The sequence below is a fragment of the Kitasatospora sp. CB02891 genome (genome assembly GCF_002803145.1).
Lineage (GTDB): Bacteria > Actinomycetota > Actinomycetes > Streptomycetales > Streptomycetaceae > Kitasatospora > Kitasatospora griseola.
Genome location: NZ_NNBO01000001.1, coordinates 226,226 through 456,282, shown reverse-complemented (window position 1 = coordinate 456,282; position 230,057 = coordinate 226,226). Strand labels below are relative to the sequence as shown.

Genomic DNA, 230,057 nt, shown 5'->3' with positions numbered 1-230,057 from the left:
GCGGCCCGCTCGTGCGCCTCGACGTCGGTGTCGCCGAGCGCGAACGTCACCGAGGGCAGGATCTTCAGCTCGTCCCGCTGCCGACCGTACCGGGCCAGCCGGCCCTTGACGTCCGCGTAGAACGCCTGCCCGGCGAACAGTGTGCCGTGCCGGGAGAAGATCGCGTCGGCGGACGCGGCGGCGAACTCGCGGCCCTGGTCGGAGTCCCCCGCCTGGAAGATCACCGGACGGCCGTGCGGTGCGCGCGGCACGTCGAACCGGCCGGAGATGTCGAACTCCGAGGAGCGGTAGGCGAATCGGCCCGCGTCCGGGTCGTTCAGGAACTTCCCGGACGCACGGTCGGCGAGGAGCTCGTCGCCGTGCCAGGAGTCGAACAGCTGCCAGGACGCCTCCAGGAACTGCCGGGCCCGCGCGTACCGGTCCTCCTCCCGCAGGAACCCGCCGCGGCGGAAGTTCTCGCCGGTGAACGCGTCCCAGGAGGTCACCACGTTCCATGCCGCGCGGCCCGCGGAGAGGTGGTCCAGTGAGGCGAACTGCCGTGCCACCTCGTACGGTTCGTTGAACGTCGAGTTGATGGTGCCGGCCAGGCCGAGCCGGTCGGTGACGGCGGCGAGCGCCGCGAGCACGGTGAACGTGTCCGGCCGGCCGACCACGTCCAGGTCGTAGATCCGCCCGTGCTGCTCGCGCAGCCGCAGGCCCTCGGCGAGGAACAGGAAGTCGAACTTGGCGCGTTCGGCGGTCCGCGCGAAGTGCGCGAAGGACGAGAACTCGATCTGGCTCCCGGCCGCCGGGTCGCTCCACACCGTGGTGTTGTTCACGCCCGGGAAGTGCGCGGCGAGGTGGATCTGCTTGACGGGCTTGCTGCTGCTGGTCATGACGGGGCGATCCTTCCGGGGCGTCAGACGGTGGCGGCGGTCGCGGTGGAGGTGGTGGTGGCGGCGGTGGCCGGGTCGGCGGTCGCGGCGACGGTGTCGGTGGCGGCATAGCGGTTGGCGGGGCGCGGCAGTCCGAGCAGGCCGCGCAGCGTGGACGCCTCGTAGGCGGTGCGGAACCGGCCGCGCCGCTGGAGCTCGGGCACCAGGCCGCGGGTGATCCGCTCCAGGTCGTACGGCAGCGCGCCCGGGCGCAGCCGGAAGCCGGTCAGGCCGGTGGCCGCCAACTCCTCGATCAGGTCGGCGAGTTCGCCCGGCGTCCCGGTGAAGATCCGGGCGTCGCTGCGGTACTCGGCGCCGGCCGAGTCGTTCAGCCGGGCCAGCCGGTCGGCGGCCGCGCCGGGCCGGTCGTCCAGGAACACCACCAGGTCGGCGAAGACGTGCACGGTCTCGTCGCCGCGCCCGGCGGCCTGCTGCGCGTCGCGGATCTCCGCCAGCGCGGCCCGGGCGTCGTGCGGCGTGTGCGGGGTGATGAACGCCAAGTCGGAGGACCGGGCGGCGAGTTGGTAGGGCTCGGTGCGGTGGGCGACGGAGGCGACGATCGGCTGGCCCTGCGGCGGGCGCGGGGTGATCGACGGGCCGCGGACGCTGAACCGCGACCCGGTGAAGTCGATGTAGTGCAGCTTGGCGCGGTCGACGAAGCGGCCGGTGCCGGCGTCGCGGATCTCCGCGTCGTCCTCCCAGCTGTCCCACAGCCTGCGCAGCACCTCGACGTAGTCCGCCACCTCGCCGAACTCCTCGGCGAGGGTGGCCAGTTTCTGCGGGCTGTCGGGTTCGTCCAGGCGCAGCAGGGCGGCCTCGCGGCGGCCGAAGTGGGCGGCCTCGTCGGGGCGTGCGGAGACCTTCACCCGCAGGCCGGCCCGCCCGGAGCTGACGAAGTCGAGGGTGGCCACCGCCTTGGACAGGTGGAACGGCTCGGTGAACGGGACGACGGCCGTCGGCACCAGGCCGATGCGCCGGGTCAGCGGGGCGATCCGGGCCGCGACCAGCACCGAGTCCAGCCGCCCGCGCACCCGGTCGGTGCGGGCGTCCGGCGCGAACGGGTCGTCGGACTGGAGGCTCAGGCCGTCCTCGAAGGTCAGCAGGTCGAGCAGCCCGTGCTCGGCCTCGGCGGCCAGGTCGGCCCAGTACCGGGCGGTGAACAACTCCGCCGGCCTGGCCTCCGGCTCCCGCCACGCGGCGGGGTGCCAGCCGGCGCCGTCCAGCGCGACGGCCAGGTGCAGGGGTGTGGACGTGTTTTCGGGCATGGCGAACCGCTCCTGTTCAGGAGGAAGGTGACGGCACGCCGGCCACGGGGCGGCAGCAACGCGAAGGAACGCCCGGGCGCGGCGCGGATCGGACGGTGACGACGGATCAGGCGGTGACGACGGATCGGACGGCGACCGCGGGCGCCGGACAGAGCGCGGTGGTCACCCGCAGCAGATCGATGTGCAGTCGGGCGGCCAGCACCCAGCCCGGGCGGGCGACGGCGCCCGGCCGGTCCACGTGTCCGAACCGCACCGCCGCCACCTCCTCCGCCTTCGCCGCTTTCGCTGCTGCTGCCTCCGTCGCACCGTAACCCCGCGCCGAGACCGCGCACAACGCTGTTCACCGAGCGGTAACGAACGGCCCCGAACAGCCCCGAACGAACCCGAACGAATCCGACGGAGGCGATCGGCGGGCGGGGCAAGGGACTTGCGTCCCGGCGAGGGCGGGGGAGCGGGGACCGATGGCCCCGGGCGGGAGGACGTACGGGTCCTGGGTCGGGCGGGCCGCGGGTTCGTAGCGTGAAGGCACGCCCGTTGCGTGGGGCCCGTCGGCGCCAGGGCGAGGTGTACGGAGTCCAGGAGGACCGCATGTTCTGTTACCAGTGCGAGCAGACCGACCGTACCGGGACGGTTCCCGGGTGCGCGGGCGCGATCGGCAACTGCGGCAAGGATGCCGCGACTTCCGATCTGCAGGACCTGCTGATCCACGCGGCGAAGGGCGTGGCCCAGTACGCCGCCGAGGCCCGGGCGCTCGGGGCGGCGGACGACGAGGCGGACCGGTTCCTGCTGTACTCGGTGTTCACCACGCTGACCAACGTCAACTTCAACCCGTCCCGGTTCGGCGCGATGATCCAGCAGGCCGTCGCCCACCGCGACCGGGCCCGCGCCGCCTACGAGCAGGCCGCCCGCGCCGCCGGCCGCGAACCGCGCGAACTGACCGGCCCCGCCGCCTGGCAGCCCGCCGCCGACCCGGACGCGCTGCTGAAGCAGGCCGCCGACGTCCGGGTGGACGCCGGCCTGGCCCTGGTCGGACCGGACGTGGTCGGCCTGCGCTCGCTGCACCTCTACGCACTGAAGGGCATCTGCGCGTACGCCCACCACGCGCACGTCCTGGGCAAGGAGAGCGCCGAGGTGTTCGCCGGCGTGGCGGACGCCCTCGCCTACCTCGCGAGCGAACCCGCCGACGCCGCCGAGCTGTTGGAGCGCGCCGTCGGCCTGGGCCGGCTCAACCTGACCGTGATGGAACTCCTGGACGCCGCCAACACCGGCGCGTACGGGCCCCAGCAGCCCACCGCGGTGCGCACCACGCCCGTCGAGGGCAAGGCGATCCTGGTCAGCGGCCACGACCTGCACGACCTGGAGCAGCTGCTGGAGCAGACCACCGGCCAGGGCATCAACGTGTACACCCACGGCGAGATGCTGCCCGCGCACGCCTACCCGCTGCTGAAGGCCTACCCGCACCTGGTCGGCAACTACGGCGGCGCCTGGCAGGACCAGCAGCGCGAGTTCGCCGCGTTCCCCGGCCCGATCCTGATGACCTCCAACTGCATCATCGAACCCCACGTCAGCTACCGCCGACGGATCTTCACCACCGGCCCCGTCGGCTGGCCCGGCGTCCGCCACCTCTCCGAGGGCGACTTCACCCCCGTCCTGCAGGCCGCCCGCGCGCTGCCCGGCTTCCCCGCCGAACCGGAGCCCGCGCCCGAGAAGCTGCTCACCGTCGGCTTCGGCGCCGACGCCGTCCTCGCCGTCGCCGACCGCGTCACCGCTGCCGTCCGCAGCGGCGCGATCCGGCACTTCTTCCTGGTCGGCGGCTGCGACGGGCCCACCCCCGGGCGCGACTACTACACCGAGTTCGCGGTCGGCGCGCCCGCCGACACCATGGTGCTCACCCTCGGCTGCGCCAAGTACCGCTTCAACGGGCACGACTTCGGCGAGATCGGCGGCATCCCGCGGCTGCTCGACCTCGGCCAGTGCAACGACACCCACTCCGCGATCCGGATCGCCGTCGCACTGGCGGAGGCCTTCGAGTGCGAGGTGAACGACCTGCCGCTGACCCTGGTGCTGTCCTGGACCGAGCAGAAGGCCGTCGCCGTGCTGCTCGCCCTGCTCGCCCTCGGCATCCGCAACATCCACCTCGGCCCGACGCTGCCCGGCTTCCTCACGCCCGACCTGGTCGACGCCCTGGTGCAGCGCTTCGACCTGCGGGTGATCGGCGACCCGGCCGCGGACCTCGCCGCCGCGCTCGAACCGGCCGGGAAGTGACCGGCCACCAGGTGGTCCTCACCACCACCGACGGCGCCCGCCTGGAGCTGTGCTGCCCGCCCGGCGGCACCGTGCTGGAGGCCGCCGCCGAGGCCGGGGCCGCGCTGCCCGCCTCCTGCAAGCAGGGCACCTGCGGCTCCTGCCACGCCACCGTCACCTCCGGCGCGTACGACCTCGGCCCGCACAGCGCACTGGCGCTGCCGCCCGACGAACTCCCGCACGGCGGCGTGCTGCTGTGCCGCACCGTCCCGTGCGGGCCGCTCACCGCCGAACTGCCCTACCCGCAGTCGCGGATCCTGTACGGCGGGGTGCCGGAACGGGCGGCGGAGGTCGAGTCGATCACCGCCGTCGCCCGGGACACCGTCCACCTCGTCGTCACCCTCACCGACAGCCCCGACTGCCAGTTCGACGCCGGGCAGTTCGTCGAACTCGAACTGCCCGGCACCGGGGTCCGCCGCGCCTACTCGCTCGCCAACACCGGCAACTGGGAAGGCCGGATGGAGTTCTACATCCGACTCCGCCCGGACGGCGCGTTCTCCGGCCCGCTCGCCGAACGGGCCCGCCCGGGCGACCCGCTGACGGTCCACGGCCCGCAGGGCGCCTTCGGTCTCCACGAGACCGGCCTGCGCCCCCGCTGGCTGCTCGCCGGCGGCACCGGCCTGGCCCCGCTGCTCGCCATGGCCCGCCAGATGGCCGAGTGGCAGGACCCGCAACCGGCCCGCCTCTTCCTGGGAGCCAACACCCCAGCGGACCTGTTCGGCGACCCGGAGCTCAAGGCGGTCGCCGCCGAACTCCCGTCCTTCCAGTACGAGTTCACCGTTCGCGAGGCCGATCCCGGCTGGACCGGCCCGGTCGGCACCCCTGCCGACCTGCTCGCCCGGGCGCTCTCCACCCACACCGGCCCGGCCCCCGACCTCTACGTCTGCGGCCCCCCGCCCATGGTCGACGCGGTCCGCCGCGCCGCCCCCGACTGCCAGGTTTTCCACGAACGCTTCCTGGCCACCTGAACACCCGACCGCCGCACCCCTCCTCCCCGCTTCACCGGGAGGAGGGGTGCGGCGGCGTTTCCCCTCGGCGGGTGTGCTCAGACGCTGACGACGGTGGTGCCGGCGGCTTCGAGCGCGGCGAGTTCGTCGGCGGGGGCGTCGGTGTCGGTGACGAGGATGTGCAGGCTCGCGGCGGGGGCGACGCGGGCGAAGGCGGTGCGGCCGAGCTTCCCGGCGGACGCGGCCACGACGGTGCGGCGGGCGGCGGCCATCGCGGCCTTCTTCACGGTGGCGTCGTCGAGGTCGTAGGCGGTCAGGCCGTCGGCGGCGCTCAGGGCGCAGCAGCTGAGGACGGCGGTGTCGAAGCGCAGGGCGTTGATCGAAGCGAGGGCGAGGGGGCCGGTGAGGGCGCCTTCGGTGGCGCGGGGGCGGCCGCCGGGGACGAGGAGGGTGGCCGGTCCGGGGGTGTCGCCGAGGACGTGGATGGCGGGCAGCGACAGCGGCATGACGGTGACGGGGCGCTCGCGCAGGAGGCGGGCGACCTCCAGGCAGGTGGTGCCGCTGTCGAGCAGCACGGTCTCGCCGTCGGCGACGAGCGCGGAGATGCCGGCGGCGATGCGGCGCTTGGCGTCGACGGCTTCGCGGGCGCGGAGCGCGAACGGGGGTTCCTCGCCGCGCAGCAGCAGGGTGCGGGCGCCGCCACGGAAGCGCTCCAGGGCGCCCTGGGTGGCGAGGGTGTCCAGATCGCGGCGGATGGTCATCTCGGAGGCGCCGGTGAGTTCGGCGAGTTCGAGGACGGTGGCGCTGCCCGCGTCCCGCACGGTCTGGGCGATCAGGGTGTGGCGCTCCGCGGTGTTCATACCGGAATTGAACCGCACTTCGGAGCAAACAATCGAGGCGTTCGATTCTCCGGGTTTCGCACATCTCGAATGTTCGTTATGGTCGACGGCATGGAACGCTCGCTCCGGGCCGCCCGCGTGGCGACCTACGTCTACTTCGTCCTGTGCGGCACTCTGATGGGCGCCTGGGTCGTGCACATCCCCGCCGTCGAAGCCCGGGTGGGCATCAGTCACGCCGCCCTCGGCGGCCTGCTCGTCCTGCTGGGCCTGGGCGCCTTCGGCGGCATGCGGGCCGCGGGCCGCCTGACCGACCGCCTCGGCGCCCGCACCGTCGTCCCGGCCTCCGGCGCCGTGTGCGCCGCCTCCCTGGTGCTGCCCGCCCTGGCGCCGAACCCCTGGACGCTCGCCGGGGCGCTACTGGTCTTCGGCTTCGCCAACGGCTGCCTGGACGTCGGTATGAACGCCCACGCCGTGCACGTGGAGAAGGCGTACCGGCGGCCCGTCATGTCGGGCTTCCACGCCACCTTCTCGGTCGGCGGCGTGATCGCCGCCGGTGCCGCCGCCGCGGCCACCGCCGTCGGGGCCGGGCCGGTGGCCACCCTCGCCCTCCTCGGCGCGCTCGGCCTCGCCACCGCCCTGCTCGCCGCCCGCGCCCTGTTGCCCGACGCCGCGGCCGCGGACGAAGCCGACGAGGGGACCGACACCCCGGCTGCGACCGCCGACAGCGGCCAGGTCCGCCGACAGATCCGGATCTTCGCCGTACTGGCGCTGATGGTCATGCTCAGCGAGGGCGCAGCCAACGACTGGAGCGCCCTGCACCTGAGGGACGTCCTCGGCGCGCCCGCGAGCACCGCCGCCCTCGCGTACGGCACCTTCGCCGCCGCGATGACCACCGGACGCCTGCTCGCCGACCGGATCGTCACCCGCCACGGCCCGACCGCCGTCCTGCGCCACGGCGCGGCCACCGCCGCCGTCGGCATCACGATCGCCGCGCTCACCCCGTGGGTGTGGGCCGCGTTCCTCGGCTGGGCGCTGTTCGGCCTCGGCCTGTCCGGCTGCGTGCCCCAACTCCTCAGCGCCGCCGGCCACGCCAACCCCGCCGCCGCGGGCGCCAACGTCTCCCGCGTCGCCGGACTCGGCTACCTCGGCATGCTCGCCGGACCCGCCGTCATCGGCTGGCTCACCCACCTCACCGCCCTGAACCACACGTTCCTGCTGCTCACCCTGATGTGCGCCGCTACCGCCGCCACCGCCGGGATCCTCCGCACCACCGCCACCCCGGGTTCCCCCGGCAGCGACCGCGCGGCCTCCCCGGCGCCTGCGGGCAGCAGCCGCTGACTGCCTGCGCGGGCCGGCCTCGCGCAGCCGCCATCGGCAACTGGCTCCCGGCCCACGCGGCCTGACCATCCGGCGCCGGGAATCCGGGTGCGCCGACGGTGTGTTGAGCGATCGTCGGAAACCGTTCGGAGTCGGGGGCCCCAGTTGAAGTTCGTGGCAATCGTGGGAAGCCTGCGCGCGGACTCGTACAACCGCGCGGTCGCGCTCAACGCCGCCGAACTGTGCGACCCCGGCACCGAATTGACCTTCTTCGACGACCTCCGTGCCCTCCCGTGGTTCGAACACGACGTCGAGCTCGTCGCCCCGCCTGCCGCCGTTCTCGCCTTCCGCGCCCGACTCGCCGACGCCGACGCCGTCCTGATCACCAGCCCCGAATACGCCGCCGGCATGTCGGGCGTCCTCAAGAACGCCCTCGAATGGATCGTCGGCGGCGGCCAGCTCGTCGACAAACCGGTCGCCGTCATCACCGCCTCCCCCGCCACCACCGGCGGCGAACGCGCCCGCGCCTGGACCACCGAGACACTCCGGATGATGGGCGCCGACGTCCTCCCCGAATCCCTGTCCGTCCCGTCCGTCGGCACCAAGATCAAGAACGGCCGAGTGACGGACGAACCCCTCCGCACCCAACTGCGCGAGGTACTGGCGGCGATGGGCCGCGCGGCGAAGCAGAAGGCCGAACCGGCGGCCGCCGAAGGCTGAACGGCCCTGCCTCCGCATCGTCAGTTTCCGGGCGCACGCCACCAGTTGGTACCGTGGCACTCCTCGTATGCGCGAGTGCCGGGGCCGGTTTGGTGAGGGGGAGCGGGCAGTGGCAGTCGATCAGGTCAAGTCGCAGCTGGTGTTCGTGCACGGGATCGGCCGGCCGCGCGACCCCGAGGCGGAACTCGCCGAGTGGAAGCGGGCGTTGGCGGACGGAGCCCGCGCGGCGGGCTACGCCGAAGAGATCTCCGCGCTGACCATGGACTGGTCCGCCGACGCCGCGTTCGCCCACTACGGCGACCTGTTCTACGCCGACGACGCCCAGGGTGCGGGTGGGCCGGAGGAGTGGGACGAGGAACAAGGGGCGATCACGCTCGGCCTGCTGGCCGAGTTCGTCGAGGAACTCCTCGAACTGCCCGAGCACAGCGGCAACCGCGCCCTGAGCCGGATCCGGGCCCAACTCGGCCCGGACGAGCAGGCGCAGGGCGTCGGGAACGTCGCCAGGACGGTGGCCGCGGGCGTCGCCGCGCTCGCCGCCGTCCCCGGGCTGAACGTGGGCCTGCGGGCGCTCAGCCGGCAGAAGCTGCTCAGCATCGTCTCCCAGCCGGGCCGCTACCTCCACCGGCGCCAACCCGACGCCGCAGGAAGGACCTTGGACCAGCGCGTCCGCGACCGGGTGCTGGCCTGCCTGGACCCGGCCCGGCCCGCGATCGTGGTGGCGCACTCGCTCGGCACGGTCGTCGCCCTGGAGGCGCTGGCCGAATACCCGGGCGCCGTACCGCTGTTCGTCACGCTCGGAGCTCCGATCACCACCCACGCCGTGGTGTGGCCGCTGCTGCGCCCCCGGCCGCCGGCCACCCCGGAGGCGGTCGAAGCCTGGGCGGACTTCCGCGACAGCGACGACCTGGTGGTCCCGAAACGGCGACTCGCCAAGGCGATGGCACCGAACAGCCGCGGCGTCCAGCCACTCTCCGACCGGATGGAGTCGGCCACCCTGTGGCCACACGACGCCACCACCTACCTGCGCCGCGCCGAGGTCGCCGAACCGGTGATGCGCACCCTGGTGGCCCTGGCCGCCCCCAGGTGAGCCCTCCTCAGTCGCCGCCCAGGCACCTGCTGCTGATCGCCACCCAGTCGGACGGCGCGGAGAACAAGCTGGACGGCCTGGAAGCGGCGGCGGGCGAACTGCACGCCGTGCTGACCGACCCGGCGATCGGCGGCTGCACCGACAGCCCCGGCCTGAACGCCGTCCACCTGCGCTCCGGCCGGGTGCTGCGCGCGGAGGTCGACAGCGCCGTGCGGTCCGCGGTCGCGGCCGCCGGAGAAGCCGGGGCCACCCTGGTGCTGGCCTTCCTCGGCCACGGCCAGGTCGCCGGCAAGCTCCGGTACATGGTGGCCGACAGCAAGGACGGCCAGAGCCTGGACTGCGTGGACGTGGCCCACCTGGTCGAACTGGCCGCCGACCACCCGGGCCTCGCCGGGCTGATGGTCCTGATCGACACCTGCCACGCGGCGGCCGGCCTCCCCGACACCGGCAGCCTGATCGGCGGCTTCGGGGTCGGCGCGAAGCAGGTCGCCGTGCTGGCCGCCTGCGCCGCCCACGAACGGGCTTTCGGCCTGGCGCTGAGCCGGCGCCTCGCCGCCCTGCTCGCCGAAGGGCTCCCGGGCGAAGGGGAGTTGCTGCGGGTCGGGACGCTCGCCCCGCACATCCGTGACGCCCTGGACCGCCAACTGGCCGCCGACTTCTCCTACAACGGGACCGACGGCGGACTCTGGCTCGCCCGCAACCGCCGGTCGGCCCGGCCGCCGGGCGGCAGGGCTGGCACGCTGGGCACCGAGATCCTCGCCGCCGCCCTGCGCACGTGGCCGCAGGCGCCGCCCGGCCCGCCGCCGCACACCCGCGACGGCCTTGCCGCGCTCGCCGACCGGGCCGCGGCGGCCGAGGTCTGGTCGGTGCACGACGCGGCCGACGACCTCCTCGCCGCCATGGACGCCGCCGACGTGCTGGTCGAACTCGCCGGAGCCTCCCTGACCACCGACCAACTGCGGGTGCTCGCCGCCGAGTTCAACCGCCAGTGGATCGGGGACCGGCCCGGCCGGGTCGAGCCGCCCGAGGGGCTCGGCGACCGCGCGCTGCTCCAGTACCTGCTGGAGGACGCCGTCGTGCTGACACCCGCCACGGCCTCTCGGCACGGCGCGCTCGCCTGGTACCTGGTCGCCGCCGCCCACGCCTGCGGCCGCGACCCCCGGGACGCGCTGATCAGCGACTGGGCGCGCGGCAACGAAGCCGAGATCGCCCTCAACGACGCCCTGGCCCGGTACACCGCGCACCGGGCGAAGGCGTCCGAACGCCGACTGGTGGTCAGCCTGGACGCCGCCCAGATCGACTGGCCCGACTCGCTCTCGGTGTGCGTGCGCGCCGGAGCGGCCTGCGTCGACCACCGGCACTTCGCCTGCCCGCCCGACCAGGCGGGCGTCGAGGGGACCTTGGCCGACGTCATCGACTGGGCCGAGAGCCTGCCGTCCGCAACCGGCCCGATCGGCTCGATCGACCTCGTGGTGAACGCCCCCGTCCTGCTCGACTGGCACCCCGAGGAGGCCCTCACCGGTCAGTACCACCTCGGCGTCGACCACACCGTGGCACTGCGGTGGGCCGGCCGGCTGGTCGAACCCGGCTACCTGCGCGGCATGAACCGCAAAGCCCGAACCCAACTCGAAGAGCTGCGGCGCGCCCCGTGCGGCCAAGGCCCGCACCTCTCCCGGATCGACCCTGCCGCGACCCCCCTCGACACCCTGCGCGCGGACCTGCGCCGGGGCCGCTACCGGCCCGCCGTCCTGCTCACCGACCGGGCCACCGGCCCGACCGCCGTCCGCGACCTGGTCGAAGCCCTCCTCCCGTACGCCCCGATCGTCCTGTGGCCGCGCGCCGACACCCCGCCCTCGACCGCCGACTGGGACTGCCTGAGGCACCTGTGGGACGGCTTGCCCGCCGGATTCGGCGCCGCCTACCGCCGGGTGCTCACCGGCCGCGCCGACCTCGCGCCGACCGACCCCGTCACCGACGCCCACCTGGTCCGCCTCGCCGAACTGCGCAGCGCCTGGCACGACGTCGAGTGGCTCGACTTCTGCGCCCGCTACGACCAGCACCAGCGCGCCGCCGCACCAGCCCTCGTACCCGCCGCTGCACTCAACGCCGTGCCGGCCGCTGCGCTCAACGCCGTGCCGGCTGCCGTACCCGCCGCTGTACCCGCCCCGAGGAGCACCTGATGTCCTGGAACAGCTACTACCGCGGCGACGGCGAGCCCCGCGACGTGACACTCGCACCCCCGCCGCCCTGGCGCCGCCTCGGCGCCCACCAGCCGTACCGTGCCTTCCTGCCGCCCGAGGGCCTCACCGACGCCGTCAACGCTTCCCTCTACCTGCACCGCCCGCTGCTCATCACCGGGAGCGCCGGCACCGGCAAGTCGACCGTCATCGAACAGGTCGCCGCCGAACTGCGGCTCGGCCCCGTCCTGAAATGGCACATCACCTCCCGCAGCACCCTGCCCGACGCGCTGTGCCGCTACGACGCACTCGGCCACATCCACGCCCTGCGGATCGGCGAAGCCACCGAACGCGACGCCGCCCCGATCGAGTCCTTCCTCAAACTCGGCCCACTGGGAACGGCGTTGCTGCCCAGCGAGCGCCCCCGGGCGCTGCTGATCGACGAGATCGACAAGAGCGACATCGACCTGCCCGCCGACCTGCTCGACGTCCTGGAGACCGGCACCTTCGAGATCCCCGAACTCGTCCGGCAGCCCGCCGGCCGACTGGCCGTCAGCACCTGGGTGTCCACCGACACCGCCGAGATCGAGGACGGCCGGGTGCAGTGCACCACCTTCCCGTTCATCGTCATGACCAGCAACGGCGAACGGGACTTCCCCGCACCGTTCCTGCGCCGATGCATCCGTTACGACATGCCCAGGCCCACCGCCGACACACTGCGCCGCGCCGTCCAGGGCCACCTCGGACTGGGCGGGACGCCGCTGCCGCCCGACGCCGACGAACTCATCACCCGGTTCGCCGGGCGCGTCGCCCGCGGCGACCAGCTGGCGATCGACCAACTCCTCAACGCCGTACGCCTGGTGACCGATGCCGACGCCCCGACCGGCGAGCGCCGCAGCAGGCTGCTCGACCTGATGCTCCGGGACCTGTCCGGTGCGTGACCACATCGCCGAGTTGGTGGCGAAGCTGACCGCGCGGCTGCCGCCCGACACCGACGGCGCAGCGGTGGCGGACGCGCTCTGGCTCGCGGCCGGTCTGGTGCCTGACGGTCCGCCGGTTCTGTTGTCCAACCCGTCCGTTCCGCCTTCGTTCTCGGTCTCCGCTCCTGCCGCCCCCGCAGCTTCCACGGCTGTCGAGGCGCCGCCCGAGGAGCCCGAGCACCGGCCCGCCACCCCGCTGTACGAACCGCCGACCAGCGACCCCGCCGCGCCCCGCGTCGAGGTCGCCGCCGCCCGCGCCCTCCCGCACGCCCTGGACGCCGGACGCGCCCTGCGCCCCTTCAAACGCCGCTACCCGCACGGCCCCCGGCGCACCGTCGACCTCGACGCGACCATCACCGCGTACACCCGCACGGGCGAACTCCTGCCCGTACTCGGCCCGACGCCCGAACGGTGGTTCGAGGTCGTCGTGCTCGTCGAACGCAGCCCCACCATGGAGATCTGGCAGGACACCCTCGACGAGTTCACCGCCCTGCTCACCGGACTCGGCGCGTTCCGCCGGGTCCGCCGGCTCCACCTCGACCTCGACCCCCACCCCACCGTCACCGACACCCGCGGCCGCCCCGTCCCGCCGGCCCGACTGCCGCAGCAACGCCGACTCCTCCTCGTCCTGACCGACTGCGCCGGACCGCGCTGGCGCACCCCCGGCATCTGGCGACTGCTGCACGCCTGGGGCGCCCACGGCCCCGTCGCCCTGCTCAACCCGCTGCCCGGACGACTGCGCCACCGCACCGCCCTCGACCTCCCCGCCGTCCGGGTCCGCCACCGCCGACCCGACGCCCGCAACACCGAACTCGCCCATGCCGTACCGCTGATGCTCACCGCCACCTTCGGCCCCGACGCAGACTGGGTGCCGCTGCCCACCCCGTCCCTCACCTCGCACGCGCTGCGCCGCTGGGCCGACGCCATGATGCGCGGCGCCCCCGCCGGCCACGACGCCGTCCTCGTTCCCGCCGCGGGCACCCTCACCTCGCCGTTCGCCACCGATGAGACCCCCGACGACGACCCCGCCCGCCGGGCCGCCGCATTCCTGCACACCGCCACCCCCGCGGCCCGCCGGCTCGCCGCCCTGTGCAGCCCGTTCAGCCGCCTCAGCCTCCCGCTGCTGCGCCTGGTCCGGCAGGAAGCCGTCCCCGAGGCCGACACCGACGACCTCGCCGACGTCCTCACCGCCGGCCTGCTCGACACCCGCACCCCCGCTGCCCTCACCTTCCACCCCGAAGCCCGCGCCGCCCTCGCCCCCCACCTCACCCGCCACGACGCCTGGACCGTCCACACCGCCCTCACCCACCACCTCGCCACCCACCACCCCCGCCCCGGCCACGCGTTCTCGGCCATCGCCCCCGAACACCTCGACGACCTCCCCGCCGACCTCCAGCCCTTCGCCACCGCCACCGCCGACCTGCTCACCCTCCTCGCCCCCGCCCGCCGAAGGGTGGCGCGGGAGCGACCGGCCGCACCGGTGCCGCCCCGATTCCCGGATCCGGCGCGCAGTGCGGCATTGTTGATCGGGATCCCGGGGCCGGCGGAGCGCGACTCGCCCGAGAACCTGCGGACGTCCCTGGAGGAACTCAAGTCCGTTCTGACGTCGCCGACGAGTTGGAACCTTCCGCCGGAGCGGTGCCGCGTCCTCCTCGACCCGAGCACTCCGGAGCAGGTGCAATTCCTGCTGGCCGCAGCAGCCTTGGAGGCGGAGGATGCGCTGCTGGTGTACGTGCAGGGAGCCCTCCCTGAGGTCGGTCCCGACGTCGGGCCGCCCGATGGGGTGCTGCGACAGATCAGCGACCTGCTGGGCAACCGCCCGGGGGCCACCACTGTGCTGATGATGGACGGCAACGACGCGGATGCTCTGGCACGGTCGATCGAGCAGTGGCTCCCCCGGCTGGCCGGCGCTGTCGTTGTTCTCGCCGGCGAGCGCCAGGGTGCGGACGACGACTTCAGCCTGGCCCGGCGCCTGGCGATGGATGCCGAGGAAGGGATCCCCGGCGGACCGGACGTCCTCGGACTGGACACGCTCGTGCGGCTGCCGCGCCGCCGCCCGTCCGGGTCGAGCGCAAGCTATCGCCTGTCGACCCACGGGCCGGCCGAGGTGCCGGCGATCCTGCGCAACCGGCAGGCCCTGCAGTACAGCCGGGCCGAGGTGCGGACGGACTACCTCGGACTCCGGGCGGAACTCGAAGCCCGCGGTGTCCGGATTCCGGACGGCACCGGACCGCTTCTCCTGGCGCTCATCTCGTTCTCGCACAGCTACGCAGAGCAGGTGACGAGCGGAGAGGCGTGGGAGACCAACGCCGAGGACGCCCTCGCCGAATTTCTGGCACCGGCCCTGGTCCTGACCTCCGAGTTCGATGGAGGGCTGCACCTGTACTGCCGGCCGCGAGAGGGCGGCCCAGGGCTGCCGGTCGCGCTGGTGAGGGTTCCACCATCCGGTTTGACGCTGCCCGCCTCGGTCGACCCACCGGTGAACGACCCGCTCTGGATCCAGCTGTTCGTCGGCCGCTTCGAGAACCCGACGGGACCCAGAGTCTTCCGGCACAAGGAACAGAACGTCCACGCCGTAGCCCTGTTCGTGCCGGCCCCGGGCTCGGACAGCAACCGGGAAGCCGGATGGGTGGCCGCGACGGCCGACGTCGTCGTGCTCCCCGACCGAGACGGGCGTCCGCTCTCGGACGCCGGTCACCGGCGGCTCGCGGAAATCCAAGCCCCCGTGCGGACGGTGACCGACCCCGAACGCACCTCCGCCTTCCGGGTCGAGGGGCTGGCGACCCTCGTCGAGAGCCTTCGGCGGGGCAGAAAGGGGCTGTCGGGACGGCAACTCTGCCTCGCCCTCGGCCATGCGCCGTTCGACAGCTCCGAGGTGGGCGAGCGCACTGCCGTCATGTCGAGGCTGTGGAACGGCACCGATCAAGGGGCACTCGGTGCGCCCGGCGAATCGCTCGCCGTCCTCCTCACGGACGAGGTCCATCAGGAGATGCAGTTCGGCAGTCACGGTGACGAGACGCTGGAGTACGTTCCGTTCCTGCCGGCCGGAGAGTCCGGCGACGGCCAGGCCTGGCTCGGCATGCTCGGGCACACCGGAGCCGAGCTGATCGCGACACTGCGCCCCACACCGGATCTCGCCATCCCGCGGCTCATCAGCTACTCGCACACCCGGCTCTGCCGCCAACTGCGCGACCTGGGCGTCCGGCCCGGCGGTGTGCTGCTCGTCCAGGCGTCGGACCGGGCCATGACCGCCGTGACCCCCGAGCAGTTGCTCGCCGCACTCCGCGAGGTGCTGGGGCCGGAGGGCACCGTGGTGATGTCGGCCGCCACCCCTGAGAACTCCCTCAGCTCCGCGTACACCCGGGGCGCGCTGGCCGGTCTGACACCCGCCGCGCAGGAGGTCTACCGGTCGTACATGCCGCCCTTCGACCCCTCGGCGACCCCGGTCTCGGCCTCGGCGGGGTCGCTCGCGGAGTGGCTCCGGCGCTCCCGGGGCAGCATCCGCAGCGCTCACCCCCAACACTCGTTCGTCGCGTCGGGCCGCTGGGCCCAGTACCTGATGGACGACCACCGGCTCGACTCACCCCACGGTGAGCGATCCCCGCTCCTGAAGCTCTGTCAAAGCCGCGCGCAGGCGCTGCTGTTGGGCGTGCCGGTGAACGAATGCCTGGCGTGGAACCTGGCATCCTCGCGAACCCGGCACCTGCCGACGGTGACGGAGTCCTGCGTCGTGAAGACCCGCGAGGGCACCGGCCGGGAATGGGTCACGTTCACCACCGTCGCAGCTCCTGAGCTCGACGCGCCGGAACTCAGGGAGCGGTTGGAGGCGCAACTCCCGCTCCGTCGAGGCATCCTGGCGGACCAGGCGGCCGTCCTGGCGCCGGTCGAGGACGGCGTCGCCCTGGTCGCCGAGTGGCTGGCGGCGGACATCCGGCGGTGACGCCGACCGTGACCGCAGCGGGCCAAGTTGCGCAGCGGGCGGCGAGGGCCGGGGTGGCCATCCGGTGGTCGATGCGCCAGTCGGTGTCGTTGTCCAAGGCCGAACGCCCCGACGGCCGAACCGTCGGGGCGCGCTGCGCAACTGCGGCCGGAGGCGGGTCAGTTGCCGCCGATGTCGTACGTCGCCGTGACCGGGGCGTGGTCCGACCAGCGTTCCGCGTGGGTCGCGGCGCGTTCGACGCGGGCGTCGACGCAGCTGGCGGCGAGGGTGGGGGTGGCCATCTGGTAGTCGATGCGCCAGCCGGTGTCGTTGTCGAAGGCGCGGCCGCGGTAGGACCACCAGGAGTAGGGGCCCTCCTGGTCGGGGTGGTGGGCGCGCAGGACGTCGACGTAGCCGTGGTCGTCGAGGACGCGGGAGAGCCAGGCGCGTTCCTCGGGGAGGAAGCCGGCCTTCTTCTGGTTGGCCTTCCAGTTGCGGAGGTCGGCCTCGCGGTGGGCGATGTTCCAGTCGCCGCAGACCACGACCTCGCGGCCCTCGGCGGCGGCGCGCTCGCGCAGGGCGCCGAGGTGGACCAGGAACTCCGCCATGAAGCGTTCCTTCTCGTCCTGGCGCTCGGTGCCGACCTCGCCGGAGGGGAGGTAGAGGGAGGCGACGGTCAGGCCCGGGAGGTCGAGTTCGGCGTAGCGGCCGGAGACGTCGAACTCGGCGGAGCCGAAGCCGATCCGGGTGGCGTCCGGCTCCCGGCGGGAGAGCACCGCGACTCCGGCGCGGCCCTTGGCCTCGGCCGGCGCCCAGACCGCGTGCCAGCCGTCGAGCCGGGCCAGCACCTCGCCGATCTGGTCGGCCTCGGCGCGGACCTCCTGCAGACAGACCACCTCGGACTTGGTGTCGTCGATCCACTCCAGGAAGCCCTTTGCGGCGGCGGCCCGGATCCCGTTGACGTTGACCGTGGAAACACTCTTCACCCGGCGAGCGTACCGGGTCGCGGTCGCGACCGGGGCGCGAAACCCGGCAGGAACCGCTCCCATTGGTCTTGACCATGTCCACGGGCACCCCCTACTGTCACTTACTGCAAAGACCTTTAATAAAGAAGGACGGATAAAGCCCGCCCTCCCCACCTGCCGAAACCGGGGAGCCGTGGCGGGCCGCCGCCCTTCAGGGTGGAGGACACGGTGGGGCAAGGAACGCTCACGGCGGTTGCGGAGCCGAAGTACTGGCACCTGCGCACGGTGCTGCTGCGCACCATGGACGCCGAGTTCTCCACCGGCCAGGTGATGCCCAACGAGCGTGAGCTCTCCGCGCGCTTCGGTGTGGCCCGCGCCACCCTGCGGCAGGCGCTCGACCAGCTGGAGCTGGAGGGCCGACTGGTCCGCCGCCGCGGCATCGGCACCCTGGTCGCCGCCCCGCGCGTCGGCATCCCGGTCGGCGACCGCGAGTCCGGCCGCGCCGGGTCCGCCCGCGGCCAGGAGTGGAAGGTCGTCGACTGCACCACCGTCGCCGCGTCCGCCGCGCTGGCCCGCACCCTGGGCATCGCCGAGGGCGAGCAGGTCCACACGGTGCGCCGCCTGCGGATCGTGCAGGGCGTGACGGTCGCCGCCGAGTCGCTGCACGTCCCGGCCGCCGGCCTGCCGCACCTCGCCGTGGTGGTCGACGAGAACGACCGCGCCCGCGGCGTGCTGCGCCAGCTGGAGCGGCTCGGCGTCGACGGCGAGTCCCGCTCGGTCGAGCTGGGCGTCGCCGAGTCCGCCGAGGCCGCGCTGCTGGAGCGCCCCCCGGGCACCCCGGTCCTGGTGGTCACCACCCAGTACGCGGCAGTGGGCCGCCTGGCGGCCGTCGGCGTCGCCACCTACCGCGCCGACACCTGCAAGCTCACCTTCGGCGAGTCCGGCGCAGCCGTCCAGGTCGCCGCCCCCGCCGCGGCCACCGCCGCTTCCTGACGGATCGTCGGGAAGTCCGAGCGGCACTGTCGGAGCCACCCCCTACGCTCCTGCCCACATCAGGCAGAACGTGAACAGGGGTGGCACGGCGATGAGTTCGACCGATTCGAGGGACCACGGCAGTGCGCTCGTCGAGCGGGTGATCGCCGCGGTGGCGGCCGATCCGGGCCGGTCGGTGCTCGGGTACAACCGGTTCGCCGGGCCGTGGGTGGCGGGTGAGCCCCGGCCGCGCGGCGTCGACGCGTTCCCCGGCGGGCATCCGCTGTCGCCGGGCCTGCGGGCCTGGTTGGCGTACGACGGTGGGATGTTGGAGCGGCACGGCTGGTTCGACGAGGCCGGGAACCTCTCACCGCGCACCCTCGGGGAGATCGCGGCGGACGAGTTCGGCGAGCCGTGGCACGCGTGCTTCGAGCCGTTCTCGGAGCGGTTCGGCGGCTGTTTCCTGCTGCCCGGCGGCTCCGATTCGCGCCGCGTGCTGTCGCTGGGGCCGAACGGCGAGCGCGACGAGTCGGGCGAGTACCCGGTGTTCGCGCTCGACGTCGACGACCTGCCCTGCGCCGTGCTGATGTACCCGGGCTTCGACGCGTACCTCGCCGACACGGCCGGGATCCTGCACCCGGCCGAGGGCGAGGGCTACGACGCGCTGAAGAACGACCGGCGCTACGCGCACCGGATGCGCACCCACGCCCGCGACCGGTTCGGCGGCGAGTACGAGCTGACCTGTCTGCCCTGACCGAGCCCTACCGGTTGGCCGTGGGCGGGTCCACCGCGAACAGCTGTTCCTCGACGTGGTCGAGGGCGATCCGCAGCGCGCCCATCGCGACGACCTCCGAGCCGAGCGCGGCGAGGGCGACCTCGGGCGCGCGCAGCGTGTAGCGGGCGAGCTGTTCGCGCAGCGGTTCGAGGACGCCGTCCAGGCCGGCCGCCCAGCCGCCGACCACGACGAGTTGGGGGTCGAGGGCGAGGACGAGCGCGGTGACGTCGTGGACGAGGCGGCCGAGGAAGCGGTCCATGGCGACCTGGGCGACCTGGTCGCCCTCCCGGGCGAGTCGCAGGACGCGGGCCACCGCGGCCTCGTCCAGCGGGTCGAGGGGCTGGCCGGTGGTGGAGAGCAGGCGTTCGGGGGTGACCTGGCGGCCGAGCAGGTGGAGCGCGCCGATCTCGCCGGCCGCGCCGCCGTAGCCGCGGTGGAGTCGGCCGCCGATCAGCGAGCCGGCGCCGGGGCTGAGGCCGGCCATCACGAACACCACGTCGCCCTTGCCGACGGCGCTGCCCTTCCAGTGCTCGGCGATGGCGGCGAGGTTGGCGTCGTTCTCGATCACCACGGGGCAGCGGAAGGAGCGGCGCAGCCGGGCGCCGAGGTCGAGGCCGGTCCAGCCGGGCATCGCGGTGCCGAGCTGGACGACGCCTTCGCGGTCGACGATGCCGGGGGTGCCGACGACGACCTCCCACAGGCTGTCGCGGGAGACGCCGGCCTTCCTGAGCACTTCGGCGACGGTGCCGCGGAGCTGGGTGAGCCGTTCCTCGGCCTCCATCGACTCGTCCACCGGCTTGGCGTGGCTGGTGAGCACCTCGCCGGCCAGGTCGGCGAGGATCACCCGCAGGTCGTGGACGCCGATCTCGATGCCGAGGACGTGCCCGGCCTCGGCGCGGAACCGGAACCAGCGGGCCGGGCGGCCGCGTTGACGGCCCGACTCCTGGACGTGGTCCACCTCGGCGACCAGCCCGGACTCCAGCAGCCCTTCGATGACGCCTTCGACGGTGGGTCTGGACAGACCGGTGTCGCCCACGAGTTGGGTGAGGGTGACAGCCTGTCCGTCGCGCAACGACCGCAAGGTGACCGCCGCGTTGATCCGCCGCAGCAGTGAGGAGTCCCCGCCGGTAAGACGATCCGCCAAGTCGCTGCCCTTCCGCTTCGCGCGCCTGCCCTTGCGCGCGGTGCCGTGGACGCGGGTCGCGGCGCACCGGCGTGTGGTACCGGGAGCGCCCCCGCGCAAGCCGTCGCCCGCGACCGGGCACTACCGTGTGCCGCGAACCGGGGCGTCTGCCCGGATCGTACTCGGGCGCCCTCCACGGAGCGAGCGTTTCCGCAGCTCATCACGGCTTCGGTATCGAAACGGTACGTGGCCTGTGATCACCCGGTGATCGCCCGGCGGCGAGGCGGTGGCACCGGAGCGGTGATCGTTGGCCCTAGGCTGTGCGCCATGGGGAACGACACCGTCCTGCGGGCGGGTACTGCGGATCGTCAGCTCGGTTCCGCCGATGCGGAGTTCGTGCGCGCCCACACCCGGCCGGGCCCGGTGCCGTTCGTGCCGGAAGTCCGGCTGCACATGGCGCAGGACGCGATCGCGCTGTGGGAGGTCACCGAGCGGGAGCGCGGGGAGATCGGACTGCCGCCGCCGTTCTGGGCGTTCCCGTGGGCGGGCGGCGTCGCGGTGGCCCGGCACGTGCTGGACCGGCCCGAACTGGTGGCCGGGCGCAGCGTGCTGGACCTGGCGGCGGGCTCCGGCCTGGTCGGCGTCGCGGCGGCGCTGAGCGGCGCGTCGCAGGTGCGGGCGGCGGAGATCGACGCGTACGCGGTGGCGGCGATCGCGGTGAACGCGGCGGCGAACGGCGTGTCGGTGACGGCGGAGCTGGCGGACGTGCTGGACGGCGACGGCGACGGCTGCCAGGTGGTGCTGGCCGGAGACGTGTTCTACGAGCGGGCGATGGCGGCGCGCTTCCTGCCGTTCCTGGAGCGCGCCGCCGCCCGGGGCGCGACCGTGGTGGTCGGCGACCCGGGCCGCGCCTATCTGCCGCGCGAGCGCTTCACCGCGCTGGCCGAGTACGCCGTCCCGGTCGCCGCCGACCTGGAGGACGCGGCCGTGAAGACCACCACGGTCTGGGCCCTGCGCGGCTGACGCACTGTCAACTCACCGCTCCAGTAAGGGTGGTGGCCGGAACGGGCGGCGGGTAGCAGTTCATGCCGGTCCAGGTCGGGCTGGGGCTGGGCACCAGGGCGGCCGGGCCCGGTGCGCGGTTGCTGGGCGGCGGCGCGCCGGTCATCGACGGGCAGACCGGGATGTACAGGTTGCCGACCAGCGAGATCTGCTGCACCTGGTAGGGGCCCTGGCCGTACCAGCCGTGGAAGTACACGCCGAGGACCTGGGTGGTCGGGCCGATCCTGACGGTGGCGTGCAGCTCGGTCCGGCCGCTCCCGTCGGCCCAGCGGTACACCTCGGTGGTGTCGCCGCCGGAGACCCCGACGAACGCGAACGAGCCGGCCACCGTCGCCGTCAACTCGTAGGTCCCGTACGGCTGGACGGACACCAGCTGGGTGCAGCCGGCGAAGTCGTGGCTGCCGGGCCGTCCCTCGATGCCCTGCTCGGTGCGGGTGACGTCGCCCGTGCAGGTCCAGCTGTCCTCCAACGGGCCGTGGAACGCCCCGTCCTGGACGGTGTCGCGGACCGAGGCCCGGGCGTCGGCGGTGCCGAGCAGCCCGAGTCCGACGGTGGAGGTCAGGGCCAGGACGCCGGCCAGGGCGGCGAAGCGGTGGCGGGGGCGGGCACGTGAGCGCATGGCGAACTCCGGAGTGGGGGAGGAGTGGGCGTGCGGTGCTTGGCGGGCCGTCAGCTGCCGGACGGGCCGGGGGTCCGGCTGGGCGTCGCCGTCGGCGTCAGGTAGCACGGACCGGTCGACGGGGTCGGGCTCTCGGCGACCGGGATCGGGGTGCAGGTGGTCCGCGGCTGCCCCGGACCCCACAGCTCGACGGCACTGATCCGGTACGGGCCCTGCTGGTACCAGCCGTGGAAGTACACCGTCACCGTGCGGGTGTCCGGGCCGGTGGTGACCGTCCCGTTCAGCACGCTCCAGTCGGTCCCGCTCGACCAGAGGGCGACGTCCGTGGTGCCGGAGCCGGTGACGCCCGCGAACACGTACGGCCCGGTGACGCGGGCGCTGAGCCGGTAGACGGAGTTCGGCTCGACGGTGACGGTCTGGGTGCAGCCCGCGTAACTGGTGTCGGTCGGGAAGCCCTCCAGCACGCCGAAGGCGTCGGACGGCGGAAGGACCCGGCCGCTCTCGCAGCTCCAGCCCAGCATCCGGTTGCCCTGGTTGAAGTGGCCGTTGTCGACCACGTCGACGGTCGGCAGCGCCGCGGACGCGGGAGTGCCGAGGCCGAGCGCGGCGCCGGCCAGTGCGAGAGCGCCGGCGGCGAGGCCGATCGGCAGGCCGTCGCGGCGGCGGTCGCGACGGGTGGTTCTGAGTGCACGCATGCCATCTCCGAGGTGGGGAGGTCGGGACGGGAAGCGGTGCGAGGGAGTGGCCCACACCTTGCTGGGGCGGGGGCGGTGCCGTCAAGGGCGGGGCCGCAAATGACTGGTGGGCGGGGCGTCGCCGCTGGTAGGAAGGGGGGCCATGGACGAGTACGAACTGCGGGCCGCGCGGCCCGCCGACATCGACGCGGTGCTGGCGTTCTGGGCCGAGGCCGCCGAGGGCACCAGCATCAGCGACGACCGGGCGGGCGTGGCGCGGCTGTTGGAGAGTGACCCACGGGCGCTGATCCTGGCCGAGCACGACGGCGCGATCCTGGGCACGGTGATCGCCGGCTGGGACGGCTGGCGCTGCCACCTGTACCGGCTCGCCGTCCACCCGTCGGCCCGCCGCCGGGGCATCGGCGGTGCGTTGCTGGCGGCTGCGCACACCCGCTTCGAGGAACTCGGCGGCCGCCGGTCCGACGCGATGGTGCTGGAGCACAACGAGCTCGGTCAGTCGGCCTGGCGGGCGGCCGGGTACGGGCGCGAGGAGCAGTGGCGCCGCTGGACCCGGCCGCTGGCCTGATCAGCCGTCAAGTCACTTTGCGTCAGGCGGCCTTGAGGGTTCCGCCGTCGACCACGTGGTCCGCGCCGTGGATGTTGGCGGCGCGGTCCGAGAGCAGGAAGACCACCAGGTCGGCGACCTCCTCGGGAGTGGAGAGCCGACCCGACGCGGCGCCGGCCTGCCCCGCCAGGCTCTTCAGCATCACCTCGTGCGGGACGCCCATCGCCTCGGCGACCAGGCCGCCGAACCTGGTGGGGTCGGTCCACATGTCGGTCACGGTGTTGCCGGGGGAGACGGTGTTGACGCGCACCCCGCGCGGCGCGAGGTCCTCGCTGAGGCGCTTGCCGAACTGGGTGAGCGCCGCCTTGGCCTCCGCGTAGCCGACCGGGGAGCCGGCCGGGATGCGGGCGTTGATCGAGGAGACGTTGACGATCGCGCCGCGTCGCGCCAGCAGGCTGGGCAGCGCCGCCCGCGTGACGCGCACCGCCGACATCACGTTCAGGTCGAACAGTGACTGCCACTGCTCGTCCGACACGTCCAGCACGCTGCCCAGGGTGATCGTCGAGGCGTCGCCCGCACCCACGTTGTTGACCAGCAGATCGATGCCGCCGAGCGTCTCCAGTGCCTGCTCGACCGCGTACTCCACACCCTGGCGGGTGCTCAGGTCCGCGATCGCCGCGGTGGCGAAAGCGGCCAGCTCGGGGGTGGCGGTGCGGGTCGCGCCCACCACCTTCACTCCCTCGGCGGCCAGTGCGCGGGCGACGGCGAGGCCGATGCCGCGTCCTGCGCCGGTGACCAGGGCGGTGCGGCCGTTGAGTCCGAGATCCATGGCTCCTCGTTTCCGGTACGGCCGGTGTGGACGGCCGATATTCTTGAATCAGAGGTCAAATATCAGGGCGTGAGTGACCGCACGGCTGCATGTGCCGTGCGGTGTCGGTGTCGTGCGATGTGGCTCCGGTGGCGTGCGGTCAGGCGCCGAAAACGGTGGTGACGGTGGTGTCGACGACCTTCAGCACCGCGTCGCGGTCGTAGGTTCTGGCCATCACCCGGAGTCCGGCCATCGCCGCCACCAGGAATCTGGCCTGCGCCCCCGCGTCCATCGACGCCGGAACGTCGCCCTCCAGCCGGCCCCGCTCGATGCGCGCGGCCAGCAGCTCGACGCCGCGATCGGTCAACCGGCGCACCGCGAGCGCGACGTCCGCATCCCGTCCGCCCAGCTCCAGCGCGGTGTTGACGGCGAGACAGCCACGCCGCACCGGGGCGTCGAAGTCCGTTTCCACCAGCGTCGTCATGTAGGTGCGGACGCACTCCTTCGTGCTGCCCGGCCCCGAGAGCAACTCCTCGATCAACTCGGCGCCGGTCCGGTCGTAGGCGTCCAGCGCCCGCCCGAACAGTTCCCGCTTCGAGCCGAACGCGTGGTACAGGCTGCCCTTCCCGATCCCCGCCGCCTCGGCCAGCTCGGCCGGCGAGGACCCGGCGTAGCCGTTCGTCCAGAACACCTGCATCGCCTGCGCGATCGCGGTCTCCTCGTCGAACTGCTTCGGTCGTCCCATGACCTGACGGTACGACATATTTGAACCTGGGGTCAACTACGCGTGGGCTGCGGGCTGCGGGCTGCGGGCTGCGGGCTGCGGGTCGCGGGTCGAGGCGCTCGGGCGTTCAGGCGCTCAGGTGCTCAGGTGCTCAGGTGCCGGAAGAGCTCCTTGTGCCCTTCCGGGGTGGGGTGCACACCGTCGACGAACAGGTGGGGCCGGTCGCGGAGCGGCTCCCACAGGTCGATGAAGTCGATGTGGTTGCCCTCGCACCAGGCGCGGAGGGCGGCGCGCAGTACAAGCGCTCGCGCCGTGGTGAAGCGGAGGCCCTCGTAGTCGTCGAGTCGTGTCTCGTCGAGCCAGGACGGTCCGACGACGACCATACGGGCGTTGTGCCGCAGGGCAGTTGCGGCCAGTGGGGCGAGATGGTCGGCGAGGTGCGACAGGTTGTCGCGGGCGGTGTCGGGCGCGGCGAGCTGTACGGCGGAGTCGTTGATCCCGGCGGCCACGACGAGCGTGTCGGGGTGGCGGGGAGCCAGCAGCGGCGGTGTCTGCGCGGCGACGTCCGCCAGGGTGCTGCCGGGGACGGCCAGATTGAAGACCCGGTGGTCCGTCTCGTTCGAGGCGATGTGGGCCGCGGCGAGGTGGGCGGCCCAGCCTCCCTGAGGGTCGCAACGTCCGTAGGCGATGCTGTCGCCGACGATCACGATGCGTGCCGCCGGGCGCAGCGGTCGCGCGTCCAGGTGGGCCCAGGCCGGCTCGCCCGAGGTGAGGAGGACGCGCCGCCGGGCACAGTCGTCCCCCTCGTGGGCGTCGGCCGCGGCCAACTCCCGGTCGGTCAGCCACAGGACGGCGCCCTCGACCGTGCCGCCGAACCCGCGCTGCAGGGTGGGGCGCAGGTCTCGACCGTCGGCGGCGGTCTCCAGGGGGCCGGCCGTGTGGCCGGCGAGCGACGCCGGGGCCGTCGGCACCGTGCGGCCGAACAGGGCGGCCCGAACCTGCGGGTCCAGCAGCGTGCCGTGGGCGAACAGCGGGTGGGGGCGGGACTCGGTCACTGCGGTGTCGTGGCCTTTCACTCGGGACGATCACGTCACCCTATCGGCCCGAGGAATCCCGCCACCGTGCCGCTGACGAGGCACTTCGTCCTGATCGTGGAGGCCGGCGCGGGGGGCGACGCCGGTGCGCGTCACTGGCCGAGCAGGTGGGCGAAGTCGTTGCCCAGGCCGCCGAGCATGGGCAGGGCGCCCAGGTCGGTGATGGCGCCGACGGGGACGCTGTAGCCCTGGTTGGGGGTCGTCGACGCCGCCGGGGCGGTCGTCGGGGCGTCGGCGGTGGCGGAGACGGCGGTGAGCGGAGCGGCGGCCAGGAGGACGGCGGCGAGGGCGGTGAGGGCGGTGCGCATGGGCGGAGTCCTTCGGGACGTGCGGAGCCGACGGTCGTCGGGACGTCCCGTCGTCCGTCCGGCCGTTTGGCAGTTCGGTCGTTCAACGGGTGGGCGGGGCAGGTGGTGACGGAGTGCCGCCCGTTCGGCGTCACGACGGGAGGGTGCGGGCCTCGGCGGTGAGGCGGGCGGCCAGGTCCTCGGCGAGGCGGGCCCGGTGGCCGCGGCGGCGGCGGGAGAGGGCGAGGCCGAGATGACGGCGCGGGGCGGGTTCGGCGAGCGGGAGGGCGACCAGCTCGGGGTGGTCGGCGAGGCCGATCTGCGGGATCAGCGCGATGCCGATCCCCGACCGGACCAGCGACTGGGCGAACTCGTAGTCCGTCGCGGTGCAGGAGATCCGCAGGTCCAGTCCGGCCAGTGCGGCGAACCGGGACAGCTGCCCGGCGGACTTGCGGCAGCCCAGGATCCAGCGCTGGTCGGCGAGTTCGGCCAGGTGCAGGGCCACCGGGGCCGACTGCGCGAGCGGGTGGCGGCGGGGGAGGACCACCCGCAGCGGATCCTCGACCAGGGACGTCCAGTCCAGGCCGGACCGGTCGCCGGCCCGGGCCGGGGGCGGGCCGTCCAGGTGGTAGGCGAGGGCGAGGTCGGCGCGGCCCTCGCGCACCGCGGGCAGGCTGTCCTCCGGCTCGGCCTCCAGGACGGTCAGCTCCACCTCCGGATGCTCGGCGACGAACCCGGCCAGCGCGCCCGGCAGCAGCCGACGGCCGCCGCTGGCGAAGGTCGCGACGGTGAACCCGGTGCGGACGGCGGTCAGCCGGGTGATCCGCTGCTCGGTGTCGGCGAGTTCGGCCGCGATCGAGTCCGCCGCCTCGACCAGCACCCGGCCGGTCTCCGTCAACGTGACACCCCGGGTGGACCGTTCGACCACGGTCGCGCCCAGGCTGCGCTCCAGCGCCGCGATCTGCTGGGAGACCGCGGAGGCCGTGCAGTGCAGCGCCGCGGCCGCCTGGTTGAAGCTTCCCCGGCGGGCCACCTCCCGCAGGACGGCCAGTCGTTGAACGTCGATCAACAGTTCTCCTGTGGACGGGATCCTCAGCTCGATACTACCGCTGGTGTCCAGTGCCCGGCAGGCTTCTCTCCCGTGAACGATCAACTCGCGGTCCACGGACCGGAAGGGGCCGGAAGAGACGTGAACGAGCAGACCACCCGCACCATCGGCATCCCGGTGGGCACGATCGGACTCGGCGCGATGCCGCTGTCCGTCGAGGGCCGCCCCGACGAGACGCAGGCGATCGCCACCCTGCACGCCGCACTCGACGCGGGCGTCCGGCTGATCGACACCGCCGACAGTTACCACTGGCACGCCGACGAAGTCGGCCACAACGAACGGCTGATCGCCCGCGCCCTGGCGACGTACGGCGGCGACACCGCCGACGTCCTGGTGGCGAGCAAGGGCGGCCGGGGACGACCCGGCGACGGCTCGTGGACCGTCAACGGCGACCCGCGCCACCTGCGTCGCTCGGCCGAGGCCTCGGCGGCCCGCCTCGGCGTGGACGCGATCGGCCTCTACCAGCTGCACAAGCCCGACCCCGAGGTGCCGTTCGCCGACTCGGTGGGAGCGCTGCGCGACCTGGCCGACGCGGGAACGATCCGCCTGGTCGGCCTGTCCAACGTGGACGGCGCACAGATCCGCACCGCCCGGGACATCCTCGGCGACCGCCTGGTCTCGGTGCAGAACCGCTTCTCACCCGCCCACCAGGACACCCGGGACACCCTCGACCTGTGCAGCGAGCTCGGCCTGGCCTTCCTCCCCTGGAGCCCCCTCGGCGGCATCTCGCTCAGCGCCGTCGACGACCCGGCGGCCCCCACCCCGCCGGCCGCCACCTCCTTCCACGCGCTTGCCGCAGCACGCGGCGTCAGCCCCCAACAGGTCTGCCTCGCCTGGCACTTGGCCCAGTCCCCGACCGTCCTCCCGATCCCCGGCGCCCGCCGCCCCGCCTCCATCCGCGACTCCGTCGCCGCGGCCCGCCTCACCCTCACCCCGGCCGAACTCGCCACCCTCCACCTCTGACCGGACGCCCCCGTCAGTGGCCCGTCGTCCCGAGCCACTTGAGCGTGGCGGCCAGCTCCGCGCCGAAGTCCTCGCAGCGTGCGATCAGCTCCCGGCCGGCGGGTGTCTCAAGCAGGCCGTCGGCGGTGGGGAGCGCGGGGAGCGTCTCGACGCAGGCGTGCTCGACGGCGAGGTTGCGGGAGGCGAAGTAGCCCAGGCCATGACTCCGGACGGGCTCGGGCAGGGCGGCGAGGTACTGGCCGTGGGCGTCCTGCGAGGGGTGGTCGTAGAACGAGGCCTCGACGCACTGGTCGACGTAGTGGGCCAGGTCGCGCGGGCCCTCGACGATGAACTCGACCTGATCCTCGCCCTGCTCCTCGGCGGGCTCCGCCAGGGCCTCGCCGAAGGCCAACAGCCGGACGAGAGTCTCCAGTTGAACGAGCTCGCGAACGTTCGGGTCGTCCACCTCGGAGTCGAACAGCGGGGCGCGGGACAGCTCGGCGGCGGCCCGACGGTACCGACCGTCCGACTGCTCGTCGGGCACCGACACCGCCAACCGGAACAGCTCGTCGACCACCGCGCGATCGAGGCCCCACTCGGCGTCCCACTCGAACGCCACCATCGGCGCCCGCAGCCGCCACAGAGCGAGCACGGCAGCCCGGCGCTGCCGGAGGGACGTCGGCGTCAGGTGGTTCCGGTTCATCGTTCCCCGTTCGTCGTTCACGCCCGGGGAGTGTACGGGCCGGTCGAGATGCCGGCCGGTGCGGTGCCATGCACGCCGAACGGGTGTCGAGCGGATCCGCGAGCCGGTGGCCGGCCGGCCCGAATCCGGTGGACCGGGGCAAGGACGGCTCGGAGAGCCACCTGGTCATCGACCGGGCAGGCATACGCCTTTCGGGTGCCAACGTCCATGGCAGGCAGGCCCTGATCCTGCTCGTGACGGCATGCCACCGGTCCGCCCCCGATGCGCCCCGTGGGCGCAAGCGCGGCAAACTCCGCGCCGACAAGGGCCGGGGGCGGAGGAGTCGCGGTATCGGCCGGGTACCGGGTGGAAGCGCGCGTTCGACGCTGCTGACGACCACTTCTCCGCCGGTGTCCTCGCCGGCTTTCTCGGTGCGGGGTGGCCGATTTCCGAAGCATCTCCTCGCTGGCGGAGCTGCCTTGGGCGTGTTCAGATCGCCACATCCAAGGCTTTTCGGGCATCTCGCTCGCGTATCTGCTCCTGCCCGGTGTGCAGAGTGAGCCCCGGGGCCGAACAAATCCAGGGAGGACAGCTTGAGACGGAAATGCACAGCCCTGCTTCGAGGTGCGGCCCTGCCCGTGCTGGTCGCCGCGATGCTGATGGGAACGGTGTCGACCCAGGCCACGGCCGGCGGTGGGGGCGGCCATGAAGGTGACGGCAACTGCTCGCACACCTGCCCGCACGGGCCTCAGGGGCCTCCCGGACCTCCCGGGCCTCCCGGACCTCCCGGACCTCCGGGGCCGCCTGGACCGACCCTGCCGACCCTGATCGTCCAGGAGACCTACACGCTGACGTCCGGACTCAACACGGGAATCGCGGTCTGCCCGCCGGGAACCGTCATCACGGGCGGCGGAATGAAGACGCCCCTCGGCGGCAACAACCTCACGGTCCAGGTGTACGAGTCGTATCCCTCCGCCGACAACACCTGGACGCTGTCGTTCAACAACTCGGCCAGCACCACGGGTTCCTACGTGGTCTACGCCATCTGCCTCCCCGTGACCCCGGCGAGCTGACCACCGGGCGGCTGCGGCCCCGGCCTTCCGGCTGTCGCAGCCACCCCGGCAGCCGGAGGCCGGTGGAGGCAGGGAAGCGGTCGGCCTCGTGCTCGTCGCGACAGTGGGGACAGGGGCAGCCGGCGAGCCCGGCTCGTCGAGGACCGACGGGCGGATTGGCCCACACCCGGCGAAGACCAGGCGGTACGGGATCTTCGCCTTGGTGAGGCGCGCGTCGATGCGGGACCGGTCGGTGGGCGGGACGAGGCGGTCCTCGGCGACGACCTGACGGCTCATCAGGATGGCTGGCCCGCCGCGTCGTGCACCAGGTTCGGCGGGGGAGTCCGGCGCGACGGCGGCGTGGCCCGCGCGGCCGGCCGTCGGCGGACGCCGCGTACCCGGGCCGTCGTCCCGAACGGGCTTCTGGTCGACCGCCACCGTGGCGCGCGGTGTGTGGCCGAGGGGCGGAGCCGCGAACACGCCGGGCCGCCGCGTCGTCAGCTTCCGGCCGGGCCGGGGTCGTGCTTCGGAAGTGTCGTGCCGGCGGCCTTCGTCCCTCACTTCGGGACGGCAGTGTCCTCGACTTCGTGCAGGCCGGCCTGCATGGCGCCGTCGCGGAGTGTCCGGAGTCCGACGGCTGTGACGGGGCCGTGCGTGCCGGGGGTGAGGCTGGTGCCGGGGGTGGCGGCGTGGCTTGCTCCCCAGGCGAGGCGGGAGCCGGTCATCTCGTAGGGGTCGGGGCCGGTGAGAGCGGTGGTGGCCAGGGGTCGGCCTGCTGCGTTGCGGGCGGTGGCGATGACGAGGGCCCGGCCGTCGGGGTCGGGTTCGCGGGTGGCTCCGGGGAGGCGTCGGGAGAGTTCGGTGACGGCGCCGCGGACCGCGGGGGTGTGCATCGCCACCAGGAACACCGCCTGACCGACCCGTCCTGCGCGGCCGACCCGGCCGGTGACCGCATGGTGCCCGCGGTCATCGGCCTGGGTCGAAGGCTGTGGTCGGCTGCACGGACGTCGGCCTTTCAAGGCTGCTACTCGGTCGCGCGGTAGGTGGAGACGGAGCCGCCGTTGCTGAACTCCAGCGTCTCGACGGGGGTGAACGGGCGCGGCCGGAACTCGCCGGCGAAGGCGGGGAGGCCGGTGCCGGCCACGACGGGGTAGCGCTTCCAGATCAGTTCGTCGATCTCCGGCAGCAGTTCGCCCGCGAGCCGGGCGCCGCCGCACAGCCAGATGTCGCCGTCGCCGGGCTGCTGCTTCAACTCCCGTACCAGGCCCAGCGGGTCGGTGCGCACCACGTTGACCGCAGGGTCGGTGGGCTCGGGCAGGGTGGAGGACACCACGTACTGCTTCAGGTGTGCGTACGGGCTGGTGATGCCGATGTCCAGCGCGGGGCGGTAGGTGTTCAGGCCCATCACCACGGTGTCGAAGCGCTTGTTGGGCGCCCCGTCGAGGCCGATGTGCGGCCGGACGTGGCTCGGCATGGTCTCGGGGAACTCGGCCCGGAGGTACTCCACCATGTCGTCGCACTGGGGGTAGAAGTCGAACTCGCCGGCCGGGCCGGCGATGAAGCCGTCGATGGAGACGGCGACGTAGTACACGAGCTTTCGCATCTAGTGCCTTTCGAAGGTTGACCACTTGGTCTGTAGTACTCTGCTTGGAGTGGTAGGACCGTAGCACTACGAGTGGAGTGGTTACAAGCACATGGCCAGAAGCAACCCCGAACGACGCGCGGCCCTGCTCGACGCCACGATCGAAGTCCTCGCCGAGGAAGGCGCCCGCGGACTCACCTTCCGTGCCGTCGACCAGCGCGCCGCCGTCCCCGCCGGCACCGCCTCCAACTACTTCGCCAACCGCGACGCCCTGCTCACCCAGTGCGCCGAACGCGTCTACGAGCGCCTCGGCGCCGATCCCGACGCCCTCGCCCAGGGGTTGACCGGGCCGCGCGACACCGCCCGGGTCGCCGAACTGATGCACCAACTCGTCGACCGGGTCGCCGACTTCCCGACCGGCTTCCTCGCCCTGCTGGAACTGCGGCTGGCCGCACTGCGCCGCCCTGAACTGCGCGAGACGGTCACCCGCCGGATCGGCGCGGACCTCCGCTTCAACATCGACTACCACCTCGCCGCCGGTCTGCCCGGCGACGCCACCGCCGTCCAACTGCTCTACCTGGCCCTGAACTGGCTCATCCTGGAGCGCCTCGCCCTGCCCGACCTGTTCACACCCGAACAGCGCACCGAACTGGTCGACGAGCTGGTGGCCCGCCTGATCGGCAACGGCGGGAGCGGCGGGAGCGGCAGGAATGGCGAGAGCGGCGCGAGCGGCCCGGGTGTTGGTCTGTGAGCGATTGCTGCGCTGAAGGGTGGGTTTCGAACACTTCTGAACAGGACAACGTGCAGGATTCTGTGCGCGGTTGTTGACAAGTGCTCGATCGGGGCCCGGATACTGCATCTCATTGCAGAACGGGCGATCGAAGGAGTCCTCGTGTTCTCATCCCCGCGCAGACCGGCCGCCGCCGCGCTGGCCGCCGTCCTGTTGGCTGCGACGGCCGGTGCGGCCGGAGCGGTCGGCGTGGCGTCGGCCGCTCCGGTCGCGCCCGATGCCGCGACGTACACCGTCGCGGTGGGCGCTCCGGTGACGTACAACCATCCGACGGACACCCCGGCGGTGCCGTACCTGGACAAGGACGGCACGTTCTGGTTCCAGCAGTCCGCCGCGCTGTACGGCGCGAGCGATCCGCGCTACTGGGACTTCTTCACCGGGACGGACTTCGACACCGCCACCCGGTCCGCGGCGGTGTCCAACGCCGTCAACCCGGCGAACGCGCAGGACAAGAACAACGACACCACCTGGCGCTGCAACAACAGCCCGACCGGGAAGACTGCCACCGCCGCGCCGAGCGGCTCCGGTTACGCGCAGAAGAACTACTGCGACCTGTCGGGAATCTGGATCGACCCCGACACCGGCGACTGGTACGGCCTGGTCCACAACGAGTTCACGCCCCAGCCCTTCGGCGACGGGCTGCACTTCGACGCCATCGACTACGCGGTCTCCACCGACCAGGGCCGCACCTGGACGATCCGCGACCACGTGATCACCTCGCCGTACAGCACCGCGCGCGGCGACACCGCGCAGTTCCCGAACCAGACCTACTCGTACGGCGACGGCGACCAGCGTCTGCTGGTGGACGCCGCGTCGGGGTACTTCTACGTGTTCTACGGCTCCCGGGTGGTCGACAAGAGCGGCGGCTGGAAGGCGTTCTACGAGCACGTCGCGCGCGCCCCGATCGCCGGCAAGATGGCGCCGAGCTCCTGGCAGAAGTGGTACAACGGCGCCTGGGGCGAGCCCGGTGTCGGCGGCCAGGAGTCCAACATGGTGCCCGTCGGGGCGTCGAGCAGCACCGGGTACACGCCCGTCTCCGGCGAGTACAACCCGGCGAACACCGGCACCTCCGCCCAGCAGATCGCGGCCGGACGGATGCCCGCCACCTCGCCGCTGTTCGTCATGGACGTCACCTGGAACGCCTACCTCGGCCTGTACATCGGCGAGCCGCAGGCCGTCGACCAGAGCGGCAACGCCCCGCAGCAGTTCTACGCCACCGACAACCTGGCCACCCAGAAGTGGTACCCGATCGGGGACACCGGCGGCTACCACACCGCGTCCTGGTACCGCTGGTTCCTGGACGGGGCCAACCGCACCAGCTCCGCGATCGTCGGCAAGTCGTTCCGCTCGTACTGCGCGTTCGGCTGCTCCGGCGGCGCGTCCGGCCAGTACGTCAACGTCACCATCGACTCCAGCGCGCCCGCCGCGCCGCCGGTCGACCTGACGAAGGCGTACCGGATCGCCGGCAGTGGCGGCCGGGTGCTCGCCCAGGTCTCCGGCGGCTCCACCACCACCTCGCTGGCCGCGCCCACCGGGTCCGCGCTGGAGTCGTGGACCTTCGCCGCCAACGGCGACGGCTCCTACCGGATCGTCAACTCCTCGACCGGGCAGCTGCTCGGCGTCGACTCCGGTGCGGTGGCCGGCCGGGCCTGGGGCGCGCAGCCGACCGCGACGGCCGCGCCCGCCGGCGGGCCGGGCACCGGTCAGCAGTGGTGGGTGCTGCGCGGCACCGACGCGGCCGGCAACGCCGACGGCACCGTCAAGCTGGTGAACCGTTACAGCGGTCTGGCGCTCGGCCTCTCCGCCGCCGCCGGCCGACTCGTCGAGACCGCCCCCGCCCGTTCCTGGACCGACACCTCCGGCAGCGCGGTCGGCGCGGGCCGCACCGCGGGCGAGCAGGCGCTCACCCTGACGGCGGTGGGCAGTGCGCCCGAGACCGTCACCGTCACCAACCCCGGCAACCAGGCCACCAAGGTCAGCACCGCCGTCTCGCTGCAGCTCGGCGGCAACGACTCGGCCGGCAAGGCGCTGACCTGGACCGCCACCGGCCTGCCCGCCGGACTGGCCATCAGCCCGACCGGCCTGATCACCGGCACCCCGACCACGGCCGGCTCCGCCACCGTCACGGTCACCGCCTCCTCCGGCACGGCGAGCGGATCGACCACCTTCGGCTGGGCGGTGAACCCGGCACTCACCGGCACCCATACCCTGACCGTCTCCGGCAAGGCCCTGGACAACCCCAACCACTCCACCACCGCAGGCACCCAGCTGATCACCTGGGCCCTCAACAGCGGGCAGAACCAGCGCTGGATCTTCACCCCGCAGGCCGACGGCAGCTACCGGATCAGCAACGCCGAATCGACCCTGTGCATCGACGTGAACGGCGGCTCCGGCAGCGCGGGCGCGGCGATCATCCAGTACACCTGCACCGGCGGCAGCAACCAGCGCTGGACCGTCAGCGCGGTGAGCGGCGGCTACACCATCGCCTCGCAGAGCAGCGGGCTGCTGCTCACCACCGCCTCCACCGCCAACGGCGCACTGGTCACCCAGCAGCCCGACACCGCGTCGACGCTGCAGCGCTGGACCATCGGCTGACGGGAGGACAGGAAGACGGCGCGACGGGAGTTCCGTCGCGCCGTCTCCGCCTGCTCGGCCCGGGTGGCGCCTGCTCAGCCCGGGTGGTGCGCCGCCGCGAAGGCCTCGGCGTCCCAGTGGCCGCCCAGCGACGGGGCGAGCGAGGACGCGGCCAACTCCCGGAAGGCGGCGGGGGACCGGTCGGCCGCCGCGCCGGCCGGCAGGGCGCCCAGCAGCGGGGCGCCGGCGGCGGACGGCAGGTCGGCGAGGTTGCAGCGGGCCGCGAGGTCCGGGTCGGCGGGCCAGCTGCCGACCACCACCCCGCGCAGCGCCAGACCGCGGTGGCGCAGCGCCTCCGCGGTCAGCGCCGTCGCGTTCAGGGTGCCCAGGCCGGCTGCCGCGACCAGGACGAACTCGACCTGGACGCCCGCGAGTTCGCAGGCAGCGGCGAGGTCGGCCAGCGTCCGGCCCTGCTCGTCGTAGCGGACCAGCAGCCCGCCCGCGCCCTCCACCAGCACCGTCCCGAAACGGTCCGCCAGGTCGGCCACGGCCTTCGCCACGTCCTCCGGCGCGAGGGTCGGCAGACCGGCGCGCCGGGCGGCCGTGTCGGGGGCCAACGGCTCGGGATAGCGGGCCAGTTCGACACCGTGCACCAGCGGCCCGGCCAGCCGGGCCACCTCGTCCACATCGCCCGGCTCGCCCGGTGCCAGCCCGGTCTGGCCGGGCTTGAGCACCGCGACCGGGTCAGTGCTCAGCGCGGCGAGGGCCGCGGTGGTGACGGTTTTGCCGACCTCGGTGCCGGTGCCGGTGACGAACAGAACGGGCGACATGGTGCTTCCTCGATGCAGGTGGAACGGTGGCGCGGCGGTTCAGCTGCTGTGCGCCGCGTGGGACGCGGACGCCGCGGCGGCGACGGCGCGGCCGATCGCGGCCACGTCGGCGTTCCCGGTGACGAACGGCGGCATGGTGTAGATCAGGTCGCGGAACGGCCGCAGCCACACGCCCTGTTCGGCGGCGGCCGCGGTCGCCGCCGCCATGTCGACCGGTGCGTCCAGCTGCACCACGCCGATCGCGCCCAGCACCCGGACGTCCCGAACGCCGGGCTGCCCGGCGCACGGGGCGAGGGCGTCGCGCAGCGCCGACTCGATGCGCTTGACCTCGGTGCGCCAGTCCTGACGCAGCAGCAGGTCGATCGAGGCGTTGGCGGCGGCGGTGGCCAGCGGGTTGCCCATGAACGTCGGGCCGTGCGCCAGCACCGGGACCTCGCCGCGCGAGATGCCCTCCGCGACCCTGCCGGTGCACAGGGTGGCGGCGAGCGTCAGGTAGCCGCCGGTAAGCGCCTTCCCGAGGCACATCACGTCCGGGGAGACGCCCGCGTGGTCGGCGGCGAACAGTTCGCCGGTGCGGCCGAAGCCGGTGGCGATCTCGTCGAAGACCAGCAGCACGTCGTGCGCGTCGCACAACTCGCGGAGCGCGGTCAGATAAGCGGGGGAGTGAAAGCGCATTCCGCCCGCGCCCTGCACCACCGGCTCGACGATCACCGCAGCCAGCTCGCCGGCGTGACGTTCGATCAGGTCGGCGAGATGTGCCAGGTACTCCGGGTCGGTCGGGGCGTCGTACCCGGCGGGCGGCTCGTCGGCGAACAGCTGACGGGGCAGCACTCCGCCCCACAGGTGGTGCATCCCGCCCTCGGGGTCGCACACCGACATGGGGTGGAAGGTGTCGCCGTGGTAGCCGCCGCGCCAGGTCAGCACCCGCCGCTTCTCCGGCCGCCCGAGCGACTGCCAGTACTGGAGGCACATCTTCAGCGCCACCTCGACCGCCACCGAACCGGAGTCGGCGAGGAACACGTGCTGAAGCGGCTCGGGCGTCAACTCCACCAGCTTGACGGCGAGTTCGACCGCCGGACGGTGCGTCAGCCCGCCGAACATGACGTGGCTCATCCGCTCCAGCTGGTCGCGGACGGCCGCGTCCAGCGCCGGGTGCCGGTAGCCGTGGATCGCCGCCCACCAGGACGACATGCCGTCGATCAGCTCTTCGTGCCCGCCCACCGGCTCGGCCAGCCGCAGGCGGACACCCGCGGCCGACTCCACCACGAACGGCCGGACCGTGCCCGGCATCGGACCGTACGGGTGCCAGACGTGCGCCCGGTCCAGGTCGAGCAACTGCGCTGCGTCCCTCACGCGTTCGGCGCCAGTTCGGTGCCCGCGCCACGACGACGCACCCGGACCAGGTCGGTCCGCGCGTCGTCCTCGGCGCTGTCCTCGGTCGGGGGACCGCCGCACGGGCCGCAGGCGCTCGCGTCCTCGTGGCCGCCGCACCCGGACTCGCCGCCGCAGGCCGAGTCGCTGCTGCCGCAGACCGACGCGCCGCCGCCGCAGCCGCCGGCCGAGGCGGTGACCCGATGGCGGGGCAGGGTGGTCTGCTCGGCGCCCTCCACCTCGAAACCGGCGTCCTTGATCATGTCGAGGTCGGCCTGGCCGGCCTGGCCCTCGCTGGTCAGGTAGTCGCCCAGGAAGATCGAGTTGGCGATGTGCAGGCCCAGCGGCTGCATCGAGCGCAGGTGCACCTCGCGGCCGCCCGCGATCCGCACCTCGATGTCCGGGCAGACGAACCGGACCATCGCGAGGATCCGCAGGCAGCGCTGCGGCGTCAGGTTCCACTCCTCCGCGAGCGGGGTCCCCTCGAACGGGATCAGGAAGTTCACCGGCACCGAGTCCGGGTCCAGCTCGCGCAGCGCGAAGACCACGTCGACCAGGTCCTCGTCGCTCTCGCCCATGCCCGCGATCAGGCCCGAACAGGCGGACAGGCCCGCCCCGTGGGCCTTCGTCACGGTGTCCACCCGGTCCGCGTAGGTGTGGGTGGTCGTGATGTCGCCGTAGGTGCTCTCGGAGGTGTTCAGGTTGTGGTTGTACGCGTCCGCGCCGGCCGCCTTCAGGCGCTCGGCCTGATTGTCCGACAGCAGGCCCAGGCAGGCGCACACCTCGACCTGCTCGTCCGCGCCCTTGATGGCGGCGATGGTGTCCGCGACCCGGTCGATGTCCCGGTCCGTCGGCCCGCGCCCGCTGGCGACCAGGCACACCCGCTTCGCGCCGCCGGCCACGCCCGCGGCGGCCGCCTCGGCGGCCTGATCCGGCTTCAGCCAGGTGTACTTGAGGATTTCCGCCTTCGACCCGAGCCGCTGCGAGCAGTATGAGCAGTCCTCCGGGCACAGCCCGCTCTTCAGGTTCACCAGGTAGTTGAGCTTCACCCGCCGCCCGAACCACTGCCGGCGCACCCGGCCCGCCGCCGCGACCACATCCAGCAGCTCGTCATCCGTCGTGGCCAGTACGGCCAGCGCCTCCTCGCGGGTGGGCAGTTCCCGGCGAAGGCCCTTGTCGGTCAGCGTGTCGAGGAGATCCATGGCCCGATCCTGCCCGGGCGGCCCCGCCGTCCGCCAGAGGGAACACGCCAGAAGATCGCCCGGAGCGTGTGCGAGTAGTCACAACACACCCTGACCTGCCGCTTTGCTTACCATCTGACGGTATTCAACGGCGCTCGGCGCCCGGCGAGACATGCATCACACAGGGTGACGTCCGATCGGCGGCACGGCGGCACGGCGGCACGTCGGCGCGTTCAGCGGTCCGGACCCGACCGGGCCGCCGGGCGGTCGTCGCGGGACATCGGCAGGTACTGGAGGTCGACCGGGCCCGGGTGGAAGGCGGAGCTGTTCGGGCCGCCCATGTCCTCGCCGGCCAGGTAGCGGTGGAGCCACTCCGTGAAGCTCATCCGGTACTCGTGCCAGCAGATGTCCTGGTCCACGACGCAGATGCGCAGGCCCGGGTCGTCGCTGGCGCTGTCGCCGTCGCCATCGTCGCTGTCGTCGTGGGGGAGCGGAGCGAGGAAGACGTACTCGCCGCGGTCGGTGCCCGCGATCGGGATCAGGCCGCCGGCGGTCCCGAACGTCACCTCCGACAGGCCGAGCGCAGTCCGCGGGTCCTCCTCCGGGTCCTCCCACTCCTCCTCGTCGAAGTCGACGTCGGCCCAGGCCTGGGCGGTCTCGCGGATCCACTTCCCGAGGTTCCACCGGTCGGTGGCCGGATGGTGCAGGTAGAGGTGGTGGTTGATCCGGATCGGGGCGTGCGCGTCCACGACGGCCTTGAAGTCCTCCGGCAGTGCCGTGCCGAGACCGGCCTCCAACTCGGCCCACGCCGCGGCGTCGGCGAAGCGGTGCTCGCCGGGGCCGAGCACGGTGAGCACCTCGGTCAGACGGTCGGGCACGGGTTCTCCTCCATCGGGAGTCGGGCGTCGGGCGTCGGGAGGGAGCGCAGCGGGGGGCGTCGGGAGGGAGTGCAGCCGTCAGGCGTGCGGCGCGGGCGGGGCCGGCGGGGCCGGCGGGACGGGCTGCGCGGTGGCGCGCAGGCGGGCCTCCTGGTGGGAGGTGACCTGCTGGATCAGCAGGATGGCGAGCGCTCCGGCGGCCAGGCCGGCCGCCATGTCGAAGAGCGAGTAACCGCTGGCGTTCCCGCTGAGCCGGCTGACCCACAGGGAGCCGAGCGTCTTGGCGAGCCAGGCGGCCCACCAGGCGTTGATCAGCCAGGCACTGGCGGTGGGCGCGGTGATGCGCCAGATGTCGAGCGCGATCCGGCGCGGGATCCACCACATCGCCAGGGGGATGAACCAGGCGCCGATCGTCCACCCCGCCGAGTACTTCTGCAGCCCCGGGCCGAAGCGGTCGACATTGATCCGGCAGCGCCGGAACCAGAGGATGAACAGGACGACCGGGGCGAAGAACAGCACCGGCACGAGCAGCAAGGACACGCGGAACAGCGTCGACCCGGTGCCGCCGGTCACGCCGAGCACCAGGTTCCAGGCGGTCTGAACGCCGATCGCCACCTGCGCGGCGACGGCCAGTCGCCGAAAGCCCGCGAGCGAGCCGTGCTCGGGCAGGACCCGCGGCTGCGGCTGGTCGTAGGCGGATTCGGAGTGCACGGCGAGCCCCCACCGGAACGTGCCTGCGGTGCTGGTCACGCGCAGAGATGGGCTGAAGAATAGGGGTCGCGTTCGAATTGTCAAAGCCGGTTTGGCCGTTCAGCGGCACCGCACGATCGCGTCGGCCCCGTCGAGGTCCCCCACCGCCGAGTCACCGCGAGTCAGTGACAAGTCACGGCTTGCGGGCCAGGGCGCAGGAGATCATCCGCTCCCACACCGTCAGTTCGCGCCGCTCCGCGCCGGTGTTGCTGCCCGTCGCGTAGCTCGGCCGCCACAGCGAGCAGTTGACGAGGCCCGGGGCGAGCAGTTCGAGGTCGCCGAACAGGGCGGTGATCTCCTCGTCGGTGCGCCAGCGGCCGCGGCCGAAGGTTTCCTGGAGTTTCCGTTCCGCGATCCGGGTCTGCTCGTTGTCGCCGGAGCGGAAGTGGGAGAGGTAGACCTGGCTGCCCGACGGCACCTGGTCCGCCCACCAGCGGACCAGATCCCCGGGCCGCTCCGCGTCGTCGAGATGGTGCAGGACGGCGCTGAAGACGAGGCCCACCGGCTCGTCGAAATCGATCAGGTTCGCCACGTCGGGATGGCGTCGGATGCTCTCCGGCTCACGGACGTCCGCCCCGATCACCGCGGTGCGTTCGTCGGCGGCCAACAGGGCGCGGCCGTGGGCCAGGACGGTCGGATCGTTGTCGACGTAGGCGACGCGCGCGTCGGGCCGGTGCCGCTGGGCGACCTGGTGCACGTTGTCGGCGGTGGGCAGACCGCTGCCCAGGTCGATGAACTGGCGGATGCCGTCGGAGGCCATCGTTCCCACGGCGCGAATCAGGGCCCGCCGGTTCTCGACCGGCACGGCCACCGAACCGGGCAGTCCCTTGAGGAAGAAATCGCCGATCTCGCGGTCGACGGCGTAATTGTCCGTGCCGCCGAGCAGATAGTCGTAGATGCGAGCGATGCTCGGCTTCGACGGATCGATTCCTGTGGTGTCGTCCGGCATTGAGACCAACCCCTGTCGCTCGGACTGTCGGCCTCCCCATCGTAGGAGCGCGCCGCCCGGTGGAGACGGTGAATCGCCGGGCGCCGTCAACTCGTCGGCGGGTCGCGGAGAACGGGCGGCGACGGCTCCACCGGGCCGGTGCGGGGGAGTCGTTGGAGAAAGGTGGCAGACGGATCGCGCGAGCCCGGGTACGGTCGGAGACATCGGGACGGGAGGGCAGGGCATGACGGCAATGGCGGAGTCCGGCACGCTGCGGGTGCCACGGAGCATCAACGGCATCGAGCATGCGCTCACGTATGACGAACGAGCGCGGTTCTACGCGGAGTTGGGGCCGGTCGAGGATCCGTTGGACCGGGAGGCGGTGATCACGTCGTGGTGGCTGCGTGCCATGTCCGCGGCGTACGGCGGCGACCGCTCCGGATACCGGGCGGCCGTCGGCCCCGTGCTCGTCGCCGGCCGGTCGGTCGGGGCCGTCGCGTGAAGGGGTGGCGGGTCTGGCTCCAGGACCAGCCCGCCCAGGCGATGGTCGAGATCTCGAAGGCGGACGACCTGCTGTTCGCCCTGGTCACCGCCGCACTGGTGACACTCGACGACCGCGCGGGCTCCCCCGTCGACGACTGGGGCGACCTGCGCAGCGCCGTCCTCGCCCCGTCCGTCACCGCCGAACTCTTCGTCAACCCCGACGAACGCACCATCGACGTCCTGCGCCTGGTGTGGGTCCCGGGCCTCGGTGCGTGAGCCGCCGGTCGTGAGACGGCCGTGACCGACGCGGACCGATGGGCCGGCGGGTCGCCCGGCGCCATCAGCAGGTCGGTGTCGCAATGGCGACAGCTGGTGGACGAGGTCGAAGCGGGGTACTCCTGGTCCGCACCCGAGCTCAGCAACGACCTGGGGTGCCGCCGCGAGCTGGCGCGAGCCTGGCCGGAGTTGCCGGCAGCGGTCCGGACGGCCAGAGAGCCGGAGCTCCGCGAGCTGGACGATCGGTTCCGCGCCGCCACGGCCCCCTGGCCCGAGCACGGCGGCGGCGTCCGGTGGCTGGACCGCGTCCCGCGGCTGATCGAGGTCGAGGCCGGCCGGCCGTGCGACGAACGGGGCTGGCCGCCGGGCGGGGAGATGATGCCGTTCGCCAAGCCGGATGCGGTGAGGGTGAGCTCCTGCTAGGAGCTGCCTGGCCGATCATGTGACGTTCGCCTGCCCTGGTCGTTGGTTCGGGCATGGGGCGGGGTGATCCGACAGACGCCGAGTGGGAGCGGCTGCGGCCGTTCCTGCCTGTCGGCAACGCGCGTTGTGGCCGGTGGCGGGACCACCGGCAGCGCCCGCCTGCGCAGCGGACCGCGAGGCGGACGGCCACTCGGCTTCGACGAGGAGCGGTACGAGAGGCGCGACACTGTCGAGAGGGCCATCACCAAGCTGAAGAACTCCCGCCCCCGTTGCGGCCCGGTACGACAAGCGCGGCTACGTCTTCCCCGGCGCCGCCACCGCAGCTGCCCCGATCATCTGGCTGCGGGCTTGAAACGCTCTCACAGGGCGAAGGGCCGGTACTCCAGAGCCTGATCGACGACCTCGGCAGCTGTCAGCTCCCGCCCGTTGGGCCAGAAGATCAAGTCGCTTACGTAGCCGGTCGGACAGCCGAGGGCCCTGCCCAGTGCCTCCAGCACGTCGTACGCCTCGGCATCGTCGGCACGGTCCGCGTCCATGATCTTCTGCACCAACACAACGGCCGTTGCGCGAGCCATCACCGTCACAGCCACCCCTTCCAAACGAGGGCCGGCCTGGACAGCCGCGTGATCGGCCGGACAGCTCCTGGCCGAGGTCGACCCGGTGCCCGGGGACGTCCGGGCACCAGGCGGGTCGGCGCCGGGCGCCAGGGTAGGCCTGCGCGGTTGGGGCGGTGGTGAGGGGCAGTGCCGCCGTCAGTACGGCCAGGGTCGCGGCTGCCAGGGTGCTGCGCCTCGCCGGTCCCGCTCGTGGTCGTCGTCATCGTGGTGGCCTCCAGGCGTCCTGCGGTCGGTGTGGGCACGACGCTGCCGAGCGCCCGTCAGCCGTCCGGCAGGGGAAGGCAGAGGCGTGCAAGAAGTCCTCGCGTCTGGCGGGTCGGCGGTGGCGGGTCAGGAGGGCGGTGCGGCCGTCCGGCGGTGTCTCAGTGTGCGGTCGGTGCAGGCAAGTTGGACATAACGTCATATCTGCCGACAAGTCGAATGTCTGGTCCTTGCGGTCGGTGGCAAGGGTACTTCCGATACGTTCGACCCGAGGGTGGGATTGTGGGATGACCTGCTTAGAATCGGCGCCATGACCATCCAGGGGGAAGCGCCAGCAGGCGCCGCCGAGGACCTGCCGGTGACCGGGCATCGGGCCGTCGGCGAGCGCAGACGCCTGGCTGCCCTGTGGAGCGTCGTCACGGTGCTGGCCGCCGGCGGCGTCTGGGTGGTGTCCACGCCGCACCCCGGTGACATCCTGCCCGGGCTCGGCCCGACCAGCAGCCTGCCCGCCACCGTCGCCGTCGCGCCCGGACAGGTCGCCAAGCCGCTGACGGAGGCTCAGGCCTTCAACTCCGAACGGTACTTCCCCGCGCAGCGCAGCTACGATTACGACCAGTTCAAGGCCCACCGGACCGCCGCCCGGGACGGCGGAGACTGCCAGGGCGTCCAGAACGACAAGAGCCGCAACCTGCTGGACAAGCTCGACTGCCAGGCCTGGCTCGGCGTCGCGCTCACCCGCAACGACCAGCCCGTGATCACCAGCATCACCGTCCTGCGCTTCCTCGACCCCGGCGCCGCCGCCCAGGCCGCGCAGGCGGTGCGCGACCACGCGGCGGAGTTCGAATTCACCTTCCCCGACGGGGTGGTGGCCCCCGCTGCGGGCATCAAGCCGATGACGGCGATCCGGGTCGAGACGGTCGGCCACCACATCACCGTCATCGCCGCCCGCTACGCCGACCAGCGCCCCGGCGACCACCCGGACGACCTGCTGACCGCCAGCGCCCGGTCCGCCGCCGCGATCGCCGGCCAGCCGTTCATGTGGATGTAGCACCCGCCCCACCTCGCACCGCCGTCGTACGGAGACACCCCGCCGCGCCGCACGCCAGCACCGCCGCCAGCGCGAACACCGCCGCCGCACCCGACGGCAGCGCCAAGCCGCCCAGCACGGTGCCCGCGCCGATGCCCAGATAGATCGCCGAGGAGTTCAACGACACCACCAGCGGCGCCTGTTCGGGGGCGGCGGCCAGCAGCCGGTGCTGCTGCGCCGGAGTCTGGCACCAGCTGCTCGCACCCCAGAGGAACGCCAACACCCCCACCGCGACAGTGCTGCGCAGCTGCCCCGCCGCGAGAGCGGCCAGCGCCGCGAACGACACCGCCATCGCCGCGTACCCCACCGTCAGCACCCGCACCGGACCGACCCGGTCCGTCCATCGCCCCGCCAACAGGTTGCCCGCCACCGCACCCGCCCCGTACAGCGCGAGCGCGACTGGCACGGCGACCCGCCCCGAGACGCCGACCGACGCCAGCACCGGCACGCTGTACGAGTACGGCACGTAGCACGCGGCCATTCCGAGCACCGTCAACGGCAGCACCGCGAGCACTCCCGGACGGCGCAGAGCCGCTGCCCTCGACCGCAGCGGAACGGGCTCTGCGCCCGGGAGTTGAGGGAGCGTCAGTTCGATCGCGAGCGCGCCCAGTGCGGAGAGCGCCGCGACGGCGCCCAGCGCCGCCCGCCACCCCAGGCCGACGGCGGCCAGCTGCCCGAGCGGAACCCCGAGGGCGGTTGCCGCCGTCAATCCACCGATCACCACGGCGAGAGCCCGTCCCCGCGAGTCGGCTCGCGCCAGCGCGGCGGCCGTGGCTCCGGCGGTCGGTGTGAAGGCGGCCGCCCCGAGGGCCGCGAGGACGCGGCCGGCCAGGAGGACTTCGTAGGTCGGGGCGAGTGCGGAGAGGGTGTTGGCGGCGGTCAGTAAAAGCAGTGCCCCCAGCAGCAGGGTGCGACGGGGCAGTCGGGCGGTGGCGACGGCGAGCAGTGGCGACGCCAGTGCGTACACGGCGGCGAACAGGCTGACGGACTGTCCGGCGGCGGCGGTCGACACGTGCAGCGCGTCGGCCATGGCGGGGAGGAAGCCGGCGGTGACGAAAGCGTCGGTGCCGACGGCGAAGGTGCCGAGAGCCAGCACGGCGGCGGGCCGGAGACCTGCTGCCGACGGGGGTGGGGGCATGGTGGGGCTCCTGACGGGATTCGGGATGGTCGGTATCCGGAATTCGGGTGCGAAAGGCAGGCAGGCGCACAACCGGGGGCGCTGGGGGTGCCCCCGGGCGAGGCCGAGGGGGCGGAACGGCGCGAGCAGCGAGCGAACGTCAGCAGGGTCGCGAACAGGTGCAGGTCATTGCCCCGCGTCGCGATCCTTCCGGCGAGTGTGTTCCCCTCCGCGCGGCGCCCCTGCCTTCGCGCCTGCTCAGGTCGTGGAGGTGAGGCGGGCGTAGTTGGTGCGGACGCGGGTGATGGTGGTGGTCGGGGCGTCCTGGGCGAGGTCGGCGACGGTGCGGGCGGCGAGTTCGCGGCGCCAGGCGAGTTCGGCGCGGCGCATCGCGGCGGCGATGCCGCAGGGGCGGGTGAACTCGCGGGGGTGTGCGCCCTCCGCGGAGACGCCCTGTTGCCGGATCTCGGCGCAGGCGAACAGCGGGTCGGGGCCCTCGACGGCCGTCACCACGTCCATCATGGTGATCCGGGCGGGGTCGCGGGCCAGGCGGACGCCGCCGCGCGGGCCCGAGGTGGACGTCAACAGGCCTGCCCGGGTGAGTCGTTGGAGCACCTTGTTGAGGTAGGTCGGCGACAGTTCGAACATCGCCGCCAGTCGGGCCGAGGGCACCGGGTCGGTCTCGCCCAGCCACACCAGGGTGAGGCAGCAGTGCAGGCCCCACTCGACGCCCTCGCTCGTCCGCATATTCGGGATACTAGCTGTCCGGAATGGTGATCCGCCAGCGAATGGCGATCAACGGGCCGGTTCACGACGGCAGTTGGTCGATCTCGGCGAGTATCTGCTCGAACTGCGCCACCACGCGGTCGAATTCGGCGGGTACTCCGGCAGCCGGCCCTCGGTGGAGGGCGAGTGCTTCGTGCGCCGCATCCCGTGCCTCCGCGCGGTGGCCGAGGTTGAGATGAACCACGGCGAGGACGCGCAGGGCGGCGGCCAGCGGGGACAGCTGGATGCCAGGGTCGGCGCGGTGGAGCTCGCGGCAGATGCCGACCGCTTCGCGGGCGGGGTCGAGCGCGTGTTGCGCCCGGTCGGCCATGCCGAGCGTGGTGGCCAGCACGATCAACGCGTGGGCGAGCAGCGGCAGATGAGCGTCGGGGTCGGTGGCGGCGAGGGTGCGGCGGAGAGCTGTCGCTTCCTCGGCGAGGGCGAGGCCCTCGGTCAACTGGTCGGGTCCGTCCAGGCAGTCGGCGAGGTTGGTCAACGCGGTGGCGAGCAGGGGGAGATGGTGCCCGGGTATCGCCTCGTCGAGGCTGCGGCAGAGGTCGAGGGCGTCGCGGGCGGGGCGGATGGCCGAGTCGCGGTCTCCGGCGAGGCGGAGTTCCTCGCTGAGTCGGATCAAAGCAGCGGCGAGCCGCGGAAGGCGGGTGCGCGGGTCGGACTCGGCCAGGGTGTACCAGGCCGTGACGGATTCCGCCCACACCGGCACCGCCTCGACGTGTCCTCCCAGGACACGCAGCAGCTCGGCCAAGTCATCCAGAGCCGCAGCCAATTGGGGGAGTTGAGCCGGTGCGTCGAGCGCACGCAGGAGGGCCACCGCTTCGAGTCGGGAGTCCAGGGCTTCCTCCTCCCGGCCCAGCTGCTGGAGGTGGCGGGCCAGGTGGTCCAGGGCGACCGCAAGCCGGGGCGCGTGGACGGTGGGGCGGAGTGCGCTGAGCGGGCGGCAGAGCTCGACCGCCTCCTGAGCGACCGTCGCCCCTTCCTCGACCCGACCCTGCTCACCGAGGTTGCGGGACAGACCGACCAGCGCATGGGCGAGATAGGGGAGGTTGGTATCGGGTGAGGTGGCGTGCAGGGTCCGGGCGATGGCCACGGCCTCCCGGGCCACGGCCAGTGCCTCGGCCTGCCGGCCGAGATCGTGCAGGTGGTCGGCCAGAGTGGTGAGGACGGTGCGGAGCCGCGGCAGGTGCGCATCGGGGTTGCCGTCCGCGAGCCGACGGAGCAGGGCGGTCGCCTCCTCCGCCGGGGCCAGCCCCTGGTCCGGTCGGCGAAGGAGACGCCAGGCCTGGGACTCGTTGCCGAGGGCCCCGGCCAGATCGGACAGGTGCGCGTCCGGGTCGAATTCGGCGAGCGCCCGACTCGCGGCCACCGTGCGTCGCGCGGCCGCCGCACTTTCCGGCAGACGGCCGAGGTCGCCCAGCCGGATGGTCAGGTTGGTCATCGCAGCCGCCTGCCGTTCCAGGTGCGGCCACGGGTCGGAATCGGCGAGGCGCGCGATCACGGTGAGGGCTTCCTGGACGGCAGCCAGCCCGCCCTCGTGCCGTCCCAGGCCGCCCAGGACGGTGGACAGGCGGACGAGGGCGTCGGCCAGTTCGGGCAGCCCCGCCTCGCCGCGCGCCCGATGCAGTTCGATGGCCTCCCGTGCGAAGGTCAGGCCTTCGTCCGGTCGACCGAGTTCGGTGAGCCGGTCGGCGAGATTTCCCAGCATGGCGGCCAGACCAGGGGCATGGCGTTCGGGGTCGGCGGCGGCGAACGTCCGGTACAGCTCGACCGCCTCCTGGATCGCGGTCAGGCTCTCCTCGACGCGGCCGAGCTGGCTCAACCTGACGGAGAGCTCGTTGAGCGTGGTGGCCAGCGGCAGTCCGAACCCGTCCGGATCGGTGGCTGCCCCCACCCGCAGGCGGTCCGTGTGCACCCGGGCGAGTCGGGCCGCCTCGTGCACCAGGATCTGGCTGGAGTCCGGGAACAGTCGGCTGAGTTCGGACAGCTCCGCCAACGGCGTCCCCGGGTCCGAGACGATCGCCTCCAGCGCCGCCAGCAGCGGCCCCGGGCGTCGGCTCCGGGTGGCCAGGAAGACGAAGTACGGGGCCAGCGTCGCGCGTTGGCGGACGCACAGGGCGGTCAGTCCGGCATCGAGGCGGCCGGCGACGGCCGGGTGGGCGGCGGCGCGGGTGTAGACCGTGAGGAGGTGCGCGGTGCGCGGGGCGTCGAGGGCGGGGAGCAGGTGTTCGGGCAGGGCGGGGTCGGTGTCGAGGACGCGGGCGATGTGGCGTTCGGCGAGGCGGTCGGGCGGGAGCGGGGCGAAGGGACGGGGCGCGGGAGCGGGGTAGAGGGCGCCGAGCCAGGCGGTGACGGTGTCGCGGCGGTCGCGGGACCGGTCGGCCAGCGCCGGGAGGTGACGCCACAGCAGGTCGGCCTGCTCGCGGTCGGCGGCGCCGGCCAGGTTCGCGGCGGCGACCACCGCGTCCAGCGCGCGCACCGACAGCGCGGGGGAGAGGCCGAGCGCGGTCGCGGTGCGCTGCCAGTAGCGGCGTTCGTGGCCCAGCAGCCGGTCCTCCACCGCGGCGGCCCCCGGGCGGCCGTCGAACCCGGCCGTCCCCGTGGTGTCGAGCAGGTCGGCGAGCGCGGCCATCTGCAGGGTCAGCGCGTTGCCGTAGCCGGGCTGGTCGAGGTTCGGGGCGATCGGCAGCGTCGCGGCGACGCCGGGCCAGTCGGGCCCCGACTGGCCGTCGACGAACGGCAGCGCGGCGGCCAGCGCGTCGAGCGCCGCCCGGTACGCGGCCGGGCGTCCCGCCGGCTCGTCCTGGAGCGGGTCGAGGCGTCGGGTCGGGGCGTACTCCAGGTGGTCCTGGGCCGTGTCGTCGGCGGTGACGGCCTGCTGCCACCAGTCGCCGTCGGTGCGGGCCAGCAGCAGGAGCTTGAACGCCGTCGGACCGCGGTGCGCGGCGGCCGCCGCCACCAGGGCGGCCAGCTGGGCGGTGCGGTGCTCGGCGTAGTCCAGGACGATCAGCAGCGGACGCGCCGCGAGCCGACAGTCCGTCAACTCCTCGGCCCCGGCGTCGGGACGCGGCCACAGCACCGCCCACTGCCGCTCCGACAGCCGGGCCGCCAGCTCGTGCGCCAGCCGGGTCTTGCCCTGACCGCCGGGGCCGTGCAGCAGCCAGGCTCCGAACCCGCCGCGCTCGCACCACTCGACCAGTTCGCCCAGCAGCTCGGTCCGGCCGTGGAACGGCACCACCTGGCGGGCCGCCCGCAGCAGCGCCGCCGGCGAGCGGACCGGCCCGGCCGCCCGTTCGGGCCCGACCGCCGGATCGGCCAGGTGCTGCAACTCGACCGGCTCCAGCGCGGCCGCCGGCACCCCGTGCGCCGCCAGCACAGCCCGGAACGCCGGATCGTGGTGCAGCACGTACCCGGGCACCAGGTTCAGCTGCGCCCCGCCCGAGTGCGCCCGCTCGGCGGCCACCACCCCCACCAGCAGGTCGCCGCAGTGCACCGCCGCACCCGACAGCCCGCCCCACGGCGAGCCGGCGGACCACTGCGGCGGCCGCTGACGCAGGTCCATGACGTGCCGGTTGCCGACGTAGTCGGTGCCCGGGTTCACCTCCCCGACCAGTTGCACCGCCTCGGCCGGGCGGCCCGCCCGCTGGGCGAGGTCGGGCAGCCCCCAGGTCTCGCACGGCGTCCCCGGACGGTCCGTCACCAGCCGTCCCCAGCGCACCGGACCCGGCGGCCGGGACCACAACGACTCGTCGACCAGCAGCAGCGCCGCGTCGTCCCGCCCGCCCGGCGTGCCGCACCACAGCACCTCGGCCCCGACCGGCCCCGCACCTGCCGGCCGGAACACCTCCACCGGCCCGTCGCCGTGCACCACATGGGCGGAGGTCAGCACCAGCCGCCCGCCGACCGCACACCCCGAACCCGGCCCGCCGGGGCCACCCACCCCCACCAGCCGCGACCGCTCCACGACGCCCCGCCCCCCGTCCACCCTGCGAACGCCCTCACCCTACGGCCTGCGCGGCCGGTCATCGGCGGCGCCGGACGAGGGCGGGCGCGCTGCGGAGTGCGAGTCCGGCGAGGCCCGGCCGATCGAACGTCAGCCGCCGTCAGGCGCACGGCCGCCGGTACGGGTGGTTCCCGGCGTACTTCGTCCACCGGCTGTCGGGCACGGGGGTGCCGATGTCGGCGCAGATCTGCCGGTACATGCGGTCGGCGTCCAGTGGCCAGAGGCGGATGCTGTCACCGTGCAGGGAGTCGCGCACGTTGGTGGCCACCATGCTGCTGTCGGGGCTGAACTCCAGGTCGCTTCCGGGCAGGGTGAGGGCGGAGCCGACGGACACGTTCGCGGGGTCGGCGACGTCCCACAGCAGGACCTTGCCGCTGACGAGGATTCCACCGGTGGTCAGGCCGACGGTGCGGTCGTCGCCGCTGACCGTCAGGTCCTGCGCCTTGTCCGTCAGCGGGACCCTGGCGATCGCCGCGTCCGGATGGTCGAGGTCCCAGAAGCTGACGGCCCGTTCCCGGTTGGACGCGGCCGCGACGTACCTGCCGCCGCCGAACACCCCGAAGGCGTTCGCCGCCACCGGCAGCTCTCCCGTGCGCACGGGGTTCCTGACCTCGGACACGTCGAGGACCTGGATGTCACGGTCCTCCTCCATGACGAGCATCCGGCGCTGCGGAGTGCTGGCGACGGCCCAGGCGTCGTGGAACTCCATGGGCAGCGGGTGGGGTCCGTCCGGACGGTACGGATCCGCGAGACTCCAGAGCCGCACGTCCAGCTTCTCGTCGATCACCACCAGTGCGCGCCCCTGCTGGTGGAGCCCGATCCCGGCCGGCGTGTACGGGACCGCCACCGTCGCCGCCTCCCGCGGAAGGCGGCGGTCCGTGATGTCCCAGAGGCGGACCGCACCGGCGGAGGGGTCGGTCAGGGCGAGGACGTTGCTCCCGGCGGAGGCCACTGCCGGCAAGCGGCCGGCCGACGGCCCGCTCCTGGCGAGGGTGGCCTGCAGGACGGGGTGGTGAGCGTCGCCCACCTCCCACAGGCCGACGGAGGAGTTGTCCGCCGGTGCGGTGAGAAGGGTGCGGCCGTCGGACAGGAATGTGCCGCTCGACCACGGGCGCGGCAGGATGGCGCCGGGAACCGGCCGTAGCCGGTCGGTGAGGTCCCAGAGCCGGACACTGCCGTCCTGGTCCCCGGTCACCAGCGTGCGGCCGTCGTTGCCGAACGCCGTGCCCGAAGTGCTGCGGGCCGCGCCGGTCAGCCGCTGCGGAATGGCCGCTCCCGGTGTGGTCCAGATCCGCACCAGGCCGTTGTCCCCGCCGACGGCCACGGTGCGGTTGTCGGTGCTGAACGCCAGCGAGCGCAGGGCGCCCGAGCCGGGAAGCGTGTTCCACAGCTCGATGTCGACGGTGTCGGGGCGCCGGTCGATCTGGAACTGGTTCACGCTGCCGTCGGTGTTGGCGGAGGCGAGGACCTTGCCGTCGGCGCTGAAGGCGAGGGCCAGGAAGTCCCCCCGTGCGCTGTCGAGCGGCAGTTCCTTCGCCAGCGGTCGGCTCGGGTCGGTGACGTCCCAGTAGTTGAGCTGCCCGTAGGTGCCGGCGGCCACGAGCAGTCTGCCCCCGGGGTGGAAGGCGAGGTTCCAGGCGCTCTTGACCGACAGGGTGGCCAGGACCGTCGGCCGATCCGAGGCCACGCTCCAGAGCCGCACGCTTCCGCCGTTGCTCGCGGTCGCCACGGTCCGGCCGTCCGGGTGGAAGGCCACGCCCGTGACGTCCTCGGAGTCCGCCGAGAACGTGCGGGGCGGCGCGGGACGGGCGGGGTCGGCGATGTTCCAGAGCCGGGCGACTCCCTTGTCGCCCCCGGAGACCAAGGTCCGCCCGTCCGGGCCGAAGGCCAGCGAGTACGCCACCTCCGTCTCGTCCGGAGTGCTGCTGAGCAGCTTGGGGCGGCGCGGGTCGGTCGTGTCCCAGAGCTGCAGGGACCTTCGGCCGTGCGTCGCGAGGAGACGGCCGTTCGGCGCGAAGGCCACCGCGGAGGTGCCCTCGGTGGTGAGCGCGGCGCCGAAGGCGGGACGGGCGGGATTGGCGACGTCCCAGAGCTTGACCTTGTGGTCGGTGTCGCCGCTCGCGAGGACCTGCCCGTCGGCGCTGAACGACAGGCTGACGACCGTCCCCGGGCGATCCTTGCCCGAGGGGTCGTCGAGGGTCACCGCATAGGGGCTCGCGTAGGAGGCGTACATCTCGTTGCGGGCCTCGTCGGTGGGCGACGTGCGGTAGGCGGCCAGGCTCAGCTCCAGCGCCACCGAAGGGTCGGTCGGACGGATGGCCGCCGCGTTCGTGGCGAGCCGGCGGGAGGTGAGCTCCGCCTCGTGCTGCCGGGCCGTGCGGTACTGCTGGACGGCGATCACACCGACCACGACCGTCAGGACCAGACCGACCACGCCCACGGTGCGGGCCGCCCGGCGGACCAGCGCCGCGCGGACGCTGGCGGTGACGAACTCCCGTTGCTGCAAGGTCAGATCGGCCCGGCGGCCCGGGCTCCGCACCCACTCGCGGATCCGGGCCAGCCGGGGATCGCGCAACAGGCTGCGCCGCCGCCGGTCGTCCTGCGACCAGCTGTCGCTCGCCTCCGCGAGCTGCTGGTGGAGCAACAGGCCCTCGCGGTCCTCGCCGAGCCAGACCTGGAGCCTGGGCCAGGCCCGCAGCAGCGCCTCGTGGGTGATCTCGACCCCGTCGCCCCGCGGGGAGAGCAGCCGGCCCCGGACCATGGTGTCCAGCACGGCGGCAGCCCGCTGCGGATCCGGGCTCTCCCGGATCAGGTGCTCCCGGGGCAGCCGGCGCCGGGTGTCGTCGGTGCCGTCACCCAGCTCCACCAACTGCAGCAGCAGCGAGCGCGCCAGCCGCCGACCGTCGTCGTCGAGGCCGCCGAACACCCCCTCCGCGGTGGCCGCGACGGAATGCCGGACGCCGCCGGTCGCCCGGTAGGCCCCGACGGTCATGAGACGGCCGTCCCGGAGCTGCCACGTCGCCTGCAACGCGTGGGCGAGCAGCGGAAGTCGGCCCGCCTCGTACTCGCCGCCGGCGGTGGCCCCGAGGTCCTGCAGCAGCAGCTCGACCAGGCCGGGTTCCACATCGAGGCCCGCCGAGCGCGCCGGGAACAGGATCGCCTCGCGCAGGCCCTGCTCCGGCAGCGGCCCGAGGTTGACCGGCTGGTCCGCCAGCGCCGAGCGCAGCCGCGGGTGGTCCATGGCCCGGCCGTAGAAGTCGGACCGCATGCCGTAGACGACCAGCGCGACGGGTTCGCGGCCCCCGCCCGGCTCGGCCAGCTGCGCCATCAGCTCCGGGAACGCCCGCCGTTCGGCGTCGTCGGACGTCAGGGTGAACAGCTCCTCCAGCTGGTCGACCACGATGACCAGCCGCTCCAGCGAGGCCTCGGCCATCGCCTCGCGCACGGCGGCGGCCAACCCGGCCGGGTCGGCGACGAGCGACTCCGCCACGGCGAGGTCCAGGCCCACCGCCGCCGCCAGCGCGCGGGCCGCCTCGGCCAGCGGCTCGGCGGTGGGCGTGAGGACCAGGTGCGGCCAGTGCGCCGCCCCGCCCCGTGGAAGCCCGCCCCTGCTCAGGGCGGGCAGCAACCCCGCGCGCAACAGCGACGACTTCCCCGCGCCGGACGCCCCGAGCACGAACTGCGGCCCGCCCGAACCGAGCCGCCCGGCCAGGCGCACGAGCAGGTCCGCGATCGCCGGGTTCCGACCGAAGAACCACCGGGCTTCGTCCGGCCCGAACGCGGTCAGCCCCGGGTACGGGCACTCCGTCCCGGCCTGACCGGACAGCACCTGCCGCACCTGGTGGACGCCGTCCTCCAGATGGAGGTGCAGGTCGCGCTCGGCCGCGAACAGGTCCCGCCCGGCCATGAAGGCCCTGGCGTCGCCGGACACCTCGGCCGCCAGGTGAACCCGGGGCTCCTCCGGTTCCGGATCCATCGGCCGACCCCCTCGTCAGGCGAACCCCTTCACTCCTCAACTCACCATAGGGCCTTGAGACTTCAACTGTCCCGGCGTCCGGCCGACGGCCGCGTTCCGCGCACCGTGACCGTGCGTCAGGACGGGGTGGGCATCCGGCCGAAGGACGTCGGGCCACCGGTCAGAACCACTCCGGGGGCGTGTCGGCAGCCGTCCGGTCGAGCGCGTCCAGCAGGTCGAACTGCGGCCCGGTGCGGGGGAGTTCGACCCGGAAGAAGTAGCGGGCGGCCTGCCGCTTGCCGTGGTGGAAGGGAGTGTCGGCGGCGCCCAGCGCGAGGTACTGCTCCAGCCAGATCCAGGCCAGCACCACGTGCCCGACCGCCTCCAGGTACACCGAGGCGTTCGGCAGCGCGACGTCCGGATCGCCCGCCGACCACAGCGCCCCGGTGGTGTGCCGGATCCGCCCGGCGGCGGCGTCCAGTGCAGCCGCGAACCGGGCCGCCTCGCCGCCGACGCGCTCGGCCCTCGCCGTGGTGGCCGCGAACGCCCCGAGCAGTGCGGTCAGGCCCGCGCCGCCGTCCAGCACCACCTTCCGCCCGAGCAGGTCGAGCGCCTGGATTCCGTGCGTGCCCTCGTGGATCGCGTTCAGCCGGTTGTCCCGGTAGAACTGCTCCACCGGGTGGTCCCGGGTGTAGCCGTACCCGCCGTGCACCTGGATCGCCAGGTCGTTCGCCGCCAGGCACCACTGCGCCGGCCAGCTCTTCGCCACCGGCGTCAGCACCTCCAGCAGCCGTCCCGCCGCCGCCCGCTCGGCCGGCTCCGGGGCGGTGCGCTGGTCGTCGATCAGCCGGCTGCAGTACAGGCTGAGCGCCAACGCGCCTTCCACGTAGGCCTTCTGGGCGAGCAGCTGCCGTCGGACGTCCGGGTGCTCGATGATCGGCACCTGCGGCGCGGACGGGTCACGGCCCGTCAACGGGCGGCCCTGCGGGCGGGACCGGGCGTAGTCCAGCGCGTGCAGGTAGCCGGTGTACCCGAGCGCCGCCGCGCCGAGGCCGACGCCCGTCCGGGCCTCGTTCATCATGTGGAACATGCACGCCAGCCCGCGGTGCAGCTCGCCCACCAACTCACCCACCGCGCCCGGCGCTTCGCCCGGACGGTACCGGCCCTCGCCGAAGTTCAGCACCGTGTTGACCGTCCCCCGGTACCCCATCTTGTGGTTCAGCCCGGCGAGCACCACGTCGTTGCGCGCCCCGAGCGAACCGTCCGGCCCCACCAGGTACTTGGGCACCGCGAACAGCGACAGCCCCGTCACCCCCGCCGGTGCGCCCGGCGTCCGGGCCAGCACCAGGTGCACGATGTTCTCGCTCAACTCGTGGTCGCCGCCGGAGATCCACATCTTGGTGCCGAACAGCCGGTAACCGCCGCCCGGTTGGGGCACCGCCGTGGTCCGGACATCCGCCAGCGAGGATCCCGCCTGCGGCTCCGAGAGGCACATGGTGCCGAAGAACCGGCCCGCCGCGAGCGGGCGCACCAGCCGCTCGCGCTGCTCCGACGTTCCGTACACCGCAAGGAGGTTGGCGTTCGCGACGGTGAGGAACGGGTACGCCGCCGTGCCCACGTTCGCCGCCTGGAACCACGCCGTGCAGGCGTTCGCCACCAGCGTCGGCACCTGCTGCCCGCCCAGGTCGTGGTCCATCGCCGCCGACATCAACCCCGAGGCGACGAAAGCCTCCAGCGCCGCCCCCACCTCCGGGTGCAGCACCACCCGCTCCCCGTCGAACCGCGGCTCCTCCACGTCGTTGCGACGGTTGTGCGGGGCGAAGTGCCGCACGGCGAGCTCCTCCGCGAGATCGAGCACCGCGTCGAAGGTCTCCCGGTCGTGCTCGGCGAACCGCTCCCGCGCGGTCAACGCCTCCGCGCCCAGCCACTCGAACAGCAGGAAGTCCAGATCCCGACGCGACAGCACCGACCCGGCCACGGCACACCCCAATCCGGTGAGGAGGACGCCCGGGGGAGGACGTCCAGAGGCCGCAGATCCTAAGCCGGACCGCCGCCGTTCGGGGAGAACGGCGGCGGCCCGGCCTCGAACGGGTTGACGGCGGGTCAGCGGCGCAGGGTGGTGACGGTGAGGCCCGGGGCGGAGCCGATCTCGGCCTCGGTGAAGCGCTCGGTCACCCACTGCTCGGCGGCGTAGCGGCGGGTCTGGTCGGTGAAGTGCGGCGAGGTCGGGTCGGCGGACTGCCCGTAGGTGAGCAGCGTCCGGGTGCGCGGGCCCTGCCGGGTCAGCTCGGTGGCCATCAGGAAGCTGGAGCCGTGCGGCGCGCCCGCGCCGGCCGCCGGGTAGGTGCCGCCGCCCGCGCCCGAATCCGGCCCGGCCGTCAGCACGTTGAAGCAGCCGATCTCGCCGGTGCAGCCGTGCAGCGGGATGCCCGCCCAGCGCTGGACGTCGCCGATCGCCGCGTTCACCGGCACCCCGGTGGCCGCCAGGCGCAGGACGGCGTCGGCGAACGCGCGCTGCGCGTCGGCGTTGTCGGCGGCGATCCCGCGCGGAGTGGTCAACGGCCGCGCCGGGTCGTACGGGACGGTCTGCCAGGCCCGGCTGCGGGTGCCCGCCAGCGCGCGCTGGTACGCCTGCCAGAGCACGGTGCCACGGCTGGCGGCGTCGGCCCGGGTGTCCCAGGCCGCGAGCACGTCGCACGCGGCGCGCACGTCGACCCGGGTGCCGTCGGACGCCGTGACCGCCGGGTGGGCGCGGCACAGCGCGACGGCGTCGTCGCGGTCCAGTTCGGCGCTCTGCACCCGGTTGCCGAACATGGTCGCCTGGAGCGAGGCGAGGGTGAAGCCGGGCGCGCCGAGGCCGTCGGCGCCGGCCCGGCGGTCGGCGATCATCCGCAGGCCCAGCTGCGGCCGCGTCGCGAGCTGCTGCGCCGCGTTGTAGACGATGGGCAGGCCGGCGATCGGCGCGTCGGCGTTGGTCAGGTAGGGGCCGTTGTTGGAATTGGCCACGTAGTCGGTGCGGGTCAGCGCGGGGTGGTTGGCCGGGCCGAAGATGCCGGGCACCCGCGCGTCCCGGTCGGTGCCCGGGTCGCAGCCGGTGGTCGACCCGTCCAGCGCGCCCATCTCCCAGGGGCTGGGCACCAGGCAGCGCGTCAGCTGCGCGTCGGGCAGGTGCGGGACGGCGGCGGAGTCGGTGAAGTAGACGGTTCCGCTGGTGTCGACGGCCGTGGTGTACACCCACGGCGCGCCCTGGTAGGTGCGCTGGGCCTGGCGCAGCTGGTCGAGGTTCTGCGAACGGCCCATCGCCACCCACTCGTTGAGGGAGCGGAGGTTGTCGGCGTTGGCGTCGCGCAGGGCGTAGGCCTGCTCGCCCGTCCAGCCGTCGGCCAGCACGTAGCCCTGCCGGGAGCGGTAGAGGGTCCGCTCGATGGTGGAGAGCGTGCCGTCGGCGGCCCGGACGGTGACCGGGACGGTGGTCGCGGTCATCCGTTCGACCTTGCCGTCCACCAGGTACGAGGTCGGGTCGCCCGGGGCCAGCGAGAGCCGGTAGAGGGTCGCGTGGTCGGAGTAGCTGGAGGTGTGCGTCCAGGCCAGGCCGTCGGTGTGGCCGATCTGCAGGAACGGGATGCCGTAGAGGCCCGCGCCGGCCACGTCCAGGACACCGGGGATGGTCAACTGGGCCTGGTAGAACCGCTGCGAGCCGACCCACGGGAGGTGCGGGTTGGCCAGCAGCAGGCCGTTTCCGTTGCGGGTGGCGTCCCGTCCGATCGCCCAGCCGTTGCTGCCGAGGTCGGGGGTGTCGGTCGCGCGGCGCACCGGGGCCGGCGCCGCGGCGAGGGCGGTCGCTCCGGCGCCCGGGACGGCGTTGGCGACCAGGCTCTTGGCGGTGCCCGCAAGGGTGTTGACGTCGTAGAGGATGTTCCAGAGGTCGTCGGCGGTGATCGGCCCGACCCAGCCCTTGCCCCGGCAGGACGGGTCCGGGAGGCGGTTGACTCCGGTGTCGTGCAGGTAGCGGTTGTACCCCGCGACGTACCCGTCGACCAGCTGCCGCACCTCGCCGGTCGGACCGAGCGGCGCGGGTTCGGCCAGCAGCCGCCGCACCGTCCCGGAGCGCAGCAGGGCCAGCTGGTAGGCGTCGCTGTCCGGGTTGGCGATCCGGTCCGAGGACTCGCCGTCCGGGCCGAACCAGCGCGAGCGCTCGCCGCGCATCGTGACCACCTGGTCGGCGAGTTCGCAGAGGTTGTCCTGGGCGAAGGCGTACCCGTAGCCGTACCCGAGGCCGCCGAAGTCCCGCGCGAGCACGTGCGGGACGCCGTACTCGGTCCGGCGGACCTTGGCGGTCCAGCCGCCCCGGTCGGCCCCGAGGTCGGTGTCGGCGGCCTGCGCCGAGGCGGGCGCGAGTGCCGTCAACAGCCCGGCGGCGAGCCCGAGGGCGAGCGCACCGGACGCCAACCGGCGTACTCCCGCGCGAGACTGACGAGTGGTCAGTTTCGTGTTCTCCGTCATGGATCCACGCTGCCGCACCGGCCGTTTGTCGTCATCGCTCCACGGGAGGAGGCGGCTCTCGCTCTCCGGACCCACCCGGGTACGTCCGGAGTAGGGGTTTCTCCGGGGTAGCGTTCGATTCCGAACGGTGGGTGACCGGCCGGTCGTGCGGCGAGGACCGGGCAGTCGTGCGGCGAGGGCCGGGCGGGCTCCGCCGGGTGGGTGTCGCTGCCGTGCCGGCCCGGCCCGGAGTGCGCCCGGGAGCGGTGCGCCCGCACCTGATGATCACTGAAGGAGCGCTGGTGGAACGAGAGTTGACGGAGCCCTGGGAGGCCGTGCTGTGCACGCCGGAGGGCGGGAGCCGGGCCGGAGTGCTGGTGCTGGCCGGATCGAGCGGGCGGGTGGAGCGGGAGCGGGCGCGCCTGCTGGCCCGGGCCGGGGTGACGGCGCTGGCGATCCGGTGGTTCGGCGGCCCCGGGCAGGCGCCCGGCGTCTGCGAGGTGCCGCTGGAGACGTTCACGGCGGGCGTGGACCTGCTGCGGCAGGCCGGGGCGGAGCGCATAGGCGTGCTCGGGACGTCGAAGGGCGCCGAGGCCGCGATGCTGACGGCCGTCCACGACCCCCGGGTGGACGCGGTGGTGGCCCAGTCGCCCACCTCGCTGGTCTGGAGCAACGTCGGCCCCGGCCTGGACGGCACCGACCGCCCGCTCCGCTCCTGCTGGACGTGGCGGGGCCGGCCACTGCCGTTCGTGCCGATGGACGAGACCTGGACGCAGAGGGAGCCCGAGGGCGAGCCCGTGGCCATCCGCGGCTGGTACGAGCAGAGCGAACGGACGTTCGCGGACGCGGTCCCGGCGGCGACCATCCCGATCGAGCGCACCCGCGCCGATCTGCTGCTGATCGCGGGCGCCGACGACGCGATGTGGCCCTCGGCGCCCTTCGCGCACCGACTCGCCGCCCGCCGCCACCGCGCCGGCCTCGGCGCCCGGGTGATCGAACGCCCGGACGCCGGCCACCGCCCGCGCTTCCCCGGCGAGAGCCCGGCCCCCGCGTCCACCGTCTTCGCCTACGGCGGCACCCCGGCGGGCGACGCACTGCTCGGCGCGACGGCGTGGCCGCACGTCGTGGACGTCCTGACGGGACGCCAGGTGCGCGACGCCGAGTGACCCGTGCGGGGGCTGGGGCCCGGACGGCGGGGCGGTGCGGTCAGGCCGCCGGGACGCGCGTGCGCAGCAGGCAGAAGACGTTGCCCTCGGGATCGGCGAGGACGTGCCGACGCTCCTCGCCGGTCTGCCCGATATCGGCGGGCCGCGCGCCGAGAGCCAGCAGCCGGGCGAGCTCGGCGTCCTGGCCGCGGTCGGTCGGGCTGACGTCGAGGTGCAGCGGGAGCCCGGCCGGCCGGGGGTCCGTGGCGGGGCTGAGCACCAGGGTGGGCTGCGGGCCGCCGAACCCGGCGCCGGGCGGCCCGATCTCGATCCCGCCGTCGGGCTCGCGGCCCAGCTCGACGTAGCCGAGGGCCTCGCACCAGAACCCGGCGAGCAGCTCGGGGTCGGCGCAGTCCAGGATCAACTCGCTGATGCGGCAGGCCATACGGGGAAGCCTACGGACTGTCCCGCAACGGGCTGCCGCTACCCGAACCACGCTCTCGGCGGCCGTGCGGCCGTGCGGCCGTGCGGTCGTGCGGTCGTGCGGCCGTGCGGACGTGCGGCCGTGCGGACGGCGGAGGGGTGAACTCCGCGACCAGGACATGCTCCGTCCGCCCCTGCCCGTGGAGGACGCGGCGGCCGTCGGCGGTGAAGTCGCCGCGTTGATCGGCCTCGACCCCGGGCGGGGTGCCTCGCGCGGGGTGCCTCGCGCGGGCGTCCCGAGGGAGAGCGTCCCGAGGGGGGAACGGGCCGTCCGTTTTCGGACAGCCGGGGGCCGTCGCCGTTGCTGTGTGTGCGACGGGAAATCCTCCATGTGCAGCGGGGTCGAGCCGCTCAAACTTTCGGATTCTGTCCGATTCGTCGTCAGAATCTCCAGGCCGGAACACGCCTGACGCGGACATGACCCTTTGCGTAGCCTTGACCCGGCGGTTCCCTCGACCGCCGTCCCCCACAACTCCCCAGGAGCGCAGATGCGTCGTTCCGTTCGCATCCCCTCGCGTGCCGTCGGCAGGCTGCTCAGCGCCGCGGCACTGGTCGCAGGCGTCGGTCTCACCCAGTTCGCCGCCCCTTCCACGGTCACCACCGCGCAGGCCGCGGCCTCCACCGAGTGCGTCGGGGAGGCGGCCCACGACGACGCCGCGGCCCGGAAGCCCGCCGGCAACTCCGTCGGCCGGGACCCCAACGCCGTGACCGACGCACAGGTCAGGACGATGGAGGCGGACCTCAAGGCCCGCGTCGCCCAGCTGGCGAGCACTGTTCATGGCGGCGCCCTGCTCGCCCCCGGCGCGACGGTCGCCACCACCATCCCGGTGTACATGCACGTCGTCCACTCCGGGACCACCGGCAAGCTGACGGCCGCCACCATCGCCAAGCAGATCGACGTCCTCAACGCGGCCTACAGCGGCCAGGGCGCGGGCAACACCCCCAGCCAGTTCCAGTTCCAGCTGGTCTCGACCGACTACACCGACAACGCGTCCTGGTACGCGGGCGTCGCGCCGGGCTCCACCGCCGAGAGCTCGATGAAGAACGCGCTGCGCAAGGGCGGCGCCAACGCCCTCAACATCTACAGCGCCAGCCTCGGGCAGTCGCTGCTCGGCTGGGCGACCTTCCCGAGCAGCTACAAGTCCAGCCCGACCGACGACGGCGTGGTCATCCTCGACACCTCGTTCCCCGGCGGCTCGGCCACCAACTACAACGAGGGCGACACCGTCACCCACGAGGTCGGCCACTGGCTCGGCCTCTACCACACCTTCCAGGGCGGCTGCGGCGGCCAGGGCGACCAGGTCGCCGACACCCCGGCCGAGAAGACCGCCGCCTACCAGTGCCCGACCGGCCGCGACACCTGCACCACCGCCGGCGTCGACCCGATCCACAACTTCATGGACTACACCTACGACTCCTGCATGACCCAGTTCACCGCCGGCCAGGTCGCCCGCATGGCCACCTCCTGGGCCGCCTACCGCGCCTGACGACCCATCCGCTCCGGCGGGCCCCGACGGCCACCGCCCTCACGCCGGCGGGTGCGCGGCGACCACGCCGCCACCCGCCGGTGGTGGTCCGGGTTCAGCAGAGGGTGGCCTGGCCGTCGGGGCCGCGGGTGGGGCGGGGCAACAGGGCGGTGCCGGTGAGGAGTTCGTGCAGGCGCGGGGCGAGGGAGGAGTTGCGGGGGTCGGCGGCTCGGCCGATCGCGTCGGCGAGGGCTGCGGGGTCGCCGAGCAGGACGACGATGCGGCGGGCGCGGGTGACGGCGGTGTAGAGGAGGTTGCGGCGCAGCAGGAGGTAGGAGGAGTTCCTGGTGAGGGGGACGACGACGACGGGGTACTCGCTGCCCTGCGAGCGGTGGACGGTGACGGCGTAGGCGTGGAGGAGCTCGTCGAGTTCCTCGAAGCCGTACAGCGCGGTGGAGCCGTCGTCCGTGAGGACGTGGAGGCGGCGTTCCTTGTCGTCGACGGCGGTGACGGTGCCGGTGGTGCCGTTGAGGACGCCCTTGCGGACGTCGTTGCGGATGGCGATGACGCGATCGCGGAGGCGGAACGGCCGGCCGTCGGCGAAGTGCTGGGGTGAGCCGTCCTTGTGCGGGTTGACGACGTTCTGGATCGCCAGGGCGAGGTCGCGGGTGCCGGCCGGGCCTTTGGTGGAGGGGGCCAGGACCTGGACCTCCTCGGGGCGGACGCGGTAGGTCGTCGGGAGCCGGCGGGTGACGAGGTCGACCACGGTGTCGGCGAGGGCGTGGTCCGGGGTGGGCAGGAACCAGAACTCGCCACCGTTGACCGTCACTTGACCATGGCGGATGCGGTGGGCGTTGGGCGGGATGGTGCTGGCGCCCGCCTGGCGGAAGATCGTGTCGAGTTCGGTGCGGGGAATGGCCTCGACGGACAGCAGGTCGCGCAGCACCTGGCCGGGGCCGACGCTGGGGAGTTGGTGGACGTCTCCGACCAGCAGCAGGTGCACGCCGGTCGGGAGTTTGGACAGCAGGCGCTCCAGCAGCGGGAGTTCGAGCATGGACGCTTCGTCGATGACGACCAGGTCGGCGCCGTCGAGGGCGTCGTGGGCGTCGAACAGGCTCAGCGGGCCGGCGTCGTCGTCCCTGGGTCTGCCGATCATGCGGTGGACGGTGGTGGCCGGGCGGCCGGTGAGCTCGGACAGGCGCTTGGCGGCGCGGCCGGTGGGCGCGGCCAGTGCGACCCGGCCGCCGACGGCTTCGACGAGGTCGAGGATCGCGCTGACGGTGAACGACTTCCCGCAGCCCGGCCCTCCGGTGAGCACCGACACCGGCTCGGTGACGGCCATCAGGACGGCGTCCTCCTGGCGCTGCGTCAGCCGGACGCTGCTGTCCACCAGCGGCAGCGGGCCCTGGTGCCAGGGGTGCCGGGCCGCCAGGCGGGTGGGGGCGGTGCGCAGGCGGGCGATCCGGGTCGCGGCGGAGACCTCGGCGGCGTGCAGGCGCGGCGGGAACACCGCCGGGCGCAGGCGGCCGCGGTGGGGGAGGTCCTGGACGACGACGCGGCGGTCGGCGGTGAGCCGGTCGAGCTGGTCGGGCAGCAGCGGGGCCAGTTCGTCGTCGCGGAGGTTCGCGCACGTCCTGCGGAACAGCTCGGCGTCCCACAGGAAGGTCTGGCCTTCGCGGACGGAGGCCTCGTCGAGGGTGTGGACGAGGGCGGCCTGCAGCCGCTCGGGGCTGCGCTCGGGCCAGCCCAGTGACAGGGCGAGCTTGTCCGCCGTCGCGAAGCCGATCCGGAAGACCTCGGTGAGCCGGTAGGGGGTGTCCTGGACGATGTCCAGGACGTCGGCGACGTCGCGGGCCTCGCCCTTCTCCACCCGGAAGTGGTGGGCGATGCGGGGTGCGTGGGTGGGGGAGACGCCGGCGCCCTGCAGGAGGACCATCAGCTGGCGGATCTCCTGGTGGACCTGCCAGGCTGCGACGATTCCGGCGTACCGGGCCTCGCCGATCAGGTGGACCTCCCGCAGCCGGGCCGGGGTGGTGTCGATGATCTGCAGGGTGTCGAGCTCGAACTGGTCGACGATGGCGTCGGCGAGTTTCGGGCCGATGCCGCGGACCAGGCCCGAGGCGAGGTACTTGCGGATCGCGTGGACGGTCGCGGGCTCGACGTAGCGGCATCCAGTGGTGTGGAACTCCGGCCCGTAGACCGGGTGTTGGGCGCGGGTGCCGGTCAGCTCCAGCGTCTCGCCGGGCTGGACGCCGACCAGGACCTCGCCCTTCGCGGTCAGGCTCTCACCGCTCTCCAGGCCCAGCCGCAGAGCGGTGAAGCCGTTGCTCCCGACGAACAGGATCCGCTCGACGATGCCGTCCACCGTCTCGACGACGGCGCCCGTCCCGGCCTGCTGCTCCATGGTCGTTCCCCAGTGCTGTTCCGCCGCGGCCGCGGTGTCGTCCATGGCCCGATCATGGAGCGCGGGGCGGCGCTTCGCAGGTATTTGCCGGAAATTCCCCGAGCGGGGCGTCCACCGGGCCGGCTCGCTGCGGGGCAGCCCTCGGCCGTGCTGTTCCCGAACCCTCCGGGGGCTCGTCACTTCGTTGCCCGGCGGTGGCCGACGTCGGCGAGCCCCCACCGGCGCGGCCCGGAGCGCCGACGTTGTCCGAAAACCGGATGGCAGCCCCCTTTCCGGCCCTGTTGTTATGAGCGCATCAATCACATGCAACTCAAGGGGGATCAGTCATGGGCAAGATGCTCAGGCGTGCGGCCGTGTCCACCGTCGCTCTCGTCGCGGCGACCACGGCCGCCGTCGGGACCGGCGGCGCGCAGGCCTCGGCCAGCACTGTGATCGCTCTCGGCAACACCTACAGCGCCGGTGTCTACTCGGCGCCCAACGCGGGCTCCGCCAAGGTCGGGGTGCCCGACCTGCACCCCGGCGACTCGGTCGCGGTGAACTGCTGGACCGCCGGCGGCAGTGTCGGCAACTTCGGCAACGTGTGGTACCACGCCTTCCAGGAGATCTACGGCGGCGCCCCCTACCAGCAGGTCGGAGGCTGGGTCTTCGCCCCCTATGTCGACGGTGCTGCCGCGTTCCACAACAACTGGATCCCCAAGTGCCCCTGATCCGGGCATAGTTGCCTGTCGGCGAGGTGCCGACGTCCGCCCCGGTGCGTCCGGGACCCTGCGGGCCGTGCTCGGCCCCGCAGGGTCTCTCCCCGAGGGGCGGCCCGGAAGCACAAGGGTGCCCCGCAGGGTGCGGCCGGGGATAGGCTGCGCGGGCATTCGGGGTGTCGGGTGAACGGGGTGGGGCGTGCGGGTTCTGCAGGGCGGTCACCGGGTGCACTTCGTGGTGGCGTGGGTGCTGTGCGCCGTCGAACTGCTCTGCCTCGCGGCCACCGCGCCGCCGTTGCGGTGGGCGGCGCCGGCGTGGTTATGGGGCTCGACCCTGGTGGCGATCGTCCTGGTGTTCGGTGCCGCACTGGCGCGTTCCTGGTCGGTGCCGCTGCTGCGCAGGGGTTGCGGCCTGCTGAAGTACCTGTGGCTGCTGCCGCGCAGCGTGCGGGTCTGCTACGCGGTGGCGGCCTGCCTGCTCGCCGTCGGGCTGGCGACCGGCGGGGGCGCGGCCGAGGTCCACAAGGACGAGTCCGGGTACTCCTGGACGAAGCGTGAACTCGGCCCGAACGGGCGGACGTTGGTGCGGACCGGCATCGACCGGGCCGAGTACGAGCGGCGCCGGGGAGCCGAGGTGCGGATCCTCACCGGCGTCCCGGCGGTGTTCGCCGTACTCGGCAGCTTCCTGGTGCTGGTCTCCGCCGAGGCGGCGCACGGAGTCGCCATGGCCGAGGACGCCCCTCGGGCGGGGAGCCGGCGGCGACGGCGCCGATAGTCGGCGAGCGCGCCGAGGAACTCCTCGGCCACCACCACGCGTCCGGCTCTCGCCCGATCCTGGCCGGCGCCCGGACGCCCGGACGCCCGGACGACCGGACGCTCGGACGCCCGGACGACCGCCGTCACCCGCAGTCGCTGTGCCGAGGAACGTCTCGCCGAGGCTGTGGCCCGAAGCGGAATCGATCAGTACGTGGTACTCGGCGCGGGCCCGGACTCCTTCGCCTGCCGCAGCGAACTCGCGCGCAGCGCAAGGGTGTTCGAGGTGGACCATCCGCACACCCAGGAGTGGGGGCAGGCCCGCCCGGCTGCCGCCGGGATCACCGTCCCGCCCACGGTGTCCTTCGTTCCGCTCGATCTCGAACAGGGCGGGGCGGGCGCACCGACCGCCGCTCCGGCGGCCGCCGGGTTCGACCCGGCGCGGCCGGCCGTGGTCGGCCGGCTGGGCGTCACCATGTACCTGAGCGTCGAGGCGACCGGCCAAGTGCTTTCCACTGTCAGCGAGTTCGCGTCCGGCACCGAGCTGATCGCCGAACACTTGCTGCCCGCCGGGCACCGCGACCGGGCCGAGCACCGCGACCCGGCCGGGCAGGCCTGCGTCGAGCAGGTGCAGGCGGCGGCCGCCGAGGGCGGCGAGCCGTGGCGGACCTTCCTCACCGTCGAGGAGATGGACACCCTGCTGAGCGCGCCCACGGCCTGCGCCCGCCGGCCTCCCTGCGCCGGCGCGACACCGTGGACGCCGAGCTGTGGAACGAACGGGCCGACGCGCTGCGGCCGTTCGGACTCTCCGTGCCGGCCCACGCGGTGGTGCCGGAGCGCTGAAGGTTCGGCGGCGGTGGAGGGTCAGAGCCCGGCCGGGTCGTCCAGGACGGCGCGCAGGCGGGCGACGCACTCGGCGGCGAAGGCCGGGTCGCTCTCCCAGTAGTACGGCACTCCGGCGATCGCCACGGCCACCGCCCAGCCGCAAGCCCGTTGCCACGTCAGCTCGTTGACGTCGAGGGCGGCGCGGTAGGCATGGCGGGCGGCGACCGGGAAGTCCCACAGCGGGGCGTGTTCGGCGTCCGGGAAGCCGATCGACAGGCCGCCGAAGTCGATCACCGCGCGCAGCCGGCCGTCCTGGACCAGCACGTTGGACGGCTTCAGGTCGCCGTGCAGCCACACCCGGGGGCCGGACGGGGCGGGCAGGGCGAGTGCCGCGTGCCAGATCGCCTGCAGACGGTCGAGATCCAGGTCGAGGCCGGGGAGCCTGCGGGCCTGTGCGAAATACTCGCCGACCCAGGTGTCGCAGGGCGCCAACTCGCCGCCCCGGTACCAATGGAGGCCTTCCCGCGCGTCCTCGGGCGGCAGCGGCAGGGCGTGCAGGCTGCGGACCGCCGCCGCCAGCTCCGTCCCGAAGACGCCCCAGTCGGGCACCGAGTCGGGACCGGGCTCGGTGCCCTCGATCCACCGGTACACCGACCACGGGAGCGGGAACCCGCCTCCCGGCACGCCTTCGTGCACCGGCTCCGGCACCCCGCACGCCAGCTCCGGTGCCAGCCGCGGCAGCCAGGCCTGCTCCTTGCGTACCGCAGCCGCCGTCCCCGGCGTCCGCGGCAGCCGCACCAGCAGTCCGTCACCGAGCCGGAACATCCGGTTGTCGGTGCCCGACCCGGCGGGCCGGATCGACAACTCGGCCCACTCCGGCCGCTGTTCGGCCAGCAGGCGGCGGACCAGGGACTCGTCGGTCGGGATCTCGTCCTCGTGCAGCGTCATTCCGCCAGCATTCAACACGAACCCACCCGGACGCGAACGAAATTCCGTCGCACCGACGGGTGATCGCCAGGCCTTCGCGTTCGACCGCCCGGCCGACCAGCCCGGCATCGACGACGTTCACGTAGCCGCCGTCGACCCAGACCAGCCCGACCTGCGGAAACAGCTCCCGGACACCGGTGAGGACCAGCTTCGCGCCCGCCCGGTCCTGCACCGAGGCCGAGTGCACGACCGCCCGCAGCACCAGCCCACAGGTGCCGCTCTCGGCCTCGCACGCGTCGTAGCCGATCGCCTCGCCGCCCTGGTGGCTGCGGGCCGACTACGAATCCGGCATCGCCGCCGAGGGCCGCGGATCCCGGCCGTCCGCCACCCGGACCCGCTCGCGCAGCACGTCGTGAGCCCGGTCCCATGTGCCGTCCGCCGTCCACGCACGGAACCACCGGTGGGCCACGTCCCACGGCGCCAGGTCGTGCGGCACCAGCCGCCACGCACAGCCGCTGACCAGTACGTACAACACGGTGTCCACCACCATCCGACGCGGGAACTTCAGCGGACGACCGGCCCGGCGCGGATCCCGCTCCGGCAGCAGCGGCTCGATCACCGCCCACTGAGCATCCGTCAACGACGAGTCGTAGGACGGCTCGCACGCACAGCCACACATGGCGGCGATCTTCGCGGACCAGCCGCCACGGAGATCACCGCCACCGCATCACAACGTGCAGTTGATCAACTACCCAACACCTTCCGGGGCGGGCCGACTGTGCTGCCGCGCGAGCAGGTCCCGACCGGGAGGGTCGGTCGTCAGGCGATGTACACGCTCTGGCCGAACTCCTGGGTCGTGCTGCCGCCGGGAGGAACGACCGCGATCACCTGGCCGGTGCAGTTCGAGCCGTCGTACACGAGGGCGTACTCATTGGTCTCGTTGCGCACGATGAGCGGGAAGATCTGCGCGTTGTAGCAGCCGCTCGGATTCTCGATGGTCTGGTTGGGGGCGATGAAGAGCGTCCCGGTGGCCGCGGAGGCGGCATCGGGGAGGGCGAGGGCCATGGTGGCCGCGGTGGCGAGGGTGCCGAGCACGGTTGCGAGGCGTCGCACGAGGACTCCTTGGAGACGGGATGATCGGGGCCGGAACGCCCCGGGCCCAACCTCGCCGCCCGCCGGAGCACCCGCAATTCCCGTGCGCCGAGCGGGCGCACGCATGCGGATGGACGGGTGGACCGGGAAGCCGGGGAACGGCGCCCGGCTAGGCTGCGGATGCCGGACGAGCCGGTCGGAACGGGGGAGTGGACGCATGGCGGAGATCGTGGTGCCGGGCCCGGAGCCGGACTGGCAGCCGGCGACCATCCCCGGGTACGGCACCGGGCGGAATCCGGTCCACCAGATCAGTCTGTGGGAGGCGTCTGGGAGCCTGTACCGGATGGTGGCCGGGTTGAAACCGCCGCTGGAGGCGCTGGCGGCCCGGCTGCGGCTGACCGTGGAGCGCAGCTGGGAGGACCCGGGCGAGGTCGACGCCGCGGTGTTCCGGATCGAAGGTCTCCGGTTCGCGCTCAGCCTGATGACCTACGGCCAGCACGAGACCTGGGTGTGGCTGCACCGCTCCCACGAGGACCCCGACGCTGCGTTGGAGGTCCTGCTGCGCGCGCTGGGCGTCGGCCGCGAGGCGCTGGCGTTCACCGGCGGTCCGGAGACCGGGTTCCACTTTCTTGACGACGACGCCCGGCCGGCGGGCTCCTGAGTCGCCCTCACGCGGAGACGACGGGCAGCAGGCCGCGTTCGGCGAAGACCTGCTTGGCGGCGAAGGTGGCGTTCAGGGCGCGCGGGAAGCCGCAGTACACGGCGGAGTGCAGGAGGGCCTCGACGATCTGCTGCGGGGTCAGGCCGACGTTGAGGGCCGCGTTGACGTGCACCCGGAGTTGCGGCTCGCAGCCGCCGAGCGCGGTGAGCATCCCGAGGGTGACCAACTGGCGGTCGCGCGGCGCGAGTTCGGGGCGGGCGTAGATCTCGCCGAAGCCCCAGGCGGTGACCTGGTGGGCGAGCTCCGGCGAGACGTCGGACAGCGCGGCGAGCACGTTCTGGCCCGCCTCGCCGTCGATCCGGCCGAGGACGTCGAGGCCGTGCTCGAAACGCTGCCGGCGGGTGGTGGCCTCGGGCGGTGCGGTGGTGGCGGTGGTCATGGGTACGGTCTCCGGTCGTCCGTCGCTGCGGGGAACGGGGAAACCGTAGGAGTTGGAGTGCGCTCGAACGCAACGGCCCAGAGGCTTCAGCGCCGGAGCAGTTCGCAGAAGCGGTCCGGCGCGCGGTCGGTCCGCAGGCGCACCTGTTCCCGCGCGAGCTGCTCCAGCAGCAGCCGGCGATCGCCGCGGCGCACACGGTGCTGACCGTCGAGCCCGACCCGGCGTCGCTGCACGCGTTCGGCCCTGACCTGAACGACCGGCCGGCCCGGGCGCCGGCCCACCGGGAGGGGCGGCGTCAGGCGGCCGAGGCCGCGGCGGAGTTCCGCCTCGCCCGGAAGTCCGGGTCCGACCTGGCCTGATCCGCCCGCACGACACCACCGCAGCCCCGCCCGATCGGCTACCTGATCGGGCGGGGCTGCGGTGGTGTCGTGGCGGCGCGGAACGCACCGGCGGGGCGTCAGGGCTTGAGGATCAGGCGGATCGGGTTGCCCTGCTTGGTGTGCAGACGCTCGACGGCCTCCGCGGCCCGCTCCAGCGGGAGGACCTCGCTGACCGAGCGGGAGAAGTCCAGTCGGCCGCCGGCGGCGAGGGAGATCAGCTGGGGGACGGCGCTCTCCTCCGAGCCGTAGTGGCCGAGGATCTGCTGCTGCAGGTAGGAGAAGCGGACGCTGTCGGCGACCGTCAGCGGCTGGTCGGTCAGGCCGACGAGCACCAGTCGCCCGTGCGCGCCGAGGACGGTCATCGCCTGCTCGCGGACGGCCGGGACACCGGCGAAGTCGAAGGCGGCGGCCAGGCCGGCCCCGGCGGTCGCGGCGCCGATCCTGGCGGCGAGCTCCGGGTCGGCCGAGTCCAGGACCAGGTCCGCGCCGAAGGCGAGGGCGCGCTCGCGGGCGGCGGGGGAGGGGTCCACGGCGATGACCGGGTTCGCGCCGATCGCCCGCAGCAGCTGCACGCCGTGCGCGCCGAGGCCGCCGACGCCCCACACGCCGACCGGCTCGGCGGGCCGCACCTGGCCGGTCGTGGTGATGGCGCCCCACGGGGTGGAGACCGCGTCGGGAATGATCGAGCCCTGCTCGAACGGGATCGACTCGGGCAGCCGGATCAGCGTGTCCTTGCGGGCGAGCGCGTACTCGGCCCAGCCGCCGTCGTAGTCGACTCCGCGCGTCCAGGTGATGCCGTCGCGCTTCTCGCCGGCCTGCAGCACGACCCGGTCGCCGACCTGCCAGGCGCCCGCGTCCTCGCCCAACTCGGCGACGGTTCCTGCGACTTCGTGCCCGAGCGTGACGCTCTCGCCGGGGAGGTACAGCGGGGTCAGCGAGCCGTCGATCAGGTGGACGTCGGACAGGCAGACACCGGCCGCCTCCACCTTGATCAGCACCTGGCCGGGGCCGGGGACGGGGCGCTCCACCTCCTCGACGCTCAGCTTGCGGGTGGGCAGGTGCAGGCGGACGGCACGCATCCGGGCCATGGTCGATCCTCTCCGGCCGACGGCGGACGTGTCGGCGGCCTCGTTGCCGCAGCGCCCTGCCGAGGAAGTATCGCAAGGCGACTTGCATTAACGAGGCTACGACGCGATACGCGGCAATGCAAGATGGCCTGCGTTAGGCTTCGGGCGTGTCGAAGGAGAAGCGGACGGGGTCCACGAAGCAGCCGGTCGACGACGCGTTGCCCGAGGGCAGGGCCGCGACCCCGCTGCGCCGGCGCGGCGCCGCGATGCGGCGGGCCGTGCTCGACGCCACCGTGCGACTGCTCGCCGAGGGCGGGCTCGACGCCGCCAGCGTCTCGGCCGTCGCGGCGGCGGCCGGCGTGCACGAGACGTCCGTCTACCGGAACTGGGGCACCCGCGAGCAGCTGCTTCGCGAGGCGCTCGCCGACTACACCGACCACGCCCTGCCGCTGCCCGACACCGGCAGCCTGCGCGAGGACCTGCGTCAACTCCTCACCGCCCTCGGCGCGTTCCTCGCCACCCCGGAAGGGCCCGCACTGCTCCACCTGAGCATCGCTCCGGCCACCGCCGAGACCCGCAGCGGCCGCGACGCCTACTGGGCCGAGCGGCTGGAACGCGCCGAGACCCTGCTGCGCCGGGCCGCCGAACGCGGCGAGATCCGCCCGGACGTCGACCCCCGGGCGGCGGTCGAGGCGCTGATGAGCCCCCTGTTCGCCCGCCACCTGCTGCTCGGGGAGCCCGTCACCCCGGCCTTTCTGACATCCCTGGTCGACCTGGTGGTGGACGGCCTGGCCCCGCGCTGAGCCGCGCCGCGGCGGCCGGGCGCGCTTCCCGGCGCACCGATGCCGACGTCCGCGCGCCGCCGCTGCTGCCGGGCCGGTCGCGCGGGGCAGGTGCTGACCCACCCGGCCCGCAACGCCGACGACGGCTGCCGGGCTGGGCCCGGACCGGAGCGGAGGCGTCCGAGTGCCCGAGCCCGGCCGCCCGGGACGAGCGGATCGAGGCGGGCGCGGGGCGAAGTGCGGCCGAGCTCCTGGCCGATCTTCGGTGCAGCGCCGCCGAGTTCGAGGCCGAGTGCGGACGGATGCCGCCCGAGGCGCGGCACCGGACCGCCCGCCGGACCTGCGGCCGGGAACGCCCCGCCGCCCGGGCGGCGGACGCCCGGCCGTGCGAAGTGCCGGTCCACCGCGTCGATCCGGGTGCGGGCCGCAGGCCGGCCCACCGGTCCGCGGACTTCGTCGAGCCGATGCTCGGCCGGGCGGTGGCGGCGCTCGGCGCGCGCGAGGGGGCGCCCGCCGTGGTGCCGCACGCCACCGGCACCGGCGCCTCGTGCGGGCGGGGAGGCGGTGCGGCGACGGTCGTCCGCGGGTCGCAGAGGTCCCGGCCGGCCCGGCTGATGGGGCGCTCTGCCGGTGCACGGTGCTCCGGCGCTGCCGGGCGGGCCCTTCCTCCAGTGACGTCCTCGGCACGGACCCGCCCCGTTCCGGCTGTAGAGAGCCTCGGCGGTCGAAGTGCAAGATCTGTGGACCCTTCCCATTTCTGCGCCGTCCGGGTGAGGCTTGAAGCGCCGGGCCGCTGCGGCTCGTTGACGACTCATCAGCACATGTGGGGGTACCGCCGTGGGTGAAGACTGGTATGTGGACGATCGATGCACCGGGTGCGACGTGGCGCGGCAGCTCGCGCCCGACCTGATCGTGCAGGTGGGCCGGGGCTCGGAGGTGGTGCGCCAGCCGCGCGACACCGCCGAGGAGGCGCAGTTGAACGCCGCCGCGTTCGCCTGCCACACCCGTTCGATCCGCCGGCACTCGGGGCCGCTGGACGCGGCGGCCGACCCGTTCCCGCTGGCGATCGACGACAACGTCCTGCTCTGCGGCCACAATTCGCGGCAGACGTTCGGCGCCAACTCCTACCTGCTGCGGCGGCCGGACGGCACCGTGATGATGGTCGACACGCCGCGCTGGTCGGAGTCGCTCGCCGCCCGCTACGAGGCGGTCGGGCGGGTGACGGACGTCCTGCTGACCCATCGGGACCACGCCGCGCACGGGCGCAGCTACGCGGACCGGTTCGGAGCCCGACTCTGGATCCACGAAGGCGACCTGGACTCCGCGCCGGACGCCGACCGGGTGCTGCGCGGCACCGAACCGGTCGAGATCGCCGACGGTGTGACCGCCCTCCCGGTGCCGGGCCACACCGAGGGCAGCGTGCTGTACCTCGCCGACCGGCGGTACTGCTTCAGCGGCGACAGCATCTACTGGTCGCGCACCGCCGGCGCGTTGGCCGTCGCCGAACACGTCACCTGGTACTCGATCGAGGAGCAGGCCGCCTCGCTGGCCCGCGTCGCGCCCCTGCTGCACTTCGAGTGGATGCTCCCGGGGCACGGCGACCGCAAGCAGTTGACGCCCGGACAGCTGGCCGAGCAGCTGGCCGCACTGGTCGCGAACGCCGCCCGGCTGGCCCCCGGCCCGGTGAACATCGCCGCGCACCAGTGGTGAGCCGAGCGGTGGGGGGTGGCCCGACGGCCGTTCGGGTGATCGTGCTCAACGGCGGTTCCAGCAGCGGGAAGAGCAGCCTCGCGCGCTCGCTGCAGGACCGGCTGCCGGAGCCCTGGCTGACGTTCGGCATCGACGGGCTGATCGGGGCGATGCCCTCCGCGCTGCTGGCGGAGGACGCCGGGATCGACCTCGGCGGGGACGGCGCCGTCACCGTCGGCGACACCTTCCGCCGGTTGGAGGCCGCCTGGATGGCGGGCGTCGCCGCCACCGCCCGGGCGGGCGCGCCGGTCATCGTCGACGACGTGTTCCTCTCCGGGCCGGAGTCCCAACAGCGGTGGCGCGAGGCGCTGTCGGGCCTGGAGGTGCGCTGGGTCGGGGTCCGCTGCGACCCGGCCGCCGCGACCGCCCGCGAACGCGCCCGGCCCGACCGCACCCCGGGCATGGCCGCCGACCAGGCCCTGCGGGTGCACCGCGGCGTCCACTACGACCTGGAGGTGGACACCACCCGCACGCCGTCGGACGACTGCGCCCGGGCGATCGTGGAACGGCTGGAGCCACTGGCGCCGCAGACCCGGCCGGGCGGGTGAAGGTTCACCCGTTCGTGTGGTGACCGCGGTTCGGCGGGCCGGCTGGGACCCCGTCCGCACCGGCGAGTGTCGGTGGTCGTCACTAGCGTTCAGTGGCCCGAAGCGTCCACTGTTCAGCGAGGTATGCGATGACCGTCCGATTCCCGGCCGAGTGGTGCAACACCGATCTCGGCGAGTACCGGGAGTGCGCCGGCACCTACGAGTGGTACCCGTACGACAGCGTGCCGCCGCTCGACCCGGCCCGGTTCACCGGTTCCTTCGACTGGTTGGGCGGGCCGAGCGGACGGCCGTCGAGCGTGGTGGACGAGGTCGAGATACTCGGGGCGGCGGTGGCCCGGGTCGGTCTCACCCTGCCCGCCGACTTCCTGACGTACCACCGTGACGAGCGGCTGGCCCTGTCGCTCGACACGGTGTCGCCGACCGGCTGCTGGCAGAACTTCTCGGTGCCGATCCCGAGCCCGGTCGAGCCCGGTGCGTATCTGGTGCGGTTCTTCCGCGACCAGCAGGACTGCGTGATGTGGTACCTCTACCTGCGCCCGACCGGCGAGACCTTCGTCGTCCACTCCTGGCGGGACTTCGAGTTCGAACTGGAGGAGGACCACGAGGCGGAGCCGGAGGAGGAGGGCATGGAGGGCGACGGCATCAGGTGGTGCGCGCCGTCGTTCGAGGAGTTCGCCCACCGCTACTGGGTCGAGGGCCGGATCGCCCTGGCCGGGTACCAGGACGAGCCGTTGGAGGACCCGCAGCTGTCGGCCTACGCGGAGCACTACCTGAAGCACCGTTCGGACGAGTGAACAGCGGATCCGGATCGGGCCCGGGCGGGGCGCCGGACCGGGGAACGCTGTCCGGCAGGCCGGTGAACCTGGACGGCCTGCGGTTTGCCGGCCGGCCGCAGCAGGCCATGTCTGAATCCATGACCCCGTACGCGCAGTCACTCATGGCATCCGGTCTGAAGATCGACTGGGCCAAGATGCCCACCTACAACACGATCATGTCGGTCGCGGCCGGCGCGGGGCTGCTCCTGGTGGTGGCACTGGGCCGTCAACTCCTGACGCGCGGGCGCATCGCCACACCGGACGGCTGGGCGCTGGCGTTCGGCGCGCTCGGGTTCACGCTCGTCGTCACCGGTCTGCACATGACGCTGACCTGGCCGCTGGCCGGTCAGGGCTTCCCGTTCGACAACATCATCTTCGGCGAACCCGCGCTGGCCTTCGGCGTGTTCCTGCTGTCCGCCTCCTTCTACCTGTGGAAGCGGGCCGCCGAGTTCGCGGTGGAGGACGGCATCGAGCGGACGAGCCGGGTCGCACTGCCGATCTCGGTGTTCGTCTTCGGCATGGGGCTGGCCTGTTTCGGGATCGCCGCCGCAGGCTGGAAGTACACGCTCTTCGCCGCCCCGCCCGAGGAGCCGATCTCCGGGGAGTTCGCCAACTACCCGTGGCTGGAGGCGAGCTTCATGTCCGGCCTGTACGTGCTGGTCGGAATCGGGGCGCTGCTGTTCCCGTTCGCCCTGCGCACCCCCAGGACCTGGATGAGCCCGACCATCGGCGTGGTCTGGGGCCTGGCGGGGCTCGCGTTCCTGATCTTCGGCGGGCTGAACTACTTCACCCACATCGGGCTCATCGTCAACACCATGTGAGCCCCCGGCGGGGCCGGCCGGAGCCGCCCCACCGGGGGCTCCGGCCGGCGGGCCGTCAGTGCGCGCCCACCGCCGTGATCTTAACGACCGCGCGGCCCTCCTCGTCGGAGCCGTACAGGTCGACCTCGGCGGAGATGCCCCAGTCGTGGTCGCCGTTCGGGTCGTCGAAGATCTGCCGGACCCGCCACAGGCCCTCGTCCTCGACCTCCTCGATCAGCAGCATCTTCGGACCGCGCGCGTTCGGGCCGGTGAACAGGTCGTCGTACTCCTCCCAGTACCCGTCCATCGCGTCGGCCCAGCGGTCCGCGTCCCAGCCGTCCTCGCCGTCGAGTTCCGCGAGCGAGTCGTAGTGCTCCAGCGCGCACAGCTCGACCCGGCGGAACAGCTCGTTGCGGACCAGCACCCGGAACGCGCGGGAGTTCGCGGTGACCGGCGCCGGCTTGTCGTCGAGGCGGACCTCGCCCGCCTCCGGCTCGGTCGGGTTGGCCAGCGCCTCCCACTCGTCCAGCAGCGAGGAGTCGACCTGGCGGACCAGCTCGCCCAGCCAGGCGATGACGTCCTTCAGGTCGTCCGTCTTGATGTCGTCCGGGACGGTCTGCTCCAGCGCCTTGAACGCGCCCGCCAGGTACCGCAGCACGATGCCCTCGGTGCGGGCCAGCTCGTAGAAGCCCACGTAGTCCGTGAACGTCATGGCGCGCTCGTACAGGTCGCGGACCACCGACTTCGGCCGCAGCGGGTGGTCGCCGATCCACGGGTGCGCCCGGCGGTACACGTCGTAGGCGTGGCCGAGCTGCTCCTCCAGCGGCTTCGGGTACGTGATCTCCTGGAGCCGGTTCATCCGCTCCTCGTACTCGATGCCGTCGCGCTTCATCTCCGCCACGGCCTCGCCGCGCGCCTTGTTCTCCTGCGAGGCGAGGATCTGCCGCGGGTCGTCCAGGGTCGCCTCGACGACCGAGACCACGTCCAGCGCGTACGACGGCGACTCCGGGTCCAGCAGCTCGAACGCGGCCAGCGCGAACGTGGACAGCGGCTGGTTCAGCGCGAAGTTCTCCTGCAGGTCCAGCGTCAGGCGCACCGTGCGGCCCTCGGAGTCCGGCTCGGCCAGCTGCTCCACCACGCCGCCCTGCAGCAGCGAGCGGAAGATGGCGATCGCCGTCCGGATGTGGCGGCGCTGCGCCGGGCGGTCCTCGTGGTTGTCGGTGAGCAGCTTGCGCATCGCCTCGAACGCGTTGCCCGGGCGGCCGATCACCGACAGCAGCATGGCGTGGCTGACCTTGAACCGGGACACCAGCGGCTCCGGGTCGGCCGCGATCAGCCGCTCGAAGGTCTCCTCGGTCCAGGAGACGAACCCGTCCGGGGCCTTCTTCCGGACGACCTTCTTGCGCTTCTTCGGGTCGTCGCCGGCCTTCGCCAGCGCCCGGTCGTTCTCCACCACGTGCTCCGGCGCCTGCGCCACCACCTGGCCGACGGTGTCGAAGCCGGCCCGGCCCGCCCGCCCGGCGATCTGGTGGAACTCGCGGGCCCGCAGGATCCGCACCCGCTGGCCGTCGTACTTGGACAGCGCGGTGAACAGCACCGTGCGGATCGGCACGTTGACGCCGACGCCGAGCGTGTCGGTGCCGCAGATGACCTTCAGCAGACCGGCCTGCGCGAGGCGCTCCACCAGGCGGCGGTACTTCGGCAGCATGCCCGCGTGGTGCACGCCGATGCCGTGCCGCACGTAACGGGACAGGTTGCGGCCGAACTTGGTGGTGAAGCGGAAGTTGCCGATCAGCTCGGCGATGGCGTCCTTCTCCTGCTTCGAGCACATGTTGATGCTCATCAGCGACTGCGCCCGCTCCACCGCCTCCTTCTGCGTGAAGTGCACGACGTACACCGGCGCCTGACCGGTGTTCAGCAGCTCCTCCAGCGTGTCGTGCAGGCTGGTGCGGCGGTACTCGTAGAACAGCGGGACCGGGCGGGTCGCCGAACGGACCACGGTGGTCGGACGGCCGGTGCGACGGGTCAGGTCCTCCTCGAAGCGGCGGACGTCGCCGAGGGTCGCCGACATCAGCAGGAACTGCGCCTGCGGGAGTTCGAGCAGCGGGATCTGCCAGGCCCAGCCGCGGTCCGGCTCGGCGTAGAAGTGGAACTCGTCCATCACGACCTGGCCGATGTCGGCGCGCGGGCCGTCGTGCAGCGCGATCTGCGCCAGCACCTCGGCGGTGCAGCAGATGATCGGCGCGGTCGGGTTCACCGAGGCGTCGCCGGTCATCATGCCGACCTGCTCGGTGCCGAAGATCTTGCACAGGTCGAAGAACTTCTCCGACACCAGCGCCTTGATCGGCGCGGTGTAGAACGTCCGCTTGCCCTCGGCCAGCGCGGCGAAGTGGGCACCCGCCGCGACCAGGGACTTCCCGGAGCCGGTCGGCGTCGCCAGGATCACGTTGTTCCCGGAGACCAGCTCGATCAGCGCCTCCTCCTGGGCGGGGTAGAGAGTGATGCCGCGCTCCGACGCCCACTCGGCGAAGGTCTCGAACAGCGAGTCGGGCGTGGCGGGTTTCGGCATCAGGTCCAGGAGGGTCACCCCGCTATCTTGCCCGTCCGGCATGACCATGGGCAAAGCTCGGGCCCGCACGGTCCGCCCGAGCCGCCGCCGGGCCGTCCCGGTGGTTTCTCCGTGCGGTCGACTCGTCACCGTGCGTCAAGGGAATGATCGTCGCACCCGTTCCCGGAAGCGTCGGGGACGCGTCGACGGAAGGACACCCATGCGCAAGCGCACCGCCGGCCTCGCCCTGGTCGCCGCCGCCCTGCTGGCGGCGGCGGGCCCGGCCGCGGCGTTCACCGAGACCGTGGCGGCGACCGGCGCCCCGAGCGGGGTGGTCGCGATCTGCCCGGACGGCATCACCCCCACCGACGTCCACGTGACGAACGGCGACGGCACCCCGCTCGGGCCCGACCAGCGCGTGCGCACCACGGCCGTCGGCTCCACCGGCGTCGGCGCGTGGATCGCCCCCTACCAGGGCTCCCCGCCGCCGCCCGCCGCCATCCGCCTGACCGTCACCTGCACCGACGGGAGCTGACGCCCGCTCGACGGCGGCGGGCGCGGCCTCGGGGGCGGTTGCCTCTCGGGTTCAGGGGCAGGTGACGACCTGGCCGGCCCAGGACAGGCCGCCGCCGAAAGCGAACAGCAACACCCGGGCGCCGGACGGCAGTTCGCCGCGTTCCACCAGCTTCGCCAGCGCCAGCGGGACGGACGCCGCCGAGGTGTTCCCGGAGTCCACCACGTCCCGGGCGATCACCGCGTCCTCGGACAGGCCGAGCTTCTGCACCAGCGACTCGATGATCCGCAGGTTCGCCTGGTGCGTCACCACCCCGTCCAGCTCCGCCGGGCTCAACCCCGCCGCCCGGCACGCCTGCTCGGCCAGTGCCGGCAGCTCCGTGGTCGCCCAGCGGAACACCGCCTGCCCGTCCTGCTCGAACCGCGGGTGCCAGTCGCCCAGCAGCCGCACCGCGCTCGCCCGCGACGGGTCCGACCCCCACACCACCGGGCCGACGCCGGCACTGTCGCCGTCGGTCGCCGACAGCACCGCCGCGCCCGCGCCGTCGCCCAGCAGGATGCAACTGCGGCGGTCCGTCCAGTCGGTGACGTCCGACATCTTCTCCGCGCCGATCACCAGCGCGTGCCGGGCCGCGCCCGCCCGCAGCGAGTGGTCGGCGATCGAGAGCGAGGTGCAGAAACCCGCGCAGCCGTTGTTCACGTCGAACGCGACGGCGGACGGGATGCCGAGACGGGCCGCGACCTGCGCGGCGATCGACGGGCAGCGGTCCATCGCGCTGCAGGTCGCCACCGTGACCTGCCCGATCTCGGCCGGGTCCAGCCCGGACGCCGCCAGCGCCTTCGCCGCGGCGGTGGCGGCGAGGTCCGTCACCGACTCGTCCGGCGCGGCGATCCGGCGGGTGGCGATGCCCGTCCGCCGACGGATCCACTCGTCGTTGGTGTCCACCATGGTCGCCAACTCGTCGTTGGTCAGCACCCTGCTGGGCTGGTGGTGGCCGAGACCGGCGATACGGACTCCGGGCATGGCAGTTCCCTTCCGCGACAGCGGCCACCGACCGCGTGCCGGGGGCAACGGCCAGGAATATAGCAACCGATCGGTCGGAAGCTAAAAGACGCCCACCATCGGCGGAGAACCGCTGGACCTGGCGCTTCGGACCCGCTCCCGGTGAAGTCGACGCGCCTCGGCGGAATTTGACCGTCGTCGGTATGTCTCACCGAGGTTCGACCGGCCGTCCCTTGCCCGGCATCCCGCCCGTCGAACCGGTGACCTGGGCGTCGATCGCCCAACAGCCCGGCGCGGCCCGCGTCCACGACTGACCCTTCGGGAGCCGGGCCGTGCGTGGCGTCGCTCCGACCTATCCGGATGGCTCGCCGAGGGGCGGGATCACATCGAGCTGCTGAAGGAATCCGAGGACGTCCTTGTCCGACCACTTCTCGGCGAGCCTCCCGTTCTCGATGCGGTGAACCACCGTCGCCGTCATGGTGATCGGTCGCCCCGTCGCCGGGATGCCCGGCAGGTCGCCCACACACGTCCCGCGTCCCGTCAGCCGGGTCACGACCTTGTCGCCCTCCGCGATCTGGTCCTCGATCTCGTGGACGCCGGGGGTGGCCTCCCAGAACAGGCGGAACGCCTGCTTCAACCCCTCGCGACCGGGAGCGAGCCCCGGAAACGGCGGCGGTGAATGGTCCACGTAGTCCTCGGAGACCAACTCGTCCATGGCCGCCAGGTTGCCCGCGTCGATCTCCCGGTAGAACCGGCGGACCAGACTCTTGTTCTCCTCGATGGACATGGACGCCTCTCTGCCCGTTCCCTCGCGCTGCCGCAGTGGCACCTGCCGTCCCGAATCGTCACCCGCCGACTCCGCGCGCCATGCCCGCGGCGCGCACGGGCGCCAGGGCCGTTCACCCGGAAGCAGCCACGGTGCGACGGGCCGACCGGGCCTCGCGCCCGGTCGGCCGCTGGGCGGGCTACACCAGCACCTCGCCGCCGTCGCCGCCCGGGGGACAGACCAGGATCAGGCTGCCGAAGGAGTTGACGTGGCCGATGCAGTTGCTGAGGTTCTCCCGGACCACCTCGGCCCCCGGCGGGAAGACCTTGATCGTCGCGGTCAGCTCGAACGGCTCGGCGGGGTTCTTCCGGGCCGCCGCGTGCTTCGTGATGCTCAGCAGCAGGGACCTGCCGAAGTGCTCCGGAGTGCTGAGGTCGGCCAACTCGTTCAGGAGCTGCTGGTTTCGTTCGGCGTCGGTCGTCATGCGGTGCCGCCTTTCCATCTGTGGGCAAACCAACGGGCTGCGGCTTCATATCCGCCGAGCCCGCCGAACAGTCGGAAGCCCGGCGGAGAGCACCCGGCCGGCGCACACGACACGCGGGCCGAACCGGGCAGTAGGATTCACGGCCGGGGTGCCGTGTGCGCCGGCCGGACCGGGCAGTGCGACCGAGAGGGGAAACGATGAGTCCGCGCAGTACCGTGGCCGAGGCGCGTCGTACCCGGTCCCGGATCATCGACCGGAGTGTGGCGTTGGCGTCGGTGGACGGCCTCGAAGGTCTCACCATCGGGCGGCTCGCCACCGATCTCGGCCTCTCCAAGGCCGGCGTGCTGGGCCACTTCGGCACCAAGGAGACGCTCCAACTCGCCACCCTGGAACGGGCGTCCACACTCTTCACCACGCTCGTCTGGGAGCCGGCCGCGGACGCCGAACCCGGTCTGCCCCGGTTGCGCGCCGTCTGCGAGAGCTGGATCGCGTACCTGGAGCACGCCCGCGAGATCTTCCCCGGCGGCTGCCTGTTCACCACCGCCGCCGTCGAGTTCGACGCCCACGACGGCCCGGTCCGCAAGAACCTGGCCTGCCTGCTGCTGGTCTGGCGCCGCCGCCTGGCCGGCGAGGTCCGCCTCGCCGTCGAGGCCGGCCACCTGCCCGCCGACACCGACCCCGAGCAGATCGTCCACGAGCTGACGGGCATCTACCTGGCCCTCAACCAGGCCCTCCAGCTCCTCCGCGACCCCCTCGCCGCCACCCGCACCCGCCGGTCGCTCGACCGCGTCCTGCCGCAAGCCGCCTGACGGCTGGTCGAACCCCGGGCCGGCCGGGATGCCGGGGGCATGATCGAGCGAGAGGTCGCAGTCCGGATCGTCGAGGAGCAGCTGGAGATCGACCACCGGCGCGAACCGGCGGGGAATCGGCAACGGATGGTCGTGCTGGGCGCGACCGAGCACGAGCTGGTCCGGATCGTGGGCTGGTCGACCGAGGAGTTCGCGCGCACCCGTGACCGGAGGCACCTGGTGGCGGGCGGCGGGCCGTACCTGGTGGACCGCCTCGACGGGAGCCTGCACGCGATCGGCGCCGTCGCCGCCATGACCGGCGACTGGGAGGACGACTACCGTTCCCGGATCCGCGGGCTGCCGGTGCGCGCCGTGGACGACCTGCACCTGCACCGTCCGGGAAGCCGCCGCCACGCAGGGGATCCTGCCCGCGGTCCGGGCCCTGCGCCGGAGCGTTCCGGTGCTGCCTCCCGCCTCGGCCCTCGGGTACGTGCGCGCCCTGCAGAACGGCGACGCCCCGGCCCACCTGGTGGCCGTCGTGACCAGGGAGCTCATGGAGCCGTTCGACCGGGTACGCACCGTCGAGACCGTCCGGGCCGCTTCGCCCGGCGTCGGGCCTGACGGCCTGACATTGCCCGATGCCCCGGTGCACCTGGAGGCCGCGCGCCACCCGCCTGACAGAATCGGCGACATGACACGCGAACTCCGGGAGATCTTCGAACAGGCGGGCTGCGAGGGCGCGTTGTGCGTCCGGCCGGTGCAGGGCGACGGCGAGATCGTGCTGAACGCCGATCGGCCGGCCGTCCAGGCCTCGGTGTTCAAGGTGCAGATCGCGCTGGAGGTGGAGACCGCGTTCGCCGACGGCCGCCTGGACGGGCGGGAGCGGGTGACGCTGGGGGCCGCCGAGCGGACGGACGGGCCGGTCGGGATGTCGCTGTTCGAGGACGAGACGGTGCTGTCCCTGCGGGACCTGGTCGTGCTGATGCTCACCATCAGCGACAACCCGGCCACCGACGTCCTGCTGGGTCGGGTCGGCGTCGACGCGGTGAACGCGACTGCGGCGCGCCTCGGACTGTCCGGCACCCTCGTCACGTCCGACCTGCGGACCATGCTCGACACCATCGGCGAGGACCTGGGCCGCGCCGACTGGGCGGACCTGCAGAGCTGGGCGGCCGGGGCCTCGGCGGCCGATCAGGTGTGGGTCGACGAGCAACTGCCGACCGTCCGCGCCATGGACCCGTCGCGGGGGACCAGGACCACCCCGCGCGACATGGTCGCGCTGCTGCGCCTGATCTGGACGGACCGGGCCGGCCCGGCCGCCGCGTGCGCGCGGGTGCGCGGCGCGATGGCGAGGCAGCTGACCCGGCACCGGATCGGCAGCGGGTTCCGCCCGCCGGTGCGGGTCGCCGCCAAGAGCGGGAGCCTGTTCGGCGTGGTCCGCAACGAGGTCGGCGTGGTCTCCTTCCCCGACGGCCGCCAGTACGCGGCCGCGGTCTTCACCCGCTCCCGGCCCGGCTCGGACGACGCCGAGATCAGCCGGGCCATCGGCGCCGCCACCGCCCGGGCCGTCACCGCCCTGCGGGAAGTGGGGAGTTGAGGCCGGGTCAGGCGGGCGACATCACCTCGAACAGGTTGCCCGCCGGGTCGGTGAAGTAGAGGCCGCGGGCGCACAGCGGGTGGTCGGTGCGGCCGTTGTCGGGCGTGGACGGGTCGTTCCCGTACGGGGTGCCGGTGGCGCGCAGCCGGGCGAGGATGCCGTCGAAGGCGGCCGGGTCCACGTCGAACGCCAGGTGGTGGCCGGCCGGGTCGGGGACGGCGAGGAAGTCCAGCGTCAGCGTGGAGTTGACCCGGACGGGCGCGAAGTGCCGGTCGGGGCCGGTGTATTCGAGGCCCATCACGGTGGCGAAGAAGCGCGCGGCGGCCTGGTGGTCGACGGCGGGGACGATGGTGTGGTTCAGGGTGATGGTCACGGCCGGCCTTCCGAGGCGGTGGTGAGTGCGCCGTGCAGCAGGACGTCGACCAGCTCGGCCGGGCCCGGCGGATGCTCCTCGCTCGCGCCGGCGAACAGCAGGCCGAGGAGGAGCGAGGCCAGTCGGTCGGGCGGCAGGCGGAGCAACTCCCGTTCCGGCTCCATGAGTTCGGCCAACGCCCGGCGGACCGGCAGCGCGCCGGCCGCGCGGTCGGGCGCCGCGCCGGTGCGCCGGGCGCCGGCCCGGCCGTTGGTGGCGTGCAGTGCGCCGAGCAGCGCCCCCAGCCGGTCCAGGTGTGCGCGCAGCACGGCCGCCGCCTCGACCAGCCGGTCGGGGAGGGGCCGCGTCAGCGGGATCGCGGCGAGCTGCTCCAGCGTCCGCTCGGGCCGCAGCGCCTCGGCGACGCAGGCGTCCAGCACGGCGTCCTTGTCGGCGAAGACCCGGAAGACCGTCCCCTCGCCGATCCCGGCGGCCCGGGCGATCTGACGCGTGGTCACCGCGCCGCCGTACTCGGCGACCAGCGGCAGCGCGGCCCGGACGATCATCCCGCGCCGCTGCTCGGCGTCCATGGACGGGGCCCGGCGCCGCTGTTCGGTCGGAGTGTCGGTCATGGCCGCCAGTATCGGAGTGAGCGCTCACTCCGGTCAAGGGCCGCGACCGGCGCTGGACGGCAGGATGGTTTCGGCACCGTCGAACGGACCATTCGGGAATCGTCCGGGTGCTGATTTTCCGTCATGCTCCGCGTGGCACATCGGCATTTCCCCTTCAGCTCCTAGTCTCGACGATCTACGGTGCCTCTTCCGTCGGGCCTTCGAGCGAGGAGTACGACCATGAGTCGTGTCGTCAGGGCTGCCCTGTTCCAGACCGCGTGGACAGGCGACAAGGAGTCGATGATCGCCGCGCACGAGCAGGCCGCGCGGGAGGCCGCCGCGCAGGGGGCGCGGATCATCGGGTTCCAGGAGGTGTTCAACGCGCCGTACTTCTGCCAGGTGCAGGAACCCGAGCACTACGGGTGGGCCGAGCCGGTGCCGGACGGGCCGACCGTGCAGCGGATGTGCGCGCTGGCGCGGGAGCTCGGGATGGTGATGGTGGTGCCCGTCTACGAGATCGAGCAGGCCGGGTTCTACTACAACACCGCCGCCGTGATCGACGCCGACGGCAGCTTCCTCGGGAAGTACCGCAAGCACCACATCCCGCAGGTGCACGGATTCTGGGAGAAGTACTACTTCAAGCCCGGGAATCTGGGCTGGCCGGTGTTCGACACGGCGGTCGGAAAGGTCGGCGTGAACATCTGCTACGACCGGCACTTCCCGGAGGGCTGGCGGGCGCTCGGGCTCGCCGGCGCGGAGATCGTCTACAACCCGTCGGCGACCAGCCGAGGCCTCTCCGCGTACCTGTGGCAGCTGGAGCAGCCCGCCGCGGCCGTCGCGAACGAGTACTTCGTGGCGGCGATCAACCGGGTCGGCGTCGAGGAGTACGGCGACGACGACTTCTACGGCAGCAGCTACTTCGTCGACCCGCGCGGCCAGTTCGTCGGCGAGGTCGCCTCCGACAAGCGCGAGGAACTCGTCGTCCGGGACCTCGACCTCGACCTGATCGAGCAGGTCCGGCAGCAGTGGGCGTTCTACCGGGACCGCCGGCCGGACGCCTACGGCCCGCTCACCGGGGCGTGAGCGCGGTGACCCGGACCCTGATCACCGGCGGACTGGTCGTCACGGCCGCCGAGGAGATGCTCGCCGACGTGCTGATCGAGAACGGCACCGTCGCCGCCCTCGCCCTGCCGGGACGCCAGCAGTGGGCGGCGGAGCGGGTGTTCGACGCCACCGGCAAGTACGTCGTCCCGGGCGGCGTCGACGCGCACACCCACATGGAGCTGCCGTTCGGCGCGACCGTCGCCTCCGACACCTTCGAGACCGGCACCCGGGCCGCCGCCTGGGGCGGCACCACCACCATCGTGGACTTCGCCGTCCAGCCCAAGGGCGCCTCGCTGCGATCCGGCCTCGACGCCTGGCACGCGAAGGCCGACGGGCGCTGCGCGATCGACTACGGCCTGCACATGATCATGTCGGACGTCAACGAGTCGACGCTGCGAGAGATGCCCGGCCTGATCGGCGAGGGCGTCACCTCGTTCAAGCTGTTCATGGCCTACCCCGGCGTCTTCTACTCCGACGACGGCCAGATCCTGCGCGCCATGCAGCAGGCGTCCGAGACCGGCGCGCTGATCATGATGCACGCGGAGAACGGCCCCGCCATCGACGTGCTGGTCGAACAGGCCCTCGCCCGCGGCGAGCGCGACCCGCGCTACCACGGCGAAGTCCGGAAGGCCCTGCTGGAGGCCGAGGCCACCCACCGCGCGATCCAGCTCGCCCGCGTCGCCGGCTCGCCGCTGTACGTGGTGCACGTCTCCGCCCGCGAGGCGCTCGCCGAACTCGCCGCCGCCCGCGACCTGGGCCTGCCGGTGTTCGGCGAGACCTGCCCCCAGTACCTGTTCCTGTCCACCGACAACCTCGCCGAACCGGACTTCGAGGGCGCCAAGTACGTGTGCTCCACGCCGCTGCGCCCGAAGGACCACCAGGCGGCGCTCTGGCGCGGGCTGCGCACCGACGACCTGCAGGTGGTCTCCACCGACCACTGCCCGTTCTGCTTCAAGGGGCAGAAGGAACTCGGCCGCGGCGACTTCTCGAAGATCCCCAACGGCCTGCCCGGCGTGGAGAACCGGATGGACCTGCTGCACCAGGCCGTGGTGGACGGGCACCTGACGCGCCGCCGGTGGATCGACATCGCCTGCGCCGCGCCCGCCCGGATGTTCGGCCTGTACCCGCGCAAGGGCACCCTGGCGCCCGGCGCGGACGCCGACGTGGTGATCTACGACCCGCACGCCACCCACACGCTGTCCGCCGCCACCCACCACATGAACGTCGACTACTCGGCGTACGAGGGCCGCACCGTCACCGGCCGGGTGGACACCGTGCTGTCGCGCGGCGAGGTCGTCCTCGACCGCGGCCACTACCTCGGCCGGCCCGGCCACGGGACCTTCCTGCCCCGCTCCACCTGCCAGTACCTCTGACCGCTTCCACCACCGACCCTGGGGAATTCCGCCGTGGACTTCGGACTCGTCCTGCAGACCGACCCGCCGGCCGCGAAGGTCGTCGACCTGATGCGCCGCGCCGAACGCAACGGCTTCCGCTACGGCTGGACCTTCGACTCCGCCGTGCTGTGGCAGGAGCCGTTCGTGATCCACAGCCGGATCCTCGAACACACCGAGCGGCTGCACGTCGGCCCGATGGTCACCAACCCCGGCACCCGCAGCTGGGAGGTGACCGCCTCCACCTTCGCCACCCTGAACGACATGTACGGCAACCGCACCGTCTGCGGCATCGGCCGCGGCGACTCCGCGATGCGGGTGGCCGGCCGGCGGCCCAACACGCTGGCCCGGCTCGGCGCCGCCGTCGACGCCATCCGCGACCTCGCCGAGGGCCGCGAGGCCGTCGTCGACGGCAGCCCGATCCGCATCCCGTGGATCAAGAACGGCCGACTGCCGGTGTGGATGGCCGCCTACGGACCCAAGGCGCTCGCCCTGACCGGACAGAAGGCCGACGGCTTCATCCTCCAACTCGCCGACCCCTACCTCACCGAGTGGATGGTCAAGGCCGTCCGCCGCGCCGCCGAGGAGGCCGGCCGCGACCCCGCCTCGATCACCGTCTGCGTCGCCGCGCCCGCCTACGTCGGCGACGACCTCGACCACGCCCGCGAACAGTGCCGCTGGTTCGGCGGCATGGTCGGCAACCACGTCGCCGACCTGGTCGCACGGTACGGCGAACACTCGGGCGCCGTCCCCGAGGAACTCACCGCCTACATCAAGAACCGGCACGGCTACGACTACAGCCACCACGGCCGGGCCGGAAACCCCTCCACCGACTTCGTCCCCGACGCCGTCGTGGACCGGTTCTGCCTGCTCGGCCCCGTCCAGGCACACCTCGAAAAGCTCAACACCCTGCGGGAATTGGGCGTCGACCAGTTCGCGATCTACGCGATGCACGACGCCCGCGAAGCCGTCATCGACGCCTACGGGACGCACATCATCCCGGCGCTGACCGCGTGAACCGGCGGACCTTCCTCGCCCTCTCCGCGCTCTCCGGCGCCGCCGGGACGGCGGGCCTGGCCGCCGGCTGCGGAGCGGACGCCGAGCACCACCTCGCACCCCCGCCGCTCGACCTGTCCACCCCGCTGCGGATCCCGCCGCTGCTGCACCCCGACCCGGAGCCCGACGGCGTCCGCCGCTACGAACTCATCATGTTCGTCGGCCAGTCCGCCCTGCTGCCGGGCAAACCCACCACCACCTGGGGCTTCAACGGCTCCTACCTCGGCCCCACGCTGCGGGCGAGCCGCGGCGACAAGGTCGCGATGACCGTCCGCAACGCCCTGCCCGAGGCCAGCACCGTCCACTGGCACGGCATGCGGCTGCCCGCCGCGATGGACGGCGGACCGCACCAACTGATCCCCGCCGGCACCCGGTGGACCCCCACCTGGACCATCGACCAGCCCGCCGCCACCACCTGGTACCACCCCCACCCGCACGGGGCCACCTCCCAGCACGTCTACCGCGGCCTGGCCGGCCTGTTCCTGATCGACGACGGCCAGGACGCCGAACTGCCCACCGCCTACGGCACCGACGACATCCCGCTGATCCTCCAGGACAAGAAGCTCACCGACCGCGGCCAACTCGACGGCGACCCGCTCAAGGGCCCGTTCGGCATCCTCGGCGACCGGATCCTGGTCAACGGCACCTACAACCCGTGCTTCGCCGTCACCACCACCCGGGTGCGGCTGCGCCTGCTCAACGCCTCCAACGCCCGGATGTACCACCTGGTCTTCACCGACCGCCGCCGGTTCCACCTGATCGGCACGGACGGCGGACTGCTGACCGCCCCCGTCGAGACCGACACCCTCGACCTCACCCCCGGCGAACGCGCCGAGATCCTGGTCGAGTTCGCCCCCGGCGACAACGTCGTGCTGCGCACCCTCGACCGCGGCCTCGACATCGCAAGCGGCGACCTCGACCTGATCCGCTTCGTCGCCGCCGCCGACCTCAGGCCCGCGCCCGAGCCGCCCGCCGCCCTCCCCGGGCCCGCCCCGATCGTCCCGCCCGTCGGCGCGAGAGTCCGTCACTTCACCCTCAGCGGGCGGGACAGCATCAACGGCCGGCCGATGGACATGAGCCGGATCGACGAGGTCGTCCCCGTCAACGCCGTCGAGATCTGGGAGATCGAGAACAGCACCGGCACCTCCCACAACTTCCACATCCACGAAGTCGCCTTCCAGGTCCTCGACGCCGCCGACCGCCCCACCGGCGGCCACAAGGACACCGTCTTCACCCCCGCCCACACCACCGTCCGCCTGGCCGTCCGGTTCGGCCCCTTCGACGACCCCGTCGAGCCGTACATGTACCACTGCCACCTCCTGCGCCACGAGGACGCCGGAATGATGGGCCAGTTCGTCACCGTCACCCCGGGGACGGAGCACGCCGTGCCACGCAGCTACGCGGGCGTCGGCCACGCGCACTGACCGCCGAGGGCGGGTGTCGGCGGCGGCTGCGAGCATGCTCGGATGGAACAGACGATCAGTTACCTGCGCGGGGACGCCACCGCGCCGCAGGGCAAGGGCGTGCGGATCGTCGCGCACGTCTGCAACGACCTCGGCGGCTGGGGCAGGGGCTTCGTGCTCGCGCTGTCCCGCCGGTGGCCCGAACCCGAGGCCGCGTACCGGCGCTGGCACCGCGAGCGGGCCGGCAACGACTTCGGGCTCGGCGCCGTCCAGCTGGTGCAGGTCGAGCCGTACCTGTGGGTGGCCAACATGGTCGGCCAGCGCGGCATCAGGACCGGCCGCTCCACCGGCGTCCCGGTCCGCTACGAGGCCGTCGACACCGCCCTCGCCACCCTCGGTGGCCACGCCCGCCGCCTCGGCGCCTCCGTCCACATGCCGCGGATCGGGTGCGGGCTGGCGGGCGGCCGCTGGGAGCGCATCGAGCCGCTGGTGACGGCCCGGCTCACCGCGCGCGGCACGCCCGTGACGGTCTACGACCAGTGACGCGTCATCAGATCGGCTTTCCCGAAGGGGTGTTGACCGGACGTCGGCGGCCTGCCTAGATTGTCTTTGCTTGCAAACATAATCGGGAGCGGGGGAGAGGCTCGGCCATGGCCAATGAGTTCAACCAGCGAGTCATCGAGGAATTCCGGGCACGGGGCGGACACGTCGAGGGCTTCCCCGCGATCCTGCTGCTCACCACCGCCGGCCGACGCACCGGGCAGCCCCGCACCACGCCGCTCGCCTACCACCAGGACGGCAGTCGCTACCTGGTGTTCGGCTCCAACGCGGGCGCCGTCGACCACCCCCAGTGGTACCGCAACCTGATCTCGGCCGGCGGCGGCACCGTCGAACTCCCCGACGGCGAGGGCGGCGTGACCACCCTCTCGGTCCGGCCGGTCGAGCTCGACCCCGCCGAACGCGACCGCCAGTACGCCGAACAGGCCCGCCGCGTACCGTCGTTCGCCGACTACGCCGCCCGCACCGACCGCACCATCCCGGTCCTCGCACTGCACCCGCTCGACCTGTCCGTCGACCCCGCGCTCGCCGCCCGGGTGGTCGGCCAACTCCAGCTCCACCACGAGGACCTGCGCCGCCAACTCGCCGACCTGCGCACCCGACTGGACCAGGCCGGTCCCGTCCCCGGACCCGACCTCGCCGCCCAACTGCGGGAGAACTGCCTGCAGTTCTGCTACGGCCTCGGCCTGCACCACACCCGCGAGGACGGCGCGTTCACCGCCTTCGAACGGCAGTACCCCCAGCTGATCCCTGCCCTCGCCCGGCTGCGCGCCGAACACCGCACCGTCGCCGAAGCGCTCACCCGCTTCGAGGACCGCCTCGCCGCACCCGACACCGACCCCGCCGAGCTGCGCGCCGAACTCGACCGGCTCACCGACGGGCTGGAGGCCCACTTCGCCTACGAGGAGACCCACCTGCTCCCGCCGTCCGCCCCGCACCCGCCGCGCTGACCGGCCCGTCCGGTACGGTGAGGTCCGGCGGCCAGGAATCGGACAGCGCGGAGGAGACCGGATGGCCCACGCGGAGTCCGAGCACGAGCCGGACGGCGGCCTCACCGCACCGGACGCCGTCCGGGCCATGCTGCTGCTGATGCCCCGGGTCGCGGCCCGGGTCAAGCGGATCGCCGTCCCCGACGCGCTGGCCGGCTTCCAACTCGCGCCCCGGCACCTGTCGTTGCTCTCCTACCTGGTCTACGACGGCCCGATGCCGGTCGGCACGCTGGCCGCCCGCCTCGAAGTCGCCCCGACCACCGTCAGCCTGATGGTCGGCGACCTCACCCGTCAGGGCGTCCTGGAACGCCGCCCCGACCCCGAGGACCGCCGCCGCACCATCGTCTCCCTCACCTCCGACCCCGCCACCCGCACCGCCGTCGAGCACTGGCTCGCCAACGGCGCGGCCGCCTGGCAGGCCGCGTTCGCCCCGCTCACCCCGACCGAACGGGCAGTGTTCGTCCGGACGATGACCGCCTACGAGCAGGGCGCGAGCGGAGCCTGAGGCCCCGTCGCCGGCGGCGGCCACGGGCCGGCCAGCAGGCGGCCGGTCTCGGTGACGATCGCGCGGGCCAGGTCGGTCCGGTCGAGCGTGTCCGGGGAGAGCCGTTCCGGGGAGAGCCGTTTCGGGGAGAGGCTGACCAGCGGACGCAGCGACTCCGGGCGGTCCAGGAGGGCCCAGCCGCCGTGGGCGACCACGCCCGCACCGGTCGGGGCGCGCAGCCCGCCGTCCACGATCAGGCGCAGCCACCAGCGGACGAGTTCCCAGCAGGCCCGCTCGAACGGCAGGTCGGTGTCGTCGGCGCGCCGTACCGCCAGTCCGGCCAGCTGGGCCCGGTCGGCAGGCCCGCCGCTGGGAACGCCCGGTGGTCGGCTGCGAAACGGAAGCCGAACCGGGCTGCCGCCACCGCGTCCAGTTCGCGCTCCGTCAGCCCCGGCGCGACGTCCCGCAGCCGGCGCTGCCACACCCGGGCCGCCTCGATGCTCGGCGGTGCCACTGCGGACCCCGCTCCTCGACCACCCCACCGTACCCACCCCGACCAGTGGTTCTCCCGGTCGGAGCGGGGCACGGGCGGACGGTCTAGTCGTGCACGCGGCCCTGCAGGGTCTTCGACAACTCGGCGACGCAGGCGGCGAGTTGGGTGGTCGTCAACTGGTTCGGATCGCCTCCGCAGCCGGACGCGGGCTGACCGGTCGGCCGGCCGGTCGGTTGGCCGGACGGCTGGGGTTGCGGCTGGCCGCCCGGCGGTGTGATCGGGCCGGTCAGGGAGACCAGGTTGGGGGTGACCGTCGCGTCGCCGGACAGGTCGATGTAGTCCTGGGTCTGACCGTTGAAGTCGACGAAGCCGCGCCACATGTCGCGGCCGAACGGGACGAGCTCCTGGAGGGCGCCGCCCTGGCCGGCGCTGATGGCGATGGAGGTCTGCTGGGCCATGTAGGAGACCATCCGGCTGGCCAGCACGTCCAGGTTCACCGCGGGGGCGTCGTCGCTGCGCACGTACACGTGCAGGTCGTTGAGGCCGCCGCCGGCCCGGTCGGCCTGCAGCACGGCGAACGCCACCACCAGTTGGGAGGAGCTCTCCCGGGGGACCAGCGGCGTCACGTAGTACAGGTGGCCGTCGGCCTTCGAACGGAGCAGGAACTCACCGGGGTTGGTCGCGTTGGTGGCCGCCGAGGTGTGCGCGAAACCGAATCCCTGGTCGTCCTTCGCGCCGCGGCCGCCCAGCCACTGCACCTCGTGGATCTGCGAACGCACCACCGAGGCCGGGTACACCGCCCCGGGCAGCTCACCCGGGTCGACCTGGGCCCGGTACGTCACGTCCGGCTTGCCGTTCGGCGAACCGCGCAGCACGAGCACTCCGGCCGGGGCCGGCACGGTGCGCTGCTTCCAGGCGGTCTGCCGGGCCACCGAGATCACCACCACGGGCTGCGCGGTGCGCGGGTCGGGGCCGTCGCAGTAACCCCAGATGTCCTGCTCGCTGTAGACCAGGCCGGGGAAGCGCTCGGCCAACAGGTTGCGCAGGCTGACCGCGCCCGTCCCGCCGAACGCCCGGTCGAACGCGTGGTCGCCGCGGAACGCGCAGCTGGCCACCGAGTTCGACCGGCCGTCCCAGACCGCGACGCCCTCCATCGGCTGCTCACCGGAGCCGTCCAGCACCGCCGTCCACGCGCCGCCACCCGCCGTGCCCGGCAGGTAGTGCAGGCTGTGCCCCATCAGGTGGATGCCCGAGGAGAGGCCCGCGCTGTCGGTGAGGGCCTTGGTCGCCGCCGCGTACGAGGCGGTGCGCGCCTCGAAGTCGAAGTCCGGCATCGACGCGGTCTTCACGCAGGCCGGCACGTCCGACGTGCCCACCAGGTCGCACCGGGCGCCGTCACCGGGGCGACTGCGCTCCGTCACCGGCAGCACCGAACGCGGCGCGCCCGCGCCGCCCGCCGGCACGTCCAGGATCGTCGCCGCCGCGTAGAACCGCCCCGCGTCCTTGTCGTCGTCCCACATGCCCGTCCCGGCGCGCACCAGCGAACCGGCCAGCGCCAGCACCACCACCGAGACGGCGATCCGCGCCCGCCACCCGCCGAAGCCCACGCCCGTCTCGTCCACGGCGTACACCACCGCCCAAACCGTGCCGCACAACCCCACCGCGACCCAGAACCAGAACAACGGCGCGGCATCCACCAACCCGCCGTGCGGCAGGAACTCCCGCCTCAGCCACAGCCGGTAACTCTGATCCTGCTGCCCGAACCCCCCGAACACCGCATGCTTCACCACCCACACCAGCCCGGCGAGCAGCGGCATCCACAGCCACCACACCGCCAGCCCGAACACCCAACCCCGAACCCGACGTCCCATCGCCAGCCCCCTCCTCCGTGCCCCGGACCTTCCCCGCTCCGCCGACCGGCCAAGCCTGCCACGGGCCCCCGACACCGGAGCTCGTCGAGCCCCGAGGGGAACCGATGGTGACGGCCCGTCAGGGCACGGGTGACGGGACAGGCGGGGAGCGGCTGACGTCGGTGTCGACCGGTGGGCGCGGCGCCCTCGCGGGCGATGGAAGCGATCGACGAGCGTCCTCAGGACCTGGCCGGCGGAACCGGAGGACGGTGGACTCCCCGTCGATATGCGCCGGGGGCCAGCCCGTGCGTGCGCTTGAACGCGGTGGCGAAGGCGAATTCGGAGGTGTAGCCCACCTGGGCGGCGATGGTTCGCAAGGGCGCTTCGGTCGCCCGGAGCAGGCGGGCCGCGGTGGTCATTCGCCACCAGGTCAGGTAGCCGAGGGGCGGTTGGCCGATCATCGAGGTGAAGCGTCTGGCGAACGCCGCCCGGGAGAGGCCCGCTTCGGCGGCGAGGTTCGCCACGGTCCAGGGGGCTGCCGGGTCGCGGTGGACGGCGTGGAGGGCCGCGGTGACCGCCGGATCGTTGAGTGCGGCGGCCCAGCCGGTGGTGCTGCCGTGGGCGGGCTGTTCGGCGAGCCAGATGCGCAGGACGTACAGCAGGAGGGTGTCCAGCAGGGCGGGGACGACGGCGGTGGCGCCCGGGCGCGAGGTGCCCACCTCGGAGGCCAGGAGTCGCACTGCGGCGTGCAGTTCGGGGTGACGGCTCGGGTCTGCGGGCAGGTGGATCAGGTCGGGCAGGGTGAGCAGCAGGGGGTGGGTCCGGGACGGGTCGAGTCGGTAGGCGCCGCAGAGCACCACGGTGGCCGGACCGTCCCGGCCGAGCCGGTCGACGCTGTCGGTGGCGTACGGCCCGGGAAGGCCGGGGTCGTCAGGGGCGCAGGCCGGGGCGGTGGTCGCTGTCGACGGGTCGTCGGCCAGGGTGTGCCCGGTGCCGTGCGGCAGGAACAGCACATCGCCCGCGCCCAGTTCGACCGGCGCCGCATGCGGCGACACCAGCCAGCAACGGCCCTCCAGGATCGCCTGGAAGCCCGCCGAACCCGGCACGGACGCGAACTGCTGCCGCCACGGGGCATGCCACCGCACGTACGCCGACCGGGGCCGCCCGGTCCGCGCCACCGTGATCACCTCGCTGAGCAGATCCACGGGGAGAGCGTAGGCGTCGGGACGAACGCGTATGAACAGGGCACCCTGGCGCATGGATCGTCTCGGCGGACGGCCCGTAGGTTCGCGGCATGAAGATGAAGTCCGCGCGAATCCACGCGTTCGGCGACGCGTCCGTGATCAGCCACGACGAGGTGCCGCGGCCTCGGCCCGGCTCCGGCGAGGTGCTCGTCCGGGTCGCGGCGACGTCGTTCAACCCCACCGAGGCCGCGCTGCGCGCCGGCCTGTTGCAGGCGTTCCTGCCCGTGGAGCTGCCCTACACACCGGGTTGGGACGTCGCCGGGACGGTTGCCGAGATCGGCCCGGGGACCAAGGGCTTCGCCGTCGGCGACCGGGTCGTCGGGCGGTTGGACGGTGCGGGCGCGGCCGCCGAGTACGTGCGGGCGCCGGGTTCGCTGCTGGTCCTGGCACCGGTGTCCGTGCCGCTCGCACACGCGGCGGCCCTCCCCGTGGCCGGACTGACGGCCTGGCAGGCGGTTTTCGAACACGGAAAGGTGACGGCCGGCCAGCGGGTGCTGGTCAACGGCGCGGGCGGAGGGGTCGGCGGCTTCGTCACTCAGCTCGCCAAGCGCGCCGGAGCCGAGGTGATCGCCACGGCCGGCGCCCGCAGCGACCGGGCAGTGCGACGACAAGGGGCGGACCGGGTGATCGACTACACCGCCGGGCCGGTCGCCGCCGCGCTCGACGGTCCGGTGGACACCCTGCTCAACCTCGTCCCGCTGAGCCCGCACGATGCCGCCGCCCTGGCGTCGACGGTCCGGCCGGGCGGACGGATCGTCTCGATCGCCACCCCCGTCGAACCGCCTGCCGACGCCGGGGTGACGGCGATGCACATGGTCGCCCGCAACGACGTGGCGCAGCTGGCAGCGCTCGTGAAGCTCGTCGACGCGGGCGAAGTCACCCTCGACATCAGCGCCTCGTACCCGCTGGCCGAGCTCGCGGACGTCCACCGCCTCAGTGAAGCCGGCCGTATTCGGGGCAAGGTCGTCGTCGTCCCGTAGTGCCGAGGTCTCCTTTTGTGAGGTGGTCTCAGTTCCATGCGGAGGCTGCCAAGTTGGCCGATCAGAGCGTTCTCCGCACCACCCCGGAACCCAGTCGTTGGGTACGATCGATCCGAACTACCTATGAGCAGTCGGATGTGCTCCCACGAACACTGGAGGCTCCATGCCAAAGGGCTACTGGGTCAGTGTCTACCGCACCATCAACGACCCCGAGAAGCTGGCTGCCTACAACAAGCTGGCCGGCCCGGCTGTCCGGGCCGGGGGTGGGCGGGTCCTCGCCCGCGACGGTCTGGTCGTCGCACACGACGCCGGAATCGCCGAGCGCACCATACTGATCGAGTTCGACAGCTTCGAACAGGCCGTCGCGGCCCGCGAGAGCGAGGCCTACCAAAAAGCGCTGGTCGTGCTCGCCGACGCCGTCGAGCGCGACTTCCGCATCATCGAAGGCCTCGACTGACAGCCGGCGACCTGCCCCGCATCCGACTCCGACGAACACCGCGACGGAGAAGAACCACCACACCGCCGGGCAGGCGCGCGACCGGAGTTTCGCGGTCGGGGGCTTCTCGGACCAGCTGCCGAAGGGCGGCGCTGCGGCTCAGTGAGTGTGGAGGACTGGCAGCCCGACACTCAAGACCCACGAGCTGTGCGGGAGGCCGCACTCTCGTGCCCAGCCGACCGGGGATCACCCAACCGAGTCGCCGGACTCGAACTCACAATCACCAGGCTCGCTCGAACCACGGCTACCGCAGTCAGGCCGCCGAGCCGGACCCGCCCACAGCCTGGCCGTTGACCATGATCGCGGGCTCACTGCCAACCCAGCTGCTTCGACCAGTCACCCCGAACACGATAAGCACGGCCATCACCGACCTGCTTCATCGCGCCGGGAACAACGTCCCCGTGGTACGGATACTGCTCCGTCACCGCTGCCAGCAGGAACTCCAGGAAGCCACCCTCGAACAGGTCCCACTCCCGCATCGAGTTGAACTCGGCAGCGACCGGCCACCGGTCCGGGTCCGGACCCCGCATCAACCAGAAGAAATGGTCGGCGCACCCGTTGTTACCCCAGTTCAGTAGCCCGCCCTCGGCCGGGAACGTCGGATACGGGCACTCGTCGTAGTCCCCGTCCAGGTAGGCCTGGGCCAGGGAGCCGCTGTACCCGTAGGGATCCGTCGTGCCGTAGAGGAATCCCTCGAAGCCGAGCGGCTGCCCGATGTCAGGGCTGGGCGCTTCCGATGGCGCGTAGATGTGCAGCTCGCCCCTGATGCTGACACTCCCGTACCGGTCGACGAACGCCCGGTAGTCCGCAGGCAGTTGGAAACCCATCACCTCGGGCCCGCGCTCCCACGGCACCGGGACCACGCCGCCCGCAGGCGGCGGCCCGATCACCGTGCCGAGCCGGTCCAGCATCTCCTCGATGTCCACGTCCGCTCCCGTCAGCCGCCTGATCTCGCCGGAGGCTATCCGTGTCCGGTGACATCGGAGGCGATGAGGCCCAGAGGGAACGACAACCTCAGATGAGACGAGACGGGCAACAGCCGGGCGGAAATTTAATCGCTTGGCGGCGTCGGAGGGTGGTTGCTAACGTACGGGGCACCGTGACAGGACGCGAGGAGGTGAACACCCATGAGAGTTGGACCAAGGTGGGTGCTCCCCCTTTTCCTCACGGTGTGCGGCTGATCGAGTCGCTGTCGGGAGCGCCCTGCTGTGCAGGTACTTCCGAGAGGTGACAGCCATGAACACTGTGATGATCAACCGGGTCGACGAGGCCGAGTGGCAGGCGGTGGCGGACGAGCAGGTCGTCGGCCACGGCGATGTCTCGTACCGGCCCGACGGCCGACTCTTCGTCAGCATCGACGTCTGGCAGGACGAGGCGTTCGACCCGCTCGCGGAGGCGATGCTGGGCGAGCTGCCGACTGCCGTGCTGCACACCCTGGTCGGCGGCGAGGACGCCGAACTGACGGCCCGTTGGGAGCGCGCCGGGTTCGCCGTGGAGCGGCGTGAGTGGGAGTACCTCCTGCCCAGCCGTGCGGCGGCTGCCGGTCCGGTGCCGGAGGGGGTGACGATCCTGCCTGCCGGGACGGCCGACGAGGGGCTGCTGCGCGAGCTCGACCGGACGGTGCGGGCTCAGGTCGAGGCTGCGGTCGGCTGGCACACCATGCCCGCCGAGCTCCGGCCCCACCCTGCGGGGGACACGCTGATCGATCCCTCGCTGTACGCCGTCGCGGTGGTGGACGGGCAGTACGGCGGGCTGATCAGGGTGGTGTCGCGGGGCAACCGCGCCCGGATCGGGCTGCTCGCCGTGCGCGCCGAATGCCGACGGCGGGGTGCCGGGCAGGCCCTGCTCGGGCATACGCTGGCCGTCCTGGACGAGGCCGGCATCGGCACCGCGTGGACCGAGATCGACCAGGCCAACACCGCAGCCACCACCCTGTTCGAGCGCTTCGGCGCCCGGCGCACGGGCCATCTCGCCGAACTGGTGCGCCGCCCGCACTGACACCGGCGCCGACCACCCCACTTCGCTTCACCGACTCGAGAGACGAGAAACCTTGCCGCGTATCGCCAAAGGCCTGGAAATCGAGGGCACCGTACTGGAATGCCTGCGCAACGCCACCTTCAAGGTGGAGCTGCAGAACGGCCACCAGGTGCTCGCCCACATCAGTGGAAAGATCCGCAAGAACTACATCAAGATCCTCCCGTTCGACCGCGTCCTGGTCGAGGTCAGCCCGTACGACCTGACTCGCGGCCGGATCCTGTTCCGCTACCGCAACTGATCCGGCGAAAGGGCCGACGGCCGCCGTCGGTGTGCGAAGGCGCACATCGCGGCGGCGGCCGTTGCCCGCGCGCCCGGCGGAGTGACAGAGTGCCGGGCATGGAAGAGTCGCAGGTCAGGGCGGGGGCGCGGGGCACGCGCCCGGAGACGGTGTTCGACTGGGTGGACGCGGCGGCCGCCGACCGGGAGGCCGCCGGGCTGACCAGGCGGCTGCGCAGCCGCACCGCCGAGGACGACGTGCTCGACCTGGCGTCCAACGACTACCTGGGCCTGACCAGGCACCCGGCCGTCATGGGCGCCGCCGCCGAGGCCGCGCAGCGCTGGGGCGGCGGCTCCACCGGCTCCCGCCTGGTCACCGGCACCACCGAGGCGCACACCGAACTGGAGCGGGAGCTCGCCGAGTTCTGCGGCTACGAGGCTGCCCTGGTGTTCTCCTCGGGCTACACCGCCAACCTCGCCGTGCTCACCGCGCTCGCCGGGCCGGACACCCTGATCGTCTCCGACGCCCACAACCACGCCTCGCTGATCGACGGCTGCCGCCTCGCCAAGGGCCAGGTCGCCCGGGCCGCGCACTGCGACCCGCGGTCCGTCCGGGCGGCGCTCGCCGACCGGACCCAGCCGCGCGCCCTGGTGGTCACCGACTCGGTGTTCTCGGTCGACGGCAACGCCGCACCGCTCGCCCAGCACCTGGCCGCCGCCCGCGAGTTCGGGGCCGCCCTGGTCCTCGACGACGCGCACGGCCTGGGCGTGCTCGGCCCCGGCGGCGCGGGCGCCGGAGCCGCCGCGGGAATCGCCGGACAGCCCGACGTGGTCGCCACCGCGACGCTCTCCAAGTCGCTCGGCTCGCAGGGCGGCTTGGTGCTCGGCCCCGAGCGGGTGATCCGCCACCTGATCTCCGCCGCCCGCACCTTCATCTTCGACACCGGCCTCAACCCGGCCGCGGTCGGCGCCGCGCTCGGCGCGCTGCGCCTGCTGCGCGCCGAGCCGGGCCGGGCCGCCGACGCGCTCCGGGTGGCCCGTGAACTCTCCACCCGGCTCGACGAGTTCGGCCTCGACACCACCGCACCGGACGGTGCGGTGGTGTCGGTGCGGGCCGACGACCCGGAGCACGCGGTGCGCTGGGCCGCCGCCTGCCGCGACGAAGGACTCGCGGTCGGCTGCTTCCGGCCCCCGTCCGTCCCCGACGGCGTGCCCCGGCTGCGGCTGACCGCCCGCGCCGACCTGACCGACGACCAGATCGCCTTCGCGGTCGGCGTGGTGGTCAAGACCCGGTAGCGGGCCGAGCGGGCCGAGCGGTTCGAGCGGGCCGAGCGACTCAGCCGAAGACGACCTGGTCGACCGTCCAGAACGCGGAGTTGGTGCCGGTGTAGCGGAACTGGAAGCGCGCCGTGGACGCGCCCGCCGGCACCGTGACCGCCAGGTGCTCGACGGTGTTCAGGTCGGCCCGGTAGGACTTCACCAGCTGCGGGGCGCCGTTGTCGAACACCACGTACACGTCGCCGGTCTGCGGGCCGTCGATCTTGTAGTCGGTGGCGAAGGACAGCGTGCCGCGGCCCAGGCCGGCCACCGGGTAGGCGGGGGAGATCAGCGTCGAGTCGAACTGGCCGGCGCCGTGCGCCTTGTCGTCCCACTCGTCGGAGTCGGCGACCGCGAAGACGTTGCGGGCCCGGACGTTGGTCTCCCGGCTCTGGGCGAGCTGCGCGGCCGTCCAGAACTCGTCGGTGGCGAACGCCCAGCCGCGCCACTCGGTGACGCCGCCGGACGGCATCCGCGAGTTGTCGATCGACCAGCCGGCCGGCGGGGTGTGGGTGAAGCCCTTGACGGTGGAGCCGATGCCGGTCTCGTCCACCCGGGTCTGCAGGTTGGGGCGCAGCGCGTCGAACGCGTCCGGGACGATCTCGTCCACGGGGGTGCCGTCCAGGCCCCAGGCCGGGTCGATGGCGACGCCCTCGTGCTTGAGCACGGTCGGCGCGATGTCCACCGGCTTGACGTCGTAGCGGCGGGCGCCGGGCTGGTAGCCCTGGCCGTTGAGCACCATCCAGGTCTGGCGCTCGTTGGCGGAGTTGCCGCCGTGGCCGCCCGCGTCGGTGTGGCCGTGGTCGGTGGTGACGACCACCAGCCAGTCCTCCGCGGCGTACGTGGGGCGGGACCTGAGGCCGGTCAGCACCTGGCCGACCAGCCCGTCGACGGTGTGCAGCGCCGACATGTACTGGGTGCTCGCGCCGCCGTAGCTGTGGCCGGCCTCGTCCACCTCGTCGAAGTGCAGGAACACCGAGTCCGGGTTGCCGTGGGCGAGGAAGTCGGCGGCGTCGGAGGCGGTCTTCGGGTCGTTCTCGCTCTCCGGGATCCGCAGGTCGGCCTTGCCGTTGAAGACGTTCGCGGTGATGGGGTTCCAGGAACCGATCACCAGCGTGGAGTTGCCCGGGTCCGCGGTCTCCAGCCGGCTCGCGTAGTCCGGGTACAGGTCGAAGCGCGCGCCCGTGAACGCGTTGTCCAGCGCCTTGTGCTTGTCCGGCCAGACGCCGGTGGCGATCGTCGACCAGCCCGGGCCGGAGAGGGTGGGCGCCAGCGGGTTCGCGTACAGGTTGGAGGTCGCGGTGGTGCCCGAGGCCATCAGCGCCTTCAGGTTCGGCGCATCGGCGGTCACCAGCTTGTCGTACCGGGTGCCGTCGATGCCGATCACCAGCGTCTTGGCCTTCTTGGTGCCGTTCGGCAGGCCGTTGTAGGAGGTGGGGGCGGCCGACGCGGCGGTGCCGGCGATCGGCAGCAGGGCGGCAGCGATGGCGATCGAAAGAGCAAGGGTGGTACGGGAGTTGCGCACGAGGTCTCCCAACGGGGAAGCGGCGGGGTGCGGTTGCACCGGCAGACCGAGGATGGGGTGGCGGGGCGAGCGCGACCCTCCTCCGAGTCCACGATTGTATGAACAAGTGTCAAAATTCAGTCCAGACCGGTTATCTGTTCGTGATGGTTCGTGGGCTGTTGGACGGCTCAGGCCATAGGCTGGACGGGTGAACCACGGCACCCACGGCACGCCCCTCGCCCCCGCCAGGTCCGGCGTCCCCGAGCACGGGCGGGTGCCGAAGTACTACCTGGTCAAGGCCCAGGTCGAGGAGCTGCTGGACGCGTTGGGCCCCGGCGGCCGACTCCCCACCGAGGCGGCGCTGGCCGAGCGGTACGGCGTCGCCCGGGCCACCCTCCGGCAGGCGCTGCGCGACCTGCTGCTGGAGGGCCGGCTGCGGCGTCAGGGCCGGGGCACCGTGGTGGCCGGCGCCAAGATCGAGCAGCCGCTGTCGCTCGCCAGCTACACCGAGGGCGTCACCCGTCAGGGCCTGCGCCCGGGCCGCACGCTGATCGCCCTCGACCGGCAGAGCGCCGAACCCGCGCTCGCCGAACGCCTGGCCGTCGCCCCGGGGGAGATGCTCTGGCACCTGGAGCGCGTCCTGCGCGCCGACGAGGAGCGCGTCGGCCTGGAATCCACCTACCTGCCGGTCGCCCGAGTCCCCGACCTGGACCGGGAGTTCGACCCCACCGGCTCGCTGTACGCGCACCTGCACGCCCGCGGCATCCGGCTGGCCGGCGCGGAGGAGCGGATCGAGACCGTGCTCGCCACTCCGCGCGAAGCCCTGCTGATCGGCACCCCGCCCGCTCTGCCGATGCTGCTGCTGCACCGCCGCAGCCGCGACGACGCCGGCCGGCCGCTGGAGCTCGTCCGCACGCTCTACCGCGGCGACCGCTTCAGCTTCACACTCGACCTGGCCGCGCCGATCACGGTCTGACGGGTGTCGCTCCGGCCCGGCCGCGGCTGACGGGTGTCGCTCCGGCCCGGCCGCGACTGACGGGCGTCGCTCCGGCCCGGCCGCACCGGACACGAACTGATGGTGCGTCAACTCCGCGACGAGTCTTGACCGTGTCCGGCCGGCGCTCTAGCTTCCAGGAACGGTAAGGAAGACTTCCTAACGGTTGGGAGCCGCTGATGGTCATGCCCAGGAGACCGGCCCGACGAACCGCCCTCGGCGCGCTGCTCGCCGCCGCGCTCACCGCCGCCCCGCTGGCTCTCGGCGCCGGCCCCGCGCAGGCCGCCGCCACCGGCCTGATCCGCGTCGACCAGGCCGGGTTCCTGCCCGGCGAGACCAAACAGGCCTATCTGATGACCAGCGCCGCGGTCTCCTCCGCGAGCTGGAGCGTGCTCGACTCCACCGGTGCCACCGTCAGGACGGGCACCGTCGGCGCCACCAGCCTCGGCTCGTGGAACGCCGCGTACCCGGCCGTCTACCCGATCACCCTGGCCGGCCTGACCGCGCCCGGCACCTACCGCCTGGTGGTCGCCGGCGGCGTCAGCGCCACCTCGCCGACCTTCAAGGTCGCCGACCCGGCCGCGCTGTACGGCAAGTTCGTCGCCGACGGCGTCACCTTCTTCCAGACCCAGCGCGACGGCGGCGACACCGTCGCCGGCCCGCTCGGCCGCAAACCCGCCCACCTGAACGACGCCACCGCGAACGTCTACGCCGTGCCCTCGTTCCAGAGCGGCGGCTCCGACGTCATCACCAACAGCGACCTGTCGAAGATCGCCGGGCCGGTGAACGTCGGCGGCGGCTGGTCCGACGCCGGCGACTACTTGAAGTTCACCCACACCACCGCCTACGCCGACGCCGTCCTGCTCGCCGCCCAGCGCGCCCTGGGCAGCGCCGCGCCCGCCACCCTCGGTGCGGAGGCGCAGTTCGGCGCAGCCTGGCTGAACCGGATGTGGGACCAGTCGAGCAAGACCCTGTACCTCCAGGTCGGCATCGGCTCCGGCAACGCGAGCGGCAGCTTCGTCGGCGACCACGACCTGTGGCGGCTGCCCGAGAAGGACGACGGCGACACCGCCTCCGCCGACCGGTACGCCGCCGCGCACCGCCCGGTGTTCCGGGCCAACACGCCGGGCGGACAGGTGAGCCCCAACCTGGCCGGGCGGGTCTCCGCCGCGTTCGCGCTCGCCGCGCAGGTGAGCGCCGCCGCCGACCCCGCGCAGGCGCAGGCCTACTACCAGGCCGCCGCCTCGCTGTACGCGCTGGCCAACACCTCGGCCCCGCCGAACCCGCTCACCACCGCCGTCCCCAACGACTACTACCCGGAGTCCACCTGGCGCGACGACATGGAGTTCGGCGGCGCGGAACTCGCCCTCGCCGCGCAGCAGTTGGGCCGGAACGCCACCCCGTACCTGACGGCCGCCGCCACCTGGGCCAAGGGCTACCTGGCCAATGACAAGGGCGACACCTTCAACCTGTACGACACCAGCGCGCTCGCCCACGCCGACCTGATCCGGGCCATCGCCGCCGCCGGCAACCCCGGCGGACTGGCCGTCACCGCCGCCGACCTGGTCGCCGACCTCAAGCGGCAGACCAAGGTCGGCGCCGACCGCGCCGCCGTCGACGTCTTCCACGCCGGCGGCACCTACACCGACTTCGACGCCGACTCGCACAGCTTCGGCCTGCTCGCCACCGAGGCGCTCTACAAGCAGGCCAGCGGCGACACCTCGTTCGACAACTACGCCACCCAGCAGCGCAACTGGCTGTTCGGCGCGAACCCGTGGGGCACCAGCTTCATGGTCGGCGAAGGCACCACCTTCCCGCACTGCATCCAGCACCAGGTCGCCAACATCAAGGGCTCCACCGACGGGACGGGCGCCATCCCGATCGGCGCCGTGGTCAACGGACCCAACGCCTCCGGCATCTTCAGCGGCGGGCTGGGCAGCTACCAGACCGGCATGAAGGCCTGCCCGCCCGCCGGCACCGACCCGTACAGCGCCTTCACCGGACACGGCAGCCGGTACGTGGACGACGTGCGCTCCTGGCAGACCTCCGAGCCGGCCATCGACATGACCGGCTCGGCGATCATCGGCGCCGCCCTCCAGCAGGCGGTCAACGGGCCGACCACCCCGCCCGCCGACGACTTCTCCCTGACCGTCGGCCCCGCGACCGGCAGCACCGCCCGGGGCGGCACCGCCACCGCGACGCTCACCACCGCCGTCGCCTCGGGCGCCGCCCAGCAGATCGCGCTGACCGCCGCCGGCGCACCCGCCGGCGTCACCGTCTCGTTCGCACCGAGCACCGTCACCGCCGGAGGCAGCGCCACCCTCACCGCCACCGTCGCCGCGGGCACCGCCCCCGGCAGCTACCCGATCACCGTCACCGGCACCGCCTCGGGCGGCAGCCACAGCGCCACCTACACGCTCACCGTCGTTGCCCCGGGCGGCAGTTGCACCGCGGCCCAGCTGCTCGGCAACCCCGGCTTCGAGGACGCCTCCGCCGCGCCGTGGACCCAGACCTCCACCCTGGGCTTCCAGCCGATCACCGCCGCCACCGGCGCCGAACCCGCGCACGGCGGCAGCAGGATCGCCTGGCTGAACGGCAACTCCACAGCCGGCACCGACACCGTCGCCCAGAGCGTCACCCTGCCCGCCGGCTGCGCCGCCACCCTCTCCTACTGGCTGCACGTCGACTCCACCGAGAACACGACCACCGCCACGCCCGACACCCTGAAGGTCCAACTCCTGGACGCCGGCGGCACGGTGCTCACCACCCTCGCCACCCACTCCAACCTCGACCAGGGCGCCGGCTTCACCCGCCGGACCGCCGATCTGTCCGCCTGGGCCGGACGCACCGTCACCCTGAAGTTCACCGGCACCGAGACCGCCGCCAACGGCGGCACCACCGACTTCGTGGTGGACGACACCGCCGTCGACGTGACCGCCGCCAACACCGCACCCTCCGGCGGCAGTTACGAGGCCGAGGCGGCGGCCAACGCGCTGACCGGACGGGCCGCCGTGGTGGCCTGCGCGGCCTGTTCCGGCGGCAGCCGGGTCGGGTACCTCGGCACCGTCACTGCCGGAACGGGCACGCTCGCCTTCCGCGGCGTCACCGTCGCCACCGCCGGGACGTACCAGGTGCAGATCGCCTACACCAACGGCTCGGCCGGCGCCCGGACCGCCGAACTGTCCGTCAACGGCGGGCCGGTGCAGAGCGTGGCATTCGCCCCGACCGGGGCCTTCACCACGCCCGGCACCGTCACGGTGGCGCTCGCGCTGGCAGCCGGCAGCAACACCCTCACGGTCGCCAACCCCTCCGGGGCCGCGCCCGACCTGGATCGGCTGGTGGTGCCCGGCACCCCCGGCTGACGACGTCCACGACCGTCCCGGCCGGCCGGCGGGTCAGGCCGGGATGGTGTAACTGTCGCCGTACACCTTCCAGTTCAGCGGGGGCCGCAGGTCGAGGTTGCCGGCCTGGAGGAAGACCCGCTGCTCGGTGTCGATCCTGGACGTGTTGCGGTTCGGGTTGCCGGCCAGCATGTAGGCCTTGCGGGCGTCCAGGAAGGCGTTCAGATAGGCGGTCTCGTTGCCGCCCTTTACCGGGGTCGTCGCCTTGGCCAGCGCGGCCGTGCGGATGGTGGCGAAGCCGCGCGGGCCGTGCACCACGATCGCGTCGTAGTAGGCGAACTGGCCGAGCGCGTGCAGCCCGTCCGCCTTGGCCTGCGTCACCGCCGGGGTGAAGTACTGGCGGTCGCGCTCCTCGTTCTGGGCCTGCTGGAGCAGCGGGTCCGCGGCGGCCCGCTGCCAGTCGCCGACGAAGGTCGGGTCGAGGCCCTGGTGCGAGGCGCTGCCGTCGAGCAGGGCCAGCGCCGGCAGGTACTTGGCCAGGATGTTGCCCGGCTTCAGCTGGGTGTAGCGGGTGATCACGTCGGCCAGGTCGCCGGTGCCGGAGCAGAAGCCGATGATTCCGGCGGTGTAGCCGTGGCCGTCGCCGATGTCCTCGATGTACGGGTACTGGGAGCGCCAGTCCAGGGTGGAGTTCTCGGCGCTGGAGACCAGCTGCTGCGCGTACTCCTTCCACTTCGGGTCGGTGAGGTCCGGCCGCGGGGTGGTGGTGGCGGCGGGGGCGGCCGCGGCGGTGCTGCGCGTCGGGGTCGAGGTCGGGGTCGGGCTCGGGGTCGGCGAGGACTTGGCCGCGATGCCCGACGCGCCGACGGCGGTGTCCGCCGGGGGCGTGCCGGTGCCGGTGCCGGGTCCTGTGCCGATCGGGCCCGCCGGGAGCGTGGCGGCGGCGGTCGGTGCGGACGGCGACGGGGAGGCGGTCGGCGAACTCGTCACTGCGGTGGGGGAGTCGGACACGGCGACGGATATCGGCGGTGGAGCCGCGGCCCCGTGCCGCCGGGTGGCGGCGCCGCCCTGGGGGCTTGCGGCCGTGAGGCTCGCGGTCACTGCCGCGGCCACCCCCACCGCCAGCGCCACCTGGACGGGGCGCGGCCGTCTGCCGCTGCTGGTTGCTCCGCTCTGCATGGAATTCGGCTCCGTTTTCTGTCGGGTACCGCCCCGCCCGGGGGAGCGGGGCGACGGCCGGCCGGACCGGCGGCCACCGCGCGTTCGGAGCTTCCACTCGCCGGTACGGGGCGTCCGGATCCGGACCGGGCCCTGACGCTACCTCAGAAACGGAACCGCGTCCTCCCGAACGGCCCAGGCCGCGCCCCGCGTGTTCGAACCGCCTGGGTGGGTCCCGGCGGTGCGGAGTCTCGACGGGCGGAGCAACGGCGCTCGCCCGGAACGCCGCCGTCGCCCGTCCTGCGGCGGCAGCCCACCCTGGCCCGCCCCTACCGGAGGTGGCTCCACCCCCTGCCGTCCGTCGGCGGCAGGCCGGCTGTCACGGCTGCGCGGACCGGCCCAACCCCGGCATCCGGAGTTCGTGACGGCTCAGCAGCCGCCGGCCTCCCCGGCGAACCCGCGACGGGTCGCCGGGTGCCCCACGGCCCCGGGTCCGGTCGAAGAGCGGGGCAACGCGAGGGATCGGAGCGGCAAAGCAGGTGCCAACGGGGCGTCAGGGGTTGCCCTGCTGCGGGGCAAGGATCACCCTTGTCCGGCCCTTGTGGGGTTGGCGAGGGCATGTCGCAAGGGGCTCCGGTGGATCTAGCGTCCTGCCGCCGAGCCGAAACCGGCCGGGACACCACACCCCATCGGTGTCACCGGCCGTCCCCCATCAACCCCGGCTCGGTGGGAGGAATACCCGATGAACCGCAAGACCGCCTTGGCGGCAGCTGTTGCGGCCGCCCTCACCCTGGGCACCGCCGCGATGGCCACCTCGCAGAGCGTCGCGCAGGCCAGCGCCACCACGCAGCCCGGCGCCGGGTTCCAGGCGATGAGCACGACGGGCCGGTTGGCGGCCCTCGACCAGGCCGGCAAGGAGGCCGCCGCGACGGCGAAGGCGCTGGGCCTCGGCCCGGACGAGCGCCTGGTGGCCAAGGACGTGCTGGTCGACAACGACGGCGCGCGGCACGTCCGTTACGACCGCACCTACCGCGGCCTGCCGGTGCTCGGCGGCGACCTGGTCGTCCACCGCGCCGCGAACGGGAAGATCACGGCCACCAGCTGGGCGCACGACGGCGCGCTGAAGGTCGCCGGGGTGACGCCCAAGCTCACCGCCGGCGACGCCTCCGCGAGCGCCGAGCGCGGCGCCAAGCACGTCAAGCAGGCCCGCACCACCAACCTGGACAGCAGCCAACTGGTGGTCTGGGCGTTCGGCAAGGTCCCGGTGCTGGCGTACCGCACCACCGTCACCGGCGCGGGCGAGGCCGGCGCGAACACCCGCGAGGCCGTGCTGGTCGACGCGGCCAGCGGCGCCGTCCTCGACACCTACGAGGTCAACCCGGAGATCTCCGGCACCGGCAACGGCGTCAACGTCGGCCAGGTCACCCTGGAGACCAGCCAGGGCGGCAGCGGCTACACGCTGACCGACGCGCTGCACGGCTCCACGGTCGTCTACGACTCGTACAACAGCCCGCAGTCCAACCCCGCGCAGAACGCCCGGACCTTCAGCAAGTCCACCAACTCCTGGGGCAACGGCTCCACTTCGAGCCGCGAGAGCGCCGCCGTGGACGCCTCCTACGGCCTCGCCAGGACCTGGGACTACTACAAGAACACCTTCAACCGCTCGGGCATCCGCAACGACGGCCGCGGCGCCCCGGCGTACGTGCACGTGGACAACCAGCTGCTGAACGCGTTCTACGACGACAGCTGCTTCTGCATGTCCTTCGGCGACGGCTCCTCGCAGAACGGCAACATCCCGCTGACCGCGCTCGACGTGTCCGGCCACGAGATGAGCCACGGCGTCACCGCCGCCACCGCCAACCTGAACTACTCCGGCGAGTCCGGCGGCCTGAACGAGGCCACCTCCGACATCTTCGGCAGCATGGTCGAGTTCTACGCCAACAACAGCACCGACGCCGGTGACTACTACATCGGCGAGAAGCTCAACATGGGCAACGGCTACCTGCGCCGGATGGACAACCCGGCTGCCGACGGCAACTCGCTGTCCTGCTACAGCAGTCGGGCCGGTCAGGTGGACGTGCACTACTCCTCCGGCATCGCCAACCACTTCTTCTACCTGACGGCCGAAGGCACCGGTGCCAAGACCATCGGCGGCCTGCCGCACAACGGCACGCCCTGCAACGGCGACAGCTTCAGCGGCATCGGCAAGGACAAGGCCGCGGCGATCTGGTACCGCGCCCTCACCACCTACATGACCTCCACCACCAACTACTCCTCGGCCCGCACCGCCACCCTGCAGGCCGCCGCCGACCTGTACGGCGCCAACTCGCAGGAGCGGTACATCGTCTCCAAGGCGTGGGCCGCCGTCTCCATCGGCACCGCGCTGCCCGACCCGGGCGGCAGCACCTCCTCCCCGAGCCCGTCCCCGTCCGGCTCGCCCACCGGCAACCCGAACCCGGGGAACGCCCTGGTCAACGGCGGCTTCGAACAGGGCGCCACCGGCTGGACGCAGAGCGCCAACGACATCACCAACTCCAACCAGCAGACCCCGCACGGCGGTTCCTGGTACGCGTGGATGATGGGCTACGGCTCCGCCAACACCGAGACGCTCGCCCAGAACAACATCGCGGTGCCCGCCGCCGGCAGCCCCAAGCTCACCTTCTGGCTGAAGGTCACCACCGCGGAGACCGGCACCACCGCGTACGACACCCTGAAGGTCACCGTCAACGGCGCCACCGTGGCCACGTACTCCAACGCCAACGCCAGCGCCGGCTACGTCCAGAAGACGGTGGACCTCAGCGCCTACCGCGGCCAGACCGTCAACCTCCAGTTCGTCGGCCAGGAGGACGCCTACCTGGCGACCACCTTCCTGCTCGACGACGTCTCCATCGGCTGACCCGGCGTCCCGCCCGATCGGCCAGTCTTAAAGGGGACTTAACGATCAGTAGCGAGCGTGTCGTGTTCATGTGACACCCTCGCGCAACCCGGTCGAAGGCGGCACACTGACCGCCATGACCGGCATTCTCCCCGGCTCGGCCGGACCCGCCAGCACCACGGCAGGTCCGGCCGAGCCCGCACTCGTCGACCGTGCGCACCTGCTCGCCGACATCCGCTCCACCCTCGCCGCCACCGGCGGCGTCCTGCTCCACGGCCCGGCCGGCATCGGCAAGACCGCACTGCTCGACGCACTCGCCCAGGAGGCCGACGCGGCAGGGGAACCGGTCCTGCGCAGCAGCCCCACCGCCGCCGAGGCCGACCTGCCGCACCTCGCGCTGATCGACCTGCTCGGCGAGACCCTCCCCGCCCTCGCCGAGGAACTCCCCAGCCACCTGCGCCAGGCCCTGGAATGCGCCCTGCTGCACCGCGCGCCCCAACCCGGCTCCGCCACCGACCCGTTGGCCGTCCGGGTCGCCGTCCTGGAGACGCTGCGCCGACTCGCCCAGCGCGGCCCCGTGCTCGTCCTGCTCGACGACACCCAGTGGCTCGACGCCGCCAGCCGCCAGGTCATCGCGTTCGCCGCCCGCCGCCTCACCGACCGCCGAATCCGCTTCGCCGTCACCGAACGCACCGAACACGCCGACACCGCACCCACCATGGGCGCCCTCTGCCCGCCCGCCGCCCGCGACCTCCCCGTCGGCCCGCTCGGCGAACGCGGCACCGGCGCCCTGCTGCGCGAACGGCTCGGCCTGCGCCTCAGCGGCCTCACGCTCAGCCGCGTGCACGCCGTCAGCGGCGGAAACCCCTACTACGCCCTGGAGTTGGGCCGTTCACTGACCGCCGACGGCAGCGAGAGCGCACTCGCCACCGACCCGGCCCGTCCGCTCGACGTCCCCGACCGGCTGCGCGCCCTGGTCTCCGCCCGCCTCACCGAACTCCCCGACTCCGCCCGCGCCGCCCTCACCGTGCTCGCCGCGGCCCGCACCGGCACCGGGCTGCCCGCCACCGTCACCGAACCCCTCGCCGCCGCCCGCCGCCACGGCATCGTCCGTCAAACCCCCACCGGCACACCCCAGTTCAGCCACCCACTGATCGCCGAAGTGGTGCTCGCCGACGCCACCCCCGCCGCCCTGCGCGACGCCCACCGCCTGCTCGCCGCCCTCACCGCCGACCCCGTCGAGCAGGTCCGCCACCAGGCCCTCGCCGCCGAACACCCCGACCCGCAGCTCGCCGCCCGACTCACCCGCGCCGCCGACACCGCCCTCACCCGCGGCGCCCCCGGCACCGCCGCCGAACTCCTGCGCCACGCCGCCCACCACACCCCCGACCCCGACACCGCCGGACGCCACCTGCTCGCCGCCGCCCGCAACGCCGCCGCCGCCGGGCTGCCCGACCTCGCCCGCGCCTGCGGCGAACGCCTCACCACCGCCCCCGCCGCCGACCTGCGCGTCCACGCCCGGCTGCTGCTCACCCGCCTGCTCGGCCCCGACCACCCCGGCGCCGAAGCCCTGCTCGCCGCCGCCGCCGACGACACCGGCGGCCATCCCGCCCTCACGGCCGCCGTCCACCAGGAACGCGCCGTCCGCGCCCTGCACCGCGGCGACCGGACCGAAGGCTTCGCCGAACTCGAAACCGCCGAGAAGCACGCCGACCACGCCGACAATCCCGACCTGCTCGTCGAACTCCTCGCCCTGCGCGCCCCCATCACCCTGCTCACCGACCCCGCCCACGGCCGCGCCCTGCTCGAACGCGGCTGCCGCCTCGCCGCCGGCCGACCCCCCACCGCCGCCGCCGTCCTGTGCCGCGAAGGCCTCGCCGTCGCCGCCCTGCGCAGCGGCGACACCCCCCGCGCCCTCGCCGAGGTCGAATCCCTGCGCACCGAGATCGAAGCCGCCGGCCGCACCGAGGACCTCGCCAACGTCCTCTACATCGCCGCCTCCGTCCTCGAACGCGCCGGCCGCAGCACCGAGGCCTACGCCGCCGGCCGCGCCGCCCACGACCTGCGCGAACGCATCGAACCCACCCCCGGCCCCGCCCGCGTCCTCGGCGGCGCCGCCGAACTCAACGGCGGCACCGCCGAGCGCGCCGCCCAGCTCCTCGACTCCGCGATCCGCGCCGCGGAGGACGGCCACGACAACGAGTGGCTCGCCTACGCCCACGGACTGCGCGGCCGCGCCGCCCTCCTGCTCGGCAGCCTCCCGATGGCCGTCCACCACCTCACTCAGTGTCAACTCCTGCTCCGCCACATGCAGTTCAACGACCCCAGCGTCTTCCTGGTGGACGCCGACCTGGCCGAGGCACTCGCCCTCTCCGGCCGGCCCGCCGACGCCGCCGCCACCCTCGCCGACGCCCGCGACCGGGCCGGCCGCCTCGGCCGCGACGTCGTCCTGCTCGGCCTGCACCGCGCCGAAGCCCACCTCACCGCCCTCACCGACCCCCGCCACGCCGCCGACACGCTGCGCGCCCTGCTCCCCGCCGCCCACCCCTACCCCCTCGAACTCGCCCGCGCCCACCTCGCGTTGGGCACCCTGGAGCGCCGCGCCCGCCGCCGCGCCGCCGCCCGCGCGGCCCTCCAGGACGCCCACACGAGGTACGCGGCCGCCGGATGCCTGCCATGGCTGCGACACGTAGAGACGGTGCTCGCCTCGCTGGACGCGCTGGAGGCCGACCCGACGCCGACGCAGCAGCAGATCCTCGGGCTGATCCGCACCGGCGCGACGAACCGCGAGATAGCCGCGACGCTGCACCTGTCGGTGAAGGCCGTGGAGGCGAACCTGACGCGGCTGTTCCGGCAGTACGGGGTGCGGGGGCGGGCGGAGTTGGCGAAGTACCAGGAGTAGGGCGGATGTTGGTCAGTCGACGATGACGCCGCCGAGGCGGACGATCGCGGCGAGGATGTCGTCGTCGAACCCGCAGTCCCGGGAGAACCGGGTGCCGCGCAGCCGGTCGGTGAGCGGAGCGCGGGCGAGCAGCTCGCCGGTGCGGAAGTCGAACAGCCAGAGTTCGCCCATGTCGGTGATGGCGGCGAGACGCGAACCGGCCGGGTCGGCGAAGATCCCGAGGGTTCCGCTGCTGCCGGTCCGGCGCTCCCAGATCGGTTCTCCGCTCTCCGCCGTCATCGACCAGGCGCTGAGCCGCCCACCCTCGGCGAGCACCGCAAGCCCGATGGCCGCGCGGTACACGAACCCTTCGAGGGCATCATCCGGGCTGAGTGCCAGCGGCAGGCCCTCGGGGCGGAGCAGTACTTGCTCGGTGAGGGCGTCGATCGCCATCACCGGGATGTCGTCGATCGTCACCAATTCGCTGTCACGGGAACCCACTTGGTAAATCTCGTCCTCGTCCGCGTTGACGTCCAGAGCCGCGACGGTCCGCCAGCCGCCGGCCGCTTCGCTGTCGGGGACGTGGTACGAGACCTGATCGTTGATCGCGAGCAGGCCCGCCCGGAAGTCACCGGTGAGGACCGTCCACTGCCCGGCCTGTTCGGCGGGAGGGGTCCACCTCTCGATCACCGCCCCGGTCTCCGGATCGCGGATGATGCCCTCGACGGCTTCCAACAGGACCCGCTGCCCACGCCAGTGGATGGGCACCAGCATCTCCGTGTAGACATCGACCTCACTCATGGACCGCCCCGTCCGGGCGTCGACCAGCCGACCACCCATGATGTCGGACATCCACCAGATCGACTCGGCCCACTCGTGAATGAACATGGGACCGTGCACGACGTCGAACCGGAGGGGAGGTTCGGCGGGGATCCCGTCGGGCCAGTGGAGTACCCGGTGGTTGTTCCAGGCGGCCAAGGCCCCGCTCGTGGTGATCCGGCAACGCCAGGTGGGGAGCTCCCGGAGAATCAGCGGCGAGAGCCGTGCACCCGTCAGATCGGCACCGGTGAGGTCGGTACTGTGCAGCTCCGCCTCGGCGAGGTTCGCGCCGCGGAGATCCGCGCCCGCGAGCGAGAACCGACGGCCGGGCACCCAAGCCCGGAACCCGGACAGGTCGAGCTCGGCCAACGGCGCATCCACCAGATCGCCGTCGGCCATGGCCAGCAGATGCAGGCTGTTCAGCAGCGGCCTGCCCGGGCTGCTCGCGTGAGCCAGCTCCAACAGTCGGGCGCGGTGCTCCGGATGCTCGCGGACCATGGTGGCCAGGAACCCGAACACCGTCTCGTTCGGCTCCAGCGCGCCGAAAGTGCCGGCCAGCGCCGCCGCCGACTCGGGCGCGAAAGCGGAGAGGCCCGGCAGGCGTCCGGCCGCGTCGCGTGCGGCGAAGTGCTCCGACCACGACCGCGGGTCGTCCGCCTCCGCCGCGTCGGGAACTCGGACGGCGTCCAGGAAATCGCCCGTGAGCAGGCCGAGTTCACCGGCGAACTTGAGCGCCACCAGGAACTCCAGCAGCGACTTGTGCGACGGCCCGTAGTCGCCCTCCGCGTTGCGCACCAGCATGCCCTGGTTGCGCATGTCGTGCTCCCAGAAGTCCAGATCCGCGTCGCGCTGCACCACCGGGCCGAAGAACGAGCGCAACCGGCCCGGGAAGTCACGGTAGTTGAGAGCGAGCCGCTCGGTGGAGAGCATCTCCCAGGCGACCTCGCAGAGGAAGTACAGCTTGTCGGCGCGGGAGGTGAAGGTCCGCTCGGCGTGGATGTCACGGTCCATCTTGCGGCACACCGCGTACAGGTAGATCCGGGCGAGGTCGATCTCCGCGCCCTGCTCGATGTCCGGCAGCGCCTCGATCACCAGCTCGGACATCAGCGGACGCCGCATCAGTCCGCGCAGGGCGGGGTGCCCCATGATCTCGCGGACCTTCTCCTCGGGCAGGTCGTGCCGGAGCATCCGCTCGATCTGCTCGTCCTCGAACTCGACGAGCTGGACGATCTCGAAGGTCGGGCCGTCCGCCGTCCCGCCGTGCCCGGCCGTGGAGATCTTCGCGCCGAACAGGTCGCGGGCCTCCCGGTCGTCCCGGAAGTGCTCCTTGCGGCTGCTGAGCAGCACCTTCGCGCCCTGGTCCACCGCCGAGGCGAGCGACCAGAAGTTCGCCACCACCGTGTTGCGGTCGGCGCGGGCCGCCATCTCGTCGAAGCCGTCGAAGATCAGCAGCAGCCGGCCCGTCCGGTTGAGCACCCGGACCACCTCGGCGCTGCGCAGGTTCACGTTGTGCTTGTCGAAGAAGAACTCGGCCAGCAGTCCCTCCACCCGGGTCTGCTTGACGTAGTCGCGCAGCGGTATCAACAGCGGCAGTCGGGGCCGCGGGACACCGCGCCGCTTGGCGTCCCGCCAGGCCAGCACCATGGTGTGCGCGAGGTGCAGCGCGAACCAGGACTTGCCCATGCCGAACTCGCCCAGCACGGAAAGGTGTTGCTTGGCCGGCTCGTCCAACCAGCGGGCCACGTAGTCGTCCAGGCCGCCGTCCCGCCAGTGGTAGCGGCTGGTGGCGATCGGCAGTCCGGTCGCCGGGTCGATCTCGCTCTTCTCGCAGGACTGCGGGACGTACCGGGTGTCGATCCCGCGCCGCCGCACCTCCTCCTCGACCCACGCCAGATACGGCTCGAAGTCGGCCTCCTCGTCGATCAGTTCGTCGAACGAGTAGCAGAACAGCCGGTTGCCACTGGCCGCCGCCACGGCCCGGGCCGCCGCGCTGACCCGCAGCCGCGCGATGCCCCAGCCCTCCTTGGCCTTGGCCGAATCGGCCAGCTCAGCAAGGGTGTTGAGGTGGTGCGGGCCCAACTCGCCCGCCACGCACAGCATCACGATCGGGTCGCGCCCCCGGCGATTCGGGATGTCGACCCGTAGGGCGACCGCGTCCTCGCCGACCGGCCACTGCTTCAGCACCTCGTACTTGACCGCCCGGAACCACTCCTCGGCGTCCCGGGCCAGTCGCTGCGCCGGCGTGAGCTCGGCCCGGTCGGGCTCGATCCGCAGCCGCCGGACCTCCTCCTCGTCGCGCGTCCGGCTCACCTGGCTGAGCAGCGACTTGACGGTCTCCTCCAGACGCACCTCGTGCGGCGCCCTGGTGCGGTCCACCACCTGCTCGAACGCGGCAGCGAAGGTGTCCACGTGCTCCTCGAAGCCGTGGGCGAGATGCCCGAACTCCCTGGTCTCCCGGTTCCGTTCGACCGCCTCGGCGACCTCGCGACGCACCCGGGTCAAGTCCCGCTGCTGGAACGACCGGCGGAAGGAGTCGACCACGTACTCGTCGCGGAACACGGCGAGCACCGAAGCCGCACGGCCCGCGCAGTACTCGATCAGCGTGATGGCGTAGACGCTGTCGAAGTCCCGTGGCGGTGTCCGCGGATCCAGCTTGACGGCCCTGAGCGCCCGCAGCACCCGCTCCTGCCGCATCGCCGCATCCTTCAGCGGAGTCGCCACCAGCTTCCCCAGCACCCCGGCCGCCGTCGCGATCACCGACATCCCGCGCCCCCCTCTGTTCCGCACGTCCCCGCCCGCACCCTACCGGTCGGCAGCCGGGCGGCCGTCCGTGCGAGGCTGCTGACCATGACTCACACCGACGACGACAAGCGGCACATCTTCCTGGACCCCGACAGCGTCGGAGCCGGCCAGGGCTGGATGTTCGTCATCGTGGCCGCGCCGACCGGCGTGGTCTACCAGAACCAGGGCGGCGGGTTCGGCTGCATCCAGTACCGGCAGGAGGGCTACCTGATCCCGCTGTTCGGGCGGGACCTGGACGTCGACCTGCAGGAGATCTTCGTCGGAGAGCTGAAAGGGCAGGGGTCGCGCCGCCTGGACTGGCCGGCCGAGCTGCTCGACCGGCTGCGGGCCGCGGTCGCCGAATTCGGCGTCTACGGCTCCGGGAGGCACGACGACGCGCTCCCCACGTGGCTGGCACTCGACGAGTCCCGCCTGTCGGAGGTCGACGAGGCGTGGGTGCCGGTGCTGACACCGCACGGCCCCGGGGTTCTCGTGTGGGAGAACTCCGACTGACCGATCGTCCCGGAACACGCCGAACCGTAGGCCGTGCGCCTGACCATGCCGGTCGGCGCGACGTCCCCGACGCAGGAGCCGGCCACCGGGCGTCGCCGAGGATCTCGAAGGCCCGCCGCAGGGCGCCGCGCCAGTCGATCCCCGCCGGGGGACGAGATTGGGGAGGCAGAAAACCTGAGCAGGCGCGCATATCTGACGGATCGTCAGCTTATTGCGATCCGAGCCTGGTGATCCCGGTGTCTGCGCCTCCCGGGCGACCACCCAAGAGTGAACGTTCGAACCGTGCCATCCCCGCAGGCGCGCCGGATGGTGACGCGACGTCAGGGCCAGACGGACGCACGGTCCCTTTGCGGCCCTCCGGATCCCGTGGCTGGCTGGATCTCGGCAGGGCCACCACCGCGCCCCGCCACTGAACCACCTACTCGGAGGAGATTTCTCATGCGTGGTATTAAGCGCGTTCTGGCCGTCACCGCCCTCGCCGCCCCCCTCGTGGTCGGCTGCGCCGGGCTCGCCTCCGCCCACGAAGGCCCCGAGGCCCACTTCGAGAAGGGTCAGTTCGTCGCGAACGAGGAGGGCGCCGGCGCGGCCCACGTGTTCTCCAAGGTCGACGAGGGCGGCGTCGAGCACGGTGCCGGCTGGGTCTTCGCCGGCGACGAGGGCGTCGAGGGCTCCCACAACGAGGCCGGTGCCCACTTCTAAGGGTCGACCTCGACGCTCACCTTCGGGTGCCCGGCGGGAGCCCCACCCGCCGGGCACCCGTGTCTGAGCCCTCCCGGGTGACCACTCAGGGGTGAACCTTCGGTCTGCCCGTCCCGCGCAGGCGCAAGGGTCCACGACGAACCGGCCGAACGGCCCCTTCTGCGGCCGCTCGGATCCCGTAGCTGGCTGGAACCGGTAGGGCCACCGTCGCGCCACGCCGGCTATCGAACTTCTCGGAGGAGATTTCTCATGCGTGCTGTCAAGCGTGCTCTGGCCGTCACCGCCCTCGCCGCCCCCCTCGTGATTGGCTGCGCCGGACTCGCCTCCGCCCAAGAGGGCCTGGACGCGAACTTCGGTGAGGGCCAGTTCGTCGCGGACCAGAACGGCTCCGGTGTCGCGGACGCGAACTCCGCGGTGGGTGCCGACGGGCTTCAGCACACCGACTTCTGGATCTGGTCCGACGACACCGGCATCTCCGGTGCCTTCGCCGGCTCTGGCGCCACCTGGCAGAACGGCTGACACTGAAGCCACGTGCCCGGCGGGTGCCCCACCCGCCGGGCACCGCTGTTGTGCGTGTGGGCGGTAGCGGCCGTGGCACGATGGGCCTCATGAGCGACGAACCCCGCCCCCTGCTGGTGGACCGCACGCCCTTCCCCGCCGACGGCATCGACGAGCGGCTGCGTGCCCAGCTGACCTTCCTGGTGGAGATCGACCGGCTCAAGACGATCCTGCGGCAGTCGCCGCTGGTCGCCGCCGAACGGCGGGAGAACGACGCCGAGCACTCCTGGCACCTGGCGATGATGGTCGCCGTCCTCGCGGAGTACGCGGACGAGCCGATCGACGTCGGGCACACCGTCCAACTCGTGCTGCTGCACGACCTGGTGGAGATCTACGCGGGGGACACGCCGCTGTACGACACGGCGGCGGGCGTCGACCAGGCGGAGCGCGAGGCGGGGGCGGCGGACGAACTGTTCGGGCTGCTGCCGCAGGACCAGGCGCAGCGGCTGCGGGGGCTGTGGGACGAGTTCGAGGAGCGCTGCACCCCGGAGGCGCGGTTCGCCAAGGCGATGGACCGGTTGCAGCCGCTGCTGCTCAACTGGATGGCGCACGGCGGCACTTGGCGCACACCAGGGGTGACGGCCGACGACGTCCGGGCGCGCAAGGCGGTGATCGGTGACGCGTCGGCGACGCTGTGGAAGGCCGGGCGGCGACTGATCGACGAGGGCGAGCGGCGCGGCTGGTCGCGGAGCGGAAGCGTCGGCGACGGCGGCGGCGACAGCGCCGAGCAGGGCTGACGGCGCTCGACCGCGAGGGCGCCGCACCGGACGGCACCCTCACGGTCGAGCAGGTCGAGCAGGTCGAGCAGGTCGAGCAGGTCGAGCAGGTCGAGCAGGTCGAGCAGGTCGAGCAGGTCGAGCAGGCAGGTCAGCCGATCTTCACGTCGTCGACCAGGAAGGTGGTCGCCAGCGAGGCGTCCTCCTGGCCGTTGAACTGGAGGTTGACGGTCTGTCCGGCGTAGGCGCTCAGGTTGACGGTCTTCTGGACGTAGCCGGCGCTGGCGTTGGCGTTGGAGTACGTGGCCACGGTGGCGCCGTTGACGGTGACCTTCAGGGTGTCGTACGCGGTGGTGCCGGTCTCCTGGGTGCTGACCTTCAGCCAGAAGGTGAGCTTGGGCGTGCCGGCGGGCACCGCGATGTTGCCCTGCGACAGGGTCTCGCTCGCGGTGGAGCCGTAGCCCATCATCCACGCGTACCAGGAACCGCCGTGCGGGGTCTGCTGGTTGGAGTTGGTGATGTCGTTGGCGCTCTGCGTCCAGCCGGTCGTGCCCTGTTCGAAGCCGCCGTTGACCAGCGCGTTCCCGGGGTTCGGGTTGCCGGTGGGCGAGCCGGACGGGGACGGCGTCGGCGTGCCGCCGCCCGGGTTGGGCAGGGCGGTGCCGAGCGAGACGGCGGCCCATGCCTTGGAGACGATGTACTGCTCCTGCGAGTTGGCGCCGTACAGGTCGGCGGCGGCCTGCAGGGTGGCGGTGCGGGCGCCGTTGTAGTTGGTGGTGGAGGTCATGTAGGTGGTGAGGGCGCGGTACCAGATTGCCGCGGCCTTGTCCTTGCCGATGCCGCTGAAGCTGTCGCCGTTGCACGTGGTGCCGTTGTGCGGCAGGCCGCCGATGGTCTTGGCGCCGGTGCCCTCGGCGGTCAGGTAGAAGAAGTGGTTTCCGATGCCGGACGAGTAGTGCACGTCCACCGAGCCCGCGTTGCTGTTGTAGCAACCGAGCGAACTGCCGTCCAACGTCGGGTCGTCCATCCGGCGCAGGTAGCCGTTGCCCATGTTGAGCTTCTCGCCGATGTAGTAGTTCCCGGGGTTGACCGGGTCGTTGGCGTAGAACTCCACCATGGTGCCCATGATGTCGCTGGTCGACTCGTTGAGGCCGCCGGACTCGCCGGAGTAGTTCAGGTTGGCGGTGGCGGCGGTGACGCCGTGCGTCATCTCGTGGCCGGAGACGTCGAGCGCGGTCAGCGGCGTGTTGTTGTTCTGCGAGGAGCCGTCGCCGAAGGACATGCAGAAGCAGCTGTCGTCGTAGAACGCGTTCAGCAGCTGGTTGTCCACGTGCACGTACGCCGGGGCGCCGCGGCCGTCGTTGCGGATGCCGCTGCGGTTGAAGGTGTTCTTGTAGTAGTCCCAGGTCTTGGCGAGGCCGAACGAGGCGTCCACGGCGGCGCTCTCGCGGTTGGCGGTGGTGCCGTCGCCCCAGTTGTCGGTGGTGTCGGTGAAGGTCGTGGCGTTCTGCGCGGGGTTCGACTGCGGGCTGTTGTTGGAGTCGTAGACGATCGTCGAGCCGTGCAGCGCGTCGGTCAGCGTGTAGCCGCTGCCGCTCTGGCTGGTCTCCAGGGTGACCTGGCCGACGTTGACGCCGTTGCCGGTGCCCGAGACGCCCTGCTCCAGCTGGTAACTGTCCAGCACCGCACCCGTGTTGGCGTCGAGCAGGACGGCTTCCTGCGAGTTCGCGCCGGCCTCGCCCGCGCCGGTGACGGTGGTGCGGTACGCCAGCACCGGCGCCTTTCCGGCGGCCGCCCAGACCACCAGCTTGCTGGTGTCCAGGTTGGTGGTGCGGGCCTGCTTGACGTGCTTGGCGCTGCGCTCGGCCGCCTTCGAGGCGTCCTGGGTGGAGAGCGAGGGCGTCACGCCGACGACCTGGATCGCCCCCTGGTGGGCCCAACTCGTCGACGTGATGCGGCCGTTCTTGGCGCGGTGGACGACCAGGTCGCCGCCGAGCACCGGCAGGCCGCGGTAGGTGCGGTCGTAACGGACGTGCCGCGCGCCGTCGTTGTCGACCAGCACGTCCTTGGCCACCAGTCGCTCGTCCGGGCCGAGGCCCAGCGCCTTCGCCGTCGTGGCGGCCTCCTTGCCGGCCTGGTCGAGGGCCGCCAACCGGCCCGTCGTGCTCATCGCCTGGAACCCGGCGCCCGACTGCGTGGTGCCACTCGCCAGCGCCACGTTCTGCGTACCCGCCACCACGGCGGTGCCCAGGGTGAGGGCCGCCGCAACAGCTGCCGCCAGAGCGGTCTTGCGGTTCATCGCGTTTCCTCCCACCGAGCCGGGTTGACGGGGGGACGGCCGACGGCACCGAAAGGGTGTGGTGTCGCGGCAGGAATCGGCTCGGCGGCAGGACGCTAGATCTGCCGGAAGCCCTTGCGACATGTCCGCGTCGAGTAGCAAGGGAATGGCAAGGGGAATGCAAGGGAGAATGCCGCCCCGGCGTAGGGTGACCCTTTTTTGGCGCACCGTCAGTAAAGCGACGGGAAAAGGAAGTTGTCGGGCACGCCAAAGTACACCGGAAGGCGACCCGGCCACAAGAAGTCTTGGCGTCGGCAATGCTCAGGCCTGGGGAAGCGAAGGCCGACCGGAATGCGGGCACGGCCGTTCCGTCGGCCCGGAACGCATGGACGGGGCCCGCCCGGGAATGCGGGCAGGAAGCGCGTTCGGCGAATTCCCGGCGGGTCGGCGGTCCGGCAGGTCAGGGGAGCCGGGCCCGAATGTCGGCGAGGTGCGCGTCGAGGATCTCCTCGAACGCGGCAGGGCGGTCCGCGCCGAACGGGCGGATCTCGCGGGCGAAATGGGCCGGGCCGGGAAAGCACTCGGGGGCCGTGCCGAGCACGGCGACCCGGAACTGCTCCACGGCCTGCTCGTACTCGGTGGCGGTGATGCCGCTGAGGGCGGCCTCGGCGGAGATCAGCGCGGAGAGCAGGACCACCAGGAGGTGGTAGCGCACGGTCGGGCAGACCGGAGGCGCGCAGCGCCTGCAGCAGCTCCTCCATGACCAGCCGGGAACCGGCGCCGCCGGACCCGTAGCGCCCAGATCGCGGCGAGTCGGGGCTGCTCGCCGAAGGCCTCGCGCGCAGGCGGCGGGCGAGCAGGGTGATGCGCTGCTTCCAGCCGCACCTCGGGGCGGTGGCCGTCCATGGAGGCCCGCAGGATCCGGTTGGCGACCGCGCGCAGCAGCTCCGTCCTGTTGCGGAAGTGCCGGTACAGGCTGGAGGAGTCCGTCCCCAGTTCGGCGGCGAGGGGAGCAGGGGGTCGAGTGGGACGACTGCCGCGGCGCGGCTGCCGGCACCGGACTTCGACACGATCACGACCGAGGAACTGCTCACCCACCGCAAGGCGGAGAACCGCTGCCGGGCCCCCGCCGCCGCGCGGGCGATCCTCGGCGAGTCCGACCCCGACGCGGCGATCGCATGGCAGGAGTTGGCGTTGCCCGGCCGCGACCTCCCGGTCCGGGTGTACCGGCCGGCGGCAGGTCGAAGTGCTGTGCTGCCACTGGTGGTTCAACGTCCACGGCAGCGGGTTCGTGGGGACGGCGGCGCAGTGCGACCGGACCAGCGGCCACGTCGCCGCCCGACTGCCCGCGCTGGTCGTCTCGGTCGAGCACCGCCTCCTCGCCCCGACAGCCCACTCACGGACGCCGCCGACGACGGGTTGGACGTCCTCGACCACCTGCTGCGGCATGCCGACGAGTGGGGCGTCGACGAGTGGGACGCCGACCCGTCACGGACGGCCGTGTTCAGCGAGAGTTGCGGCGCGCTGATCGGCGCCCTGACGGCGATCCGGGCCCGGCGGGCCGGGTCGGAGCTGCGGGCCCAGGTCCTGGTAAACCCGGTGGTCGACGTGACCGGGGCGGCCTTCGACCACCCGTCCATGGCCGCGCACGCCGCCACCCCGACCCTGACCCTGCCCCAACTGCGGCTCGTCCGGCGGTTCGCCGCCCCGCCCGGGGTGGACACCGTCGCGGTCTCGCCACTGCACGCGGCCGACCTGTGCGGGCTCGCCCCGGTGCCTGTCGTGGTGCCCACTCGCGACCCGGTCGCCGACCACGGCCGCCGCTACGCCGAGCCGAGCGGCTGCGGGCGGCGGGGAGCGCCGACGCGGCTCTCCGAAGACCCGGGCGCGGGGCACGCGTTCCTCACCCTGCCCGGCCTCGAACCGTAGGCCGGGACCGCCCGGACGGAGATCCTCGAATACCTCCGTGCAGCCCTGGCGGGCTGACGGAAAGTCAGGACCGCGCTGTCAGACCCGGTCGAGCGGCCGGTGCGGGCCGTCCGGCAGCGTGACGGCGACGGAGTCACCCGGCCGGACGGGGCCGCCGGTGCGGACGACGCCCATGATGCCCGCCAGGCGGACGACCGCGCCGGTCTCGTCCCGCTTCAACACCTGCTTGAGCAGCCCGTGCTGGAAGTTGTCGATCTGCAGGCACGGGTTGCGCAGGCCGGTGACCTCGACCACCGCCTCCGCGCCGAGGTGCAGCAGCGCGCCGACCGGCAGGCCGAGCAGATCCAGGCCGCGGGTGGTGACGTTCTCGCCCAAGTCGCCCGGGGCGACGGTGAATCCAGCCGCGGCCAGGTCGTCGAACAGCTCGGCGTGGATCAGGTGCACCTGGCGGAGGTTCGGAACGGTCGGGTCCTTGGCGACCCGGGAGCGGTGCTTGACGGTGACCCCCGCGTGCACGTCGCCCTCGACGCCGAGGCCTTCGAGCAGCCGGATCGCGTCCCGGTTGGGCTTGGTGAACGAGTACTCGCCGTTGCTGCTGACCGTCGTGACAGTGCCGGACACCCGGACCACCTCTCGTCGTACCGATGTTCCGTGCACCCACCCTACTGAGTGGTTCCTCCCGTTTCATAGGGTGGCAACACCGGTTCGGTCCGTCGCCCCACGTAGGTCATGTGGCTGGCCGACGGCCAGCTCGATAGCTATGACTGCGCAGCGACAATCCTGTTCGTGAGGTTGATCGTTGCGACGTACCAGTAGAAGACCCACTCCAGATACAGCTCGGGGTCGTAGTCCTTCTGCTGCTTGGCGTCCTGGTGGCGGATGCCGAACTCGTTGGCGATCCGGAACAGAGCGCCTTCGTCCTTCTTGGCCAGGTGCTCCTGGACCAGCCCACGCCGGCGTTCCAAGATGCCGGCTAGCGAGATGACGGCAGACCGCTTGTCCATCTCGGTGGCGTTGCGTGCCCTGAACTGGGTCAGAGCGTGCTCCAGCTCCACGTCATCGGCATCATGAACGTTCTCGGCCGTACGCACGGCTGTCACAAGGTCCTCGACGGCGCTCGGAGCGGCAGTTTCCAGGCGGCCGACCTCGGTCAAGGTCAGGCCGAGCACGCTCTGTGACAGAAGCGTGTTGACCCGCCAGCGGTAGAGCTGGAACCCGAGCCGCGCGTCGAACGACTTGTAGTGCCAGCCACAGTCGTCCCATCGGTGCCATTCGCGGGCGACAGGGCGGCGTACATGATCCGCCAAGAACTCGATGACGTCGCAGAGGTCATCGAGGCCGTAGTTGGCGAAGTGCTGCTGGACGGGCCAGAGGTTGTCGCGGCCGAGTGCGAGATGCACCTCCTCGGCAGCGTCAGGCCCCAGCGTTCCATCAGTCCCCCCGTCCACGCACTCCTGACCAAAGGCCCAGGTGAGGTAGCCGGTCTTCTCCAGGTCTCTGACGAGCGCAGAGAACCGGCGCGTAGTCCCGGCAAGATCCAGGCCTCCGCGGGTTGTGCTGCCGCCGTTCCGGCGCTGAGACCAGTAGGGAATGCGGTCTTGCTGGGCGGGCAGCGTCTCGGCGGCGCCGTGGAGCTGCTGAAGCCAACCGATCCGGGTCGGAGCCGACGGATCGAAGGACCATCGGTCCCTGCTGTCTTCGCGCTCCGCTACAGCCTTCCACTCGTCCAGCACGCCCGACGACGAGAAGGCTTCGGCGATGAAGAACTCGCACTGGTCGCCCCAACTGGGATCGTTCGTCTTGGTGCTGATGAGGCGATCGAGTTCAGCCTTGATGATCCAGTTCGGCCAGGAGACCTCGAAGCTGCGCGTGCGGAAGTGGTTGGAGTCAAGCGTCACGGGCCAAGTCTTGCAGAGCCACCCAACTGGCACACTCACGTTTCCAGTTGGGCGGTCGCTCGAGGTGATGCCGCTACACCTTCCCCTCGACCTCCACAACGCCTTCGTCTCGCTCGCCTGCACGGTCGTCTGCTGGCGACGCCTCAACACCCGAGGCCAGTGATCGTGTGACAAGTTCTACGAGGCGAGTTGGGCTAGCGAAGGGGCCAGGGCTGATGCGTTCTCAGGCTGCAAGATCGAGTACCGCGGTGGCGCAGTCGGGCGTGACCGGTAGTGGCCGGCTGCCGCGGTGTGTTGGCCCAGCCGACCTTGCGCATGAATCCGATGGCCAGGCTACGCATGGTGGCCTTGCACCAGTTCGGTGAGTCGGGCGGGATCGGCCTGCCCGGGCGTCAGGCTGGTGAGGGCTCGGACGAGTCGAACCGGTCACCGTGGACAGAGCCGGGAGCCGGAGTCAAGGCCGGATCTCGACCGTGGTCGCGATCCACCGTCCCCTCTGGCTCTCTCCTCTTCCTCATACGTCACAAGTGCGCGTGGCAGAAGGTTTTCTGACGTGATCGGCCTGCTCATCGAGGCCAAGAAATGGAACACTTCACCGAACGGTGATCCCAGGACGAGAGCACCGGAGCCCGAGGGGCGTGTCGAACCGAAGGGACACAAGTGACGCAGGCAGACACACGTCTTGTCCAGACCGCCGTCATCGGTGGCCGGGATTCGGAAGTGCCCGTCATCCTCCCCGAAGAACCCCACAACCTTGACGAGTTCAGACGTCAGTTCGGCACCGACCGCTTCTGGTGCGGCACGCTCCTCGGCGGCTGCGGCGAGAAGCTTATGACCAAGCGGTACGAGACCAAGGTCTGCCACTTCTCCCACTATCCGGACCGTGACGGGATCCGCGCGGTGTGCCATCGCTCGGCCAACGGTGAGGACAGCGCCGACCACCTCTTCATCCGCTTGCACGTGAAGGAGTGGCTGGCTGGCCAGGGCCACGCAGCGCAGTCCGACCTGCGCAGCCTCGGACACGGGCCGGGCGATGCCGTGGACTTCTGGCTGCGTGCCACGGGGCAGCACCTGCGGTTCGTCCTCCGTTCGCAGGACTACCACAGCTGGCGCAGGGCTGCCGACAGCCTGGGCGCGAGGGAGGGGCACGTCGACTGGGTCTTCAGGCCCGAGGGCGCGGTCACGCGGGAGATGACCGCTCGCCAGGGCTACGCGCTGCGCGTGCGGTGTGAGACCGCCGGAGCCGACCGCCGCGTCCTTATCGGCACCGTGACCGAGGGCAGCCAAGTGTCCTGGGAACCCCTCGAACAGTGTCGGATGACCCGCGACGGCCTGGTGACTCCGGCCCTCGAAGGGCTGCGGGCCGGCGGGCGCGTTCGTCAAGGCGGCATGCGCAACCATCCACTTCCGGCGGCTCTTCCTCTGCACGGTGCGCGGATCGTCTTCGCCGTGGACCCCGCCGCGAAGCGCCCGGTGGATGCCGAACTCTCGATCGAGGGGCGGTACCTGGTCCCCGGATTCGTCAAGCCGGCCGGAAGCCGCATCATCCGCGCCTGTCTCTCCCTTCCCGATGAAGTCCCCGCTCCCACCGAGCAGTACGTCTACCAGCTCTCGGGCCTGGTGAGGCTGCTGATCACTGATCCCGTCGCGGCCGATGCTCCCTCGTGGGCCGTCCGCGCGGACAGCCTCACGCAGCTTCAGGGCCTCGACGCCGAACGCACCGGCCTGTGGCGCCCGAGCGTCGCTCTGAGGGATGAAACTGCTCCAGCACCGCAGGTACGCCAGGTCGAGCCCGAGAGCCGCCCTTCCCTGCCCGAGCGGGGCAAGGTGGCGGCCACTCTCCGGCGGGAGCTGGAGCGGGTGGCGGCCGAGCGCACCACCACCACGTGGTCGGAACTGTCGAGCCGGATCGACCTCGACCTCGCGCATCTGCCAGATCCCAAGCGCCGCGAGCTCCTGGTGGAGGTGGACAGGCCTCTGGAACCCGGCAAGCCTCTCCTGTCCGTCCTGGTCCTCGCGCCCTCCGGACGCGGCCTGCCCTACCTGGGCACCGTACTGCGGCTGCTGGGAGCGCCCGCTCCGGCCTCGGACGCGGCCCTGCAACGCTGGAGCGCGGTCGAGATCAAGCGGGCGCAGGACGCGTACAGCCGCCCGACGGATCCCGCGCCGGCTTCGACACCCACCTTGCGGACTCCTCCCGCGCCTCGGGAGAAACCGGCCACCGCCGACGCCGCAGGCCTCTCAGACGTGCGAGCCGCGTCCCACCAGTTCGGTGAACTGCGGCGGAAGCTGGCAGAGGCGGCTGCCATCGCGCCCAAAGCGAGTCCACGCCGCGCCGAACGGCTGGGGAAGGCCGTCAAGCAGGCCCGGACTCACGTCGCGGGCTACGAAGCCGCTCGCCTCCACGGCCGTGCTCTCCGCCCGTGGCTCAGGGCGAGCTATCCGATCCTGGATGAACTCACGCGCCTCATCGGTCATCCCGTCGCCTCTCCGCAGCCGGCCGCCGCAGGGGGAACCAGCCCCGTTGCGAAGGCGATGCCGAAGGCGCGCGAGTCCAAGTTGGGCGACGTGCCGGACACGCCGCCCCGCCCTGACGCCTCGAAGCCCCGCAGCACGGAGGAGATCGACGCAATCGCCTCGCGCTTCGAGGAGGCGAGACGAGCTGGCGACCTCGCTGCGGCGATGCTGCTCCAGCAGCAAGCGGGGCGCATCGGAGAGCAGCAGCTCACGACAGAGGACAAGCAGCGTGTCCGGCGGCTGTGCACGGTGATGGCGAAATGGATCCGCCCCCGGGCGTCCGAGGCGGCTCAGATCGCGCTGCGCGCGGTGCTGGAGGGCCTCGCTCGTCCGGAATCCTCCAACGACCTGCTTGAGCTGCGCAGCGGCCTGGCGCACGCCAGGATCCTCAGGCGCCGTTGCCGTGGAAGCCTGCCCGAGGACATCCAGGTCCTGTTCGATGCTCTGCAGGGGAAGTTGAACAGTGCCGCCGTCTCACAAGATTCCGACGAGGCTCCCGCACACCGGGAGCGGAACCTCGCCCACACCGAGGCACTGGAGCAGTTCGAGTGGCTCCGCGACGAGATCCGCGCCGCCCAGTCCGCCGACGATCTGCCTGCGGTACAGGCTGCCCGACAGCTGGCCGGACCCTTGTACGCCCGGAAGCTGTCGGAGGCGGATCGCGAGGAATACACGCCCTTCATGCGTGAGGTGAAGGCCTGGTGCGGCGAGCGGGTCCCGCAGAGACAGGTGGATCCAGCTCTCCGAAGGATTCGGGAGCTGCTCACGGGGCTGGCGGGGCACCGAAAGGACGGATCCGTCGACGAAGTCCGCCTCGCTCTCGACGAGATCGCCCGGCTCCGTGGCAGCCTGGCCGAGGGGCTGTCCTCGTCGGAAGCGGCGGCGGTGGCTCGCTGGCACGGCCGACTCAAGCAGCGGGAGGTTTCCCGCCGTGAGCGTTCCAGGCAGAAGTCCGGATCGGGGCCGCGCACACCCCTCGGGAAGGCGGAGGGTCCGGCCATTCCCCGGCAGACCGATCGGCTCCCGGCGGAGGCTATCGACAGGCTGGCCGTCGCCGCCCGGAAGGTTCTCACCAACACGGCCCGTAGCGGTGGCAAGGTTCTCACCTGGGGAGACCTCCGTATCAGGATGGGCGGCGCGCTGCCACACCTGCACCCGGACGACCAGGGGGAACTGCTGGTGGCCGTGGACCGGGAGACCCCTGCCGGAGATCCGCTGCTGTCCACCTTGATCGCCAGCACGGACGCCTCGCTCCACTGGATCTACCGGCATGTCCGTTTCAGCCTGGGCCGTGAGCGGATACCCGACGCGGACTTGGAGACCCACTGGGCGACCGAGGTCCTGCGACTTCGTCAGCGGTGGCGTCACCGGTAGCCGGGCGACCACCTCGGTTCCGGTGGTCCGCACGAGGGGGGTGGGGTCTGTGGGATTGGTGGGTGGGGGTGGGGTGGTTGGTGACGCTGCAGTATGCACATTGACCTGGCGCCTTGCGGGGAGACAGCGCGCACACGATGGGCCGCCACCGTGTACGAGGAGCAGCTCACCGCCTACGCGATGCGCGCCCTGTCCACCGTGCCCGGGATCCGGCTGCTGGGCACCGCACCGGGAAAGATCGGCGTGCTGACCTTCCTGCAGGCCGGGGCCGACCCCATGGACCTCGCCGGCCTGCTCGACCGTCGGGGTGTCGCCGTCCGTGCCCGACACCACTGCGCCCAACCGGCGTTGGCCGCGTACGGGGTCACCAGTGCGGTCCGCGCGTCGCTCGCGGTCTACACACGGCGCGGGAGGTCGACGCCCTGGTGAGCGCGCTCCACGAGGCGGTCGGCGCCCGAGAAAGAGTCAGGTAGTCGGGTGGTCACTCGTTCCACCGGGGCCGAGGGCCGCGGATCCGTCCCGTCCGCCACCCGGACCCGCTCGCGCAGCAATTTCCTAGGCGGCGTCGGGTTTCAGGGGGAGCGCCGGCCACCGGGGACGCGCCCGCCGGCGGGGCCTCAGTCCGGGGGGAGGAGGCGGGTGCCCGGGGGGAGGGAGCCGGCGCGGTCGGCGTCCAGGAGGTAGGCGAGCAGGACGCCGCGGAAGGCGGTGGCGGCGCGGGTGAGGGGGAGGTCGCGGCCGTGGGCGAGGGCGATGGTGCGGCCCAGGCCGGGTGGCGCGAAGGGGGCGGAGCGCAGGCCGGAACGGGCGGCGACCATGCCGGGGACGACGGCGGGGCCGAGGCCGGCCCGGACGGCGGCGAGGACGGCGTCCATCTCGCCGCCCTCGACGGCGTAGCCGGGGTCGAAGCCGGCGGCGCGGCAGGCGGCGAGGGTGGTCTCGCGGACGTCGTAGCCCTCCCGGAACATCACCAGGCCCTGGCCGCGCAGGTCGGTGATCCGGGCCCGGCGGCGGGGGAGCGGTTCGGCGGAGACCAGCACCAGGTCCTCGTGCAGCAGCGGCGTGACGGACAGGCCGGCGGGCGCGGCGGCCGGTGCGGCGATGATCAGGGCGAGGTCGAGTTCGCCGGCTTCCAGGTCGCGGACCAGGTCGCGCGAGCCGCCCTCGGTCAGCCGCAGGTCGACGCCGGGGTGCAGCGCCCGGTAGGCCCGCAGCACCTCGGGCACCAGGCTGGCGCAGAGCGAGGGCGGCGCCCCGAACCGGACCCGGCCGCGGCGCAGCTGCACGGTCTCGGCGACGGCCCGCCGGGCGCTCTCCGCATCGGCCAGGATGCGGCGGGCCAGCGGCAGCAGCGCCTGCCCGGCGTCGGTGAGCGAGGTGCCGGAGCGCGAGCGGTGGAACAGCTCGGCTCCCAACTCCCGCTCCAGCGACCGGATTTGCTGTGAGAGTGACGGCTGGGAGACGTGTGTCGACTCGGCGGCCCGGGTGAAGTGCCGGGCGTCGGCGACCGCGACGAAGTAGGCGAGCTGCTGCAACTGCACACCTGCCATCATAGGCATCTCCTATCGTCGGCAACGCTTTCATGTCTTGGACAGCGGCTGCGCGCCGGGCCTACGGTCATGCCCATGGCTTCTGCTACCCGGACAAACCGGGTGAACCGGACCCCCGCTCCCGGTCGGACCCCCACACCGGGCCGGCGCCCGTCGGCCGCAGTGGCGCTGTGGCGCAGCTCCGTCGGCAAGAAGGCGGTGATGGCGGTCAGCGGGCTGGTGATGCTCGCCTACCTGGTGGCCCACATGCTCGGCAACCTCAAGGTGTTCCTCGGCCCGGACGACCTCAACGGCTACGCGCACTGGCTGCGCACCATCGGGCAGCCGGTGCTGCACTACGGCTGGTTCCTCTGGCTGGCCCGGCCGGTGCTGGTGGCCGCCGTGGTCGCGCACGGCGTCGCCGCCTACCAGCTGTCCCGCCGCGATCTGAAGGCCCGTCCGCAGCAGTACGTGCACCGCCGCCGGCAGAGCACGTACGCGACCCGGACGATGCGCTGGGGCGGGGTGATCCTCGGCCTGTTCATCGTCTGGCACATCCTCGACCTGACCACGCTGACGGTGAACCCGGCCGCCGAGGAGGGGCACCCGTACCAGAACATCGTGGCCTCGTTCTCGACCTGGTACGGCGGCGGGATCTACTGCCTGGCGGTGCTCGCGCTCGGGCTGCACGTCCGGCACGGGTTCTGGAGCGCCGCGCAGACCCTCGGCGTCAACAACCCGCGCCGCGACCGGGCGCTGAAGTTCGCCGCGAACGCGCTGGCGCTGCTGCTGACGGTCGGCTTCGTCTCGGTGCCGGTCGCGGTGATGGCGGGGCTGGTCCGATGAGCGCCCACGACACGACTTCCGGGAAGGCCCCGATGAGCTACCTCGACTACACCGTCGGCACGCCGGTCGCCGACACCCGGGCCCCGGCCGGGCCGATCGAACAGCGCTGGGACCAGCGGCGGTTCGAGGCCAAGCTGGTCAACCCGGCGAATCGCCGCAAGCACACCGTGATCGTGGTGGGCACCGGCCTGGCCGGCGGCGCGGCCGGTGCCACGCTCGCCGAACAGGGCTACCACGTGGTCCAGTTCTGCTTCCAGGACTCCCCGCGGCGCGCCCACTCGATCGCCGCGCAGGGCGGCATCAACGCCGCGAAGAACTACCGCAACGACGGCGACTCGATCCGCCGGCTGTTCTACGACACCGTCAAGGGCGGCGACTTCCGCGCCCGCGAGTCCAACGTGCACCGCCTGGCCCAGGTCTCGGTGGAGATCATCGACCAGTGCGTCGCTCAGGGCGTGCCGTTCGCCCGCGAGTACGGCGGCCTGCTCGACACCCGCTCGTTCGGCGGCGTCCAGGTCTCCCGGACCTTCTACGCCCGCGGCCAGACCGGCCAGCAGCTGCTGCTCGGCGCCTACCAGGCGCTGTCCCGGCAGATCGCCGCCGGGAACGTCGAGCTGCACGCGCGCACCGAGATGCTCGACCTGGTCGTGATCGACGGCCGGGCCCGCGGCATCGTCGCCCGCGACCTGGTCACCGGCGAGATCCGCACCCACCTGGCGGACGCCGTGGTGCTCGCCACCGGCGGCTACGGCAACGTGTTCTACCTGTCGACGAACGCCAAGAACTCCAACGCGACGGCCATCTGGCGCGCGCACCGGCGCGGCGCGTACTTCGCCAACCCGTGCTTCACGCAGATCCACCCGACCTGCATCCCGCGCTCCGGCGACCACCAGTCCAAGCTGACGCTGATGAGCGAGTCGCTGCGCAACGACGGCCGGATCTGGGTGCCGAAGGCGAAGGGCGACACCCGTCCGCCGGCGCAGATCCCCGAGGAGGAGCGGGACTACTACCTGGAGCGGATCTACCCGGCGTTCGGCAACCTGGTGCCCCGCGACATCGCCTCCCGGGCCGCCAAGGTGGTCTGCGACGAGGGCCGCGGCGTCGGCCCCGGCGGGCAAGGGGTGTACCTGGACTTCGCCGACGCCATCGCCCGGCTCGGCCGGGCCGCCGTCGAGGCCAAGTACGGCAACCTGTTCGAGATGTACGAGCGGATCACCGCCGAGGACCCGTACACCGTGCCGATGCGGATCTACCCGGCGATCCACTACACGATGGGCGGGCTGTGGGTCGACTACGACCTGCAGACCACTGTCCCCGGCCTGTTCGCGATCGGCGAGGCCAACTTCTCCGACCACGGCGCGAACCGGCTGGGCGCCAGCGCGCTGATGCAGGGCCTCGCCGACGGCTACTTCGTCCTGCCGCCCACCCTCAACGACTACCTGGGCCGCACGCCGCTGGAGCCCGTCCCCGGCGACCACCCGCAACTCGCCGAGGTGGAGGCGGAGGTGACTGACCGCCTCAACTTGATCCTCGCGGTGGACGGCGACCGCACCCCCGACTCCTTCCACCGCGAACTCGGCGAACTGCTCTGGGACAACTGCGGCATGGCCCGCGACGAGGCCGGTCTGCGGCACGCGCTGGCCCGGATCCCCGAGCTGCGCGAGGAGTTCTGGCGGCGGATCAAGGTCCCCGGCACCGGCGCGGAGCTCAACCAGTCGCTGGAGAAGGCCAATCGACTGGTCGACTACTTCGAACTCGCCGAACTGATGTGCCTGGACGCGCTGCACCGCGCCGAGTCCTGCGGCGGCCACTTCCGTACCGAGTCCGCCACCCCCGAGGGCGAAGCCGCCCGCCGCGACGAGGAGTTCACGTACGCCGCCGCGTGGGAGTTCTCCGGCACCGGCGACGCCCCCGTCCTGCACAAGGAAGAGCTCGTCTTCGAGCACGTCCACCCCACCCAGCGGAGCTACGCGTGAACCTCACCCTGCGCATCTGGCGCCAGCAGGGCCCGGACACCCCGGGCGAGATGACGATCTACCAGGTCTCCGGCATTAGCGAGGACATGTCCTTCCTGGAGATGCTGGACACCCTCAACGAGGAACTCATCCTGCGCGGCGAGCGCCCGGTCGCCTTCGACCACGACTGCCGCGAAGGCATCTGCGGCGCCTGCGGCATGGTCATCAACGGCCAGGCCCACGGCCCCGAGCGGACCACCACCTGCCAGCTGCACATGCGGCACTTCAAGGACGGCGACACCATCGACGTCGAACCCTGGCGGGCCGGCGCCTTCCCCGTGGTACGCGACCTGGTGGTGGACCGCTCCGCGCTGGACCGGATCATCGGCTCCGGCGGCTACATCACCGCACCCACCGGCTCCGCCCCCGAGGCGCACGCCACCGCCGTCCCCAAGGAGGCCGCCGACCTGGCCTTCGAGCACGCCGAGTGCATCGGCTGCGGGGCCTGCGTCGCCGCCTGCCCGAACGGCTCGGCGATGCTGTTCACCGCCGCCAAGGTGGTCCACCTCAACGTCCTCCCGCAGGGCGCGCCCGAACGCGCCTCGCGGGTGCGGAACATGGTGGGCGCGATGGACGCCGAGGGCTTCGGCGGCTGCACCAACACCGGCGAGTGCGCCACCGCCTGCCCCAAGGGCATCCCGCTGACCGGCATCGCCCGGCTCAACCGCGAGTTCCTGCGGAGCTGAGCGGGCCCGGGCGGGCCCGGCCGCGAGATCCTGCCCGGTCGAGCGGCCCCGGGGGCGGAGGCTCAGCCGCGCGAGTCGGCCGGCTCCCCGTACAGCTGCCCCTCGTAGACCTCCGGAGCACCCGCCAGGTGCTCCGGAAGTCGTTCCAGCACGTCCGCCAGCACCGGCTTCGCGTGGTGCGCCGCCAGGTCCTCCCGGTTCGCCCACAGCTCGTACAGGAAGATCCGGCCGTCCTCCTGCTCGTGCAGCCGGTACACCAGGCTGCCCGGGCGGGAGCGCGAGGGCTCCACCAACTCGGCCAGCAGGTCGAGCAGTTGCTCGCGGTGGCCGTCCTTCGGGGTGAGGAAGCCGTACAGCGCGACCGGTTCGGCGGGGTGGTTGCTCTGGTTCGTCGTCATGTCGATGACCGTAGGATGTGACACCGGTGTGAGGTTCAAGTCGCACGGCTGTGGGGTGGGTCACATGCGGATCGGGGAGCTGTCCAGGGCCACCGGCGTGCCGGTGCGCCTGCTGCGCTACTACGAGCAGCAGGAACTGCTCACCGCGCACCGCACCCCGGGCGGCCACCGCGAGTACGACGCGGACGCGCCCGTCCAGGTCGGCCGGATCCGCGCACTGCTCGCCGCCGGGCTGACCAGCCGCACCATCCGCGAGCTGATGCCGTGCTGGGAGGACGGCCGGCTGCACCCGTGCGTCCGTGACCGCCTCACCGCCCAGCTCGCCGAACTGAACGCCCGGATCGGCGAACTCAGCACCGCCCGCGACGCCCTCGCCGACCTCACCGCCCGTGTTCCCGAAGCTGTCTGACGGAGCGTCAAGCGGGGGCGAAGCGGCAGCGGGCCCGGGCCCTCGACGACCCGACCGGTCGGCGCGGTTCCGACCTGCTGCACGCCGGGCGGCGCCGTCACGCGGGTGGTCGGGTGGCGCCCCGGCGCGCCTGTGTCGCCGCCCTGGACAGCGTCTGCGCGGCGGCCGGACTGCCCGCAGCGGTACCGGTCGTGCTGCCGGTCCGTCGCCCGACCGCTCCTGCGGCCGCCGCGCAGGTGGATCAGCCGGTGCGGGCGGTGCGCTGACGGATCGTCAATCCATGTCCTGGGCAAGGAAGTCGAGCACCAGGCGGGTGAACTCCGCCGGAGCCGCCTCGTGCACCAGGTGGCCCACCGGGACGGTGTGCAGGCGGCCGTCGGGGACGGTGTCGGCCAGTTCGGCGACCCGGTCCTGCGGCAGGTGGCTGGTCGGGCCGCCCGCGATCACCAGGGTCGGGGCGGTGACGGCGGCGAGCGCGGCGGCCCATTCGGCGGGCGGGGCGTACAGCTCGCGGCGCAGCGCCGGGACCAGTTCCCAGTCGAACGCGAGCGGGCCGTCCGGCCGGAGGGCGGGCTCCTCCTCGCGCGGGTGCGGGGCGGGCACGTCCTCCAGCACCAACCGCCGTACCCGCTCGGGGTGCCGGCCCGCCAGCAGGTAGGCGACCACGCCGCCCAGGGAGTGGCCGAGCAGGTCCACCCGGGCCGGCCCGAGGGCGTCCAGTGCGGCGAGCACGTCGTCGCACAGCAGCTCCAGGGTGTAGGCGCCCGGCCGGTCGCTGCCGCCGTGGCCGCGCAGATCGAGCGCCAGCACCCGGCGGTCGGCGGCCAGTCCGGGCAGGACTCCGGCGAAGTCCGCGGCCCCCAGCCCCAGCCCGTGCAGCAGCACCAGGACGGGACCGTCCACCGGCCCCGCGGCCAGCCCGGTCAGTCGGATCCCGGCGGCGTCGATCAGCAGGTTCTCGGTCATGTCGCCACGTTACCGTCGGTTCGTTCTCCAACTCCGGCTTTTCGGACGCTGGTTGACGCTCTGCCGGTTCGTTCCGGTTCGTTCCGGCCGGCCGGAGGAGCTGGCCGGTGGTCGCGGTGTCGTCGGACACGCCCACGATCCGTGCAATGCGGCGGTTCGGCCCGCTCGGGCAGGTGTGATCGAGCTCCGATTATCGGATCAACACATCTGGAGAAGTCATGCGTATCCGCAAGTCCCTCGCTGCCTCCGGCCTGGCCGTGACCTGTCTGCTGGTCGGCGCCGGCTCCGCCGCCGCCGACGCCATCGCGGAGGGCGTGGCCGCCAACTCGCCGGGCGTCCTCTCCGGCAACCAGATCCAGGTTCCCATCGACCTGGATCTCAACCTCTGCGGCAACTCGATCGACCTCATCGGCATTGCCAACCCGGCGTTCGGGAACGTCTGCATCAACAAGTGACCGACGGTCCGGACAGGTGCGTGCTGCTCGGGCCTGCCGCGTTCCGCGGCCGGGCCCGGGACGGCACGCCGTAGTCAGGCCAGCCAGCTGCGCAGCGCCCACCACCAGTGCGCGGTGTGCTCGACGCCGCCGGTCAACGGGTCGTCGCCGGTCAGCTCGCGTAGCCGGCGTAGCCGGTACTTCACCGTGTTGGGGTGCACGTGCAGCTCGGCGGCCGTCCGTTCGGTGCGGCCGCCGTGGGCCAGCTGGGCCAGCGCGGTGCCGGCGAGTTCCCGGTGGAAGGGATCGGCCGGGTCCAGCGCGCCCAGCAGGGAGCCCGCCAGCAGGGCCCCGAGCTCGGCGTCGGCGGGCGTGGCGGTGAGCAGCGCCAGGTCGGCCAGCCGGTGAAGCCCGGTCAGTCCGGCCGACTCCGCGGCCCGCAGCGCCTGCCGGGCCAGCGCGTACAGGGGGGCCAGACCGGACGGCTCGGCGGGCGGCGTGACGACGGCGGTCGGGCCGTCGAGGGGCAGGACAGGAACTGTCCCGGTCAACGCCGCCAGCCGGCCGTCCACGAAACCGCACAGGCCGGGGCCGGCCGCCGTGAGCGCCTGCTCCGGCGGGCCGGCCAGCGCCGGATCGCTCACCGCCGTCACCACGCACCGGTACCGGCCGGTCGGCGAGAGCGGCGCGGCGAGCGGCTCCACCGGCTCCCCGTGCAGGAGGTGACGCAGTGTCAGCAGACTTCCCTCGCGGGCCGTGCGGGCCGCCGCCAGCTCCGCCACCCGGTGCTCCTGCACCATCCGGCGGGCCAGTGTGATGGTGATGTGGTCGATCCGGGTCACCCCGTCCAGCAGCTCGTCCGCCGGGACGCCGCACCGGCGGCCCTCCGCGATCACCGCCTCCACCAGGTGCGAGCGCCCCGCCTGGAAACCGTCCAGCAGCGCCGCCACCGGCACCCCCTGCTGCGCCCGGTCCGAACCCAGCAGCGCCGCCGCCGCGAGCGCGCTCGGCCCCGGATCGCCGTCGCCCTGCAGCGCCGAACGCACCCCGTCCAGCAGCGCCCGGGTGTGCCGCCGCACCTCGCGCTCCGGCAGCGCGGCGACCAGGTCGGACGCGGCCCGGGCGGCCCGGACCGCCGCCGCGAGCACCTCCGGGTCCGCGGTGCGCCCGGCCACCAGCCGCACGAACGCCTCCACCGGCCGCCCACCTCCCGCGCTTGGCCCCGGCGGACAACCGGCGCGGTCCGCGTTGGGCGCCGCAAGCCTATGCCCGACCCCGCCGGCCCTGGTGAGCTGTGCGCTCCCCACGGAGAGGTGACCTGCCATGTCCGACACCGAGTCCCTGCTCGACGGCCTGCCCGCCGACCTGATCTTCCGGCTGCCGCCGTCCTTCGACACCGTCGAGGAGGAGCGCCGCCACCGCAAGGAACGCCTGGCCGCCGCGCTGCGGATCTTCGGCAAGCTCGGGTTCGAGGAGGGCGTCGCCGGGCACATCACCGCCCGCGACCCGGAACGCACCGACCACTTCTGGGTCAACCCGTTCGGCATGTCCTTCAAGCACGTCAAGGTCAGCGACCTGGTGCTGGTCGACCACCACGGCACCGTGGTCGAGGGCCGGTACCCGGTCAACCAGGCCGCGTTCGTCATCCACTCGACCATCCACCGGGCCCGCCCGGACGTGGTGGCCGCCGCGCACAGCCACTCCACCCACGGTCGGGCGCTGTCCGCCCTCGGCCGCCGACTGGAGCCGATCACCCAGGACGTGTGCGCCTTCTACCAGGACCACACCCTGTTCGACGACTACACCGGCCTGGTCACCGACCTGGAGGAGGGCGAGCGGATCGCCGCCGCGCTCGGCCCGCACAAGGCCGTCATCCTGCGCAACCACGGCCTGCTGACCGTCGGCTCCACCGTGGACGCCGCCGCCTGGTGGTTCATCACCATGGAACGCTCCTGCCAGGTCCAGCTCCTCGCCCAGGCGGCCGGGCCCACCGTCCCGATCTCCCCGGAGAACGCCGCCCTCACGTACCGGCAGATCGGCAACGACCTGGCCGGCTGGGTCAACTACCAGCCGCTCCACGACCAGATCACCCGCGAACAGCCCGACCTGTTCGACTGACCCGCCGTCACTTCTTCGCCCGGCTCGGCTGCACCCGCGGCGGCTCGCCCGGCATCTTCGGGTGGTCCGGCGGGTACGGCAGGTCGCCCGCGTCCTGGTGCGCGTACAGCTCCAGCACGCGCTCCAGGGAGGCGGGCCGCTCCGCCATCCCGGCGTGCAGGTCGCCGAGCTCGGCGAACCGCTCGGGGAGGGTGCGCAGGGTGAAGTCGGCGGGGGAGACTTGCTCGATCTCCTCCCAGCGCAGCGGGGTGGAGGCGGTGGCCTGCGGGCGGGGGCGCAGCGAGTACGGGGAGGCGATGGTGCGGTCGCGGGCCATCTGGTTGTAGTCGACGAAGATCCGCTCGCCGCGTTCCTCCTTCCACCACTTGGTGGTGACCTCGCCGCCGGTGCGGTGCTCCAGTTCGCGGCCGAGCGCGATGACGGCGTGCCGACAGTCGGTGAACGTCCACCGGGGCTCGATCGGCACGTACACGTGCAGGCCCCGGCCGCCCGACGTCTTCGGCCAGCCGGTCAAGCCGAACTCCTCCAGCAGCGGCCTCAGTCGGAGCGCGGCGCGGACGGCGTCGGTGAAGTCGGTGCCGGGCTGCGGATCGAGGTCGATGCGCAGCTCGTCGGGGTGCTCGGTGTCCGCGCGGCGCACCGGCCACGGGTGAAAGGTGAGACAGCCGAGGTTGGCCGCCCACAGCACGGCCGCCTCCTCGGTCGGACAGATCTCGTCGGCGCTCCGCCCGGACGGAAAGGCGATCCGCGCGGTCGGCAGCCACTCCGGCAGCCCTTTCGGCGCGCGCTTCTGGTAGAAGAACTCGCCCTCCACCCCGTCCGGGAAACGCTGCAACGTGGTCGGCCGGTCCCGCAGACCGCGCAGCACCCCCGGAGCGACGGCCAGGTAGTACTCGGCGACGTCCCGCTTCGTGTACCCGGGCTCCGGGTAGTACACCTTGTCCGGATTGGTCAGCCGCACCGTCCGGCCGCCGACCTCCAGTTCCACAGCAGAAGCCATGCCCCCACGCTAGGCGCGGGCCGCCCGTCGGCCGCGCGTTGCGCCACCTCGGGCGTGGCGGGGAGCCGAGGCGGCCGTCGGATCGTCGGTGCGGCGTCAGGTCCGCCGAGGCGGCGTCGGGCCGCCGACACGCCGAGCGGGTCCGACACGCCGTGGGGCGGCGGGCGGGACAGCGACCATCGGAGGCATGCAGCTACCCGTGATGCCGCCGGTCTCGCCGATGCTCGCCAAGGCCGTGGCCGCGATCCCGCCCGACATGCAGTACGAGGCGAAGTGGGACGGCTTCCGGGCGATCGTGTTCCGCGACGGCGACGAGATCGAGCTCGGGTCGCGCACCGGCAAGCCGCTGACCAGGTACTTCCCCGAAGTCGTGGAGGCCGTCCGGGAGCAGCTGCCCCAGCGGTGCGTGGTGGACGGCGAGATCGTCGTCGCGCACGACGGGCGGCTGCACTTCGAGGAACTGCTGGAGCGCATCCACCCCGCCGCGTCCCGGGTCCGCACGCTCGCCGAACGCACCCCGGCCTCGCTGGTCGCCTTCGACCTGCTCGCCCTGGACGACGACGACCTCACCGCCCGCCCGCTGGTCGAACGCCGCGCCGAACTCGTCCAGCTGCTGGCGGACGCCGCCCCGCCCGTCCATCTGGCCCCCGCCACCACCGACCTGGAGACCGCCCGCACCTGGTTCTCCCGCTTCGAGGGCGCCGGCCTGGACGGCGTGGTCGCCAAACCGCTCGACGCCCCCTACCGGCCCGGCGAACGGACCATGTTCAAGGTCAAGCACACCCGCACCGCCGACTGCGTGGTGGCCGGCTACCGCGAGCACAAGAGCGGCCCCGTGGTCGGTTCCCTGCTGCTCGGCCTGTACGACCCCGACGGGCGCCTCCAGCACGTCGGCGTCAGCGCCTCCTTCCCGATGGCGCGCCGCCGCGAACTCGTCGAGGAACTCGCCCCGTTGCGGCTGGACGGCGACGACCTGACGGGCCATCCGTGGGCGGCCTGGGCGGACGAACAGGCCCAGGCCGAGGACCGGCTGCCCGGTGCGGTCAGCCGCTGGACCGGCAAGAAGGACCTGTCCTGGGTGCCGCTGCGCCCCGAGCGGGTGGCCGAGGTCGGCTACGACCACATGGAGGGCACCCGGTTCCGGCACACCACCCAGTTCAAGCGCTGGCGGCCGGACCGCACACCGGAGAGCTGCACGTACGCCCAGCTGGAGGAGCCGGTCTCCTACGACCTGGGCGAACTGCTGCGCTGAGCGGCCGAGTCGATCAGCGCGGCGAAGCCGTCCAGCAGGCGCTGCAGCCCGAACTCGAAGAGCTGGTCGAGGTCGAAGTCGTAGCCCTCCGTGGTGAGTCGGAGGAAGGTGGGGTATTCGGCGACCAGCTCCATGAACTGGGGCTCCTGCTGGTCCATCCAGGCCTCGGCGTCCTGCCCGGTGGCGGCCTCGGCGGCGGCCTCCATCTCCAGGTTGAGCGCGGTGCCGCGGACGTAGTTGAACAGCGTCAGGTAGGCGGTGAGCACCGTCTGCAGATCCAGGCCCTCGGCGGCCAGGGTGGACAGCACCCACTCGCCGAACGGCAGGGCGTTGGAGAGCGGTTGGGGGCGGGTCATCGACAGTGCGGACGCCAGCCAGGGGTGCGCCCGGAACACGTCCCAGAGCAGCCGGGCGGCCAGCTCCAGCCGGGCCCGCCAGGGCAGTTCGGCGTCGGCGACGGAGAACCCGACGGCGGTGAAGACCTGCTCCATCATCAGGTTGACCAGGCCGTCCTTGTCGGGGACGTGCCGGTACAGCGACATGGTGGCGGCGTCCAGCTCGGCGGCGACCCGGCGCATCGACAGCGCCTCCAGCCCCTCGGTGTCGGCGATCTCCACCGCCGCCGCGACGATCCGGTCCGTCGTCAGGCCGCCCTCCACGGCGAGCCGGCGGGGGATCTGCCGCTCGCCGGCGGCCGGGCGGGCCGATGCTTGGGTCCGACCGGGTGCGGCGGCCTCGGCGACCACCGTGCCGACGCCGGGGACCGCCCGGACCAGGCCCTGGCCGCGCAGCTCCGCGAGCACCTTGGTGGCGGTGGCCATCGCCACGTTCCAGCGGCGGGTGATCTCCCGGGTGGACGGCACCCGGTCGCCGGGCCGCAGCTCGCCGCACTCGATCCGCTGCCGGAGTTCGCCCGCGATCTGTTCGTAGCGGTCCACCCGCTCCACCTCCGCACTAGTGCACCAGTCGGCCCATGCTAGCTGCCCGCCGCGGCACCGTATCAGGGTTCCGACCTTCTCGGGGCGCACTAGTGCACTAGTGCGGCAATTCGTAAATCCTTGCTGTATCGGTTGCTCGTGATGGCGCGTACGGCGTACGTTCGGTGTCATGAAGAACGCGGACATCCTCGTCTCCGGCGGCGGCGTCGCCGGACCCACGTTGGCGTACTGGCTACGCAAGGCCGGCTTCCGTCCCGTCGTGGTGGAGCGCGCCCCCGGGCCCCGCCCCGGCGGGCAGGCCGTCGACCTGCGCGGTGCCGGACGCACCGTCATCGACCGGATGGGCCTGCTCGACCAGGCCCGGCAGCTCGCCGTCGACCAGCGCGGCCTCGCCCTGGTCGACCGGAACGGCAAGCGCCTCGCCGAACTGCCCACCGAGGCCTTCGGCGGCGAAGGCATAGTCTCCGACCTGGAGATCCTCCGCGACGACCTCGCCGCCGTGCTCCACCGGGCCACCACCGACGACGTCGAATATCTCTTCGACGACACCGTCACCTCCCTCCGGGAGGACGCCGACGGGGTGGACGTCGCCTTCGAGAAAGCCCCGCCGCGCCGCTTCGACCTGGTGGTCGGCGCCGACGGCCTGCACTCCACCGTCCGCCGCCTCGCCTTCGGCCCGGAGAGCGAGTACGTCGTCCCCATCGGCGGCTACACCGCCTGGTTCACCGCCCGCCTCGACCTCGACCTCGACGACTGGTTCCTGATGTACAACGCCCCCGGCGGGCGGGTGGCGATGGCCCGCCCCGGCCGGGCGCCCGGCGAAGTCAAGGCCGGGCTCAGCTTCCGCTCCGCCCCCCTCGTCCACGACCGCCGCGACCGCGCCGCCCAGCAGCGCCTGCTCACCGACCGTTTCGCCGGGGCCGGTTGGGAGGTCGACCGACTGCTCACCGCGATGGCGGAGGCCGACGACTTCTACTTCGAACACCTCGGCCGGGTCCGCCTCGACCGCTACACCCGCGGCCGTACGGCCCTGATCGGCGACGCCGCCTGCTGCCCCACCCCCCTCACCGGCCTCGGCACCAGCCTCGCCCTGGTCGGCGCCTACCTGCTGGCCGGCGAACTCGCCACTGCCGAAGGCGACTTCACCACCGCCTTCGCCCGCTTCCAGGACCGGATGAAGCCCTACGCGGCCAAGGCCCAGGAACTCCCCCCGGGCGGCATGGCGGGCTACGCCCCCAACGGTCGCGCCATGATTGCCCTCCGCGCCGCGTCCATGCGCTGGATGACCCGCCGGCCCCTGCGCACCCTGATGGCGGCCCAGGCGGCGAAGGCGAGCGACGTCGAACTGCCTGACTACACCAACGTGCTGTCTTCGCAGCGGAGTTGAACGCGCCGCCGGGACCGGCCGAACCAGTGGCGCTCGGTCGGGGGGCTGGGACGCGGGGGCCGCCGGGGGGCTGTCGTAGTCGCGGGAGATCGCCTGGACCTGGCCGGACTCGGGGTCGTGGCGCACCGTGTCCAGGCCCTGGCGGTCGAGTCGGGCGACGGTGTCGGTGCGGGTGGTGGTGTGCAGGGGCGGCATCCCGATCTTCGGGTGGTTCGGGCCGGGCTTCACCTCCTCGCGGAGCAAGGTCTGCGTCAGGCGGTCGGCGGAGTCCGAGGGCAGGGCCTCGGCCACGGCGAGGTGCACCATCAGGAACTGCTCGGCGGCCTGCGGCCGGGCCTGCGCGATCCAGGCCGAGCGGACGGCGGGGAACTCGCGGAGCCGCCGAACTCGCGGAGCCGCCGAACCGGCGCGTCGCGCAGGGCCACGGCGACCGGGTCGGTGGACCGGTCGAGCTTCAGCTCCGGGCCCGCCTCCGGCGCGGGATCGTGCTGGTCGGTGCGGCTGTCGAGGAGTTCGGGCGAGACGGGTGGTCGACGGCTCGGTCACGCGGCGCGGCGAAGTGCCCGGACAGCGGGTGTCGGCGGTGGGCGGCATGATCATGCGTCATGCGCTGTGACATCTGTGACCACGAGTCGGCCAAGTGGGATCTGCCGCCGAGTCGGTGGACCCGTGAGATCTGGATCTGCACCTGGTGCTTCGCGGTCGTGCGGGTCGGCGGCGACGGTGCGACCGTCCGGCAGGCGTACAGCGAGTGGGACCTGCGGTGGGAGGCGGCCTGGACGGACATGCTGCCGGACGCCCGGCGGCACGCGTACGGGTACTTCCGGCGCACGCTGTGCGGGATCGAGCGGCCGGACCTGACCGGCTCGCCGTTCGGCATGTGGGGCGGCGGCCGGGACGAGTGTCCCGACTGCACCGCCGCCGCCCGGGCCATCGACGCCCGGTGGCCCGAGGACCGGCGCGACGACCTCGGACGGATCCTGGCGCCCGCGTCCGGGCCCGCGCCGGTCCACCCGTCCGAGCGGGACCCGCTGCCGGACGAACTCGGCCACCCGGACATCCGGTTGCCGGAGACGCGACGGAGCCCGCACACGCGGGTGCCCGTGGGACCGCAGCGCACCTACGGCGTGATCGGTGACGGCCCGTCGGCGGTGCGCCTGCCCGCCTGCTGGGCCGGGTACGGGATCGGCCCCTACCGCCCGTACGACGAGCAGGACCGGACCTTCGCCTGGTTCCAGGCCTACGCCCCGGACAGCGTGCCGCCGTTGGACGAGGCGTCCTTCGTCGGCGACTACGCGTGGTTCGGCGAGATCGGCGAACCGCTGGACCACCGCACCGCCGTGACGGACCGGATCGCGGCCGAGCTGGCCCGGGACGGGCTCGAACTCCCGGCGGATTTCCTGGCGTTGATCACCAGGGCCGGGCTGCACCGCTGCCTCGACCGGGTCGGCGGCGGCGCGTGGACGGACGTGGCCGGCCCGGTGCCCAGCCCGCTCGACCCGGCCGACCGGCTGGTGGCGTTCTTCCGCGACCAGCAGAGCTGCCTGGTCTGGTACCTGTACCTGCACCACAACGGGCAGTCGGCGGTGGTCAGTTCGGACCGGGACCTCACCTCGGAGCCCGGCCTCCGCTACGGACCGGACGGCGAGGTGGTCGTGCCGAAGCCCCCGGAACTGTTCTGGAACGCGCCGAGCACCGAGATCTTCGCCTACCGCTTCTTCGTCGAGGGAAGCCTCATCGACGCGATCGAGGAGCGCAGGCGCCCGGACGAGGTGGACCCCGAGCACCTCGCGTACCTGGCGCACTACCTGCCGGGCGTGGGCGACGGCGGACGGGCCCGGCGGGGTGCCGGGGCCGACTCGGGGGAAGGGGCTGTCGGTCGGGGAGCCCCGCCGTTCTGACGAGGCGGCTCCGGTCCTCGTGGGGGAGGACCGGAGCCGCGCCCGACTCATGGCGTCAGCCGGTGAAACCGGCCGTGATGGTGCTGAACTGCCAGTCGCTCTGGGCGATGCCGGAGCAGGTCTCCTGCAGGCCGCCGCCCGCGCAGCCGCGGTCGCGGTTGACGGACCAGAAGGCGAGGCGGGCGATGTGGTTGGTGTTGGCCCAGTCGCGGATCGCGGTCCAGTTGGCGATGGAGGTGGTCTCGTTGTTGTCGCTGAGACCGTTCATGCCGGAGATGCCCAGGTGCGAGTAGGCGGTGGCGTCGTCCCAGCCGTACACCGACTTCAGCTTGTTCTTCAGCCCGGTGGCGGCGCTGACGGTGGCGGCGTACATGTCGGTCGAGGCGTTGCCGAAGTCGAACGGCATGATGGTGAAGACGTCGATGTCCGCGCCGAGCGCCTTCGACTGCTCGATCAGCCGGTTGCCGTCCGCCGTCGGCCCGCTGATGGCGGTGCCGAAGGTGACGATGGTGCGGATGCCCGGGTTCTTCTGCTTGACGATCTTCAGCGCGCCCAGGATGCGGTCCTGGACGGTGTAGTTCTCGAACTCGTCGGTGTTCTCGATGTCGATGTCGATCGCCTTCAACTGGTAGGCGTCGATCACCTTCTGGTAGGCCCCGGCCAGCGCGGTGGCGTCCGCGCAGTTCGGGCCGAGCTTGTTGCCCGACCAGCCGCCGAACGACGGGACGACGTCACCGCCGGCCGCCCGCACCGCGTTGATGGTCTGCTGGTCGACGCCGTTGAGCAGCGGCCGCTGGCTGTCCCAGGTCGGGTTGCAGCCGTTCTGCGCCAGCACGAACGCCAGGGTGAACCACTTGATCCCGCTGGCGTTCATCACCGTGGTCGGCGACGGCGGGTTCCCCCACCCGTTGTACAGGTACGGCGCGGCCTGCTTGAAGCCGCCCGGCGTGCCGCCACCGCTCGAAGGGGTGGTTACGGCGAGGGAGTTGGAGGCGGTGGAGGCGTTGCCTGCGGCGTCGTGGGCCTTGACGGTGAAGGTGTAGGCGGTGGAGGCGGTGAGGCCGGTGACGGTCGCGGTGGTGCCGGTGACGGTGGTCGCCAGGGTGCCGTTGCGGTAGACGTCGTAGCCGGTGACGCCGACGTTGTCGGTGGAGGCGCCCCAGGAGAGCGAGACCTGGGTGGCGGCGGTGGCGGTGGCGACCAGGTTGGTCGGGGCCGTCGGCGCCTGCGTGTCACCGCTCGAAGGGGTGGTCACGGCGAGGGAGTTGGAGGCGGTGGAGGCGTTGCCTGCGGCGTCGTGGGCCTTGACGGTGAAGGTGTAGGCGGTGGAGGCGGTGAGGCCGGTGACGGTCGCGGTGGTGCCGGTGACGGTGGTCGCCAGGGTGCCGTTGCGGTAGACGTCGTAGCCGGTGACGCCGACGTTGTCGGTGGAGGCGCCCCAGGAGAGCGAGACCTGGGTGGCGGCGGTGGCGGTGGCGACCAGGCTGGTCGGGGCGGTGGGGGCCTGGGTGTCCGCGGGGTTGCCGCCGGGGCCGTCCAGGCTGACGTCGTCCGCGTAGTAGGTGCCCTGGCCGAACCAGCCGTTCAGGTACACCTCGGCGCTGGTCTGGGCGGCGCCGGTGGTGAAGGTCACCGACAGCTGCTTCCAGTCGGACGCCGACGGCGTCCAGGTCGAACCGGCGCCCGTCACGCCGAGGTACACGTAGTTGCCGCGCACCCAACTGGACAGCGTGTACGTGGTGTTGGGCTGCACCGCGACGGTCTGCGCGCACTTCGCGTTGTCCGACGCGGTGACCGCGCCGGCCAGCGCCTTCGAGCCGCCGTGCACGGGGGTGGAGACGACCGAGCCGGTGCCGCCCGAGCAGGACCAGCCGCTCAGGGCGCCGGTCTCGAAGCCGGGGTTGGTCAGGATGTTCGCGGCGCTCGCGGAGCTCGGGACGGCCGCGATCGCGGCGCCCGCCAGCAGCAGCGCGGCGGCGCCGACCGCCGTGGCCCGGCGATTGGGGGCATGCATGGGGGACCTCCAGTGGGGGATGGGGGTTGGAGGTGCGGGGAGCGCGACAACAAAATGGACTGGACCAATCCCGACTGTCAAGACCAGGTCAAGGTGCGGACGCCCCGGAGACCCGCCGTCAGGGCCCGTCGCGCTGCTCCGTCCGGGTGGCTTCCGGCACGCCGCGGACCGCCCCGCCACCCTGCTCGGGCACGATCGTTCAGCCCTGCTGTGGCACCCGTTAAGAATTCCTCGATGGACCGCACCCACCGTGACCAGGCAGATTTCACCCTGCCCGGCCGGTCGACCGCCGCACGCCGGGCCACCCACGGGACTGCCGACCCTGCGCAGCCCCGAACCCGGGCCTGCCGACCGCAGGACCGCCCGCACTTCGCGTCAGGAGCCCTCGCAGTGAAGGCACTCGTCAAGCTGGACGCCGCCCCCGGCCTGTGGATGACCGACGTCCCGGAGCCGGAGATCGGCCCCGGCGACGTCCTGATCAAGGTCCTGCGCACCGGCATCTGCGGCACCGACCTGCACATCCGCAAGTGGGACGGCTGGGCCCAGCAGACCATCAAGACCCCGATGACCATCGGCCACGAGTTCGTCGGCGAGGTCGCCCGGATCGGCGCCGCCGTCTCCGACATCAACGTCGGCGACCTGGTCAGCGGCGAGGGCCACCTGGTCTGCGGCAAGTGCCGCAACTGCCTGGCCGGCCGCCGCCACCTGTGCCGCAACACCATCGGCCTGGGCGTCAACCGGGACGGCGCGTTCGCCGAGTACGTCGCACTGCCCGCCTCCAACGTCTGGGTGCACCGCGTCCCCGTCGACCTCGACGTGGCCGCCATCTTCGACCCGTTCGGCAACGCCGTGCACACCGCGCTGTCCTTCCCGATGGTCGGCGAGGACGTCCTGGTCACCGGCGCCGGCCCGATCGGCATCATGGCCGCCGCCGTCGCCAAGCACGCCGGCGCCCGCAACGTGATGATCACCGACGTCTCCGAGTACCGCCTGGAGCTGGCCCGCAAGCTCGGCGTGACGCTCGCCCTGGACGTCTCCAAGCACACCATCGAGGACGGCCAGCACCAGCTCGGCCTGCGCGAGGGCTTCGACGTCGGCCTGGAGATGTCCGGCCGCCCCGAGGCCATGCAGTCGATGATCGCCAACATGACGCACGGCGGAAAGATCGCCATGCTCGGCCTGCCCGCCGACGAGTTCCCGATCGACTGGTCCGCCGTGGTCACCTCGATGCTCACCATCAAGGGCATCTACGGCCGCGAGATGTTCGAGACCTGGTACGCGATGTCCGTGCTGCTCGAAGGCGGACTCGACCTCAGCCCGGTGATCACCGGCCGGCACCCCGTCCAGGAGTTCGAGGCCGCCTTCGACGAGGCCGCCGGCGGCAACTGCGGCAAGGTCATCCTCGACTGGACCACGCTCTAGACCGCCCCTCGGCAAGCCAGCCTGCTGACCCTTCGTTAGGAGCGACACCCCCGTGTTCGACACCGTCCGCGACGACCTCGCCGCCACCCTCGCCGAGATCCGCGAAGCCGGCCTGTTCAAGCCCGAACGCGTCATCGGCACCCCGCAGTCCGCCGAGATCACCGTCACCTCCGGCACCGGCGGCCAGGTGCTCAACTTCTGCGCCAACAACTACCTGGGCCTCGCCGACCACCCCAAGGTGGTCGACGCCGCCAAGCAGGCGCTGGACCGCTGGGGCTACGGCATGGCGTCCGTCCGCTTCATCTGCGGCACCCAGGACGTGCACAAGGAACTGGAACAGCGACTGTCCCACTTCCTCGGCCAGGAGGACACGATCCTCTACTCCTCCTGCTTCGACGCCAACGGCGGCGTCTTCGAGACCCTGCTGGACGAGCGCGACGCGGTCATCTCCGACGCCCTCAACCACGCCTCCATCATCGACGGCATCCGCCTCTCCAAGGCCCGCCGCCACCGCTACGCCAACCGCGACCTGGCCGACCTGGAGCAGCAGCTCAAGGCCACCCAGGACGCCCGCCGCCGGCTGATCGTCACCGACGGCGTGTTCTCCATGGACGGCTACATCGCCCCGCTCGCCGAGATCTGCGACCTCGCCGACCGCTACAACGCCATGGTCATGGTCGACGACTCGCACGCCGTCGGCTTCGTCGGCCCCACCGGCCGCGGCACCCCCGAGCTGCACGGCGTGATGGACCGCGTCGACATCATCACCGGCACCCTCGGCAAGGCCCTCGGCGGCGCCTCCGGCGGCTACGTCGCCGCCCGCCGCGAGATCGTCGCCCTGCTGCGCCAGCGCTCCCGCCCGTACCTGTTCTCCAACTCGCTCGCCCCGGTGATCGCCGCCGCCTCGCTCACCGTGCTCGACCTGCTGGAGACCAGCGGCGACCTGCGGGCCAAGCTGGCCGCCAACACCGCGCTGTTCCGCACGAAGATGACCGAGGCCGGATTCGAGATCCTGCCCGGCGAGCACGCGATCGCCCCGGTCATGATCGGCGACGCCGCCAAGGCCGGACGCCTCGCCGAGCTGCTGCTGGAGCGCGGCGTCTACGTGATCGGCTTCTCCTACCCGGTGGTGCCGCACGGCGCCGCCCGGATCCGGGTCCAGCTGTCCGCCGCGCACAGCACCGAGGACGTCGAGCGCGCCGTCGCCGCGTTCATCGACGCCCGGGCCGCGCTCGGCGAGTAGGACCCCAGGCCAGGCGCGGAGCAACCCTCATCCGCGCCGTCCCCCGGACGGGCCGCCACCCTCCCATCCCCCGGCGGCCCGCCGAGGCGCGGGGAGCCACCCCCCGGCTCCCCGCGCCACCTCCGCGCACCCGTTCGGAGCACCCTCGCGGCGCTGGCAGAATTGACCCGTGATCGACGCACGACGGCTGCGGACCCTGCGGGCCGTGGCCGACCACCGGACCGTGACCGCCGCGGCGGCCGCGCTCTACCTCACCCCCTCCGCGGTCTCCCAGCAGCTCGCCGCCCTCGAACAGGAGACCGGCCACACCCTGCTGATCCGGGACGGCCGGGGCGTCCGCCTCACCGCCGCCGGCGAGATCCTGCTCGGCCACGCCGACGCCGTCCTCGCCCAGCTGGAACGCGCCGAGGCCGACCTGGCCGCCTACAGCTCCGGCGCCGCCGGCGAAGTCACCGTCGCCGCGTTCGCCACCGGCATCGCCATGGTCCTCGCCCCCGCCATCGCCGCCCTCGCCGGCACCGACCCCGGCCTGCGGGTCAAAGCGCTCGACGCCGAGGGCGACGCCAGCCTGCCGATGCTGCTCGACGGCCGCGCCGACATCGCCGTCGCCGTCGAGTACCGCGGCGCGCCCCGGCCCGACGACCGGCGACTCACCCGGCTCGCGCTGTACGCCGAGCCCTTCGACGCCGTCCTCCCGCTCGGCCACCCGCTGGCCGCCGGCACCGGCCCCGTCGCGGTCGCCGAACTCGCCGCCGAACCGTGGATCGGCCCCTACCCCGGCAACCCCTGCCACGACGTGGTCCTGCTGGCCTGCGAGAACGCCGGCTTCCAGCCCCGGCTGGTGCACTCCTCCGACGACTTCAGCGCCGTCACCGCGCTCGCCTCGGCCGGTGCGGGCGTCGCCCTCGTCCCGCGCTCCGCGCTGCGCGGCACCGACCTCGGCCGGGTCGCCGTCCGCCCCGTCGACAGCGCCCTCGCCACCCGCAAGGTGTTCGCGGCGACCCGGGCCGGCGCCGAACTCCACCCGCTGATCCGGCCCGTGCTGCACGCCCTCGCCGACGCCGCCGCCCACCTCGACCGGCCCGCCGTCCAACGGGCCTGACGGACCGCCACCGGAAAACCGTTCGACGGCCGCCGCCGCGCCCACTACCGTCGGTGCCCGAACGAACCACACCGGGAGGGGCGCCACGATGGAGCGGCAGGAGCAGGACCAGCAGCGGGATCCGCGTGCCCTCGCCTGGTCGCCCGAGCAGCGCGTCGAACGGCGGGCCGCACTGGTGGCGCGGATACGCGCGGCCAACGCGCTGACGCTGGAGAGGCTGGCCGACCTGTGAGCCCCGGGCAGCCGACCGACTACCTCGACGAGGACGACATCGGCCACCTGCTGGGCGAGGTCGCCACCGTCCGCGAGCAGTCCCTGCTGCAGTCCGCGCTGGGCCGCCCCCGGGCCTCGGTGTTCGGCGCCGACGCCTACCCCGACGTGTGGGCCAAGGCGGTCGCCCTCGGCGAATCCCTCTCCCGCAACCACCCCATGACGGACCGGAACAAGCGCACCGCCTTCGAGTCGATGCTGCTGTTCCTCGACTACAACCACCAGCCCTACACCGACCCGCACCCCGACGCCGCCGTCGACTTCGTGCTGTGCCTGGCCCAGGGCGGCTACGCGGGCCGACCGGCGGACGCGGTCGCCGACTTCCGCCGCATGCTGTCCCACTGACCGCCCGATCGGGCCCGGCGCTCCGCACCGCCGGGTCCGGCCACTCCTGTTCCGACTGCTCAACACGGGTCTGGCATATGCTGCCGGTTGGTCCGCCGACCGTCACCGACCCCGCAGGAGTGCCCAGATGAGCGATCACGAGACCGACCGCACCGCCCTTCCGATCGGCGTCGTCGGGCTCGGCGACATCGCGCAGAAGGCGTACCTGCCGGTCCTCACCGCCCAACCAGGCCTGGACCTGCGGCTGATGACCCGGGACGCGGCCAAGCTGGACCGGATCGGCGACGCCCACCGGATCCCGTTCCGGACCACCGACCTGGACGAACTGATCGACTCCGGCATCCGGGCCGCGTTCGTGCACGCCGCCACCGACCAGCACGTCCCGATCGTCGAGAAGCTGCTCACCCGCGGCGTCGACGTGTACGTGGACAAGCCCCTCGCCTACGACCTGGACGGCGCCCGCCACCTGGTCGACCTGGCGCGGACCACCGGCCGCTCGCTGATGGTCGGCTTCAACCGGCGCCACGCCCCCGGCTACCTGCTGGCCGCCGAACGCCCGCGCGACCTGATCGTCCTCCAGAAGCACCGCGAAGGGCTGCCCGAGCAGGCCCGCACCCTGGTCTACGACGACTTCATCCACGTGGTGGACACCCTGCGCTTCCTCGCCCCCGGCGAGATCGAGCACGTCGACGTCCGCTCCCGCACCCGCGACGGACTGGTCGAGCACGTCGTGCTCACGCTGGCCGGCCAGGGATTCACCGCGCTCGGCCTGATGAACCGGGTGTCCGGCTCCACCGAGGAGATCCTCGAAGTGTCCGGCGCCGACTCCAAGCGCGAGGTCCACAACCTCGCCGAGGTGATCGACCACAAGGGCCAGCCCACCGTCCGCCGCCGCGGCGACTGGGTGCCGGTCGCCCGCCAGCGCGGCATCGAACAGGTGGTGCTGCACTTCCTGGACGCACTGCGGGCCGGCCGGACCCTGGACACGGGCGACGCGCTGCGCACCCACGAGCTGTGCGAACTGATCGTGGAGCGGATCGAGTCCGCCGCCTGACGGACCGTCAGGACCCTGCGGGGTGGGTCGCTCGAACGAGCGATTCACCCGATCGGTGATCACCCCGGAAGGATCAGTTCCGCCGGTGCCGTGACGGGGCATGCGCCCAGCAGAGAAGCCGCGCATGCACCGCCGGCCGCGGCGGCCGCCCGGATCGGCGGCGCGCGGCGCAACTGTACGGTGGCGAACGAGATCTGACCGCAGGAGAGCCACGTGACCGCACCCGACTCCGGGCACCCGCCCCACGAAGGGGAGCACCCGGACGGCCAGCACCACGGGGAGGACCATCCGGACCGGGTGACGTTCCACGCCGGCCGCGAAGGCGTCTCCTGGGAGGCCCCGGACACCCCGGCCAACCGGCGCGCCCTGCTGCTCTCGCTCTCCATCGTCGGGACGGTCGCCACCATCACCGTCCTCGCCATGAACGCGGCCGGCATCATCACGGCGCTCCCCATCGGCAGCAAGTCCGGCGACGCCGTCAGCACCCAGTCCCCACCGGCCCGGCCGTCCCCGGCCCCCGCGCCGTCACCGATTCCGTCGCCGGCCCCCTCGCCGGCCCCCTCTCCGGTCCCCTCGCCCGTCCCTTCGCCGTCCGCCGAGCCGAGCCCCGGCGTCCGCGCGCCGCGCACCGTCTCGTTCCAGATCGACGTGGTCAGCAGCGGCTACGAGCTGATCGACCTGGACGCGCCGAACGACAAGCCGCTCTCCGCCCTGGTCGGCGACGACGCCTGGAACGCCATGTCCGAGGACGACCAGAAGTCCTACGAGATCGTCGTCCACGACCACCCCGCCCCGACGGTCGTCCTCGGCAACCTCGCCGCCGTGCTCCCGCCCGGCGTCGACCTCACCGAAGCCACCTGCCGCGAAGCCGCCCGCGCCGGCACCATCAAGAGCTTCCGCTACTACACCGCCGCCGAACGCCCCACCAACGACGCCAAGGGCATCCGCGTCGGCGCCACCCTCTGCCTCACCAGCAGCAAGGGCGCGGCGATCGCCGTCACCATCACCGACATGCCGTACGACATCGGCCTGGTCAAGGTCGACGTCACCAGCTGGTGACCGGCGGGCTACCGGTCGCGGGTCAGGGCGCGGAAGCTCTCCAGGGCCTCCAGCAGGTGGCGGGCGTCCGGGCGGGCGGCGGCCGGTACGGGGGCCAGCAGCTCGCCGACCGTCAGCGGCTGCGGTTCGGCGAGCCGGTGCAGCAGCGGTTCGATCTGCTGCGGCGTCAGCGGGCTGCGCAGGACGTGCCCGTTGGCGGCGCAGAGCAGCGCCCCCTCGACCGGCTGGTGCAGCACCCGGGCGCGGGACCGAACCGTCGTGGCGTCGTCCAGCGGCCGAACCGGCTCGGGCGGGGGGACGGGGCAGAGGCCGGACGCGGTCAGGGTGCCGAGGGAGAGGGCGGCGACCAGGTCCTGCATCCGGGCGGGGTCGCGGTAGTCCCGGAAGATGCGCAGGGTCTGCTCCAGCGCCTCGGGCAGCGCGCCGTCCGTCGGCGGTTCGGGCGCCGAGAGCGGGGCGGTGGCGGCGGGCAGCCGGACCAGGGCGACGTCCGGATCGACCATCGCGTCCCTGCTCCGGCCGAGCAGCAGGTCGTCGACGTCGTAGACCGCGCGGTGCGCCTCGCGCGGGACGCCGACGTTGACGCTGGTCGCGGTGCCGCCGTCGACGCTCTCGCCGACGTGGTAGTAGCTCGCGGGCCAGTACAGCAGGTCGCCGGGCTCGGGTTCGGCGGTGAACGAGGCGGCCAGGTGGGGCCGGTAGTCCAGTTTGGTGGTCACCGGCTCGGTCCACGGGCGCTCCCGCCAGAACCGCATCCGCTTGTGGCCTTCGAGGGCGAACAGGAAGGTGGCGAACCGGTCCTTGTGGACGCCGACCGGGGTGTGCTCGTAGTTGCCGTGGAAGAGCGTGGTGATCGCCCCCGACAGCGGCAGCCCGGTGCGCTCCCACAGCGGGTCGAAGAACGCCCGCTGGCGCTCCCACTGCCCGGCGTGGAAGGCGTGGAAGGCGTGCACGACCAGCGCGTACCGGGTCTCCTTCGAGAAGGCCGCCAACTCGGCGTCCAGCCGCCGCCGGTAGCCGTCGAAGGCGCCGTCCCCGGGGCGCGGGAACCAGTGCGCGGGCTCGGTCTGCTGGAAGCGTCCGACGGTGAACTGGGCGGTCGGCGGCATCCGGTACGGGCCGGGCGGCCGGGTGGCGAGCGCGGTGGCGGCGAAGACCTCGTGCAGCTCGAAGGGCGCCGGGCGGACGGCCTTGATCAGCACCGGGCGCCGGTCCCAGTAGCGCGCGGTGAACTCGTCCCAGTCGAGGGGGCCCCGGACGACGGCCAGGTCGCTCGCGGGTGCGGTCGTCATCCGTCCGTCCCCTCTCCGTCGGTCAGGTCGATGCCGCGCAGCGCGTGGAGCTTGCGCAGCAGCGCGGTCACGGCGCGGTTGTGCTCGTCCGCGCCCACCGCGCGGCACAGCTCACCGACCGTCAGTTCACGGCCGGGCCGCAGCTGCTGGGCGATCCGTTCGCCGGCGGCCCCGCCGATCGGGAAGGCGTGCCCGTTGACGGCCCAGATCCAGCGGCCGGGCCCGTCCGGCAGCCGGACGATCCCGCGCACCACCCGCAGCCGCTGCCCGGGCCCCAGGGGGACGTCGGCGCGCGGCCCGGGCACCGGTTCCAGCCCGGCCGAGGACCACCACGCCGCCCACCGGGCGCGCAGCGCACCGGCCAGCTCGGCGCCCCCGGCAGCGGCGCGGGCCGCCTCGCCGACGGCGACCACGAGGTCGGGCGGCCCGCCCGCGGGTGGCGGGTAGGGCAGGCAGGGCACCGTGCCGTCGTACTCCAGCCGGCCCCGGACGTCCTCGGCCAGCAGGTCCTTGACCGTCCCGGTCGCCAGGTGCTGGGCGCGGGGGACGGAGATCCGCAGCGTCACGCAGCCGTCGCGGTGGTGCTCGCGCCAGCGGGAGCCCTCCGGCCAGTACAGCAGCTCGCCGGCGGTGGCCCGCAGGACGCGGAACTCGCCGTCCGGCTCGTGCAGTTCGGCCTCCAGGGCGCCGGCCAGCACCCAGGTCAGCACCGCGTGCGCGGAGGGGACGGCCAGGCCCGGCGTGCGGGTGAAGTCGTCGCCCTCGGTCAGCTCGGCCTCGACCGGCAGGCACGGCAGGCCGACCCGGTGCCACAGCTCGGCGAGGGCGTCCCGGACGGCCGACCACAACGCCCAGTCGGTGTGCAGGGGTTGGCGGACGCTCAGCAGGAAGCCGGTGTCCGGCCCGCTGCCGGCCGGCTCGCGGCGCAGCCGGGCCCGGTAGGCGGCGGGGCTCGGGTCGTCGGCGTCGGGCAGCAGCCCGCCCGGTGCGCCGAGCCAGCCGAGCGGGGTGTGCAGGCGGACCTGCGGCAGGGTCCGGAACACCGTTCCGGCGCGGAAGGGTTCGCAGGCGGCGACGATCGTGCGGTGCAGGTGGGCCGGGCCGGCGGGGGCGGCTGCCGGGAGCAGGGCGGGCTCCTCGCCCCAGACGCGGGCGAGGAGTTCGGTCCAGTCGGTGGTGGTCACGCCTGTGCCCCTTCGTTCTCGGGCGCCGGGTACTTCGCCGCCAGCAGCGCCGCGTAGTCGGCGAGCGGGCCGAGGCCGACGGCCGCGCGGCGCTCGTCCACCCGCTCCTCGTCCTCGATCGGGCAGGGCCGCAGGTCGCCGTCCGCGGCCCGCTCGAACTTCGTGCCGTACAGCTGCGGGCGGCCCTCGGCCCGGCGCAGCGAGTCGGTGAGGTAGGCGGCGTCGCGCCGGGGCATGTCGCCGCGTTCGGCCGCGGCCTCGATCAGCGCCAGGCACTCGCGCCGGAACTCCAGGTCGCCGGTGCAGTGCTGGAGCAGCGCGCTCGCCACCGTGGCGGCCTCCTCGCCGACCAGGCTCCGGCCGGGCCAGCCGTGCTCGGCGACCACGCCGCGCAGCCAGACGATGCCGGTGCCGGTCAGCCGGTCGAGCTTCGTCTCCAGCCCGGTGTCGGTGAAGCCGCCGGCGGCCCACGGGTCGCGCAGCGACGCGTCGATCCGGCCCAGGCGCAGCAGCCGCTCGCGGATCCCGGCGGCATCCCGGGCGGCCGGGTCGTTCAGGGGGTCGATGCACAGCCGCAGCTTCGTCTCGTCCCATCGGTAGGTGATGCGGCGGCCCGCCGTCGGCCAGTCGAAGGACACCTCGCCCTCACGCGGGCCGCGCAGGCCGATCCGCACCCCGCGCCCGTGGTGGTGCGGGCCGCCCCGCTGCGGCTCCGGATCGCCGTACACGTGCTCGACCGCGTCGCGCAGGGCGATGCCGAGCCCGGCGAGGTCCAGCTTCCCGCCCTCGCGGACGGTGGCGACCGGCGGCCACGGGCGGCCCTCGTCGTGCGGGGCGTCGGTCGGGTCCGTGCACAGTTCGCGGCCGGGCGGCATCCGCAGCGCGAGCAGCGGGCCGCCGTCGGCGGCGCGGAAGAAGTACGGCACGTCGCCGCGGGCGAGCTGCTCCGACTCGCCTTCGGTGAACGGGACTTCGCCGCCGCCCGGGTACTCGGCCGTCGGGCGGGCGATCACCCGCACCACGTGCCCGGCGGCCCGCTCCGCGAGGAACTCCGCGATCCGGGCGCGGTGGCGGCACATCAGCGTCCAGGCGTCGAACATGCCGCGCAGCATCGCCGCCAGGTGGGGGCCGTAGCCGGTGCGGCCCTCGGTGTCGCCGACCACCGTGCGGGTCCCGGTCCGGGCCAGCGGCAGGGTCCGCCGCTCCAGCCGCAGCGAGCCGTCCGGCTGCGGACGCCAGCAGGTCGCGGGGCCGTCCAGGTCGCACCAGCGCGCGACGTTCTCCAGGCCGACGTGGTGGTGCGCGGAGACCGCGGGATCGAACAGCAGCCCGGTCTCGAACAGCCGCTTCGGATCCGCGAAGTACGCCTCCAGATCGACCGGGAACAGCAGCGGCTCGCCGTCGCCCGGGCGCTGCCCGATCAGCACGTTGCCGCCGATCAGGTCGGTGATCCCGAACGCGAACGCGGCGGCGGCCAGGGATCCGGCGCGGTGCCAGTAGCGGGCCGCCGCCCCCGGATCGAGGACGGCGCCGTGCAGGCTCCACCTGCCGTCGGTACGGAGGACGCCCCACGCGTCCGGCGGCTCGATCCACTCCTGCCAGGAGTAGCACGCCCGGTCCGGGCCGCTGCCGGCCCAGGTCCGCACGGTCGGCAGTCGGACCGGGCCGGCCGCCGGGGGCAGCGCGTTGAGCAGGGCGAACACCGAGCCCTCGGCGGCCAGGAAGAGGAGCTCGCCGGTCGCCGGCCGCGGCTTGTAGGCGAGCCGGACGCCGTCGGCGAACTCGACGCGCAGCACCCGCTGGCCGCCGTTGTGCGTCTCCTCGCCGTTCGCCCACAGGCCGGCGACCCGGCGCTCCGCGGGCCGGTCGCGGGCCAGCCGCTCCAGGAACAGCGTCAGGAAGTCCAGGAACTGCCCGGCCCGGCGGTCGGCGAAGGCGGCGGCACGGTCGGGCGGCCGGTCGACGCAGCACTCCAGGGTCTCGGTGAGCAGCGGCCCGAACAGGTCCGCGTTCGCCGGCCGCAGCAGCTGCGGATCGATCAACCGGTCGTCGGCGACGGCGCGCTCGGACCAGGCGTCGATCCGCCGCAGCACCTCGTGCAGCGGCGCGAAGCGGGCATCGGCCAGCGCGTGCCCCAGGGCCCGCGCCTCGCCCGGGCCGCCCAATGGGCGTTCGACGGCGAGCGTGCCGTCCGGCCCGGGGACGGCCACCGGCGGGAACGCCCGGCCTGCCCGGCCCTCGGCCAGCGCTTGCATCAACCGGCGTGTCGCAGAGGGGAGTTCGGGCGCACGGGCGGCGCCGCCGTGGTCGCGAAGTTCCATTCTGCCCCTGGTCAGGTGGTCCGTCCGCGACGCCACGCGGCCGGCCGGACCGGCGTCGCGCGGCGTCGCGGTGCTGCGTCGTACCCGGGAACTACAGGTTCGGAACGCAGTAGATGCGCACACACGTCGAGACCGCGTGCGCGGAGCCGCCCTCCGGGAGGCCCTGCTCCAGGTCTCCGATCACCAGGTCGAACTCCGCGTCCGCGGTGAGGGCGGAGCCCTGCGGCGTCAGCACGGTCGAGGTCTCCATCGATTTCCCCTGTCGGTAGGAGTGGCACAGCAGGAGCCGGGCACCGTCGGATCCGGCGGCGCCGCGACGTGGTTCGGGGGAGCTGTTCCGAGCGAGAGCGGGCCGGAGAACGCCTACTTCAGAATGCAGTAGAGGTGCAGGCCACAGGTGCCGGCACTCGGCGCGTTCTCCGGGACGTCCAGCTCGAGTTCGCCGACCACGAGGTCGAACTCCTCGTCGGTGACGAGGGTGTCGCCCGTCGGCGGCTGCAGGGTAGGAGCTTCCATGAGGGTCCTCCTGACACGAGTGCACGGCAGGCCACCGCGACATCCGGTGACGGGGCGCCGTGCGGTTGACTGAACCTGCCGTGGCCGCGCATGACATGACTGTGCATGACGTGACCGCGCCAGTCAGTGTTGCCCAGCCGCACCGGTTCGTCAACATAACTTCCGTGTGCAGTAACCGCATTGGTGAGCCGACGGGGTGGCGAGATCAGGAATCACCGGCTCGGCCCGGTCCGGTGCCGGCCCGGCGCCGCGGCTTCCGTCGGCGGCCCGGTTGCCGCCGCCCACGGCTCTGGTGCGGTGTGTCGGCCGGGTGCGCGGTCGGCCAGGCGGCCACCGGGTTGCCGATCCACCGGGTGCTCGCCGGGATCGACTCCCCGCGCATCGCCAGCGAGGCCCCGCCGATCGACGCGCCGGCCCCGATGGTGGCGCCGGGCAGCACGATCGAGTTGGGCCCGAGGGTGGCGCCCTCGTCCAACTGCACGGAGTCCAGCCGCATCACCCGGTCGTGGAACAGGTGGGTCTGCAGCACGGTGCCCCGGTTGACGCTGGCGCCGGGCCCGACGGTGACCAGGTCGGCCTCCGGCAGCCAGTGCGTCTCGCACCAGGCGCCGCGGCCGACCTTGGCGCCGAGGCTGCGCAGCCAGAGGTTGAGGTAGGGCGTGCCGAGCAGGGTCCGGCCGCCCCAGGGCATGGCCAGCTCCTCGACGAAGGTGTCGTAGAGCTCGTTGCGCCAGACGAAGCCGGACCAGAGCGGGTGCTCGCCGCTGCGGAACCGGCCGACCAGCAGCCATTTGGCGAGCGTGGTGACCAGGCAGGCGGCCAGGGTCGCGCCGGCCAGCACGATCCCGCCGACCGCCAGTGCCGCGGCCAGGCCGTCCCGGTCGATCACCTCCTGCAGCGCGCCGAAGACCAGGTCTCCCAGGATCACCGTGAGCACCACCGGCAGCAGCCGGCACAGCTCCACGCAGGCCCGGGCCAGGATCAGCCGACGCGGCGGGTCGTAGGTGCGCCCCTCGTCGGCCTGGTCGGCCACCCGGGGCAGCTCGATGCCGGGCCGGCCGAGCCAGGAGGAGCCGGGCGCGGCCTCGGCGGGCGCGTCGGAGAGCACCCCGACCAGGGCCCGGTCGGGCAGCTCGCGGTCGGCGCCGACGATGCCGGAGTTGCCGACGAAGGCCCGCCGGCCGACCCGGGACGGGCCGACCCGCAGCCAGCCGCCGCGTACCTCGAACGGGGCGATCAGGGTGTCGTCGGCGAGGAAGGCGCCGTCGTCCACGGACATCTGGCCGGGCAGCGCCAGCACGGTGGAGGCCTCCACCCGGCTGCCGATCCTGGCCCCGAGCAGTCGCAGCCAGATCGGGGTGAAGAGGCTGGCGTAGAACGGGAAGAGGGTGCGGCGGGCGGTGTCCATCAGCCGGTTGACGGCCCAGACGCACCAGGCGACCCTGCCGTGCGCCGGGTGGTGTCCGGGCTTGATCGGCACGCTGAGGACCCGGATCAGCAGCACCAGCAGCAGCGCGTGGACCGCCAGCGTCATGACCGTCAACTCCACGCTGAAGGACAGGAGCTGGAGCATCGCGCTGCCGAGCGTGCGGTCGGTGTCGAGCATCGGGTAGAGCACCAGCAGCCCGGGCACGGCGGCGAGCAGCGGCAGCAGGGAGAAGCCGACCAGGCCGAGGCCGTAGGCGAGGTTCCAGAAGCCCCCGTGGCGGCGGGCCCGGCCGGCGGCGGGCCAGGGTTCGCCCGGTTCGCTGCTGGGACGGGCGGGCGCCCCGTGGTAGCGCCGGCCGGCCAGGACGGCGTCGAGCACGCAGCTGCCGGGGGCGACCTCGGCGCCGGCGCCGATCCGGGCGCCGGGCATCAGGGTGGTCCGGGTGCCGATCCGGGCGCCGGCGCCGATCTCGATCGAGCCGAGGTGCAGCAGGTCGCCGTCCAGCCACCAGCCGGCCAGGTCCACGCCCGGTTCCACCGAGCAGCCGGCACCGAAGTCGGCCAGGCCGGTGATCGGCGGCAGGGCGTGCAGGTGGGCGCCCCGGCCGACCTTGCAGCCGAGCAGCCGGGCGTAGTGCCGGGCCCACGGGGTGCCGATCAGGTCGCCGGCGCCGAACGCCGCGGCGGCCCGCTCGGCGGCCCACAGCCGCAGGTGGGTCAGGCCGCCGCGGGGGTAGCTGCCGGGACGCAGCCGGGCGGTGAGCAGCCGGGCGCTGAGAGTGGTCAGCAGCAGCCGGCCGACGGAGCTGGAGAACACCAGCAGGCCGGTGATGATCAGCCACCAGGGGGTGTGCGGCGCCCAGTCGAGCCGGCCGCCCATCAGGTTGTCCACCCCGGCGACGGCGAGTACCCAGCGCACGCTGGTGACGGTGTAGAGGACGGCGAGCACCAGCGTCTGGCCGATCGCGGCCCGGCGCGGGGTGCGGCGGACCCGGCGCTGCCGGTCGGGTCCGCGGTCCTGGCCGTCCAGCACGGCGGCGAGGTCGGCGAGCACCGGGTTGGCGTACAGGTCGGCGACCGAGAGGCCGGGGAACCTGGTGCGCAGCACCGAGATCAGCCGGGCCGCGACCAGGCTGGAGCCGCCGAGCGCGAAGAAGTCGCTGTCGGCCCCGACCGGCAGGCCGAGGGTGGCCTCCCACTGCTCGGCGAGCCAGCCGGCGGTGCCGGTGAGCCGGGCCCGGTCGCCGCCGTCGCCCCGGCCGAGGTCGGGCAGCGGCCAGGGCAGGGCATTGCGGTCGACCTTGCCGGAGGTCTTGGTGGGCAGCCGGTCGACGACGGTGAGCAGCGGGACCAGGGCGGCCGGCAGACGTTCCTGCAGGAGTTTGCGGGCCAGGGCGAGGTCGGGATCCACCCCGGGGTGCGGCACCAGGTAGCCGACCAGCAGCTGGGTGCCGGCCGGGTTGGTGCGTACGGCCGCGGCGGCGGCCCGGACCCCGGGCAGCGACTGCAGGGCGGCGTCCACCTCGCCGAGCTCGATCCGCCGGCCGCCGAGCTTGACCTGCTCGTCGGCGCGGCCGACGAAGATCAGGCCGCGCGGGTCGGCCACCACCAGATCGCCGCTGCGGTAGACCCGCCCGCCGGGCAGCGCGGGGTGGGCGGTGAACTTCTCCGCGTCCTTGGCCGGGTCCAGGTAGCGGGCGGTGCCGATGCCGCCGATCAGCAGTTCGCCGGTCTCGCCCCAGCCGACCGGGTGCCCGGCCTCGTCGACCACGGCGAGCTGCCAGCCGTCCAGCGGGGCGCCGATCCGCACCGGTTCGCCGGGCAGCATCCGGGCGGCGGTGGCGACCACGGTGGTCTCGGTGGGGCCGTAGGTGTTCCAGAACTCGCGGTGCGGGGCGGCGATCCGGTGCACCAGGTCGGGCGGGCAGGCCTCGCCGCCGACGATGATCAGCCGGACCCCGTCCAGGCACTCCTGGGGCCAGAGCGCGAGCAGGGTGGGCACGGTGGAGATCGCCGTGATGGCGCGCTCGACCAGCCAGGGGCCGAGGTCCGTGCCGGCCTTGACCAGCGAGCGCGGGGCCGGGACGAGGCAGGCGCCGTGACGCCAGGCCAGCCACATCTCCTCGCAGGAGGCGTCGAAGGCGACCGAGAGGCCGGCCAGCACCCGGTCGCCCGGACCGAGCGGGCGTTGCCGGAGGAAGATCCGCGCCTCGGCGTCCACGAAGGCGGCGGCGGAGCGGTGGGTGACCGCCACACCCTTGGGGCGGCCGGTGGTGCCGGAGGTGAAGATGATCCAGGCGTCGTCGTCCGGCGACGGGCCGGCGGCCCGGCCGAGCGGCGGGACGGCCGGGTTCAGGGCGACCTGTCGGTCGGCGCCGATCACGGCGCAGACCCGGGCGTCCTGCCAGATCATCTCGGCCCGCTCGTCGGGGTCGTCGGCGTCCACCGGCACGTAGGCGGCGCCGGCGGCGAGCACCGCGAGGATCGAGAGGTACAGGTCGGCGCTGCCGGACGGGACGCGGACGCCGACCCGGTCGCCGGCGCCGATCCCCTGTCGGCCGAGTCGGTTCGCCAGGATGCCCACCTCGTGGAGCAGCGCCTGGTAGTCGAGCACCGCGCCGTCGGCGTCCAGGGCCGGGGCCCGGGGAAACGCCTGCGCGGTGGCGATCAGGAGGTCGAGCAGGGTGCGCGCCTGGGGCACCGGGTTCACGGGCCAGACGGCGACCTCACGAGCGGACCGGTGCGGATGCGCGGCGGGCACCGGGTCGTGGCTCGCAGCCATGGGGTGTCTCCTCGAGTCTCTGAACTTTCGAATACGGAACCGGCGGGCCGAGTACTGCACCGGAATGACGGCAGACGACCTTCCCGGACGGACGGTGCGCTCATTCACCCTGCCCGAAGCTGATGCTTGCCCGAGCACGCGAGCATGGAATCACAGCGATTTCTCATTCGAGCGGCAAAGCTCTCCGGTCCCGATCGGATCGGATGTCGGGATCGACGTCGAGGCAAGGAGATGGCTGGTCAGCGCCCTCATCGAGGCCGTCGGTCCGACTTCCCGGAAGATGCGGGCGTCCGGTGAACGCCAGTCCGACGATGAAAGGCCACAGCCGCCGCATGAATCAGACCTTAATGGTCGATAAACCCTCGATGAAATTCGGCCGGAAACCTTAAGGAAACCTCAAGTGGCCCGCGTCACAGAAGTCGTTCGTCGCGGTGCCGAAGAGCTCACCGGGTCGGGCAGCAGTCCGCCGTCCCGCCGGGTTGCCTCGGTTCGGCCCGGCCGGTGAGGGCCCGGCGGAGGGCGGTGGCGTCCGGGAGGCCGGACATGGCGCCGTCGGGGCGCCAGTAGAGGCGGCAGGACAGGCTGGGTTCCGCGCCGGGCGGGGCGAAGGGGTCGGTGCCGTCGATCAGGACGGTCGGGGAGCCGTACATGCCGAGGCGGGCGGCCTCGGACTCGTCGGCGACCTCGACCAGGGCCACGTCGGCCGGCCGGCCGTCGAGGGCGGCGGTCACCAGGTCCAGGGCCGGCTGGGCGTTCGGGCAGTCGGCCACGGTCAGCACGGTGATCCGCATGGGGGCGCTCCTTCGGTCGTTCGATCCGTCCCGATGTCTTCGACTCTAGGGCTCCTCCCCGGAGCGCCAAGACGCCGAAAGGGAGGCGTGCGGAGCAGTCGGAGTTGACGGACCATCAGAAACGCGCCGGTGACGGAGGGTTCGCGCCAAATAGCGGCCGCCCCTGCCCGGTGCGGCGGCACGGTCGGGTTAGCCTGTGGCCATGGTTGCCAACCACAACGAAGAAGTAGCCATGCCCGACGCGGAGTTCGTGAGCGGTCCCGCGATGGTCCTCCGGTCCCTCGCGGCCGATCCGGACCGACGGGCCGTCGTCGACGCCGACGGCGCCGCGATCACGGCGGGCGATTTCGCCGCCGCCACCTACCGCCTCGCGCACGAGCTGATCGCCCGGGGCGCCACCCGCGGAACCACCGTGACCCTGCTGACCGGCAACACCCCCGAGGCGCTGATCGCCCGGTTCGCGGCGGGCCTGGCCGGCGCCCGGGTGGTGAACCTGTACAACGGCATGAGCGCCCCGGTCCTGGCCGAGATCGCGACCAGCGTGGACACCGCCGTGCTGCTGGTCGACGCCGAACGGTACGCCGACGCACCCGAGTTGCTCCCGCTGATCGACGTGCCGACCGTCCTCACCCTGGGCCCCGGGCCCGACGGCGACGGCGCCGTCGGGGAGGACGTGATCGCGGCCGCCGCCCACCGGCCCGCCGAACCGCCGGACGTCCGGATCCGGCCGGCGGACGACCTGAGCATCCGCCACACCGGCGGCACCACCGGCATCCCGAAGGGCATCCTCACCCTGCACGGGCCCTACCGCGCCATCTTCGACACCCCGGTCGGCGACGACCGGGCGCCCCGCCTGCTCGCCGCCACCCCGCTGGCCCACCTGGCCGGCGTCCTCTCCGACCTGGTGCTCCACCACGGAGGGACGGTGGTCCTCCAGCGCTCCTTCGACCCCGGCGCGGTCCTCGCCGCCGTCGAGCGCGAACGCATCACCGACCTCTGGGTGCTCCCGCCGCTGCTGTACCAGCTGCTCGACCACCCGGCGATCGGCCGCACCGACCTGTCCAGCCTGCGGCAGATCATGTACGGCGGCGCCGCCGCCTCGCCGACCCGGATCCGCGAGGCGTTCAAGGTCTTCGGGCCGGTCCTGGTCGGCGTCTACGGCATGTCCGAGGCACAGATGATCTCCGCGCTCGCCCCCCACGAGCACGAGCGGATCGGCCCGGGCGGACAGGTCCCGGTCGGCCGCCCCCTGCCGGGCATCGAGGTGGCGATCCGCGGAGTCGACGGCGCCGACCTGCCGACCGGCGAGCAGGGCGAGATCCACCTGCGGTCCGACACCATCATGGCCGGGTACTGGAAGCGGCCCGACCTCACCGCCGCGGTGCTGCGCGACGGCTGGCTGAACACCGGCGACGTCGGCTACTTCGACGAGGACGGCTACCTCTACCTCTCCGACCGGGCCAAGGACCTGATCATCGTGGTCGGCGGGCACGTCTACCCCTCCGAGGTGGAGGAGCTGCTGCTCACCCACCCGGCGGTCGCCCGCTGCGCGGTCTTCGGCGTCCGCGACGACCAGCAGGCCGAGCACGTCCACGTCGCCGTCGTCCCCGCCCCGGGGCAGCGGCCGGAGCTGGACGAACTCCGCGCCTTCGTCACCGAGCGCAAGGGGCGGATCTTCGCGCCCGAGGTGCTGCACGTCGTCGACGAGATCCCGCTGACGCCCGTCGGCAAGCCGGACAAGAAGCGCCTGCGCGAAGCCGCCACGCGCTGAACCACCCGCCTGCCCTCTGGTGTTGACGATACGTCAGGGGGCAGGCGAAATCCGGGAGCGGTGCTCCGGCGGGGCCGCTAGGTTGGCCGGATGCTGCTGACGAAGTACTCCCACGCGTGCGTCCGGATCGAGGACGGCGAGAAGTCCCTGCTGATCGACCCCGGGTGCTGGACCGAGCCCGAAGCCTTCGCGGGCGTTCGCGCCGTGCTGATCACCCACGGGCACCACGACCACGTGGACCACGAGCTGCTGGCGGCCGCCCGGAAGGCCGACCCGGCGCTGGAGGTCTTCGCTCCGGCGGACGTCGCGGCCGAACTCGGCGGCGGCGCACACCCGTTGACGGCGGGGGAGCGGTTCGAGGCGGGCGGCTTCGCGGTGCACGCCGTCGGCGGGCGGCACGCCCAGGTGATCGACAACCACCCGGACTGCTCGAACCTCGGCTACCTGGTCGACGGCCTCTACCACCCCGGGGACTCCCTGGACGAGCCGGACGAGCCGGTGCGCACCCTGCTGCTGCCCTCCTCGGGGCCGTGGCTGACCATGCGCGGGGCGCTCGAACTGGTGCGGGCCCTGCGCCCGGCGCGCACCGTGCCGATCCACGACGCCTACCTCAGCGAGCGCGGCGCGGCGAACTTCGACGGCTGGCTCGACGGCGAGGCGGGCACCCGCTACACCCGCCTCGCCCTCGGCGAGTCCGCCCCGCTCGACGCCTGACCGGAACCCGAAGGCCCCGCGCCGTCCGCTACTGGCCCATCACGTAGCGGACGGTCGGGCCGGTGGTCCAGCCGCCGTCCACGGCCAGCTCCGCGCCGGTGATGTACGAGGCCGCGTCGGACAGCAGGAACACGGTGGCCGCGGCGATCTCCGGGGCCTCGCCGACCCGGCCCATCGGGGTGTTGGGGTAGTTGCCCTCACCCCGCTCGATGCCGACGGCCGCCGTCATCGGGGTGTACGTCATGCCCGGGTGCACGGAGTTGACGCGGATCCGGTCCACGCCCAGCTCCACCGCACCGATCTTGGTCAGGCCGCGGACACCCCACTTGGACGCGCCGTAGCCGGCCGTCAGCGCGAGGCCCATCAGGCCGGCCGCCGAGGAGATGTTGACCACCGAGCCGCCGCCGGCTTCGCGCAGCGCCGGAATGACGGTCTTCATGCCGATGAACACACCGGTCAGGTTGATGTCCAGGACCTTGCGGAAGTGCTCCACCGACTCGTCGGCGAGGAAGCTCCCGGTGGAGATGCCCGCATTGTTCACCAGGCCGTGCACCGCGCCGAACTCGGCCTGCGCGAACGCGACCGCCTCCGCCCAGTCCTGCTCCGAGGTGACGTCGTGGTGGCGGTAGCGGGCCCGCTCGCCGAGCGCGGCGGCCGTGGCCTCGCCCTCCGCGTCCAGCACGTCGGTGATCAGCACGTTCGCGCCCGCCTCCACCGCCTGCTTCGCGGTCTCGGCGCCCAGGCCGCGGGCCCCGCCGGTGATGACGACGGTCTTGCCGGACAGCTCGCTCATGACTTGCTCCTCGCGTTCTCGTGGTGCACGCCGGACGCGTCGCCCGCGCCCGGCGCAGAGTGGTTCGGCCGCGCCGGGGCGGGGTGCGCCCCGGCCGGCGGTGCGGTCAGCACGGCATGGCAGACGGAGACCAGGTCGGCCAGGTAGCCGCCGTCCGCCGTCAGGGTGGGCTCGCCCGCGGCCAGCTGCCGGGCGCGCTCGGCCAGCGCCGCACCGATCAGGGTGAGCACCAGGTCGATCCGCTCCAGCCGCACCGGCTCCGGGAGCAGCTCCACCAGCGGCGCCTCCAGCTCGGAGATCAGCCGCCAGTACCGGCTGCCCGCGAGACCCGGGTGCGGCCGCCGCTCGCGGATGCCGCTGTCGTGGCTGACCTGGGTGGAGATCCGCAGGCAGTCCCGGCCGCGCTCGGTGCGCAGCTCGGTGGCCTCGGCGCCGATCAGCGCGCCGAGCAGCTCGGCCAGCGGCCGCCCCTCGGGCTCGGGCAGCCGCTCGGCCAGCGCGCGCTCGGTGCGGTGCTGGCGCTCCGCCATCACCGCGTCGAGCAGCCCCTCGCGGGAACCGAAGTGGTACTGCACCGCGGACGGGTTCGCCTGCCCCGCCCCCCGGACCACCTCGCGCAGCTGCGCGCCGTGCACACCCCGCGCCGCGAACTGCTGCTCGGCGGAGCGGATCAGCCGGTCCCGGGTGGTGCCGGTGAGGTCGGAGCCCGACGTCGTCGCCATGTCCCTTGCCATGCCCCACAGATTAATACTCGACATTATTAATGTCGAGCATTGACCTGGCACCGATCCGGCGGTCGGAGTCCGTCCCCCGTCCGTGTGCCGTCTGGGAATTCGCTGGGAGCCCGGGCGCGCGGCTGAAGGTTTCTCAAAGACGCTCTTGCTAGCTTCGTGACGCATGATCGACTCGTCCCACCTGGCAGCGCGGTCACGCTCGCTGGCGGTCCATCTGCTGTCCCGACTACGCCCCAGGCACCTCGCCTGGCCGCTGTTCGCCCTCGCGTTCTGGCGCTACCTCGCGGTCTACGGACTGCCGTACGCCAACGACGTGGTCTTCCTCTGGCTGATCGCCGCCCTGGTCGCCGCGTCCGTGCACAGCGGCGGCCGCAAGGGCTGGCTGTACGTGCTGCGCGACTGGGTGCCCGTGATGGCCGTGGTCTGGGCCTACTCACTGCTCAGGGGCTACGGGGCGCACACGCCCTGGCAGCCGCACTACGCCCCGCAGATCGCCTTCGACAAGGTGCTCGGCTTCGGCGAGACCTGGACGGTGCGCCTGCAGGACCTGCTGTACCACCCCGGGCAGCCGCAGTGGTACGACTACGCGATCGTCGTCGTCTACATGTCGCACTTCTTCGCGGTCTTCGGGATCCTCGCGGTGCTCTGGAAGCGCAACCACGCCCGGTTCCGGCACTTCCTCGCCTGTTACCTCGCCATCACCTTCGCCGGCTTCCTCACCTACGTGCTGTACCCGGCCGACCCGCCGTGGCTGGCCGCGATCGAGAACCACCTGCCGGCCGTCGACCGGATAGTGAACGCCGTGCTGGAGAACAGCGGCCTGCACCGGGCCGGCACCATCTTCGAGAACGGCAGCCGGTTCGCCAACGACGTCGCCGCGATGCCCTCGCTGCACTCCGCCTACCCGATGATGATCGCCCTGGTCTTCTGGCCCCGGGCCAGCCGCGCCCTGCGGGTGGTCCTCGCCGCGTACCCCCTGGCCATGGGCTTCACCCTGGTCTACGGCGGCGAGCACTTCATCATCGACGTGCTGGTCGGCTGGGCCTACGCCTGGGTGATGGTCACCCTGGTCAACCGTTTCGTCGCCCGCCGCGCCGCGGCCCGCGCCGCGAAGCAGGAGGCCGTCGCCGTCGCCGTGACGCCGCCCTCCGTCCCGGTCGGCTGACCCGGCCGACCCTCCACCGCACGAGGCCCCCGGCCCCGACCCGGCAAGGTGGTGCCGGGCCGGAGCCGGGGGCCTCGCGTGCAGGACCTCCGCAAAGCCGCCGTGTTCCGGTCGCGTTCTCCTCACCGTCTGCGCAACCACCTCGGAACCCCCCTCCGAGTGCCCCGGGAATTTCCTGGACGTTCGCTGGGAATCGAACGCCGGTCGTCACAGCCCCTTTGGAGGGCGCCCGGTTGCTGACGCCCCGTCAAAAACCGGTGGCGAACCGCCCGCCCGCCGGTCGGGGCGAAGGCTTTGCCAATCCGTGGCGGAGTCTTGTTGTGGACGCGGGTAGCGTCGTGCGGAACACCGCAGGAGGACCCACCATGGCCGCACCCCACACCCCGTCCGCGCCCGGCGAGCGCCCCCGACCCGCCGCCCTGCCGACGACCCGATGATCTACGGTCACAGTGTCGCGCCCGCGCTGTGGATGATCCTCACCCCGCTCGGTGTCCTCCTCTTCGGCGTCGGCCTGGCCTCCACCATCCGCATCCGCCCGGGCACCGACCGCCCCCGCGACCACCTCCTGGGCCCCCTGCTGATCGCCACCGGCATCCTGGTCACCGGCTTCGGCCTCTGGCTGCTCTGACCGCGAGGCCGACGCCCCGGGCTCAGCCGGTGAAGCAGTGCCCGATCGGCGTCCAGTCGAAGTTCCGCCGCCACGCGGTCAGACCTGCCGACCAGCCGACCAGGGCGCCGACCACGGCGGCGGCGGAGTCCGTCACCGTCCGGTAGTGCTCGGACGGGACGCCGTCGCGGTACTCCAGCTCGTAGCGCTCGCCGTCCCGCAGGTACCGCGCCTGCACGTACCGGTCGCCCGGCTCGTCCCCACCGGTCCGCTCGACGATCAGGAACGGGTCGCCGCACCGGAGCGCGGCCACCTGCCGGCTGATCGCCGTCGGGCCAGGATCGCGCTCCGACAGTCCGCGCTCGGTCGTCATCAGCAGCCCGACCGGTTCCCGGCGCACCTCGGCGGCTGGCTCGTCACCCGCTGTCGGCGGCTTCGCCGACCAGCGGTGGAGCAGGCCGGAGCGGTCGTCGAAGGTCAGCCAGGTGCCGTCGCCGAGGGGGCGGGCGTAGCCCGGGGTGCGGGCGTCCGGGTAGGTGATGCGGTGGCGCGGGGTGAGGGTGGCGGTGTCGAGGAGCCAGTGGGCGCCGTGGTCGTCGTCGCAGTCCAGGGTGGAGGCGAGGACGGTGTGCGGGTCGACGAAGCCGCAGGACCAGTCCCAGCAGGGCGGGTCGTCCGGGTCGGCGGCCGGCGGCGCGGCGCCCTCGGCGAGCGTCGTGCCGTCCAGACCGTGCAGCCGGACGTCCCAGCCGCCCTGGTCGACGGTCAGGTACGCGGGCCGGTCCGGGTGGACGTCGATCAGGATGCGCTCGCCCGCCTCGTCCAGCTGGACGTCCCGCAGCCGCTCGCCGTCCCAGTGCGCCCAGTACAGGCCGACGCCGTCCTGGCCCATGCCCACGCACAGCCCGACCCGGCCGGAGTCCGGGTGCGACCGGTGGTGCGAGGCGGACGCGACGCTCTCCAGCGGTTGGCGGGCCAGCGGGCGGCCGTCCACGGCGTCCAGCACCACCCACTCCTCCGCGTAGTCGTCCCCCGACGAGCCCGGCGTGTGCGCCCACACCACCCGCCCGTCGTCCGAGACCCAGCAGGAACCCTGCTCGGACCCCGCGCACACCTCCTGCTCGTCCCCGCTGTGCGGATGCCCCAGCTCCGGACCCCAGCAGGGGTGCGGGTACTCCCACCGGGTCGTGCCGTCGCTGTTCACGGCCCGCACCGCGCGCTGCCCGGAGAACACCGCGAACGAGCCGTCCGGACTCACCGTGTGCACCCCGCCCGTCCACCCCGGCCACGGCAGCGGAAAGACGACGGACGGCTCCATCCGCCCGTCGAACACCGCGTCCAGGTCGAACACCGCCAGCCGTGCCCCGTCCAGCAGCACCGCCCGACGCGACCCGGCCCGACCCTCGACCCCGACGCCGTCCACCAGCTCCCGCCCGCCCGGCAGGGCGACCGCACCGCGCAGCACCGCCTCGACGGTCGGCTGCTCGCCGCCCATCAGGGGCACACCCAGCAGTACAGGCCCGCGCCACGGGCCGTGGCCCGGCGCGCGATCCCGGCCAACTCCCGCAGGAATTCCGCGAGTTGGTCGGCATCGGCCGGACCGTGGAACACCTCGTCCACCGCCGCCCACCGCTCCGCGACTTCGCCGAGCGCGGCGTCCCCCTGCCGCGCCAACGCGTCCCGGAGAACGTTCGACAGCGCCAGCACCACCACCTCACCGTCCTCGATCATGCCGACCAGCGCCCCGCACCGCGGATCCGCCCGGAGCTCCGCACCGGACCGCCCCGTCACCGACTCCGCGGCGGGTTCGAGCGCCACCATCGGATCAATGCCCTTCACCACCGTCCCGTCGTACCCGGCCCCGAAAGGCTCGTCGTCGTCCCGGACGATCGCCCCCAGGGCGTCGTCGTCATCAGCGGCGGCGAAATAGCCGAACAGCACTCCCATGCGGCGGAGCCTCGCACACGCCGCTGACACACCCGCCCCCGGCGGCGGGCCGCCCGTCGCCGACGGGGTGTCAACTGCTCGCGGCCCGGCAGGAAATCGCACGCAAGATCCACTCGGCCGTTGCTATGGTGGCGCGATGTCATCGGTCAAGAAGATCCAGATCACCTTCGACTGCGCCGAACCGGAGCGCGTCGGCCGCTTCTGGTGCGCGGCGCTCGGTTACGTCCCCCCGCAGCCGCCCGAGGGCTTCGACACCTGGGACGCCTTCACCGAGTCGCTGCCCCCCGAGCAGCGCGGCTCCTGGTTCGCCGCCAGTGACCCCGAGGGCGTCGGCCCGCGGATGTACTTCCAGCGCGTCCCCGAGGGCAAGGTCGTCAAGAACCGCCTCCACCTCGACGTTCGCGTCGGCACCGGCCTGGTCGGCGAAGAGCGCCTCGCCGCCCTCGAAGCCGAAACCACCCGCCTCGTCGCCCTCGGCGCGACCCGCGGCCGGCTCCTGCTCGCCGACGAGGAGAACGAGTCCTGCCAGAACATGCAGGACGTCGAGGGCAACGAGTTCTGCCTCGACTGACGCCTGCCCGCCCCCCGCTCCGTCAGCCCTTCCCGGAGTGGGGGGTCCAACCGGTCGAGGCCGCCCAGGACTCGGCGACCGTGACGACCAGGTCGACCACCGGATCCTTGACGTCCGCGTAGACGTCGATGTCGCGGACGACGCCCGCGAGCACGGACTTGAACCGGCCGTAGGCGGGCACCGCCTCGGGGTGCGCCCGGAACCAGTCGCGGAACAGCAGGGCGAGCCGCTCGTTCGGCGAGCCGAGCAGCCGGACGTGCAGATTGCAGTCCGCCCCCGCCTGCCCGCGTCGCATCCAGAGCCGCTTCGTCCACCGCTCCCGATCGTCCTCGACGCCCGCGGGCACATGGTCGTACCGGTACGGCGACCGCCGGAAGCCCTTCTCGGTCAGGAGCCGGTCGAACGCGCCCTCGGCCTCGTGCAGGTCCGCGACGGTGATCTGCACATCGAACACCGGCTTCGCGGCCATGCCGGGAATCGCGGTGCTGCCGATGTGCTCGACCTGCAGCACCAGCGGCCCGAGGTCCGAACGGAGCTCGTCCGTGAGAGCGAGCGCTCGCTCCGGCCAAGTGGGGTCGTAGGCAAGCACGATGGGCGCTGACGCGGCTTCGGTGATCACCCGAACAAATCTATCCGAGGACGGCCTGGCCCCTTTCCACTCTCGGGGCCTTTTCGTCCCACCTCCGGCAGCGGCTGTGGCGTCCGGCCCGCCGAACGTCACTCGCCGAGGAGCGCCTGGTACCCGGCGGCGTCCAGCAGCTTCTTGAGCTCGGACTTGTCGGACGGCTTCAGCTTGAAGATCCATGCCTCGTACGGCTCCTCGTTGAGCAGCTCCGGGCTCTCGTTCAGCTCCTCGTTGACGGCGACCACCGTGCCGCCGACCGGCGCGTAGATCTCCGACGCGGCCTTCACCGACTCGACCACCCCGGCCGAGCTGCCGACCTCGAAGACCTTGCCGACCTCCGCCAACTCCACGAACACCACATCACCGAGCGCATTCTGGGCGTGATCGCTGATCCCGACCGTCACAGTGCCGTCGGACTCCAGGCGCGCCCACTCGTGCGACTCGGCGAACCGCAGATCCGCAGGGATGTTCGACACGGTTTGTCCTCCTTGGGATGGGTTGACCAGCTGCCTCAGCATGCCGGACTGCGCCGGGGAAGCGTCGGATTTCCCGCCGATGACTGACGAAATGTCAGTTCCGCTTGACAGGAGCCCCGAGGGTCGCCGGACGGCACCGATCCGAGGGCGCAGCAGACCTTCGGTGACGCCGGATCCTGTTCCGGATCCGGGCCGGGGTGCCATGTCGGGACTTGCCCGCGCGCTCCGGGAGTCGGACGACCGTCCGTGAGCGGCATCGGCGCTGGTCGGCGGACGGGACCTGGGACAGGATCCTTCCGGCCGTGCTGGCCGACGCCGACGCTCAGGGGCGGGTTGGTCAGCGTCGACTCGACCCCATGCCGCGCTCACCAGCACGCAGCCGGGGCTCCGCACAGAGCACCGCGGATCCCGAAAAAAGCTCAATGCACTCGGCAGCACCGCCCCGACGAGGGGCTCGGACGCTCCCGGGGCGGTCTGACGAGCAGAATCCATCTGGCCGGGGAAGGCGGCCGCCGGCTCTGCTGATCGCGCCGGGCCAGTGCGGTGACAGCCCCCGGCTGATCCCCGTTCTGGAGCGTGTTCGGGTCGAGCGCCTCGGTGGCGGCCCTCTGCGTACCCGTCCTGACCGCCTGGGCGGCGACAAGGCGCACGGCTCCCACCGCAGTCGTCGCTACCCGTGCAGGCGCCAGATCGAGCACACCATGCCGGAGCCCAAGGACCGGCGGGCCAACCGGCGTTGCGTCGATCCGGCTCCGTCGGTGGATCAAGTGTCCCAAGATCCGGACGTATCTGTCACCGTCCTCCGGGAGGAGATTCTGTCGCGATCTGTGCACCTAAGGTTGCGGATGACCAGCGAGAACCTCGATCCGACCAGGAGCCGGGATGGCATCCGACATTGCCGCAGTGGCTGCGGAGCTCACCATGATGGTTGCGGCCGATCACCGGGCCGCGCGCAATGCGAACAGTGAAGACCCGGCGGAGCAGTTGGCCTGGCGGCGCTTGACCGCGCAGCACGCGGACCGCCTCGGCGAGATCATGGACGCGCACGGATGGCCGACCGCGGAACTGGTCGGTGAGGACGCGGCCCGGGCCGCCTGGCTGATCGCCCAACACGCCGACCGGCAGCTCGACGTGCAGCGGCGCGCGTTGCGGCTGATGGAGCAGGCAGTGGCCGACGGCACCGCCAGCCCCCGGGATCTGGCCTTCCTGCGGGATCGCACCCTTGTGAACGAGGGGCGTGAGCAGATCTACGGCACGCAGATCGCCGGTGTGAAGGACGGCGCGCCGATCCCGTGGCCCTGCGAGGAACCGGAGCGCATGGACGAGCGCCGAGCAGAAGTGGGAATCCCGCCGTTCGCTGAGTACATCGCTCAGTTCTCGATCGCCTGAGTCACCCGGCATCCGGCGGATCACGCCCACGTCGGATCCGCCGGACAGACCCTAGACCGGGCGCCGTCCCCAGGCCGAGATCAGCGGGGCGAGTGTCAGGTCGAGTTCGCCCGCGTGGATGGAGGCCAGGTGGGCGTCGATCTCGGCGTCGTCGGACAGGTCGGCCGCGAGCAGCTCGGCGCGGACGTGGCGGATGGTCGCTGCCTCCAGGTGGTTGCAGGCCGGGCCGCCGACCGGGAAGGTGCCTGCGGCGGCGACGTCGACCAGGCCGGCCTCGCGCAGCGCTCGCGGTAGGGTCCGGCCGTAGCGCAGGTCCGCGCCGCGGCGGGCCAGCAGCTCCCGGACGGCGTCCCGCAGCCGGTTGGCGCGGCGCTGGGCGGGGCCGCTCTCGTCCAGGCAGGCGAGGGGTTGTAGCGCGGTGTCGGCGTCCTCGATGAGCAGCCAGCCGCCGGGCCGCAGCGCCGAGACCATCGTGGCCAACGCCCGGGCCCGGTCCGGTACATGGACCAGCACGAGCCGGGCGTGCACCAGGTCGAACGTCCCGGGCTCCGGCGCCGGGTCGGCGGCGACGTCGTGCTGTCGCACCTCGTACCCGTTGCCCGCCGTCAGCCACGACGGGTTGATGTCCGTCGCCAGTACGTGTCCGGTCGGGCCGACGGCCGCCGCCAGCGCCTCCGGCACGCTGGTGCCACCGGCGCCCACCTCCCAGCAGCGCGAGCCCTCCTTGACCCCCAGCCGATCGAAGTGCCCGCGCGTCACCCCGTCGAACAGCTCGGCCAGCTGGACGAATCGCTCACCCGCCTCGACGCGCGCATTGTCCAGCAGGTACCCGCGGGCGGACTCTCCACCGGGCGCGGTGGTGCTGTCCGTCGAATCCGGTCGGCCATCGGCTTGCGGCTGGTGTGGCGAGGAAGTCATGCCTCCATGGTCAACCCTCTCGGGCCGCGGGCGCCATGGCGACGGGGGAGTGATGCCTCACACAGCAGACGAACCCCACGCGTCCCACAGCGCCGCCACCGTCCCACGCCTGGGATCCACGCCTGACGGATCGTCATGAGCCGGACGCCGTCCGATTGCACCAGAGCTCGGGCGAGGTCGGCTTCGTCGTGCCGGACATCGCAGGGCGCTGCGGCCATCGGCCCTGCCCTCCACGCCGGGGAGATCGGATGATCGGCTCATGTCCATGAGCAAAGGCACCTTCGGCGACATCCCCCTGAGCACCCTCTTCCCCGAACTCACCACCACCGGCGCGGAATCAATGCGACGCGCCGCCCGTAGCGTCGGCGCGGCTCGGTCCGAGGTGGCCGAGACGACGTGGGAGTGGAGAACGGCGCATGCGGTTTTCGCGGGCCCAGTCGCGGGTGCTCGTGATCCTCCTCCTGTGCGTGGTGCATCTGACAAGTGGCAGCGACTGGCTGGAGTTCCAGCTTCAGGTGGGCTGGACGGCAGAGGGCCGGCACGAGGTGGCTGCCGTGGTCAACGTGGAGTGCCGGTGCGAGACCGACCACGGCAGCCATGGCGTCGAGGTCCTGAACTTCGCCGTCGGTGACGAGATGTCGCTGCCCGCGGCCTTCGAAGCAGGTGCCGCGCGCATGGCGGACTGGCTGGCCGACCCGCGCGACGCGGAATTCTGGCGGTCCCGCGAGTCGGCGCGTCGGGAGTAGGGCTTCGACCTCTCTCGTCCGGAGCGGAGCGGGGCGAGGCGGGCCGAGGCCGGGCCGGGAGCCCTGGACTCGCCCGTCGCTCACCACCCGCGCACGGCCGGTGTCCCGGCGTGGCGGAAAAACAAGCACGCGTGCTTGATTTGTTGGCGGTGCGGTGCCACGCTCGGTCGCGACCGGGTGGGCAGGGTTCGCCGAGTGCGGTGAACGGGTGCCGGGTGGCGGCGAGTTGGGGAGGTGTGCCGTGTTGCGGATCGGCAATGCTTCGGGGTTCTACGGCGACCGGTTCGCCGCGTTCCGGGAGATGCTGACCGGTGGGCCGTTGGATGTGCTGACGGGTGACTACCTGGCCGAGTTGACGATGCTGATCCTGGCCCGCGACCGGCTGCGCGATGCGAAGCTGGGGTATGCGCGGACGTTTCTGCGGCAGGCGGAGGAGTGCCTCGCGGAGGCGGTCGAGCGCGGAGTGCGGATCGTCGTCAACGCGGGCGGTCTCAACCCGGCGCGGCTCGCGGAGGCGCTCGGGGAGGTGACGGCAAGGCAGGGCGTCCGGGCCCGGATCGGGTACGTCACTGGGGACGAACTGCTGCCCCGCGCAGCGGAGTTCGGTTGGGCGGGGGAGGACCCGCGGCGCCCGTTGCTGGCCGCCAACGCGTACCTGGGTGCGTTCGGCATTGCCGAGTGCCTGCGCGGCGGCGCGGACGTGGTGGTGACGGGCCGGGTCACCGATGCCGCGCTGGTGGTGGGGCCGGGGATCGCGCACTACGGGTGGACGCCCGACGATCTGGACGCCTTGGCGGGGGCGGTGGTGGCGGGGCACGTGCTGGAGTGCGGGGCGCAGGCCACCGGCGGGAACTACGCGTTCTTCGCCGAGCACGGGGACCGCCTCGACCACCCGGGGTTTCCGCTCGCCGAGCTGCACGCCGACGGCAGCAGCGTGATCACCAAGCACCCGGGCACCGGCGGCGTGGTGACAATCGAGACCGTCACCGCCCAACTCCTGTACGAGACCGGCGGACCGCGCTACCTCGGCCCGGACGTCACCGCCCGCCTGGACACCGTGACGCTCACCGAGGACGGGCCGGACCGGGTGCGGATCGACGGGGTGCGCGGCGAGGCTCCGCCGGCCACCCTCAAGGTCGGTCTGAACCGTCTCGGCGGCTACCGCAACGAGCTGGTGTTCGTCCTCACCGGGCTCGACATCGAGGCCAAAGCGGCTTTCGTGCAACGGCAGTTGACGCGCGCCCTGACCGACCCGCCGGCCGAGCTGCGCTGGACGCAGGCCCGCACCGACCACCCGGACGCCGACACCGAGGAGCGGGCCAGCGCCCTGCTCCGCCTCACCGTCCGCGACCCGCAGGAGGCCAAGGTCGGTCGCGCGCTGACCGCCGCCGCCGTGGAACTCGGCCTGGCCGGCTACCCGGGCTTCCACCTGACCGCGCCGCCCGCCGCAGCCGCGCCCTACGGGGTTTTCGAGGCGCGGGAGTTGGACGCGAACGAGGTCGAGCACCTGGCCCACCTGCCCGGCGGCGGGACCGTCGCGGTCCGGCCCGAGCGGCCATCGGCCAGTGGCGAAGTGGCAAGGGAGGAGCCGCAGTTGCCACCGCCGGTGGAGGAGGACGGCCCGACCCGTCGTGCCCCGCTCGGTCTGGTCGCCGGGGCCCGAAGCGGCGACAAGGGCGGCGACGCCAATCTCGGCGTGTGGGCCCGCAGCGAGGCCGGCTGGCGCTGGCTCGCGCACACCCTCACCGTCGACAGGCTCCGTGAACTCCTCCCGGAGGTAGCACAGTTGGCGGTCGAGCGGCACGTGCTGCCGAACCTCCGCGCCGTCAACTTCACCGTCCACGGACTGCTCGGCGAAGGCGTCGCCGCGCAGGCCAGGTTCGACCCGCAGGCCAAAGCGCTGGGGGAGTGGCTGCGCTCCCGGCACCTCGACATCCCGGAGGCACTGCTGTGACCGTACTGTCCACCCGGCTGGACACCGGCGGGTCCGCGTACACTGCCGACCGCGCCGCCATGCTGGAGAAGCTGGCCGCGCTGGACGTCGAGCACGCCAGGGCGCTGGCCGGCGGCGGGCCCAAGTACGTGGAGCGGCACCGCAGTCGGGGCAAGCTGCTGGCCCGGGAGCGGATCGAGCTGCTGATCGACCCGGACTCGGCGTTCCTGGAACTGTCGCCGCTGGCCGCCTGGGGGAGCGACTACCCGGTCGGCGCGTCGCTGGTCACCGGGATCGGCACGATCGAGGGCACCGAGTGCGTGATCACCGCCAACGACCCCACCGTGCGCGGCGGTTCGTCGAATCCGTGGACGCTGCGCAAGGCGCTGCGGGCCAACGAGATCGCGCTGCGCAACCGGCTGCCGCTGGTCAACCTGGTGGAGTCGGGCGGCGCGGACCTGCCCAGCCAGAAGGAGATCTTCATCCCGGGCGGCGCGCTGTTCCGCGACCTCACCCGGCTCTCGGCGGCCGGAATCCCCACCGTGGCCGTGGTGTTCGGCAATTCCACGGCGGGCGGGGCGTACGTGCCGGGCATGTCCGACCACGTGATCATGGTGCGGGAGCGGGCCAAGGTGTTCCTCGGCGGACCGCCGCTGGTCAAGATGGCCACCGGTGAGGAGGCCGACGACGAGTCCCTCGGCGGCGCCGAGATGCACGCCCGCACCTCCGGCCTGGCCGACCACCTCGCCGTCGACGAACCGGACGCGCTGCGGCTGGCCCGCCGGGTCGTGCACCGGCTGCACTGGCGCAAGTCCGGCCCGGAGCCGATGCCTTGGTACGAGCCGCCGAAGTACCGGGAGGACGAGCTGCTGGGCATCGTCCCCGGTGAGCTGAAGGCGCAGTTCGACCCGCGCGAGGTGATCGCCCGGATCGCCGACGGCTCCGACTTCGACGAGTTCAAGCCGCTGTACGGCAGCAGCCTGGCCACCGGCTGGGCCACCGTCCACGGGTACCCGGTCGGCATCCTGGCGAACGCGCAGGGCGTGCTGTTCAGCCAGGAGTCGCAGAAGGCCGCCCAGTTCATCCAACTCGCCAACCAGCGCGACCGGCCGCTGCTGTTCCTGCACAACACCACCGGCTACATGGTCGGCCGGGACTACGAGCAGGGCGGCATCATCAAGCACGGCGCGATGATGATCAACGCGGTGTCGAACAGCACCGTCCCGCACATCTCCGTGCTGATGGGCGCCTCCTACGGCGCCGGGCACTACGGCATGTGCGGACGCGCCTACGACCCGCGGTTCCTGTTCGCCTGGCCCAGCGCCAAGTCCGCCGTGATGGGGCCGCAGCAACTGGCCGGCGTGCTCTCGATCGTGGCCCGCCAGTCCGCCGCCGCCAAGGGGCAGCCGTACGACGAGGACGCCGACGCCGCCATCCGCGCCATGGTCGAGCAGCAGATCGAGGCCGAGTCGCTGCCCGCGTTCCTCTCCGGCCGGCTCTACGACGACGGGGTGATCGACCCGCGCGACACCCGGACCGTGCTCGGCATCTGCCTGTCCGCGATCCACAGCGGACCGGTCGAGGGCGCGCGCGGCTACGGCGTGTTCCGGATGTAGACCAGCTCTCCCAACGGCCGACCAAGGAAAGCGAACTGACGCATGATCACCTCCCTGTTGGTGGCCAACCGCGGCGAGATCGCCCGCCGGATCTTCCGCACCTGCCGCACCCTCGGCATCGCCACCGTCGCCGTGTACGCCGACCCGGACGCCGACGCCCGGCACGTCCAGGAGGCCGACACCGCCGTCCGGCTGCCCGGCGCCGCGCCCGCCGACACCTACCTGCGCGCCGACCTGCTGATCCGGGCCGCGCTGGACGCGGGCGCCGACGCCGTCCACCCCGGCTACGGATTCCTGTCCGAGAACGCCGAGTTCGCGCGGGCCGTGCAGGACGCGGGACTGACCTGGGTCGGCCCGCCGCCCGCCGCGATCGCCGCCATGGGCTCCAAGACCGCCGCCAAACGGCTGATGGCCGCCGCCGGCGTCCCCGTGCTGAGCGTCGGGCCCCGGCCCGACGAGGCCGACCTGCCGCTGCTGGTCAAGGCCGCGGCGGGCGGCGGCGGACGCGGCATGCGGGTGGTGCGCACCCTCGCCGAACTGCCGGAGGCGCTGGCCGCCGCCCGGGCCGAGGCCGCGGCCGCGTTCGGCGACGACGAGGTGTTCTGCGAGCCCTACCTGCCGACCGGACGGCACCTGGAGGTCCAGCTGCTGGCCGACGCGCACGGCACCGTGTGGGCCGTCGGCGACCGCGACTGCTCGCTGCAGCGCCGGCACCAGAAGGTGATCGAGGAGGCCCCCGCGCCCGGCCTCGACCCCGACCTGCGCACCCGGCTGCACGGCGCCGCCACCGCGGCCGCCCGCGCCATCGGCTACCGCGGCGCCGGCACCGCCGAGTTCCTGCTCGCCCCCGACGGCCGGCTCGCCTTCCTGGAGATGAACACCCGCCTCCAGGTGGAACACCCGGTCACCGAGGCCGTCACCGGCCTCGACCTGGTCGCCCTCCAACTCGCCGTCGCCGAAGGCGAGAAGCTCCCGGCCACCCCGCCGTCCGCGCGGGGCTGCGCGATCGAGGCCCGCCTGTACGCCGAGGACCCCGCGCGCGACTGGCAGCCCACCGCCGGCACCGTGCACCTGCTCGAAGTACCGGGCGTGGACGTCGAGTTCGACACCCTCCCGGCCCCGGCGGGCCTGCGCCTGGACGCCGGAGTCGGGGAGGGCGCGGGCGGCGAGGGCGGCGCCGACCGGGTCACCGTCCACTACGACGCGATGCTCGCCAAGGTGATCGCCTGGGCCCCCACCCGCCGCGCCGCCGCCCGCCGCCTCGCCGACGCCCTGGCCCGCACCCGCCTGCACGGCCCGGCCACCAACCGGGACCTGCTGGTCCGCGCCCTGCGCCACCCGGCCTTCCTGGACGGCGCCGTGCACACCGCCTTTTTCACCGAGCACGCCGACCAACTCCTCGGCCAGGACGGCAAGTCCGCACCCCTCGCGGCCCTCGCCGCCGCCCTCGCCGACGCCGCCGTGCACCCCGGAGCCATCCCGTCCGGCTGGCGCAACCTGCCCTCCCAGCCGCAGCACAAGCGCTACCGCACTGCCGACGGCGCCGAACTCGACGTCCGCTACCGGCTGACCCGCGACGGCCTGCTCGCCGAGGACCACCCCGACGTCCAACTCCTCGGCAGCGCACCGGAGTCCGTCGACCTCGCGGTCGGCCCGCTGCGCCGCCGCTACCGGATCGCCCGGCACGGCGACCAGGTCTTCGTGGACGGTCCGACCGAGCACCACACCCTCACCGTGCTGGACCGGTTCCCGGACCCGGCTGCCCAGTTGGCCCCCGGGACGCTGCTCGCACCGATGCCCGGCACGGTCGTCCGGATCGCCGCCGAACCCGGCCGGCCCGTCACGGCCGGCCAGCCGCTGCTCTGGCTGGAGGCGATGAAGATGGAACACCAGGTCACCGCCCCGGCGGACGGCCTGCTAGCCGAACTCCCGGTCGCCGTCGGCCAGCAGGTCGAGACCGGCGCCGTGCTCGCCGTGGTCACCTCCTCCTGACGCCGACAACCGCGCACCACGCCGGTCGAGCGACCCCGCACGCCGGCCCACCCTCCGCCCGGAAGGACCCCCGATGTCCGCACCGCGCACCACCACCGCACCGCCCGCCTCCCCGCTGATCGAGTCCGAGGACCGCCGCGCCCTGCGCGAAGCCGTCGCCGCGCTCGGCCGCCGCTACGGGCGCGAGTACTTCCAGCGCAAGGCCCGCGCCAACGAGCCCGTCGAGGAACTCTGGGCGGACGCCGCCAAGTTGGGCTACCTCGGGGTCAACCTGCCCGCCGAACACGGCGGCGGGGGCGCGGGCATCAGCGAACTCGCCATCGTGCTGGAAGAGTTGGGCGCGGCCGGCTGCCCGCTGCTGATGATGATCGTGTCGCCCGCGATCTGCGGCACCGTGATCGCCCGGTTCGGCACCGAGGAGCAGAAGCGGCGCTGGCTGCCCGGACTCGCCGACGGCAGCAAGGTGATGGCGTTCGGCATCACCGAACCCGACGCCGGCTCCAACTCGCACCGGATCGGCACCGTCGCCCGCCGCGACGGCGAGGACTGGCTGCTCAGCGGCCGCAAGGTGTTCATCTCCGGCGTCGACCACGCCGACGCCGTCCTGTTCGTCGGCCGCACCGAAGACGCCCGCACCGGCAAGCTCAAGCCCGCCCTGTTCGTCGTCCCGCGCGACACCCCCGGCTTCGAGTACCGCGCCATACCGATGGAACTCACCGCCCCCGAACGGCAGTTCCAGGTCTTCCTGGACGACGTCCGGCTGCCCGCCGACGCCTTGGTCGGCGACGAGGACGCCGGACTGCTGCAACTGTTCGCCGGACTCAACCCCGAGCGGATCATGACCGCCGCCTTCACCCTCGGCATCGCCCGGTACGCCCTCGACACCGCCGTCGGCTACGCCCGCACCCGCACCGTCTGGGACCGCCCGATCGGCACCCACCAGGGCATCGCCCACCCGCTCGCGCAGTGCGCCATCGAGGTCGAACTCGCCCGGCTGATGACCCAGAAGGCCGCCCACCTGTACGACGCGGGCGACGACCTGGGCGCGGGCGAGGCCGCCAACATGGCCAAGTACGCGGCCGGTGAAGCCTCTTGCCGCGCCGTCGACCAGGCCGTCCAGACCCTCGGCGGCAACGGCCTCACCCAGGAGTACGGCCTCGCCGCCCTGATCACCGCCACCCGGGTCGGCCGGGTCGCCCCGGTCAGCCGCGAAATGATCCTGAACTACGTCGCCCAGCACACCCTGGGCCTGCCCCGCTCCTACTGACGCGCCGAGTGCTGACGCATCGACAGGAAGCCTCCGTGCACCGGCGCGTGACCCGATTCGACATCCGGCCGGCCCGCGCCGGCGCCGCGGGCTACGCTCCCGTCATGACGATCATGAACACCGCGGACAGCCGCCGCCAGGACGCCGAACTCGCCCGCCGCGCCGCGGAGGCCGGGGCCGAGGCGGTCCGCGCCCACGCCTGGGCCACCGCGGAGCGGCACCACAAGGGCGGCGGCGACTTCGCCACCGCCGCCGACCTGGCCGCCGAGGCCGCCATCCTCGACCTGCTGCGCGCCGCCCGCCCGGACGACGCGTTCACCGCCGAGGAGAGCGGCCGCACCGGAGCGGCCGACGCCGATCGGCGATGGCTGATCGACCCGCTCTGCGGCACCCTCAACTACGCCGTCGGCACCCACCTGGTGGCCGTCAACGTGGCCCTGCGCGAAGGCGGGCGGACGGTCGCCGCTGCCACCGCCGACCCGTACACGGGGGAGACCTACTGGACCGACGGCGAACGGGCGCACCTCCGCCACGACGGCCGGGACACCCCGCTGGTCCCGTCCGCGCAGTCCGCCCTGGTCGACCTCAACCTCGACCCGCCCTACCCGAACGCCGCGGCCTTCCGCGCCGCGAACCTGCTCACCGACCCCGAGTTCGAGGCCGCGTTCCGCCCGAGGGTGGTCTCCAGCACGCTCGCCGTCGCCTGGGTCGCCGCCGGCCGGCGCGCCGCCTACGTCACCGACGGGCACCTCGTCGACAGCGTGCACTTCGCGGCGGGCCTCGCCCTGTGCGAAGCGGCCGGCTGCACCGTCACCGACCTGCGCGGCAAGCCCCTGCACAGCGGCGAGGGCGGCCTGCTGGCCGCCGCCGACCCCGACACCCACGCCCGACTGCTCGACCTGGTCGACCGCCAGTACCGCCGGTGACCACCGCCGCGCGACCCCCCGAACCCGCCACGCGCCCTGCCCGCGCCCCTCCCGGCCCGGGCAACCTTGCCAGCGGCGCGCACCGCCCCGTACCACCAGCGCCGATGACCAGCGCCGCCCCTACCGACCGCCGAGCCCGCCCCGGAGGCCCGCATGGTGTTCCACAGCGACTGTCCGACCATCGCCCCGCTCGACCGCGCCATCCACGACGCCGTCCTCGGCGACTGCGCCGTGGGCGAGCATGCCGAGCTGCCCGCCCTGATCGACGCACTGACCGGACGGACCGTCAGTTACCGCGAACTGGACGGAAGCAGCCGCCGGATCGCCGCCGGTCTGGCCGCGGCGGGCGTCGGCAAGGGCGAGGTGGTGGCGCTGTTCAGCCCGAACTCGGTGGCCTACCCGCAGGCGTTCTACGGCATCACCCGCACCGGCGCCACCGTCACCCCGGTCAGCTCGCTCGCCACCGCCGCCGAACTCGCCGCCCAGCTGCGCGACTCCGGGGCGCGGTGGGTCATCACCGTCGCCGCGTTCCTGCCCGTCGCACTGGAGGCCGCCACCGCCCACCCGGTCGCCGAGATCTTCGTCTGCGACCGGGCCGAGGGCCACCGCTCGCTCGCCGACCTGGCCGCCACCGACGCCCCCGAGCCGACGCCGGAGTTCGACCCGGCCGCCGACCTCGCCGTGCTGCCGTACTCCAGCGGCACCACCGGCCTGCCCAAGGGCGTGATGCTCACCCACCGCTCGGTCTCCACCAACCTCGCCCAGGTCGACGCGCTGCTGCGGACCGCCCCGGGCGAACGCATCCTCGCCGTCCTCCCGTTCTTCCACATCTACGGCCTGACCGCCCTGCTCAACCGCCCGCTGCGGGCCCGCTCCACCGTCGTCGTGCTGCCCCGCTTCGACCTGGAGCAGTTCCTGACGGCGATTCAGGACCACCGCATCGAAGCGGTGTACGTGGCCCCGCCGATCGCCCTCGCACTGGCCAAGCACCCGCTGGTGGACCGCTTCGACCTGTCCTCGGTCCGCTACGTGCTCAGCGCCGCCGCCCCGCTGGACGCCGAACTCGCCGCCGCCTGCGCCCGGCGCCTCGGCCTGCCGCACCTGCTCCAGGCCTACGGCATGACCGAACTCTCCCCGGCCACCCACATCGTCCCGCCGCACGACCCGCACCCGCCGGTCGGCACCGTCGGCCGCCTGGTCCCCGGCACCGAACTGCGGGTGCTGTCCCTCGACGAGCCGCGCCGCGACCTCGGCCCCGGCGAGGACGGCGAACTGCTGTTCCGCGGCCCGCAGGTGATGAAGGGCTACTTCGGCCGGGAGTCCGACACCGCCGCCACCGTCGACGCCGACGGCTGGCTGCACACCGGTGACGTCGGCCACGTCGACCAGGACGGCTACCTGTACATCGTCGACCGGGTCAAGGAGCTCATCAAGTACAAGGGCTACCAGGTCGCCCCCGCCGAACTGGAGGCCCTGCTGCTCACCCACCCGTCGATCGCCGACGCCGCGGTGATCGGCGTCACCGACGCCGACGGCACCGAACGACCCAAGGCGTACGTGGTGCCCGCGTTCGGCTGCGAGCTCGCCGAGCAGGAGGTCGTCGAGTACGTGGCCCGCCGGGTCGCCCCGTACAAGAAGGTGCGCGAGGTGGAGTTCCTGGACGCCGTCCCCCGGTCCGCCAGCGGCAAGATCCTCCGCCGCGAACTGCGGGACCGCACCGGCCGCCAATGACGGTCTGCGAGGATCGGGACGCGCCAACCGCCCAGCCGAGCAGGAGCCGCCGATGACGACCAGCACCCCCGCCGCCCGCGCGCCCCAGCAGGACCGCAGCCGGGCCACCCGCCGCCGACTGCTGGAGGCGGCGGTGGAGTGCCTGGCCGAGGTCGGCTGGAACGGCTCCACCGTCGCCGTGGTCGCCGAACGGGCCGGCGTCACCCGCGGCGCGGCCCAGCACCACTTCCGCACCCGCGAGGACCTGTTCACCGCAGCCGTCGAACACGTCGCCGCCGAGCGGCTGGCCGCCGTCCTGGCGCACGTCCGGGAGTTGCCGCCGCCCGGACCGGAGCGGACCGAGGCGGTGGTGGAGATGATCGTCCGGCTCTACACCGGCCCGCTGTTCCGGGCCGCGCTGCACCTGTGGGTGGCCGCCGCCACCGAGCAGCCGCTGCGCGAACGGATCGTCAGTCTGGAGAACCACGTCGGCCGCGAGGCGCACCGGGCCGCCGTCGAATGCCTGGGCGCCGACGAGAGCGCCACCGGCGTCCGGGAGACCGTCCAGGCGACCCTGGACCTCGCCCGCGGCCTCGGCCTGGCGAACCTGCTCACCGACGACGGGCCGCGCCGGGCCGGCATCGTCCGCCAGTGGTCCCGCCTGCTGGACGCCGCGCTGGCCGGTTGAGCACCCCCGAAACGGCCCTGACCGGCCGTGACCACCGGCAGATCACCGTCATCCCCTTGCCCGGAAAGGCCCGGATCGAGGAGACTCTCACCTTCGGTCACGTCGCCCGCACGATCACCAGTCGCAGGCGTGCGACAGGCCATGCAGTCTGGTGGGAGCCGGAACGACCGGCAGACCGGGGAAGGTACCGGGCAGGTGGCCAACTGAGCACGCACGGATTCGAACAGACGCCCGGCGGCGACGCGGCGGGTGCTGCTTCCGCGCGCCTGGCCGGGCACCGCCTGGTCCCGCTGGCCACCGCGCTGGTCCAGGACGACGGCCGCATCCTGCACTGGAGCGAGGAGGCCGAGGCGCTCACCGGCTGGTCGGCCCGCGACGCCCTCGGCGAGCACCCCGTCCGGCTGCTGCTCGCCGACGAGGGGGCGGAGGCGGGCGAGAGGCTGTTCGGCAAACTGCTCGCCCGCGGCTGGTCCGGCACCCACCCGGTCCGCCGCCGGGACGGCTCCACCGTCGAACTGGAGTTCCACACCTATCCGATCGTGGAGCCCGACGGCCGCACCCTGCTGCTGGCCACCGCCTCCGACGTGCACGCCCTGCACGAGGTGGAGTCCGACCTGGCGGTCTTCGACGGCTTCTTCAACCAGTCGCCGATCGGCCTCGCGGTCTACGACACCGACCTGCGCTTCGTCCGGCTCAACGGGGCGCTCGCCCGGATCAACGGCCTCACCGTCGAGCAGCACCTCGGCCGGCGGATCACCGCCGTGCTGCCCGGCATCAACGCCGCCGAGGTCGAAGCCGTCATGCGGCAGGTGCTGGCCACCGGAAAACCCGTCATAGACGCCCGCTCGCACGGCCGCGTCCCCGCCGACCCGCACCACGACCGGGCCTGGTCGGCGTCCTACTTCCGGCTGGAGGACTCCACCGGCCGGGTGCTGGGCGTCTCCTCCTCGATCATCGACGTCACCGAGCGCTTCCAGGCCGAGGCCCGCGCCGCCCGGGCCCAGGAACGCCTGGCGCTGATCGCCTCCGCCAGCGCCCGCATCGGCACCACCCTCGACCTGCAGCGCACCGCCGAGGAACTGGTCGAGGCGGTCGTCCCGCGGTTCGCTGACTTCGCCACCCTCGACCTGCTCGAACCCGTCGTCCGCGGCGACGAACCCGCCCCGCTCCAGCCGGGCAAGGCCGTCCAGGTCCGCGCGCTGGCCGTCGGCGAGGCCTACGGCACCAGCCTGACCGGCGCCGCCGACCAGGTCGGCGGCACCGCCGAGTACGGCCCCGAACGCACCTACACCCAGTGCCTGCGCAGCGGCCGCCCGCTGTTCCGGCCGAAGGTCGACGAGGAGGTGCTGCGCGGCATCGTGCCCAGCGAGGACCGGGTCGCCCCCGGCCTCGCCGCCGGTATCCACTCCTACCTGCTGGTGCCGGTGATCGCCCGCGGCATGGTGCTCGGCGGCGCCGAGTTCATCCGCACCCGCAATCCCGAGCCGTTCGGCGCCGCCGACGTCTCGCTCGCCGAGGAACTCGTCGCCCGCACCGCCCTCGCCATCGACAACGCCCGGCTCTACCGGCGCGAACGCGAGACCGCCCTCACCCTGCAGCGCAGCCTGCTGCCGCAGGAGATCCACCGCACCCTCGGCCTGGAGATCGCCCACCGGTACCTGCCCTCCAGCGTGGTCAGCGAGGTCGGCGGCGACTGGTTCGACGTGGTCCCGCTGTCCTGCGGACGGGTCGCCCTGGTGGTCGGCGACGTGATGGGCCACGGCATCCGGGCCGCCGCCACCATGGGCCAGCTGCGCACCGTCGCCCGCACCCTGGCCACCCTCGACCTGTCGCCCGAACAGGTCCTCGGCCGGCTCGACGAGACCGCCTCGGCGATCGGCGACGGCCAGTTCGCCACCTGCGTGTGCGCCGTCTACGACCCCGTCGACCGCAGCGTGGTGATCGCCTCCGCCGGCCACCTCCCGCCGGTGCGGGTCGACCTCGACGGCACCTCCCACGTGATGCACCTGCCGCCCGGCGTCCCGCTCGGCATCGGCGGCGGCGCGTTCGAATCCACCGAGTTCACGCTGCCCGCCGGATCGACCTTCGCGCTCTACACCGACGGCCTGGTCGAGCGCCGCGGCCGCGACATCGACGAGGGCATCGACCTGCTCGCCCGCACCCTCGCCACCCCCGGCCGCACCCTGGAGGAGAGCTGCGACGCGGCCCTGTCCGCGCTGGTCACCGACGGCACCGAGGACGACATCGCGATGATCATGGCCCGGGCGCTGCCCGTGCCCGCCGACCGGATCGCCACCTTGGTCCTCCCCACCGAGGGCCCGCTGCCCGCCCGCGCCCGCCGCTTCACCCGCGCCACCCTGGACGGCTGGGGCCTGTCCACCCTCACCGACTACGCCGAACTCGTGGTCAGCGAACTCGTCACCAACGCCCTGCTGCACGCCGACGCCCCCCGCCGGCTGCGCCTGTTCCGCGACCGCACCCTCACCCTGGAGGTCTCCGACGCCGGCGGCCAGCCGCCCCGGCTGCGCAGCTCCGCCGAGGAGGACGAGGGCGGCCGCGGCATCCACCTGGTCAGCGAACTCGCCCACCGCTGGGGCACCCGCCCCACCAAGCACGGCAAGGTGGTCTGGGCGGAGATCGAACTGCCCTACCGGCCCGGCTGAACCGGGCCCGCAGGCACGCCGGGAAGGCACCCGCCCGGCGGACAGCGCTCGCCCGCACGGCGGGGCTGACGGACAGTCGGAGAAACCCCTCCACCGCCCGGAAGGCCCCGCCGTGCACCTTCGCCTCCCCGCCGCGCTCGCCGCCCTCGCCCTCGGCCTGGCCCTCGCGTCCGCCGCCGTCGCCGTCGCCGACGACGACCCCGACGCCTCGGACGCCGACACGGTCGTCGAGATCACCGAGGCCACCATCGACCCGGAGAGCCCCGACCTGGTCCGGGTCGACCTCAGCTACACCTGCGCCCCCGCCGACGGCCCGCGCTCCCTCAACACCTCCGTCGAGCAGACCGACCCCGAGGACCCCGCCACCATCGCCTTCGGCTCCACCCGCACCTTCCCCGCGCAGATCGAGTGCGACGGCGCCGAGCACAGCCGGACCGTCGTGGTGCAGTCCAAGACCAGCGACTGGCTGACCGGCGTGGACGCCGTGGTGATCACCACCCTCACCGACCTCGGCGCGGCCCCGCCCGCCTCCGCCGACGCCCAGCAACTCGTCCTCGACCTGCCGTCGGACGACTGAGGACTTCTGCCGGTCCGTCAGCCGACCGGCCGTCAACCCCGGCGCGCCGCCCGCCCGCCACCGCCCGGGCCGCCCAGACTGGACGCCGGACGGAAGGACACCACGCATGGCGCACCCCATCACCGCCGGTGACCGGAGCACCGAGGTGCGCCGCTGGCGGGCCCTCGCGGTGTGCCTGGTCGCCGGCTTCATGACGCTGCTGGACGTGTCGATCGTCAACGTCGCCCTGCCGTCGGTGCGCACCGGCCTGCACATGTCGGAGGCCGGACTCCAGTGGGTGCTGTCCGGCTACTCGCTGGCGTTCGGCCTGGTCCTGGTGCCCGCCGGGCGGCTCGGCGACGCGATCGGCCGCCGCCCGGTGTTCCTCACCGGCCTCGCCCTGTTCACCGCCACCAGCGCGCTGGCCGGCGCCGCCCAGAACGAGGCCTGGCTGGTGATCGCCCGGCTGCTGCAGGGCATGTCCGGCGGACTGCTGGTGCCGCAGGTCTCCGGCTTCATCCAGCAGCTGTTCCGCGGCGGCGAACGGGCCCGCGCGTTCGGCCTGCTCGGCACCACCATCGGCTTCTCCACCGCCGTCGGCCCGCTGCTCGGCGGCCTGCTGATCGCCGCGTTCGGCACCGAGGAGGGCTGGCGGTGGGTGTTCTACGTCAACCTGCCGATCGGCCTGACCCTCCTGCCGTTCGCCGGCCGCCTGCTGCCCGCCCCCACCCCCGACACCTGCGCCCGCCGCGACTTCGACCCGGTCGGGGTGCTGCTGCTCGGCACCGGCACCGTCCTGCTGCTGCTCCCGCTGGTCCAGGCCCAGTGGCACGACTCCCGCAAGTGGCTGCTGCTGGCCGGATCGGTGCTGCTGCTCGCCGCGTTCGCCGGGTGGGAGCACCGGTACGCCCGCGCCCGCGAACCGCTGGTCCACCCCGCGCTGTTCCGCACCCGGTCGTTCACCTCCGGCTCGCTGGTGTCGCTGCTGTACTTCGCCGGGTTCACCGCCGTGTTCTTCGTCTTCACGCTGTACCTGCAGGCCGGCCGCGGCTACAGCGCGCTGTACGCGGGCCTGGCGATCACCCCGTTCGCGCTGGCCTCCGCGGTGGCCTCAACCGTCGGCGGGCGGATCGTGGTCCGCTACGGGCGGCGGCTGATCGCGTTCGGCCTGGCCACCGTCGCCGTCGGCCTGGCGTTCGCCGCGCTCGCCGTCCACCTGTTCAACGGCCCGTTCGTCGGCTGGGCCACCGCCCTGCCGCTGCTGGTGGCCGGCCTCGGCAGCGGCCTGGTGGTCTCCCCGAACCAGGCCCTCACCCTGAACGAGGTGCCCGTCGCCCGGGCCGGCAGCGCGGGCGGAGTCCTGCAGACCGCCCAGCGGATCGGCTCCGCCGCCGGCATCGCCACCGTCGGCGCGACCTTCTTCGGCCACCTGCACACCCCCGCCGACTACCCGGGGGCGTTCCAGCTCAGCCTCGCCGTGGTGATCGCCTTCGTGCTGCTGGCACTGGTCGCGGCGGTGCGGCCCTGAGACACGGGCAGGTGGCGGACCAGGGGCGCGGGCAGGTGGCAAACCAGGGGCGGTGGGGGTACCCCCAGCGCCCCTGGACGTGCGTCCCCTACCGCCGCGGCCCGGCGAAGCCGTACAGCGCGGTGCCGACCAGCAGCAGGGCCGACGCCGTCACGGTGGCCTCCGTGGTGCCGGCGGGCTGGGTCAGCCACATGCCGACCCGGCCCGCCGGGCCGCCCAGCGGCGGGACCAGCATGGTGAAGGCGAGCCAGCCGGTCGGCAGCGCCCACGCGTACGTGGCGCCCCAGCAGGCGGCGCCGAGCGCGGCCAGGCCCGACAGGCCGGCGCTGTCGCGGACCACCACCGAGGCGGCGGCCAGGTGGGGCCCGGCGGCCTGGACGGCCAGCAGGGCCGCGCCGCCGACGGCGCCGATCAGCAGGACGTGCGCGGCCCGGCGCGGCGCCCAGCGGATCGCGGCGGTGCGGTCGAGCACCGCGTCCTGCCCGCCGAGGCCGACGATCGCGGCCAGCACGTTCGCGGTCAGCACGAACGCGGTGGTCCCCAGGTCCTCCGAGCCCTTCGGAGCGCCGTCCACCAGCGCCCACACCGTCAGCGCGACGGCCGCGACCACGGCCGCCGACAGCGGCACCTGACGCGAACGGGCGTACAGCACCAGCCAGTTCATCGGGCCTCCGGTCCGGTCAGGACAGTCGCACGGTGGTCCACCGAGCAGGTCAGCGCGGCGTCGTGCAGCGCGGCGATCCGGGCCCGCTGCTCGGCCGGGGGAGTGGCGGCGAACGCCGTCCAGGCGGCCCGGGCGTCCTCCCAGCCCTGCCGGTCGTACGTGCTGGTGCCCGGGGTCTCCACCGGGACCAGGGCGCTCTCGCCGAGCGCCCAGCTCGCGGCGACGCTCTGCGTGGCGGCGTCCTCGATCATCCCGCCCTCCCGGTCGGTGCGGGCGTAGCAGGTCGGGACGAGGCCCTGCGCGACCAGGGCGCGGGTGAGGTCCCGACCGCTCGCGTGGGCGAACTCCCGTTCGTCGAAGTCCACCAGGACCGTTCCGGCGTCGATCCGCCGCACCCCGGCGAGGGCACGCGGCTCGGCGTCCTCGCGGATCGCCTGCGGCGCCCGGTCGCCCAGTACCTCGTGCAGGATCTGCAGCGCCTCCGCGCCGCGCGCCGACAGTTCGGGCAGCCGGTGCCGGTTCGCCGTCGTCACGCACACCGGTCCGTCGCAGACCGGCCGGGCCGCCGCCGCGTCCACCACGTACGTGCCGCGGGCGTCGCCGGGCAGCACCCCCAGCGCCAGCGCCGCGCCCACCAGCACCGGGACGAGGGACAACAGCCGGGCGCGGCCGTTCGCGGCGACCAGCAGCGCGAAGCCGGTCGCGGCCAGGCCCAGCAGCCACAGCGTCTGGCCGAGGTGGACGGAGCCGGACAGGGTGAGCAGCGACTCCCGCGGATCGACCGTCACCGGGGAGAGCAGGGCGATCCGGTTCGGTGCGAAAGGGGCGTCGGGCAGCGCGCCGTCGGTGGTGAACCGCAGCAGCATGGACACCGTCATCAGCGAGAGCACCACCAGCGCGGGCGGCGTCAGCACCGACGGCACGGCCCGCGCCACGCCCATGCCGAACACCGCGGCCGCCGCCAGGGCGAGCACCGCCACCAGCGAGATCGGCACCCAGCCCAGCGGCCGGTACCGGGTGTCGCCGAGCGCCACCTGCACTCCGCCCGCCACCACCACCAGGCCGAACCCGGCCATCAGTACCCCGGCCATCGCCCCGGCGGGCAGCGCGGCGCGCCGCCAGGCCGGCTTCGGCACGGTGCCGAACAGCTCCGCCGTCCCCGAACGGGCGTCGCGCAGGCCGTACAGTGCGCCGACGCCGACCGACAGCGGCCACCAGAAGGCCAGCAGCCAGCGCGTCCACATCGCCATCGGCGTCCACTGCGCCGTCCAGCCGGCCGTGCCGCGCCACCAGATGCCGTCGATCGCGAACAGGATCGCCAGCGAGCCGCCGAGCACCAGCAGCCCGGCCCAGGGTGCGGCCGAGCGTCGCAGCTCGGTCCGCAGCACACGTGTGTTCACCAGATGCCCCCGGGCTGCTCGGTGTGGCGGAGCAGCGCCGAGTAGCCGCGCTCCAGCGGGCTGTCGCCCGGGTGCTCGGGCCCGCCGGCGGCGGCGAGGTCGTCCGGGGTGCCCTGGAAGACCAGGCGGCCGTCCGCGAACAGCACCACGTCGGAGCAGGCGGCGGCGACGTCCTCGACCAGATGGGTGGAGACCACCACGCAGGTGTCCCGGCCGAGTTCCTGGAGCAACTCGCGGAATCGCAGCCGCTGCGCCGGGTCCAGCCCGGCGGTCGGCTCGTCGAGCAGCAGCAGGTCGGGGTCGTTGACGATGGCCTGGGCGATGCCGGCCCGCCGCACCATGCCGCCGGACAGCGTCTTCATCCGGTGGTCGGCGCGGTCCGCGAGACCGACCCGCTCCACCGCCCGCTGGACGGCGCCCGGGATCTCGGCCTTCGGGACCTCCTTCAGCCAGGCCATGTACTCGACGAACTCGCGGACGGTGAACCGCCGGTAGTAGCCGAAGTCCTGCGGCAGGTAGCCGATCCGGCGGCGCAGCGCCCGCAGCTCGGCGTGCCCGGCAGGAGTGCCGAGCAGTTCCAGCTCGCCGCCGGCCGGGCGCAGCACGGTGGCCAGCGCCCGGATCAGCGTGGTCTTGCCGGCCCCGTTCGGGCCCAGCAGGCCGTGGGCGCCGGTGCCCAGGGCGAGGTCGAGGCCGTTGACGGCCATTTTCTTGCGTCCGGCCCGAACGAGCAGGCCCTCGGCCCGGATCTCCCAGGCGTGGGTTTTGGGCGCGACGGAGGCCGCGCTGACGGCGCGTGGCATGGAGGTGGTTCCTTCCGGAAGGGGGTGGATCAGGTACGGGGCGCCGCGTAGGCGCGGCGGTGGGCGAGCACGGTGGCTACGGAGGACGGGCAGCTGCTCGGGCTGCCGGAGGGAAAGGGGCCGGTCAGGTACGGGGCGCCGCGTAGGCGCGGCGGCGGAGGAGCACGGTGGCGGCGCCGAGGGCGAACAGCAGCGCCCAGCCGGGCAGTTGCTCGGGCCGCAGCACGAACGGCAGGCGGCCGGTGGCCCAGACGGGGGCCGCGACGGCGGCGGCCCAGACGGCGACCAGGGCGGCGGCGGCACGGCCGACGCCGACGATGCTGCCGAGGGCGAGGGCGGTGGTGGTGAAGGCGAGCGAGGGCAGCAGCCACTGAGCGGCCGTCATCTCCCCGGTCAGCGCGCCCGCCGCCAGCAGCACCGGCACCACCGCGGCCAGTGCGGCGGCGGTGCGCCGGAGCAGCAGCGGGAGGCCGGAGCGCGGAGTGGCGGCGGTCAGCTCGTGCGCCGGGTCGAGGCCGGGCGCCCAGGCCGCGGCGGCCGCGCACAGCGGCAGCACGGGCGCGACCAGCAGCAGCGGCGACACCCGGCCGAGCGGCTCCGGCGGCCCCGAGGAGTCCAGCACCAGCGCCAGCAGCATCACCGCGAGGGCGGTCAGCAGCCAGGGCACCACGGCCGGCGCGGCCCAGGCCGGCCGCCACCGGGCCGGTCGGCGACGGACGGCCGCCGGGCCGGCCGCGTCCAACTGCGGTCCGAGCGCGGCACGGACGGAGTCGACGAGCACGGCGACGTCGGGTGCCGCGGCGGGCACCGCCGCGGCGAGCAGGCCCCGGCAGGGCGCGCAGCCCTCCAGGTGCGCCTCCAGCGCCCAGACGGTGTCCGCGGGCAGGTCGGAGCCGCCGCGCAGGTACGCGCCGATCAGCCCGGCCGATGCGTGTTCCGCGCTCATGCCAGTTCCTTCCGCATCGCGATCCGGGCCCGGCGGGCACGGGTCTTGACCGTGCCCTCGGGCAGTCTGAGCAGGACGGCGGTCTCCCGGACGGACAGCCCGTCCAGCACGGTGGCCTGCAGCACCGCGCGCAGCTCGGGGGCCAGGCGCCGCAGCGCGTCCCCCACGTCGCCGCCGATCGCGGCGGCCAGTGCCTCGTCCTCGGCGGCCGGGGCATTGGCCGGGTGGGCCGCGGCGGCCGGCGGCTCGGCGTGGTGCGCCCGGCGGCGGAACGCGTCGACCAGTCGGCGGGCCGCGATGGTCCACAGCCAGCCGACGGCACTGCCGCCCACCACGCTGCCCGCGAACGCGCCGGCCGCGCGCCACACCGCCAGGAACGTCTCCTGCATCACCTCGGCGACGATCTGCTCGTCCGCGCAGCGGCGGCGCAGACGCACCGCCAGCCACGGTGCGGTGCGCCGGTACAGCTCGTCGAACGCCCCGCGATCGCCTTTGGCGACCAGGCGGAGCAGACGTTCCTCGTCCAGCTCGTCCAGTGCTCTCCTGCGTGCTCTCACACCTGCCAGACGCGAGGGCCTGCGCCCGGGTTCTTGCCGAGGCGTGATCCCCGTCACATGTCGTCCGGGGTGCTACTCCGGGCAGCGAGACTCGCGCGAGCCGGCGGGCGACCAATCAGGGGCGCCGGCGAAGCCGAGGGGGCGGAACTGCGCGACAAGCGCACGCCACATCCGTAAGGTCGCGACCACGTGCAGGTCACTGTCCTGCATCGCGATCTCGCGGTCGGGTGCCTTCCGCTGCGCGCAGGTCCCAGCGCCCCTGTTCTCGCGCTCTCCCGTGCTGCCCTCAGGCCAGCCCCGCGACCCCGCGGACGGCGACCCGCAGGGCCGCGGCCGGGTCGCCGACGGCGCCGGTCGCGCGCCAGCCGACGAAGCCGTCGGGGCGGACCAGGACCGCGCCGCCGGGGTGCAGGCCGTAGGCCTCGGGCCAGGTGGTGGGGGAGACCGGGCCGGTGGGGCGGGCGCCGGAGGGGAGGTCGGCGGGGGGTTCGGGCAGCAGGTCGCCGCCCTCGCCGACGAGCAGGCAGCGCAGTGGTGCTCCGGTCTGCGCGGCCACCTGCCGGGCGGCCGTCGGCCAGGCGCTCCCGCCCGCGGCGGGGGCCAGCAGCAGCGGGCCGGCATCGAACAGGTCGAGGGTGGACAGCCGCGTCCCGGCGGCGTCGCGCAGCCACACGTGCGGGGCCCGGGTGCCGGGCTCGCCGGTGGCGGCGAAGCGCTCGGGGACGACGCCCGCCGTGGCGTCCGCGCCGACCAGCGCGCCCTCGGGGTAGCGGTAGCCGAGGGCCACCGCCAGCACGTTGGTGCGCGGCCCGCCGGCGGGCGCCGCGTCGAAGCCGGGGTGCTGGTGCTCGACGGAGCGGGCCGCCGCCCGGGCCGCGGTCTGCACGGCGACCGGACGACGCTCGCTCTCGTAGGAGTCCAGCAGCCGCGGCCCGCCCCAGCCGGCCAGCACGGCGGCCAGCTTCCAGGCCAGGTTGTGGGCGTCCTGGATGCCGGTGTTGGAGCCGAACGCGCCGGTCGGCGGCATCTCGTGGGCGGCGTCGCCGACCAGGAAGACCCGGCCCGCGCCGTACCGGTCCGCGACGCGTTCGGCGGCGTGCCACGGGGCCCGGCCGGTGATCTCCACCTCCAGGTCGGGCACGCCGGCGGCGGCGCGGATGTGCGCGACGCAGCGGACGTCGGTGAAGTCCTCGACGCTCTCGCCGCGTTCGGGGTGCCAGGGCAGGTGGAACACCCACTGCTCGCGGTTGTCGACGGGCAGCAGCGCGCCGGCTCCCGCCGGGTCGGTCAGGTAGCAGGCGATGAAGCGCCGGTCGCCGACCACGTCCGCCAGCCGCTTGGCCCGGAAGGTGACGCTGACGTTGTGGAACAGGTCGCCGCGCCCGGACTGGCCGATGCCCAGGCGTTCCCGGACGGGGCTGCGCGGCCCGTCCGCGGCGATCAGATAGTCGGCCCGCACCTCGCGTTCCTCGCCGGTGGCCCGGTCCAGCAGTCGCGCCGTCACCCCGTCGGCGTCCTGCTCGAAGGAGAGCAGCTCGGTGTTGAGCCGGAGGTCGCCGCGCTCGGCGGCGTGCCGCAGCAGCACCGGCTCCAGGTCGTTCTGGCTGCACAGGCACCACGCGGAGGGGCTGAACCTGGCCAGGCCACCGCCGGGGTCGATCTCCCGGAACAGCCACTCCTGTTCGCCGCCGGACAGCGTCTCGGCCTGCAGGATGCCGTGGTTGTCGGCCAGCACCGACGCGGCCGCCCGGATGTCGTCCTCCACCCCGGCGGCGCGGAACAGCTCCATGGTGCGCAGGTTGTTGCCGCGCCCGCGCGGGTGCCGGGAGGTCTCGGCGTGCCGCTCCACCAGCAGGTGCGGCACGCCGAGCCGGCCGAGGAAGAGGGACGCCGACAGCCCCACCAGGGAACCGCCCGAGATCAGGACCGGAACCCGGTCCGCCATCTGTGTGTTCATCAGCTCTGTTCCATCCGTGCGGGGCGCTGGATGCGCCAGACCCTGCATCCATCCCCCGCCGCCGACGGTCACGCAGGGTGCTTCGCCCGGATGGCCGTGAAGTCTCGCGCCCGCCCCGGCCCCCCGTTGACGATCGAGTGCGAACCAGGCCCCGCCCGCCGACCGGACCCGCACCGACGACCGGCCGGGGGCCTCCCAGTGCGAACCAACGACAGGATCCGCCGCCATGACCCTGCTCTCCGAACCCGAGGAGACCGCCACCACCGTCCGGCCCGCCGCGGGCCGGCTTCGCGTCGTCCTGATGCTCGACGTCCACGACGGCGCACAGGACCACTTCCTGGACGTCTACGAGCTGCTGCGCCATCAGGTGTCCGCCGTCCCCGGCCACATCAGCGACCAGCTCTGCCAGTCCATCGACGACCCGGCCCGCTGGCTGATCACCAGCGAATGGGAGGACGCCGCGCCGTTCCTCGCCTGGGTCGACAGCCCCGCCCACCGCGACATGGTCAAGCCGCTGCACGGCTGCGTCCGCGACACCCGCTCGCTGCGCTACACCGTGCTGCGCGAGACCCAGGGCGAGCGCACCTTCGACAGCCCCGCCGCCCCGCTGCGCCCCGGCGAGCACCACCCCGGCGTGCCCGCCGCGCCCCGGCCCGGCCCCGACGGCGTGGTCCGGCACGCGCTCAGCTTCACCGTCAAGCCCGGCACCGAGGCCAAGGCCGCCGAACTGCTGGCCGGCTACCGCTCCCCGCAGGCCCGGGTCGACGACACCACCCGGCTGCTGCGCACCTCGCTGTTCATGCGCGGCAACCGGATCGTGCGCTGCGTCGAAGTGGCCGGCGACCTGGTCGCCGCGCTGCGGCACGTCGCCCAGCAGCCCGAGGTGCGGGCCGTCGAGGAGGCCATCAACCCGTACCTGGAGGAGGACCGCGACCTGGACGACCCGATGTCCGCCCGGGTGTTCTTCCAGCACGCCGCGCTGCCCGCCGTCCACCACCACGCCGCGCTCAAGTCCGGCCAGGTGCAGCGGCACGCCTACCTGTACCCGGTCCGTCCCGGCTGCGGCGCGGCGCTCGCCGAACTGCTGGCCGGCGAGGACGCGCACGCCGCCGCCGACCCCGGCTCGCCGCTGGTGCGGGCCACCGTCCACCGCCGCGACGACCTGGTGGTCCGGCTGGTCGACCTGCTCACCGACCCCGCGAGCGACCCCGCCACCGCCCTCGGCGTGGCCGGCCCGCGCGCCGCCGCGGTGCTCGGCAAGCTCGCCGACATCCCCGCCGAACACCCCGTGCCCAGCGCCGACGGCCTGCGCCACCTGCTCGCCGAGTGCGCGATGACACCCGTCACCGACCGCCGCTCGGCCGACGTCTGACCACCCCGCCCGTTCAAACCGTCACGCCGGAGAGGAAGCCCACCATGACCACCGAGATGCCACGAGTCGTCCACATCGACGACGCGCCCCCGAATCGCAAGCGCGGCGGCGACCTGCGGGCCATGCTCACTCCGCCGGTGGTCGGTGCGACCAGCGGATTCATGGGAGTGGCGATCATCGAGCCGGGAGAGCGGATCGGCGAGCACTACCACCCGTACTCCGAGGAGTTCGTGTTCGTGATGTCCGGCGAACTCGAGGTCGACCTGGACGGCAAGACCCAGCCGCTGCGGCCCGACCAGGGCCTGATGATCCCGATCGGGATGCGGCACCGGTTCCGCAACGTCGGCGCCGGCCAGGCCCGGATGGTGTTCCACCTGGGGCCGCTGGCACCGCGCCCCGACCTCGGCCACGTCGACACCGAGGAGCACTGCGACACCGAATCGGGGCCGCCGGAACCCGCCGGGGCGGCCTCGTGAACCGCCGTGTCGCGGTGACCGGGATCGGCGTGGTCGCGCCCGGCGGCATCGGCGTCCCGCAGTTCTGGGCGCTGCTCACCGACGGGCGCACCGCCACCCGCGGCATCACCCTGTTCGACCCCGACGGCTTCCGTTCCCGGATCGCCGCCGAGTGCGACTTCGACCCCGCCGCCCACGGACTGACCGCCGACCAGATCGCCCGCAACGACCGCTACGTGCAGTTCGCGCTGGTCGCCGCCGACGAGGCGATCGCCGACGCCGGACTCGACCCCGGGCGCGAGGACCCGTGGCGGATGGGCGTCTCGCTCGGCACCGCGGTCGGCGGCACCACCCGACTCGAACACGATTACGTGCTGGTCAGCAGCCGCGGCGAGCACTGGGGCGTCGACCACCGGCCCGCCGAACCGCACCTGGAACGGGCGTTCACCCCGGCCACGCTGGCCTCCGCGGTCGCCGAACGGATCGGCGCGCACGGCCCCGTGCAGACCGTCTCCACCGGCTGCACCTCGGGCCTGGACGCCGTCGGCTACGCCGCCCTCGCCATCGAGGAGGGCCGCGCCGACGTGATCGTCGCCGGAGCCTGCGACTCGCCGATCTCCCCGATCACCGTCGCCTGCTTCGACGCCATCAAGGCCACCTCCGCCCGCAACGACGACCCCGAGCACGCCTCCCGCCCCTTCGACAAGAGCCGCGACGGCTTCGTGCTCGGCGAGGGCGGCGCCGTCGTCGTGCTGGAGGAGTGGGAGCACGCCGAGCGGCGCGGCGCCCGGATCTACGCCGAACTCGGCGGCTTCGCCACCTTCGGCAACGCCTACCACATGACCGGCCTCACCCAGGAAGGCGTGGAGATGTCCGAAGCCATCGACCGCGCCCTCGCCCACGCCCGGCTGCCCGGCGACGCCATCGACTACGTCAACGCGCACGGCTCCGGCACCAAGCAGAACGACCGGCACGAGACCGCCGCTGTCAAACGCTCCCTCGGCGCACACGCCAGGCGCACCCCGATGAGCTCCATCAAGTCGATGGTCGGGCACTCGCTCGGCGCGATCGGCGCCATCGAACTGGTCGCCTGCACCCTCGCCCTGCACCACGGCGTGGTCCCGCCGACCGCCAACTACACCGAACGCGACCCCGAGTGCGATCTCGACTACGTCCCCCGCACCGCCCGCGAACTGCCGCTGCGCCACGTGCTGTCGGTGGGCAGCGGCTTCGGCGGCTTCCAGTCCGCAGTGGTGCTGAGCAGAGCGGAGGCGGCATGAGCCCCACCCGCAGTGCGGTGATCACCGGCGTCGGCGTGGTCTCCCCGCACGGCATCGGCGCCGACGACTACTGGAAGGCCCTCGGCGAGGGCCGTTCCGCGCTGTCCCGGATCGACCGCGAAGGCTGCGAGAACCTCCCGCTGAAGATCGCCGGCCTGGTCCGCGGTTTCGACGCCGAGGAGTACGTCGAGCCGCGCTACCTGGTGCAGACCGACCGGTTCACCCACTTCGCGATGGCCGCCGCCGAACTCGCCATGGCCGACGCCCACCTGACGTCCCACCCGGACGACCCGTTCCAGGTGGCCGTGGTCACCGCCGCGGGCTCGGGCGGCGGCGAGTTCGGCCAGCGCGAACTCCAGCACCTGTGGGCCGAAGGACCCCACCACGTCGGCCCGTACCAGTCGATCGCCTGGTTCTACGCCGCCTCCACCGGCCAGATCTCCATCCGCGGCGGCTTCAAGGGACCGTGCGGCGTGGTCGCCTCCGACGAGGCCGGCGGCCTCGACGCGCTCGCGCACGCCGCCCGCGCCGTCGGCCGCGGCACCGACACCGTGCTGGCCGGCGCCGCCGAAGCACCCATCGCCCCGTACTCGATGGTCTGCCAACTCGGCTACCCGGGGCTGTCCACCGCCGACGACCCCGATCGCGCCTACCGGCCGTTCGGCTCCGACGCGGTCGGCTTCGTCCCCGCCGAGGGCGGCGCCATGTTCGTGGTCGAGGACGCCGAGAGCGCCCGCCGGCGCGGCGCCCGCACCCGGGCCCGGATAGCCGGACACACCGCCACCTTCACCGGCGCCGCCCGCTGGGCCGAGAGCCGCGAAGGGCTCGCCCACGCCGTCCGCGGCGCCCTCGCCGAGGCGCACTGCGCGCCCGACGAGATCGACGTGGTCTTCGCCGACGCCCTCGGCGTCCGCGAGGCCGACCGCGCCGAAGCCCTCGCCCTGGCCGACGCCCTCGGCGACCACGCCGAGCGGGTACCCGTCACCGCCCCCAAGGCCGGCTTCGGCCGGGCCCACTGCGGCGCCCCCGCGCTGGACGTGGCCGCCGCCGTGCTCGCCCTCGAACAGGGCCTGATCCCGCCCACCCCGCACACCGAGGACTGCCCCTACGGCCTCGACCTGGTCATCGGCCACCCGCGGCCCGCCGAACTGCGCACCGCCCTGGTGCTCAGCCGCGGCCAGATGGGCTCCAACACCGCCCTCGTGCTGCGCCGGGCCTGACCCCACCCCACCGCAAGGAGCAACAGATGGCATCCGAGATCACCTACGAGGAACTCGCCACCCTGATCAAGGTCCGGGCCGGCGTCCAGGTCACCGTCGACGCGCTCGCCGACCCGGGCTGCATGTTCCTCGACCTCGGCGTCGACTCGCTGGGAGTGCTCGGCGTCCTCTCCGACCTGGAGAACCGCTACGGCGTCTCCATCGACTCCTCCGAACTGCTCGGCCGTCCCGTCGCCGAGTTCCTGCAGACCGTCAACTCCACCGTGAAAGCTGGTGCCTGAGATGCCCGGACACACCGACAACACCATCCTCATCAACGCCCCCGTCGACCTGGTCTGGGACATGACCAACGACCTGGAGCAGTGGCCGCAGCTGTTCAGCGAGTACGCCTCCGTCGACGTCATCGACCGGCAGGGCCAGCGGGTGAAGTTCCGGCTCACCATGCACCCCGACGAGAACGGCCAGGTGTGGAGCTGGGTCTCCGAACGGGAGACCGACCGCGACGCGCTCTCCGTCCGCGCCCGCCGCGTCGAACCCGGCCCGTTCGAATTCATGGAGATCCGCTGGGAGTACGAGGACCTCGCGCAGGCCACCCGGATGCGCTGGGTCCAGGACTTCGCGATGAAGCCCACCGCCCCCGTCGACGACCTCCAGATGACCGACATGATCAACCAGAACTCCAAGGTCCAGATGGAACTGATCCGCGCCAAGGTCGAACACCGCGCCGGCGCGGCCGGATGACCGGCATGCACCGCGCCCTGATCGTCGCCCGGATGAAGCCCGGCACCGCCGACCACATCGCCGGCGTCTTCGCCGACTCCGACCGCGGCGCACTGCCCGGCCTGATCGGCGTCCGCGGCCGCAGCCTGTTCCAGTTCGGCGACGTCTACCTGCACCTGATCGAGTCCGACCGCCCCGCCGGACCCGAGGTCGCCAAGTACGCCGAGCACCCCGAGTTCCGCGACGTCAGCGAACGGCTCGCCGTCTACGTCGACGCCTACGACCCGGCGACCTGGCGCAGCCCCAAGGACGCCATGGCGCACGAGTTCTACCGCTGGGAACGCTGAACCACCCCCTGCCCGAGGACATCGAGCGGGGACCTGCACGGGAATTGCAGACGGGAAGGGAGAGCCGCCGTGGCCGAACAGAGCGAACCGGCGGACTGGGTGCGCTGCGAAGGCTGCGCCGGCCTGGTCTACGGCAGGCGCTACGCACGCGCCCTGCAGGTGTGCCCCGACTGCGGGCACCACGGGCGGCTCACCGCCCCGCAGCGGCTCGCCCAGCTCCTCGACCCGGGCACCGCCGAACCCATCGGACCGGTGCCCGCCGTGCACGACCCGCTCGGCTTCGTCGACAGCCGCCCCTACCAGGACCGCCTCGACGAGGCCCGCGACCGCACCGGCCTGCACGACGCGGTGCTGTGCGCCGCCGGGCAGATCGAGGGCCAGCCCTGCATCGCCGCCGTGATGGACTTCCGCTTCCTCGGCGGCAGCCTCGGCTGCGCCGTCGGCGCCCTCATCACGCACGCCGCCACCACCGCGCTGGACCGCCGGGTCCCGCTCGTCCTGGTCACCGCCAGCGGCGGCGCCCGGATGCAGGAGGGTGTGCTGTCGCTGATGCAGATGGCCAAGACCGCGCAGGCGATGGCCGAACTCGACGAAGCCGGCATCCTCACCGTCTCGGTGATCACCGACCCCACCTACGGCGGCGTCGCCGCCTCCTTCGCCACCCTCGCCGACGTCATCCTCGCCGAACCCGGCGCCCGCATGGGCTTCGCCGGACCCCGCGTCATCGAACAGACCACCGGCGAGAAACTCCCCGAAGGCTTCCAGACCGCCGAGTTCCTGCTCGCCCACGGCATGGTCGACGACGTCGTGCCCCGGGTCGGCATGCGCTCCGTCCTCGGCCGCCTGCTCGGCCTGCGACCCCCCACCGACCCCCGGCCGCCCGGCGACCCCGCCGCCATCCTGCGCGCCGCCGACGAACTCGCCGACCGCGACCCCTGGCAGAACGTCCGCCTCGCCCGGCACCCCGAACGGCCCACCACCCTCGACTACATCCGCCGCCTGGTCGACGACTTCCAGGAACTGCACGGCGACCGGCTCACCGAGGACTGCCCCGCCATCGTCGCCGGCACCGGACGCCTGGCCGGAACCCCCGTCGTCCTGATCGGCCACCACAAAGGCGGGCCCGACCTGGGCGAACGCCGACGCCGCCGGTTCGGCATGGCCCAGCCCGCCGGCTACCGCAAGGCCAACCGGCTGATGCGCCTCGCCGCGAAACTCGGCCTGCCCGTCGTCACCCTGATCGACACCCCCGGCGCCAACCCCGGACCCGAGGCCGAGACCGGCGGACAGGCCGCCGCGATCGCCGAGAACCTGCGGCTGATGGCCCGGCTGCCCGTTCCCATCGTCGCCGTGCTGATCGGCGAAGGCGGCAGCGGCGGGGCGCTCGCGCTCGCCGTCGCCGACCGCGTCCTGGTCAGCGCCAACGGCATCTACTCGGTGATCAGCCCCGAAGGCTGCGCCGCCATCCTGTGGAAGGACCCGCAGGCCGCACCCACCGCCGCCGCCTCGCTGCGGATGCACCCCGGCGACCTGCTCAGCCTCGGCGTCGTCGACGGCATCGTCCCCGAGCCGCCCGAAGGAGCCCACCAGGACCACGCCGCCGCGGCCGACCTGCTGGAGGCCGCCGTCACCGAGGCCCTGCGCGAACTGATCCCCTGGGACCCGGACCGGCTGCGCGCCGCCCGCCGGGCCCGCTTCCACAGCTACGGCGCCGACACCGGCGCCGGCGCGGCAGATTGGAGCCAGCCATGACCGTCGAGGTGAAACACCCGCCGTCCCGCGGACGGATCGCCCTCACCGGTGACGGATCCGGCGGCCCCGACCAGGTCGCGGACCTCGCCGAACTGTGCCGCAGCGTCGCCGAACTGGCCCGCACCAGCACCCGACCACCGCGCCGGATCCGGCTCGAACACCTCGGCACCGCCATCGAGGTCGAATGGGACGACCCCGGCGCCCCCGACGGCGGTGGCGTGCAGGTGACGGACGGTCAGGCCTCCTCGGCCGAACCGGAACCCCAGGACGGCCTGCACCACGTGTGCGCCCCGATGATCGGAACCTACTACCACGCGCCCGAACCGGGCGCGCCGCCGTTCGTCGCCGTCGGCGACACCGTCACCGCAGGCCAGCCGATCGGCATCCTCGAAGTGATGAAGATGATGAGCCCCGTCGAGGCCGACATCGCCGGCCGGGTGGTGGAGATCCTCGCCGCCGACGGCGCCGCAGTGGAGTTCCAGCAGCGGCTGATCGCCGTCGAACCCGCGTAGGGGGCCCGCATGTTCACCACCGTGCTGATCGCCAACCGCGGCGAGATCGCCCTGCGGATCGCCCGCACCTGCCGGGAGATGGGCATCCGCACCGTCGCCCTGTACTCCACCGCCGACCGCGACTCGGCGGTGGTCCGCTTCGCCGACCGGGCCGTCCACCTCGGACCGGCCGCCGCCCGAGCCAGCTACCTGCACATCCCGTCCATCGTCGAAGCCGCCCGGCTCGCCGGCGCCCAGGCCGTCCACCCCGGCTACGGCTTCCTCTCCGAGGACCCCGACTTCGCCGAGATCTGCGAAGCCAACGGCCTCACCTTCATCGGCCCGCCCCCGCAGGTCATCGAACAGCTCGGCGACAAATCGGTGGCCCGCCGACTGATGGCCGAAGCCGGCCTGCCCGTGCTGCCCGGCTCCACCGGCGCCGTCCGCAGCCCCGCCGAAGCCCGCGAGATCGCCGCCCGCACCGGCTACCCCGTCATCCTCAAAGCCGTCGCCGGGGGCGGCGGACGCGGCATGGCCGTCGTCCGCGACCCCGCCGACCTGCCCACCGCCTTCCAGGAGACCCGGGCCCACGCCCGCGCCGTCTTCGGCGACGAGCGGCTCTACCTGGAACGCTACGTCGACGGCGCCCGGCACATCGAGGTCCAGGTGCTCTGCGACCGCCACGGCAATGCCGTCCACCTCGGCGAACGCGACTGCTCCGTGCAACGCCGGCACCAGAAACTCATCGAGGAATCGCCCGCACCCAACCTGCCCGACCCGCTGCGCCACGAGATCTGCGCCGCCGCCGTCCGCGGCGCCCTCGCCGTCGGCTACGTCGGCGCCGCCACCTTCGAATTCGTGCTCGCTCCCGACGGGGCGTTCCACCTGATGGAGGTCAACTGCCGCCTCCAGGTCGAACACCCCGTCACCGAGATGGTCACCGGCATCGACCTGGTCCGCGAACAGCTCACCATCGCCGCCGGCGAACCCCTGACGCTCCGTCAGGACGCCGTCCGGCCGCGCGGCGCGGCCGTCGAGGCCCGGGTCAACGCCGAGGACCCCGAACGCGGCTTCCTGCCCACCCCCGGGCTGCTCACCGAATTCGTCCCGCCCGGCGGCCCGTTCGTCCGGGTCGACACCCACGCCTACCCCGGCTGGCCGATCGGCCCCGACTACGACTCGCTGCTCGCCAAGACCATCGCCTGGGCGCCCGACCGGGAACAGGCCGTCGCCCGCCTCGACCGCGCCCTCGCCGAGTTCCGCATCGACGGTCCGGGCGTCCGCACCACCACCGACTACCTGCGCCGCACCCTCGCCGACCCGCGCTTCCGGGCCGGCCGGCACACCACCGGGCTGGTCGCCGAGATGGCGGCGGAGGCCGCGGCCGGATAGAGCCGGTTCCGAAACGCCAGAAGCCGTCCGGACCGAGCTGGTCCGGACGGCTTCTGGCCGGCTGCGCCGTGTGGGCACTGGTCAGGGGACGGCGCAGGTGAACGCGTGCAGGTACGCGTTGACCGGGGCGACGGCCTTCAGCAGCAGGCCGGACTCCTCGATCAGCGCGGTCAGGCTGCCCAGGGTGTGCTTGGCGCCGCCCACGTTGAGCAGCAGCAGCAGGTCCATCGCGGTGGTGAACCGCATCGACGGGGAGTCGTCGACCAGGTTCTCCACGATCACCACCCGGGCGCCCGGGCGGGCCACCTGGCGCAGGTTGCGCAGCGTGCGGCGGGTGGATTCGTCGTCCCACTCCAGGATGTTCTTCACCAGGTACAGATCGGCCTGCACCGGGATCGCCACCCGGCAGTCGCCCGGCACCAGCCGCGCCCGGTCGGCCAGCGGGCCGCCCGGCAGCAGCCGCGGATCGGCGTGCTCGACCACCTTCGGTAGGTCCAGCAGCGTGCCGTGCAGGCCCGGGTGACGCTCCATCAGGGCCGCCAGCGCCTGCCCCTGGCCGCCGCCGATGTCGGCCGCCGTGGCGATGCCCGCCAGGTCCAGGAAGTCGGCCAGGTCCTGCGCGGACTGCCGGCTGGACTGCGTCATCGCCCGGTTGAACAGGGCCGCCGAGTCCGGCGCGTCGTCGTGCAGGTACTGGAAGAACTCCTTGCCGAAGGCGTCGGCGAACACGCTGCGCCCGGTGCGCACCGCGTCGTCCAGCCGGGACCAGGACTGCCACGTCCACGGCTCGGTGCACCACAGCGCGATGTCGCGCAGGCTGCCGGGCTCGTCGGTGCGCAGCAGGCGCGACAGCGGGGTGTGACGGAAGCGGCCGTCACCCGTCGCGGTGAACACCTCGTAGCAGACCAGGGCCCGCAGCAGGCGCTCCAACGGGACGGCCGGGACATCCAGGCGAACCGCCAACTCCTCTGCGGTGGCGGGTTGTTCGTCCAGCGCGTCGGCCAGTTTCAGGCTGGCGGCGGCGCGCACCGCGCCCGCGCAGGCGGCGCCGAAGGCCAGCTCGCGCAACAGCATCGCGGGCGGCACGCCGGGTGCGGCGGCCGTGCCGTCGGGTGTCGCGGCGGCTGCGACGGCGGGGGAGGAGGGCGGGACGGGTCGGGTCGGGGCGGAGGTCATGGGCGCGTCGGCCTTTCGTCGGGGCTGGAGGGCTCGGAGGGCCGGTCAGCAGTGGCCGGCGGGCTGGTCGGCGGACCGGTCAGCAGTGACCGGCGGGCTGGGAGGTGCGGCAGGAGTTGGTCATGAACGAACTCCCGTTGCGCTGGTCGAGGTCGGCGAGGTCGACCGGCAGGTTGTCGAGCAGGATGTTGTCGGTGACGACGGCGCGGGCGTTCGGCGCGCCCACCACGCTCGGGTACAGCACGATGCCGCCCGACATCGGCGACGTTCCGGAGTGGTCGGTGACCAGGTTCTCGGAGACCACCACGTCCTCGGTGCCGGTCAGCAGGATGCCCGTGCCCTGCACCGAGTCCAGGCGCGGATTGGGCTCGCAGTAGCGGTTGTTGGCGCGCACCACGTTGTTGGTGACGCTCAGCGAACCGGCCCGCGGCACCCCGTCGTCACCGACCACGAAGATGCCGCCGCAGTTGCCGGAGGCCAGGTTGCCGGTCGCCGTCAGGTCCCGCACCCGGCGCAGCTGCAGGCCGATCCGGTTGCCGGTCAGCCGGTTCGCCGCCACCTGGGTGCCGCGGGTCTCCAGCGCACCGCCCTTGCGGTCGAACCAGTTGGCGACGAAGATCCCCGCCTGCCCGTTGTCCCGGGCCTCGTTCTCGGTGAGCACGGTGCGGGTCGACATCTCCACGCTGATGCCCTGCAGGCCGTTGTCGTGGGACGCCACCTGGTGGACCGTCAACTTGTCGGTGACGGCGGCGGCGATCCCGTTCTTCGCGAAACCCGTCACCGCCAGCGACTCCACCACCGCGCCCGACACCGGCCGCACCGGCATCCCGCGGTCGTCCGCCACACCCGTCACGCACAGCCCGTTGCCGGCCGCGGCGCAGGCGCTGTGGTCGGCCGGGTCGGGCACCAGCACGGAGCGGTTGCCCTGCCCGCGCAGCGTCACCCCGTCGGTGGCGATGGTGACGCTGCCCGGGTAGTTGCCCGCCGCCAGCTCCACCACGTCACCCGGGCGGGCCGCGTCGACGGCGGCCTGCACGGAGGCGCCGGGCTGGACGCGGTGCACGTTCGGGCCGGCGGCGTTGGGGCGGGTGACGTCCGGCCGGGTGGCGTTGGGGCGGGTGGCGTCCGGCCGGGTGAGGTTCGGGCGGGTCACGGTCGGGGCGGTGGCGGTCGGGAAGGCCGGGGACGCCACGGCGAACGGCGAAGCCGGCACCGGGGCGGCGGCCAGCAGGGTCGGCACGGTGGCGGCAGAGGCGAGCAGAACGGCGGCGAGACGGGTTCGCGGGCGTGTCGAGGTGAAGAGAGGAGTCATCTGGGGGAGCCGATTTCCAGGGGTCGCGGTCGCGGACGGCGTTGGCGCGCGCCCGCCGCCTCGAAGCTATGGTCGTACCCCGGCCGCGGCCAGCCGGGTTCGGTCGCAAGGGTTGCCCGCGCCCGCCGAACGGATGGCCGACCGGCGCGCCTGAAGGGCGGTCGATCGGACGGCGGCCGGGAGGATGGTCGATCGGACGGTGGCCGGGAGCGTGGCCGGGAGGGCGGTCGATCGGGCGGCGGTCGGGAGGATGGCCGGGGGGCGGGAGGATGGGATCACCCGTACACCCGATCGGGGGGAACTGCGGCCGGGCACCGGGCCCGTCCGGGCGGGCCGAACCACTATGGACGCATGACTCTGCACCGTGGACGAATCGCCGAACAGACCGACCCCGCCCCCGACGACCTGCGCCCCACCGGCGTCGGCCGGACCGAGCTGTTCCCCGCCGAGCCGCACTCCGCCGACCACTACCGCACCGAGCGGCAGCGCAGCGAGGAGTACCGGCTCGACGAGGAACTCGCCGCCCGGCACGCCGTTGTAGACGTCGGTCCGGAGACCGAAGTGGAGACCGCGAACTGGCCGGACACCGACGACCCCGCCTGGGACTACGACGACGTCATTCTCCGGTCGGTCAACTGAGTACCCCTCAGCGCGCTGTGCCCGCCGCTCGACCACGGTCGGACGGCGGGCACAGCGCGCTGAGGGGCATTCGGCGACGGCGCGTTCGTCAGTAGCGCTGGGCCTTGACCACCACCGGGACCAGCGTGGTGTCCGAGCTCTTGGTGGAGAACGCCACCGGGTTCTCGGTGGCGCCCGGCGCGAGGTTCTCCACGCCCACCACCGTGGAGTCCACGGCCTGCCCCGAGCCGTCGGTGAAGTCCACCTGGATCGCGTACGAGCGGGTCTCCTGGGTGCTGTTGGTGACCGTCACCTTCGCCGCCGTCAGATTGCCGGTGACCTGGGTCGGGATCCCGGTCAGCGTCACATCGCCCAGCGCGTTGCCCGCGTCCGGGACGGTCGCCAGCACCTGCTGCGCCTTCTCCCGGCGCGCTGCCAGCTGGGCGTTCGCCGACGCCTCGAACTCCGCCGCCTGCCGCGACGCCGACTCCCGCGCCGCCGAGACCGACGCCAGCGCCGAGGAGTGCAGCGAGGCGAGCGGGGAGGCCGGCTCGCCCGAGAAGTTCTCCGCCCCCACAGTGAACGTCGACATCGCCGCCTGCACCGGATCCTCGCCCGAGCTGCCGCCGCAGGACGCCATCACCGCCATGCCGGTCGCGGCCGCACCGAGCGCCAGCACCAGCCGCACGCCCCGCCGAGCGCCGGCCCGCCGAGCACCGCCCCGCCCGGGACGGGCCTGCCGGACGGGCGGGGCCACCCGGCCCTGGCGCAGCAGCGGTCGGCGGGGCGCGTGCTGCCGGATTTGTCGGGTGGTGGGGGTTTCTGCCTCGGTGAAGGCCGGTGGATCGACGGGCCTCGGTTCCCGGGCGGAACTGTTCTGATCCGCGTCTCGCATCGCGCTGCACCCTTTCGCTCAGAACCGCGCCGGCCACTCCGCGCCGCGGTCGATCCGGCGAGCCGTCGGCCCGCACCAGGACGTGCGGAACCAGCGCTCCGCCCTCCGTCCCCATCGTCGGAGCCCCGCAACCTCCCGGGCCAGCGGCGCTGCGCCATTGGGGGGAGTCCGACGGTCCGTCAGATCTACGGCTGTGACGGCGAGATACGTATGACCGGTGATCGGCGCTTGACGGGTGATGGGTGATGGGTGACGGGTGGCCGGGGCTCGACGGGTGACGGCGTGCGACGAGGGGAGGTGGTGGGCAGTGGGGGAGCAGCGGATCGTGCGGCGCACGCCGAGTTGGAGCGCGCTGGTTGGGGCGGTGCTGTTCTACTGCCTGTCCTTCACGCCGTCGCTGCTGCCCCGCCCCTGGCTCCTGCAGGCCACCGCCGGGGCGATCACCGCGTTCTTCGGCTACGGGCTCGGCGCGTTCTTCGGCCTGGTCGCCCGCCGGTGCGGGCTGCTGCCTTCGCCGGCCGTGCGGCGCGCCGGGTGGTGGCTGCTGGCCGGAGTCGGCGGCGGTGCCGTCGTGGCGATCACCGCCTGGAGCGTGCGCTGGCAGGGCGACGCGCGTCGGGCCGTCGGGCTCGACCCGCGGATCGGCTGGTGGCAGTGGACGCTGGTGCTGCCGGTCGCCCTGCTGCTCGGTGCGCTGCTGGTGCTCGCCGCGCGGGCCGTCCGGCTCGGCACCCGGACGCTGCGGCGGATCCTCGCCCCCGCCGTCCCCGGCTGGGCGGCCGCCGCCGGGGCCGCCGCGCTCGCCGCCGTGCTGGTGGTCGGATTCGTCCAGGGCTTCCTGCTGCGCGGCCTGCTGGGCCTCGCCGAACGCGGCGCCGCCCTGACGGACCGCTCTACCGGCCCCGGCATCGTCCGGCCGGAGCTCCCCACCCTCTCCGGCAGTCCGGACTCGTACGAGAGCTGGGACAGCCTCGGCGCGAAGGGCCGCGACTTCGTCGGCCAGGCCCCCACCGCCGCCCGGATCTCCGGCTTCACCGGACGTCCCGCCAAGGATCCCGTCCGGGCCTATGTCGGCCTGCGCTCCGGCGAAGGGATCGGCCTCACCGACCCGGAACGCGTCCTGCAGGAACGGGCCCGGCGCGCCGTCGCCGAACTCGACCGGGCCGGTGGCTTCCAGCGGAAGGTCCTGGTGGTGCTGGGCACCACCGGAAGCGGCTGGGTCAACGAACGCATCGCCCAACCGCCCGAGTACCTGTACGACGGCGACAGCGCCGAAGTCGCGTTCCAGTACTCCTATCTGCCCAGCTGGATCTCCTTCCTGACGGAAGGCAAGGCGAGCGAGGCCGGCCGCGCCCTGTACGACGCCGTCCACGCGCACTGGTCGCAGCTGCCCGCCGACAGTCGCCCCCGGCTGCTGGTGGCCGGCGAGAGCCTCGGCTCGTACGCCGTGGAACGGGCCTTCCCCGGCGGCGTCGACCAGCTCACCGCGGAGACCGGCGGGGCGCTGCTGGTCGGCCCCACCCCCGACAATCCGCTGCGGAAGACCATCACCGACGGGCGGGCGCCCGGCAGCCCCGTCTGGCGGCCCGTCTACCAGGACGGCCGCACCGTGCGCTTCGCGCAGCAGACCTCCGACTTCGCGATCCCCGACGCGCCCTGGCCGCAGCCCCGGGTGGTCTACCTGCAGAACGGCAGCGACCCCGTCGTGTGGTGGCAGCCCGCGCTGATCTGGAGCCGACCCGCCTGGCTGAACGGGCAGCGCGCCCACGACGTCCCACCGACCATGCGGTGGTACCCCGTGGTGACGTTCTGGCAGGTCACCTGCGACCTGGCGGCGTCCGAGGCGGTGCCCGAAGGGCACGGGCACCGATACGGACTGATGCCGGTCGAGGCCTGGTCCCGGATCGTCCCGCCCGACGGCTGGACCCCGCAGGACACCGAACGGCTGGTGGCGTACCTGCGGGAGCAGCCCTGACGCAGTGGCCGACACGATGTCGGACGCGATGTCGGACGGAGGGTCGGACGGGGCGTCAGTGGTGCGCCGGCTCGGAGTGGGCCTCCGGGAGGCCGGGGGCCGTCGGAGTGGTGCCGGTGCTGGTGCCGGTGTCGTTGTTGTCACGGGGACGGAGGAGGTGGCGGGCGAAGGCGGCGGAGGTCAGCAGCAGGGCGGCCGAGACCCAGGCGGCGATGTTGATGCCGTGGACGAAGGCGTTGTTCGCGCTGGTCAGCAGCTGCCCGGCGAGGTCGCCCGGCAGGGTCGCGGCGGCCTGCACCGCGCCGCCGAGGGACTGTCCGGCCTGGTCGGCCAGCGCCGGGTCCGTGTTGGGCGGGACGGTGAGCGACCCCGCGTACAGGGCCGTCACGACCGAGCCGACCAGTGCGATGCCCAGCGCCGCGCCCAGCTCGTACGCCGTCTCCGACACCGCCGAGGCGGCGCCCGCCTTGTCGGCCGGGGCGGTGCCCAGCACCAGGTCCGAGGAGAGGGTGTACACCACGCCTTCGGCGGTACCCAGCGCCAGGAAGGACGAGCCGATCAGCAGGTAGGCGCTGTCCACCCGGATCAGGCCCAGCACCGCGATGCCCAGCCCCATCACCAGCAGACTGACCGTCAGCACCCGGCGCGCACCCGCGCGCCGCGCCAGCCGGGCCGTCAGCAGACCGCCGACCACCGAGCCGACGAAGGCCGGGAGTTCGGCGACACCCGCCGAGAGCGGCGAGTAGCCGCGCACCAGCTGGAGGTACTGCGACATGAAGAAGATCACACCGGACAGCCCGATCAGGCTGATCAGCGAGGACACCACCGCCGCCGTGAACCGCGGGTCACGGAACAGCCGGACCTCCAGCAGCGGAGTCGGCAGACGGAGCTGACGCCGTACGAACAGCGCCAGGGCGGCCGCACCCAGGACGAACGTCGCCGGAGTGGTCCAGGAGGCCAGGCCGTGCGCGGCGAACTCCTTGATCCCGTACACCGCGCCGATCACGCCCGCCATCGACAGCAGCACGCTCGGCATGTCCCAGCGGCCCGGACGAGGATCGCGGGACTCCGGCAGCAGCCAGGCGCCGAACACCAGCAGCAGCACCATCACCGGCAGGTTCAGCAGGAACACCGACCCCCACCAGAAGTGCTCCAGCAGCACCCCGCCCACCAGCGGGCCGAGCGCCGCACCCGCCGTCGCGCCCGCACCCCAGATGCCGATCGCGGTCGCCCGCTCCCGGGCGTCCGGGAACAGTGCGCGGATCAACGACAGCGTGGACGGCATGATCGTCGCACCCGCCACACCCAGCAGCGCCCGGGCCAGGATCAGCCAGCCCGGACTCGGCGCGTACGCCGCCAGCAGCGAGGCCGCGCCGAACGCCGCCGACCCCGCCAGCAGCACCCGCTTGCGCCCCAGCCGGTCGCTGAGCGCACCCATCGACACCAGCAGGCCGGCCAGCACGAAGGAGTAGGCGTCGCCGATCCAGAGCAGCTGGGTGCCGGACGGGCGGAGGGTCTCGGTGATCGACGGGATGGCGAGGGACAGCACTGTCGCATCCACCGCCACCAGGGTGACGGCGAGCACGAGGACGCCGAGACCGGTCCAGCGGTGGCCGGACCGGCGGTGGTCGGACCGGCCGGCCCCGGTGTGGTCGGGGCGGACGGCGAGGGGGGAACTCATGGGGTATCAGGTCTCCGTAGAGCGCCGCCGAGGAACAACTCGGCGAGCGAGAATGCACTTTCGCGAGGGGCGAGCCGACCTTCCTGGACGGCCCAGCCGATGCCGGCCACCAGATCGAAGAACGCCTCGCTGAGCCAGCCGGCCGAGAGCTCGACCCGGAACGTCCCTTCCTGCTGCCCGCGCAGGAACAGTGCGCGGACCCGGGCGTCCTGGAGCTCCCACAGGTCATTGATCTCGGGATCGTCGTACAGCTGGTTCTCACCGGCCAGGAACGCGCACAGTGCGGCATCCGGCACCACCGCGTCCACCAGTCGACGCAACGCCGCCTCGGCGCTGCCTTCCTCCACCTGCGCGACATCCAGCGCGGCGGAGAACCGGCGCAGGCCGAGGGCGCCCACCTCACGGATCAGCGCCTCCCGGCCCGGGAAGATCCGGTGCAGGGTGGCGCGGCTGATGCCGGCGGCGCGGGCGATCTCGTCGAGATGTGCCGTCGGGCGTCGGGAGAGGACGCCGACGGCTGCCTCGAGGACGGAGTCGCGGTCGGTAGCCATGAGAGCAGCATAGCGCAGATGAGACATTGATGTCTCACTCTGGAGGTGGGAGTCTCAAGGGGGGGGGCGGGGGTGGTGCAGATTCTCGGGGGTGGCGGGAGCCTTTGGCGGGTGGCGCGGGCTCTTGAGGTGGTGCGGGTTCCGGGGGTGGTGCGGGCTCTTGGGGTAGTGCGGGTTTCCGGGGCGTGTGTGGGGTGCCTGCACGCCGAAGACCCCGCGCGGGGCGCGGGGTCTTCGGGGGTGACGTGCTGTGGGGCTGTGCCGTGGCGGCCGGTCGGGTCGGTGGGCCGCCGGCTGGGCTCAGCTCTGGTTGTAGAAGCCGGTCTCGTCGAGCGGGCGGTCGATGACCATCACCTCGACGTCCGCCGGCGTGAGCAGGAACACCCGGCGGGCGATCCGCTCGATGCCGCCGCGGGTGCCGAAGATCAGGCCGGAGGCGAAGTCGACCATCCGCTTGGCCTCGGCGTCGTTCATCTCGGTCAGGTCCATGACCACCGGCGTGGCGGCACGGATGTGCTCGCCGACGGTGCGGGCGGCCTCGAACCCGGTGGGCCGGAGCGAGACGATCTTGGACGGCCCGATCTGCCCGCCCGGCAGCGTCTCCTCGCCGTCCCACGCTTCCTCGTACATCGCGGCCGGGTAGCTGCCGGAGGGCATAAGCCACCCGTTGTGGTGCTCGTCGCGAAGTGCTCCCATTAGCCGCGCCTCCCTGTCTCGTTCCGTACTCGTCCCCCGGAGGACAACGGGTCGTTTTGACACGTCATCCACTTGTTGGAACTGTCCGAGTATCGCACTGATCACCGCAGAAGTGCCCGCACGCGCTCACCCGACGGGTTGTGGCGTGGGCGAAAATCCGTGCTTACCCGGATATTCGTAACGACGCCGGCGGTCGGTGAACGGTTGCGCGCGATGACACTATCGGTGGCGGCCGGAGGACAGTTGACTGTGTGTCAACAATCATGTAACGGCTTCACCTGATGGGGTTGGTTTTGGGCCACGGGCTCCCGGTTCTGTCCTCGGGGCCGCGTGTCGCGCGTGGCGTTCGTCTCGTCTGTGTTGTTGGGCGTGTCGCGTACGTCTGTGCGTCGGGAGCCCGGTGGGGTCACTCGCCGATCGTGCCGTCGATCCGTTCGCGCAGCAGGTCGGCGTGGCCGTTGTGCCGGGTGTACTCGTCGACCAGGTGGAAGAGGATCCAACGGAGTGTCATTTCATTGCCGCGCCACGGACGCTTGGCCGCGGTGTCCAACGACACACCCTCGATCGTGGCACGGGTGCAGGCTACGTCCTCCTGCCAGGCGGCAGTGCCGGCCACCGGATCCGCGTCGTCGACCAGGTCGAAGTCGCCGTCCGGGAACGCGTCGGACCAGTACCGGTCGGCCGGCTCCGGAGTCTCGCCGTTCAGGTACCGGCGGAACCAGTGCCGCTCCACCTCCGCCATGTGTGGGATCAGCCCGAACAGTGACATCGGGGACGGGGGCAGGACCGTTCACGGAGCTGGTCCGACGTCAGCCCCTCGCACTTGGGGGAGGCGTTGGTGTCCGTCATGCCGTCATGGTGGGGGACGGGTGGTGGGGTGTGCGAGCTGTTCTCAGGTGGGCGGCGGCTCGGGCTGAGTTGGTCCGGGTGGGCGCACGGGGTGGTGCGATGATCGGATTTTCACTGCTGATTGATGCGGGTGGGGTGTGGGTGTGCGCAAGGTGATGACGGGGGTGCAGCTGACGCTACGTCTGCTGCTGGAGTTGGCCTCGCTGGTCGCACTGGCGGTCGGCGGCTACGGGCTGTGGGGCGGTGCACTCGTGGCGGTACGCGTGCTGATCGCGCTGGTGCTGCCGGTGGCCGCGGCCGTGCTGTGGGGACGTTACGCCGCACCGCGACGGCCGGTGCGCGACTCGGCGGTGGCCTGGTACGGCGTGCAACTGCTGATCTGGGGCGGATCGGTCGTCCTGCTGGCGGTCACCGGCCATGCGAGCTGGGCGATCGGGCTCGGCGTGCTGATGATCGTCAACACGGTGTGGCTGTGGCTGGTCGGCGAATGGTCGCCGGCGATCGAGCGGTAGGCCGGCGTCGGCGTCCGTGAGGCGGCACGGGCCCTGGCTCCGGTCGCCGGTCCAGCTCTTGCATCGAGGTGCGGCGGACAGTGGCCGGGCGGTCAGGTGGTGCGGCGGGAGCGGGCGCGCCAGAGCGAGACGGCGCTGAACACACACATCGCGGCGATCACCGACGCCGAGATCAGGAACGCCGGGGACCCGGGCGAGCTCGCACTCGCCCCCGCGATCACGTACGCCGCAGTGGTCGGGACCACGCCGAGCACGGTCGCCGCCAGGTACGGCCAGAACCGGACCCTCGAGAACGCGCAGGCGAAATTGCCCGCCTGGAACGGCGCCCCCGGGAACAGCCGCACCAGCAGCACGCTGCGGAAACCCTGTTCGGACAGCCGGCGGTCGATCTCGATCAGCACCTTGCCACGCACCAGCGGCCGCAGAGCGTCCCGGCCGAGCGACCGGCCCAGCGTGAACGCCACGATCGCGCCCAGCGCCGAACCGGCGATCGCCAGCGGCACGCCCCACAGCGAACCGAACAGCAGGCCCATTCCCGCGTTCAACGCCGGGCGCGGCAGGAATGCGACGGTGCCGAAGGCGTAGGCCGCCAGCGCGATCGGCATCCGCCACGGACCGGTCGCCGCCGCGAGCACCGCCGTCGGATCCCAGAGCAGCAGCGAGGCCGCGGCAGCCGCGAGGACGGCCGCGAGCAGACCGAGGCGCAGCAGCGCGTGGCGGTGCGCGCGCGGGTGCGGAGCGGCCTTGGCCGGGGTGGCGTCCGCGGTCGGAGTCACGGTGCTGGTGGCGGGGGTTGTGTCGGCGGCGGTTGTGGTGGCGCTGGTGGCGGCTGTGCGGACGTCGGTGTCGCCGTCGGCATGGACGAGGAGCGGCGCGGTGGGGCCGGATGTCGGCTGCGGGGCGGGCACCCGGCGAGCTTAACCGGGGCCGTCGTGGTGGTCCGGCGAGGGTGTGCGGTAGTCGGTGCGCGGCCCCGGGCGGGCGGCGGCGGACGGGTGGGCCCGGCCGGGCGGGGGCGGAACCCGTGGGCGGCGTCGGCGGGTGCGGGCTCAGACGGTGGGGCGGCGCAGTTGCTTCAGCAGGGCGATGTCGGCGGCATGCCGGACACCTTCGACGCGGTCGGGGTCGTGGCGTCCGTCCGGGGTCTCGATGATCAGCGGGACGCCGGCGGTGGCCGGGTGCGCCAGCAGAGCCCGGAAGGCGGAGGCGCCGATGTGACCGGCGCCGATGTTCTCGTGGCGGTCCTTGCGAGCGCCCGCGACGTCCTGCGAATCATTGGCGTGGATCAGCCGGAGCCGGTCCGGGCCGACTGCCTGGTGCAGGGCTTCGAAGAGCTCGTCGACCCCGTCGGGGGCGGCCAGGTCGTGGCCGACGGCGAAGGCGTGGCAGGTGTCCAGGCAGACACCGACCAGTGGGTGGTGGTCGAGCGCGTCCAGGTAGGCGGCGAGATCCTCCATCCGGGCGCACAGCGAGCTGCCTTGGCCGGCCGTCGGCTCCAGCAACAGCCACGGGGCGTCGTCCCCGTACCGATCGAGGCCGTCCAGGATCGGCATGACCTGCGCGCGAACCTCAGCCAGCGCCTCCTCCCGGGTACCGCACAGCGCCGAACCGGTGTGAACCACCGCGCCGAGCGCGCCGATCGCCGCCGAGCGGTGCAGTGAGTGCGTCAGCGACTCGACCGAACGCTCACGGGTCGCCGGCGAGTCGGAGCCGAAGTTGATCAGGTAGGGCGCGTGGACGTACGCCGGGATGCCCTGCTCCGCGCACGCCGTGCGGAACGCCAGGTCGTGCGCCGGATTCCCGGCCGGAGTGGCCCACCCGCGCGGGTTGGCGACGAACACCTGCACCGCCTCCGCACCGACCTTGGCGGCGTAGGCCAGCCCCGTCCCCACCAGACCCTTCCAGGCCACGGGAACATGGGCGCCGATCGGGTTTCGTGGGGCGGAATTCATGGCCCCGAGCATCCCACGGCAGGATGGACCAGCAGGTCACCGGGGTCGCCGACGGACTTTCTCTCCCGGCGGTCGGCCATTCGGCAGAGCTCGCACGGGCCTGCCGGACAGGCCTTCCGAGCGGGCCGGGCGGGTCTGTCGAGCGGCCGGGGCGGCTCTGCGGAGTCGGCCCGAGGATGCTCGCCGGACGGTTGGCGGGTGGCCGAGTTCGACCGAGTGGTTCACGGGCAGACGACGGGACGGAGAGGCGAAGGCAGATGGACGAGTCACTGGCGCGGGCACAGCGCGAGCACTGGGAGCGGACGTACTCCGCCCACCCCGGCATGTACGGGGACCAGCCGTCGGAGTCGGCAGCGCATGCCGCCACGGTGTTCCCGCCCCGGGGCGACGTGCTGGAACTCGGCGCCGGACACGGACGCGACGCGCTGTTCTTCGCCCGCCAGGGCTTCACGGTGACCGCGGCCGACTTCAGCCCCGTCGGCCTCGACCAGCTCGCCGCACGGGCCGCCGCCGACGGCCTGACGGTGACCACCTTGGTGCAGGACGTCCGCCGACCGCTGGGCCTGCCGGACGGATCGGTCGACGTGGTGTACGCGCACATGCTGTTCTGCATGGCGCTGTCCACGGCCGAGTTGGAGGCGCTGGTCGGGGAGGTACGGCGGGTGCTGCGGCCCGGAGGTGTGCTCCTGTACACCGTGCGGCACACCGGCGATGCGCACTTCGGGACCGGGACCGGTCACGGCGACGACATCTGGGAGCAGGGCGGCTTCGCCGTGCACTTCTTCTCGCGGGAGCTGGTGGACCGGTTGGCGGACGGCTGGACTCCGGCCGAGGTCGAGCCGTTCGAGGAGGGTGACCTGCCGCGCCGACTGTGGCGGGTGACGCAGCGCCGGACGGACTGAGACGTTGAACGTCTGGGGTGAGCTGAGCCTCCGCCGGTGCTGATCCGGGCCCTGGCCCGGGCGTGCGGGACTGCGGGCGCGCTTCAGGCCTGGGCGCGCCCGCGGTGAGGGGCAGGATCGGTTCTCCTGCTCCTCACCCGGCGGCGTCGGTAGATGACTCGACCGGTGGTGCCGGTGGCCTTTTCGGTGGTGCGAGCGGCGGCCCGGTCGGACCGTCTCAGCGGGTGGGCTCCAAGGAGCCGGACGGGGTCGTGGAGCCCGCGGAGTTGCGGTGGCGCATGGCCGTGGCGGACGGAATCAGTGCGGCCGCCAGCAGGGTGACGACGACGAAGGAGACCGTCAGCGAACTCGCCTGGGCGATGCCACCCACCACGGCCGGGGCGACCAGGCCGGAGGTGTACGTGATGGTGGCGACACCGGCGATGGACTGGCTCGGGTTGGTGCCGGCCCGTCCGGCGGCGGCGAACGCGAGCGGGACCACGACGGCGATGCCTATGCCGATCAGGGCGAACCCCGGGATGGCCAGGTACGGAGTGTGGGAGAGGACCACCAGCACGCCGCCGACGGCGGCGACCACGCCGCTGATCCGCACCGTGAGCACCGGGCCGAGGCGCCGGATCACCGCGTCGCCGGCCAGGCGGGCCGTGGCCATGGTGGCGGCGAAGGCCGTGAAGCAGGCGGCGGCGGTCGATGCGGAGGCACCGGTGATGTCGCGAAGGTAGACGCCGCTCCAGTCCATCGAGGCACCCTCGGCGAAGACGGCGCAGAAGCCGACCAGCCCGATGACCAGCGCTTCCTTCGGCGGCAGCGCGAAGCGGGGCGGTGCCTCCTCGGCGTCGGTCGGCCGGACGTCGAGCACGCCGCGCGACACGGCCTGGGCGATCAGCACCAGGATCAGCGCCGTCACCGCGTACTGGATCCGGGCGTCCATCTGCCGATGCGCCGCCAGCACACCGAAGCCGGAGCCGATCAGACCGCCCAGGCTCCACATCCCGTGCAGACCCGACATGATCGAGCGGCCGAGCCGCTCCTCGACCTCGACGCCCTGGGCGTTCATCGCTACGTCCGACATGCCTGCCGTCGCGCCGTAGAAGAACAGGGAGAGGCAGAGAACCACCAGGTTCGGGGAGAGCGCCGGCAGCGCCAACGAGAGGCACCACAGGGAGAGCAGGCCCTGCAGCGCGGCCCGGGCCCCGAAGCGGTGCACGATGCGACCGGCCAGCGGCATGGCGATCGAGGCGCCGATGGCCGGGAACACCAGGGCGAGACCGAGCTGGCCGGGACTCAGATCCAGCTGGTCCTTGATCCACGGGATGCGGCTGACGAAGGTGCCGGTGACGGCACCGTGGACGGCGAACACCAGCGCCACGCTCAGTCTTGCGCGCCGGACATCCTTGAGAGTTTCGCCCATGCTGGGCTCCCCCTTGGGTCGATCGGATTCGCAATAAACTATCAGGGACCCTGCCTGATAGAAACCTCTGGAAGGATGCAGGCTCATGACGACCGCTCGCACCGCCACGCCGAGCACCGCCCGGGCCATCAACGACCGGCTCGCCCTCGACCTGCTGCTCGAACGGGGCCCGCTCACCGCATCCGACCTGCGCACGCTGACCGGACTCTCCCGACCCACTGTCGCCGACCTGCTCGAACGGCTCCAGCGCAGTGGACTGGTCGCCCAGGCCGGGGAGAGTGCCGCGCTCCGCCGTGGCCCCAATGCCCGCCTGTACGGATTGGTCGCCGATCGCGCGCACCTCGCCGGAATCGACATCCGCGCCACCGGTGTCAGCCTGGTGGTCGCCGACCTGACCGGGCGGACCCTCGGCACGGCCACCATCGCGGCACCGACGGGAGGCGAGCCCGGTGGGCCGGGCCGGCTGCCGACCGGCGAGGCTGCTTCGGGTGTCGCAACTGTTGTGACCGACCGGCCGGTTCGGGCGCTCGGGGCGGTTGGGGAGGTCGGCGCGGGGGCGACCGGCCCTTCAGGAGGTGAGGCGGGGGAGGGCGATCTGCTTGTGGAGCGGACCGTCGACGTCCTGCTTGCGACCGCCGCCGAGGCCGGTGCCCGCGAACTGCACACCGTAGCGGTCGGCGCACCCGGCCTGGTGGACCCGGCGAGCGGCGCACTCAACAACTCCGGGAAACTGCCAGAGTGGCACAGCAAGCTGCTCGCCGCCCTGCGGGCCCGCCCCGGGACGGAGGTGATCCTCGAGAACGAGGTGAACCTGGCGGGGATCGCCGAGCATCGGATGGGCGCAGCCCGGGGCCGGAAGGATTTCGCCCTGATCTGGCTGAGCCACGGCGTCGGCGCGTCGGTGGTGCTGGACGGCCGACTGCGGCGCGGGGCCTCCGGCGGTACCGGCGAGATCGGGTTCCTGCCCGTCCCCGGAACCGTCGGCCTGCCGGACGCCACCCGGTGCGACGGCGGGTTCCACTCGCTGGTCTCCAGCGCGGCGATCTGTGAACTCGGCGCCCGCCACGGACTGCACGCCGAGCCCGACGGGCCGGCGCCCGGTGCCGAGGCCTTCGTGCGCCTTGCTGTCCAGAGTGGAGCCGACGCCTTCCTGGAGGAGTTGGCCGGACGGATCGCGATCGGAGCCTCCGCCATCTGCGTGGTGCTCGACCCCGGCTGCGTGGTGCTGGGCGGCGAGATCGGCCAGGCCGGCGGCCCCGAACTGGCTGCCCGGGTCGAACGCCACCTCGCCCGGCTCTCTCCGCTCGCCACCGAAGTCCGTGCCGGCACGGCGGGCGGAGGTGCCGTGCTCGCCGGCGCGGTGCTGACCGCCGGTGACGCGGCGCGCCGCGAACTGTTCGGAGGCGAGTGAGGCTCCGGCCGCGGCAGGTGAGCGGGCCGAGGACCGGCGCTCCGTCCAGCTGACGGGTCGTCGGGTCGCGCGGTCGAGGACCGTCGGTGGTGGGGTGTGTATGCGGTCGGTTGCCGGTACGGCAGGATGACGGGGTCTGCCCCGCTTTCCGTGAGCCGCCCAGGAGCTGCATCCATGGCCATCCCCGACCGGCCTGTCCATCCGTACCGCATCGGCGAGGCAGCCTCCATGCTGGGGGTGAGCGCCGACACCATGCGGCGGTGGGTGGACGCCGGGCGCCTGTCGGCGACCCGTGACGAGCACGGCCATCGGATCATTGCCGGCGCCGAACTCGCTTCCTTCGCCCGGGAGCTGGCGCGCCCGGAGAACAGCGAGACGGAGGGGCGTTCCTCGGCGAGGAACCGGTTCCCCGGCATTGTGACCGCGGTGGTGCTGGGCGACGTGGCCGCGAAGGTGGAGATCCAGGCCGGACCGTTCCGGGTGGTCTCGCTGATCAGCCGGGACTCGGCGGAGGAGCTCGGACTGGTTCCCGGTGCCCCCGCCACCGCCGTCATCAAGTCGACCAACGTCGTCGTCGAGCGCCGCTGACCCACTGCCCGGTCGGTGCGTCGCCGCTGCAGGTCTGCCAGTCTCCCGGGCAAGCCGGATGCGACGGCCGCCACCAGGTATCGGAGGTGCCTGCGCAGCGGCGAAACGAAGCCGCCTAGGATGCGGAGTTCTGCGGCCAACCGTCGGCGAGGCGGACCGTGGTGTGAGTTGCCCGACTGTGCGAGAGGACGACCCCGTTGAAGAGCCGCGTGCGCGCCGTTGCCCACCGTGGTGACCCGTACCAGCACCGCGAGAACACCCTGCCGGCGGTCAGTGCCGCGCTCGCGGCGGGAGCGGACGCCGTTGAGGTCGACGTCCAGCTCACCAAGGACGGCGTGCCGGTGCTGCTCCACGATCAGACGTTGGAACGGCTCTGGAACGACCCGCGACCGATCAACCGCGTGACCTCCGAACAGCTCGCGGAACTGGCCACGCCCGGCCTGCGGATCCCCACGCTCGCCGAGGTACTGCCGGTCGTCGCGCAGACCGACGGCCGACAGTTGCTGATCGATCTGGACGACGCCCGGCCTGCCGCTGCGACCTGGCGCACCGTCAGCGACCTCAACCTGACCGACCGCGTCGCCTTCTGCGGGTCGGTCGCCGCGATGCTCGCCGTGCGGGAGTTCGCGCCCCGGGCGGAGATCTCGCTGACCTGGAACCGACTTCAACTGCCCAAGCAGCGACTGCTGGAGGAGCTGCGCCCCAGCTACCTCAACCCTCCCTTCGGACTGGTCGACGAGCGCTTTGTCGCGGCCGTGCACGACGCCGGCCTCGGCCTCGCCACCTGGACCGTCGACCTGCGCAGGACGATGCGACGCATGCTCGACCTCGGCGTCGACTCGCTCACCTCCAACCGGGTGGCCCTGCTGCGCCGCACGATCGACCAGCACCCCGACGCCCGACGAACCTCGTGAGACGCCACCATCTCCAGCGGCGCGCCGCAGAGCAGGTGACTGCCAGCCGTGATGACCGTTTCGTGTTGAAATAAGACGATCATGGCGGCTTTCCGGCGGCGGAGGTGGCGGTGGCAACGGGCGACTCTCCGGAACCACACGAATCGAACGACCATGCCGAGCCGCAGACGCCGTCCGGCGACCGGGGAGGCTCCGAGCAGCCCAACGTGAACGACTCGGATCGTGGCCCGTCGGCTGCAGACTCGGATGACCACCCCGGTGCGCCGGGGTCGGCCGGCCGAAGCGGATCAGCTGGCGGACATGCAGGTCCAGCCGAAGGTGCCGGAGCCGGTGCGGCCGGCGGAGGACGGGCCGACGGTCCTGTCTCCGATGAGCGGGCCGAGGGTGACCGCGGTCCCGCCGGTGAGGCGCCCGCATCCGGTGGACGATCGACATCAAGTGAGAACACCTCCATAGGTACTGAGGGCCCGTCGGGAACGGGTACAGCAGTGGCAACCCGCATGGCGGGGTCGGACGATCGGAGGCCGGCCCTGATGCTGCCGCCGTCCGTTCGTGCGGCCGCTGCCTGGTCGGCGGCGGTGATTCTCCTCATCACCGTCGCCGGGTTCGCGGTGTTCGTGGTCGTGGAACTCAGGGCGGCGACCATCCCGATGCTGGTCGCGCTACTGGCCACCGCCCTGCTCTACCCGGTCATGCCATGGCTGGTGAACCGCGGCGTAAGCCGCGGCGCGGCAGCCGGACTGACCTGTGCGACTCTGGTGCTGGTCGTCACCAGCGGCATCGCACTGCTCGTCAACTCCCTGGTGGACAGCGCTCCGCAGATCGCCGCCGGACTTCAGCAGGCGGGCGACCGGATCGCCTCATGGCTCGGACCGCTCGGCGACAGAATCCAGTACGCGCTCCGTCAGAGCGCCGGTTCGGGAAGCAATCTGGTGGATTCCCTCGCCAATGGTGTGCTGTCCGGACTCGGCCTGGTCACTCAACTGCTGACCGGAGGGGTGCTGGCCCTCGCCCTGATCTTCTTCTTCCTGCGCGATGGCCACCGGTTCGGTGACGCCATTCACGAGTTGATGCCCGGCAAGCACTCCGACACGGTGATCGCCTGCGGTCAGCAGGCTTTCGCGGCCATGGCCGGGTTCATGCGCGGCACCACCTTGATCGCGCTGATCGATGCGACGTTCATCTCCATCGGACTGCTGCTCCTCGGTGTCCCGGGCGCGGCCGGACTGGGCGCTCTGGTTTTCATGGGGTCCTACATCCCGTTCGTCGGAGCCTTTCTCTCCGGAACTGTGGCGGTACTCGTGGCCCTCGCGAACGGCGGCCTCGGTACTGCCCTCTGGGCGCTCGGTGTGGTGCTGGCGGTGCAGGCGATCGAAGGCAACGTCCTCCAGCCGGTCATTCAGAGCAGGACCGTCGAGCTCCACCCCGCGACGATCATGATTGCGGTGGTGGCGGGCTCCGGGATCGCCGGAATCATCGGAGCCCTCCTCGCCGTTCCGGTCAGTGCGGCCGGCCTCGGCGTGGTGTCGGTACTTCGCGGCAGTGCGAAGACGCCTGGGGCGCCGACGAACCGTCGCAGACGACACCGCTCCGAGAGTCAAAGTCCTGAGAGCTGAAGCGTCGAATCCGATCGTTGATCAGTGGCGGGCGTCCCGTCCGAGGCCCAGGTGGTGGGGCGCCCGGCGGATGGTCGCTGGCGGCACTGCAGGGGCAGTATCGGTCAGCTGCCCCCGGCGGTGGTGAGACGGTCAGGGAGCGGGGAAGTAGGCGGCGAGCCAACGGTCCAGTTCGGCGAACACCTGCGCCCGGACAGCCTCGGACGAGAGAACGAGGTCATGGACACCGCCTTCAACGCGAATGATGGTGACGTGTCGGCCGAGACGTGGTGCGAGCGCGGCAATGTCGTCGGCACGCAGGACCCCGTCGGTGTGCATCAGTGCGGGATCCCATCGGCTGGTGACGGTGGACGCCGTGGAGGCCATCATCAGGATCGGACAGCCGACGGAGAGCCCGCGTCGGACCGTGCGGTGTCCGCGCTGGATCGCCGCCAGCCAACCGGCATAGAGCGGAAAGCCTTCGGCCGGCTTCAATGTGAGGTCGAAATCCCAGCTACCGCGGTGCTCCCGGTGAAGGCTGTGGACGTAGTGCGGGTTGAGTGATGTCGGTAGCTTCCGGGTGGGAGTGGCCCTACCGAGGGCATCGAGTGCAGGCGCCCCGAGGGTGCGAACCACGGCCGAGGCCGGCATCGACAGGAACGGGCTGTTGAGGAACAGGCCGTCGACCAGCCCACGCCCTCCACGCCGGGACGCCCACAGCGCCGCCACCAACCCGCCGGTGGAGTGCCCGTTCATCAGCACCCGGGTGTGGCCGTCGACTTCCCGGATCACGCGGATCGCCTCGTCCAGTTCCTCGTCGTAGGCGGTGAGGTCAGTGACGAAGTTGGGGGACTGGTGGGGTCGAAGCGATCGGCCGTACTTGCGCAGATCCAGGGCGTAGAAGGAATAGCCCGCGGCGGTGAAATGGTCGGCGAGGTGAGTCTGGAAGAAGTAGTCGGTGTAGCCGTGCAGGTACAGCACCGCCTGACGGGATCCCGGAACCAGCCTGCGGATCAGCGTGGCACTGACTTCCCCTTCCTCGTCCGGGATCAGAGGGAGCTTCGCCGCTTCGTACGGGGCACCCAGGATGTCTTCGCGGAACTCCATGTCAGCCACACCCACTTCCTGCTCTGCAACGCCGCCCCGGGGCCGTCCGGGGTGGTCCACCTCCGCGACCATACCGGTCGGTAGATCGCTCGGTTTGGGAAGACTGCCCTGGTCGGGCCTAAGCTGCCCGCATGGTTGTCCCTTCGTCGATCGTTCTCTGCCCCGTCGCATTCCGGAGGCCTGCCCGATGACCGGGCCGACCGCCGGCCCTCCCGACCCGCGCCCCGTGGAGCGAGAGGTGGCGCTCGGGACAGCCAAGTTGATGCCCGACATCGATGACGAGGGCGGGTGGCTGCTCACCCTCGACGGCACCCCGCAGTCGTATGTCGACCTCCAGGACCCCACGCACCTCGAATTCGAGTACGTGCAGCGGATCGCCCACCTGCTGGACGTGGTCGCAGACTCGGGGGAGCCGCTCGACGTCCTGCATCTCGGTGGTGGTGCGCTCACCCTGCCCCGGTATCTGGCCCGGACTCGGCCCGGCTCGTGGCAGCAAGTGGTCGAGGTCGACGGGCCGTTGACCGAGTTCATCGCGGAGCACCTCCCTTGGTCGTCCGGTATCGACGTGGTGGTTGGCGATGCGCGGTCGGCGCTCGAATCCGTGGCGCCGGGGACGTTCGACGTCGTGGTGGCGGACGTCTTCCGCGGCTCGCGGACGCCGGCGCACCTCACGAGCGTGGAGTTCGTCCGGCTGGCCGCGGCCACGCTCCGGCCCGGTGGGTGCTACGCAGCGAACCTCGCAGATGGTCCGCCACTCGCATTCGCCAAGGCCCAGACGGCGACCGTTGCTGCCGTCTTCGCCCACGTCTGCCTGGTGGCCGAGCCCAGCGTGCTGCGCGGCCGACGGTACGGGAATGTTCTGCTGATCGGCTCCGACGAGCCGCTGCCCACGGGGGAGTTGAGTCGGCTGCTCGCCTCCGATCCCTTCCCTGCCCGCCTGACGGAATCGCCGCAGCAGGCGTCCGAGCCGGTCACGGATGCGACCGCGGAGGAATCGCCGCCCCCACCCGCTGGGGCGTTTTCGTTGAGCTGAGCCGGACAGCGGCCCTCGCGGGGTGCTGTGCAGGAAGTCGTACTTGATGGCGCGCTCCATTCCCTGGAAGACGGGACGGCTGGTCAGGAATTGGCCGGGGCGGGCATCGGCTGAACGGAACGCCGGATGGCGGCGGTGTGGGCGTGCCGTTCAGCCGATGGCAGACATGGCTGGCCAAGCGGACCGGATACGGGTGAGCTGATCAGTCCGCGGAGAGAACGAGGCGGCGCGCTGTTTCGCGGTAGCCGAGCAGCTCGAAGGCGGCAATCATGGGGTGGTTGGTGAGGTCCGTGTCGGCACGGACGACGGATTCCTTGGCCTCGTCGGCGAGGACTCTGGTGACTTCGGCGAGGATCTCGGCCACGAAGCCCCGTCCGCGGAATTCGGGAAGGACTCCGAGATAGCCCACCACAGGCGCAGTGGAGTTGCGTGACGGGATCCCGAAGCCGACCACCTGCCCGCTGGACGTTCGAGCTATTCGCCACCAGGAGCGCTCACCGAGCATGTCGTGGTGGTAGAACGCGACATCGTTCCGGGCCTGTTCCTCCGGCCCGAGAAGCAGCGCCTCGTGTGTGGTGGCTGCGTCCAGGCTGCCGGGCAGGACTCGGCGGAAGAGATCGACGAACACCTCGTCGTCGGGCTCTGGTGTGAACACCAGTCGGTCCGACAGGGTGGGCACCGGCCGTTCCGCAGTCCACTCGAAGCGGAGACGCTCGGTGGAACGGCGAAGGCCGGCCGCCTTCGCTGCTTCGCGACGCCACTCCACTGCTGCGGCAGCCTCGGGCTGACCACGCCAGGTCGGCGGCAGAAACAGGTGGTAGTCCGGCGGGACAGCGAGGCCGTCTGCGGCGAAGACCCGATGGGCGGCCGCAAGGAGAGCGGCAGCTGCGGTGTGAGCGCCACCGGAGAGCGGGGACGGCTGCGAACCTTGCGCATCGAGAGTGGTGAGAGCCGATGGAGCGCCGGTGATGAACAGGGCGTCCAGGCTTCGGGGGTGAGCATCGCCGGGCATGCCCCACCAAACGGCGACCACCAACGGCATTCGCTCGGGTCGTGCCTCGGCAATCCAGATCCACTCCGGACGGTACTCGCCCTCGGCAAGCCGGGCGCGGACGACATCGGCGGAGACCATGGTGGACGGGTCGAGCTGAATGCAGGAGAGGACAGCGTCAAGCTCTTGGGAAACGATCGGACGGAAGATCACAGTGCCTCCGGGACGGGGAAGGGTAGGAGGCGAGCCCGATCGTTGCGACGCGTGATGACCGTGGAAGTGGAGACGGATCAGGCGGTCGCGCGAGTCGGGTGCGCCGTGGGAGGGAGATGAACTATCGGCACCACCACGGGACCTCCTCTCGAAACCTGACAGTGTGCTGCAGTGCCAGTTCGCCAATGGGTCAATGCCAGACCGTCGGTGGAGCTGATCCACCGTCAGTGCCCCGGATCCTAGAGAGACCGGCCGATGGTCCGCAAATTATTTTCCGGAACTTCTTTCGGGAGCACTGAGCGATCCCGGAAACCAGCGGTCGGGGCGGCTGGCCGCGACGCAAAGGCAGGATTGGCGGTCTGGTGCACCCGACAAACGGGCAGGTTACGGTGAATTACTCGAAAGAGTGGTTCCAGAGATATTGGCGACTGGGGAGGTTGGCGTCGATCTGGCGAAGGTAGAAATGCCCATGGCGGTGTCGGATCCAAGGGGAGGTGTCGGTCGATGAGTGGGCGGTTTGGAAGGCCGACGCTGGCAGGTAGCGGCTGCTAAGAGTGGCCGAGGTGTCCCGCCGTGGCGCCGGGGTCGGGTGCGGCCGCCGAGGGCGAACCCGACTCTGGTTGCGGTGGACCGGATCTCCCCGCCGCGCAAGGGGCGTCTCGGCTCCGATGGTCATCGGGTCCGTCCCCGCATCGGTGTCGAGGGTTCCGCAGGCCGAGCCTGTGGGTGCAGATGGCAGCGGACTGATGTTCATTCTGATAGGAGAGGAATTTAAATGTTGAATTGTTCGAAAAACCTCGCTACGGTCGGCCGCGCCGGTGGCATCGGCGGTCGGCAGGGAAATCTCAGAAGAATTAGGAGGTAGCAGTGGTCGTGGAATTTGCCGCGGAGCCTGTATCCCGCGGGTCAACCGCGCATGGGCTGAGCGCACCGACGGTGGGTCTGGCCGGGTCGATCCTGGTCGGGCTTGCCGCAGGTCTGGTGCTCCAGGCTTGGACGGTGGCGTTTCTGGGGCGCTTGGGTGGCGAGGCTCTCTACGTCCGCTCGGTCTACACGCCGATCGGGTATCTCGCGTTGGCCGTGACGGAGGGCTTGGTGGTCGCCGCACAGGTATCGGCAGGTCGTGCGGCAAGCAGCGGTCGACACCGGGAGGCGCTCAAGTCCGTTCCAACCTTCCTTGCCGCAGGCGGAAGCCTGTTACTGCTTCAGGCGGCAGTCGTGGCAGTGGCACCTGGTGCCGTGCTGGCAGTGCTGGGGGTGGCATCGGACGAGCAGCGGCCGGTGATGGTGTTCATCGTCGCGACCGCAGTGAGCAGCGCTGTCGGCCTGATCCCCTACCTGGGGGCGGGAGTGCTGCGGGGCCTCGGATTCACCGGGGCAGCTGCCTGGCTCGGCGTCGCGTTCACCGTCCTTTCCATCGCGGGAATGACCGTGCTCCACTGGGCGACCGGGCTCGGGGTTCTGGCCGTCCCGATCGGGGGCCTGCCGGCCACAGTGCTCGTGGGGGCAGCCACTGCGATTGTGCTGAGGCGGAAGGGACTCGGGTGGCCTGTGCTTCGAGGGGATCGACAGGCAGCCGGGGAGGTCTGGAAACTCGGCGCGCCGGTTGCTGCCACGTTCCTGCTGCTCTCGGTGGCCACGCTCGGATATTTGACGGTACTGCAGTCCGCCGGGCCCACCGAGGTTGCGGGGTTCAGTCTCGGGCAGATGGCAAGTTCGTTGGTGATGGTGGTCGCTCTGGCGATCGGTTCGGGCGCGGCAATCGCCGTGACGTTGACGCCGGGTGAGAACCGACGGGGCATCAGCCTTGCCGGCCTGACCACAACCCTGCGGCTGTCCCTCCCGCCGTACCTGGTGATCGGTGCGGGTGTCTTCCTGTTCCGGGGAGAGATAGCCGGGGCTCTGACGAG

At 72.9% G+C, this 230,057-nt stretch carries 201 protein-coding genes and 5 pseudogenes (2 of these 206 running past the window's edge); 113 read left to right on the top strand and 93 right to left on the bottom strand.

Annotation, left to right across the window (positions count from 1 at the left end; all coding sequences use genetic code 11):
* The 3 genes from CG736_RS02110 to CG736_RS35825 all read right to left on the bottom strand — a co-directional run.
* Positions 1–875: the 5' portion of an NtaA/DmoA family FMN-dependent monooxygenase gene (locus CG736_RS02110; protein WP_100584401.1), read on the bottom strand. 478 nt of this gene lie to the left of the window's left edge; 875 of the gene's 1,353 nt are visible here — the first part of the coding sequence; its start codon is at positions 873–875; its stop codon lies off the left edge, out of view.
* Positions 876–898: 23 nt separating this feature from the next.
* Complete coding sequence (locus tag CG736_RS02105; RefSeq protein WP_100584400.1) at positions 899–2,179, bottom strand: LLM class flavin-dependent oxidoreductase; 1,281 nt, start codon at positions 2,177–2,179, stop codon at positions 899–901.
* A gap of 106 nt (positions 2,180–2,285) precedes the next feature.
* A complete protein-coding gene (locus tag CG736_RS35825; RefSeq protein ID WP_157815359.1) occupies positions 2,286–2,432 on the bottom strand; it encodes a hypothetical protein in 147 nt (48 codons plus the stop codon).
* Positions 2,433–2,767: 335 nt separating this feature from the next.
* Here CG736_RS35825 and hcp point away from each other — a divergent pair, with 335 nt between their 5' ends.
* Together hcp and CG736_RS02095 are read left to right on the top strand one after the other, a co-directional pair.
* The gene (gene hcp / locus CG736_RS02100; protein WP_100584399.1) at positions 2,768–4,444 is read left to right on the top strand and encodes a hydroxylamine reductase; all 1,677 of its coding nucleotides are present in this window, start codon (positions 2,768–2,770) and stop codon (positions 4,442–4,444) included.
* The gene (locus CG736_RS02095; RefSeq protein WP_100584398.1) at positions 4,441–5,451 is read left to right on the top strand and encodes a 2Fe-2S iron-sulfur cluster binding domain-containing protein; all 1,011 of its coding nucleotides are present in this window, start codon (positions 4,441–4,443) and stop codon (positions 5,449–5,451) included. The genes hcp and CG736_RS02095 overlap by 4 nt, the downstream gene beginning before the upstream one ends.
* Before the next feature lie 77 nt (positions 5,452–5,528).
* On the opposite strand, the gene CG736_RS02090 is transcribed toward CG736_RS02095, so the two are convergent.
* Complete coding sequence (locus tag CG736_RS02090; RefSeq protein WP_100584397.1) at positions 5,529–6,290, bottom strand: DeoR/GlpR family DNA-binding transcription regulator; 762 nt, start codon at positions 6,288–6,290, stop codon at positions 5,529–5,531.
* Positions 6,291–6,380: 90 nt separating this feature from the next.
* Here CG736_RS02090 and CG736_RS02085 point away from each other — a divergent pair, with 90 nt between their 5' ends.
* The 6 genes from CG736_RS02085 (at position 6,381) to CG736_RS38315 (ending at position 16,490) form a co-directional block, all read left to right on the top strand.
* On the top strand, positions 6,381–7,607 hold the full coding sequence (locus CG736_RS02085) for an MFS transporter (RefSeq protein ID WP_232733732.1): 1,227 nt from the start codon (positions 6,381–6,383) through the stop codon (positions 7,605–7,607).
* A 153-nt stretch (positions 7,608–7,760) separates the two neighbouring features.
* Positions 7,761–8,306 (top strand): NADPH-dependent FMN reductase, encoded by a 546-nt coding sequence (locus tag CG736_RS02080; RefSeq protein WP_232733731.1) that lies wholly within the window; start codon positions 7,761–7,763, stop codon positions 8,304–8,306.
* Positions 8,307–8,415: 109 nt separating this feature from the next.
* Positions 8,416–9,393 (top strand): hypothetical protein, encoded by a 978-nt coding sequence (locus tag CG736_RS02075; RefSeq protein ID WP_100584394.1) that lies wholly within the window; start codon positions 8,416–8,418, stop codon positions 9,391–9,393.
* The gene (locus tag CG736_RS02070; protein WP_100584393.1) at positions 9,390–11,573 is read left to right on the top strand and encodes a hypothetical protein; all 2,184 of its coding nucleotides are present in this window, start codon (positions 9,390–9,392) and stop codon (positions 11,571–11,573) included. The genes CG736_RS02075 and CG736_RS02070 overlap by 4 nt, the downstream gene beginning before the upstream one ends.
* Complete coding sequence (locus CG736_RS02065; RefSeq protein WP_100584392.1) at positions 11,573–12,511, top strand: MoxR family ATPase; 939 nt, start codon at positions 11,573–11,575, stop codon at positions 12,509–12,511. Before CG736_RS02070 ends, CG736_RS02065 begins: the two co-directional genes overlap by 1 nt.
* Positions 12,504–16,490, top strand: coding sequence for an AAC(3) family N-acetyltransferase (locus CG736_RS38315; protein ID WP_100584391.1), 3,987 nt, complete (start codon positions 12,504–12,506; stop codon positions 16,488–16,490). The genes CG736_RS02065 and CG736_RS38315 overlap by 8 nt, the downstream gene beginning before the upstream one ends.
* A 158-nt stretch (positions 16,491–16,648) precedes the next feature.
* Here the strand turns inward: CG736_RS38315 and CG736_RS02055 are convergent, their stop codons facing one another.
* A complete protein-coding gene (locus CG736_RS02055) occupies positions 16,649–17,455 on the bottom strand; it encodes an exodeoxyribonuclease III (RefSeq protein WP_100584390.1) in 807 nt (268 codons plus the stop codon).
* Between the two features lie 207 nt (positions 17,456–17,662).
* On the opposite strand from CG736_RS02055, the gene CG736_RS02050 reads away from it, so the two are divergent.
* Together CG736_RS02050 and CG736_RS02045 are read left to right on the top strand one after the other, a co-directional pair.
* Entirely contained in the window at positions 17,663–18,427 is a 765-nt protein-coding gene (locus CG736_RS02050) for a GntR family transcriptional regulator (protein ID WP_369879745.1), read from the top strand.
* A gap of 91 nt (positions 18,428–18,518) precedes the next feature.
* Positions 18,519–19,160 carry a hypothetical protein gene (locus CG736_RS02045; protein ID WP_100584389.1) on the top strand — a complete coding sequence of 214 codons (642 nt, stop codon included), beginning with the start codon at positions 18,519–18,521 and terminating at the stop codon, positions 19,158–19,160.
* 7 nt (positions 19,161–19,167) lie between these two features.
* On the opposite strand, the gene CG736_RS02040 is transcribed toward CG736_RS02045, so the two are convergent.
* On the bottom strand, positions 19,168–20,325 hold the full coding sequence (locus CG736_RS02040; RefSeq protein ID WP_100584388.1) for an ROK family protein: 1,158 nt from the start codon (positions 20,323–20,325) through the stop codon (positions 19,168–19,170).
* 306 nt (positions 20,326–20,631) lie between these two features.
* Here CG736_RS02040 and CG736_RS02035 point away from each other — a divergent pair, with 306 nt between their 5' ends.
* Complete coding sequence (locus tag CG736_RS02035) at positions 20,632–21,327, top strand: methyltransferase (protein WP_100584387.1); 696 nt, start codon at positions 20,632–20,634, stop codon at positions 21,325–21,327.
* 7 nt (positions 21,328–21,334) lie between these two features.
* Here the strand turns inward: CG736_RS02035 and CG736_RS02030 are convergent, their stop codons facing one another.
* Positions 21,335–21,985 (bottom strand): hypothetical protein, encoded by a 651-nt coding sequence (locus tag CG736_RS02030; RefSeq protein ID WP_100584386.1) that lies wholly within the window; start codon positions 21,983–21,985, stop codon positions 21,335–21,337.
* 50 nt (positions 21,986–22,035) lie between these two features.
* On the bottom strand, positions 22,036–22,680 hold the full coding sequence (locus tag CG736_RS02025; protein ID WP_100584385.1) for a hypothetical protein: 645 nt from the start codon (positions 22,678–22,680) through the stop codon (positions 22,036–22,038).
* 142 nt (positions 22,681–22,822) lie between these two features.
* Between CG736_RS02025 and CG736_RS02020 the strand changes: the two genes are divergently transcribed.
* Positions 22,823–23,245, top strand: a complete 423-nt coding sequence (locus tag CG736_RS02020; protein WP_100584384.1) for a GNAT family N-acetyltransferase — start codon at positions 22,823–22,825, stop codon at positions 23,243–23,245.
* Between the two features lie 22 nt (positions 23,246–23,267).
* Here CG736_RS02020 and CG736_RS02015 read toward each other — a convergent pair whose 3' ends face one another.
* The 5 genes from CG736_RS02015 to CG736_RS01995 form a co-directional block, all read right to left on the bottom strand.
* Complete coding sequence (locus tag CG736_RS02015; RefSeq protein WP_100584383.1) at positions 23,268–24,053, bottom strand: SDR family oxidoreductase; 786 nt, start codon at positions 24,051–24,053, stop codon at positions 23,268–23,270.
* Between the two features lie 139 nt (positions 24,054–24,192).
* Positions 24,193–24,777, bottom strand: coding sequence for a TetR/AcrR family transcriptional regulator (locus CG736_RS02010; protein WP_100584999.1), 585 nt, complete (start codon positions 24,775–24,777; stop codon positions 24,193–24,195).
* Between the two features lie 122 nt (positions 24,778–24,899).
* Entirely contained in the window at positions 24,900–25,811 is a 912-nt protein-coding gene (locus CG736_RS02005; protein WP_100584382.1) for a GDSL-type esterase/lipase family protein, read from the bottom strand.
* Positions 25,812–25,942: 131 nt separating this feature from the next.
* Positions 25,943–26,158: a hypothetical protein gene (locus CG736_RS02000; RefSeq protein WP_100584381.1), complete on the bottom strand. Its 216-nt coding sequence runs from the start codon at positions 26,156–26,158 to the stop codon at positions 25,943–25,945.
* Positions 26,159–26,288: 130 nt separating this feature from the next.
* Positions 26,289–27,206 carry a LysR family transcriptional regulator gene (locus CG736_RS01995; protein ID WP_100584380.1) on the bottom strand — a complete coding sequence of 306 codons (918 nt, stop codon included), beginning with the start codon at positions 27,204–27,206 and terminating at the stop codon, positions 26,289–26,291.
* Positions 27,207–27,386: 180 nt separating this feature from the next.
* Here CG736_RS01995 and CG736_RS01990 point away from each other — a divergent pair, with 180 nt between their 5' ends.
* Positions 27,387–28,208: an aldo/keto reductase gene (locus tag CG736_RS01990; protein WP_100584998.1), complete on the top strand. Its 822-nt coding sequence runs from the start codon at positions 27,387–27,389 to the stop codon at positions 28,206–28,208.
* Between the two features lie 13 nt (positions 28,209–28,221).
* Here the strand turns inward: CG736_RS01990 and CG736_RS01985 are convergent, their stop codons facing one another.
* The gene (locus tag CG736_RS01985) at positions 28,222–28,911 is read right to left on the bottom strand and encodes a hypothetical protein (protein WP_232733730.1); all 690 of its coding nucleotides are present in this window, start codon (positions 28,909–28,911) and stop codon (positions 28,222–28,224) included.
* Positions 28,912–29,783: 872 nt separating this feature from the next.
* On the opposite strand from CG736_RS01985, the gene CG736_RS35820 reads away from it, so the two are divergent.
* Positions 29,784–29,942: a hypothetical protein gene (locus CG736_RS35820; protein ID WP_157815358.1), complete on the top strand. Its 159-nt coding sequence runs from the start codon at positions 29,784–29,786 to the stop codon at positions 29,940–29,942.
* Positions 29,943–30,478: 536 nt separating this feature from the next.
* Here CG736_RS35820 and CG736_RS01975 read toward each other — a convergent pair.
* Positions 30,479–30,820: a hypothetical protein gene (locus CG736_RS01975; RefSeq protein ID WP_198520323.1), complete on the bottom strand. Its 342-nt coding sequence runs from the start codon at positions 30,818–30,820 to the stop codon at positions 30,479–30,481.
* 125 nt (positions 30,821–30,945) lie between these two features.
* On the bottom strand, positions 30,946–31,524 hold the full coding sequence (locus tag CG736_RS01970) for a dihydrofolate reductase family protein (protein WP_100584377.1): 579 nt from the start codon (positions 31,522–31,524) through the stop codon (positions 30,946–30,948).
* A 91-nt stretch (positions 31,525–31,615) separates the two neighbouring features.
* Here CG736_RS01970 and CG736_RS01965 point away from each other — a divergent pair, with 91 nt between their 5' ends.
* Positions 31,616–32,254, top strand: coding sequence for a TetR/AcrR family transcriptional regulator (locus CG736_RS01965; protein ID WP_100584376.1), 639 nt, complete (start codon positions 31,616–31,618; stop codon positions 32,252–32,254).
* 141 nt (positions 32,255–32,395) lie between these two features.
* A complete protein-coding gene (locus CG736_RS01960) occupies positions 32,396–34,888 on the top strand; it encodes an RICIN domain-containing protein (RefSeq protein ID WP_232733729.1) in 2,493 nt (830 codons plus the stop codon).
* Positions 34,889–34,962: 74 nt separating this feature from the next.
* Here CG736_RS01960 and bioD read toward each other — a convergent pair whose 3' ends face one another.
* The 6 genes from bioD to CG736_RS01930 all read right to left on the bottom strand — a co-directional run bounded on the left by bioD (position 34,963) and on the right by CG736_RS01930 (position 40,826).
* Positions 34,963–35,697, bottom strand: a complete 735-nt coding sequence (bioD, locus tag CG736_RS01955; protein WP_100584375.1) for a dethiobiotin synthase — start codon at positions 35,695–35,697, stop codon at positions 34,963–34,965.
* 39 nt (positions 35,698–35,736) lie between these two features.
* The gene (locus CG736_RS01950) at positions 35,737–36,987 is read right to left on the bottom strand and encodes an adenosylmethionine--8-amino-7-oxononanoate transaminase (protein ID WP_232733810.1); all 1,251 of its coding nucleotides are present in this window, start codon (positions 36,985–36,987) and stop codon (positions 35,737–35,739) included.
* A 59-nt stretch (positions 36,988–37,046) separates the two neighbouring features.
* The gene (gene bioB, locus CG736_RS01945) at positions 37,047–38,270 is read right to left on the bottom strand and encodes a biotin synthase BioB (protein ID WP_100584373.1); all 1,224 of its coding nucleotides are present in this window, start codon (positions 38,268–38,270) and stop codon (positions 37,047–37,049) included.
* 212 nt (positions 38,271–38,482) lie between these two features.
* The gene (locus CG736_RS01940) at positions 38,483–39,127 is read right to left on the bottom strand and encodes a hypothetical protein (protein WP_100584372.1); all 645 of its coding nucleotides are present in this window, start codon (positions 39,125–39,127) and stop codon (positions 38,483–38,485) included.
* 78 nt (positions 39,128–39,205) lie between these two features.
* Positions 39,206–39,877, bottom strand: coding sequence for a DUF4328 domain-containing protein (locus CG736_RS01935; RefSeq protein ID WP_157815357.1), 672 nt, complete (start codon positions 39,875–39,877; stop codon positions 39,206–39,208).
* A gap of 133 nt (positions 39,878–40,010) precedes the next feature.
* Entirely contained in the window at positions 40,011–40,826 is an 816-nt protein-coding gene (locus CG736_RS01930; protein WP_100584370.1) for an SAM-dependent methyltransferase, read from the bottom strand.
* Between the two features lie 223 nt (positions 40,827–41,049).
* Between CG736_RS01930 and CG736_RS01925 the strand changes: the two genes are divergently transcribed.
* The 3 genes from CG736_RS01925 to CG736_RS01915 are packed head-to-tail and all read left to right on the top strand — an operon-like array spanning position 41,050 to position 41,987.
* Complete coding sequence (locus CG736_RS01925; RefSeq protein ID WP_157815356.1) at positions 41,050–41,307, top strand: hypothetical protein; 258 nt, start codon at positions 41,050–41,052, stop codon at positions 41,305–41,307.
* On the top strand, positions 41,304–41,564 hold the full coding sequence (locus CG736_RS01920) for a hypothetical protein (protein ID WP_100584368.1): 261 nt from the start codon (positions 41,304–41,306) through the stop codon (positions 41,562–41,564). The genes CG736_RS01925 and CG736_RS01920 overlap by 4 nt, the downstream gene beginning before the upstream one ends.
* Before the next feature lie 21 nt (positions 41,565–41,585).
* Positions 41,586–41,987, top strand: coding sequence for a hypothetical protein (locus tag CG736_RS01915; protein ID WP_100584367.1), 402 nt, complete (start codon positions 41,586–41,588; stop codon positions 41,985–41,987).
* 359 nt (positions 41,988–42,346) lie between these two features.
* On the opposite strand, the gene CG736_RS01910 is transcribed toward CG736_RS01915, so the two are convergent.
* Positions 42,347–42,562 carry an e9imm peptide gene (locus tag CG736_RS01910; RefSeq protein WP_100584996.1) on the bottom strand — a complete coding sequence of 72 codons (216 nt, stop codon included), beginning with the start codon at positions 42,560–42,562 and terminating at the stop codon, positions 42,347–42,349.
* Positions 42,563–43,115: 553 nt separating this feature from the next.
* On the opposite strand from CG736_RS01910, the gene CG736_RS01905 reads away from it, so the two are divergent.
* Positions 43,116–43,853, top strand: coding sequence for a hypothetical protein (locus CG736_RS01905; RefSeq protein ID WP_157815355.1), 738 nt, complete (start codon positions 43,116–43,118; stop codon positions 43,851–43,853).
* Here CG736_RS01905 and CG736_RS01900 read toward each other — a convergent pair.
* From CG736_RS01900 to CG736_RS01875, 6 genes are all read right to left on the bottom strand, one after another.
* Positions 43,840–45,030, bottom strand: coding sequence for an MFS transporter (locus tag CG736_RS01900; protein WP_100584365.1), 1,191 nt, complete (start codon positions 45,028–45,030; stop codon positions 43,840–43,842). The two genes, CG736_RS01905 and CG736_RS01900, sit on opposite strands and share 14 nt — an antisense overlap.
* A gap of 237 nt (positions 45,031–45,267) precedes the next feature.
* Positions 45,268–45,756, bottom strand: coding sequence for an Rrf2 family transcriptional regulator (locus CG736_RS01895; RefSeq protein ID WP_100584364.1), 489 nt, complete (start codon positions 45,754–45,756; stop codon positions 45,268–45,270).
* A gap of 61 nt (positions 45,757–45,817) precedes the next feature.
* A complete protein-coding gene (locus CG736_RS01890; RefSeq protein WP_157815354.1) occupies positions 45,818–49,750 on the bottom strand; it encodes a tetratricopeptide repeat protein in 3,933 nt (1,310 codons plus the stop codon).
* Between the two features lie 139 nt (positions 49,751–49,889).
* Positions 49,890–53,765 (bottom strand): NACHT and WD repeat domain-containing protein, encoded by a 3,876-nt coding sequence (locus tag CG736_RS01885; RefSeq protein ID WP_100584362.1) that lies wholly within the window; start codon positions 53,763–53,765, stop codon positions 49,890–49,892.
* A 160-nt stretch (positions 53,766–53,925) separates the two neighbouring features.
* On the bottom strand, positions 53,926–55,722 hold the full coding sequence (locus CG736_RS01880; protein ID WP_100584361.1) for an acyl-CoA dehydrogenase: 1,797 nt from the start codon (positions 55,720–55,722) through the stop codon (positions 53,926–53,928).
* A gap of 125 nt (positions 55,723–55,847) precedes the next feature.
* A complete protein-coding gene (locus CG736_RS01875) occupies positions 55,848–58,247 on the bottom strand; it encodes a penicillin acylase family protein (protein ID WP_100584360.1) in 2,400 nt (799 codons plus the stop codon).
* 281 nt (positions 58,248–58,528) lie between these two features.
* On the opposite strand from CG736_RS01875, the gene CG736_RS01870 reads away from it, so the two are divergent.
* The gene (locus CG736_RS01870; RefSeq protein WP_232733728.1) at positions 58,529–59,392 is read left to right on the top strand and encodes an acyl-CoA thioester hydrolase/BAAT C-terminal domain-containing protein; all 864 of its coding nucleotides are present in this window, start codon (positions 58,529–58,531) and stop codon (positions 59,390–59,392) included.
* A gap of 40 nt (positions 59,393–59,432) precedes the next feature.
* Here the strand turns inward: CG736_RS01870 and CG736_RS01865 are convergent, their stop codons facing one another.
* Positions 59,433–59,816: a VOC family protein gene (locus CG736_RS01865; protein WP_100584359.1), complete on the bottom strand. Its 384-nt coding sequence runs from the start codon at positions 59,814–59,816 to the stop codon at positions 59,433–59,435.
* 526 nt (positions 59,817–60,342) lie between these two features.
* Here CG736_RS01865 and CG736_RS01860 point away from each other — a divergent pair.
* Complete coding sequence (locus CG736_RS01860) at positions 60,343–61,341, top strand: zinc metalloprotease (protein ID WP_100584358.1); 999 nt, start codon at positions 60,343–60,345, stop codon at positions 61,339–61,341.
* A gap of 94 nt (positions 61,342–61,435) precedes the next feature.
* On the opposite strand, the gene CG736_RS01855 is transcribed toward CG736_RS01860, so the two are convergent.
* Positions 61,436–63,769: an AAA family ATPase gene (locus tag CG736_RS01855; RefSeq protein ID WP_100584357.1), complete on the bottom strand. Its 2,334-nt coding sequence runs from the start codon at positions 63,767–63,769 to the stop codon at positions 61,436–61,438.
* Positions 63,770–64,050: 281 nt separating this feature from the next.
* On the opposite strand from CG736_RS01855, the gene CG736_RS01850 reads away from it, so the two are divergent.
* The 3 genes and pseudogenes from CG736_RS01850 to CG736_RS01840 all read left to right on the top strand — a co-directional run.
* Positions 64,051–64,431, top strand: a complete 381-nt coding sequence (locus CG736_RS01850; RefSeq protein WP_100584356.1) for a hypothetical protein — start codon at positions 64,051–64,053, stop codon at positions 64,429–64,431.
* Positions 64,432–64,618: 187 nt separating this feature from the next.
* Positions 64,619–65,194: a hypothetical protein gene (locus CG736_RS01845; RefSeq protein ID WP_100584355.1), complete on the top strand. Its 576-nt coding sequence runs from the start codon at positions 64,619–64,621 to the stop codon at positions 65,192–65,194.
* A gap of 141 nt (positions 65,195–65,335) precedes the next feature.
* Positions 65,336–66,118 (top strand): annotated as a pseudogene (locus tag CG736_RS01840) (class I SAM-dependent methyltransferase); the annotation flags it as partial.
* Here CG736_RS01840 and CG736_RS01835 read toward each other — a convergent pair.
* The 3 genes and pseudogenes from CG736_RS01835 to CG736_RS01825 form a co-directional block, all read right to left on the bottom strand.
* Complete coding sequence (locus CG736_RS01835; RefSeq protein WP_100584354.1) at positions 66,037–66,945, bottom strand: aminoglycoside phosphotransferase family protein; 909 nt, start codon at positions 66,943–66,945, stop codon at positions 66,037–66,039. The pseudogene CG736_RS01840 and the gene CG736_RS01835 overlap by 82 nt on opposite strands.
* Before the next feature lie 73 nt (positions 66,946–67,018).
* Positions 67,019–67,603: pseudogene (locus CG736_RS01830) on the bottom strand (transposase); the annotation flags it as partial.
* A 140-nt stretch (positions 67,604–67,743) separates the two neighbouring features.
* Positions 67,744–68,037 (bottom strand): hypothetical protein, encoded by a 294-nt coding sequence (locus tag CG736_RS01825; RefSeq protein WP_100584353.1) that lies wholly within the window; start codon positions 68,035–68,037, stop codon positions 67,744–67,746.
* 196 nt (positions 68,038–68,233) lie between these two features.
* Here CG736_RS01825 and CG736_RS01820 point away from each other — a divergent pair, with 196 nt between their 5' ends.
* Entirely contained in the window at positions 68,234–68,677 is a 444-nt protein-coding gene (locus CG736_RS01820; protein ID WP_100584352.1) for a hypothetical protein, read from the top strand.
* Positions 68,678–68,684: 7 nt separating this feature from the next.
* Here CG736_RS01820 and CG736_RS01815 read toward each other — a convergent pair whose 3' ends face one another.
* Entirely contained in the window at positions 68,685–69,116 is a 432-nt protein-coding gene (locus CG736_RS01815; protein ID WP_100584351.1) for a carboxymuconolactone decarboxylase family protein, read from the bottom strand.
* Between the two features lie 197 nt (positions 69,117–69,313).
* Here CG736_RS01815 and CG736_RS35815 point away from each other — a divergent pair, with 197 nt between their 5' ends.
* Complete coding sequence (locus CG736_RS35815) at positions 69,314–69,475, top strand: hypothetical protein (protein ID WP_157815353.1); 162 nt, start codon at positions 69,314–69,316, stop codon at positions 69,473–69,475.
* 98 nt (positions 69,476–69,573) lie between these two features.
* Here CG736_RS35815 and CG736_RS01810 read toward each other — a convergent pair whose 3' ends face one another.
* Positions 69,574–70,584, bottom strand: a complete 1,011-nt coding sequence (locus tag CG736_RS01810) for a zinc-binding dehydrogenase (RefSeq protein ID WP_100584350.1) — start codon at positions 70,582–70,584, stop codon at positions 69,574–69,576.
* Positions 70,585–70,829: 245 nt separating this feature from the next.
* On the opposite strand from CG736_RS01810, the gene CG736_RS01805 reads away from it, so the two are divergent.
* The 5 genes from CG736_RS01805 to CG736_RS01785 all read left to right on the top strand — a co-directional run bounded on the left by CG736_RS01805 (position 70,830) and on the right by CG736_RS01785 (position 75,278).
* Positions 70,830–71,366, top strand: coding sequence for a TetR-like C-terminal domain-containing protein (locus tag CG736_RS01805; protein WP_100584994.1), 537 nt, complete (start codon positions 70,830–70,832; stop codon positions 71,364–71,366).
* Positions 71,367–72,182: 816 nt separating this feature from the next.
* The gene (locus CG736_RS01800) at positions 72,183–73,055 is read left to right on the top strand and encodes an MBL fold metallo-hydrolase (protein ID WP_100584349.1); all 873 of its coding nucleotides are present in this window, start codon (positions 72,183–72,185) and stop codon (positions 73,053–73,055) included.
* 35 nt (positions 73,056–73,090) lie between these two features.
* A complete protein-coding gene (gene cpt / locus CG736_RS01795) occupies positions 73,091–73,642 on the top strand; it encodes a chloramphenicol phosphotransferase CPT (protein ID WP_100584348.1) in 552 nt (183 codons plus the stop codon).
* A gap of 128 nt (positions 73,643–73,770) precedes the next feature.
* On the top strand, positions 73,771–74,436 hold the full coding sequence (locus tag CG736_RS01790) for a hypothetical protein (protein ID WP_100584347.1): 666 nt from the start codon (positions 73,771–73,773) through the stop codon (positions 74,434–74,436).
* A gap of 143 nt (positions 74,437–74,579) precedes the next feature.
* Positions 74,580–75,278, top strand: a complete 699-nt coding sequence (locus CG736_RS01785) for a DUF981 domain-containing protein (RefSeq protein ID WP_229848032.1) — start codon at positions 74,580–74,582, stop codon at positions 75,276–75,278.
* Between the two features lie 55 nt (positions 75,279–75,333).
* Here CG736_RS01785 and CG736_RS01780 read toward each other — a convergent pair whose 3' ends face one another.
* A complete protein-coding gene (locus CG736_RS01780; protein WP_369879738.1) occupies positions 75,334–77,868 on the bottom strand; it encodes a DEAD/DEAH box helicase in 2,535 nt (844 codons plus the stop codon).
* A 157-nt stretch (positions 77,869–78,025) separates the two neighbouring features.
* On the opposite strand from CG736_RS01780, the gene CG736_RS01775 reads away from it, so the two are divergent.
* Positions 78,026–78,340 (top strand): hypothetical protein, encoded by a 315-nt coding sequence (locus CG736_RS01775; protein ID WP_100584345.1) that lies wholly within the window; start codon positions 78,026–78,028, stop codon positions 78,338–78,340.
* 51 nt (positions 78,341–78,391) lie between these two features.
* Here the strand turns inward: CG736_RS01775 and CG736_RS01770 are convergent, their stop codons facing one another.
* From CG736_RS01770 to CG736_RS01760, 3 genes are all read right to left on the bottom strand, one after another.
* Complete coding sequence (locus tag CG736_RS01770) at positions 78,392–79,342, bottom strand: beta-ketoacyl-ACP synthase III (protein ID WP_100584344.1); 951 nt, start codon at positions 79,340–79,342, stop codon at positions 78,392–78,394.
* A 331-nt stretch (positions 79,343–79,673) separates the two neighbouring features.
* The gene (locus CG736_RS01765; RefSeq protein ID WP_100584343.1) at positions 79,674–80,108 is read right to left on the bottom strand and encodes an ester cyclase; all 435 of its coding nucleotides are present in this window, start codon (positions 80,106–80,108) and stop codon (positions 79,674–79,676) included.
* A 178-nt stretch (positions 80,109–80,286) separates the two neighbouring features.
* Complete coding sequence (locus CG736_RS01760) at positions 80,287–80,571, bottom strand: hypothetical protein (protein WP_100584342.1); 285 nt, start codon at positions 80,569–80,571, stop codon at positions 80,287–80,289.
* A 197-nt stretch (positions 80,572–80,768) separates the two neighbouring features.
* On the opposite strand from CG736_RS01760, the gene CG736_RS01755 reads away from it, so the two are divergent.
* The 3 genes and pseudogenes from CG736_RS01755 (at position 80,769) to CG736_RS37330 (ending at position 82,956) form a co-directional block, all read left to right on the top strand.
* Positions 80,769–81,380: a TetR/AcrR family transcriptional regulator gene (locus CG736_RS01755; protein WP_100584341.1), complete on the top strand. Its 612-nt coding sequence runs from the start codon at positions 80,769–80,771 to the stop codon at positions 81,378–81,380.
* A gap of 39 nt (positions 81,381–81,419) precedes the next feature.
* Positions 81,420–81,632 (top strand): annotated as a pseudogene (locus CG736_RS38770) (YrhB domain-containing protein); the annotation flags it as partial.
* Between the two features lie 187 nt (positions 81,633–81,819).
* Positions 81,820–82,956, top strand: a complete 1,137-nt coding sequence (locus CG736_RS37330) for a serine hydrolase (RefSeq protein WP_369879736.1) — start codon at positions 81,820–81,822, stop codon at positions 82,954–82,956.
* A gap of 7 nt (positions 82,957–82,963) precedes the next feature.
* Here CG736_RS37330 and CG736_RS01745 read toward each other — a convergent pair whose 3' ends face one another.
* Together CG736_RS01745 and CG736_RS01740 are read right to left on the bottom strand one after the other, a co-directional pair.
* A complete protein-coding gene (locus CG736_RS01745) occupies positions 82,964–83,329 on the bottom strand; it encodes a VOC family protein (protein WP_100584340.1) in 366 nt (121 codons plus the stop codon).
* On the bottom strand, positions 83,326–83,940 hold the full coding sequence (locus tag CG736_RS01740) for a TetR/AcrR family transcriptional regulator (protein ID WP_100584339.1): 615 nt from the start codon (positions 83,938–83,940) through the stop codon (positions 83,326–83,328). The genes CG736_RS01745 and CG736_RS01740 overlap by 4 nt, the downstream gene beginning before the upstream one ends.
* A 219-nt stretch (positions 83,941–84,159) precedes the next feature.
* Here CG736_RS01740 and CG736_RS01735 point away from each other — a divergent pair, with 219 nt between their 5' ends.
* The 7 genes from CG736_RS01735 to CG736_RS01705 all read left to right on the top strand — a co-directional run bounded on the left by CG736_RS01735 (position 84,160) and on the right by CG736_RS01705 (position 90,925).
* Positions 84,160–85,002, top strand: coding sequence for a nitrilase-related carbon-nitrogen hydrolase (locus CG736_RS01735; RefSeq protein ID WP_100584338.1), 843 nt, complete (start codon positions 84,160–84,162; stop codon positions 85,000–85,002).
* A gap of 5 nt (positions 85,003–85,007) precedes the next feature.
* Complete coding sequence (gene hydA / locus CG736_RS01730; protein WP_100584992.1) at positions 85,008–86,396, top strand: dihydropyrimidinase; 1,389 nt, start codon at positions 85,008–85,010, stop codon at positions 86,394–86,396.
* A gap of 33 nt (positions 86,397–86,429) precedes the next feature.
* Positions 86,430–87,431 (top strand): TIGR03842 family LLM class F420-dependent oxidoreductase, encoded by a 1,002-nt coding sequence (locus CG736_RS01725; RefSeq protein ID WP_100584337.1) that lies wholly within the window; start codon positions 86,430–86,432, stop codon positions 87,429–87,431.
* The gene (locus CG736_RS01720; protein WP_100584336.1) at positions 87,428–88,894 is read left to right on the top strand and encodes a multicopper oxidase family protein; all 1,467 of its coding nucleotides are present in this window, start codon (positions 87,428–87,430) and stop codon (positions 88,892–88,894) included. Before CG736_RS01725 ends, CG736_RS01720 begins: the two co-directional genes overlap by 4 nt.
* Before the next feature lie 42 nt (positions 88,895–88,936).
* Positions 88,937–89,416 carry a macro domain-containing protein gene (locus tag CG736_RS01715; RefSeq protein ID WP_100584335.1) on the top strand — a complete coding sequence of 160 codons (480 nt, stop codon included), beginning with the start codon at positions 88,937–88,939 and terminating at the stop codon, positions 89,414–89,416.
* Positions 89,417–89,523: 107 nt separating this feature from the next.
* Positions 89,524–90,381, top strand: a complete 858-nt coding sequence (locus CG736_RS01710; RefSeq protein WP_100584334.1) for a nitroreductase/quinone reductase family protein — start codon at positions 89,524–89,526, stop codon at positions 90,379–90,381.
* Positions 90,382–90,442: 61 nt separating this feature from the next.
* A complete protein-coding gene (locus CG736_RS01705; RefSeq protein WP_043911919.1) occupies positions 90,443–90,925 on the top strand; it encodes a MarR family winged helix-turn-helix transcriptional regulator in 483 nt (160 codons plus the stop codon).
* Here the strand turns inward: CG736_RS01705 and CG736_RS01700 are convergent.
* From CG736_RS01700 to CG736_RS01685, 4 genes are all read right to left on the bottom strand, one after another.
* Positions 90,898–91,155, bottom strand: a complete 258-nt coding sequence (locus CG736_RS01700) for a hypothetical protein (RefSeq protein ID WP_100584333.1) — start codon at positions 91,153–91,155, stop codon at positions 90,898–90,900. The genes CG736_RS01705 and CG736_RS01700 overlap by 28 nt on opposite strands.
* Before the next feature lie 2 nt (positions 91,156–91,157).
* Entirely contained in the window at positions 91,158–91,418 is a 261-nt protein-coding gene (locus tag CG736_RS01695) for a hypothetical protein (protein WP_100584332.1), read from the bottom strand.
* Between the two features lie 83 nt (positions 91,419–91,501).
* On the bottom strand, positions 91,502–93,268 hold the full coding sequence (locus CG736_RS01690) for a hypothetical protein (protein ID WP_157815352.1): 1,767 nt from the start codon (positions 93,266–93,268) through the stop codon (positions 91,502–91,504).
* A 218-nt stretch (positions 93,269–93,486) separates the two neighbouring features.
* Entirely contained in the window at positions 93,487–94,452 is a 966-nt protein-coding gene (locus CG736_RS01685) for an AraC family transcriptional regulator (RefSeq protein ID WP_100584330.1), read from the bottom strand.
* 89 nt (positions 94,453–94,541) lie between these two features.
* On the opposite strand from CG736_RS01685, the gene CG736_RS01680 reads away from it, so the two are divergent.
* Entirely contained in the window at positions 94,542–95,471 is a 930-nt protein-coding gene (locus CG736_RS01680) for an NADP-dependent oxidoreductase (RefSeq protein ID WP_232733726.1), read from the top strand.
* Positions 95,472–95,634: 163 nt separating this feature from the next.
* Positions 95,635–95,928, top strand: coding sequence for a DUF1330 domain-containing protein (locus CG736_RS01675; protein WP_100584329.1), 294 nt, complete (start codon positions 95,635–95,637; stop codon positions 95,926–95,928).
* A 347-nt stretch (positions 95,929–96,275) separates the two neighbouring features.
* On the opposite strand, the gene CG736_RS01670 is transcribed toward CG736_RS01675, so the two are convergent.
* Positions 96,276–96,893 (bottom strand): hypothetical protein, encoded by a 618-nt coding sequence (locus CG736_RS01670; protein WP_100584328.1) that lies wholly within the window; start codon positions 96,891–96,893, stop codon positions 96,276–96,278.
* A gap of 310 nt (positions 96,894–97,203) precedes the next feature.
* Between CG736_RS01670 and CG736_RS01665 the strand changes: the two genes are divergently transcribed.
* The 3 genes from CG736_RS01665 to CG736_RS01655 all read left to right on the top strand — a co-directional run bounded on the left by CG736_RS01665 (position 97,204) and on the right by CG736_RS01655 (position 99,516).
* Entirely contained in the window at positions 97,204–97,965 is a 762-nt protein-coding gene (locus CG736_RS01665) for an N-acetyltransferase (protein ID WP_100584327.1), read from the top strand.
* Positions 97,966–98,017: 52 nt separating this feature from the next.
* On the top strand, positions 98,018–98,242 hold the full coding sequence (gene infA / locus CG736_RS01660; protein WP_043911924.1) for a translation initiation factor IF-1: 225 nt from the start codon (positions 98,018–98,020) through the stop codon (positions 98,240–98,242).
* A 98-nt stretch (positions 98,243–98,340) separates the two neighbouring features.
* Positions 98,341–99,516, top strand: coding sequence for an 8-amino-7-oxononanoate synthase (locus tag CG736_RS01655; protein ID WP_100584326.1), 1,176 nt, complete (start codon positions 98,341–98,343; stop codon positions 99,514–99,516).
* Positions 99,517–99,556: 40 nt separating this feature from the next.
* Here CG736_RS01655 and CG736_RS01650 read toward each other — a convergent pair whose 3' ends face one another.
* Positions 99,557–101,062, bottom strand: coding sequence for an alkaline phosphatase family protein (locus CG736_RS01650; protein ID WP_100584325.1), 1,506 nt, complete (start codon positions 101,060–101,062; stop codon positions 99,557–99,559).
* A 187-nt stretch (positions 101,063–101,249) separates the two neighbouring features.
* Here CG736_RS01650 and CG736_RS01645 point away from each other — a divergent pair, with 187 nt between their 5' ends.
* Both CG736_RS01645 and CG736_RS01640 read left to right on the top strand, forming a co-directional pair.
* Positions 101,250–102,017, top strand: coding sequence for a GntR family transcriptional regulator (locus CG736_RS01645; RefSeq protein WP_100584324.1), 768 nt, complete (start codon positions 101,250–101,252; stop codon positions 102,015–102,017).
* A 203-nt stretch (positions 102,018–102,220) separates the two neighbouring features.
* On the top strand, positions 102,221–105,397 hold the full coding sequence (locus CG736_RS01640) for a glycoside hydrolase family 9 protein (RefSeq protein ID WP_198520321.1): 3,177 nt from the start codon (positions 102,221–102,223) through the stop codon (positions 105,395–105,397).
* Between the two features lie 33 nt (positions 105,398–105,430).
* Here the strand turns inward: CG736_RS01640 and CG736_RS01635 are convergent, their stop codons facing one another.
* Positions 105,431–106,228, bottom strand: coding sequence for a chitosanase (locus tag CG736_RS01635; RefSeq protein WP_232733807.1), 798 nt, complete (start codon positions 106,226–106,228; stop codon positions 105,431–105,433).
* Between the two features lie 1,048 nt (positions 106,229–107,276).
* On the opposite strand from CG736_RS01635, the gene CG736_RS01630 reads away from it, so the two are divergent.
* Together CG736_RS01630 and CG736_RS38310 are read left to right on the top strand one after the other, a co-directional pair.
* The gene (locus CG736_RS01630; RefSeq protein WP_100584321.1) at positions 107,277–109,430 is read left to right on the top strand and encodes a M4 family metallopeptidase; all 2,154 of its coding nucleotides are present in this window, start codon (positions 107,277–107,279) and stop codon (positions 109,428–109,430) included.
* A gap of 115 nt (positions 109,431–109,545) precedes the next feature.
* Positions 109,546–112,311, top strand: coding sequence for a LuxR family transcriptional regulator (locus CG736_RS38310; protein ID WP_157815351.1), 2,766 nt, complete (start codon positions 109,546–109,548; stop codon positions 112,309–112,311).
* A 12-nt stretch (positions 112,312–112,323) separates the two neighbouring features.
* On the opposite strand, the gene CG736_RS01620 is transcribed toward CG736_RS38310, so the two are convergent.
* Entirely contained in the window at positions 112,324–115,872 is a 3,549-nt protein-coding gene (locus CG736_RS01620) for an NACHT domain-containing NTPase (protein WP_100584319.1), read from the bottom strand.
* 84 nt (positions 115,873–115,956) lie between these two features.
* Here CG736_RS01620 and CG736_RS01615 point away from each other — a divergent pair, with 84 nt between their 5' ends.
* The 4 genes from CG736_RS01615 to CG736_RS01600 all read left to right on the top strand — a co-directional run bounded on the left by CG736_RS01615 (position 115,957) and on the right by CG736_RS01600 (position 118,397).
* On the top strand, positions 115,957–116,403 hold the full coding sequence (locus CG736_RS01615) for a DUF6210 family protein (RefSeq protein ID WP_100584318.1): 447 nt from the start codon (positions 115,957–115,959) through the stop codon (positions 116,401–116,403).
* A gap of 438 nt (positions 116,404–116,841) precedes the next feature.
* Positions 116,842–117,102: a hypothetical protein gene (locus CG736_RS01610; RefSeq protein WP_100584317.1), complete on the top strand. Its 261-nt coding sequence runs from the start codon at positions 116,842–116,844 to the stop codon at positions 117,100–117,102.
* 249 nt (positions 117,103–117,351) lie between these two features.
* Positions 117,352–117,621, top strand: coding sequence for a hypothetical protein (locus tag CG736_RS01605; protein ID WP_100584316.1), 270 nt, complete (start codon positions 117,352–117,354; stop codon positions 117,619–117,621).
* A gap of 89 nt (positions 117,622–117,710) precedes the next feature.
* Positions 117,711–118,397: an HD family hydrolase gene (locus CG736_RS01600; RefSeq protein WP_100584315.1), complete on the top strand. Its 687-nt coding sequence runs from the start codon at positions 117,711–117,713 to the stop codon at positions 118,395–118,397.
* Positions 118,398–118,527: 130 nt separating this feature from the next.
* Here CG736_RS01600 and CG736_RS01595 read toward each other — a convergent pair whose 3' ends face one another.
* Positions 118,528–120,675, bottom strand: a complete 2,148-nt coding sequence (locus tag CG736_RS01595) for a M4 family metallopeptidase (RefSeq protein WP_100584314.1) — start codon at positions 120,673–120,675, stop codon at positions 118,528–118,530.
* Positions 120,676–121,114: 439 nt separating this feature from the next.
* A pseudogene (locus CG736_RS37315) lies at positions 121,115–121,650 on the bottom strand (TetR/AcrR family transcriptional regulator C-terminal domain-containing protein).
* Between CG736_RS37315 and CG736_RS01585 the strand changes: the two are divergent.
* Entirely contained in the window at positions 121,549–122,583 is a 1,035-nt protein-coding gene (locus tag CG736_RS01585) for an alpha/beta hydrolase fold domain-containing protein (RefSeq protein WP_369879731.1), read from the top strand. The pseudogene CG736_RS37315 and the gene CG736_RS01585 overlap by 102 nt on opposite strands.
* Before the next feature lie 78 nt (positions 122,584–122,661).
* Here the strand turns inward: CG736_RS01585 and CG736_RS01580 are convergent, their stop codons facing one another.
* Both CG736_RS01580 and CG736_RS01575 read right to left on the bottom strand, forming a co-directional pair.
* Positions 122,662–123,204 (bottom strand): MOSC domain-containing protein, encoded by a 543-nt coding sequence (locus CG736_RS01580; RefSeq protein WP_100584990.1) that lies wholly within the window; start codon positions 123,202–123,204, stop codon positions 122,662–122,664.
* Positions 123,205–123,341: 137 nt separating this feature from the next.
* Entirely contained in the window at positions 123,342–124,481 is a 1,140-nt protein-coding gene (locus CG736_RS01575; protein WP_100584313.1) for a hypothetical protein, read from the bottom strand.
* Positions 124,482–125,141: 660 nt separating this feature from the next.
* Between CG736_RS01575 and CG736_RS01570 the strand changes: the two genes are divergently transcribed.
* Both CG736_RS01570 and CG736_RS01565 read left to right on the top strand, forming a co-directional pair.
* A complete protein-coding gene (locus CG736_RS01570) occupies positions 125,142–128,372 on the top strand; it encodes a hypothetical protein (protein ID WP_100584312.1) in 3,231 nt (1,076 codons plus the stop codon).
* Between the two features lie 150 nt (positions 128,373–128,522).
* Positions 128,523–128,801 carry an aminotransferase class V-fold PLP-dependent enzyme gene (locus tag CG736_RS01565; protein ID WP_232733725.1) on the top strand — a complete coding sequence of 93 codons (279 nt, stop codon included), beginning with the start codon at positions 128,523–128,525 and terminating at the stop codon, positions 128,799–128,801.
* Positions 128,802–128,989: 188 nt separating this feature from the next.
* Here CG736_RS01565 and CG736_RS01560 read toward each other — a convergent pair whose 3' ends face one another.
* Positions 128,990–129,913 (bottom strand): LysR family transcriptional regulator, encoded by a 924-nt coding sequence (locus CG736_RS01560; RefSeq protein WP_100584989.1) that lies wholly within the window; start codon positions 129,911–129,913, stop codon positions 128,990–128,992.
* A gap of 84 nt (positions 129,914–129,997) precedes the next feature.
* Here CG736_RS01560 and CG736_RS01555 point away from each other — a divergent pair, with 84 nt between their 5' ends.
* Genes CG736_RS01555 through CG736_RS01545 form a run of 3 tightly spaced genes read left to right on the top strand, consistent with a single transcriptional unit; the run spans position 129,998 to position 133,448 of the window.
* Positions 129,998–130,747: a succinate dehydrogenase cytochrome b subunit gene (locus tag CG736_RS01555; protein WP_100584311.1), complete on the top strand. Its 750-nt coding sequence runs from the start codon at positions 129,998–130,000 to the stop codon at positions 130,745–130,747.
* 32 nt (positions 130,748–130,779) lie between these two features.
* Complete coding sequence (locus CG736_RS01550) at positions 130,780–132,723, top strand: fumarate reductase/succinate dehydrogenase flavoprotein subunit (protein WP_100584310.1); 1,944 nt, start codon at positions 130,780–130,782, stop codon at positions 132,721–132,723.
* A complete protein-coding gene (locus CG736_RS01545; protein ID WP_043911941.1) occupies positions 132,720–133,448 on the top strand; it encodes a succinate dehydrogenase/fumarate reductase iron-sulfur subunit in 729 nt (242 codons plus the stop codon). The genes CG736_RS01550 and CG736_RS01545 overlap by 4 nt, the downstream gene beginning before the upstream one ends.
* Positions 133,449–133,510: 62 nt before the next feature.
* On the opposite strand, the gene CG736_RS01540 is transcribed toward CG736_RS01545, so the two are convergent.
* Entirely contained in the window at positions 133,511–133,846 is a 336-nt protein-coding gene (locus CG736_RS01540) for a putative quinol monooxygenase (RefSeq protein ID WP_100584309.1), read from the bottom strand.
* A gap of 64 nt (positions 133,847–133,910) precedes the next feature.
* Here CG736_RS01540 and CG736_RS01535 point away from each other — a divergent pair, with 64 nt between their 5' ends.
* A complete protein-coding gene (locus tag CG736_RS01535) occupies positions 133,911–134,255 on the top strand; it encodes a MerR family transcriptional regulator (RefSeq protein ID WP_100584308.1) in 345 nt (114 codons plus the stop codon).
* A 273-nt stretch (positions 134,256–134,528) separates the two neighbouring features.
* Here CG736_RS01535 and CG736_RS01530 read toward each other — a convergent pair whose 3' ends face one another.
* Complete coding sequence (locus tag CG736_RS01530; protein ID WP_100584307.1) at positions 134,529–135,221, bottom strand: alpha/beta fold hydrolase; 693 nt, start codon at positions 135,219–135,221, stop codon at positions 134,529–134,531.
* A gap of 218 nt (positions 135,222–135,439) precedes the next feature.
* On the opposite strand from CG736_RS01530, the gene CG736_RS01525 reads away from it, so the two are divergent.
* Positions 135,440–135,676: a chaplin gene (locus CG736_RS01525; protein ID WP_100584306.1), complete on the top strand. Its 237-nt coding sequence runs from the start codon at positions 135,440–135,442 to the stop codon at positions 135,674–135,676.
* Positions 135,677–135,750: 74 nt separating this feature from the next.
* Here CG736_RS01525 and CG736_RS38500 read toward each other — a convergent pair whose 3' ends face one another.
* Positions 135,751–136,851 carry a helix-turn-helix domain-containing protein gene (locus CG736_RS38500; RefSeq protein ID WP_198520320.1) on the bottom strand — a complete coding sequence of 367 codons (1,101 nt, stop codon included), beginning with the start codon at positions 136,849–136,851 and terminating at the stop codon, positions 135,751–135,753.
* 127 nt (positions 136,852–136,978) lie between these two features.
* On the opposite strand from CG736_RS38500, the gene CG736_RS01515 reads away from it, so the two are divergent.
* On the top strand, positions 136,979–137,773 hold the full coding sequence (locus CG736_RS01515; RefSeq protein WP_100584304.1) for a class II aldolase/adducin family protein: 795 nt from the start codon (positions 136,979–136,981) through the stop codon (positions 137,771–137,773).
* Between the two features lie 7 nt (positions 137,774–137,780).
* Here the strand turns inward: CG736_RS01515 and ligD are convergent, their stop codons facing one another.
* Complete coding sequence (ligD, locus tag CG736_RS01510; RefSeq protein WP_198520319.1) at positions 137,781–138,773, bottom strand: non-homologous end-joining DNA ligase; 993 nt, start codon at positions 138,771–138,773, stop codon at positions 137,781–137,783.
* Between the two features lie 187 nt (positions 138,774–138,960).
* On the opposite strand from ligD, the gene CG736_RS01505 reads away from it, so the two are divergent.
* On the top strand, positions 138,961–140,025 hold the full coding sequence (locus tag CG736_RS01505; RefSeq protein ID WP_100584302.1) for an ATP-dependent DNA ligase: 1,065 nt from the start codon (positions 138,961–138,963) through the stop codon (positions 140,023–140,025).
* Here the strand turns inward: CG736_RS01505 and CG736_RS01500 are convergent.
* The gene (locus CG736_RS01500) at positions 139,998–140,963 is read right to left on the bottom strand and encodes a TetR/AcrR family transcriptional regulator C-terminal domain-containing protein (RefSeq protein WP_100584301.1); all 966 of its coding nucleotides are present in this window, start codon (positions 140,961–140,963) and stop codon (positions 139,998–140,000) included. The two genes, CG736_RS01505 and CG736_RS01500, sit on opposite strands and share 28 nt — an antisense overlap.
* A 169-nt stretch (positions 140,964–141,132) precedes the next feature.
* On the opposite strand from CG736_RS01500, the gene CG736_RS01495 reads away from it, so the two are divergent.
* Together CG736_RS01495 and CG736_RS01490 are read left to right on the top strand one after the other, a co-directional pair.
* The gene (locus tag CG736_RS01495; protein WP_100584300.1) at positions 141,133–142,350 is read left to right on the top strand and encodes an FAD-dependent monooxygenase; all 1,218 of its coding nucleotides are present in this window, start codon (positions 141,133–141,135) and stop codon (positions 142,348–142,350) included.
* A gap of 605 nt (positions 142,351–142,955) precedes the next feature.
* Entirely contained in the window at positions 142,956–144,251 is a 1,296-nt protein-coding gene (locus CG736_RS01490; protein ID WP_100584299.1) for a hypothetical protein, read from the top strand.
* Positions 144,252–144,306: 55 nt separating this feature from the next.
* On the opposite strand, the gene CG736_RS01485 is transcribed toward CG736_RS01490, so the two are convergent.
* On the bottom strand, positions 144,307–146,265 hold the full coding sequence (locus CG736_RS01485; RefSeq protein WP_100584298.1) for a fibronectin type III domain-containing protein: 1,959 nt from the start codon (positions 146,263–146,265) through the stop codon (positions 144,307–144,309).
* A 390-nt stretch (positions 146,266–146,655) separates the two neighbouring features.
* Between CG736_RS01485 and tdh the strand changes: the two genes are divergently transcribed.
* The 7 genes from tdh (at position 146,656) to CG736_RS36785 (ending at position 152,760) form a co-directional block, all read left to right on the top strand.
* Positions 146,656–147,687, top strand: a complete 1,032-nt coding sequence (gene tdh, locus CG736_RS01480) for an L-threonine 3-dehydrogenase (protein WP_100584297.1) — start codon at positions 146,656–146,658, stop codon at positions 147,685–147,687.
* Positions 147,688–147,739: 52 nt separating this feature from the next.
* Positions 147,740–148,930 (top strand): glycine C-acetyltransferase, encoded by a 1,191-nt coding sequence (locus tag CG736_RS01475; RefSeq protein WP_100584296.1) that lies wholly within the window; start codon positions 147,740–147,742, stop codon positions 148,928–148,930.
* A gap of 169 nt (positions 148,931–149,099) precedes the next feature.
* Positions 149,100–150,032, top strand: coding sequence for a LysR family transcriptional regulator (locus CG736_RS01470; protein ID WP_100584295.1), 933 nt, complete (start codon positions 149,100–149,102; stop codon positions 150,030–150,032).
* A gap of 88 nt (positions 150,033–150,120) precedes the next feature.
* The gene (locus tag CG736_RS35810; protein ID WP_157815350.1) at positions 150,121–150,264 is read left to right on the top strand and encodes a hypothetical protein; all 144 of its coding nucleotides are present in this window, start codon (positions 150,121–150,123) and stop codon (positions 150,262–150,264) included.
* Entirely contained in the window at positions 150,261–150,647 is a 387-nt protein-coding gene (locus CG736_RS01465) for a type II toxin-antitoxin system death-on-curing family toxin (RefSeq protein ID WP_369879723.1), read from the top strand. The genes CG736_RS35810 and CG736_RS01465 overlap by 4 nt, the downstream gene beginning before the upstream one ends.
* 127 nt (positions 150,648–150,774) lie before the next feature.
* Positions 150,775–151,701: a Gfo/Idh/MocA family protein gene (locus CG736_RS01460; RefSeq protein WP_100584294.1), complete on the top strand. Its 927-nt coding sequence runs from the start codon at positions 150,775–150,777 to the stop codon at positions 151,699–151,701.
* 213 nt (positions 151,702–151,914) lie between these two features.
* Positions 151,915–152,760, top strand: coding sequence for a hypothetical protein (locus tag CG736_RS36785; protein ID WP_198520318.1), 846 nt, complete (start codon positions 151,915–151,917; stop codon positions 152,758–152,760).
* 8 nt (positions 152,761–152,768) lie between these two features.
* Here the strand turns inward: CG736_RS36785 and CG736_RS01450 are convergent, their stop codons facing one another.
* The 7 genes from CG736_RS01450 to CG736_RS01430 form a co-directional block, all read right to left on the bottom strand.
* Positions 152,769–154,052, bottom strand: a complete 1,284-nt coding sequence (locus CG736_RS01450) for a JmjC domain-containing protein (protein ID WP_100584293.1) — start codon at positions 154,050–154,052, stop codon at positions 152,769–152,771.
* Entirely contained in the window at positions 154,049–155,236 is a 1,188-nt protein-coding gene (locus tag CG736_RS01445) for a hypothetical protein (RefSeq protein ID WP_100584292.1), read from the bottom strand. The genes CG736_RS01450 and CG736_RS01445 overlap by 4 nt, the downstream gene beginning before the upstream one ends.
* Positions 155,233–157,491 carry a DUF4135 domain-containing protein gene (locus tag CG736_RS01440; RefSeq protein ID WP_100584291.1) on the bottom strand — a complete coding sequence of 753 codons (2,259 nt, stop codon included), beginning with the start codon at positions 157,489–157,491 and terminating at the stop codon, positions 155,233–155,235. The genes CG736_RS01445 and CG736_RS01440 overlap by 4 nt, the downstream gene beginning before the upstream one ends.
* A gap of 157 nt (positions 157,492–157,648) precedes the next feature.
* On the bottom strand, positions 157,649–157,807 hold the full coding sequence (locus CG736_RS35805) for a hypothetical protein (RefSeq protein WP_157815348.1): 159 nt from the start codon (positions 157,805–157,807) through the stop codon (positions 157,649–157,651).
* A gap of 113 nt (positions 157,808–157,920) precedes the next feature.
* Positions 157,921–158,073 (bottom strand): hypothetical protein, encoded by a 153-nt coding sequence (locus CG736_RS36780; RefSeq protein ID WP_198520317.1) that lies wholly within the window; start codon positions 158,071–158,073, stop codon positions 157,921–157,923.
* Between the two features lie 205 nt (positions 158,074–158,278).
* Positions 158,279–162,283 (bottom strand): Pls/PosA family non-ribosomal peptide synthetase, encoded by a 4,005-nt coding sequence (locus tag CG736_RS01435; RefSeq protein WP_100584290.1) that lies wholly within the window; start codon positions 162,281–162,283, stop codon positions 158,279–158,281.
* 443 nt (positions 162,284–162,726) lie between these two features.
* Entirely contained in the window at positions 162,727–163,074 is a 348-nt protein-coding gene (locus CG736_RS01430) for a hypothetical protein (protein ID WP_100584289.1), read from the bottom strand.
* Between the two features lie 202 nt (positions 163,075–163,276).
* Between CG736_RS01430 and CG736_RS01425 the strand changes: the two genes are divergently transcribed.
* Both CG736_RS01425 and CG736_RS01420 read left to right on the top strand, forming a co-directional pair.
* Positions 163,277–164,845, top strand: coding sequence for an AMP-binding protein (locus CG736_RS01425; RefSeq protein ID WP_232733724.1), 1,569 nt, complete (start codon positions 163,277–163,279; stop codon positions 164,843–164,845).
* A gap of 90 nt (positions 164,846–164,935) precedes the next feature.
* Positions 164,936–165,559 (top strand): MBL fold metallo-hydrolase, encoded by a 624-nt coding sequence (locus CG736_RS01420; protein WP_100584287.1) that lies wholly within the window; start codon positions 164,936–164,938, stop codon positions 165,557–165,559.
* 28 nt (positions 165,560–165,587) lie between these two features.
* On the opposite strand, the gene CG736_RS01415 is transcribed toward CG736_RS01420, so the two are convergent.
* Positions 165,588–166,352 (bottom strand): glucose 1-dehydrogenase, encoded by a 765-nt coding sequence (locus CG736_RS01415; protein ID WP_100584286.1) that lies wholly within the window; start codon positions 166,350–166,352, stop codon positions 165,588–165,590.
* A complete protein-coding gene (locus CG736_RS01410) occupies positions 166,349–167,086 on the bottom strand; it encodes a TetR/AcrR family transcriptional regulator (RefSeq protein ID WP_232733723.1) in 738 nt (245 codons plus the stop codon). Before CG736_RS01410 ends, CG736_RS01415 begins: the two co-directional genes overlap by 4 nt.
* Before the next feature lie 163 nt (positions 167,087–167,249).
* On the opposite strand from CG736_RS01410, the gene CG736_RS01405 reads away from it, so the two are divergent.
* Positions 167,250–168,251: a phosphatase PAP2 family protein gene (locus tag CG736_RS01405; protein ID WP_100584284.1), complete on the top strand. Its 1,002-nt coding sequence runs from the start codon at positions 167,250–167,252 to the stop codon at positions 168,249–168,251.
* 433 nt (positions 168,252–168,684) lie between these two features.
* Positions 168,685–168,879, top strand: coding sequence for a hypothetical protein (locus CG736_RS01400; protein WP_043911974.1), 195 nt, complete (start codon positions 168,685–168,687; stop codon positions 168,877–168,879).
* A 22-nt stretch (positions 168,880–168,901) separates the two neighbouring features.
* Here CG736_RS01400 and CG736_RS01395 read toward each other — a convergent pair whose 3' ends face one another.
* Entirely contained in the window at positions 168,902–170,362 is a 1,461-nt protein-coding gene (locus CG736_RS01395) for a hypothetical protein (RefSeq protein WP_232733722.1), read from the bottom strand.
* A complete protein-coding gene (locus tag CG736_RS01390) occupies positions 170,353–170,805 on the bottom strand; it encodes a hypothetical protein (protein ID WP_100584283.1) in 453 nt (150 codons plus the stop codon). The genes CG736_RS01395 and CG736_RS01390 overlap by 10 nt, the downstream gene beginning before the upstream one ends.
* A gap of 136 nt (positions 170,806–170,941) precedes the next feature.
* Between CG736_RS01390 and CG736_RS01385 the strand changes: the two genes are divergently transcribed.
* On the top strand, positions 170,942–171,376 hold the full coding sequence (locus tag CG736_RS01385; protein ID WP_100584282.1) for a VOC family protein: 435 nt from the start codon (positions 170,942–170,944) through the stop codon (positions 171,374–171,376).
* Between the two features lie 22 nt (positions 171,377–171,398).
* Here the strand turns inward: CG736_RS01385 and CG736_RS01380 are convergent, their stop codons facing one another.
* Together CG736_RS01380 and gcvH are read right to left on the bottom strand one after the other, a co-directional pair.
* Positions 171,399–171,995 carry a GrpB family protein gene (locus CG736_RS01380; protein ID WP_232733721.1) on the bottom strand — a complete coding sequence of 199 codons (597 nt, stop codon included), beginning with the start codon at positions 171,993–171,995 and terminating at the stop codon, positions 171,399–171,401.
* 98 nt (positions 171,996–172,093) lie between these two features.
* The gene (gene gcvH / locus CG736_RS01375) at positions 172,094–172,519 is read right to left on the bottom strand and encodes a glycine cleavage system protein GcvH (protein WP_369879719.1); all 426 of its coding nucleotides are present in this window, start codon (positions 172,517–172,519) and stop codon (positions 172,094–172,096) included.
* Between the two features lie 131 nt (positions 172,520–172,650).
* Here gcvH and CG736_RS01370 point away from each other — a divergent pair.
* Together CG736_RS01370 and CG736_RS01365 are read left to right on the top strand one after the other, a co-directional pair.
* A pseudogene (locus CG736_RS01370) lies at positions 172,651–173,214 on the top strand (IS5 family transposase); the annotation flags it as partial.
* A 145-nt stretch (positions 173,215–173,359) separates the two neighbouring features.
* Positions 173,360–173,866: a DUF6624 domain-containing protein gene (locus CG736_RS01365; protein ID WP_100584279.1), complete on the top strand. Its 507-nt coding sequence runs from the start codon at positions 173,360–173,362 to the stop codon at positions 173,864–173,866.
* A 51-nt stretch (positions 173,867–173,917) separates the two neighbouring features.
* On the opposite strand, the gene CG736_RS01360 is transcribed toward CG736_RS01365, so the two are convergent.
* Positions 173,918–174,784 carry a methyltransferase domain-containing protein gene (locus CG736_RS01360; RefSeq protein WP_100584278.1) on the bottom strand — a complete coding sequence of 289 codons (867 nt, stop codon included), beginning with the start codon at positions 174,782–174,784 and terminating at the stop codon, positions 173,918–173,920.
* Between the two features lie 416 nt (positions 174,785–175,200).
* On the opposite strand from CG736_RS01360, the gene CG736_RS01355 reads away from it, so the two are divergent.
* From CG736_RS01355 to CG736_RS01305, 11 genes are all read left to right on the top strand, one after another.
* A complete protein-coding gene (locus CG736_RS01355) occupies positions 175,201–175,530 on the top strand; it encodes a hypothetical protein (RefSeq protein ID WP_100584277.1) in 330 nt (109 codons plus the stop codon).
* 241 nt (positions 175,531–175,771) lie between these two features.
* Positions 175,772–177,484, top strand: coding sequence for an acyclic terpene utilization AtuA family protein (locus tag CG736_RS01350; RefSeq protein WP_100584276.1), 1,713 nt, complete (start codon positions 175,772–175,774; stop codon positions 177,482–177,484).
* Positions 177,481–179,079, top strand: a complete 1,599-nt coding sequence (locus tag CG736_RS01345) for an acyl-CoA carboxylase subunit beta (RefSeq protein ID WP_100584275.1) — start codon at positions 177,481–177,483, stop codon at positions 179,077–179,079. The genes CG736_RS01350 and CG736_RS01345 overlap by 4 nt, the downstream gene beginning before the upstream one ends.
* Positions 179,080–179,121: 42 nt before the next feature.
* Positions 179,122–181,071: a biotin carboxylase N-terminal domain-containing protein gene (locus CG736_RS01340; RefSeq protein WP_100584274.1), complete on the top strand. Its 1,950-nt coding sequence runs from the start codon at positions 179,122–179,124 to the stop codon at positions 181,069–181,071.
* 73 nt (positions 181,072–181,144) lie between these two features.
* On the top strand, positions 181,145–182,338 hold the full coding sequence (locus CG736_RS01335; protein WP_100584273.1) for an acyl-CoA dehydrogenase family protein: 1,194 nt from the start codon (positions 181,145–181,147) through the stop codon (positions 182,336–182,338).
* Between the two features lie 113 nt (positions 182,339–182,451).
* Positions 182,452–183,264 (top strand): inositol monophosphatase family protein, encoded by an 813-nt coding sequence (locus CG736_RS01330; RefSeq protein ID WP_198520358.1) that lies wholly within the window; start codon positions 182,452–182,454, stop codon positions 183,262–183,264.
* A 153-nt stretch (positions 183,265–183,417) separates the two neighbouring features.
* Positions 183,418–184,995: an AMP-binding protein gene (locus CG736_RS01325; protein ID WP_100584272.1), complete on the top strand. Its 1,578-nt coding sequence runs from the start codon at positions 183,418–183,420 to the stop codon at positions 184,993–184,995.
* A 52-nt stretch (positions 184,996–185,047) separates the two neighbouring features.
* Complete coding sequence (locus tag CG736_RS01320) at positions 185,048–185,662, top strand: TetR/AcrR family transcriptional regulator (RefSeq protein WP_100584271.1); 615 nt, start codon at positions 185,048–185,050, stop codon at positions 185,660–185,662.
* Positions 185,659–188,325, top strand: coding sequence for a SpoIIE family protein phosphatase (locus tag CG736_RS01315; RefSeq protein ID WP_198520316.1), 2,667 nt, complete (start codon positions 185,659–185,661; stop codon positions 188,323–188,325). Before CG736_RS01320 ends, CG736_RS01315 begins: the two co-directional genes overlap by 4 nt.
* Positions 188,326–188,437: 112 nt before the next feature.
* A complete protein-coding gene (locus CG736_RS01310; protein ID WP_100584270.1) occupies positions 188,438–188,902 on the top strand; it encodes a hypothetical protein in 465 nt (154 codons plus the stop codon).
* Between the two features lie 106 nt (positions 188,903–189,008).
* Complete coding sequence (locus tag CG736_RS01305) at positions 189,009–190,409, top strand: MFS transporter (RefSeq protein ID WP_100584269.1); 1,401 nt, start codon at positions 189,009–189,011, stop codon at positions 190,407–190,409.
* Between the two features lie 88 nt (positions 190,410–190,497).
* Here the strand turns inward: CG736_RS01305 and CG736_RS01300 are convergent, their stop codons facing one another.
* The 6 genes from CG736_RS01300 to CG736_RS01275 form a co-directional block, all read right to left on the bottom strand.
* Positions 190,498–191,073 carry a hypothetical protein gene (locus CG736_RS01300; RefSeq protein WP_100584268.1) on the bottom strand — a complete coding sequence of 192 codons (576 nt, stop codon included), beginning with the start codon at positions 191,071–191,073 and terminating at the stop codon, positions 190,498–190,500.
* The gene (locus CG736_RS01295; RefSeq protein ID WP_100584267.1) at positions 191,070–192,473 is read right to left on the bottom strand and encodes a hypothetical protein; all 1,404 of its coding nucleotides are present in this window, start codon (positions 192,471–192,473) and stop codon (positions 191,070–191,072) included. Before CG736_RS01295 ends, CG736_RS01300 begins: the two co-directional genes overlap by 4 nt.
* The gene (locus tag CG736_RS01290; protein ID WP_100584266.1) at positions 192,470–193,276 is read right to left on the bottom strand and encodes an ABC transporter ATP-binding protein; all 807 of its coding nucleotides are present in this window, start codon (positions 193,274–193,276) and stop codon (positions 192,470–192,472) included. The genes CG736_RS01295 and CG736_RS01290 overlap by 4 nt, the downstream gene beginning before the upstream one ends.
* A 124-nt stretch (positions 193,277–193,400) precedes the next feature.
* Positions 193,401–194,222 carry a zf-HC2 domain-containing protein gene (locus CG736_RS01285; RefSeq protein ID WP_100584265.1) on the bottom strand — a complete coding sequence of 274 codons (822 nt, stop codon included), beginning with the start codon at positions 194,220–194,222 and terminating at the stop codon, positions 193,401–193,403.
* Positions 194,219–194,779 carry an RNA polymerase sigma factor gene (locus tag CG736_RS01280; RefSeq protein ID WP_100584264.1) on the bottom strand — a complete coding sequence of 187 codons (561 nt, stop codon included), beginning with the start codon at positions 194,777–194,779 and terminating at the stop codon, positions 194,219–194,221. Before CG736_RS01280 ends, CG736_RS01285 begins: the two co-directional genes overlap by 4 nt.
* A gap of 286 nt (positions 194,780–195,065) precedes the next feature.
* A complete protein-coding gene (locus tag CG736_RS01275) occupies positions 195,066–196,736 on the bottom strand; it encodes an FAD-dependent monooxygenase (protein ID WP_100584263.1) in 1,671 nt (556 codons plus the stop codon).
* Positions 196,737–196,962: 226 nt separating this feature from the next.
* Here CG736_RS01275 and CG736_RS01270 point away from each other — a divergent pair, with 226 nt between their 5' ends.
* The 10 genes from CG736_RS01270 (at position 196,963) to CG736_RS01225 (ending at position 205,765) form a co-directional block, all read left to right on the top strand.
* Positions 196,963–198,108 carry a SchA/CurD-like domain-containing protein gene (locus tag CG736_RS01270; RefSeq protein WP_100584262.1) on the top strand — a complete coding sequence of 382 codons (1,146 nt, stop codon included), beginning with the start codon at positions 196,963–196,965 and terminating at the stop codon, positions 198,106–198,108.
* Between the two features lie 44 nt (positions 198,109–198,152).
* Positions 198,153–198,584 carry a cupin domain-containing protein gene (locus CG736_RS01265; protein ID WP_043912008.1) on the top strand — a complete coding sequence of 144 codons (432 nt, stop codon included), beginning with the start codon at positions 198,153–198,155 and terminating at the stop codon, positions 198,582–198,584.
* A complete protein-coding gene (locus tag CG736_RS01260) occupies positions 198,581–199,843 on the top strand; it encodes a beta-ketoacyl synthase (RefSeq protein ID WP_100584261.1) in 1,263 nt (420 codons plus the stop codon). The genes CG736_RS01265 and CG736_RS01260 overlap by 4 nt, the downstream gene beginning before the upstream one ends.
* Positions 199,840–201,063 carry a beta-ketoacyl synthase N-terminal-like domain-containing protein gene (locus tag CG736_RS01255; RefSeq protein ID WP_100584260.1) on the top strand — a complete coding sequence of 408 codons (1,224 nt, stop codon included), beginning with the start codon at positions 199,840–199,842 and terminating at the stop codon, positions 201,061–201,063. Before CG736_RS01260 ends, CG736_RS01255 begins: the two co-directional genes overlap by 4 nt.
* Before the next feature lie 26 nt (positions 201,064–201,089).
* Positions 201,090–201,344 (top strand): acyl carrier protein, encoded by a 255-nt coding sequence (locus CG736_RS01250; protein WP_100584259.1) that lies wholly within the window; start codon positions 201,090–201,092, stop codon positions 201,342–201,344.
* A gap of 1 nt (position 201,345) precedes the next feature.
* Positions 201,346–201,804, top strand: coding sequence for an SRPBCC family protein (locus tag CG736_RS01245; protein ID WP_043912013.1), 459 nt, complete (start codon positions 201,346–201,348; stop codon positions 201,802–201,804).
* A gap of 5 nt (positions 201,805–201,809) precedes the next feature.
* Positions 201,810–202,130 carry a TcmI family type II polyketide cyclase gene (locus tag CG736_RS01240; protein WP_100584984.1) on the top strand — a complete coding sequence of 107 codons (321 nt, stop codon included), beginning with the start codon at positions 201,810–201,812 and terminating at the stop codon, positions 202,128–202,130.
* Positions 202,131–202,199: 69 nt separating this feature from the next.
* On the top strand, positions 202,200–203,882 hold the full coding sequence (gene accD / locus CG736_RS01235) for an acetyl-CoA carboxylase, carboxyltransferase subunit beta (RefSeq protein WP_100584258.1): 1,683 nt from the start codon (positions 202,200–202,202) through the stop codon (positions 203,880–203,882).
* Positions 203,879–204,394, top strand: coding sequence for a biotin/lipoyl-containing protein (locus tag CG736_RS01230; RefSeq protein WP_100584257.1), 516 nt, complete (start codon positions 203,879–203,881; stop codon positions 204,392–204,394). Before accD ends, CG736_RS01230 begins: the two co-directional genes overlap by 4 nt.
* A gap of 9 nt (positions 204,395–204,403) precedes the next feature.
* Positions 204,404–205,765, top strand: coding sequence for an acetyl/propionyl/methylcrotonyl-CoA carboxylase subunit alpha (locus CG736_RS01225; protein WP_100584256.1), 1,362 nt, complete (start codon positions 204,404–204,406; stop codon positions 205,763–205,765).
* An 81-nt stretch (positions 205,766–205,846) separates the two neighbouring features.
* Here the strand turns inward: CG736_RS01225 and CG736_RS01220 are convergent, their stop codons facing one another.
* A complete protein-coding gene (locus CG736_RS01220) occupies positions 205,847–206,941 on the bottom strand; it encodes a methyltransferase (RefSeq protein WP_100584255.1) in 1,095 nt (364 codons plus the stop codon).
* Positions 206,942–207,020: 79 nt separating this feature from the next.
* A complete protein-coding gene (locus CG736_RS01215) occupies positions 207,021–208,253 on the bottom strand; it encodes a nitrous oxide reductase family maturation protein NosD (RefSeq protein ID WP_100584254.1) in 1,233 nt (410 codons plus the stop codon).
* Positions 208,254–208,604: 351 nt separating this feature from the next.
* Between CG736_RS01215 and CG736_RS01210 the strand changes: the two genes are divergently transcribed.
* Positions 208,605–208,892, top strand: coding sequence for a hypothetical protein (locus tag CG736_RS01210; RefSeq protein ID WP_100584253.1), 288 nt, complete (start codon positions 208,605–208,607; stop codon positions 208,890–208,892).
* 88 nt (positions 208,893–208,980) lie between these two features.
* Here CG736_RS01210 and CG736_RS01205 read toward each other — a convergent pair whose 3' ends face one another.
* On the bottom strand, positions 208,981–209,559 hold the full coding sequence (locus CG736_RS01205) for a hypothetical protein (RefSeq protein ID WP_100584252.1): 579 nt from the start codon (positions 209,557–209,559) through the stop codon (positions 208,981–208,983).
* Positions 209,560–210,073: 514 nt separating this feature from the next.
* Here CG736_RS01205 and CG736_RS01200 point away from each other — a divergent pair.
* A complete protein-coding gene (locus CG736_RS01200; RefSeq protein WP_198520315.1) occupies positions 210,074–211,741 on the top strand; it encodes an alpha/beta-hydrolase family protein in 1,668 nt (555 codons plus the stop codon).
* Positions 211,742–211,796: 55 nt separating this feature from the next.
* Here CG736_RS01200 and CG736_RS01195 read toward each other — a convergent pair whose 3' ends face one another.
* From CG736_RS01195 to CG736_RS01180, 4 genes are all read right to left on the bottom strand, one after another.
* The gene (locus CG736_RS01195) at positions 211,797–213,422 is read right to left on the bottom strand and encodes an MFS transporter (RefSeq protein WP_100584250.1); all 1,626 of its coding nucleotides are present in this window, start codon (positions 213,420–213,422) and stop codon (positions 211,797–211,799) included.
* Entirely contained in the window at positions 213,419–213,973 is a 555-nt protein-coding gene (locus CG736_RS01190) for a TetR/AcrR family transcriptional regulator (RefSeq protein ID WP_100584249.1), read from the bottom strand. Before CG736_RS01190 ends, CG736_RS01195 begins: the two co-directional genes overlap by 4 nt.
* A gap of 300 nt (positions 213,974–214,273) precedes the next feature.
* On the bottom strand, positions 214,274–214,669 hold the full coding sequence (locus CG736_RS01185; protein ID WP_157815346.1) for a cell division protein SepF: 396 nt from the start codon (positions 214,667–214,669) through the stop codon (positions 214,274–214,276).
* Between the two features lie 406 nt (positions 214,670–215,075).
* Positions 215,076–215,411, bottom strand: a complete 336-nt coding sequence (locus tag CG736_RS01180; protein WP_232733720.1) for a DUF664 domain-containing protein — start codon at positions 215,409–215,411, stop codon at positions 215,076–215,078.
* 250 nt (positions 215,412–215,661) lie between these two features.
* On the opposite strand from CG736_RS01180, the gene CG736_RS01175 reads away from it, so the two are divergent.
* On the top strand, positions 215,662–216,030 hold the full coding sequence (locus tag CG736_RS01175; protein WP_100584248.1) for a YrdB family protein: 369 nt from the start codon (positions 215,662–215,664) through the stop codon (positions 216,028–216,030).
* Between the two features lie 92 nt (positions 216,031–216,122).
* Here the strand turns inward: CG736_RS01175 and CG736_RS01170 are convergent, their stop codons facing one another.
* A complete protein-coding gene (locus CG736_RS01170) occupies positions 216,123–216,938 on the bottom strand; it encodes a TVP38/TMEM64 family protein (protein WP_100584247.1) in 816 nt (271 codons plus the stop codon).
* A 141-nt stretch (positions 216,939–217,079) separates the two neighbouring features.
* Positions 217,080–217,982, bottom strand: a complete 903-nt coding sequence (locus CG736_RS01165) for a deoxyribonuclease IV (protein WP_100584982.1) — start codon at positions 217,980–217,982, stop codon at positions 217,080–217,082.
* A gap of 257 nt (positions 217,983–218,239) precedes the next feature.
* Here CG736_RS01165 and CG736_RS01160 point away from each other — a divergent pair, with 257 nt between their 5' ends.
* Positions 218,240–218,884 carry a class I SAM-dependent methyltransferase gene (locus CG736_RS01160; protein WP_100584246.1) on the top strand — a complete coding sequence of 215 codons (645 nt, stop codon included), beginning with the start codon at positions 218,240–218,242 and terminating at the stop codon, positions 218,882–218,884.
* Positions 218,885–219,101: 217 nt separating this feature from the next.
* On the opposite strand, the gene CG736_RS01155 is transcribed toward CG736_RS01160, so the two are convergent.
* Complete coding sequence (locus CG736_RS01155; protein WP_100584245.1) at positions 219,102–220,295, bottom strand: MFS transporter; 1,194 nt, start codon at positions 220,293–220,295, stop codon at positions 219,102–219,104.
* Between the two features lie 85 nt (positions 220,296–220,380).
* Between CG736_RS01155 and CG736_RS01150 the strand changes: the two genes are divergently transcribed.
* The 4 genes from CG736_RS01150 (at position 220,381) to CG736_RS01135 (ending at position 224,824) form a co-directional block, all read left to right on the top strand.
* A complete protein-coding gene (locus CG736_RS01150; RefSeq protein ID WP_198520313.1) occupies positions 220,381–221,706 on the top strand; it encodes an ROK family transcriptional regulator in 1,326 nt (441 codons plus the stop codon).
* A 174-nt stretch (positions 221,707–221,880) separates the two neighbouring features.
* The gene (locus tag CG736_RS01145) at positions 221,881–222,294 is read left to right on the top strand and encodes a molybdopterin-binding protein (protein ID WP_198520312.1); all 414 of its coding nucleotides are present in this window, start codon (positions 221,881–221,883) and stop codon (positions 222,292–222,294) included.
* 197 nt (positions 222,295–222,491) lie between these two features.
* The gene (locus tag CG736_RS01140) at positions 222,492–223,208 is read left to right on the top strand and encodes a glycerophosphodiester phosphodiesterase (RefSeq protein ID WP_100584244.1); all 717 of its coding nucleotides are present in this window, start codon (positions 222,492–222,494) and stop codon (positions 223,206–223,208) included.
* Between the two features lie 533 nt (positions 223,209–223,741).
* On the top strand, positions 223,742–224,824 hold the full coding sequence (locus CG736_RS01135; protein ID WP_100584979.1) for an AI-2E family transporter: 1,083 nt from the start codon (positions 223,742–223,744) through the stop codon (positions 224,822–224,824).
* A gap of 132 nt (positions 224,825–224,956) precedes the next feature.
* Here the strand turns inward: CG736_RS01135 and CG736_RS01130 are convergent, their stop codons facing one another.
* Positions 224,957–225,910, bottom strand: a complete 954-nt coding sequence (locus CG736_RS01130; protein WP_232733802.1) for an alpha/beta hydrolase — start codon at positions 225,908–225,910, stop codon at positions 224,957–224,959.
* 262 nt (positions 225,911–226,172) lie between these two features.
* Here CG736_RS01130 and CG736_RS01125 point away from each other — a divergent pair, with 262 nt between their 5' ends.
* Positions 226,173–226,943 (top strand): spermidine synthase, encoded by a 771-nt coding sequence (locus CG736_RS01125; RefSeq protein WP_369879713.1) that lies wholly within the window; start codon positions 226,173–226,175, stop codon positions 226,941–226,943.
* A 202-nt stretch (positions 226,944–227,145) separates the two neighbouring features.
* On the opposite strand, the gene CG736_RS01120 is transcribed toward CG736_RS01125, so the two are convergent.
* Entirely contained in the window at positions 227,146–228,147 is a 1,002-nt protein-coding gene (locus tag CG736_RS01120) for a GNAT family N-acetyltransferase (RefSeq protein ID WP_100584241.1), read from the bottom strand.
* An 867-nt stretch (positions 228,148–229,014) separates the two neighbouring features.
* Here CG736_RS01120 and CG736_RS01115 point away from each other — a divergent pair.
* On the top strand, positions 229,015–230,057 hold the 5' portion of the coding sequence (locus CG736_RS01115; protein WP_100584240.1) for an MATE family efflux transporter. Its footprint extends 286 nt past the window's final position; 1,043 of the gene's 1,329 nt are visible here — the first part of the coding sequence; the start codon lies at positions 229,015–229,017; its stop codon lies off the right edge, out of view.

Excerpts from the sequence above, each read along its gene's own strand:
- CG736_RS02105 (WP_100584400.1), bottom strand. The coding sequence starts at position 2,179 with ATGCCCGAAAACACGTCCACACCCCTGCACCTGGCCGTCGCGCTGGAC.
- hcp (WP_100584399.1), top strand. The coding sequence starts at position 2,768 with ATGTTCTGTTACCAGTGCGAGCAGACCGACCGTACCGGGACGGTTCCC.
- CG736_RS02090 (WP_100584397.1), bottom strand. The coding sequence starts at position 6,290 with ATGAACACCGCGGAGCGCCACACCCTGATCGCCCAGACCGTGCGGGAC.
- CG736_RS02085 (WP_232733732.1), top strand. The coding sequence starts at position 6,381 with ATGGAACGCTCGCTCCGGGCCGCCCGCGTGGCGACCTACGTCTACTTC.
- CG736_RS02065 (WP_100584392.1), top strand. The coding sequence starts at position 11,573 with ATGTCCTGGAACAGCTACTACCGCGGCGACGGCGAGCCCCGCGACGTG.
- CG736_RS02045 (WP_100584389.1), top strand. The coding sequence starts at position 18,519 with ATGAGTTCGACCGATTCGAGGGACCACGGCAGTGCGCTCGTCGAGCGG.
- CG736_RS02035 (WP_100584387.1), top strand. The coding sequence starts at position 20,632 with ATGGGGAACGACACCGTCCTGCGGGCGGGTACTGCGGATCGTCAGCTC.
- CG736_RS02030 (WP_100584386.1), bottom strand. The coding sequence starts at position 21,985 with ATGCGCTCACGTGCCCGCCCCCGCCACCGCTTCGCCGCCCTGGCCGGC.
- CG736_RS02025 (WP_100584385.1), bottom strand. The coding sequence starts at position 22,680 with ATGCGTGCACTCAGAACCACCCGTCGCGACCGCCGCCGCGACGGCCTG.
- CG736_RS02020 (WP_100584384.1), top strand. The coding sequence starts at position 22,823 with ATGGACGAGTACGAACTGCGGGCCGCGCGGCCCGCCGACATCGACGCG.
- CG736_RS02015 (WP_100584383.1), bottom strand. The coding sequence starts at position 24,053 with ATGGATCTCGGACTCAACGGCCGCACCGCCCTGGTCACCGGCGCAGGA.
- CG736_RS02010 (WP_100584999.1), bottom strand. The coding sequence starts at position 24,777 with ATGGGACGACCGAAGCAGTTCGACGAGGAGACCGCGATCGCGCAGGCG.
- CG736_RS02000 (WP_100584381.1), bottom strand. The coding sequence starts at position 26,158 with ATGCGCACCGCCCTCACCGCCCTCGCCGCCGTCCTCCTGGCCGCCGCT.
- CG736_RS01990 (WP_100584998.1), top strand. The coding sequence starts at position 27,387 with ATGCCGCTGTCCGTCGAGGGCCGCCCCGACGAGACGCAGGCGATCGCC.
- CG736_RS35820 (WP_157815358.1), top strand. The coding sequence starts at position 29,784 with ATGAAGACGCCCCTCGGCGGCAACAACCTCACGGTCCAGGTGTACGAG.
- CG736_RS01970 (WP_100584377.1), bottom strand. The coding sequence starts at position 31,524 with ATGCGAAAGCTCGTGTACTACGTCGCCGTCTCCATCGACGGCTTCATC.
- CG736_RS01965 (WP_100584376.1), top strand. The coding sequence starts at position 31,616 with ATGGCCAGAAGCAACCCCGAACGACGCGCGGCCCTGCTCGACGCCACG.
- bioD (WP_100584375.1), bottom strand. The coding sequence starts at position 35,697 with ATGTCGCCCGTTCTGTTCGTCACCGGCACCGGCACCGAGGTCGGCAAA.
- CG736_RS01950 (WP_232733810.1), bottom strand. The coding sequence starts at position 36,987 with ATGCCGGGCACGGTCCGGCCGTTCGTGGTGGAGTCGGCCGCGGGTGTC.
- bioB (WP_100584373.1), bottom strand. The coding sequence starts at position 38,270 with ATGGATCTCCTCGACACGCTGACCGACAAGGGCCTTCGCCGGGAACTG.
- CG736_RS01930 (WP_100584370.1), bottom strand. The coding sequence starts at position 40,826 with ATGCCGGACGACACCACAGGAATCGATCCGTCGAAGCCGAGCATCGCT.
- CG736_RS01925 (WP_157815356.1), top strand. The coding sequence starts at position 41,050 with ATGACGGCAATGGCGGAGTCCGGCACGCTGCGGGTGCCACGGAGCATC.
- CG736_RS01910 (WP_100584996.1), bottom strand. The coding sequence starts at position 42,562 with ATGGCTCGCGCAACGGCCGTTGTGTTGGTGCAGAAGATCATGGACGCG.
- CG736_RS01905 (WP_157815355.1), top strand. The coding sequence starts at position 43,116 with ATGACCATCCAGGGGGAAGCGCCAGCAGGCGCCGCCGAGGACCTGCCG.
- CG736_RS01900 (WP_100584365.1), bottom strand. The coding sequence starts at position 45,030 with ATGCCCCCACCCCCGTCGGCAGCAGGTCTCCGGCCCGCCGCCGTGCTG.
- CG736_RS01895 (WP_100584364.1), bottom strand. The coding sequence starts at position 45,756 with ATGCGGACGAGCGAGGGCGTCGAGTGGGGCCTGCACTGCTGCCTCACC.
- CG736_RS01885 (WP_100584362.1), bottom strand. The coding sequence starts at position 53,765 with ATGGATCCGGAACCGGAGGAGCCCCGGGTTCACCTGGCGGCCGAGGTG.
- CG736_RS01875 (WP_100584360.1), bottom strand. The coding sequence starts at position 58,247 with ATGACGGAGAACACGAAACTGACCACTCGTCAGTCTCGCGCGGGAGTA.
- CG736_RS01865 (WP_100584359.1), bottom strand. The coding sequence starts at position 59,816 with ATGGCCTGCCGCATCAGCGAGTTGATCCTGGACTGCGCCGACCCCGAG.
- CG736_RS01860 (WP_100584358.1), top strand. The coding sequence starts at position 60,343 with ATGCGTCGTTCCGTTCGCATCCCCTCGCGTGCCGTCGGCAGGCTGCTC.
- CG736_RS01855 (WP_100584357.1), bottom strand. The coding sequence starts at position 63,769 with ATGGACGACACCGCGGCCGCGGCGGAACAGCACTGGGGAACGACCATG.
- CG736_RS01850 (WP_100584356.1), top strand. The coding sequence starts at position 64,051 with ATGGGCAAGATGCTCAGGCGTGCGGCCGTGTCCACCGTCGCTCTCGTC.
- CG736_RS01835 (WP_100584354.1), bottom strand. The coding sequence starts at position 66,945 with ATGACGCTGCACGAGGACGAGATCCCGACCGACGAGTCCCTGGTCCGC.
- CG736_RS01820 (WP_100584352.1), top strand. The coding sequence starts at position 68,234 with ATGGCGGAGATCGTGGTGCCGGGCCCGGAGCCGGACTGGCAGCCGGCG.
- CG736_RS01815 (WP_100584351.1), bottom strand. The coding sequence starts at position 69,116 with ATGACCACCGCCACCACCGCACCGCCCGAGGCCACCACCCGCCGGCAG.
- CG736_RS01810 (WP_100584350.1), bottom strand. The coding sequence starts at position 70,584 with ATGGCCCGGATGCGTGCCGTCCGCCTGCACCTGCCCACCCGCAAGCTG.
- CG736_RS01805 (WP_100584994.1), top strand. The coding sequence starts at position 70,830 with ATGCGGCGGGCCGTGCTCGACGCCACCGTGCGACTGCTCGCCGAGGGC.
- CG736_RS01790 (WP_100584347.1), top strand. The coding sequence starts at position 73,771 with ATGACCGTCCGATTCCCGGCCGAGTGGTGCAACACCGATCTCGGCGAG.
- CG736_RS01785 (WP_229848032.1), top strand. The coding sequence starts at position 74,580 with ATGGCATCCGGTCTGAAGATCGACTGGGCCAAGATGCCCACCTACAAC.
- CG736_RS01780 (WP_369879738.1), bottom strand. The coding sequence starts at position 77,868 with ATGCCGGACGGGCAAGATAGCGGGGTGACCCTCCTGGACCTGATGCCG.
- CG736_RS01775 (WP_100584345.1), top strand. The coding sequence starts at position 78,026 with ATGCGCAAGCGCACCGCCGGCCTCGCCCTGGTCGCCGCCGCCCTGCTG.
- CG736_RS01770 (WP_100584344.1), bottom strand. The coding sequence starts at position 79,342 with ATGCCCGGAGTCCGTATCGCCGGTCTCGGCCACCACCAGCCCAGCAGG.
- CG736_RS01765 (WP_100584343.1), bottom strand. The coding sequence starts at position 80,108 with ATGTCCATCGAGGAGAACAAGAGTCTGGTCCGCCGGTTCTACCGGGAG.
- CG736_RS01760 (WP_100584342.1), bottom strand. The coding sequence starts at position 80,571 with ATGACGACCGACGCCGAACGAAACCAGCAGCTCCTGAACGAGTTGGCC.
- CG736_RS01755 (WP_100584341.1), top strand. The coding sequence starts at position 80,769 with ATGAGTCCGCGCAGTACCGTGGCCGAGGCGCGTCGTACCCGGTCCCGG.
- CG736_RS01740 (WP_100584339.1), bottom strand. The coding sequence starts at position 83,940 with ATGACCGACACTCCGACCGAACAGCGGCGCCGGGCCCCGTCCATGGAC.
- CG736_RS01735 (WP_100584338.1), top strand. The coding sequence starts at position 84,160 with ATGAGTCGTGTCGTCAGGGCTGCCCTGTTCCAGACCGCGTGGACAGGC.
- CG736_RS01715 (WP_100584335.1), top strand. The coding sequence starts at position 88,937 with ATGGAACAGACGATCAGTTACCTGCGCGGGGACGCCACCGCGCCGCAG.
- CG736_RS01710 (WP_100584334.1), top strand. The coding sequence starts at position 89,524 with ATGGCCAATGAGTTCAACCAGCGAGTCATCGAGGAATTCCGGGCACGG.
- CG736_RS01705 (WP_043911919.1), top strand. The coding sequence starts at position 90,443 with ATGGCCCACGCGGAGTCCGAGCACGAGCCGGACGGCGGCCTCACCGCA.
- CG736_RS01690 (WP_157815352.1), bottom strand. The coding sequence starts at position 93,268 with ATGGGACGTCGGGTTCGGGGTTGGGTGTTCGGGCTGGCGGTGTGGTGG.
- CG736_RS01680 (WP_232733726.1), top strand. The coding sequence starts at position 94,542 with ATGAAGATGAAGTCCGCGCGAATCCACGCGTTCGGCGACGCGTCCGTG.
- CG736_RS01675 (WP_100584329.1), top strand. The coding sequence starts at position 95,635 with ATGCCAAAGGGCTACTGGGTCAGTGTCTACCGCACCATCAACGACCCC.
- CG736_RS01665 (WP_100584327.1), top strand. The coding sequence starts at position 97,204 with ATGAACACTGTGATGATCAACCGGGTCGACGAGGCCGAGTGGCAGGCG.
- CG736_RS01655 (WP_100584326.1), top strand. The coding sequence starts at position 98,341 with ATGGAAGAGTCGCAGGTCAGGGCGGGGGCGCGGGGCACGCGCCCGGAG.
- CG736_RS01640 (WP_198520321.1), top strand. The coding sequence starts at position 102,221 with ATGCCCAGGAGACCGGCCCGACGAACCGCCCTCGGCGCGCTGCTCGCC.
- CG736_RS01630 (WP_100584321.1), top strand. The coding sequence starts at position 107,277 with ATGAACCGCAAGACCGCCTTGGCGGCAGCTGTTGCGGCCGCCCTCACC.
- CG736_RS38310 (WP_157815351.1), top strand. The coding sequence starts at position 109,546 with ATGACCGGCATTCTCCCCGGCTCGGCCGGACCCGCCAGCACCACGGCA.
- CG736_RS01620 (WP_100584319.1), bottom strand. The coding sequence starts at position 115,872 with ATGTCGGTGATCGCGACGGCGGCCGGGGTGCTGGGGAAGCTGGTGGCG.
- CG736_RS01615 (WP_100584318.1), top strand. The coding sequence starts at position 115,957 with ATGACTCACACCGACGACGACAAGCGGCACATCTTCCTGGACCCCGAC.
- CG736_RS01610 (WP_100584317.1), top strand. The coding sequence starts at position 116,842 with ATGCGTGGTATTAAGCGCGTTCTGGCCGTCACCGCCCTCGCCGCCCCC.
- CG736_RS01605 (WP_100584316.1), top strand. The coding sequence starts at position 117,352 with ATGCGTGCTGTCAAGCGTGCTCTGGCCGTCACCGCCCTCGCCGCCCCC.
- CG736_RS01600 (WP_100584315.1), top strand. The coding sequence starts at position 117,711 with ATGAGCGACGAACCCCGCCCCCTGCTGGTGGACCGCACGCCCTTCCCC.
- CG736_RS01595 (WP_100584314.1), bottom strand. The coding sequence starts at position 120,675 with ATGAACCGCAAGACCGCTCTGGCGGCAGCTGTTGCGGCGGCCCTCACC.
- CG736_RS01555 (WP_100584311.1), top strand. The coding sequence starts at position 129,998 with ATGGCTTCTGCTACCCGGACAAACCGGGTGAACCGGACCCCCGCTCCC.
- CG736_RS01550 (WP_100584310.1), top strand. The coding sequence starts at position 130,780 with ATGAGCTACCTCGACTACACCGTCGGCACGCCGGTCGCCGACACCCGG.
- CG736_RS01540 (WP_100584309.1), bottom strand. The coding sequence starts at position 133,846 with ATGACGACGAACCAGAGCAACCACCCCGCCGAACCGGTCGCGCTGTAC.
- CG736_RS01535 (WP_100584308.1), top strand. The coding sequence starts at position 133,911 with ATGCGGATCGGGGAGCTGTCCAGGGCCACCGGCGTGCCGGTGCGCCTG.
- CG736_RS01530 (WP_100584307.1), bottom strand. The coding sequence starts at position 135,221 with ATGACCGAGAACCTGCTGATCGACGCCGCCGGGATCCGACTGACCGGG.
- CG736_RS01525 (WP_100584306.1), top strand. The coding sequence starts at position 135,440 with ATGCGTATCCGCAAGTCCCTCGCTGCCTCCGGCCTGGCCGTGACCTGT.
- CG736_RS01515 (WP_100584304.1), top strand. The coding sequence starts at position 136,979 with ATGTCCGACACCGAGTCCCTGCTCGACGGCCTGCCCGCCGACCTGATC.
- ligD (WP_198520319.1), bottom strand. The coding sequence starts at position 138,773 with ATGGCTTCTGCTGTGGAACTGGAGGTCGGCGGCCGGACGGTGCGGCTG.
- CG736_RS01505 (WP_100584302.1), top strand. The coding sequence starts at position 138,961 with ATGCAGCTACCCGTGATGCCGCCGGTCTCGCCGATGCTCGCCAAGGCC.
- CG736_RS01495 (WP_100584300.1), top strand. The coding sequence starts at position 141,133 with ATGAAGAACGCGGACATCCTCGTCTCCGGCGGCGGCGTCGCCGGACCC.
- CG736_RS01490 (WP_100584299.1), top strand. The coding sequence starts at position 142,956 with ATGCGCTGTGACATCTGTGACCACGAGTCGGCCAAGTGGGATCTGCCG.
- CG736_RS01485 (WP_100584298.1), bottom strand. The coding sequence starts at position 146,265 with ATGCATGCCCCCAATCGCCGGGCCACGGCGGTCGGCGCCGCCGCGCTG.
- CG736_RS35810 (WP_157815350.1), top strand. The coding sequence starts at position 150,121 with ATGGAGCGGCAGGAGCAGGACCAGCAGCGGGATCCGCGTGCCCTCGCC.
- CG736_RS01460 (WP_100584294.1), top strand. The coding sequence starts at position 150,775 with ATGAGCGATCACGAGACCGACCGCACCGCCCTTCCGATCGGCGTCGTC.
- CG736_RS01450 (WP_100584293.1), bottom strand. The coding sequence starts at position 154,052 with ATGACGACCGCACCCGCGAGCGACCTGGCCGTCGTCCGGGGCCCCCTC.
- CG736_RS01440 (WP_100584291.1), bottom strand. The coding sequence starts at position 157,491 with ATGCAAGCGCTGGCCGAGGGCCGGGCAGGCCGGGCGTTCCCGCCGGTG.
- CG736_RS35805 (WP_157815348.1), bottom strand. The coding sequence starts at position 157,807 with ATGGAGACCTCGACCGTGCTGACGCCGCAGGGCTCCGCCCTCACCGCG.
- CG736_RS36780 (WP_198520317.1), bottom strand. The coding sequence starts at position 158,073 with ATGGAAGCTCCTACCCTGCAGCCGCCGACGGGCGACACCCTCGTCACC.
- CG736_RS01435 (WP_100584290.1), bottom strand. The coding sequence starts at position 162,283 with ATGGCTGCGAGCCACGACCCGGTGCCCGCCGCGCATCCGCACCGGTCC.
- CG736_RS01430 (WP_100584289.1), bottom strand. The coding sequence starts at position 163,074 with ATGCGGATCACCGTGCTGACCGTGGCCGACTGCCCGAACGCCCAGCCG.
- CG736_RS01425 (WP_232733724.1), top strand. The coding sequence starts at position 163,277 with ATGGTTGCCAACCACAACGAAGAAGTAGCCATGCCCGACGCGGAGTTC.
- CG736_RS01420 (WP_100584287.1), top strand. The coding sequence starts at position 164,936 with ATGCTGCTGACGAAGTACTCCCACGCGTGCGTCCGGATCGAGGACGGC.
- CG736_RS01415 (WP_100584286.1), bottom strand. The coding sequence starts at position 166,352 with ATGAGCGAGCTGTCCGGCAAGACCGTCGTCATCACCGGCGGGGCCCGC.
- CG736_RS01410 (WP_232733723.1), bottom strand. The coding sequence starts at position 167,086 with ATGGCAAGGGACATGGCGACGACGTCGGGCTCCGACCTCACCGGCACC.
- CG736_RS01405 (WP_100584284.1), top strand. The coding sequence starts at position 167,250 with ATGATCGACTCGTCCCACCTGGCAGCGCGGTCACGCTCGCTGGCGGTC.
- CG736_RS01400 (WP_043911974.1), top strand. The coding sequence starts at position 168,685 with ATGATCTACGGTCACAGTGTCGCGCCCGCGCTGTGGATGATCCTCACC.
- CG736_RS01390 (WP_100584283.1), bottom strand. The coding sequence starts at position 170,805 with ATGGGAGTGCTGTTCGGCTATTTCGCCGCCGCTGATGACGACGACGCC.
- CG736_RS01385 (WP_100584282.1), top strand. The coding sequence starts at position 170,942 with ATGTCATCGGTCAAGAAGATCCAGATCACCTTCGACTGCGCCGAACCG.
- gcvH (WP_369879719.1), bottom strand. The coding sequence starts at position 172,519 with ATGCTGAGGCAGCTGGTCAACCCATCCCAAGGAGGACAAACCGTGTCG.
- CG736_RS01365 (WP_100584279.1), top strand. The coding sequence starts at position 173,360 with ATGGCATCCGACATTGCCGCAGTGGCTGCGGAGCTCACCATGATGGTT.
- CG736_RS01360 (WP_100584278.1), bottom strand. The coding sequence starts at position 174,784 with ATGACTTCCTCGCCACACCAGCCGCAAGCCGATGGCCGACCGGATTCG.
- CG736_RS01355 (WP_100584277.1), top strand. The coding sequence starts at position 175,201 with ATGCGGTTTTCGCGGGCCCAGTCGCGGGTGCTCGTGATCCTCCTCCTG.
- CG736_RS01340 (WP_100584274.1), top strand. The coding sequence starts at position 179,122 with ATGATCACCTCCCTGTTGGTGGCCAACCGCGGCGAGATCGCCCGCCGG.
- CG736_RS01335 (WP_100584273.1), top strand. The coding sequence starts at position 181,145 with ATGTCCGCACCGCGCACCACCACCGCACCGCCCGCCTCCCCGCTGATC.
- CG736_RS01330 (WP_198520358.1), top strand. The coding sequence starts at position 182,452 with ATGAACACCGCGGACAGCCGCCGCCAGGACGCCGAACTCGCCCGCCGC.
- CG736_RS01325 (WP_100584272.1), top strand. The coding sequence starts at position 183,418 with ATGGTGTTCCACAGCGACTGTCCGACCATCGCCCCGCTCGACCGCGCC.
- CG736_RS01320 (WP_100584271.1), top strand. The coding sequence starts at position 185,048 with ATGACGACCAGCACCCCCGCCGCCCGCGCGCCCCAGCAGGACCGCAGC.
- CG736_RS01305 (WP_100584269.1), top strand. The coding sequence starts at position 189,009 with ATGGCGCACCCCATCACCGCCGGTGACCGGAGCACCGAGGTGCGCCGC.
- CG736_RS01300 (WP_100584268.1), bottom strand. The coding sequence starts at position 191,073 with ATGAACTGGCTGGTGCTGTACGCCCGTTCGCGTCAGGTGCCGCTGTCG.
- CG736_RS01290 (WP_100584266.1), bottom strand. The coding sequence starts at position 193,276 with ATGCCACGCGCCGTCAGCGCGGCCTCCGTCGCGCCCAAAACCCACGCC.
- CG736_RS01285 (WP_100584265.1), bottom strand. The coding sequence starts at position 194,222 with ATGAGCGCGGAACACGCATCGGCCGGGCTGATCGGCGCGTACCTGCGC.
- CG736_RS01275 (WP_100584263.1), bottom strand. The coding sequence starts at position 196,736 with ATGAACACACAGATGGCGGACCGGGTTCCGGTCCTGATCTCGGGCGGT.
- CG736_RS01270 (WP_100584262.1), top strand. The coding sequence starts at position 196,963 with ATGACCCTGCTCTCCGAACCCGAGGAGACCGCCACCACCGTCCGGCCC.
- CG736_RS01265 (WP_043912008.1), top strand. The coding sequence starts at position 198,153 with ATGACCACCGAGATGCCACGAGTCGTCCACATCGACGACGCGCCCCCG.
- CG736_RS01255 (WP_100584260.1), top strand. The coding sequence starts at position 199,840 with ATGAGCCCCACCCGCAGTGCGGTGATCACCGGCGTCGGCGTGGTCTCC.
- CG736_RS01250 (WP_100584259.1), top strand. The coding sequence starts at position 201,090 with ATGGCATCCGAGATCACCTACGAGGAACTCGCCACCCTGATCAAGGTC.
- CG736_RS01245 (WP_043912013.1), top strand. The coding sequence starts at position 201,346 with ATGCCCGGACACACCGACAACACCATCCTCATCAACGCCCCCGTCGAC.
- CG736_RS01240 (WP_100584984.1), top strand. The coding sequence starts at position 201,810 with ATGCACCGCGCCCTGATCGTCGCCCGGATGAAGCCCGGCACCGCCGAC.
- CG736_RS01230 (WP_100584257.1), top strand. The coding sequence starts at position 203,879 with ATGACCGTCGAGGTGAAACACCCGCCGTCCCGCGGACGGATCGCCCTC.
- CG736_RS01225 (WP_100584256.1), top strand. The coding sequence starts at position 204,404 with ATGTTCACCACCGTGCTGATCGCCAACCGCGGCGAGATCGCCCTGCGG.
- CG736_RS01220 (WP_100584255.1), bottom strand. The coding sequence starts at position 206,941 with ATGACCTCCGCCCCGACCCGACCCGTCCCGCCCTCCTCCCCCGCCGTC.
- CG736_RS01215 (WP_100584254.1), bottom strand. The coding sequence starts at position 208,253 with ATGACTCCTCTCTTCACCTCGACACGCCCGCGAACCCGTCTCGCCGCC.
- CG736_RS01210 (WP_100584253.1), top strand. The coding sequence starts at position 208,605 with ATGACTCTGCACCGTGGACGAATCGCCGAACAGACCGACCCCGCCCCC.
- CG736_RS01195 (WP_100584250.1), bottom strand. The coding sequence starts at position 213,422 with ATGAGTTCCCCCCTCGCCGTCCGCCCCGACCACACCGGGGCCGGCCGG.
- CG736_RS01190 (WP_100584249.1), bottom strand. The coding sequence starts at position 213,973 with ATGGCTACCGACCGCGACTCCGTCCTCGAGGCAGCCGTCGGCGTCCTC.
- CG736_RS01185 (WP_157815346.1), bottom strand. The coding sequence starts at position 214,669 with ATGGGAGCACTTCGCGACGAGCACCACAACGGGTGGCTTATGCCCTCC.
- CG736_RS01180 (WP_232733720.1), bottom strand. The coding sequence starts at position 215,411 with ATGGCGGAGGTGGAGCGGCACTGGTTCCGCCGGTACCTGAACGGCGAG.
- CG736_RS01165 (WP_100584982.1), bottom strand. The coding sequence starts at position 217,982 with ATGAATTCCGCCCCACGAAACCCGATCGGCGCCCATGTTCCCGTGGCC.
- CG736_RS01160 (WP_100584246.1), top strand. The coding sequence starts at position 218,240 with ATGGACGAGTCACTGGCGCGGGCACAGCGCGAGCACTGGGAGCGGACG.
- CG736_RS01155 (WP_100584245.1), bottom strand. The coding sequence starts at position 220,295 with ATGGGCGAAACTCTCAAGGATGTCCGGCGCGCAAGACTGAGCGTGGCG.
- CG736_RS01150 (WP_198520313.1), top strand. The coding sequence starts at position 220,381 with ATGACGACCGCTCGCACCGCCACGCCGAGCACCGCCCGGGCCATCAAC.
- CG736_RS01145 (WP_198520312.1), top strand. The coding sequence starts at position 221,881 with ATGGCCATCCCCGACCGGCCTGTCCATCCGTACCGCATCGGCGAGGCA.
- CG736_RS01135 (WP_100584979.1), top strand. The coding sequence starts at position 223,742 with ATGCTGCCGCCGTCCGTTCGTGCGGCCGCTGCCTGGTCGGCGGCGGTG.
- CG736_RS01130 (WP_232733802.1), bottom strand. The coding sequence starts at position 225,910 with ATGGAGTTCCGCGAAGACATCCTGGGTGCCCCGTACGAAGCGGCGAAG.
- CG736_RS01125 (WP_369879713.1), top strand. The coding sequence starts at position 226,173 with ATGCCCGACATCGATGACGAGGGCGGGTGGCTGCTCACCCTCGACGGC.